Source organism: Pseudohongiella sp. O18, from assembly GCF_021729085.1.
GTDB lineage: Bacteria > Pseudomonadota > Gammaproteobacteria > Pseudomonadales > Pseudohongiellaceae > Pseudohongiella.
In genome coordinates this window covers 859,730-1,059,344 of record NZ_JAJSAR010000002.1, presented here as the reverse complement: position 1 = coordinate 1,059,344, position 199,615 = coordinate 859,730, and the positions used below count along the sequence as shown (strand labels likewise).

At 54.2% G+C, this 199,615-nt stretch carries 182 protein-coding genes, 3 tRNA genes and 2 pseudogenes (1 of these 187 only partly in view); 145 read left to right on the top strand and 42 right to left on the bottom strand.

The annotated features are described in order from the left end of the window. Window positions 1-1,167 (top strand): cell division protein ZipA (gene zipA / locus LVD14_RS12135; RefSeq protein WP_272907281.1); only part of this gene is annotated, 1,167 nt, incomplete at its 5' end. Beyond that, a complete protein-coding gene (gene ligA, locus LVD14_RS12130; RefSeq protein ID WP_237134329.1) occupies window positions 1,154-3,262 on the top strand; it encodes an NAD-dependent DNA ligase LigA in 2,109 nt (702 codons plus the stop codon). The genes zipA and ligA, both read left to right, overlap by 14 nt. On the opposite strand, the gene LVD14_RS12125 is transcribed toward ligA, so the two are convergent. Then, window positions 3,251-3,838: a transglycosylase gene (locus tag LVD14_RS12125; protein ID WP_237134328.1), complete on the bottom strand. Its 588-nt coding sequence runs from the start codon at window positions 3,836-3,838 to the stop codon at window positions 3,251-3,253. The genes ligA and LVD14_RS12125 overlap by 12 nt on opposite strands. A gap of 229 nt (window positions 3,839-4,067) precedes the next feature. Here LVD14_RS12125 and LVD14_RS12120 point away from each other — a divergent pair, with 229 nt between their 5' ends. The 21 genes from LVD14_RS12120 to LVD14_RS12020 all read left to right on the top strand — a co-directional run bounded on the left by LVD14_RS12120 (window position 4,068) and on the right by LVD14_RS12020 (window position 27,640). Continuing rightward, window positions 4,068-5,273 carry a polysaccharide export protein gene (locus tag LVD14_RS12120; protein ID WP_237134327.1) on the top strand — a complete coding sequence of 402 codons (1,206 nt, stop codon included), beginning with the start codon at window positions 4,068-4,070 and terminating at the stop codon, window positions 5,271-5,273. A gap of 25 nt (window positions 5,274-5,298) precedes the next feature. Further along, window positions 5,299-5,757 (top strand): low molecular weight protein-tyrosine-phosphatase, encoded by a 459-nt coding sequence (locus tag LVD14_RS12115; RefSeq protein ID WP_237134326.1) that lies wholly within the window; start codon window positions 5,299-5,301, stop codon window positions 5,755-5,757. A 43-nt stretch (window positions 5,758-5,800) separates the two neighbouring features. Continuing rightward, entirely contained in the window at window positions 5,801-8,116 is a 2,316-nt protein-coding gene (locus LVD14_RS12110; protein ID WP_237134325.1) for a polysaccharide biosynthesis tyrosine autokinase, read from the top strand. Between the two features lie 96 nt (window positions 8,117-8,212). Further along, a complete protein-coding gene (locus LVD14_RS12105; RefSeq protein ID WP_237134324.1) occupies window positions 8,213-8,539 on the top strand; it encodes a MarR family EPS-associated transcriptional regulator in 327 nt (108 codons plus the stop codon). After that, window positions 8,536-9,021 (top strand): transcription/translation regulatory transformer protein RfaH, encoded by a 486-nt coding sequence (gene rfaH, locus LVD14_RS12100; protein WP_237134323.1) that lies wholly within the window; start codon window positions 8,536-8,538, stop codon window positions 9,019-9,021. The genes LVD14_RS12105 and rfaH overlap by 4 nt, the downstream gene beginning before the upstream one ends. A 285-nt stretch (window positions 9,022-9,306) precedes the next feature. Then, the gene (locus LVD14_RS12095) at window positions 9,307-10,842 is read left to right on the top strand and encodes an MATE family efflux transporter (RefSeq protein WP_237134322.1); all 1,536 of its coding nucleotides are present in this window, start codon (window positions 9,307-9,309) and stop codon (window positions 10,840-10,842) included. Next, window positions 10,839-11,921, top strand: a complete 1,083-nt coding sequence (locus tag LVD14_RS12090; RefSeq protein WP_237134321.1) for an NAD-dependent epimerase/dehydratase family protein — start codon at window positions 10,839-10,841, stop codon at window positions 11,919-11,921. The genes LVD14_RS12095 and LVD14_RS12090 overlap by 4 nt, the downstream gene beginning before the upstream one ends. Before the next feature lies 1 nt (window position 11,922). Continuing rightward, window positions 11,923-13,659 (top strand): thiamine pyrophosphate-binding protein, encoded by a 1,737-nt coding sequence (locus LVD14_RS12085; RefSeq protein WP_237134320.1) that lies wholly within the window; start codon window positions 11,923-11,925, stop codon window positions 13,657-13,659. 52 nt (window positions 13,660-13,711) lie between these two features. Then, complete coding sequence (locus tag LVD14_RS12080; RefSeq protein ID WP_237134319.1) at window positions 13,712-14,815, top strand: polysaccharide pyruvyl transferase family protein; 1,104 nt, start codon at window positions 13,712-13,714, stop codon at window positions 14,813-14,815. A 156-nt stretch (window positions 14,816-14,971) separates the two neighbouring features. Next, a complete protein-coding gene (locus LVD14_RS12075) occupies window positions 14,972-15,964 on the top strand; it encodes a glycosyltransferase family 2 protein (protein WP_237134318.1) in 993 nt (330 codons plus the stop codon). 95 nt (window positions 15,965-16,059) lie between these two features. Further along, window positions 16,060-17,208, top strand: coding sequence for a glycosyltransferase family 4 protein (locus LVD14_RS12070; protein WP_237134673.1), 1,149 nt, complete (start codon window positions 16,060-16,062; stop codon window positions 17,206-17,208). 80 nt (window positions 17,209-17,288) lie between these two features. Then, the gene (locus LVD14_RS12065) at window positions 17,289-18,497 is read left to right on the top strand and encodes an EpsG family protein (RefSeq protein ID WP_237134317.1); all 1,209 of its coding nucleotides are present in this window, start codon (window positions 17,289-17,291) and stop codon (window positions 18,495-18,497) included. Window positions 18,498-18,648: 151 nt separating this feature from the next. After that, entirely contained in the window at window positions 18,649-19,626 is a 978-nt protein-coding gene (locus LVD14_RS12060; RefSeq protein ID WP_272907280.1) for a GDP-L-fucose synthase family protein, read from the top strand. A gap of 39 nt (window positions 19,627-19,665) precedes the next feature. Beyond that, window positions 19,666-20,802, top strand: a complete 1,137-nt coding sequence (gene gmd, locus LVD14_RS12055) for a GDP-mannose 4,6-dehydratase (RefSeq protein WP_237134316.1) — start codon at window positions 19,666-19,668, stop codon at window positions 20,800-20,802. Between the two features lie 50 nt (window positions 20,803-20,852). Continuing rightward, window positions 20,853-21,788: a glycosyltransferase gene (locus LVD14_RS12050; RefSeq protein ID WP_237134315.1), complete on the top strand. Its 936-nt coding sequence runs from the start codon at window positions 20,853-20,855 to the stop codon at window positions 21,786-21,788. Between the two features lie 50 nt (window positions 21,789-21,838). Further along, complete coding sequence (locus LVD14_RS12045; protein ID WP_237134314.1) at window positions 21,839-23,038, top strand: glycosyltransferase family 4 protein; 1,200 nt, start codon at window positions 21,839-21,841, stop codon at window positions 23,036-23,038. An 84-nt stretch (window positions 23,039-23,122) separates the two neighbouring features. Continuing rightward, complete coding sequence (locus tag LVD14_RS12040; RefSeq protein WP_237134313.1) at window positions 23,123-23,911, top strand: WecB/TagA/CpsF family glycosyltransferase; 789 nt, start codon at window positions 23,123-23,125, stop codon at window positions 23,909-23,911. Further along, window positions 23,911-25,023, top strand: coding sequence for a CapA family protein (locus LVD14_RS12035; RefSeq protein ID WP_237134312.1), 1,113 nt, complete (start codon window positions 23,911-23,913; stop codon window positions 25,021-25,023). The genes LVD14_RS12040 and LVD14_RS12035 overlap by 1 nt, the downstream gene beginning before the upstream one ends. Beyond that, the gene (locus LVD14_RS15570) at window positions 25,023-25,577 is read left to right on the top strand and encodes an acyltransferase (protein ID WP_237134311.1); all 555 of its coding nucleotides are present in this window, start codon (window positions 25,023-25,025) and stop codon (window positions 25,575-25,577) included. Before LVD14_RS12035 ends, LVD14_RS15570 begins: the two co-directional genes overlap by 1 nt. Continuing rightward, a complete protein-coding gene (locus tag LVD14_RS12025; protein WP_237134310.1) occupies window positions 25,574-26,737 on the top strand; it encodes an ATP-grasp domain-containing protein in 1,164 nt (387 codons plus the stop codon). The genes LVD14_RS15570 and LVD14_RS12025 overlap by 4 nt, the downstream gene beginning before the upstream one ends. A 36-nt stretch (window positions 26,738-26,773) precedes the next feature. After that, a complete protein-coding gene (locus LVD14_RS12020; protein WP_237134309.1) occupies window positions 26,774-27,640 on the top strand; it encodes a polysaccharide deacetylase family protein in 867 nt (288 codons plus the stop codon). Here the strand turns inward: LVD14_RS12020 and LVD14_RS12015 are convergent. Together LVD14_RS12015 and LVD14_RS12010 are read right to left on the bottom strand one after the other, a co-directional pair. After that, window positions 27,637-28,476, bottom strand: coding sequence for a polysaccharide pyruvyl transferase family protein (locus tag LVD14_RS12015; protein ID WP_237134308.1), 840 nt, complete (start codon window positions 28,474-28,476; stop codon window positions 27,637-27,639). The two genes, LVD14_RS12020 and LVD14_RS12015, sit on opposite strands and share 4 nt — an antisense overlap. Before the next feature lie 93 nt (window positions 28,477-28,569). Beyond that, window positions 28,570-29,997, bottom strand: a complete 1,428-nt coding sequence (locus LVD14_RS12010; protein ID WP_237134307.1) for a mannose-1-phosphate guanylyltransferase/mannose-6-phosphate isomerase — start codon at window positions 29,995-29,997, stop codon at window positions 28,570-28,572. Between the two features lie 1,075 nt (window positions 29,998-31,072). Here LVD14_RS12010 and LVD14_RS12005 point away from each other — a divergent pair. After that, window positions 31,073-32,074: an ATP-grasp fold amidoligase family protein gene (locus tag LVD14_RS12005; protein ID WP_317622718.1), complete on the top strand. Its 1,002-nt coding sequence runs from the start codon at window positions 31,073-31,075 to the stop codon at window positions 32,072-32,074. After that, on the top strand, window positions 32,062-33,003 hold the full coding sequence (locus tag LVD14_RS12000) for a glycosyltransferase family A protein (RefSeq protein ID WP_237134305.1): 942 nt from the start codon (window positions 32,062-32,064) through the stop codon (window positions 33,001-33,003). The genes LVD14_RS12005 and LVD14_RS12000 overlap by 13 nt, the downstream gene beginning before the upstream one ends. 27 nt (window positions 33,004-33,030) lie before the next feature. Here the strand turns inward: LVD14_RS12000 and LVD14_RS11995 are convergent, their stop codons facing one another. The 6 genes from LVD14_RS11995 to LVD14_RS11970 all read right to left on the bottom strand — a co-directional run bounded on the left by LVD14_RS11995 (window position 33,031) and on the right by LVD14_RS11970 (window position 41,410). Further along, window positions 33,031-34,668: a hypothetical protein gene (locus tag LVD14_RS11995; RefSeq protein ID WP_237134304.1), complete on the bottom strand. Its 1,638-nt coding sequence runs from the start codon at window positions 34,666-34,668 to the stop codon at window positions 33,031-33,033. A gap of 116 nt (window positions 34,669-34,784) precedes the next feature. Beyond that, window positions 34,785-36,593 (bottom strand): ABC transporter ATP-binding protein, encoded by a 1,809-nt coding sequence (locus tag LVD14_RS11990; protein WP_237134671.1) that lies wholly within the window; start codon window positions 36,591-36,593, stop codon window positions 34,785-34,787. 2 nt (window positions 36,594-36,595) lie between these two features. Continuing rightward, a complete protein-coding gene (locus LVD14_RS11985) occupies window positions 36,596-37,357 on the bottom strand; it encodes a hypothetical protein (RefSeq protein ID WP_237134303.1) in 762 nt (253 codons plus the stop codon). Window positions 37,358-37,437: 80 nt separating this feature from the next. Next, window positions 37,438-39,222, bottom strand: coding sequence for a WlaTC/HtrL family glycosyltransferase (locus LVD14_RS11980; RefSeq protein ID WP_237134302.1), 1,785 nt, complete (start codon window positions 39,220-39,222; stop codon window positions 37,438-37,440). A 98-nt stretch (window positions 39,223-39,320) separates the two neighbouring features. After that, a complete protein-coding gene (locus LVD14_RS11975) occupies window positions 39,321-40,229 on the bottom strand; it encodes an AEC family transporter (protein ID WP_237134301.1) in 909 nt (302 codons plus the stop codon). A gap of 68 nt (window positions 40,230-40,297) precedes the next feature. Further along, window positions 40,298-41,410, bottom strand: coding sequence for a PepSY-associated TM helix domain-containing protein (locus LVD14_RS11970; RefSeq protein ID WP_237134300.1), 1,113 nt, complete (start codon window positions 41,408-41,410; stop codon window positions 40,298-40,300). A 129-nt stretch (window positions 41,411-41,539) separates the two neighbouring features. Between LVD14_RS11970 and LVD14_RS11965 the strand changes: the two genes are divergently transcribed. The 5 genes from LVD14_RS11965 (at window position 41,540) to cysQ (ending at window position 47,630) form a co-directional block, all read left to right on the top strand. After that, window positions 41,540-43,708, top strand: a complete 2,169-nt coding sequence (locus LVD14_RS11965) for a TonB-dependent receptor (protein WP_237134299.1) — start codon at window positions 41,540-41,542, stop codon at window positions 43,706-43,708. 126 nt (window positions 43,709-43,834) lie between these two features. Beyond that, window positions 43,835-44,665 carry an acid phosphatase gene (locus tag LVD14_RS11960; RefSeq protein WP_237134298.1) on the top strand — a complete coding sequence of 277 codons (831 nt, stop codon included), beginning with the start codon at window positions 43,835-43,837 and terminating at the stop codon, window positions 44,663-44,665. Window position 44,666: 1 nt separating this feature from the next. After that, window positions 44,667-45,173 (top strand): hypothetical protein, encoded by a 507-nt coding sequence (locus tag LVD14_RS11955; protein WP_237134297.1) that lies wholly within the window; start codon window positions 44,667-44,669, stop codon window positions 45,171-45,173. A gap of 83 nt (window positions 45,174-45,256) precedes the next feature. Then, the gene (locus LVD14_RS11950; RefSeq protein ID WP_237134296.1) at window positions 45,257-46,309 is read left to right on the top strand and encodes an NAD-dependent epimerase; all 1,053 of its coding nucleotides are present in this window, start codon (window positions 45,257-45,259) and stop codon (window positions 46,307-46,309) included. Then, window positions 46,290-47,630, top strand: a complete 1,341-nt coding sequence (gene cysQ, locus LVD14_RS15565; protein ID WP_317622717.1) for a 3'(2'),5'-bisphosphate nucleotidase CysQ — start codon at window positions 46,290-46,292, stop codon at window positions 47,628-47,630. The genes LVD14_RS11950 and cysQ overlap by 20 nt, the downstream gene beginning before the upstream one ends. A 43-nt stretch (window positions 47,631-47,673) precedes the next feature. Here the strand turns inward: cysQ and LVD14_RS11935 are convergent, their stop codons facing one another. Beyond that, the gene (locus tag LVD14_RS11935; protein ID WP_237134295.1) at window positions 47,674-48,840 is read right to left on the bottom strand and encodes a nucleotide sugar dehydrogenase; all 1,167 of its coding nucleotides are present in this window, start codon (window positions 48,838-48,840) and stop codon (window positions 47,674-47,676) included. A gap of 105 nt (window positions 48,841-48,945) precedes the next feature. On the opposite strand from LVD14_RS11935, the gene LVD14_RS11930 reads away from it, so the two are divergent. Further along, window positions 48,946-49,350, top strand: a complete 405-nt coding sequence (locus tag LVD14_RS11930) for a hypothetical protein (protein ID WP_237134294.1) — start codon at window positions 48,946-48,948, stop codon at window positions 49,348-49,350. Window positions 49,351-49,385: 35 nt separating this feature from the next. Continuing rightward, the gene (locus LVD14_RS11925) at window positions 49,386-50,465 is read left to right on the top strand and encodes a DUF2235 domain-containing protein (protein ID WP_237134293.1); all 1,080 of its coding nucleotides are present in this window, start codon (window positions 49,386-49,388) and stop codon (window positions 50,463-50,465) included. Between the two features lie 206 nt (window positions 50,466-50,671). Here LVD14_RS11925 and rnt read toward each other — a convergent pair whose 3' ends face one another. Next, window positions 50,672-51,316, bottom strand: coding sequence for a ribonuclease T (gene rnt / locus LVD14_RS11920; protein WP_237134292.1), 645 nt, complete (start codon window positions 51,314-51,316; stop codon window positions 50,672-50,674). Further along, a complete protein-coding gene (gene pyrC, locus LVD14_RS11915) occupies window positions 51,309-52,370 on the bottom strand; it encodes a dihydroorotase (protein WP_237134291.1) in 1,062 nt (353 codons plus the stop codon). The genes rnt and pyrC overlap by 8 nt, the downstream gene beginning before the upstream one ends. A 73-nt stretch (window positions 52,371-52,443) precedes the next feature. Here pyrC and LVD14_RS11910 point away from each other — a divergent pair, with 73 nt between their 5' ends. The 4 genes from LVD14_RS11910 (at window position 52,444) to LVD14_RS11895 (ending at window position 58,070) form a co-directional block, all read left to right on the top strand. Continuing rightward, on the top strand, window positions 52,444-53,361 hold the full coding sequence (locus LVD14_RS11910) for a flagellar protein MotY (protein ID WP_237134290.1): 918 nt from the start codon (window positions 52,444-52,446) through the stop codon (window positions 53,359-53,361). A 290-nt stretch (window positions 53,362-53,651) separates the two neighbouring features. Further along, the gene (locus LVD14_RS11905; protein WP_237134289.1) at window positions 53,652-55,799 is read left to right on the top strand and encodes a TonB-dependent receptor domain-containing protein; all 2,148 of its coding nucleotides are present in this window, start codon (window positions 53,652-53,654) and stop codon (window positions 55,797-55,799) included. A 220-nt stretch (window positions 55,800-56,019) separates the two neighbouring features. Then, the gene (locus LVD14_RS11900; RefSeq protein ID WP_237134288.1) at window positions 56,020-57,234 is read left to right on the top strand and encodes an argininosuccinate synthase; all 1,215 of its coding nucleotides are present in this window, start codon (window positions 56,020-56,022) and stop codon (window positions 57,232-57,234) included. A 17-nt stretch (window positions 57,235-57,251) separates the two neighbouring features. After that, on the top strand, window positions 57,252-58,070 hold the full coding sequence (locus LVD14_RS11895) for a phytanoyl-CoA dioxygenase family protein (protein WP_237134287.1): 819 nt from the start codon (window positions 57,252-57,254) through the stop codon (window positions 58,068-58,070). Here the strand turns inward: LVD14_RS11895 and LVD14_RS11890 are convergent. From LVD14_RS11890 to rsxB, 3 genes are read right to left on the bottom strand one after another with little or no spacing between them, the layout of a single operon-like run. Then, entirely contained in the window at window positions 58,060-58,929 is an 870-nt protein-coding gene (locus LVD14_RS11890) for a glycosyltransferase family 2 protein (protein WP_237134286.1), read from the bottom strand. The genes LVD14_RS11895 and LVD14_RS11890 overlap by 11 nt on opposite strands. Window positions 58,930-58,985: 56 nt before the next feature. Next, a complete protein-coding gene (nth, locus tag LVD14_RS11885) occupies window positions 58,986-59,621 on the bottom strand; it encodes an endonuclease III (protein WP_237134285.1) in 636 nt (211 codons plus the stop codon). A gap of 39 nt (window positions 59,622-59,660) precedes the next feature. Then, window positions 59,661-60,332 carry an electron transport complex subunit RsxB gene (gene rsxB / locus LVD14_RS11880; protein WP_237134284.1) on the bottom strand — a complete coding sequence of 224 codons (672 nt, stop codon included), beginning with the start codon at window positions 60,330-60,332 and terminating at the stop codon, window positions 59,661-59,663. An 84-nt stretch (window positions 60,333-60,416) separates the two neighbouring features. Between rsxB and rd the strand changes: the two genes are divergently transcribed. From rd to LVD14_RS11645, 47 genes and pseudogenes are all read left to right on the top strand, one after another. Then, a complete protein-coding gene (rd, locus tag LVD14_RS11875; protein ID WP_237134283.1) occupies window positions 60,417-60,581 on the top strand; it encodes a rubredoxin in 165 nt (54 codons plus the stop codon). Between the two features lie 36 nt (window positions 60,582-60,617). Further along, window positions 60,618-62,714: a methionine--tRNA ligase gene (metG, locus tag LVD14_RS11870; RefSeq protein WP_237134282.1), complete on the top strand. Its 2,097-nt coding sequence runs from the start codon at window positions 60,618-60,620 to the stop codon at window positions 62,712-62,714. A 147-nt stretch (window positions 62,715-62,861) separates the two neighbouring features. Further along, window positions 62,862-64,409, top strand: coding sequence for a S1C family serine protease (locus LVD14_RS11865; protein WP_237134281.1), 1,548 nt, complete (start codon window positions 62,862-62,864; stop codon window positions 64,407-64,409). A gap of 27 nt (window positions 64,410-64,436) precedes the next feature. After that, complete coding sequence (gene dcd, locus LVD14_RS11860; protein ID WP_237134280.1) at window positions 64,437-65,006, top strand: dCTP deaminase; 570 nt, start codon at window positions 64,437-64,439, stop codon at window positions 65,004-65,006. Between the two features lie 527 nt (window positions 65,007-65,533). After that, window positions 65,534-66,976, top strand: coding sequence for an L-serine ammonia-lyase (locus LVD14_RS11855; RefSeq protein WP_237134279.1), 1,443 nt, complete (start codon window positions 65,534-65,536; stop codon window positions 66,974-66,976). Window positions 66,977-67,464: 488 nt separating this feature from the next. Further along, window positions 67,465-68,742, top strand: coding sequence for a sensor histidine kinase (locus LVD14_RS11850; protein ID WP_237134278.1), 1,278 nt, complete (start codon window positions 67,465-67,467; stop codon window positions 68,740-68,742). After that, complete coding sequence (locus tag LVD14_RS11845; RefSeq protein WP_237134277.1) at window positions 68,739-70,163, top strand: sigma-54-dependent transcriptional regulator; 1,425 nt, start codon at window positions 68,739-68,741, stop codon at window positions 70,161-70,163. Before LVD14_RS11850 ends, LVD14_RS11845 begins: the two co-directional genes overlap by 4 nt. Before the next feature lie 21 nt (window positions 70,164-70,184). After that, a complete protein-coding gene (gene fliE, locus LVD14_RS11840; protein WP_237134669.1) occupies window positions 70,185-70,553 on the top strand; it encodes a flagellar hook-basal body complex protein FliE in 369 nt (122 codons plus the stop codon). A gap of 49 nt (window positions 70,554-70,602) precedes the next feature. After that, window positions 70,603-72,318 carry a flagellar basal-body MS-ring/collar protein FliF gene (fliF, locus tag LVD14_RS11835; protein ID WP_237134276.1) on the top strand — a complete coding sequence of 572 codons (1,716 nt, stop codon included), beginning with the start codon at window positions 70,603-70,605 and terminating at the stop codon, window positions 72,316-72,318. 2 nt (window positions 72,319-72,320) lie between these two features. Beyond that, a complete protein-coding gene (gene fliG / locus LVD14_RS11830) occupies window positions 72,321-73,331 on the top strand; it encodes a flagellar motor switch protein FliG (RefSeq protein ID WP_237134275.1) in 1,011 nt (336 codons plus the stop codon). Window position 73,332: 1 nt separating this feature from the next. After that, window positions 73,333-74,325, top strand: a complete 993-nt coding sequence (locus LVD14_RS11825; RefSeq protein ID WP_237134274.1) for a flagellar assembly protein FliH — start codon at window positions 73,333-73,335, stop codon at window positions 74,323-74,325. A gap of 1 nt (window position 74,326) precedes the next feature. Further along, window positions 74,327-75,661: pseudogene (fliI, locus tag LVD14_RS11820) on the top strand (flagellar protein export ATPase FliI); the annotation flags it as partial. 164 nt (window positions 75,662-75,825) lie between these two features. Continuing rightward, window positions 75,826-76,269, top strand: coding sequence for a flagellar export protein FliJ (gene fliJ / locus LVD14_RS11815; protein WP_237134273.1), 444 nt, complete (start codon window positions 75,826-75,828; stop codon window positions 76,267-76,269). An 83-nt stretch (window positions 76,270-76,352) separates the two neighbouring features. Beyond that, window positions 76,353-78,341 (top strand): flagellar hook-length control protein FliK, encoded by a 1,989-nt coding sequence (locus LVD14_RS11810; protein ID WP_237134272.1) that lies wholly within the window; start codon window positions 76,353-76,355, stop codon window positions 78,339-78,341. A gap of 295 nt (window positions 78,342-78,636) precedes the next feature. Next, a complete protein-coding gene (locus LVD14_RS11805; RefSeq protein ID WP_237134271.1) occupies window positions 78,637-79,155 on the top strand; it encodes a flagellar basal body-associated FliL family protein in 519 nt (172 codons plus the stop codon). Between the two features lie 12 nt (window positions 79,156-79,167). Then, window positions 79,168-80,142: a flagellar motor switch protein FliM gene (gene fliM / locus LVD14_RS11800; RefSeq protein WP_317622153.1), complete on the top strand. Its 975-nt coding sequence runs from the start codon at window positions 79,168-79,170 to the stop codon at window positions 80,140-80,142. A gap of 38 nt (window positions 80,143-80,180) precedes the next feature. Further along, complete coding sequence (fliN, locus tag LVD14_RS11795) at window positions 80,181-80,579, top strand: flagellar motor switch protein FliN (RefSeq protein ID WP_237134269.1); 399 nt, start codon at window positions 80,181-80,183, stop codon at window positions 80,577-80,579. A gap of 15 nt (window positions 80,580-80,594) precedes the next feature. Then, window positions 80,595-80,987 carry a flagellar biosynthetic protein FliO gene (gene fliO, locus LVD14_RS11790; RefSeq protein WP_237134268.1) on the top strand — a complete coding sequence of 131 codons (393 nt, stop codon included), beginning with the start codon at window positions 80,595-80,597 and terminating at the stop codon, window positions 80,985-80,987. 163 nt (window positions 80,988-81,150) lie between these two features. Then, window positions 81,151-81,822, top strand: a pseudogene (gene fliP / locus LVD14_RS11785) (flagellar type III secretion system pore protein FliP); the annotation flags it as partial. A gap of 21 nt (window positions 81,823-81,843) precedes the next feature. Next, complete coding sequence (fliQ, locus tag LVD14_RS11780; RefSeq protein WP_237134267.1) at window positions 81,844-82,113, top strand: flagellar biosynthesis protein FliQ; 270 nt, start codon at window positions 81,844-81,846, stop codon at window positions 82,111-82,113. Between the two features lie 4 nt (window positions 82,114-82,117). Continuing rightward, window positions 82,118-82,897, top strand: coding sequence for a flagellar biosynthetic protein FliR (gene fliR / locus LVD14_RS11775; RefSeq protein ID WP_237134266.1), 780 nt, complete (start codon window positions 82,118-82,120; stop codon window positions 82,895-82,897). Window positions 82,898-82,912: 15 nt separating this feature from the next. Next, window positions 82,913-84,088 (top strand): flagellar biosynthesis protein FlhB, encoded by a 1,176-nt coding sequence (gene flhB, locus LVD14_RS11770; protein ID WP_237134265.1) that lies wholly within the window; start codon window positions 82,913-82,915, stop codon window positions 84,086-84,088. Between the two features lie 196 nt (window positions 84,089-84,284). Beyond that, on the top strand, window positions 84,285-86,408 hold the full coding sequence (gene flhA / locus LVD14_RS11765; RefSeq protein WP_237134667.1) for a flagellar biosynthesis protein FlhA: 2,124 nt from the start codon (window positions 84,285-84,287) through the stop codon (window positions 86,406-86,408). Window positions 86,409-86,441: 33 nt separating this feature from the next. Continuing rightward, entirely contained in the window at window positions 86,442-87,593 is a 1,152-nt protein-coding gene (gene flhF, locus LVD14_RS11760) for a flagellar biosynthesis protein FlhF (RefSeq protein WP_237134264.1), read from the top strand. Between the two features lie 28 nt (window positions 87,594-87,621). Continuing rightward, entirely contained in the window at window positions 87,622-88,434 is an 813-nt protein-coding gene (locus LVD14_RS11755; protein ID WP_317622734.1) for a MinD/ParA family protein, read from the top strand. A gap of 3 nt (window positions 88,435-88,437) precedes the next feature. Then, complete coding sequence (locus tag LVD14_RS11750; RefSeq protein WP_237134262.1) at window positions 88,438-89,160, top strand: RNA polymerase sigma factor FliA; 723 nt, start codon at window positions 88,438-88,440, stop codon at window positions 89,158-89,160. A 145-nt stretch (window positions 89,161-89,305) separates the two neighbouring features. Next, entirely contained in the window at window positions 89,306-89,698 is a 393-nt protein-coding gene (gene cheY, locus LVD14_RS11745; protein ID WP_237134261.1) for a chemotaxis response regulator CheY, read from the top strand. 10 nt (window positions 89,699-89,708) lie between these two features. Then, entirely contained in the window at window positions 89,709-90,389 is a 681-nt protein-coding gene (locus LVD14_RS11740) for a protein phosphatase CheZ (protein WP_237134260.1), read from the top strand. A gap of 51 nt (window positions 90,390-90,440) precedes the next feature. Beyond that, on the top strand, window positions 90,441-92,639 hold the full coding sequence (locus LVD14_RS11735) for a chemotaxis protein CheA (protein ID WP_237134259.1): 2,199 nt from the start codon (window positions 90,441-90,443) through the stop codon (window positions 92,637-92,639). Between the two features lie 14 nt (window positions 92,640-92,653). Beyond that, window positions 92,654-93,724 carry a chemotaxis response regulator protein-glutamate methylesterase gene (locus tag LVD14_RS11730; protein WP_237134258.1) on the top strand — a complete coding sequence of 357 codons (1,071 nt, stop codon included), beginning with the start codon at window positions 92,654-92,656 and terminating at the stop codon, window positions 93,722-93,724. Window position 93,725: 1 nt separating this feature from the next. Further along, entirely contained in the window at window positions 93,726-94,535 is an 810-nt protein-coding gene (locus tag LVD14_RS11725; protein WP_237134257.1) for a ParA family protein, read from the top strand. Next, window positions 94,528-95,436 carry a chemotaxis protein CheW gene (locus tag LVD14_RS11720; RefSeq protein ID WP_237134256.1) on the top strand — a complete coding sequence of 303 codons (909 nt, stop codon included), beginning with the start codon at window positions 94,528-94,530 and terminating at the stop codon, window positions 95,434-95,436. Before LVD14_RS11725 ends, LVD14_RS11720 begins: the two co-directional genes overlap by 8 nt. A 149-nt stretch (window positions 95,437-95,585) precedes the next feature. Continuing rightward, window positions 95,586-96,059, top strand: a complete 474-nt coding sequence (locus tag LVD14_RS11715) for a chemotaxis protein CheW (RefSeq protein ID WP_237134255.1) — start codon at window positions 95,586-95,588, stop codon at window positions 96,057-96,059. 13 nt (window positions 96,060-96,072) lie between these two features. Continuing rightward, on the top strand, window positions 96,073-96,471 hold the full coding sequence (locus LVD14_RS11710; protein ID WP_237134254.1) for a DUF2802 domain-containing protein: 399 nt from the start codon (window positions 96,073-96,075) through the stop codon (window positions 96,469-96,471). A 27-nt stretch (window positions 96,472-96,498) separates the two neighbouring features. After that, window positions 96,499-97,239: a cytochrome c biogenesis heme-transporting ATPase CcmA gene (ccmA, locus tag LVD14_RS11705; protein WP_237134253.1), complete on the top strand. Its 741-nt coding sequence runs from the start codon at window positions 96,499-96,501 to the stop codon at window positions 97,237-97,239. Beyond that, a complete protein-coding gene (gene ccmB / locus LVD14_RS11700) occupies window positions 97,236-97,946 on the top strand; it encodes a heme exporter protein CcmB (protein WP_237134252.1) in 711 nt (236 codons plus the stop codon). The genes ccmA and ccmB overlap by 4 nt, the downstream gene beginning before the upstream one ends. Before the next feature lie 107 nt (window positions 97,947-98,053). After that, window positions 98,054-98,794, top strand: a complete 741-nt coding sequence (locus tag LVD14_RS11695; RefSeq protein ID WP_237134251.1) for a heme ABC transporter permease — start codon at window positions 98,054-98,056, stop codon at window positions 98,792-98,794. A gap of 11 nt (window positions 98,795-98,805) precedes the next feature. Continuing rightward, window positions 98,806-99,057, top strand: coding sequence for a heme exporter protein CcmD (ccmD, locus tag LVD14_RS11690; protein ID WP_237134250.1), 252 nt, complete (start codon window positions 98,806-98,808; stop codon window positions 99,055-99,057). Beyond that, window positions 99,054-99,509, top strand: coding sequence for a cytochrome c maturation protein CcmE (ccmE, locus tag LVD14_RS11685; RefSeq protein WP_237134249.1), 456 nt, complete (start codon window positions 99,054-99,056; stop codon window positions 99,507-99,509). The genes ccmD and ccmE overlap by 4 nt, the downstream gene beginning before the upstream one ends. Beyond that, window positions 99,509-101,506 carry a heme lyase CcmF/NrfE family subunit gene (locus LVD14_RS11680; RefSeq protein WP_237134248.1) on the top strand — a complete coding sequence of 666 codons (1,998 nt, stop codon included), beginning with the start codon at window positions 99,509-99,511 and terminating at the stop codon, window positions 101,504-101,506. The genes ccmE and LVD14_RS11680 overlap by 1 nt, the downstream gene beginning before the upstream one ends. Window positions 101,507-101,508: 2 nt before the next feature. Beyond that, window positions 101,509-102,060 carry a DsbE family thiol:disulfide interchange protein gene (locus LVD14_RS11675; protein WP_237134247.1) on the top strand — a complete coding sequence of 184 codons (552 nt, stop codon included), beginning with the start codon at window positions 101,509-101,511 and terminating at the stop codon, window positions 102,058-102,060. After that, window positions 102,057-102,632, top strand: a complete 576-nt coding sequence (locus tag LVD14_RS11670; RefSeq protein ID WP_237134246.1) for a cytochrome c-type biogenesis protein CcmH — start codon at window positions 102,057-102,059, stop codon at window positions 102,630-102,632. Before LVD14_RS11675 ends, LVD14_RS11670 begins: the two co-directional genes overlap by 4 nt. 9 nt (window positions 102,633-102,641) lie before the next feature. Further along, the gene (gene ccmI / locus LVD14_RS11665) at window positions 102,642-103,940 is read left to right on the top strand and encodes a c-type cytochrome biogenesis protein CcmI (protein WP_237134245.1); all 1,299 of its coding nucleotides are present in this window, start codon (window positions 102,642-102,644) and stop codon (window positions 103,938-103,940) included. Window positions 103,941-104,011: 71 nt separating this feature from the next. Beyond that, complete coding sequence (moaA, locus tag LVD14_RS11660) at window positions 104,012-105,130, top strand: GTP 3',8-cyclase MoaA (RefSeq protein ID WP_237134244.1); 1,119 nt, start codon at window positions 104,012-104,014, stop codon at window positions 105,128-105,130. A 9-nt stretch (window positions 105,131-105,139) separates the two neighbouring features. Beyond that, complete coding sequence (gene moaB, locus LVD14_RS11655; RefSeq protein WP_237134243.1) at window positions 105,140-105,658, top strand: molybdenum cofactor biosynthesis protein B; 519 nt, start codon at window positions 105,140-105,142, stop codon at window positions 105,656-105,658. A 669-nt stretch (window positions 105,659-106,327) separates the two neighbouring features. Further along, a complete protein-coding gene (locus LVD14_RS11650; RefSeq protein ID WP_237134242.1) occupies window positions 106,328-107,119 on the top strand; it encodes an exodeoxyribonuclease III in 792 nt (263 codons plus the stop codon). A gap of 35 nt (window positions 107,120-107,154) precedes the next feature. Next, window positions 107,155-107,781 (top strand): peptidylprolyl isomerase, encoded by a 627-nt coding sequence (locus tag LVD14_RS11645; RefSeq protein WP_317622137.1) that lies wholly within the window; start codon window positions 107,155-107,157, stop codon window positions 107,779-107,781. A 14-nt stretch (window positions 107,782-107,795) separates the two neighbouring features. Here the strand turns inward: LVD14_RS11645 and LVD14_RS11640 are convergent, their stop codons facing one another. After that, window positions 107,796-108,095, bottom strand: a complete 300-nt coding sequence (locus LVD14_RS11640) for a YciI family protein (RefSeq protein WP_237134241.1) — start codon at window positions 108,093-108,095, stop codon at window positions 107,796-107,798. 254 nt (window positions 108,096-108,349) lie between these two features. Between LVD14_RS11640 and LVD14_RS11635 the strand changes: the two genes are divergently transcribed. From LVD14_RS11635 to rluB, 5 genes are all read left to right on the top strand, one after another. Next, entirely contained in the window at window positions 108,350-108,970 is a 621-nt protein-coding gene (locus LVD14_RS11635) for an L-threonylcarbamoyladenylate synthase (RefSeq protein ID WP_237134240.1), read from the top strand. Window positions 108,971-109,055: 85 nt separating this feature from the next. After that, a complete protein-coding gene (locus LVD14_RS11630; protein WP_237134239.1) occupies window positions 109,056-110,270 on the top strand; it encodes a tryptophan--tRNA ligase in 1,215 nt (404 codons plus the stop codon). A gap of 13 nt (window positions 110,271-110,283) precedes the next feature. Further along, complete coding sequence (locus tag LVD14_RS11625; RefSeq protein WP_237134238.1) at window positions 110,284-111,108, top strand: segregation and condensation protein A; 825 nt, start codon at window positions 110,284-110,286, stop codon at window positions 111,106-111,108. A gap of 24 nt (window positions 111,109-111,132) precedes the next feature. Continuing rightward, on the top strand, window positions 111,133-112,017 hold the full coding sequence (gene scpB, locus LVD14_RS11620) for an SMC-Scp complex subunit ScpB (RefSeq protein WP_272907277.1): 885 nt from the start codon (window positions 111,133-111,135) through the stop codon (window positions 112,015-112,017). Next, on the top strand, window positions 112,007-112,813 hold the full coding sequence (rluB, locus tag LVD14_RS11615; RefSeq protein ID WP_237134237.1) for a 23S rRNA pseudouridine(2605) synthase RluB: 807 nt from the start codon (window positions 112,007-112,009) through the stop codon (window positions 112,811-112,813). Before scpB ends, rluB begins: the two co-directional genes overlap by 11 nt. A 31-nt stretch (window positions 112,814-112,844) precedes the next feature. On the opposite strand, the gene LVD14_RS11610 is transcribed toward rluB, so the two are convergent. From LVD14_RS11610 to LVD14_RS11585, 6 genes are all read right to left on the bottom strand, one after another. Continuing rightward, window positions 112,845-113,261, bottom strand: coding sequence for a hypothetical protein (locus LVD14_RS11610; RefSeq protein ID WP_237134236.1), 417 nt, complete (start codon window positions 113,259-113,261; stop codon window positions 112,845-112,847). Window positions 113,262-113,275: 14 nt separating this feature from the next. Beyond that, window positions 113,276-114,238: a GGDEF domain-containing protein gene (locus tag LVD14_RS11605; RefSeq protein ID WP_237134235.1), complete on the bottom strand. Its 963-nt coding sequence runs from the start codon at window positions 114,236-114,238 to the stop codon at window positions 113,276-113,278. 192 nt (window positions 114,239-114,430) lie between these two features. Beyond that, window positions 114,431-115,195, bottom strand: a complete 765-nt coding sequence (locus LVD14_RS11600) for a YciK family oxidoreductase (protein WP_237134234.1) — start codon at window positions 115,193-115,195, stop codon at window positions 114,431-114,433. Then, window positions 115,192-115,908 carry an HAD-IA family hydrolase gene (locus LVD14_RS11595; RefSeq protein WP_237134233.1) on the bottom strand — a complete coding sequence of 239 codons (717 nt, stop codon included), beginning with the start codon at window positions 115,906-115,908 and terminating at the stop codon, window positions 115,192-115,194. Before LVD14_RS11595 ends, LVD14_RS11600 begins: the two co-directional genes overlap by 4 nt. Then, the gene (gene ubiG, locus LVD14_RS11590; RefSeq protein ID WP_237134232.1) at window positions 115,905-116,615 is read right to left on the bottom strand and encodes a bifunctional 2-polyprenyl-6-hydroxyphenol methylase/3-demethylubiquinol 3-O-methyltransferase UbiG; all 711 of its coding nucleotides are present in this window, start codon (window positions 116,613-116,615) and stop codon (window positions 115,905-115,907) included. Before ubiG ends, LVD14_RS11595 begins: the two co-directional genes overlap by 4 nt. Next, window positions 116,612-117,961 carry a TRZ/ATZ family hydrolase gene (locus tag LVD14_RS11585; RefSeq protein ID WP_237134231.1) on the bottom strand — a complete coding sequence of 450 codons (1,350 nt, stop codon included), beginning with the start codon at window positions 117,959-117,961 and terminating at the stop codon, window positions 116,612-116,614. Before LVD14_RS11585 ends, ubiG begins: the two co-directional genes overlap by 4 nt. A 175-nt stretch (window positions 117,962-118,136) precedes the next feature. On the opposite strand from LVD14_RS11585, the gene gyrA reads away from it, so the two are divergent. The 11 genes from gyrA (at window position 118,137) to LVD14_RS11530 (ending at window position 130,890) form a co-directional block, all read left to right on the top strand. Next, entirely contained in the window at window positions 118,137-120,710 is a 2,574-nt protein-coding gene (gene gyrA, locus LVD14_RS11580; protein WP_237134230.1) for a DNA gyrase subunit A, read from the top strand. Beyond that, window positions 120,703-121,542 carry a prephenate dehydratase gene (pheA, locus tag LVD14_RS11575; protein WP_237134229.1) on the top strand — a complete coding sequence of 280 codons (840 nt, stop codon included), beginning with the start codon at window positions 120,703-120,705 and terminating at the stop codon, window positions 121,540-121,542. Before gyrA ends, pheA begins: the two co-directional genes overlap by 8 nt. Beyond that, complete coding sequence (locus LVD14_RS11570) at window positions 121,529-123,325, top strand: prephenate dehydrogenase (protein WP_237134228.1); 1,797 nt, start codon at window positions 121,529-121,531, stop codon at window positions 123,323-123,325. The genes pheA and LVD14_RS11570 overlap by 14 nt, the downstream gene beginning before the upstream one ends. Next, window positions 123,325-124,008, top strand: coding sequence for a (d)CMP kinase (gene cmk, locus LVD14_RS11565; RefSeq protein ID WP_237134227.1), 684 nt, complete (start codon window positions 123,325-123,327; stop codon window positions 124,006-124,008). The genes LVD14_RS11570 and cmk overlap by 1 nt, the downstream gene beginning before the upstream one ends. Window positions 124,009-124,210: 202 nt before the next feature. Beyond that, window positions 124,211-125,887 carry a 30S ribosomal protein S1 gene (gene rpsA, locus LVD14_RS11560; protein ID WP_237134226.1) on the top strand — a complete coding sequence of 559 codons (1,677 nt, stop codon included), beginning with the start codon at window positions 124,211-124,213 and terminating at the stop codon, window positions 125,885-125,887. An 18-nt stretch (window positions 125,888-125,905) separates the two neighbouring features. After that, complete coding sequence (ihfB, locus tag LVD14_RS11555) at window positions 125,906-126,196, top strand: integration host factor subunit beta (RefSeq protein ID WP_237134225.1); 291 nt, start codon at window positions 125,906-125,908, stop codon at window positions 126,194-126,196. 94 nt (window positions 126,197-126,290) lie between these two features. Then, window positions 126,291-126,584 carry a lipopolysaccharide assembly LapA domain-containing protein gene (locus tag LVD14_RS11550; RefSeq protein WP_237134224.1) on the top strand — a complete coding sequence of 98 codons (294 nt, stop codon included), beginning with the start codon at window positions 126,291-126,293 and terminating at the stop codon, window positions 126,582-126,584. A gap of 61 nt (window positions 126,585-126,645) precedes the next feature. Beyond that, window positions 126,646-127,347, top strand: a complete 702-nt coding sequence (gene pyrF / locus LVD14_RS11545) for an orotidine-5'-phosphate decarboxylase (protein ID WP_237134223.1) — start codon at window positions 126,646-126,648, stop codon at window positions 127,345-127,347. Between the two features lie 99 nt (window positions 127,348-127,446). Further along, on the top strand, window positions 127,447-127,803 hold the full coding sequence (locus LVD14_RS11540) for a ComEA family DNA-binding protein (protein WP_237134222.1): 357 nt from the start codon (window positions 127,447-127,449) through the stop codon (window positions 127,801-127,803). 79 nt (window positions 127,804-127,882) lie between these two features. Beyond that, window positions 127,883-128,935 carry an MraY family glycosyltransferase gene (locus LVD14_RS11535; protein ID WP_237134221.1) on the top strand — a complete coding sequence of 351 codons (1,053 nt, stop codon included), beginning with the start codon at window positions 127,883-127,885 and terminating at the stop codon, window positions 128,933-128,935. Further along, window positions 128,932-130,890 (top strand): polysaccharide biosynthesis protein, encoded by a 1,959-nt coding sequence (locus LVD14_RS11530; RefSeq protein ID WP_237134220.1) that lies wholly within the window; start codon window positions 128,932-128,934, stop codon window positions 130,888-130,890. Before LVD14_RS11535 ends, LVD14_RS11530 begins: the two co-directional genes overlap by 4 nt. A 32-nt stretch (window positions 130,891-130,922) precedes the next feature. Here LVD14_RS11530 and LVD14_RS11525 read toward each other — a convergent pair whose 3' ends face one another. Both LVD14_RS11525 and LVD14_RS11520 read right to left on the bottom strand, forming a co-directional pair. Then, window positions 130,923-131,642, bottom strand: coding sequence for a peptidylprolyl isomerase (locus LVD14_RS11525; RefSeq protein ID WP_317622138.1), 720 nt, complete (start codon window positions 131,640-131,642; stop codon window positions 130,923-130,925). Between the two features lie 209 nt (window positions 131,643-131,851). Further along, window positions 131,852-131,926, bottom strand: a tRNA-Asn gene (locus LVD14_RS11520). A gap of 190 nt (window positions 131,927-132,116) precedes the next feature. Here LVD14_RS11520 and uvrB point away from each other — a divergent pair. The 19 genes from uvrB (at window position 132,117) to LVD14_RS11425 (ending at window position 155,133) form a co-directional block, all read left to right on the top strand. Continuing rightward, the gene (uvrB, locus tag LVD14_RS11515; protein ID WP_411268277.1) at window positions 132,117-134,141 is read left to right on the top strand and encodes an excinuclease ABC subunit UvrB; all 2,025 of its coding nucleotides are present in this window, start codon (window positions 132,117-132,119) and stop codon (window positions 134,139-134,141) included. A gap of 178 nt (window positions 134,142-134,319) precedes the next feature. Continuing rightward, window positions 134,320-134,396 (top strand) — tRNA-Val (locus tag LVD14_RS11510). Between the two features lie 49 nt (window positions 134,397-134,445). Continuing rightward, window positions 134,446-136,371, top strand: a complete 1,926-nt coding sequence (gene thrS, locus LVD14_RS11505) for a threonine--tRNA ligase (RefSeq protein WP_237134218.1) — start codon at window positions 134,446-134,448, stop codon at window positions 136,369-136,371. A 41-nt stretch (window positions 136,372-136,412) separates the two neighbouring features. Further along, entirely contained in the window at window positions 136,413-136,943 is a 531-nt protein-coding gene (infC, locus tag LVD14_RS11500; protein WP_411268276.1) for a translation initiation factor IF-3, read from the top strand. 68 nt (window positions 136,944-137,011) lie between these two features. After that, entirely contained in the window at window positions 137,012-137,206 is a 195-nt protein-coding gene (gene rpmI / locus LVD14_RS11495; RefSeq protein WP_237134217.1) for a 50S ribosomal protein L35, read from the top strand. Between the two features lie 29 nt (window positions 137,207-137,235). Then, window positions 137,236-137,595 carry a 50S ribosomal protein L20 gene (gene rplT, locus LVD14_RS11490; protein ID WP_237134216.1) on the top strand — a complete coding sequence of 120 codons (360 nt, stop codon included), beginning with the start codon at window positions 137,236-137,238 and terminating at the stop codon, window positions 137,593-137,595. Window positions 137,596-137,723: 128 nt separating this feature from the next. Further along, window positions 137,724-138,779, top strand: coding sequence for a phenylalanine--tRNA ligase subunit alpha (gene pheS, locus LVD14_RS11485; RefSeq protein WP_237134215.1), 1,056 nt, complete (start codon window positions 137,724-137,726; stop codon window positions 138,777-138,779). Between the two features lie 31 nt (window positions 138,780-138,810). Next, complete coding sequence (gene pheT, locus LVD14_RS11480; protein WP_237134214.1) at window positions 138,811-141,198, top strand: phenylalanine--tRNA ligase subunit beta; 2,388 nt, start codon at window positions 138,811-138,813, stop codon at window positions 141,196-141,198. A 2-nt stretch (window positions 141,199-141,200) separates the two neighbouring features. Further along, entirely contained in the window at window positions 141,201-141,506 is a 306-nt protein-coding gene (ihfA, locus tag LVD14_RS11475) for an integration host factor subunit alpha (RefSeq protein ID WP_237134213.1), read from the top strand. Further along, window positions 141,490-141,843, top strand: a complete 354-nt coding sequence (locus tag LVD14_RS11470; RefSeq protein WP_237134212.1) for a MerR family transcriptional regulator — start codon at window positions 141,490-141,492, stop codon at window positions 141,841-141,843. Before ihfA ends, LVD14_RS11470 begins: the two co-directional genes overlap by 17 nt. Before the next feature lie 326 nt (window positions 141,844-142,169). Beyond that, window positions 142,170-145,088 carry a TonB-dependent receptor plug domain-containing protein gene (locus LVD14_RS11465; protein WP_237134211.1) on the top strand — a complete coding sequence of 973 codons (2,919 nt, stop codon included), beginning with the start codon at window positions 142,170-142,172 and terminating at the stop codon, window positions 145,086-145,088. A gap of 133 nt (window positions 145,089-145,221) precedes the next feature. After that, window positions 145,222-145,298: transfer RNA gene (locus tag LVD14_RS11460), tRNA-Pro, on the top strand. A gap of 190 nt (window positions 145,299-145,488) precedes the next feature. Continuing rightward, entirely contained in the window at window positions 145,489-146,763 is a 1,275-nt protein-coding gene (locus tag LVD14_RS11455) for an EAL domain-containing protein (RefSeq protein WP_237134210.1), read from the top strand. After that, complete coding sequence (locus LVD14_RS11450) at window positions 146,748-147,260, top strand: DUF6644 family protein (protein ID WP_237134209.1); 513 nt, start codon at window positions 146,748-146,750, stop codon at window positions 147,258-147,260. Before LVD14_RS11455 ends, LVD14_RS11450 begins: the two co-directional genes overlap by 16 nt. A gap of 2 nt (window positions 147,261-147,262) precedes the next feature. Then, window positions 147,263-147,703 (top strand): hypothetical protein, encoded by a 441-nt coding sequence (locus tag LVD14_RS11445; RefSeq protein ID WP_237134208.1) that lies wholly within the window; start codon window positions 147,263-147,265, stop codon window positions 147,701-147,703. 10 nt (window positions 147,704-147,713) lie between these two features. Beyond that, a complete protein-coding gene (locus LVD14_RS11440; RefSeq protein WP_237134207.1) occupies window positions 147,714-148,901 on the top strand; it encodes an acetyl-CoA C-acyltransferase in 1,188 nt (395 codons plus the stop codon). A gap of 12 nt (window positions 148,902-148,913) precedes the next feature. After that, window positions 148,914-150,503, top strand: a complete 1,590-nt coding sequence (locus LVD14_RS11435) for a protein adenylyltransferase SelO (protein WP_237134206.1) — start codon at window positions 148,914-148,916, stop codon at window positions 150,501-150,503. Between the two features lie 219 nt (window positions 150,504-150,722). Beyond that, complete coding sequence (locus tag LVD14_RS11430; protein WP_237134205.1) at window positions 150,723-151,892, top strand: efflux RND transporter periplasmic adaptor subunit; 1,170 nt, start codon at window positions 150,723-150,725, stop codon at window positions 151,890-151,892. A 34-nt stretch (window positions 151,893-151,926) separates the two neighbouring features. Beyond that, a complete protein-coding gene (locus LVD14_RS11425; RefSeq protein ID WP_237134204.1) occupies window positions 151,927-155,133 on the top strand; it encodes an efflux RND transporter permease subunit in 3,207 nt (1,068 codons plus the stop codon). Between the two features lie 137 nt (window positions 155,134-155,270). Here the strand turns inward: LVD14_RS11425 and LVD14_RS11420 are convergent, their stop codons facing one another. Then, entirely contained in the window at window positions 155,271-156,215 is a 945-nt protein-coding gene (locus LVD14_RS11420) for a YgfZ/GcvT domain-containing protein (RefSeq protein ID WP_237134203.1), read from the bottom strand. 76 nt (window positions 156,216-156,291) lie between these two features. Between LVD14_RS11420 and LVD14_RS11415 the strand changes: the two genes are divergently transcribed. Together LVD14_RS11415 and LVD14_RS11410 are read left to right on the top strand one after the other, a co-directional pair. Next, window positions 156,292-156,561 (top strand): succinate dehydrogenase assembly factor 2, encoded by a 270-nt coding sequence (locus tag LVD14_RS11415; RefSeq protein ID WP_237134202.1) that lies wholly within the window; start codon window positions 156,292-156,294, stop codon window positions 156,559-156,561. A gap of 5 nt (window positions 156,562-156,566) precedes the next feature. Next, a complete protein-coding gene (locus LVD14_RS11410) occupies window positions 156,567-157,007 on the top strand; it encodes a hypothetical protein (RefSeq protein ID WP_237134201.1) in 441 nt (146 codons plus the stop codon). Here LVD14_RS11410 and nadB read toward each other — a convergent pair. After that, window positions 156,995-158,629 (bottom strand): L-aspartate oxidase, encoded by a 1,635-nt coding sequence (nadB, locus tag LVD14_RS11405; protein ID WP_237134200.1) that lies wholly within the window; start codon window positions 158,627-158,629, stop codon window positions 156,995-156,997. The two genes, LVD14_RS11410 and nadB, sit on opposite strands and share 13 nt — an antisense overlap. Before the next feature lie 130 nt (window positions 158,630-158,759). Here nadB and rpoE point away from each other — a divergent pair, with 130 nt between their 5' ends. The 16 genes from rpoE to LVD14_RS11325 all read left to right on the top strand — a co-directional run bounded on the left by rpoE (window position 158,760) and on the right by LVD14_RS11325 (window position 175,732). Continuing rightward, window positions 158,760-159,338, top strand: a complete 579-nt coding sequence (rpoE, locus tag LVD14_RS11400) for an RNA polymerase sigma factor RpoE (RefSeq protein WP_237134199.1) — start codon at window positions 158,760-158,762, stop codon at window positions 159,336-159,338. A 147-nt stretch (window positions 159,339-159,485) separates the two neighbouring features. After that, the gene (locus LVD14_RS11395; RefSeq protein ID WP_237134198.1) at window positions 159,486-160,172 is read left to right on the top strand and encodes a sigma-E factor negative regulatory protein; all 687 of its coding nucleotides are present in this window, start codon (window positions 159,486-159,488) and stop codon (window positions 160,170-160,172) included. Window positions 160,173-160,407: 235 nt separating this feature from the next. Beyond that, window positions 160,408-161,898: a Do family serine endopeptidase gene (locus LVD14_RS11390; protein WP_237134197.1), complete on the top strand. Its 1,491-nt coding sequence runs from the start codon at window positions 160,408-160,410 to the stop codon at window positions 161,896-161,898. Window positions 161,899-162,004: 106 nt separating this feature from the next. Beyond that, window positions 162,005-163,804, top strand: coding sequence for a translation elongation factor 4 (lepA, locus tag LVD14_RS11385; RefSeq protein ID WP_237134196.1), 1,800 nt, complete (start codon window positions 162,005-162,007; stop codon window positions 163,802-163,804). Then, complete coding sequence (lepB, locus tag LVD14_RS11380; protein ID WP_237134195.1) at window positions 163,804-164,577, top strand: signal peptidase I; 774 nt, start codon at window positions 163,804-163,806, stop codon at window positions 164,575-164,577. The genes lepA and lepB overlap by 1 nt, the downstream gene beginning before the upstream one ends. 16 nt (window positions 164,578-164,593) lie before the next feature. Continuing rightward, entirely contained in the window at window positions 164,594-165,298 is a 705-nt protein-coding gene (gene rnc / locus LVD14_RS11375; protein WP_237134194.1) for a ribonuclease III, read from the top strand. Beyond that, window positions 165,295-166,194, top strand: a complete 900-nt coding sequence (era, locus tag LVD14_RS11370; RefSeq protein ID WP_237134193.1) for a GTPase Era — start codon at window positions 165,295-165,297, stop codon at window positions 166,192-166,194. Before rnc ends, era begins: the two co-directional genes overlap by 4 nt. A gap of 24 nt (window positions 166,195-166,218) precedes the next feature. Then, a complete protein-coding gene (gene recO, locus LVD14_RS11365) occupies window positions 166,219-166,989 on the top strand; it encodes a DNA repair protein RecO (protein WP_237134192.1) in 771 nt (256 codons plus the stop codon). Window positions 166,990-167,089: 100 nt separating this feature from the next. Further along, a complete protein-coding gene (cysM, locus tag LVD14_RS11360; protein WP_272907275.1) occupies window positions 167,090-168,061 on the top strand; it encodes a cysteine synthase CysM in 972 nt (323 codons plus the stop codon). 8 nt (window positions 168,062-168,069) lie between these two features. Continuing rightward, window positions 168,070-169,464, top strand: coding sequence for a 23S rRNA (uracil(1939)-C(5))-methyltransferase RlmD (gene rlmD, locus LVD14_RS11355; RefSeq protein WP_237134191.1), 1,395 nt, complete (start codon window positions 168,070-168,072; stop codon window positions 169,462-169,464). A 3-nt stretch (window positions 169,465-169,467) separates the two neighbouring features. Then, window positions 169,468-171,504 carry a RelA/SpoT family protein gene (locus LVD14_RS11350; protein ID WP_237134190.1) on the top strand — a complete coding sequence of 679 codons (2,037 nt, stop codon included), beginning with the start codon at window positions 169,468-169,470 and terminating at the stop codon, window positions 171,502-171,504. Further along, the gene (mazG, locus tag LVD14_RS11345) at window positions 171,501-172,328 is read left to right on the top strand and encodes a nucleoside triphosphate pyrophosphohydrolase (RefSeq protein ID WP_237134189.1); all 828 of its coding nucleotides are present in this window, start codon (window positions 171,501-171,503) and stop codon (window positions 172,326-172,328) included. Before LVD14_RS11350 ends, mazG begins: the two co-directional genes overlap by 4 nt. A 29-nt stretch (window positions 172,329-172,357) precedes the next feature. After that, entirely contained in the window at window positions 172,358-173,008 is a 651-nt protein-coding gene (gene adk, locus LVD14_RS11340; RefSeq protein WP_237134188.1) for an adenylate kinase, read from the top strand. Window positions 173,009-173,176: 168 nt separating this feature from the next. Beyond that, entirely contained in the window at window positions 173,177-174,169 is a 993-nt protein-coding gene (locus LVD14_RS11335) for a hypothetical protein (RefSeq protein ID WP_237134187.1), read from the top strand. 85 nt (window positions 174,170-174,254) lie between these two features. After that, entirely contained in the window at window positions 174,255-174,965 is a 711-nt protein-coding gene (tsaB, locus tag LVD14_RS11330; RefSeq protein WP_237134186.1) for a tRNA (adenosine(37)-N6)-threonylcarbamoyltransferase complex dimerization subunit type 1 TsaB, read from the top strand. Further along, on the top strand, window positions 174,965-175,732 hold the full coding sequence (locus tag LVD14_RS11325; protein WP_237134185.1) for a class I SAM-dependent methyltransferase: 768 nt from the start codon (window positions 174,965-174,967) through the stop codon (window positions 175,730-175,732). The genes tsaB and LVD14_RS11325 overlap by 1 nt, the downstream gene beginning before the upstream one ends. An 18-nt stretch (window positions 175,733-175,750) precedes the next feature. Here the strand turns inward: LVD14_RS11325 and dapE are convergent, their stop codons facing one another. From dapE to map, 5 genes are all read right to left on the bottom strand, one after another. Next, the gene (dapE, locus tag LVD14_RS11320) at window positions 175,751-176,929 is read right to left on the bottom strand and encodes a succinyl-diaminopimelate desuccinylase (RefSeq protein ID WP_237134184.1); all 1,179 of its coding nucleotides are present in this window, start codon (window positions 176,927-176,929) and stop codon (window positions 175,751-175,753) included. A 12-nt stretch (window positions 176,930-176,941) separates the two neighbouring features. Continuing rightward, complete coding sequence (dapD, locus tag LVD14_RS11315) at window positions 176,942-177,973, bottom strand: 2,3,4,5-tetrahydropyridine-2,6-dicarboxylate N-succinyltransferase (protein WP_237134183.1); 1,032 nt, start codon at window positions 177,971-177,973, stop codon at window positions 176,942-176,944. Between the two features lie 60 nt (window positions 177,974-178,033). Continuing rightward, window positions 178,034-178,384 carry an ArsC family reductase gene (locus LVD14_RS11310; protein WP_237134182.1) on the bottom strand — a complete coding sequence of 117 codons (351 nt, stop codon included), beginning with the start codon at window positions 178,382-178,384 and terminating at the stop codon, window positions 178,034-178,036. After that, the gene (locus LVD14_RS11305; RefSeq protein ID WP_411268290.1) at window positions 178,381-181,053 is read right to left on the bottom strand and encodes a [protein-PII] uridylyltransferase; all 2,673 of its coding nucleotides are present in this window, start codon (window positions 181,051-181,053) and stop codon (window positions 178,381-178,383) included. Before LVD14_RS11305 ends, LVD14_RS11310 begins: the two co-directional genes overlap by 4 nt. A gap of 73 nt (window positions 181,054-181,126) precedes the next feature. After that, window positions 181,127-181,900, bottom strand: a complete 774-nt coding sequence (gene map, locus LVD14_RS11300; protein WP_237134180.1) for a type I methionyl aminopeptidase — start codon at window positions 181,898-181,900, stop codon at window positions 181,127-181,129. A 144-nt stretch (window positions 181,901-182,044) separates the two neighbouring features. Here map and LVD14_RS11295 point away from each other — a divergent pair, with 144 nt between their 5' ends. Then, window positions 182,045-182,740, top strand: a complete 696-nt coding sequence (locus tag LVD14_RS11295) for a tellurite resistance TerB family protein (RefSeq protein WP_237134179.1) — start codon at window positions 182,045-182,047, stop codon at window positions 182,738-182,740. 168 nt (window positions 182,741-182,908) lie between these two features. Here LVD14_RS11295 and LVD14_RS11290 read toward each other — a convergent pair whose 3' ends face one another. Continuing rightward, window positions 182,909-184,054, bottom strand: a complete 1,146-nt coding sequence (locus LVD14_RS11290; protein ID WP_237134178.1) for a patatin-like phospholipase family protein — start codon at window positions 184,052-184,054, stop codon at window positions 182,909-182,911. 68 nt (window positions 184,055-184,122) lie between these two features. Here LVD14_RS11290 and LVD14_RS11285 point away from each other — a divergent pair, with 68 nt between their 5' ends. After that, entirely contained in the window at window positions 184,123-185,064 is a 942-nt protein-coding gene (locus LVD14_RS11285) for a 5'-nucleotidase (RefSeq protein ID WP_237134177.1), read from the top strand. 5 nt (window positions 185,065-185,069) lie between these two features. After that, entirely contained in the window at window positions 185,070-186,089 is a 1,020-nt protein-coding gene (gene cysB / locus LVD14_RS11280) for an HTH-type transcriptional regulator CysB (RefSeq protein WP_237134176.1), read from the top strand. Here cysB and LVD14_RS11275 read toward each other — a convergent pair. Continuing rightward, the gene (locus tag LVD14_RS11275) at window positions 186,064-186,795 is read right to left on the bottom strand and encodes a phosphoadenylyl-sulfate reductase (protein ID WP_237134175.1); all 732 of its coding nucleotides are present in this window, start codon (window positions 186,793-186,795) and stop codon (window positions 186,064-186,066) included. The two genes, cysB and LVD14_RS11275, sit on opposite strands and share 26 nt — an antisense overlap. 121 nt (window positions 186,796-186,916) lie before the next feature. On the opposite strand from LVD14_RS11275, the gene thrH reads away from it, so the two are divergent. Further along, window positions 186,917-187,534: a bifunctional phosphoserine phosphatase/homoserine phosphotransferase ThrH gene (thrH, locus tag LVD14_RS11270; protein WP_237134174.1), complete on the top strand. Its 618-nt coding sequence runs from the start codon at window positions 186,917-186,919 to the stop codon at window positions 187,532-187,534. Between the two features lie 34 nt (window positions 187,535-187,568). On the opposite strand, the gene pabB is transcribed toward thrH, so the two are convergent. From pabB to LVD14_RS11235, 7 genes are all read right to left on the bottom strand, one after another. Continuing rightward, a complete protein-coding gene (pabB, locus tag LVD14_RS11265; protein ID WP_237134173.1) occupies window positions 187,569-189,005 on the bottom strand; it encodes an aminodeoxychorismate synthase component I in 1,437 nt (478 codons plus the stop codon). Continuing rightward, entirely contained in the window at window positions 189,005-189,664 is a 660-nt protein-coding gene (locus LVD14_RS11260; protein ID WP_237134172.1) for a hypothetical protein, read from the bottom strand. Before LVD14_RS11260 ends, pabB begins: the two co-directional genes overlap by 1 nt. Before the next feature lie 88 nt (window positions 189,665-189,752). Next, complete coding sequence (locus LVD14_RS11255; RefSeq protein ID WP_237134171.1) at window positions 189,753-190,961, bottom strand: cupin domain-containing protein; 1,209 nt, start codon at window positions 190,959-190,961, stop codon at window positions 189,753-189,755. Beyond that, complete coding sequence (purB, locus tag LVD14_RS11250; protein ID WP_237134170.1) at window positions 190,958-192,325, bottom strand: adenylosuccinate lyase; 1,368 nt, start codon at window positions 192,323-192,325, stop codon at window positions 190,958-190,960. The genes LVD14_RS11255 and purB overlap by 4 nt, the downstream gene beginning before the upstream one ends. A gap of 24 nt (window positions 192,326-192,349) precedes the next feature. Next, complete coding sequence (hflD, locus tag LVD14_RS11245) at window positions 192,350-193,042, bottom strand: high frequency lysogenization protein HflD (protein WP_237134169.1); 693 nt, start codon at window positions 193,040-193,042, stop codon at window positions 192,350-192,352. Further along, entirely contained in the window at window positions 193,023-194,126 is a 1,104-nt protein-coding gene (gene mnmA / locus LVD14_RS11240) for a tRNA 2-thiouridine(34) synthase MnmA (protein WP_317622716.1), read from the bottom strand. Before mnmA ends, hflD begins: the two co-directional genes overlap by 20 nt. 9 nt (window positions 194,127-194,135) lie before the next feature. Next, window positions 194,136-194,609, bottom strand: a complete 474-nt coding sequence (locus LVD14_RS11235) for an NUDIX hydrolase (protein WP_237134168.1) — start codon at window positions 194,607-194,609, stop codon at window positions 194,136-194,138. A gap of 146 nt (window positions 194,610-194,755) precedes the next feature. Between LVD14_RS11235 and moaC the strand changes: the two genes are divergently transcribed. The 3 genes from moaC to moaE are packed head-to-tail and all read left to right on the top strand — an operon-like array spanning window position 194,756 to window position 196,058. Continuing rightward, a complete protein-coding gene (moaC, locus tag LVD14_RS11230; protein WP_237134167.1) occupies window positions 194,756-195,256 on the top strand; it encodes a cyclic pyranopterin monophosphate synthase MoaC in 501 nt (166 codons plus the stop codon). 36 nt (window positions 195,257-195,292) lie between these two features. After that, window positions 195,293-195,544 carry a molybdopterin converting factor subunit 1 gene (gene moaD, locus LVD14_RS11225; RefSeq protein WP_237134166.1) on the top strand — a complete coding sequence of 84 codons (252 nt, stop codon included), beginning with the start codon at window positions 195,293-195,295 and terminating at the stop codon, window positions 195,542-195,544. A 1-nt stretch (window position 195,545) separates the two neighbouring features. Then, complete coding sequence (gene moaE / locus LVD14_RS11220) at window positions 195,546-196,058, top strand: molybdopterin synthase catalytic subunit MoaE (RefSeq protein ID WP_237134165.1); 513 nt, start codon at window positions 195,546-195,548, stop codon at window positions 196,056-196,058. A gap of 24 nt (window positions 196,059-196,082) precedes the next feature. On the opposite strand, the gene LVD14_RS11215 is transcribed toward moaE, so the two are convergent. Together LVD14_RS11215 and cspD are read right to left on the bottom strand one after the other, a co-directional pair. Beyond that, complete coding sequence (locus tag LVD14_RS11215) at window positions 196,083-196,640, bottom strand: pseudouridine synthase (RefSeq protein WP_237134164.1); 558 nt, start codon at window positions 196,638-196,640, stop codon at window positions 196,083-196,085. Window positions 196,641-196,762: 122 nt separating this feature from the next. Further along, window positions 196,763-196,981, bottom strand: coding sequence for a cold shock domain-containing protein CspD (gene cspD / locus LVD14_RS11210; protein ID WP_237134163.1), 219 nt, complete (start codon window positions 196,979-196,981; stop codon window positions 196,763-196,765). Between the two features lie 280 nt (window positions 196,982-197,261). Between cspD and clpS the strand changes: the two genes are divergently transcribed. Both clpS and clpA read left to right on the top strand, forming a co-directional pair. Then, window positions 197,262-197,612 (top strand): ATP-dependent Clp protease adapter ClpS, encoded by a 351-nt coding sequence (clpS, locus tag LVD14_RS11205; RefSeq protein ID WP_237134162.1) that lies wholly within the window; start codon window positions 197,262-197,264, stop codon window positions 197,610-197,612. A 14-nt stretch (window positions 197,613-197,626) separates the two neighbouring features. Beyond that, window positions 197,627-199,615 carry the 5' portion of an ATP-dependent Clp protease ATP-binding subunit ClpA gene (gene clpA / locus LVD14_RS11200; protein WP_237134161.1) on the top strand. It continues 303 nt past the right edge of the window, so 1,989 of the gene's 2,292 nt are visible here — the first part of the coding sequence; its start codon is at window positions 197,627-197,629; its stop codon lies off the right edge, out of view.

Here is a 199,615-nt window from a genome sequence, read left to right as displayed (position 1 = left end):
CCAGAGCCAGAGCCAGAGCCAGAGCCAGAGCCAGAGCCAGAGCCAGAGCCAGAGCCAGAGCCAGAGCCAGAGCCAGAGCCAGAAGTGGAAGAAGTAGATGAGGAAGATGATATGCCGAAGAACTTTGACTCAGAGTATGAGGCAGATCCAGAACCGCAACCCACCGACGACGACACCTTTGCTGCCATGAAGCCAGAGGACGATATCGACATACTCTTCGATGACGAAGACAACGCGCGTCGCCTGGAAGCACTGGAAGAAAAAGAAGAGCCCGCCTCCAGGCGGCTGTTTGGCTGGGCCGGCGACACCTTCAGAAATCTGACGGCCGGCATGGCGGCCAGTCGCGCCAAGGCTGCGGCCAATGCAGAAGCCAAGGCGGAAGCCGAACGCCAGGTCAAAGCCGAGCGTGCCCGCCAGTTGCAGCTGGAAAAAGAAGAAGCCGAGCGCGCCGAAATAGAAGAGCAGCTGCGCCGCCGTGAGGAGGCTGAGCGTCGTGCCGCCGCTGAGCTGGCCCGGCAGCAGGAGCAGGGATACGATCAGGATCAGTTTGCCGACGAGGACTTTGCTGAGCAGTCATTTAATGCAGATGACCAGCCACATGATGAGTTCTATGACGAACCACCCCGCGCCGCGCCGACGCCAGAGCCGCGCAGCGCTCCCAAACGCAGCGCCAAAGAAAATCAGCTGGCCTTTGATATGAGCCGCGACGAAGAGGATGATCAGGAAGATCCGGGCTATAGCGAAGTGCTGGTCATCAATGTGATGGCGCGCCCCGGAACCGAGATTGCTGGTGATGAGCTGCTGCAGGTGCTGCTGGGCGCCGGCCTGCGCTTTGGCAACATGTCCATTTTCCATCGTCATGCTGATCGCCGAGGCGGCCCGGTGCTGTTCAGCGTGGCAAACGCCCTGAACCCTGGTACTTTTGATCTCAACGAGATTCATGAGTTCACCACAAAAGGTGTCTGCTTCTTCATGACGCTGCCCAATGTGGCCAACAACATGCTGGCCTTTGAACAGATGCTGGCCACTGCCAAACATGTACAGTCAACGTTGGATGCGGATCTGAAAGATGACAACCGTTCTGTGATGACGGCGCAGACGATTGAACATTACCGTCAGCGCATCCGCGACTTTGAGCTGCAGCAACTGAAACATGGCAAGCGATAATCAAACGAGCGAACTGAGTCGGGAGAGGGCTCAGCAGGAGCTCGCAGAGCTTCGGCAGCTGATCAATCACCACAACTCTCTATATCACCAGTATGACGCGCCGGAGATTCCTGATGCCGATTACGACAAGCTGTTTGATCGACTGATTGCCATCGAAGAACAGTTTCCCGATCTGGTGACACCTGACTCGCCTTCGCAGCGCGTGGGCGACGCACCGCTTGAATCCTTCAGGCAGGTGACACATGACACACCCATGATGTCATTGTCCAAGGTCTTTAATGATCAGGATCTGGCTGACTTCGAGGCGCGCATTCTCAAGCGCCTGGATTCGGAAGAAGTGCCACGTTACAGCTGTGAACCAAAGGTTGATGGTGTGGCCGTGAGTCTGCTGTATGAGCATGGTTTGCTTGTGCGTGGCGCCACACGTGGCGATGGTGTGACCGGCGAAGACATTACACACAACGTCAAAACCATTCGCAATATCCCGCTGCGCCTGAACAACAGCAAAAAGCACCCTGTGCCGGATCGGCTGGAAGTTCGCGGCGAAATCGTCATGACCCGGTCTGGTTTCGCCGCCATGAATGAAAAAGCCAGCAGCATTGAAGGCGGGCGCACCTTTGTGAATCCGCGCAATGCCGCTGCTGGCACGCTGCGCCAGCTGGATCCACGCATCGCGGCAGAGCGGCCGCTGCATTTTTTCTGCTACAGCGCGCATGTCAGTGCGGGTGATGGCACTGACTCAAACAGCGATCTTTCCTGGCCGGACTCCCACAGCGGCAGCCTGGAATTGCTGGGTAAGTGGGGCCTACCACTGAACCCGGATCGTGATGTGGTCACCGGCTACCATGCCTGTCTTGACTACGCCAACGAATTGCTCGGCAAGCGCGACGCACTGGATTACGAAATCGACGGCGCGGTGATCAAGGTCGACAACATCCGCCTGCAACAGGAACTGGGCAGCAATGCCCGCACACCCCGTTGGGCCATGGCTTACAAGTTTCCTGCTGAAGAGGCATCGACTGTTGTTAACGATGTGGAATTCCAGGTTGGCCGAACCGGGACCATCACGCCGGTGGCGCGTCTGGAACCCGTGTTTGTCGGTGGTGTCACGGTCAGCAACGCCACACTGCACAATATGGATGAAATAGCCCGCCTGGGCCTTCGTATCGGTGATCGTGTCATCCTGCGCCGCGCTGGCGATGTCATACCGAAGATTGTCAAAGTGATGGACGGGTCGCTGACGACGCAGTCTGATGCCGTCCCTGGTGCAGCGAACACGGCAGAGCGGCATGAGATCATAATGCCCAGCAACTGCCCGGCCTGCGACTCGCCAGTCGAGAAAGACGGCGAGGTGCTGTACCGCTGCACCGGCGGTCTGGTCTGTCCGGCACAGCGCAAGGAATCACTGCGGCACTTCTGCTCGCGCGCTGCCATGGATATTGAAGGTCTGGGTGAAAAACTGGTCGATCAGCTGGTCGAGGCCAACATGGTTCACACAGTTGCCGATGTTTTCACGCTCAGCAAAGAGCAGCTACTGACGCTGGAACGTATGGGCGAGAAGTCGGCAGACAACCTGCTCAATGCTATCGAAAAAGCCCGATCAACCACGCTGCCCCGGCTGCTCTATGCACTGGGTATCAGGGAAGTAGGGGAGGCTACCGCGCTGGCCCTGTCCAGTCATTTTGGCAGTCTGGAAAAACTGATGCAGGCCAGCGAAGAAGCGCTGGTCCAGGTCGAGGATGTCGGCCCGGTCATGGCGGCTCACATTGCACACTTCTTTGCCAATGGAGAAAACGACAAAGTCATCGCCGACCTGCGCGAGCGTGGTGTGACCTGGCCCGAGCATGAGGCGCAAACAGTATCGGACGAACTGGCCGGACAGACCTGGGTGCTGACCGGTACGCTGGAGACGCTGACCCGTGACGAGGCCAAAGCCCGTCTGCAGGCTATGGGCGCCAAAGTGTCCGGCAGCGTCTCCAAAAAAACCACTGTGGTGGTTGCCGGTCCCGGCGCCGGCTCCAAGCTGGATAAGGCCACAGAGCTGGGCGTCAAAGTCATTGACGAGCAGGAACTGCTTAAACTACTAGCTGAATAAGCGCCAGAACCAGTTTTTGCTCAGCTCCTCCCGACAATTGGCATACTGCACTCGATAACGTTCCGCATTGGCATCCACGGCATTGGCCGTACCCAGCAGCCAGCGTTTATCCCAATAGGTGCCGCGGTTATACCCTGTGTGTCCCTCATGATAGGCCAGGTACAGATTGCGGGCGTCATCCAGCGCGATCTCGCTGCGTTGCGGTGAAAAGTGGTTATACCAGCCGATAAAATCCACGGCGTCCTCAAAATTGCTGCGGCGCGCAAAGCGGTTGCCGGACTCACGCTGATATTCTGCCCAGGTGGAATCCAGCGCCTGCGCATAACCGCGCGCGGTTGAGGGACGAGTCCACGGGATAAACCCCAGCAAACGCGTGCGCTGCGGGCGTGCCCGGGCATGAAACGACGACTCCTGATAGATGAACGCCATCGTTACATGCACAGGCACACCCCAACGTTGTTCGGTCCGCTCGGCGGCTTTATACCAGTCACGCCGCTCCTCAAACATATCGCAGACGTTGGACACATTGCTGGGTCTGGTGGCGACACAGGCAGACAGACAGAGTGCGGTTACCAAGATAAGGAATCTCATGGTCTTTAGTGTAACACTCGAAAAGGACGGTGCAGGAATTTAACGCTTTTGGTTGCCGCGCCTGTTGTAGACGTAATTCGTCCCCCTTTTAGTCCCCCAGCATACCCAAATGGACTAGCCAGAAACTACAGCATATGCTTAAAAAATGGGCTACAATGCCGGGGTTTTTCAGGAAAAAGCTTTTAAAAATAAATCAGTACGCTAGAGCCACAGAATGATTAGAACCGTATGCCGTATTACTTCGCTGTTAGTCATGCTGACCGCCCTGACTGGCTGTGTGCTGGTTCCCGGTAGCAACATCGACCCCGACCAATACAGTACCGAAACGCAGGCTAACTGGTTCGAAGTCAACCGGGGTGTCTGGTTCCCCGGGCTGCGGGGTATCGGTCAGGCTGATACCGAAGAAGATGTCGCCGCTGTTGAGCGCACCGTTGATGTTGTGGCCATTACCTCCGATCTGATCGCCGATCAGAATCGTCAGCAGATGCTCAATAATGCGGTTGCTGCCGCGATGCCGGCGCGCCTGCAACAGGAGCTGGCAGAGTATCAATACCATGTAGGTAGCGGCGATGTGCTACAGATTACCGTTTATGACCACCCCGAGCTGACCAATCCCAGTGGATCCAACAATAACAACGCCGAGTTTTCCGGCATCATCGTTGAAAACGATGGCAGCATTTATTACCCGTATATAGGCAAGGTACAGGTCGCTGGCCAAACTGTAGACGAGATTCGAGAGGCAATCGCCACGCCACTGGCCGAGTTTATTACCGCCCCGCAAGTAGCAGTCAGAGTGCTCAACTACAACTCCAAGCGTGCTTATGTCACAGGGCAGGTAGGAGACCCAGGGCCACTATCGATTACAAATGTGCCGATGACCGTGCTGGATGCCATCGCACGTGCTGGCGGCCTGGCAGAAAATGCCAACTGGCATGATGTATTGCTGTCACGCAATGGTGAAGAAGTCCGCCTGTCCCTGTACGAGATGCTCAACAACGGCCGACTCGGCCAGAATATGCTGTTGCAGCATGGTGACGTGCTGCATGTGCCAGTGGTCGGTCAACGCCTGATCTTTGTGCTGGGTGAGCTCAATCGTGTCAATACGTTACCAGTTGGTAATATGAGTATGTCGCTGACCGAGGCACTGACCCGCAGTGGCGGTCTTAATCAGGTTACCTCCAATGCGGAGGGTATTTTTGTCATCCGCCCCAATGAGGCCGAGAACCCCAAACTGGCGACTGTCTATCAACTGAATGTCAAAAACGCCGTTTCCTTCGCTGTCGGGGCGCAGTTTATGCTGGAACCATCGGATATCGTGTATGTGACGACCGCGCCAGTGACGCGCTGGAATCGCGTAATCAGTCAAATCATCCCCAGTCTGAACGCGCTGATTACTGCGGACAGAGTGGGTACATTGTGATGAACATCGATGCAGGGAACGCATCATGAGCCCTTATAGCAACATACTGGTGGTCTGCCAGGGCAATATCTGCCGCAGCCCGGTAGCCGAGGCGTTGCTTAAGCAGGCACTGCCTGGCAAACAGATTCAGTCGGCGGGCCTGCGGGCCATGGTTGGGCATGGCGTTGAGGCTACGGCGGCAGAAATAGCGACAGCCGCCGGTCTGGATGTAAGTGAACATCAGGCGCGTCAGTTAAGCGCCGAACATGCGCAGTGGGCCGATCTGATCCTGGTGATGAGCCAGAATCAGCGCCGAATGCTTGGCCAGGTTGCGCCGTCAGCAATGGGCAAGTCATTGCTGCTGGGGCACTGGATACGGGCGGCGGGGACCAGAGCCAACAATGGTCAGGATATTCCCGATCCCTACAAAAAGAGCCGGGATGTGTTTGAACACGTACATAAATTGATGGAAGAGGCCGTCCAGCTTTGGGCTGCCAAGATCTAACGAACATTACCCACGATCAGTCATCAGAAGTAGAACAGGTGTTATGACAGAAGCCGCTCAGCAATCCCGTGCAGCCAGCTCCATCCGGAACAGCCAGTCCGGACCCGCCGATGATGAGGTCGATCTTGGTTATTTGCTGGCAATCTGTCTGGATAACCGTTGGCTGATCATTATTATCACGGTTCTGACCACTTTTTGTGGTGCGGCCTATGCCTGGCTGGCAACGCCTGAATACCGTGCGGATGCCCTGTTGCAGGTTGAGCAACGTGCCAACAATCTCGGTGCGCTGGATATGGCACTTTTGGGGCAGGAAACCACCCAATCTACTACTCAAAGTGAAATACTGCGCTCGCGCATGATCATGGGGCAAGCCGCACAACAGGCGGGTCTGGATCTGGTGGTTCAGCCTAACTATTTTCCCGTTATAGGTGAAGCACTGGTACGTCGCGGGACCGAACGGCCCGGCTGGGCACTGGGAAGCCCACACGCATGGGCTGGTGACAGCATCGATGTGGGCGAGCTGCTGGTCGAACAGGCGCTGCAGGGGCGCCCTCTGACACTGAAGATCACCGGCCCGACCAGCTACACCCTTAGTAATGTTGATGGCGATGTACTGGGTACGGGACAGGTCGGCCAATGGTTGCGACAGGGCCAGCCGTATGTGGAGCTACTTGTGGAGCGCATCACGGCACCCGCTGATGTCGAATTTACCCTGATCAAACGCAGCGAGACGCAGATGATCCGTTATCTGCAGGGCCGCTTTGAAGTCGCCCAGCGTGGCCGTGATACCGGCATTCTGGAGCTGACATTAACCGGGCCGAATCCCCAAGAAATCCAGCGTTCTCTGGATGCAATTGCCGATGTTTACCTGGTGCAAAATATCAACCGGCAAGCCGCCGAGGCTGAAAGCCGGTTGGAGTTTCTCGAGCAACAGACTCCTTTGATCCAGGACAATCTGAACTCGGCAGAAAGTCGTCTGAACGACTACCGGGCCACCCAGGACAGCGTGGATCTAGACTTCGAAACTCGTAGCATGCTGGAACGCCTGGTTGAGCTTGAAAGCGAGTTGAATACCCTTCAGATTCAGGAGTCGGAACTGGCACAACGCTTTACACCCAGTCATCCCAGCTACCAGGCGTTGCTAGAGAAACGCCGTCAGCTCGTGGGAGAACGCAACCGCCTGGAAGAGCAGGTGGACACGCTGCCAGAGACACAACGTCAGGTACTGCGTTTGAACAGGGATGTGGAAGTCAGTCAGCAGATTTACATGCAGATGCTCAATGCCACCCAAGAACTGCGAATCGCTCGCGCTGGCACAGTGGGCAATGTGCGGATACTAGATAATGCTCTGGTAGGCAACAATCCCATTTCTCCTCGTACCAATTTGATAATTGCTATTGCTCTGATCGCTGGCTTAGCACTGGGGCTGATGGTGGTACTTGTTCGCCACATGTTGCACCGAGGAGTAACCTCCGTGGAGGAGCTGCAGGCACTGGGGTTGCAGGTATACGCCACTGTTCCGCTGTCCGAAAAGCAGCAAAGACTGTTCGACCGATTTACAGCGCAGAAAACTCGCCGTCGCTTCAGCAAGGTGTTAGGGAAGCAGCTCGGCGATCGTGTCAGTAAGCCCCTGGCAAAGCGCCATCGTGGTCGTTCCGAAGGAGGGGTATTAGCCATAATGGACCCGAGTGATCTCGCGATCGAGGCATTGCGCAGCCTGCGTACAAGTCTGCATTTTGCCATGTTGGAAGCAAGTAATAACCGGCTGATGTTGACCGGTCCAAGCCCAGCGGTGGGTAAGAGTTTTATTTCTACTAATCTGGCGGCCATTTGCGCACAAGGTGGTCAGCGAGTGTTGCTTATAGATGCTGATATGCGCAAAGGACATATTCATCGTTCATTTGAGGGAAATAGCGAGTCCGGATTGAGTGATTTCTTGGTTGGCGACACACCTCGAGATGAAGTTATCAGAAGTACTGAGTTGGAGACATTGGATTACATAGCCCGAGGAACCGCACCGCCCAATCCCTCTGAGCTGCTTATGACACGCCGTTTCAGCGAATTTCTTGACTCGCTTGGTCAGGAGTATGATCTTGTAATCATCGATACGCCTCCGGCCCTAGCGGTAACAGATGCCGCAGTAGTTGGCAAGCAGGTAGGTGCCACATTGATGATTACTCGGTTCCGGGAAAACAATCCTAAGGAAATTGAACGTGCGCTGCAGCAGCTGGAAAGTGCGGGAGTTCCGGTCAAGGGAAGTATACTTAATGCCATCGAGCGTAGTGCCTCAGCCTACTATGGTTATGGATATGGCTACGGGTACTATCAGTATGAGTATAAATCAGAAAAAGATGAGTAAAGCTCTAGGCTTGTTTTAGGTTAGCTCAATTAGAGGTGTTGCAAACTATCAATGACATGTCTAGCATGTTCATATATTGAACATGGGTCATATAGCATGTTAACCGACGACGCTCGCTACAAGATCTTCAAGGCATTGGAGGCTAATCCAGACCTTAGTCAGCGCCAGTTGGCAGAGGAGGTTGGTGTGAGCCTCGGAAAGATCAACTATTGCCTGCAAGCCCTTATCGATAAGGGGCAAGTAAAGGCAAAGAATTTTAGCAAGAGTTCTAACAAAAAACGCTATCTCTACGTACTGACTCCCGCCGGCATGGAAAGTAAGGCCAAGCTTACAAAGCGATTTCTTAAACGAAAATTGGCCGAGTACGCTGCGCTTAAAGCAGAGATTGCTGAAATCCAGAAGGATCTGGAGACAACTCGATGAAAAAATGGTACATCCTGCAATGTAAGCCAAGGCAATTGCTCCGGGCACGGATGAATCTAGAGAACCAAAACTATTGCATTTGGTACCCAACCCATTTGGTCAATCGCATCGCTCGTCGACAAAACACAGTATGCAGCGAAGCAGTATTTCCCGGTTATCTGTTTATTGAATTAGAAGAAAATCGAACCAACTGGCGCGCCCTGAATAGCACCCGAGGAGTTTCACGAGTGCTAAGTCTTAACGGCGCACCAATACCGGTTCCAGAAGACTTGATGGCATCTCTACGCGAAAAGTACAAGTTTCTTCATGACCCACTCCCCTTGTATAAGGCAGGGGATATAGTTCGAATCACGGAAGGCTGCTTTTGCGACATTAACGCTATCGTCAAAGCGGTCACCCCTGATGATCGAGTTGTTATTTTATTGCGTTTGTTACACAGAGAACACTCCCTAACCTTATCGCCAGCCCAGCTTGCCGTTTAATAGTTATGAGTAGTGTTCACACGACGATGCTGCGAATTGAAACCGGATACAGTGCAGCATAAAAGCATAAACAGAACTGGCAGTGTTTCTGAACAACACAAGCCTCAGCGAGATGCCGCATTTTTGCACAGGTAGGGCGGTAGCGTATCTAAATCTATGAAGTTGGCTCTAACAATATCGTTCGTATTCTTATCTCCATCGGGGTTCTCACAATCGGATTGCCCGGAATTTTGTTTCTGACGTTTATTGCGATTACACAACTATATTAATGAGTGACCAGTTTCCATGAGCGTTAGTCGCAACAAGCGGATAGCAAAGAACACGCTGCTTTTGTATTTCAGGCAGTTACTTATACTCTTTGTCAGTTTGTACACTGTAAGAGTTGTCCTAGATGTTCTTGGAATCGAAAACTATGGGTTATTTAGCGTAGTTGCCGGACTTATAGCTTTAAGTGGATTTTTATCTGGATCACTCGCATCTGCCACCCAGCGATTTTTTTCGTATGCGCTTGGGAAGAAAGACAAGGATGCGCTGAAGAAAACGTTTACTACGAATATATTACTGTACGTCATGATCTCGATAGTTGCTGTCATTGTGTTAGAAACAGCAGGGTTATGGTTTGTCAATAATCAACTTGAAGTACCTCAACAGAGAATAGATGAAGTTAGGACTCTCTATCAGTATTCGATCATCGGGTTTGTTGCGAGTATTTTTACGTCGCCATTCATCGCAATATTAATTGCTCACGAGGATATGAGGATTTATGCATACACATCTATAGTTGATGTGTGCGTAAAGCTAGGCGTGGTTTTTTTACTTGAGTATTTGCCAGGAGACAAGCTGCCATTATACGGGCTGCTACTTGCATGCGTGGCTTGCGCAAATGCTATCGTTTATATCTTAATTTGCTTATACAAGTACGAAGAATGCCAAATTAAGGAGTTTCACTGGGACAGTAAGCTCATAAAAGAGATATTGGGCTTTACGAGCTGGACAGTGTTCGGACAATTTACTTCTGTAATTAGAACTCATGCAGTAACGGTACTGCTAAATCAGAGTTTCAACCCTATAGTAGTCGCATCTAGGACGATCGCCATAAATGTCGCTAGTAGGATAAATCTATTCTCGAGTAATTTTAATACAGGGTTGTATCCCCCAATAGTCAAGAGTTATGCAGCGGGAAATATTCAGGATATGTTTTCCTTGGTGAGCAACGGCTCAAAGATAACATTCTTTTTGCTTTGGTTGTTCGCTTTACCGATGATAGTAGAGATGGACTATATTTTGGGCATTTGGTTGGCTGAGGTCCCAGATCATGCAGTTCTATTTACGCAGCTGGCGTTGATCGAATCGATCATTATGTCTCTTAGTTTGCCTTTAACTACCGCTGCGCGAGCAACGGGAAAAATGAGACTGTATGAGGTTTCACTTGGATCTATACAAATTGGTCTTTTTCTTACAGCATGGCTCGTTCTCACATATGGAGCTCCAGCATACTCAGTATTTCTAGTTGCAATCTCGGCTAATGTCCTCATGTTTGTTGTAAGGTTATATATCGTTGAGCGAATTACGGGGCTGAGTATGAGAAGGTATTTAATAACAGTGCTGGTTCCTGTTGCTGGAATTGTATTAACTACATTACTACCGGTAGTGACTTTGTCGTATTTTTGGCCTGGCGATTTTTTGTTTGTTATTGCTTTGTTTATATGCAGCATGTGCTTATCTATTGCCTCGATGTACTACATTGGTCTCGACAAGAATCATAGGTCGATGGCTTTGAATTTGGTTAAGAAAAAATTATCACTTGGAACGATGACATGACAAAGGCGCTAGTGCTTGGTGGAACTGGCGCTATGGGAGCCCACTTAGTAGATCTGCTGGAGGATGAGGGCTACCAAGTTTATGTGACCACTAGAAAAAATCGTACACCACATGGTTCTATAAAATATATTGTGGGGGACGCTAAGGATTCAGCCTTTATTGACACGCTCGTCGGATCAAACTGGGATGTGATTGTCGACTTCATGCATTATAGCACTCAAATTTTTGAGTGCAGAGTAACAAGGTTTTTGAACTCAACTCGACAATACGTTTACTTGAGCTCAGCGAGAGTCTATGCGGACTCCTCATCATCAATTGGTGAAAATCATCCCCGACTATTGGATACATCGAGGGACACTAGTTTCCTGGAATCTGATGAATATGCTATAGAAAAGGCGCAGCAGGAGGATGTACTACTAAACACTGGCCTTAATAATTGGACCATAGTGAGACCCTATATTACTTTCAGCGAGAATCGATTACAGCTTGGGATTTTCGAAAAAGAGGGTTGGCTGTACAGAGCACTTAGGGGAAGAACTATCATTTTTTCCCAGGATATGAACGAAAAGATCACGACTCTCTCTTACGGTCTTGAAATAGCAGTGATGATCAAATCAGTTATAGGAAATCCAGAAGCATTGGGTCGGATCTATAATACAACCACATCTGAACATATCCGGTGGAACTCGGTTATAAAGATTTATCTCGATTGTATCGAGAATTTCAATGGGTCAAGGCCAAAGGTCCTATTGGTTGGGGAGCAGGAATTAATGAAATGCAAACCTGTTAAATATCAGTTCAAGTACGATCGAATATATGATCGAAAATTTGATAGCTCTGAGGTCTTACAATTCTGTCCCGATTTAAATTTTAGAAGTGTTTCAGAATCGCTAGCAAGCTGTGTCGAAAAATTCTTAGAGCGAAGAGAGTTTAATCAAATAGATTGGCGGTCGGAGGCTATCAAGGATCGAATCTGTGGCGAAATGGCAGAACTCTCAGAAATACCAGGGCTGCGAAGAAAGCTGCAGTATATTTTTTACAGATTCGCAATATTAAAGCCTAGAGTTGAGGGGCGATAGAATGACTGGATTTTATACGGACGAAAAGAATGCTCAGATTGTTATCTCGCTGTTAAAGTCTCATGGTATTAAGCGCGTAATCGCTTCGCCTGGTGGAACTAATATGGCCCTAGTAGGTAGCATGCAGAGAGATTCGTTCTTTATTCTATATTCAGCAGTCGATGAGCGATCAGCTGCATATATGGCGTGCGGACTTGCGCATGAAACTGGTGAGCCCGTAGTGATTAGTTGTACCGGTGCTACAGCGTCCCGAAATTACATGCCTGGTATGACTGAGGCGTATTACCGTAAATTGCCAGTTCTGGCCATAACTTCAGTTCTGGCCACTTCCAAGGTGGGTCACTTGGTAGCCCAGGTCATTGATCGTAGCACCAAGCCAAAGGATGTCGCGAAGTTCAGTGTGTCGTTGCCAATTGTTAAAGATGATGAAGACATTTGGGAATGTGAGGTGAAAGTCAATCAAGCCATTTTAGAGCTTTGGAGGCATGGCGGAGGGCCGGTCCACATCAACTTACCAACAGTTTACAGTAGATCTTACAACGTTAGTACTCTTCCTAAGTATCGAAAAATAGAACGGATTAAGCCAAATGGCATTTTTCCTCCGCTTAGAGGAAAGGTTGCTGTTGTCGTAGGTTCGCATAGAAAATTTTCTGCTAGCGAGCAAGAGCAGTTGGATCAGTTTTGTGCTTCAAACGACGCTGTGGTTTTCTGTGACCACACCAGTTCATACAATGGCGCCTATAAAGTGCAATTTTCACTAGTAGCTACTCAGAGCATGATGGATAGAAGTGCAGACAAACCAGATATAACAATACATATTGGAGAAATATCTGGAGACTATCCACTGTTGTCTTTGCCAGGTAAAGAAGTATGGCGAGTTAGCGAGGATGGTGAAATTCGTGACACATTCAGAAAACTTAGCTATGTATTTGAGATGGATGAATCCACTTTCTTCGCCAATTACTCGAATAAAACTAATGTATCTAGCAGTTACCTAAACCAGTGTTTGGTGCAGTTGGAAGAAATTCGCAATTGCATACCAGACTTGCCATTCTCGAATATTTGGATAGCTTCGCGGCTAGCTGCAATAATGCCTGAGAACTGTGTCATTCATTTTGGAATCTTGCATAGCTTGCGATCATGGAACTTATTTGATTTACCTCCAACTGTAACCTCAGCGTCAAATGTTGGGGGGTTCGGTATAGATGGATCGCTGTCGTCTGTTTTAGGTGCTTCGCTCGCTGACGATTCGAAAATTTATTATTGCATTCTTGGGGATCTTGCGTTTTTCTACGATATCAATGCGCTGGGTAACCGCCATATAGGCCGAAATTTGCGAATCTTATTAGTAAATAACGGTAAAGGAACAGAATTTCGCAACTATAGTCATGCGGCAGCTCACTTTGGTGAAGAAGCAGATGCATATATTTCTGCGGCGGGACACTTTGGATCAATGTCTAGGACTTTAGTCAAGAATATTTCGCAAGACTTTGGGTTCGAATACCTTTCAGCCTCCAATAAGGTCGAATTTGATGCAAGTTACAGTAAATTTATTGACCCGTTGATTCAAGACCGTCCCATTTTATTCGAGGTATTTACTGATAGTGAAGAAGAGAGTGATGCACTTGAGGCGATAAGAAGTATCAAGCGGGATCCTCAGAAGGCCGCAAAGACTTATGTAAAAAAGATTATGGGTGACAAGTCTGTACGGATCGTTAAGCGAATATTGAAAAAGTAGAAGTGCGTATTAATAATTTCGTGACCTTATATAGAAAAAAGGGGAGTCGTTAGTGACAGTTAAAGTAGGAATATTGACATTCCACTTTGTTAACAATTACGGAGCTTTGCTACAAGCTAAGTCGTTGCAGACTTATTTGGATTCGTTGTCGGTTGATAGCGAAATAGTAAACTACGAATCATTTACCAGAAGAAAGCTGTACGCTATAAGAGGGTTGAAAGATTGGAGACAACGAGTACACGCTCTCACTTCAATCCCCTCGCAGATTAGAAAAATAGCAAAATTTGATGACTATCGTGCTAAATCCCTGAATTGTAGTGCCTATGTTAGTTCGGCTGAAGGTTTGGTTTCTGAACTTAGGAAGTACTCTCACTTGATAGTAGGAAGTGATCAAGTATGGAATCCGAAATATGGTGAAGGAGCGGTTGACGCTTATACTCTAAACTATCCAAATATTCTCGCGAAACGAATTAGTTACGCAGCATGTGTCGGTTCGTCTTCCGTCAATACGTATTTGCTACAAAAGTCTAATGCTGCATTTGATGAATTTTCTGCGATTTCTACTAGAGACGAGTTCTCAAAGAAGCTGATACAAGAGTTAACTGGCAATGAGTCTATTACTAAGGTGCTTGATCCATCATTTCTGATTGATTGGAATCTGTATGTTCTGAGCGAAGGGAAACCAGACCTGGAATGTGGTGATTATATTCTGGTTTATGGATTCTCTCGGGAGATCTTCGAACTGGTTGAATACCTTGCGAGGAAGTACCCTGGTAGGCGGATATTGGCTATAGGCATGGAGGGGGAATTTTTCTTGAGTAATCGAGTCGAGCACCGACATGACGTTGGACCCTCTGAATGGATTCGGTTGATGCATGGTGCGGCAATAATCGTAACAAAGTCCTTCCATGGATTCTCACTAGCTGTTAATTTGAACAAGGAGCTTTATTTCCCGATTACGTCTCAACGCTCAATGGATAGGATTACAGATCTCTGTGATACATTGGAGATTGACGAGAGTCATACATCCGAGATTGATTGCGATTTTGGCGTGATAAAAGTTTTACACGTGATCGAGTATGAACAAATTCGTGAAGTCCTAGATAGGAGAGTGTCAGAGTCTAAGGGTTACCTTATGGCTAATCTATCAATCTAGTGCTTGTGTTCAATTTCTCATTATAGAGTTGAGAGTGCCGAGTCCAATTAAACAAGACTATGTGCCGAGAAGGTCTTTAGATAGCCTGCCTTCGATTCAGTCTTTGTCGTTTCCACTTATGGTATTAAGAATCTCCTCAAATTGACATAATCTGACATGAACTCTCGAGATATTGTAAACCCTTTTTTTTCGGTTGTTATGCCGCTATACAACAAGCGGTCTGTAGTGCGACGTGCCATATTCTCAGTAGTCGAGCAGTCATTTAGTAATTTTGAATTGATTATAATTGATGACGGCTCCACTGACGGCTCTTTGGAGGAGATCGGGTATTTTACAAGTGACGGAAGAGTTAGGATATTACAAACTGAAAATTTTGGTGCAGCCTCCGCAAGGAATTCTGGTATTGATATGGCAATTGGCAAGTTTATCGCGTTTATCGATGCTGATGACGAGTGGGATAACGGTTTTCTTGCCTATATGCACCAACTGATTGAACAAAACCCCAATCGCATAATATTTTCTTCGGCATATGCTGAGGTTTTCGAATTAGAGTGCAAAGAAAGACAGATCCCAGGTCTCGGGGAGATTGATCTGCAAGCGACAAGTCAAATTGTTTTGGAAGCTCCCGATTATTTTCAGAAATTGATTGGTATGGGTTACTCAATCAACAACTCATCTACTACGGTAGTAGACAGGAATTTCATATGCAAATATGAGGTTCGCTTTCCTGTTGGGCAGAAGTACTATGAGGATCACTACGTTTGGTACAGTCTGGTATCCTTGGGTGGGCTAGTTTATGGGCCAAAAGTGTTAGTGAAAATTTATAAAAATGCTGAAAATCGTAGTCATAGTTCATGGACTGTAAAGGTTGCCGTCGATTCACTATTACAACTTCAGAGCAACCTGAAAGGATTTTACTCTCGTATCGACGAAACAGTTCCTAGTTATATATCGCGTACAATTACCAGTCGAGCTAGCTACATAGCTAGGATTGCGATTCGTCAATCAAATTTTCAGGAATACAAGTATGTTCTGTCGTCATGTCCAATTGGCCCTTTTTATAGACTTGCGGAGTATTCTGTCGTATTTCACTTGTATAAAAGGCTGGCGGCTTTGGTGTCTAAAGTCCGAAGCATAAGAGCAGTGTAAATTAGGGTAATAAGATTCACCCCCTGAAGCTTTGTGCTGATTGTGAACAAATTTATCTTTGACCTACATAACTTAATGAAGTGTTTTTATTGGAAATGAAAGTCTTTATTTACACACGCCTTTGGTTCTTGCAGAGCGAAAATTCATTTGTCACAAAAGATGTGGAGGGTGCATTACTTAAAGACCTTTCTTCCGATTACACTTATTGTTCACTGGTTGGATCACTTGGTTGCCTTACAAAGCACGAGTTTCTCAGTAGCTACACATATCAATATGATGTGTCGCGAAATCACGTTTTGTACCTGATAGACCGGCGAAAAAATTTCCGCAGCCTCGAATACATTAAGCTCGTCCTGGTTTCAGTTGTTGATTTTCTTCGATCTGATGACTGTATTCTCTTCATTCCGCCGTTACCTGCTACATTGCTTTTAATTCTGGGGACGCTCATGAGGAAGAATATTATTGTTTATACCGGCACGGACATTGAGGAAAGCTTGAAAACTGAAAGCAAATTGAAGCTCGGCTTTCTAAAGTCTGTCTCGAAATCAGTTGAATGGTTGTCTAGAAAAACGATAACCTCAAGCACGAATCTGTACCAGTCGCTGTCAATAAGCGGGCGAAAGGTAGAGCCCCCAAAACCCATAATCCCTCGTGTTTTTTATGAACCGCCCGAATTAAGGAGCGGCTTCATCTCTGACAAAACTTTGATACTGGGATTCTCAGGTTACGTAATTCCAAGAAAAAATGTTGAATTTCTTGTGAGGGCTACGATTGCGCTCAAATCACACGTCGACGTAGAGCTACGTATCTTCGGATTTGTAAATGAGACAGATTATTATAGCGAACTAAAAACTATTATTTCTGATTCGGGCGCCTCGGATTTTGTTATTTTTGTTGGTGGTAGCAATGATCCAGCAGACGTGCGCCGGTTTTATGAGGACATTGACGTTTTGTGTGTGTCGTCTCATTCAGAGGGGTTTCCCCGCGTGATCTATGAAGCTATGGTCTCGGGATGCCTACTGGTTCTACCGGATAAAGAATATATTGTAAATTCTTGGTTGCCTGCAGATTGCTACTTTATTTACGATCATCAAAGAATTCAATCGTTTGTTAGTATTTGTGTCGCCATAGTAAATAACCCATATGATTGTATTGCGATACGTAGATCTGCTCATCACTATATTGGGGAATTTCTAAGTGAATCTAGTCGGGATCAATTTGTAAGAATGCTGAATAATGATTGAACGACGGTTAAACTGCCATAATTGACCTATTGCCATTATCGTGAATACTACACCCACAGAAGTGACGAAAAGACAATAAAATGCCTTCCAGATCATCAACGAATGGAATTAGTACTGCGAATCTGGTTTCGCATTCCGTTTTGGGTTTCTTTTCTCCTTTGTTATCTCTTTTTTCGCTTGCAACTGTTGCTACAGTAAAGACTGTAGGCTATCGGACAGTCGACTTGACTGTCCTGATAGCTTCGGTGGCGATTGCACTATTGAATACTACGAAGGTACCCGAAAGCGACTTGTATAATTATCTGCTGTTCTATGAGCAGGCGACCTCGGTCAGTATGGATGAGTATCTGTCGGCCAGGGATTACAGAGACCCATTTTTTCATTGGTTATCTTTTATAATTGCACGAGTGTCAAATGCGAACCATTTAATATATGTGTTTGTCATAACTTTTGTTGTCTTTTTATTTTTCCTCAAGGCTGTTGAAAATATTGGGCGTTCAAGTGGATTGTCAGCCTCTATCGTCCTAATTCTGGTGATTGCTGCCGCATTTTTTGGGCCCAGTGTGTCATTGTCAGGCCATTTGCTTAGGCAAATGTTGGCTGGTTCTTTAGTGTGCTACTTTATCTCTACTCTTGATAACACGCAGCCTTCAAAGTTTAATTGGGTATACTTGTTGCTTTCTGTCTTAACTCACATATCGGTCTTTCTTTTCTTTCCCATATTAGTCGCCAGAATCTATCAGGGCTCCAAGTACTCAAAGTATTTCAACGCAGGTGCGCTGCTACTCTTTGTCTCTTTTTCTGTGTTCTTGTTCAGCTCGGCAGGAAGAACTGTTCTCTCGGATGCTGCATTCATTGGCGTTTTGGTTGCTAGATCGTCGTCATTAGATGGCGCCGATATTCAGGCTCTGTCGCTTTTGTCGTTGCTCATTATATTTGCGACATTCATGATCTCTGTCTTCATAGTGTTATTAAAAATGAAAGGCAAGTTGACAGGCCCGCTGCCGACTATAGGCTCGACCCTCAGCTTGTACTTAATATCGTTCGTACTGATAACCTACCTCTTGGGCGGTAATGAGATATCGAGCAGATACTTCTTTTTTGTCTATATGCTAATGCTTGCATTGTTACCCTTGGCACTTGTGGGTTTCAAGAATAAGAGGATTGTTGCACTCACAGTCTTATTATTATCACTAGCAAGCTTTTATATATCTGTCATTGATGGTGTTTGGCAGTACGATGGCTTATGGTTGTCACTAGTGTTTCCAATTGGATTGTTGGGAATTTGATAGATATCGGGAGTTACTACTTTATTGTTTTCTTTCAACGATTGAATCTGTCACTTAGTCTGTTTGACTTGCTTCGATGTTGAGGTACAAGCTACTCCAGCGGTCAGACTATGCATGTAACGAAACTTTTAGAAATTGAGGTGTTGAAGTATTGAGAATATATATTGCTGGTCACAATGGAATGGTCGGTTCTGCTATTAGACGAGCGTTGCTTTCATCTGGTCAAAGAGATTCGGACCTCATCTACAGAGATCATTCTCAATTGGATCTTACCAACCAGGCTGCTGTTGATAAGTTCTTTGTATCTGAAAGGCCAGATATTGTATACCTTGCAGCTGCAAAAGTTGGGGGTATTCATGCCAATAACACATATCCAGCGGATTTCATTTATCAGAACCTCATGATCCAGTCGAATGTAATACATTCAGCCTTTCGTCATGGGGTTAAGAGGTTGTTATTCCTAGGCTCGAGTTGTATATATCCCAAGGACGCGGATCAACCTATAAGCGAATCGGCGCTGTTAACAGGTAAGCTTGAACCAACGAATGAGCCATATGCGATTGCTAAGATCGCAGGAATAAAGCTATGTGAAAGTTACAATCGTCAATTCGGGGAAAGCCATGGAATTGACTATCGGGCAGTTATGCCGACAAATTTATATGGGGTGGGCGACAACTATCATCCTGAGAATTCACACGTGATTCCTGCTCTGATTAGGCGCTTTCACGAAGCAAAGTTGCGCGGTGATCCTGTTGTAACGATTTGGGGGTCTGGCAGTCCGAGGCGCGAGTTTTTATATGTTGACGACATGGCTCTTGCGTGCATTCACGTAATGAATGTAAGCAAAGATGAATACGATTCTTTTGTGTCCCCAATGCTTAGTCATGTAAACGTTGGTTCTGCTGAGGACATCTCAATATCGGAGTTGGCAAATCTAATTAAGGAGGTGGTTGGGTATGAAGGTGATATTGAATATGATCTGTCAAAACCTGATGGGACTAAGCGTAAATTGTTGGATGTTAAGCTACTTAATAGATTGGGATGGAAAGCAAAGGTATCTCTAAAGGCGGGTCTAAATATAACCTATTCTGAGTTTAGGAATAGTGAGAAAGCCGTGCGCTCTAAATGATTTGCTACAGTATTCATGATTATTCTATAGAAGGTTAAAATGAACAGTAATTACGAAGGCCGAAGGGCGCTAATAACAGGCGTGACTGGCCAGGATGGCTCTTATTTGGCTGAGTTCCTCTTGGAAAAGGGATACATCGTACATGGCATTAAGCGAAGAGCCTCATCTTTCAATACTCAGCGAGTAGACCATATTTATCAGGATCCGCATCATACTGACCAGAATTTCAAGTTACATTATGGTGATCTCACTGATACTTCAAACTTGGTCCGAATTATTAAAGAGGTGCAACCGGATGAAGTTTACAATTTGGGTGCGCAGAGTCACGTCGCAGTAAGTTTCGATTCTCCAGAATACACTGCAGACGTTGATGCGTTAGGTACTCTGCGGATACTTGAAGCTATACGCTTGTTGGGTCTCGAGAAGAAAACGAAGTTTTACCAAGCGTCGACCTCTGAGTTGTTTGGATTGGTGCAAGAAGTTCCACAGAGAGAATCTACTCCTTTTTACCCTAGAAGTCCTTATGCCGTGGCAAAATTGTACGCATATTGGATAACGGTTAATTACCGTGAGGCGTATGGGATGTTTGCATGCAATGGAATACTCTTCAATCATGAGTCTCCCCGACGGGGAGAGACATTCGTAACTCGCAAAATCACCAGAGGGCTTGCGAACATTGCTCAAGGATTAGAGACCTGCTTATATCTGGGTAACTTAGACGCATTGCGAGACTGGGGGCATGCGCGTGACTATGTCCGCATGCAGTGGTTGATGCTCCAAAAAGAGGTTCCTGAGGACTTTGTAATCGCGACCGGTGTGCAGTTTAGCGTAAGGCAATTCGTGGAGTGGAGCGCATTGGAACTCGGTATTCAGTTGCGGTTCGAAGGTGAGGGTGAGAATGAGGTGGGTATTGTGCATTCAATCTCTGGATGCAATGCTCCAAATTTGAATGCGGGACAAGAGATTATAAGGGTGGACCCGCGTTACTTTAGGCCCGCAGAAGTTGAATCTTTGCTCGGCGACCCCTCCAAGGCTCGGAGTTGTTTGGACTGGATGCCAGAAATTACGGTACAAGAGATGTGTCGTGAGATGGTTCAGCACGACTTGGAGCTTGCCAAAAGGTATGCCCTTTTGAAGAGGAATGGATTCAGTATACCGATTAGTGTTGAGTCCTGAAGCAGTCGCATGCCTGACAACGCTCCACGTTTATTCGAGGTTGTTCATAAATGATCTGTAAAAGTGCTACTGATCTCGCGCCTGTAGTATTCTTTTGTTACAAAAGATTGGACGAAACTCAGAGGGCAATTGAGAGTCTCGCTGCAAATTACCTCGCAAAGCAAACATCTATATATATTTTCTCTGACGGCCCAAAATCATCGTCAGATGAGGACAAAGTAGTTCAGGTCAGAAAGTATATAAGGCAAATATCAGGCTTCAAGAACGTCCTTGTAGAAGAGGCTGAGTCCAATAAAGGTTTAGCGGCATCAGTTATCCAAGGGGTCGATAAGGTACTTGTCAAGTATAACAAGGTAATCGTTTTAGAAGATGATCTGATTACATCTCCAAATTTTCTAGACTTTATGAATCAGGCTTTAAATGCCTACCAGGATAATACAAATGTGCTTTCGGTTTCCGGTTTTTCTCTAAGTCTTCCTGGATTATCTAAGAGATATGAGGAAGGGATTGACGCTTACTTAGGGTATCGTGCATCTTCGTGGGGGTGGGGGACTTGGGCAGACCGCTGGCGAGATGTAGATTGGGACATAACATACAATTCAGAATTCCCATTGAGCCCGGGTCTGCGAAGAAGGCTGGAGTTAGGTGGTTCGGATCTGGTCAAAATGCTTTCTAATCAATTGACAGGGCGTATAGATTCTTGGGCTGTTCGCTTCTGCTACCATCAAGCAAAGAGAAATCAGACAACTGTGTTCCCCACTCGATCTAAGGTCGTTTCCATAGGGTTCGATGCTAATGCTACACATACAACTAACGGGTGGCGGTTTCGTACTAGTTTAGATGCTGGGGGGCAAAGGGACTTCTCTTTCCATACTGCAGATCAAGTGGAAGATAAGCTTGCAAGGGAGTTTAGAGGTAAATTCTCTATTCCAGTACGAATAATTGACAAAGCTTTAAGAGCGTATAGCAAAAAATTTGGGCCATAAGTGGCTAGAACCGTTTAAATTTGATAATTCGGAAATGGAAGGCTTACTGGATGCGTATATTACTAGTCCACAATTACTACGGTTCTGGAGCGCCATCCGGTGAGAACATTGTTGTGGATGCGGAAGAAAAGCTGCTGATAGACGGTGGCAATGAGGTTATAAGATATTCCCGATACAGCGATGATGTTCGTAGGCAAGGTACTTTTGGGTTGATTAGGGCGTCTTTGTCTACGCCATGGAATCCTTTTTCTGCACGTCGTTTGAGCGAACAAGTGAATGAGATTCGGCCAGATATTGTTCACGTACACAATACATTCCCAATGATATCACCTTCTATTTTTCATTCGATTGGTAGCGGTATTGCTAAGGTGATTACATTACACAATTATAGGCTTTTATGTCCTGCTGCGATCCCAATGAGAAACGGGAATGTGTGTACCGAATGCATTTATAAGAGATCTGTGCTGCCATCGCTATTGCATGGTTGTTATCGAGGAAGCAGGCTGTCGACTGTTCCGCTTGCCGCTAATGTCGCTTTACATAGAAAGATTGGAACGTGGAATAGCAAAGTAGACGCCTTTATAGCATTGTCTCAATTCCAGAAAGATCAAATGGTGATGGGCGGCTTTCCAAAGGAGAAAATACACGTTAAGCCAAATTTTTATGCTGGTGACCCTGAATGGGTCCCGATATCAGCGAGAGAGAATTGTGTTGTTTTCGTCGGTAGGCTAGGTGCTGAAAAGGGCGTCAAGACATTGTTGGAGGCTTGGCGGCGATGGGGGGACAGTGCTCCGTTGCTACGTGTTATAGGAGATGGCCCTTTGAGGCAGTATATGGAGTCTGAATCGCAGGGTCTAAATATAGAGTTTAAGGGACAAGTGCAGGCCGATATTGCGCAGCAGTACATAGCAAGATCTCGGCTGCTTGTTTTGCCCTCAGAATGGTTTGAAGGCTTCCCAATGGTTCTTCGCGAGGCATTCGCATTTGGAACGCCCTCTGTCGTGTCAGACCTTGGGCCGCTTCCAAGTATTGTACAAAACGGAGTCAATGGCGTCGTATTTCAGGCGGGAAACAGCTACTCTTTATTAACATCAATTCGTGAGACATTTTTCGATACTGAGAAGCTATGTCGAATGTCTGCCTCGGCTCGTCAGTCCTTTGAGTCGCTCTACACCGAGAAAACAAATTACAAGCAGCTTATTGGTATATACGAACGTGCGCGTGAAGTCAGTCAGTTGAGTCGTAAGTAGCAGCACACAAGGCAGAATCCACATTGGCGAATCCGTGATATTGTGCAATATTAAAATGAATAGTATAAAAGTGGGCATTGTAGAATGAAGGAACATCGTCTTGAAGCATCGAGCTGTACGGCCCGAAGTATTGTGGCCGGAGTGAACTTCACTGTTATTGATAGTGAGCGGCTCACGTTGTTCAAAAGAAGCGTTGGTGTATCTGGCCAGAGAGTGTGTGTGCTAAATGCACGTGCTCTTTATCACGCGACCCAAAACGTGCACTATCGTGATTTGGTCAACTCAGCAGATATTGTTGTTCCAGATGGAATGCCAATCTTCAGAATATTGAAATGGCGTGGCTTTACAAACATGGTCAGAATTCGTGGCATTGATATTTTCAATCATCTGCTTACTGACTCGGAAGTTTCAAAGAAGCGGCATCTTTTTTTGGGTACGAATGCATCAACTTTAGACAAACTTCGTAATGCGCTTCAAGAGGCAGGTAGGTTGCCAGCACTGTCTATGTTTGAACCATTGCCATATGGTAGCGAAGATGAAATTAAACGAACTATGAACCTACAGAGATTGAAGAATTTCGATCCAGAAGTCGTATGGGTTAGTTTGGGTGCGCCAAAACAAGACAATATTGGAGCCTTTTTGTCGTCCGAACTTGCCTTGAGTACAGTTGTAGGTGTGGGTTTGGTCTTTGACTACGTTGCGGGGAATGTGAGAAAGCCTCCAGAGTTTGTCGCGCGATATGGCTTTGAGTGGTTGTTTAGGATATTTACACAAACCAAACGAGCCAAGTATTTTATAAAGCCATTTTTCTTTATCCTCCGTGAAATGATCTATGAGGCATTCACGAAGCTGTTCGGAAGGGCTCACAACTGATGCAGTATTCAATCTTGGGTGACATCTGTCCGGCTAGATTGGTCGAACTTTCAGATCGGGGGGTTGTTTCACATGACCTGAAATCGCATCTTGCTGGGAGATTTGTGGTTGCGAACCTGGAAGCGCCAATAGCACGGGAAGTGGACGATAGTCTGGATCACTTGGTATTCCAAGGACGTCCAGAATTTATGGAACATCTACAGTTTGTTTCTGCGTTTTCTCTGTCTAATAATCACATAAATGACCTCGGTGATGCAGGAATGCAGTCAACTGTTGACTACCTTGACGGATACAAGTTTTTGCACGGTGGATTGTTCTCGGACAGGTTTGAACCGCTTAATGCAGGGGCTGTGGATTTCATATTTGCGTCAGACATGATGAATATCCCGTTTCCAAGTGAGTCAAGATTCAAATATCTCTACATGTACTCAGATGAGCTCCTGGAGTCCATAGATAGTGCGCGTGAGAAGGGAAGGTTCGTTGTACTTTACCTGCACACGGGTTTGCTTTTCTGTAGATTGCCAAGTCCGATGATTAGGGAGAGGGTGTACCAATTGATCGATCTTGGTGTTGATCTGGTGATTACTGCCCACAGTCACTGCTTCGGCGCCATAGAGCGATATAAAGAGAAGGTCATCTGCTACAATCTGGGTGACTTTTTGATGGACGGTCAGTCTATGAGAAGAAGAACATCTATGATTTTCGACTTCAGTTTATCGGAAAGCAGAGATTGTCAGTCTAAGATAATAGACTATGCTGTCAAGTTCTGTCGGAATGATGACTACCATGTATCTGAAACAAAGGGCTTGAATAAAATTATTTGCTTGCTGGTATTCAAGTGGAATTCTCTTCTTTTGAAGCTCCCAAGTGGATTCTACAAGGCAGTTTTTAATTTCATTTATAGGGTTAACTTGGCTTCCCATGTGGTATCTACTCTGTCTTTCCTTGTGAGATCGCGAGGGGTCAAAGGCACGTATCGTCAACTTGTAAAAAGAAAAGACGAGGTTCTCAGGTATTTCTCATGGGTTAAGAAAGACAGACGTGACACATCAACCGATTATGATGCGATAGAGAATAACCGAAAGAAGATCACCACGAAGGACATTTCATAGTGGAGCGAGATGTAGAGTATATAAAGCCATCGAAGGGCGCATACCTGGCGCGGGTGTCGTTGTCTTTGCTCCGGTTTAGGACATGGAAATACTTCGCCTATAGTCTAGCTTACTGGTTTGTAAATTTCGTTGTCCCTAGAAGTTCTGTTTCAGTGGGACATAGGTCGGATATTCATCCTACTGCATTGCTCAGGCATGCAGAGCGCATTTTTGTCGGTGACAATGTTTTAATAAACCACGGAAACGTATTACAAGCAGGCAAGGCAAAAGCTAAAATACTACTTGGGAACTATGTACATACAGGTCCAAATGTAATGATGTTTGCCTATAACCATCGGTTTGAGAAAGGAACTCCTTCTAAGACTCAGAACTATGACGAAGCGGATATCGTCGTCGGCAATGATGTATGGATAGGCGCAGGTTCTATAATTCTTGCAGGTACTGTAATTGAGGACGGCTGTGTAATAGCCGCTGGTTCAGTCGTCAGAGGCAAACTGGAAGCGAATGGCATATATGTTGGAGTACCAGCCAAGCTGACTGGTCACCGAAGATGAAACTGAAACGCGCTATTATTCTACTTGGCGCTGAAACACCTCAAGTCCTGTACTGTATTGACTCATTCAGGGTTCGTGATGTTCACATAATATGTGTTGGAAACGGGACTGTGTTCTACAGCTCATTTAATCGATATGTCGAGAAGAATATTCACCTAGATGAATTGGCTAAATTTTCATGTGACTACAGAATTAGAGACGTATTCGACGTATATCAAGAGGTATTCCTTTATGCGCTCAATGAGACCTACCAACAACTGCTGATTGATCAATCAGCAGCATTCCCCCAAAATGTTAGAACTGTAATGCCAGATGTGAATGGCGTTCTTTTGGTGTCCGATAAGGCGGAGTTTCTTGATCTTTGTACGAACTTGAATGTGCCGGTATTGCCTTATCGCCGACTGGAAATAGAAGTAGGCAGACAGACTCTAGACTCGTGTGATATTCCTTTACCGTGGATTCTTAAGCCCAATAGAGGAAGTGGTGCTAGAGGTTTTCTAGTTGTCTCTGATCGGTCGCAACTACAATCACTTAACGTTTCGAAGTTTGAAGGCTACCATGTTCAGCAGTTCGTAGAGAGTGCAAAGCAATATAAGTTTACAGCTAGCTGCAAAGACGGGAGGCTTTTGAATGGGGTCTGCTTGCATAAAATGCGGTACTTCCCTGTGTCAGGCGGAAGTTGCACTTTCGGCGAAATTGTGGAAATAAATGAGATTCACGATATTTGTTCTAAAATAATTAAAGAGCTCAGCTGGGATGGGGTAATTGATTTTGATATTTTGTCCCCAGGTCCAGATGAGTATTATCCCATTGAAGTAAATCCCCGCCTTCCAGCTTGTGTGAAATACTCCTACTGTGCTTCTGTTGACTTCGTTGACGACGTTTTTGAAAGCTATTTGGGGCCGAGGCCGACGAGTCATGAGTGGAGGCCTAGTAAATATGTTCACTTTATTACGTTGGACCTCGCTAGAGCGATAGTACTGTTGTTTAGACTTAGACTCTCCGGGCTTATAGATCTTTTTGGTACATTACGAAACGGCGCCATGAGAGTTGACTGCTATCGGGCGTTTAAGTTTTCAATTGTCTCTTCTCTTCTGGTTCAGATTTCAAAATTTACAAGTCCTAAATTTCTAAAGAACAAATTTTTTAACAAGGGATAGCTAATGTTCCCGTCACTAGATTAGCGTGAGACTCTGATGAAAATCCTTACCTTTGACCTGGAAGATTGGTTCCACTTATTGGAGGTTCCCGGCATTTCCGGTCCAGATACGTGGTCAGAATTCTCTCCTCGCTTTGAACGAAATCTTCGGCGAATTGTTGAAGTACTAGATGAAAGGCAAATAAAGGCTACATTCTACTGCCTGGGTTGGATAGCTGAAAAGTACCCAAAGTTAATTCGAAACTTGGCGGAAAGCGGTCATGAAATCGGATGTCATTCATATGAGCATCAGTTGGCTTATACGCAATCTCCTCTGGAATTTCGTGCGGACTTAAAACGGGCTATAGATGCTATTTCAGATGCTACTGGCTTAAATGTGGAATCCTATAGGGCGCCAGGTTTTTCAGTTACGAAGGACAATCTCTGGGTTTATGATATTTTGTATGAGGAGGGGATAAGATATGACTCGTCAGTGTTCCCGGCTAGTAGGGCTCATGGTGGTTTGTCTGACCTTACGTTATCGGAGCCATGTATTCTTAATACATTGAATGGCTATAAAATCTTCGAATTGCCTATGTCGGTAGTGAATGTTCTGGGGAGTAATTTTGTTTTTTCTGGGGGGGGTTACTTCCGGATCCTTCCCTCCATATTGCTCAACTCGCTGTTTTCAAGACAGCAATATATTATGACATATTTTCATCCGAGAGATTTCGATCCGGATCAGCCAATTGTACCTAATTTGTCTCGATTTAGACATTTCAAAAGCTATGTTGGACTCTCTGGTTCGACGAAGAAACTAGTCACATTGCTAGATAAGTTTGAGTTCGTAAGTGCCGCTGATGCGATTCGCTCTGTGGATTGGCGATCAGCAAAAACAATCGAATTGGCTGCTTTGTCTAATTAGCCAGTTCTATGTATCAGTTCTACCCATTGCTGCAGTTTGGTCCGTAGCTCGTAGGATTTTGCTTCGATGACTTCGTGTCCAGCCATGGATGGTTGGTCTTTTATTCTTCTAACAATTGATCTTATATCTGCTATAGACGCAGGTGCGAATGTTGGAATCTCATTTCGTTCTACTCCTAAAGCATAGTCATGAAACTTAAAATCGCCACCTATGATTTTCTGCGACAGTGCGAGTCTGGCGTTTGGGATACCGAATGCATCGGCCACTACTAGACCATGGAGACTGGAAGAAAGGATGAGATTGCAACTTGCTATCTCTTTACAAACTAATTCGCATGTCCGCTCTACATCTATGACTTTATAGCCTGGCAGTTTTCTTAAAGCTTTGATTACTCGATCGTTTTTGTCCACGTAATGTGGCACGATGCCGACGTTTTCACTCTTAGTTACCTTATCAACTAGTTGGTGCGCGAGTATGCCAGGGTCTGCTAGCACGACTTCTGCGTCTATGATGCCTGCATATTTCTTGCTCAGTGGTCCGCGAAGAGCCAAAACGTTGCATGGAGGTAGCTTTAAATTTTTTGGTTTCATCAGGCCGGAGCCCCATATCGCCAATCGCTGCCCGCCAGGCAATCTATCTTTGATCTTCCTGAGATAAAATTTCGTACTTGAGTTCCAAAAGTCTAGAATACTACCGATAGCAATCAAATCTGCGGCGGAGGGATTTGTGTGAGTCACTTTTAATCCAGTTAGTTGCTGTACGATTTTGGGTGACAGATCGTCACCAAAGTTGGGCAAGTCTGGTTTGTTGAAATACGATAAGTTGATTTGGCGCATTTATTGAATTAACTCTGTTTCAAACTAGTATCTACATCAAGTAGGCAAGACTGATTAATTCTTCGTATCAAAGATTGTATGAGATTTGATTACTCAGCAGCGCCCAAATGCGTCATCTAGTCTCACAATGTCATCTTCTCCAAGATAGCTTCCACTTTGCACTTCAATTAGTTCGAGCAGGACTTTTCCTGGGTTGGTCAGTCGATGCACTTCTCCAAGTGGAATGTAGATAGATTCGTTTTCACTAAGAATCGAATCTTTCTCCCCGACCCGAACTTGCGCTGTTCCCGATACAACCACCCAATGTTCAGCCCGGTGATGATGCATCTGTAATGAGAGAGAAGCTCCGGGTTTAACTTTAATTCTCTTGACCTGATAGCGGTCTCCGCAGTCAATGCAGTCATAGCTACCCCAAGGGCGATGAACTTCACGATGGAATAGGTGCTCATTTCGATCACCGTTAGCTATCTGGTCGACTGCTTGTTTTACCTGCTGAACGTGATCTTTGTGAGCGACCAATAATGAATTTGGGGTGTCTACTACAATAAGATCATCTACTCCAATGGCCACCAACAGCTTATCCTTATTGTCGTTGTGCAGAAGTGTATTGCTCGATTTAATACTGATCACATCTCCTACCGACGCTGTCGAGGCTTGATCTTTTTCCAGTATCTCCCATATTGCACGCCAGCTGCCTATGTCACTCCAGCCTGCCGCAAGTGGGACCACGCTGACATTTCTGCTTTTTTCCATGACTGCATAGTCGATGGAGTCTGCTGGTGATTGCGCAAAAGCGTCCGCATCAACGCGAATAAAATCCAGATCCTCTTTTGATTTCTCGTAAGCAGATTTACAGCTGTTCAGTATTTCTGGCCTATGTTCATTCAGTGCATTCAAATAAGTCGATGCCTTGAATACAAACATGCCGCTGTTCCAGAGATACCTGCCGCTTTGCAAGTACTTTTCAGCGGCTGGCTGTTTTGGCTTTTCGATAAATTGTTTGACCTTGGCAATCCTGTCGACTGAAGTTGGCTGATTGTTTTCAGCCATTTCGATATAGCCGTAACCGGTTTCTGCATGAGTTGGCACGATCCCAAATGTGATAAGCGTCTCGGCGCTCTCAGCAGCGGAGGCGGCGATATCCAAAGCCAGTTGGAAAGCGTCTTGATCGCGGATGACATGATCTGCTGGAAAGACTGCCAATGTCGCATCTGGGTTTATGTTCTGGGCTTTGAGTGCAGCTAGTGCGATGGCAGGAGCAGTATTCTTAGGCTCAGGTTCCAAAATTATTGCAGCCGGTTTGATACCGATGCTTTGCAGCTGCTCTGCTAGCATAAAACGGTGGTCTTCGTTGCAAACTATAATAGGTGGCAACAAGTGTTGCACTCGCAGCGCAGTCTCCTGTAGCAAGCTATTTTTTCCGCCAGTAAGTCGATGAAACTGTTTCGGGTAGTGCTTACGCGAGAGTGGCCAAAGGCGAGTACCTGAACCACCAGAGAGGATAACCGGAATGACCTGCATGAATTGGGAGAGCTCCTGTTGCTGATTTTGCTTTTATCCGCGTCAGTCTAGCAAGGGCAAATAGGGCGGTCTATAGCCTGAATGGGCTCATCACTCCACCAACTCAATCCGGTTCCACCCAATTCCTTCGTCTGATACGCCCCCATCGGACGCCGCAGTAGCTACTCTAGCGTCGATTAGTTTCAGTCCCCGTGCTCGCAATCCCAACACTGATGGTCACCCTGATTTTCTTGCCTTGGAAATCGACGGTATTGTTTTCGACATCCTGCCGAAGTCTTTTCAAGACCTGTCTGGCACCGCTCCAGAAAGGCCCAGGGCGTCAGTAGTATGCTGAGATCGTCACACGGTACGCTGCCTGTGCAGCTCCTCCATCCGCTTCATCTTGATGATGGAGCCAATGATGATCCAGGTGGTGATTGGTGCAATGATGCCGGGTGCCAAGGTTTCTATGACAAAAAATGACTGGCAGCATCGGCGACTGGCTGATGGCTAGGACGGCGTAGGTGATCAGCTGAAAGGCGACAATACAGAGTAGTGTGACGCCGATTACCCACAGGGTACGGGTACGCTCATCAATGAGCTGAAGTAGGCAAGCGTAGCACTATAGCCCACCCGAAAGGTTTGTCTCAGTTGGGGTTGTCGGTTTCTATGCTGACGGGATCCACTTGCTCAGAATGAGTTCTTTTGAACGTGAAACCCTATTGGTAAACGAGCTTTCCGGCTGTCGCTTTGCGATCCCTATTTTAACCGACTCTGGGCATTACCTCGTGTATGAACCTGCTTGTTCCAGCAGTCCAGGTCCTGGCCTGAATTCAGCTATCGCAATTTCTGCACCACGCGCCTGCCGCGGCGCATTGTCCGGCAGGACGATAGAAAGATTCTCAGGAGGTGTATGACATGGGTGATGCACTGACAGTGCCACTGCGGAAGGTCTGCACCTCGCTTTTCTGCCTGAGCTAGTTTGTTGAAATCACAGCCTGCGTAGGATGCCCTGATAGAGCAGATGAATCTGTTTGACCTACTTAAGGGTGTGACGGTATAAGGTGTATTCCCTGAACAAGATGTAGATGACTAAGTGCTGTATAGAAAAATCCTTAGAAAAGTTCGAACCGTTACACGTAAAACCCAGTTTCAGTTCGCGATCAGACACCAGCTAAACGACAAATGGCAAAGTGATTCTCTATACTTGCCGCTTACTGACCGTCACTTGCCCCTTTTCCATGCCATCCATAAGGCCTGCTGGATAAGTCAGAGAAGCTTTCCCAATATAGTTTCCGGCGAATCCTTCAACGACAAAATCCATTGGCTCAAACTCTTTGGACAGGATATCCGCATGGTTGGGCTGACTGATAAATTGGCACTTAAGCAGCTTGTACATCAGTACCTTGGTCCAGGATATGTGGCGACCACGCTGTCACAGGGCTCGAGTTACCACGATCTCGACGTCACGAACATGCCTGAACAGTTTGTTCTGAAGGCTAACCATGATTCCGGGTCGGTCTATTTTGTCCACAACAAAAATGATTTTCCAGCGAAACGTTATAAGTACTGTCTGGATCGAGCAATTGGCCGCACCTTCGGCATAAGCGGAGGAGAATGGCAATACTGGCCAATTCCTAAAAACGTCTTCGCAGAGGAGATGCTGCCTTTTGTCGATGGTACGCCGCCGCCAGACTTCAAATTTCATTGCTCAAACGGTCAGGTGCTTTGGTTGCAGTATATTTATGACAGGGGGCGGAATACGAAGGAAATCATTACCGACCGTGATGGCAAAGTGATGGGACTAAATTTCGATCAGCACATGATCAGTGTCTTCGAGTTTAAACGCCCCCAAAATTGGCAAGCCCTGCTGGAAGTGGCAGAGACCATGTCGCGCGGGTTTCAGTATGTCCGTGTCGACCTGTATAACCTCCCGGGCCGCATTGTCGTCGGGGAAATGACCTTCTCGCCTCTTAACGGCATGTACCAATCGGAAGGAAATATTGAGTTGGGCAAACTAATTCCTCTGGATCGTACAAAAATCAGGGAGCTGGTCTGCTCTGAATTCCCGGGACCGGCCCGCCGATGGCCCTGGTAGATACCAATTCGCGAAAAAAGTTAAAGCGCGTGCCGGGTTTGCGCGCGTTCTGGCTCTTGCTTGGTCGTGTGCGCATTCATGTTTTATATATGTGGTTGCGTCTATGGCTCCCTTTCGTGATGCGTTTCCCCTTTTTTTCGAGCTTCAGTTCCAGGCCGCATCAACTCCCAACGAAAGTTGTTGTTTCATTAACCAGCCATCCGCCCAGATTCTGGTGCCTGGCTTTGACCCTGCGGTGCCTGTTGCGGCAGACAGTTAAACCAGATCATCTGATTCTTTGGGTCGCCAGGGGTGACAAGCCACAATTGCCAGCCGCTGTGTTCAAACTTCAGGCTTATGGTCTGGATATTCGTTATGTGGACGATCTAGGGTCATACAAGAAGTTAATACCTGCACTGCAGGCATTTGGCTATGACGTGAATCATGTGATTGTTGATGACGACATGTACCAGGCGCCGGACTGGCTTAAATCCCTGCTCCATGACCGGTCTGACAATGAAGTGGTCTGCCACTTTGGTCGCTTGTGGTGTGACACAGAGGGTAGGGTAGTAACGTACCGACAATGGCCTGCAATGGAGCCAGGCGCTGTTTCCGACCGTGGTTTTCTCATTGGCCATGGCGGCGTCTGGTTCCCGCCGGGAAGCCTGGGGCCGGAGGCCTGTGATTATGAGCTGGCACGTGAGCTTTGCCCGTTGCAGGACGATGTGTGGTTTACCTGGCATGCACTGATGCGTGGCTATTCTATTCGTCGCACGCAGAGATCAACAAAACGTTTCAGCTGGCCCGGCGCCGATGCCAACGGAGTTGCACTGTCGGACCGAAACAATCCTCTGGATGGGGGTAACGACCTGGCGGTTAAGAGAATGCTGGCTCATTATGGATCGCCGCGTGTTGAGTATAAAAAGACCAGCGAGGGTATTGCTAAGTGATGCAATACGACTGTTATGCACCAATCGCTAGCAGATATGGGGCGGATGGCTGTAGCGTAATTGCCAGTACGAACGATTGCACTCGTCCTCAAAGCTAAACGTTAGGGCTGACTCAAAGCTTTCCTTGGTAATCAATCCGCTCTTGCTCAACAGAAAGAAATGATGGTAGCCACCGCTGTACTGCACTGCGTATGCAAAAAAGTCTTCAGGGTGATTCAGATAATATGAAATTGCGGCAAGTGGCGAGCGAACAACCGAGTCACGGATTTCAGACCATGCAGGATCTTCTTTAGTCATGCTCTGCCTGACCTGCTGAGCGCTAAGTTCACAAAAGTCCTGTTGGCAATAAGGACCAAAATCAGCGTTACCAGCGATGTGCACAAATATCAGGTCTGCGCGAAGAGCTGCAATAGCGTCAGGTGTCGCCAACTCATGGGCAAACTCTGCAGTATTGAGTCCTATCAAATCGTATTTCTGGCCCGGTAGCCAATAGGCGAATCTACCGGCCTCCGTTAACGCCAGCCTGGAATTGGGAGGGGTGTGGCGTGCTAGATAGTAAGGAAACGTGTTGATGTATTGAAACGCTCGCAGATTTGCCGCTCTGCTGACAGTCGCCTTGAAGGATTGATTGGTGGCTAGAATTAACAGTAACAGAACAAGTGCGGTTGACATCAGGATTGCTATTGGAAAGCGAGAAAGCCCAGGCGCAAAGTCCCGCCGGATTAGCGAATCCAGGAATATGGCACACCACAGAATCAATACAGTAGTTGCAGGTGCCTGGAAACGATCTGCAATGTTCTGGGACTGAGTAGCGAACAGCAATGCGAACAGAAGGGCACCGATGGGCAACGAGGCGAGTAACAATCGCCATCGCTGCCGCATGACCACGAAAGCTATTAAGGCAATGACGCCGATATAAAAGTTGTGACGAGCCCAGCCTATGTGCCCGCGCAAGCCCGGCAATGATTGTGCGTCTGCGCTTTTGACGATTAGGGGAAGGGGTAACCACTGATCAAAATAAATGACTCTCCAGGCAAAATAGAATGCGCCAATACACAAGCAGATGGCGGATACTTTCAGGAAGGGTTCTATCTGCTTATGGCGGCAGGCAATGAAAAAGCCAATGAGAGTGGCTGTCACACCGATGATGGCTCCATCGGGCCTGGTGAGCGCAACTACAATACTGATCACCGGTATCCAGACAAGGTGTCTGCTGTCTTGAATGTAAAGCAGCCAGAACAGCAGAGCGATTGCGCCACAATAAAAACCGGCACTGAAGCCGGACAATGATGACTGAGCTATTTGTGATGTTACGATCAGCGCAATCAGTAATGTTGCGCTCACATGGTAATGCCAATGAGCGCTGTCCTGGCTCAATAGCCGTGTCGCAACGCAGGTAATTGCTATTAGGCCGATACCATTGAGAAGATGAGCGAATGAGGCGGCGTCAACTCCGATAAATTCGCCAAGTGCCAGCAAGAGCATCCACAAAAAGTCGGTCGCACCCTCAGCGGCGGGTCCCCCGATGAAGTAGCTGATGCCGTGGCCGTCAGCGAGATTACGGGCATAGATATTGAGGATGTAGGCATCCTCGTGCGGGTGCCCAGTCAGCATCAGCCAGACTGCACAAGCAATGTAGATTAAGAAAACCAATGCTGGAGCCACCAGCTGAGACTTATTCATAGCAGGCCATTTACACTCTGCCTATTCAGTGTCTGCCAAAAATTAATGACGAAATTGCTCCAACACGTCCGCATTCATTTGGATAATTGAATGCTGACTCATTGCGCTGTTGCTGTGAGTCGCTGCAATAGCGCCTTAAAAACACAGTTATTGTGGCTTAGTTCTTCATACGTACCTTCACCCACAAGCCGCCCATGATCCATCACATAAATCGTATCGCAGTGCTGCACGGTGCTTAACCGGTGAGCGATTATGATGACAGTTTTTTGCTGCTTCAGGTCAGCGATGGCGTCCATAATATGGCGCTCACTGATGTTGTCCAGCGCACTGGTGGCTTCGTCGAGCACTATCACAGCAGGGTCGTGATACAGCGCTCGAGCGATGCCGATCCGTTGGCGCTGCCCGCCGGATAGTTGTACACCCCGCTCACCGACCAAGGTGTCGAGCCCGTCTGGTAGCTGATTAACAAAGTCTTGAATTTGGGCCAGACTGACTGCGTGTCGCAGTCGCTGCTCGTCAATGTCGTCTGCATCCAGCCCTAATGTAACATTGTCGCGGATGCTGGCATCGGCCAGGTAGATGAATTGGGGCACGTAGCCGATACTGTTTTGCCAATTGCGGCGATTGAGGTCGGTGATCGTCTGGCCATCTATTTTTAATGTTCCGCTATCGGGCGGCAGCAATCCCAGGATCATGTCGACACAGGTGGTTTTCCCAGCGCCTGACGAACCGACAAATGCCACGGAATGATTAACCGGTATGGTTAATGAAACGCCCTGCAACGCAGCTTGTGTTTTGCCTGGGTAGGTCAGGCTGACCTGTTCCAGAGTGATCTCACTTTTTGGCGTCAGTGCTTCGCCCTTACAAGAAATGGATATCGTTGATTGCTGCGAAATCTCCAGATCTTTTCTGATGGCATGAAACGCCGGCAGGTTGCTGCGGATCTGCGCCATGCTGGCATAGATCTGCTGAAAAGCAGGTAGTAGTTTAAAGCCTGCCAGCGCATAGAGAGATAGCAGTGGCAGCAGGGTGCTGCTGTCACCGTTTTCGACACGCAGCAAATACAGCACCAGCATGATGACGGCGCCAAAGGCGGTCAGTTCAACCAGATAACGCGGGATTTGCGCCAGCGCGTTCATGTGTCCCTGATGACGCGCCAGGTTATGAGCGCTTTTTTTGTAGTCGTTGATAAAGCGTGGTTGCCGCCCCAGCAGCATCAATTCTTTGATGGCGCCGAATCCCTCTGTCATCAAACGATAACGTCGCCTGCCCGAGGCGCTGGCCTGCTCGCCGAGTCGTGTTAGCCGCCGACGTACGGTCATGAAAAGCATTGCGTAAATCAGCAAGAAGGCGACTGCACCGATGCTGGCTGCGACAGGATTGATAAGAAAGACTGTGAGCAGAAGCAGGCTGGCAGTGACCAATCGGGCATTCATCTGTAACAATGGGTTGATGACCTGCGACATCACACGATGACACTCACCGGCAATGTTATTGGTCAATGCTGCGCTGTGATGCGTGGAATGAAACAGCCAGGGTTGCAACAGGTAATGTTGATACAGCCTGATGCTGAGGTCAGCGCCCAGCCGCTGGCCAGTATGGATTATATGCCAGGTGGTAACGATGCTGGTCACGCTGCTAAGTGCCAACAGCCCAAACACACCCATGCCAGACCAGAACAGGAATGTTTCCACTGAAGCGGCGCCGCTGGCCTGGTAAATCTGAGCCAGCAATGAGTCGCTACTGAGCGCATTCGGATTGCTGACCATGCTCATAAAGGGCAGTATTGAGGCAACACCGATCACTTCCATGAGTGCCATGAGTAGAATTAGCCACTGCAGTTTGATGATCTGTCGGCGCTGGTCAGCGCTTAGCAGAGACCAAAGGTGCCGGATGTCCTGCGACATGCTCACAGTTTGGCCTTGAGCGATTGAACAAGCGGCATTGTGCGTACACGATCGTACAGACCAGTGGCTTTTAACAGTGGCACCGGCCACATGATCAGTCTGCGCTGCCAGCCACCGCGATCCAACCGAATGTGTTCGAACAGACCCTCTGCCTGGGCAATACGAAAGCCCTGAGTTTCCCACCAGGGTTGAATGACACGCTCTGGCCAAGTGATGTCATGAGGGTCATTGGCCGTAAAATAATCGCCCAATGTCTCCAGTAACCAGTCGCGTCGATACAGCGCCGGATTATCGGTGTAGTTCATATAACGCGCGGTAGTCTGCAGAAAGTTTGGTTTGGCCGCATTGCGCAGAATCTTGTCTGGATAGGCTTGTTCGGGGTTCTCCATCCAATAGAGTGAGTTGAACAGATGACTCTGCCAGCGTTCCTCATTGCCTCGCACATTGTCGGTCGCCCAGTTGGGCTCACCAGGACGGCTGCGGCTTCGATAGAGCACAACATCAATCTCGTGCTGGCTGAGCAGTTCAATGCCATCGGTCAGTTCTGATGGATTATTGTTTACGTCGTGAATCAGTTGAAAGTCATTCTGCAGGTAAAGGATATAGGGATGGCGTGCTCTCTCCGCCAGGAATCGATAGGCGGCACCGATGCCAATGTTTTTGCCTGATCCGTAGTATTGCAGTCCGTATTGCTCTGCAATTTTGATATCTTTTTTTGATATCTGCTGAAAGTAGATCAACTTGTCATCTGTGATATTCAGCAAGCCGTTTCTCCGGTAGCTTTCCAACGTGGCTTTCAGCGTTTGGTGAGATTGCCAGCTTAGTAATAGGAGAGATATCGGAATCATGCAGCACCTGTGACAGGCTGGTTTAGGGAGTCCTGTTTCAGAAAATCGTTTTGTATCAAATAGGGTATGCCCTTGTTGGCAAAGTCCAAACGCGACAGGCGACTATCGTTGACGTAGTGATGACTGCGAGTGTTTGCGGTCAGGGGCTGTTGCCTGGAAATCTGATAGGTGTCGGGCAGACGTCGCATGGTTGCGCCCAGCCTGGCAAAGAGTGCCCCCCAAACCGTCTGCTCGAGCCAGATGGAACGTGGGCAGGGCTCTCGTTGGTAGTACGCGTTCAGGCACTGATCCACATAGTCCAGATTGTACAGTTGCCCATCGGGCAGGTAGAACAGGCCGACATTGACGCGCGCGATGCCTTCTGTGTCCAGCACGGCCGGCCATCGATCGACGGGCCAGGTGTAGGCGTCCTGCCAGTCACTCATAAAAAAACCCTTTCCCTCTTGCATGGCCTGCATCATTTCAATCGGTTGTCGGAAGAAAAGTACATCAGCATCCAGGACCATGAATGGTCGCCCACCAGAGTAGTGTGCAAAATCAAGGAGTTTAATTGCGGGCCAGGAGTAGTCCGTAATGCGATATCGAAAGGCGGCTGGGTGTGAGGATAGCGCCCTCGACATGTCATCGTGAGCCTGCTGAAAACCAATGATGCGTGCTTCGGGAAAGTGTTGCAGCAGGTGCTGCCGATCTTTGTCAGTTAATGTACCGTCGTCGTGAATGACGAGCCAGGGGCGCAGACCACTGTAATAAAAAAAACTGCGCAGTGTCCAGAGCCCATTAATCACGTCTTTGGCACAAAGCAGGATATGCAGGTCGAAACTGTCTTTGTCCAGCCCGGTTATTGGTGGCAGTTGCATGATTTTGTTAACCTGGGCATTACGCCGCCATCGAGTCCATTGTGTTAGACCGCGCCGCGTTAATGCTTTGAAGACAGGCCAGGGGTGTCTCAGGTGTCTGGTGTTGAATCGCGGTGTCCGCGCGCTGAACAGGGCGGCAACGTGAGTCTGCTGAATCAGGGTCGTATCGCATTGCTCAGGGTAACGATAGGAGAGCACCGTAAGAATACACTCCTCCGTGCCAAGATAGCCTTCGTTTAGAGATTCGGCGAGGAGTTCATCAAAGTGACGCGCCATCTTCTTAATTGTGTCCGCTCCGCCACCGAAAATGCCTCCTCTGCAGCAGCGGTCGACAAAATCGGTGCCACAGTAGTTTGCCAGCGCATGTCGTTCGAAGCCGTGCACTTCGGTGTTTTTTTCGTAGGGTTTTGCGAGCATTCGCAGTTTGGCCGGATCACGGATGAATTGCCGGAAGAAGTCCTCGCACACCATGCCCCGTTCACCGGTATAAAGGTGCATATGAATACCAGCGTCGATCCAGATGAATTGGTCGTTGGCGCCGCCCTCATTCGCGGCGTCGGCCAGCCATTTTATCTTTGAGTTAACGAGAGGGATGTACGTATCCAGCTCTGCCATGGGTGAATATCGAAGCCAGTCAGCCTGGCACAGCCAGCGCTTTGACTGGCGGATACGCTGAATCTGGTCTGCCCCGGCAGACTGACGGAGGTATTCCTGATCAATTGCAATCAGTGTCGTCGGTTTACCCTGGCGCCACTTGAGGATTTTTGCGTGCAGCGGCGTCTCTGCGTATATGCGAAATGGCAGATCAAGTTGGCATAGACGTTTCAGGCTGTTCTCGTAGTCTGACCAGCGCCGCCGAAATTGTGGGTGAGATTTATTGCGTCCGATGTCCAGTAAGGCTGTAACGAGAATGGGCTGGGGCATGGCAATGTAGGATGTTCCGCTTTGTCATCTGGACTGAGAGTCAGTTTAGCAAGCGGCGGTCGATTGTGCATTAGTCGTGTTATCCCCGACCCGATACCTCAAACCATCGCCAGCCACACTGGAATAACCACAAACGCCAGCAGTGTCTGCGCGCTGATGATATTGGCCATCATGGGCGCATTGCCGCCCAGCTGTCGGGCCAAAATGTAAGCGGAGGTGGCGGTGGGCAGGCAGGCCAGCAGGAGCAGAACCTGCTGGCTCAGCAGATCCAATTGCCACCAGGTCGCCAGGCCCAGCATCAGTCCTGGCATTACCACAAACTTGAACATACTGGAGCAGGCAATAATAGGCCAGTCCTGTTTGACCGTGGTCAGGCTAAGGGCAACGCCTACTGCCAACAAGCCGAGGGGCAGGGCAGTGCTGCCCAGTGTTGCCAGCAGGGTTTCGATCCAGCTACCCATCAGGCCCAGTCCACTCAGGTTAAGTGCCACGCCCAGCAGGCAGGCTACAATCAGGGGGTTGCTCAGTATTCCGCTAAGCACTTGTGCTGGCGATTTGCCCGGGCCGTCGGTGGCCAGCGAAAAACAGATGACGCTTAATACGTTGACCAGGGGGATCATGATGCTGACAGCGATTGCGGCAATTACCAGTCCGGCATCGCCAAACAGCGCACTGGCAACGGCCAGGCCGATGTAGGTGTTGAATCGGATGGCACCCTGGAACAAGGACGTGAAATCGGCAGCATTGTCACTGGCCCAGGGTTTTATCAACCAGGTGAGCGCGCTGGTCAGCAGCAGAGCGGTGCAAATCACCAGCGCAAAACGCCCGAAGTCGGCATCGCTAAAATCCGCCAAAGCCAGGCGGTGAACCAGCAGGGCGGGGAAGGCAATGTAGTAGGTCAGGCGTTCTATGCCCGGCCAGAACTCGGCGCCAGGAAAGTTGATCCGGCGCAGCAGCGCGCCGAATAGTATCAGCAGGAATACGGGGCCCAGAGCGTTGGCAATCATGGCTGCATCATGAGGCTTGATTGCGCATTGAGCAAGGCTTTGACGAGTGCAGACGGGCGAATCTGTTTTTATGACACGCCATTTTCTCTATAGGACAACGCCAGACGCCGCTGCCGGCTTCTAACTAACCGCTGCCCATACGTCACCACTCCCGTCACCGAAAGCCCTGCCAGCACCAGCGCCGTCACCAGCCCCAGCACGCGATATAACTCACTGCCAGTCTTGGCCGCATGCAGCGGGTAGATCATATTGGTCAACCGTTCGCCGGGCGGCATGGCGCAGGCGTCTTTAACCGCAACAATCTCACCGCTGCGTGCATCTGTGTAAACAAAACTCAGGCCGTTGGGGTGCAGTTCGCATTCGCGCTTCAGGCGGAACCGGTGAAAACCCTGTGGCAGGGCGTCGGCGTAGTAGAACATCAATCGGGCATCAGGCAGAGCCTGCTGCACGCGGGCGATTGTATCGGCGCTTGGCAATGGACGTGCCGGGTCGGTAATGTCCACCAGTGTACCGGGGGGGAGCACAATCTGGGGAACCGGGTCGCCGAACAGAGCATTCATGCCTTTTTGCACGCTGGTGTAGAACACCATGGCGCTGCCGCTGAGGACAAACAGTAACAGCAGGGGGCTGAGCAGCGTGCCGGCGTCACGATGCCAGGCCAGCAGGCTGGCACGCGAGGTGTCACGTGGCCACAGGCGTTTCCAGCGAAACGCCCGGCGAGTTGGCCACCACAGGATCAGGCCGGTGATGGCCATCAGTCCGCCGACAAGACCGATGATGCCTGCGACTATCTCACCGCGATCGCCTGCCATAAGGTGGGCATGAATATCAAACAGAAAACCCATCAGGCGTTGCCGTGGCCGCCACTGATCTATAACGGTCAGTGTCTCGGGGTTGATCAGCGCTTCTTCATGGTCTGGCAAATAAACGTGGTAGGCGGCTAAATCCGGTTCCGGCATTTTCAGGCTGCCCAGCCTGTCGCCGAAAAGGGCGTAGGCTTTGGCGATAGCGGCCGCCTGTTGCTCTGGCGCAGGCACTAGATCCTGGCTGCTGACCTGCGTGTAACGCAGTGCCCAGTAATCATTCTTGTAGATTAAGGCTGCGCCGCTCAAGGCAATCAGAAACAGCGCCAGGGACAGGACCAGTCCGCTGTAAAGGTGAAGTTTTCGAAGCAGTGTCATGGTCTTTGTTCTGATCTTGTTGTAAGTGCGATCGCAAGTATAAATGATAATGATTTGCATTGCACTTAAATGTCGCTCTAGAATACCGGCCACTTTTTATGTCGTGGACCAGGGAGCTGAGTAGACACCATGAACACATCAACCATTAGCAAACAATTAAGCCTGGCTTCGGCCATCGCGACCATCATCGGTGCCTCATGGTCTGGTGCCGCGCTGGCACAGACAGCCGGATCTGCCGTTGACCAGAATGAGGTGGTGGAGCTGATTGTCACCGGCAGCCGCACCCCGGAGCGACTGGATGAAGTGACAGCGTCGGTGACGGTGGTCGACAGCGAAGCCTTGCGACAGGATCTGCAATTGACGGCCGAGCTGCAGAATATTCTGAGTTTTCGGGTGCCGGGTCTGGCGCCAACCACCAACAGCACCAGTAATTTTGGTCAGACGCTGCGTGGCCGGACCACGCTGGTGATGATTGATGGCGTGCCGCAGTCAACGCCGCTGCGAAACGGCGCCCTGGATGTCCGCACCATTGACCCGGCTGCGCTGCAGCGTGTTGAGGTGGTTAAAGGCGCCACGTCTATTTATGGCAATGGTGCGGCCGGTGGCATCATCAATTACATTACACGCGAAGCGGGGGGCGAAGCGTTTAATGTTGAGCTGACTCAGCAGATGAGCGTGAATCAGGTGGAATCGGATGACAGTACCAGCTTCCGCAGCAGCGCTACCGTCGATGGCACACTGGGTCGGTTCAGTTATGTATTCAACGCCACGGTGGATGACAACGGTCTGCAGCGCGATGCCGAGGGCGACATTATTGGCCAGGCGATTTACGGACTGTCCGGTGTGCGCACACAAAGTCTGTTTGGCAAACTTGGCTTTCAGATTGATGCCGAAAAATCCCTCAGCCTGACCGCCAATTATTACGATGCCGAACAGGTGGAGCGGCTGATTGATGTGACCAGCAGCATCAACGACGGGACCAAAACCTACGCCGTTAAACCTGCACCTGGTCAGGCCATTCCTGGTGAGCCACAGGGAGTGGATGGTAATACCAACCTGATGTTGCAGTACCGTGATGCTGAGTTGTTTGCCAATACCAGTCTGACAGTAGATGCCTATACTCAGGAAATCGAGAACGTCTTCTTTTACTCGGCCACCTTTGCGGACCCGGCTGCTGGTTTTAGTGGTGGCAATTCAGTCATCTTGTCCGAGAAAGAAGGGCTGCGCCTGAATCTGGAAAGTGTGTTTGATCTGAATGGGGTCGAGACGACTTTTATTTATGGCGCCGATATTCTGAATGATGTGACCTCACAGCCGCTGGCCGACGGGCGCAGCTGGGTGCCGGAAATGGACATGAGTAATGAGGCATTGTATCTGCAGTCAAAATTTGTCATCGGCGACTGGGTGCTGAAAGCCGGCGTGCGAGATGAAAGTGTCGATATTGATGTGCCTGATTACACCACCTTGCGTATGTGTGGGGCCAATAACGTCTGCCGCGGTGGCAACCCTGTCGAAGGCGGCAAGTTGTCGTACAGCGACACCACTTACAACGCCGGTTTGCGCTATAACGTGAGCCCTGCATTCAGTCCGTTTGTCAGTTACTCGCAGGGTTTTGACGTTTCCGATCTGGGCCTGTTGCTGCGCGCCGCCTCAGTGCCTGACCTGGATCAGGTGCAGACTGAAGCCTCGGTTATCGACCACTATGAACTGGGTGTCTCCGGACGTGTTGGCGCCTTCAACTACGAGTTTGCAATTTACGAAAGTGAATCTGAGCTCGGCACCGCGACCGTCGAAAATCCGCCCGGAAGCGGTCTGTATGTTCCGGTGCGTGCGCCTCAGGAAATCGAGGGCTGGGAGGTTGCACTGGGACTGATGGTGAATGAACACCTGGATCTGGGCACCACTTACACATATGTCGAAGGTCAGGATCCCGATACCGGTGTCTATTTGGACGCGCGCAAGATTTCTCCACCCAAGTTCACGGCCTGGGCCGATTATGATCTGGGTAATGGACTGTCTGCCAGCGCGCAATGGATGAAGGTGATGAACCGCGACCGTTTTGTGCCGGTTGACATGGCCACGGGCCGTTACACCGGTGCCGAAGCACCAGTAGAGGGTTATGACGTCTTTAATCTTAGCGCACGCTACGGGCGCGATAGCTGGCGTGCCTCGCTGGGTATCGAGAACCTGTTCAACGAAGCCTACTTCCCCGCACGTGCCCAGGCCTTTACCTACTCTGGCTACAACACCATGGGGGTCGGCCGCACGATCAAGGCGGGACTGACAGTCGAGTTCTGATCTTTGCGAGTCTGGACACTACACGTTCTGGCCTGTGGAGCAGGGACTGCTCCGTGATAGACTCGTGCCATTGTGGCGCCTCTGCAGAATAGACAAAGAGGCGATCAATGGCACGGGGATATCAATATGAAGAATAATAATCGTTTCTTGAGCACCGCGCTGATGTCGTGCGTCCTCTCGCTCGTTGTTGGCAGCCAGGCAGTGGCCCAGCCGGCTCCGGTGGCAGAAAGGCGGCCCGGTATGCTGGTGGGTTATCTGGCGCCAGAAGAATTGCCGCATGCCCTGAGTATCATTCCACCGGCGCCCGAGTCGGAGTCTGCTGCGTCTGCCTGGGAACAGGCTGTTAATCAGAACATGCTGGTATTGCGGGGCTCTCCTCGCTGGGATCTGGCCACCCTGGATAACGATCTGAGTTTCCCCAACGCAGCCGGCACCTTCTCCTGCGCTCTGGATATGCCCGTCAATGAGCAGGATACCCCGTATCTCTACCAGTTGCTGAGACGGACCTTGCCCGATGCCGGACTGGCAACCTACAGCGCCAAGGATCACTATCAGCGCACCCGTCCATTTGTCGTTAACGGTCAGCCTATTTGTGCAGAAGGACAGGAGGAACGCCTGGCCAGTGATGGGTCCTATCCCTCAGGCCATACCGCCATCGGCTGGGCCTGGGCACTCATCCTGAGCGAGCTTGCCCCGGAGCGAGGAGATGCCATTCTGCAGCGTGGCCTGGCCTTTGGTGAGAGCCGCATGGTGTGTAATGTGCACTGGCCCATGGATGTGATCCAGGGGCAGATAGTTGGTGCAGCCACAGTAGCCCGTCTGCATGCCAATGCAAGCTTCCGCGAGGACATGGCCGGAGCGGCGCGTGAAATCGAGCAGTTCAGCGGTAATGGCCTGGGCACCAACCGTGACTGTGCGGTAGAGGCAGCGGCGCTGCAGATTGAGGTTAAACGCTGAGATGAGCAACAAAATCCATCACTGGCTTAACCTGTCCACCAGTCTGGCGGTGATTCTGGGTATGGTCTTCCTGGCCTTTGAGATCCGTCAGAACACCGAGATGATGCGCTCACAGACGCGCGATTCCATCTCCGAAAAACAGATGATGTTCTCCGAATGGGTGGCTACCGAAATTGATCTGGCGGCGGCGATTGCCAAGGCCAATGCCGGTGAGCCCTTGGCACCGGACGAGGGGGTGATGTACGCCTATTTTCTGGCCGGGGTATGGCGCGAGTGGGAGAATTCCTATTACCAGTTTCAGCGTGAGCTGTTTGATCGTGATGAGTTTGAGCCGCGGTTGCAGCGCTGGCGTGCCAGTATGCGAACCGACCTTGCGCGGGTGAACTGGCTGGCGACTCGGCAAAACTATGCCCCGGCATTCCGGGCGGTGGTGGATGAGATTGTTGCCGAATATCCGGTGCCTGATGAATTACGTGACGATCGGGTTGATGAGACGGCGGTGCCATAAGGCTTAAAGTGCAAACTGTCACGAATCCGCGCTAAACTGTCAGGCTTTATAATCCCGCCATCAAACTCAAGGAAAGGTTGATCATGAAGATCCTGGTTACCGGGACCGCCGGCTTTATCGGATTTCACCTGGCACAGCGCCTTGTGGCCCGCGGCGACGAAGTCGTAGGTCTGGACAACATCAACGACTACTACGATGTTAATGTGAAGTATGGCCGACTGGCCGAGGCGGGCATCGCCCGGGAGTCGCTGGCCTACGGCAAACTGGTCCAATCGTCCACGTCTGCCAACTACCGGTTTATTCAGCTACAGCTGGAAGACAAAGAGGCGATTGATACCCTGTTTGCCGCCGAGCAGTTTGATGCCGTATGTAATCTTGCGGCTCAGGCCGGTGTGCGTTACTCGCTAACCAACCCGCAGGCCTACATTGACTCCAATATCGTTGGTTTTATTAATCTGCTGGAAGCCTGCCGTCATTTTGGTGTGAAGAACCTCTCTTACGCGTCTAGCTCGTCTGTGTATGGCCTGAACGAGGCACTGCCATTTGCCACCACACATAATGTAGACCACCCCATCAGTCTGTACGCGGCCAGTAAAAAGTCCAATGAGCTGATGGCACATACCTACTCGCATCTTTTTGGAATCCGCACCACCGGGCTGCGATTCTTTACCGTTTATGGGCCGTGGGGACGACCGGATATGGCGCTGTTCCTTTTCACGAAGGCGGCGCTGGCAGGCGAGCCCATCAAAGTGTTTAACCACGGCAATATGCGCCGGGACTTTACCTATATCGATGACATCATTGAAGGTGTGGTCCGCGTCATCGACAATCCGGCCTCTGCCGATCCCAGTTGGTCGGGCGCCGACCCCAATCCCGGCAGCTCGTCTGCGCCTTACAAGATCTACAACATCGGCAACAACAACACCGTAAAGCTGCTGGATTTTATTGAGGCGATTGAGAAAGCACTTGGCGTCACGATAGAGAAAGAATATCTGCCGCTGCAGGCCGGTGATGTACCAGCGACCTTTGCAAACGTCGATGATCTGGTTGAGGATATGGACTACAAACCATCAACGCCTGTGCAGCAGGGCATCGATAATTTTGTGGCCTGGTATCGTGAGTTCTTTAAAGTTTAAGCCCACTGTTGTCTGGTTTACGGGTCTGTCCGGTGCGGGCAAGACCACAGTGTCGCAACGGGTTGCGGCATTGATGCGGGAACAGTCGCTGCCGGTCGTGACGCTGGATGGCGATGAACTGCGCGCAGGTCCTTGTCGTGATCTGGGGTTTACTCCGGAAGACCGTGCCGAAAATGTGCGCCGGGTCGCAGTGCTGGCCAGCGAACAGAGTCAATTCGGTCAACTTGTATTGGTGGCGCTGATCTCGCCGCTGCAGGCTGACAGGGACAGAGCCCGTAAGATAATCGAGGCCAGTGGTGCCGACTTTATCGAGATATTCGTGGATGCACCTTTATCGGTGGCAGAGGCTCGTGACCCCAAGGGCTTGTATAAGCGGGCGCGACGCGGCGAACTCACACACTTTACCGGCATTGATGCCCCCTACGAGGTGCCGGTCGATCCGGCACTTGCCATACGCACTGACGCAGAGTCACCGGAGCAGTCAGCTTCGCGTGTGATGGAGATTCTGCTGGCTTCAACTGAAGCGGGAGATAAAGCGATGAATCAGACCTGGTTACTTGAAGAACTGATCGCGGTCGCCCGTCATGCCGGTGACGTGATCATGAAAATCTACGCCACTGATTTTGCCGTTCATGAAAAGCGCGATGACTCTCCGGTGACGGCCGCTGATGAGCGCGCAGAGGCGGTCATCGCCGCGGCGCTGCGACAGATGACACCGGATATTCCCATTGTTGCAGAAGAGGCCATGGCCGCGGGCAAACAGGTGTCGCCAGGCCGACAGTTCTGGCTGGTTGATCCACTCGATGGCACCAAGGAGTTTGTCAGCCGCAATGGAGAATTTACGGTCAATATTGCGCTGATACAGGATGGGGCTCCCATTCTGGGCGTGGTGTATGCGCCGGTAACAGACACCGTGTTTGCTGGCAGTGAAAAAGATGGCGCATTTATTGTGGATGCCGATGCAAAACGCGAAATTTCTGTAAGAGATATACCTGACGCTGGTGCTGTAGTGCTTACCAGCCGCTCCCATGGCGACTATGATGCCCTGCACAAGCGTCTGGAGGGCCAGGCTGTGGCGGACTGGCGACTGGTAGGTTCCTCCTTGAAAATCTGCCTGATTGCAGCGGGCGAGGGCGACCTGTATCCACGCCTGGGCCGCACCATGGAGTGGGATACCGCCGCCGGCCACGCGGTCCTGCGCGCGGCTGGAGGCCGCCTGATGGTGCTGAACGGTTCCGTTGCTGATACGCTGCGGGCCGGGCGTGAACTAGGCTACGGCAAACCTGGATTTGAAAATCCGAATTTTCTGGCTTGTGCCTGACCGGGTTCACCTCATTCAGGCAAATGATTTCCCTCCGTCCCCTTTAGTCGCTACCAAACAGATCACGCGTATAGACCTTGTCTGCCACATCCGCCAACAGCTCTGTCATACGGTTGGCGATGATGATGTCGCACTCAGCCTTGAAGGATTCCAGGTCGTGGGTGACCCGGGACTTGAAGAATTCTGGCTGATCCAGCTCCGGTTCATAAACCACCACCGGGATGCCTTTGGCCTTGATGCGCTTCATGATGCCCTGGATGCTGGAGGCGCGGAAATTGTCGGAGCCGGCCTTCATAATCAGCCGGTAAACCCCCACGGTTTTAGGTTGTCTGGCGATGATGGCGTTGGCGATATAGTCTTTGCGAGAGGTGTTGGAATCGACGATGGCACGAATCAGGTTTTGCGGTACGTCTTCGTAGTTGGCCAGCAGTTGTTTGGTGTCTTTGGGCAGACAGTAACCGCCATAACCAAAGGAGGGGTTGTTGTAGTGATTGCCGATGCGCGGGTCCAGGCAGACGCCATCGATGATATGGCGCGTGTTGAGCCCGTGCGTGGCTGCGTAGCTGTCCAGTTCGTTGAAGTAGGCAACGCGCATGGCCAGGTAGGTGTTGCTGAACAGTTTGACGGCTTCCGCTTCGGTGGAGTCAATCAGCAGCACGGCTGCATCGGGTTTTAAGGAGCTGCTTCTGAGCAGATCCGCAAACTGCTGCGCACGTTCTGATCGTTCACCGACGATAATGCGGCTGGGGTGCAGGTTGTCATACAGGGCGCGGCCTTCGCGCAGAAACTCTGGCGAGAAAATCAGATTATCCGTACCAAAACGCTCACGCGCGTCCGCGGTATAGCCAACTGGCACGGTCGATTTGATGACCATCACGGCATTAGGGTTGATGCGCATGACGTCCTGGATGACCGACTCGACCGATGTGGTGTTGAAGTAGTTGGTGTCAGGGTCGTAATCGGTGGGCGTGGCGATGATGACAAAGTCGGCGTCTTCGTAGGCCTGCTGCTTGTCCAGTGTGGCGGTGAGGTGCAGGGTGCGGTTTGCCAGAAAATCTTCAATTTCAGCGTCTACGATCGGGCTTTGGCCGGCGTTAATCATGGCGACTTTTTCGGGCATGATATCCAGCGCTGTTACCTGGTGGTGCTGTGCCAGCAGCACCGCGTTGGACAGTCCCACGTAACCGGTGCCCGCAATCGTAATTTTCATCCTGAATGTTTCTCCTGCCTGACGCGTGTTATTGGTAATTCGCTGAGTTTAGCACGAGCTTGTGGCGATTGTGCTACGCTTGGGACAGGACGGAAGCAAGGGGATATGAGCATGGCTGAGCCAGGCAATTTCTATCGCGCACCGGTCTTGGCCGGCGAGCTAGTCGACAGGATCAGTATTTTGCGCATCAAGCAGCAACGCATGGACGACACGGACAATTTGCTCAATGTGGAGCAGGAACTGGCGGCGCTGGAGCTGACGGGCTCCGCGTTGTTGACCAATCCGGCACTGCAGCCGCTGCTTGAGGAGCTGCAGGGTATGAATGAAGCCCTGTGGGAGATTGAGGACGCCCTGCGTGCGTGTGAGCAGGTTCATGACTTCTCGGAATACTTTATTCGCCTGGCCCGCAGTGCCTATATCACCAGAGACGAAAGGGCCTCGGTGAAACGTCAGATTAACTTCCTCGCCGGTCCGGCAGACATCGACGAAAAAAATTACGCAGCACATTGATCGGTGGTCTATAACCTCCAATAGGAGGCGAGACCATGCGAAACATACTGATAGCCCTGGATGGCACCTGGAATCAGCCCGGTCAGCGTGACCAGGACAGGGTGGTGCCCAGCAATGTTGTGAAAATGGTGCGTGCGGCGGCGATTGATGACTCTGCCGGCGGCGACGATAAACAGCTGCGTTACTACGATGCCGGAGTCGGTACCGCTGGGCGTATTGACAAGATCTGGGGCGGGGTGGCCGGACGAGGCCTGTTCGGCAATATGCGTCAGGCCTACGCCTGGTTGATGCAGCACTATCGGGACGGCGATCGCCTGTTTCTGATCGGCTTCAGCAGGGGCGCCTTTGCCGCGCGCAGCCTGGCTGGTCTTCTGGATGTGTGCGGCATACCCAGACAGGTATCGCCTGACACACCTCGATTTACGCCTCCCAACGCTCAACAGGCTGCCCAGATAAGCCGGCAGGCGACGCGCATCTATAGGATGTCAGCCGGACCTGCGCGGAACATCGCCACACGGAACTTTCGTGCCCGCCATTACAGTAATGATGGCACGGTGCATTTTATCGGTGTCTGGGATACGGTTGGCGCCCTGGGTCTGCCCACGCGCGGACCTGTCGGCTGGCTCACGCGGCGTCGGCATGGCTTTCATAACGCACGGCTGGGAACCAATATCCTGAATGCCTATCACGCGCTGGCCATCAACGAAAAACGCGCGCCATTTCAGCCGACGCTGTGGCAATGGCCACTGCCGCAGCAGATTCAGAATATTGAACAGGTCTGGTTTGCTGGCGTGCACTCGAATGTGGGTGGCGGATACGTGGATGCCGGCCTGTCAGATATCGCTCTGAAGTGGATGCTGGAAAAAGCCGAACAGCACGGCCTGCTGATTAATCACGACTACGTGCAGCAGCGCATAGACCCCAATGTGTTTGGCGAGCTGCGCTGTTCGCTGTCGCCCATGTACCGGGCACCACTGCTGGGCCGCGCCGGCCCCCGCGAGATCCTCACCGGCGCGCCGGGCGAAGCCATACACCCGAGCGTGTCAAAAAGATGGGAGGCTCCCAGCAGGCCGGAAGAGCCTCCTGTCAATTTGGTGAACGTCCCAGGACGCTGACATGCGGCGTTAAAATCGCGGCGCGAAATACTCATTTACGGGTTTGTAAACTCCCCTTTCGCGCCGCAATTTTGCCTTGCCTGACAACGCCCTGAAACGTTCTTGATGTAGTGCCAATTATTGTCATTTCCCTCGAAACGTTCGTATCTCTGAGTAACATCTATCGAGCAGAACCTTGCTGCATGTCAGCGTCCTGGGACGTTCGACTACTTCAAAGGCCAGCCGCCTAATGACTGCCATTTGTTGACGATGCCGCAAAAAAGTTCAGCGGTGCGTTCCGCATCATACTTCGCCGAATGTGCCGACTTGGTATCAAACTCAATGCCGGCCGCTTCGCAGGCGCGGGCCAGCACGGTCTGTCCGTAGGCCAGGCCGCTGAGCGTGGCAGTGTCAAAGCTTGAGAAGGGGTGGAAAGGGTTGCGCTTGAGGTCATGACGCGCAGTGGCGGCATTGATAAAACCGTGATCGAAGTGGGCGTTGTGCGCCACCAGAATCGCGCGTTTGCAGCCATGTGTTTTCATGGCTGTGCGGATGACTTTGAAAAGGTCACCAAACACATCTTTTTCGTTACGGGCTATGCGCAAGGGATGGTAGGGATTGATACCCGTAAACTTGAGCGCGGCCTCTTCAATATTGGCGCCGGGGAAGGGGATGACACGATGAAAGTGCGTCTGCTCAGGCAGCAGTTTGCCTTTTTCGTCCATGCCCAGAATGACCGCAGCAATTTCCAGAATGGCATCGGTTTTGGCATTGAAGCCGCCACATTCGATATCCACGACTACCGGCAGGTAGCCTCGAAAGCGATTACCCAGTGGGCTTTCTGTTGAGTCGTTATCGTCGTGATCATGCATTGGCACTGCTCCCTGTGACGGAACCGACAAGACGCCAGCGCATGGTTTCACCAGCACGCAGCGGTACCAGCGTGCCATCGCCGAAGGGGTAAGTGGCTGGCACCTGCCACTCCTTGCGTTCGAGGGTAATGGTGTCGCTGTTACGTGGCAGTTTGTAGAAGTCCGGCCCGTGGAAAGATGCAAAGGCCTCGAGCTTGTCCAGCGCGCCGGCGTCCTCAAAGATCTCGGCATAAAGCTCAATGGCAGCGTGGGCACTGTAGCAGCCGGCACAGCCGCAGGCGGTCTCCTTGGTGGGCCGAGCGTGCGGCGCGGAATCGGTACCCAGGAAGAAACGTGAGTCGCCACTGATGGCCACTTCCAGCAAGGCGCGCTGGTGCACATTGCGCTTCAGGATTGGCAGGCAGTACAGATGTGGGCGCACACCCCCGACCAGCAGGTGGTTGCGGTTGTACATCAGGTGTTGCGGTGTGATGGTGGCCGCCAGCTCACCTTCGCTGCCGCGGACAAACTGCGCCGCATCGGCGGTGGTAATATGTTCGAGCACCACGCGCAGCTCGGGGAAGCGCTGGCGCAGCGGCGCCAGTATGTTATCGATGAACATTTTCTCACGGTCGAAGATATCGACTTCATTGTTGGTAACTTCGCCATGCACCAGCAGCGGCATGCCAATCTCGGCCATGGTTTCCAGCACCGGGTAGACTTTTTCTATCGCAGTGACGCCGCTTTCAGAGTTGGTGGTGGCGCCGGCCGGGTAGTATTTAACGGCGCGCACGTAGCCGCTCTCGTGCGCCTTGCGCACTTCCTCAGGGCCGAGCTGATCGGTGAGGTAAAGTGTCATCTGCGGTTCAAAGCTGTTGCCTGCCGGCCGCGCCGCGAGAATGCGCTGGCGATAGGCCAGGGCCGCTTCGGTGGTGGTGACAGGTGGTTTCAGATTGGGCATGACGATGGCCCGGGCGAACTGGCTGGCAGTGTGGCCGACCAGGTCTTGTAACACGTCGCCGTCGCGCAGGTGCAGGTGCCAGTCGTCGGGGCGGGTGATTGTCAGTGTCTGCATAGTAAAGTTTCTGTGACTGTGGCCGATGTCAGGGGATGTAGAAAGACATTGACTCGGCGGGCGAATGACTCGAATGCGCAAGTTTATCCTATCTTGGCCTGTAATGCTCACTGCGGCAGCGGTGTCGTTGGCATCACAAGTGCTGTCGACATCGGTGCACGCCGGGTCAGTGTCTTCTTTTTATCCTGATCTGGGCGAAGATGGCTGGAGTGTTGATACCTCTATCTTCGAATGTTCTCTGATTCAGCAGATTCCCAATTTTGGTACCGCCGTGTTCTATCATCAGGCCGGTGAGTCCATGCGTTTTTATCTGCGGTCTCCGAACAGCCCCATGCAGGAAGGCAGGGCGCTGTTGACCTCGCAGCCACCGCGCTGGCGCCAGGACCTTCAAGTGCGTGATCTGGCATACGTGGACGTGCAGCGCTCCAGACAGCCGGTGGTCATGGATGCTGCGCAAAGCCAGCTGCTGATCGCGGAACTGGGTCGCGGCATGGTGCCCACCCTGATGCGCAGAGCGTGGTTCAGTGATACCGAATCAGTGCACGTGGGTATTTCGCCGGTTCGATTCGGTGAGGCCTATGCTGAGTACCATCAGTGTCAGGGCAACCTGCTGCCGGTCAATTTTGGTCAGATTGAGCGATCCACAGTGTTCTGGGCCACGGGTCAGCGCGAGTTGAGTGACGAGCAGCGCGCGCAGCTGGATGACATTGTCACCTACATGAAAGCTGATCCCGGTGTTCATGCTGTTGATATCAATGGTTTCACTGACAGCGCCGGTAACGCCCGCGACAACCTTGAGCTGTCACGCATCCGTGCCTTTGCCGTGCAGACCTATCTGATCGAGCAGGGCATTGACGAGAACATGCTCACCACCCGTTATTTTGGTTCCACCCCCCAGTTCCGCATTGTGCGCAATGAGCAGTCAGCCGAAGACCGCGACCGCAACCGGCGTGTCACGCTGCGCCTGCATCGCCATGCCGACGACGACTGACCTGGGACTGACCTGAACAGGTGCGATTGTTCGGCCCTTTCTTCCTACGCCGAACACTGATAATAAGTCCAGAAACCTCGCCGGTACCTGATGCCACATCATCTGGCGATCTTATCTTGCCTGTTGCCATTCATTTGTCTTGTGATGATATAACGTCTTGTCACTATCAAATGATATGCTGTATCATCCTGCGTCAGTTGCCTGATTACACCATGTCCAGCCAGGCGATACTCATACTCGCGCCCCTGGGTGCGCTGATATTGAAACTGAAATGACAGGGATCACTGAGAATGAACAATAAAACACCGCTGAGCGTTGCAATAGCCATGGCCGTTGCCGGAATTACTGCGGCCGCAGGAAGCGCCGCCCAGGCACAAACCGAAGATGTGACCGAGATCCGGGTCACGGCGCTGGGTGTGACCGAGAGCGCCGATCTGATTGTGGCGCCATTCAGTGTGCTGGATTCAGATGAGTTGTTGAGTCGTGGTGGCACCCTGGGAGATCTGCTGAATGGTCTGACCGGTGTGCATGCTGACAGTTTTGGCGGAGGCTCCAGCCGACCGGTCGTCCGCGGGCAGACCACGCCGCGCACCAAAGTGCTGTCGGATGGCAGCAATGTGCTCGATGCCTCTGATGTTTCGCCAGACCATGCGGTTGCCGTCGACCCGATTCTTGCGCAGCGTGTTGAAGTGCTGCGTGGCCCGGCAACGCTGCTCTACGGCGGCGGCGCGATTGGTGGTGTAGTGAACGTGCTGGATGACAAGATCCCATCCACCATGCCGGGAGCAGACGGTGGCCAGACCTATGATGGATTTGTGGCGCTGCGTGGCAATACTGTGGCCAATGAACGTGCGGGTGCGATCAGCCTGACCAGTCGTGCGACTGACAACATTGCCGTGCATTTTGAAACTTCTATGGTCAAAAAAGATGATTACGAGGCGCCCAACTGGGATGAGGCCCGTGTCGAAGGCACCTTTGCCGACAGCAATAATTCCAGTGTGGGCGCATCGTGGATAGGGGAGCGTGGCTTTATTGGCCTTTCCTATTCCTACCGCAAAGATGATTACGGTATTCCCGGGCACAGCGAGGAATTCGGGGACTGTCATCCGCACGGTGACCATCTTCACTGTGAAGGGCACGACGATCATGACGAAGATGTTCACGATGACGATCATGAAGAACACGACGACGATCACGATGATCATGGCTATGAACACGACCACGAGCATGGTGTCCCGTTCATTGATCTGACCAGCAAGCGTGTCGATCTTCGTGGCGAGCTGCTGGCGCCACTGCCGGGCATCAACAAGGTCCGCTTCCGTGCCAGCAACACAGATTACGAGCACTACGAAATTGAAGAAGAGGAAGTAGGTTCGGCCTTTTTCAATAAAGGTTACGAAGCGCGGATCGAGTTTGATCATGCCTCACTGATGGGGTGGCAGGGTCTGTTCGGTGTGCAGGTTTCTGATACCGAGTTCAGCTCGCAGGGCGAGTCGCCATTCCTGCCGACCATCGAATCTGAAGCAACGGGTGTCTTTGTTGTTGAGCACTTCCAGCTGAGCGATGCCTGGCATCTGGAAGCTGGCGCGCGTTATGACCGTCAGAAACACCGTCCGGTCAATGACCCGCGTGGTCGCCCGGCATTCAGTGACTCTGCCAGTTCATGGTCGGGTTCGGCGATCTGGGAAGCGGGCGACGGCATCATTCTGTCTGCTACCTACGCCAGTGCCCAGCGCCTGCCGCACGCACAGGAGCTGTACTCACGTGGCATTCACGTGGCGACCAATACCTTCGAGTGTGGTCTGATTCCCGATCCGCTGACCTGTGGTGGTCTCGAGAATAATCAGCCGCTGCGCAAGGAGTCGGCCGACAACATCGAACTGGGTCTGCGCAAGGTGACCGGTCCGGTGACCTACAGTTTTAACCTGTTCCGCAACAATGTAGACAACTATATCTATGCGAGGACGCTGGATCAGTACGAAGAATTTCGTCTGGTGAAGTACACCCAGCGTGATGCGAAGTTCACCGGCTACGAGGCAGAGCTTGCCTACCGCTTCAATGACCATTTTGCAGCTGAGGTGTTCAGTGACTACGTACGCGTCGGGCTGGAAGACACTGCAGATCGTCTGCCACGAATCCCGCCGCGTCGCGTTGGTGTGCGTCTGGACGCCCAGGTGGCTTCGCGGACCAGCGCAGAGCTGGAGTTCTACCGCAGCGGCAAACAGCAGCGCACGGCCGCGTTTGAAGCCGGTGTTGATGACTACAAGATGGTTAATCTGAGCGTCAGCCACAGCTTTGACGAGAATGGCCGCTACAACCTGTTCCTGCGTGCCAGCAACCTGCTGGACGAGGAAGTACGCAATGCGTCTTCCTTCCTGGCAGATGTGATCCCGATGCCGGGCCGCAACGTCAGCGCCGGCTTCAAGATGGACTTCTGACGACCGCTGTCGAAAAGGACCCGCAGGCCCTGTGGGTCCTTCAAACGCTTTGTGCCATCCTTCCGTGAGCGGAGTGTTCCCTCGGGAATTTCAGGCCAGCCGTCAGGCTGGCCTTTTTTTGCCTGATCAGGCCCGGACCAGCCCTGACTTAAGCGCCGCCTTTTTATCTGCTACAATTGCCGCCCTGTTTTTTCATCCCTTTCAATTGGAGCAGCACAGCATGTCTGGCATCAAAAAAGTGGTATTGGCCTATTCCGGCGGCCTGGATACCTCGGTCATCGCCAAGTGGTTGATGGAAACCTACCAGTGTGAGGTTGTCACCTTTACCGCTGACCTGGGTCAGGGTGAAGAGCTGGAGCCGGCGCGCGCAAAAGCCAAGGCCATGGGCATCAAGGAAATCTATATCGAAGATCTGCGCGAAGAGTTTGTGCGCGATTTCGTGAACCCGATGTTCCGTGCCAACGCCCTGTATGAAGGCGAATACCTGCTGGGTACCTCAATCGCCCGTCCTCTGATTGCCAAACGTCTGGTTGAAATCGCCAACGAAACCGGCGCCGATGCGATCGCCCACGGTGCCACAGGTAAGGGTAACGATCAGGTGCGCTTCGAGCTGGGTGCCTACGCGCTGAAACCCGGCATTCAGGTGATTGCCCCCTGGCGTGAATGGGATCTGACTTCTCGTGACAAGCTGCTGGCCTATTGTGAAGAGCACAACATCCCGGTTGAGAAAAAGCGCGGCACGAAGTCTCCATACTCCATGGATGCCAACCTGCTGCACATCTCCTACGAAGGTGACATCCTGGAGAATCCGGGTGCCGAGCCGGAAGAAGACATGTGGCTGTGGTCGGTATCTCCCGAAAACGCTCCGGATACACCGACCTATATCGAACTGAGCTACGAGAAGGGCGACATTGTAGCTATCGACGGAGAAAAAATGTCACCTGCTACCGTGCTGGCGCACCTGAACAAGGTTGCTGGCGCCAATGGCATCGGTCGTGCCGACCTGGTCGAGAACCGCTACGTTGGCATGAAGTCACGCGGCTGCTACGAAACACCCGGTGGCACCGTAATGCTGAAAGCACACCGCGCCATTGAATCAGTGACACTGGACCGCGAACTGGCCCACCTGAAAGACGAGCTGATGCCAAAATATGCATCACTGGTCTACAACGGCTACTGGTTTGCCCCCGAGCGTAAAGCACTGCAGCAGCTGATCGACTACTCTCAGCAGTACGTCAACGGTACCGTGCGTCTGAAGCTCTACAAAGGTAACGTCATCGTGGTAGGTCGTGAGTCGGCAGATTCGCTGTTCGATGTGAATATCGCTACCTTTGAGGATGATGCTGGCGCCTATAATCAGGCAGATGCAGGCGGCTTCATCAAGCTCAATGCGCTGAGATTAAGAATCGCGGCGAATAAAGGCAGAAAAGTATAAGTGTACGGAGGCCCAGGATGGTTCTGGCACAGGAACAGATTGCGCAGTTTCATGAGCAGGGGTTTCTGGTGTTTGACCCGGGGCTGGATGAGGCGTTTGTTGACGATCTGAAGGAGAAGGTGTTTGTGCACTACGATCCTGCTTTTCAGGCCAATCCTACTTTTCCCACGCGCTTGCAGGATCTCTGGAAGCGCGTGGATGAGGTCCGGCAGCTGGCAGTGCATGACAATGTGCTGCAGGCGCTGGAGCAACTGCTGGGCCGCCGCGCGCGGCCATTTCAGACCCTGAACTTTCCCACTGGCACGCGCCAGGCCGCACACTCTGACACCATCCACTTTAACAGTCTGCCGCATGGTTACATGGCGGGAGTGTGGGTGGCGCTGGAAGATATTACGCCGGACAACGGACCACTGATTTATTATCCTGGCAGTCACAAGCTGCCAGAAATGTCGATGCAGGACTTTGGCCTGGAGCCGGGTTACGAGCATTACCGTGAATACGAAGAGATGATGCGCGAGCACATTGAGCTGAATGGTCTGAAGCCGCAGCTTGGCACTATCCGCAAGGGTGAGGCGCTGATCTGGCATGCCAATCTGATTCATGGCGGTGCGCCTCAGACGGATCCGACATTGAGCCGGCATTCGCAGGTGACGCACTATTATTTTGCGGATTGTCAGTACTATATACCGATGCGCAGTACGGCGGACAAACCGCATATTCGCGAGCCGGAGTGGGTGACATTTGAACCTTATGTCGAGCCTGCAGAGTCAGGTTTGCCGCCGACTCCGAGCCTGCTACGCCGCGTTGTAAACAAACTGCGTCGATCTATTGGGTAGAGCCGGCGTCTGCCGTATAACCCGCGTCGACCAGTTGCTGGATACCAAAATCCGTGCGCGTAATCCGCTCGCGTTCCACCTGTTTCCTCAGATTTTTGTTCTGCGCCATCAGGGCAGGGTCCCGATAACCTTTGGCGTGATCCAGGTGAACCAGCACCGCACTGTACTTGACGTCGCGTGCTCTGATTCCACGGTTGCGCAGTCGCACACCAAACTCCCGATCTTCGCCTCCATAGGCCATGCGCTCGTCAAAGCCGTTGACCGCCAGTACGTCGGTTTTCCAGGCGGCTGCGTTGGAGCCTTTGAAGTTGCACGCAGCGGGCGAGCAGCGATTCAGTATCGCAGCCAGGGTAGGGCCGGCGCTGATGCGCAGAATTTTGCGGGTGGGTTTTAGGCCATGTTGATACAGCCAGCGTTTGTCGAAGCAGCGCTGCTGTTCGATATCATCGCGATCGATCAGCTTGCTGGTTGGCATTGGCAATAACAGGCTGCCGCCAGAAACAAACAGGCCTGGTTCGGCAGAACCAAGGTGTGTGCTGACAAAGTCGCGGCGTGGAATACAGTCACCGTCAGTGAAGATCAGATATTCGGCGTTGGCGTGCAACACACACTTGTTGAGAATGCGACACTTGCGAAAGCCATCATCGCGCTGCCAGACATGGATGATGGGGACAGGTGACTTTGTTCGCATGGCATCAATGAGTGTGCGGGTCTCTTCAGTTGAACCGTCATCAGCGATGACGATCTCGAAGTCATGACGATCCTGATAAAAATAGCCATAAAGCACTTTCTCCAGCCAGGCAGGAGAGTTGTAGGTGGAGATGATGACGCTGGCGACAGGTTTTGCAGAAGTTGTCATGGTGGTCATACTGGCGGGCAGTCCCTGGGTGAATTTGGCCGATCAGTTGCAGAATATCAGACTTCGGTTTTCTTTTTGTACTCACAAAGATCATAAATGACACAGGCACCGCAACGGGGTTTGCGTGCCACGCACACATAGCGACCATGCAGGATAAGCCAGTGATGGGCATCCAGCAGAAATTCGGCGGGCACCAGACGAATCAGGCGCTTTTCCACCTCCAGCACGTTTTTGCCGGGCGCGATGCCAGTCCGGTTGGAGACGCGGAAAATGTGTGTGTCGACCGCCATGGCCGGCTGTTTAAAAGCAGTATTGAGAACCACATTGGCGGTCTTGCGGCCCACGCCGGGCAGTGCCTCCAGTTCCTCTCGGGTGGATGGCACAATGCCCTGATGCTTTTCAACCAGCGCGCGGCAGGTCTTGATGACATTCTCGGCTTTGGTGTTAAACAGGCCGATTGTCTTGATGTAGGACTTCAGGCCGTCAACGCCTAGCGCCAGAATCGCCTCGGGTGTATTGGCTACCGGATAGAGCTTGCGGGTGGCCTTGTTGACGCCGACGTCTGTGGCCTGTGCGGAAAGGATTACCGCAATCAGCAGTTCAAAGGTGCTGCTGTATTCCAGCTCTGTCGTCGGATTGGGGTTTTCGGCACGCAGTCGCTGGAATATTTCTGTGCGTTTCTGTTTGTTCATCGCTAAAAGGGGACGGAGGGATTTAGCTTATTAAATCCCTCAGTCCCCTTTACCTCCTTTTTTGCGTGCCACGGCCGCCATGATCTCGGCGCGCAGCTGTTCGGGAGACTTGGCCCAGGGCGAATTGACGATGCTGTCTTTCTGCAGCTGTTCACCGCGGTCCAGCGTCGCCAGTTTTTCCTGCAGACGCAGTTGACGACGTGCCTCGTGTGCATCGGCTTCGCGTATCAGTCGCGCCTTGCGCTGCTCGTAGCGTAGTTGCCATTCCTGCGCCTGCGCACGACTCGGTGGTTCGATTTCGGTGCCGACGGTAATCATGTCGATACAGTCGACCGGACAGGGCTCGACACACAGATCGCAGCCGGTGCAATCGCTGGCGATCACGGTGTGCATCAGTTTGGCCGCGCCGACGATGGCGTCCACCGGGCAGGCCGTAATGCATTTGGTACAGCCAATACATTCGTCTTCGCGGATCACAGCGCGCTGCAGCGGCACGTGCTGGCCGACTTCCGGATTCAGGGGCTGAGCTGGCTGTCCGGTTATTTCAGCCAGGACGGTGATGGTCTGTGGGCCTCCCGGCGGGCATCGATTGATCGCCTCGCCTGCCGCGATGGCTTCGGCATAAGGACGACAGCCCTGGTACCCGCATTTTGTGCACTGGGTCTGGGGGAGGGCGGCGTTGATCCGGTCTGTCAGTGAGGTCTGTTCCATGGGCGCGAAGTTTACCACACCCTTTTGCCGCCAGCGCTGCGATCCAGTATCATCTGCACCCCGGAATGACACTGAGGAAACGCTGTGAAGAAGTGGCAATGTATTGTTTGTGGCCTTATTTATGACGAAGCCGAAGGCTGGCCGGATGACGGCATTGAGCCGGGCACTGCCTGGGAGGACGTCCCGGATGACTGGATGTGCCCTGAGTGCGGCGTCGGCAAAGAAGACTTTGAGATGATCGAGATTTAAATTTACCCCTGATACCAGATTCCAAGGACCCCACCCGTGACCAAACGCAAAATTCTTGTTACCAGCGCCTTGCCCTATGCCAATGGACCAATTCATCTGGGGCATATGCTGGAAGCCGTTCAGACTGATATCTGGGTACGGTTTCAGAAGATGCGTGGTCACGATTGCGTCTATGTCTGTGCTGACGATGCACATGGCACCGCCATCATGTTGCGGGCCGAGAATGAGGGCATCACCGCAGAACAGCTGATTGACCGGGTGCGTGCTGAGCACAAAGCCTCCTACGATGGCTTCCGCATCGGCTTTGATAATTATCACTCCACCCATTCGCCGGAAAATCGTCACTATTCCGAGGTGATTTATCGAGCCCTGCGTGACAACGGGCGCATTGCCACACGATCCATCCGTCAGCTTTATGATCCTGAGAAAGGCCTGTTTCTGGCTGATCGCTTTGTTAAAGGCACCTGTCCCAAGTGCAAGGCCGACGATCAGTACGGCGACAACTGCGAGGCCTGTGGTGCAACCTACAGCCCGGCAGAGCTGATCAACCCGCGCTCGACACTGTCTGGCGCAACGCCTGTTGAAAAGGACTCAGAGCACTATTTCTTTAAACTGCCTGAGTTCACCGAGTTCCTGAAGAGCTGGACCCGTAGTGGCACGCTGCAGGAGCAGGTGGCCAACAAGCTGGCCGAGTGGCTGGAAGGCGGGTTGCAGGAGTGGGATATCAGCCGCGATGCGCCGTATTTTGGATTTGAGATTCCGGATGCACCCGGCAAGTATTTTTACGTCTGGCTGGATGCGCCGATTGGTTACATGGCCAGCTTCAAGAACTATTGTGAGCGCACCGGCGTGGACTTTGACGCGTACTGGAAGCCGGGCAGCGACGCCGAGCTGTATCATTTTATCGGCAAGGACATCATCAACTTCCACGCGCTGTTCTGGCCAGCCATGCTGTCCGATGCCGGCTATCGCACGCCTACTGCGGTCTTCGCGCATGGTTTTGTCACCGTAAACGGCAAAAAAATGTCCAAGTCGCGCGGGACCTTCATCAATGCCGATACCTATCTTCAGCACCTGGATCCGGAGTATCTGCGCTATTTCCTGGCCTCGCGGCTGGGCAGCGGTGTGGACGACCTGGACCTGAACCTGGAGGACTTTGTCAGCAAGGTGAACAGCGACCTGGTGGGCAAGCTGGTCAATATTGCCAGCCGCTGTGCTGGTTTCATCACCAAGGGGTTTGACGGAAATCTGGCGCAGGCCGTTTCCAATCCGGAACTGGTGGCGGAAGCGCAGGGCGCCGCAGAAGAGATTGCCGCTTTTTACGAGCAGCGCGAGTACAGTCGGGCGGTGCGCCGAATCATGGAGCTGGCTGACAAGGCCAACCAGTACATCGCCGAAAAGCAGCCCTGGGTGCTGGCCAAACAGAACCCGCAGGACCCGGCCGTGCAGGCCATCTGCTCCACCGGCATCAATCTGTTCCGTCTGCTGATGATTTATCTGAAGCCCGTGCTGCCGGCCATGGCTGAGCGCGCCGAGGCCTTTCTGAATGCTGGCGAGCTGAGCTGGGCTGATGCCAGAGAATTGCTGAATGGTCATCAGCTTAATCCCTTCCAGCCGCTGATGAAACGTGCCGAGATGGCGCAGGTTGAAGCCTTGCTGGAGGCGTCTCGTACCGAGGCCGCTGAGACCCGCAAGCTGACGGCTGCGCCTGTCGATCAGCCAGGCGCTGACACAGCAGCGTCCGCGAAAGCGATTGAAGACAGCCAGCTGGCAAAAGAGCCCATCGCCGATGAGATCGACTTTAACGATTTCATCAAGGTAGATCTGCGCGTGGCACGCATCAGCAAGGCAGCTTACGTGGAAGGTGCCGACAAACTGCTGCAGTTGACCCTGGAGCTGGGCCCTGATGCCAATGGTGAGATGGTGGTACGCAATGTGTTCTCGGGTATCCGCTCAGCCTATAAACCAGAGGACCTGGAAGGCCGGCTGACCGTGCTGGTGGCCAACCTGAAACCACGCAAGATGAAGTTCGGCCTGTCGGAGGGTATGGTGCTGGCGGCAGGCCCGGGCGGCAAGGATATTTACCTGCTTAGCCCGGACAGTGGCGCCCAGCCGGGGATGCGCATCGTTTAACCAGACGGAGCGCTCAGGCAGGGTGACTCCGGGGACGGATAACGCCTGCCTGGCACAAACAGGATTTGACGGCGGCACAATTTTTCGGGTTTACTCGGTCATCTGTACCACCCGAATAATAAAAGAAGCAAAACAAGAGGACACCCAATGACTGCAGCAGGCCTGGTCGCCACCCGGCGATGGTTGTTGCTCTCTGCAGTGTTGGTCGCCAGTTGCCTGTTGATCCTGACCGGCGGTGCTGCCAACGCACAGACCAGTGACGAAATACGCGAAATTGAAGACTCGATTGTCAAAATCTACACGACGACGGCCGATCCCGACTATTTCACCCCCTGGCGTTTGATGAACCCCAACCAGAGCAGCGGCTCGGGTGCGGTCATTGAAGGCAACCGCATTCTGACCAATGCGCATGTAGTGGCTAACGCCAGTTACGTGCAGGTGCAGAAGAACAGTGATCCCCGCCGTTACCTGGCGCGCGTTGAATTTGTCTCCCATTCCTCAGACCTGGCCCTGATTCAGGTCGAAGAGCCCGGCTTCTTTGACGATGCGCCGCCACTGGAAATTGGCGACCTGCCTGACCCCAATACCGAAGTGCTGGTATTCGGCTACCCCATAGGTGGTCGCACCCTCAGTGTGACCAAAGGCGTGCTGTCCCGCGTGGAGCAGCAGGTTTACGCGCATTCCGGTGAGTTTCTGCTGGCCGGGCAGATCGATGCAGCCATCAATCCTGGCAATAGCGGTGGTCCCGTGATCGCCGACGGTGAGATTGTCGGTGTGGTAATGCAGTCGGCCGGTGGCGGACGCACAGAGGCGCTGGGTTATTTTGTACCCACCGACATCGTGCGTCATATGCTGACTGATGCCAGTGATGGTCAGTTTGACGGTTTCCCCGATCTGGGTTTCCGCACCCAGGATCTGGAAAGCCCGGCTGCCAAGGCCCGATACGGACTGGAGGAGGATGAGACCGGTGTACTGGTGATCAAGGTCTTTGAGGATTCACCCGCTGACGGTCTGCTGAAGGCCAATGATGTGCTGCTGTCGATTGATGGTTACGAAGTGGCTGGCGACAGCAGCATCCGTCTGAATCGCGACCTGCAAACCAACTATAAACATGCGATCGACGTTAAACAGATTGGCGATACCGTGCCGCTGCGCATTGCGCGTCAGGGTGTGGCCATGGATGTTGACCTGACCGCGCAGCGCCGCCAGCAGAGCTACAGCCTGGTGCGCTCCGAAGAATTCGATGCGATTCCAGACTACTATATCTATGGCGGCATTGTGTTTGTGCCACTGAATATGAATCTGATCAAGCGCTGGGGCAGCGACTGGACGCGCACAGCGCCGGTCAATCTGCTGCATGCGCGCAGCCAGTGGTCCTCGCCTGAGAAACGGGAGGTGATCGTGGCTTTGCAGGTGCTGGCTGCCGACGTCAATCTGGGCTATCACGATGTGCGAAATGTGATCGTAGAGTCTGTCAATGGCGAGCCAATCCGCGATTTTGCCGAGTTTGCCCGCCTGCTGCGCAACAACGAGGAACCTTATGTGGTCTTTGAGGCAGAGTCGGGTTTCCAGATGGTGGTTGACCACCAGCAGGCGCGTGACTCGGAAGCCGAAATACTGGAACGCTATCGTATTCCCGCCAGCTATTCCGAAGGGCTGTTTGATCAGTCCGCGCTGGCCCAACATGAAGAATGACACCAACCGCAGGAGTTTACCCGCAGTATGAGCATCAAGTCAGACAAATGGATTCGTAAAATGGCTCAGGAACACGGCATGATCGAACCGTTCGAGCCGGGGCAGGTGCGTTATGTCGATGGCGGCAAGGTGATCTCCTACGGTACCTCCAGTTACGGCTACGATGTGCGCTGCGCCTCCGAGTTCAAGATATTTACCAACGTGCACACCACCAGCGTGGTCGATCCGAAAAACTTCGATGAAACCAGTTTTGTCTCCATCGACGAGCCATACTGCATCATCCCGCCCAACTCCTTTGCGCTGGCCCGCACTGTGGAGTACTTCCGTATTCCATCGGACGTGCTGACCGTCTGCCTGGGCAAATCCACCTACGCGCGCTGCGGCATCATAGTCAACGTGACGCCGCTGGAACCGGAGTGGGAAGGCCACGTCACGCTGGAATTCTCCAACACCACGCCGCTGCCCGCCAAGATCTACGCTAACGAAGGCGTCGCGCAGATGCTGTTCTATCAGTCGGATGAGCAGTGTGAGGTGACTTATAAGCAGCGTGGTGGAAAATACATGGGTCAAACGGGGGTAACTCCGCCGCGCGCTTGAGACCTGTTAATTGATTGTCGCGACGCGTTTTACCTCAGCGCTTCCGGCCTCGGGACTTCAGTGGTAGTGCAAAGCTTCAGCGCGTCCGGCGCCGGAATCAGCGGGAAAGTCCTCCTCAGGTTTTCGTCGCTCCTTTTCCCGCTACTCCCGACGCCTCGATTTAATCTTGTACTTCTGTTCCCGAGGCCTCGATTGATCTGCGTGCGGCGTCGCTGCTATAACTGCTACTTCCAGCGTGCGGCGGTGTTGGGGGAGGTCAGCGGGGCGACTCGATTGAGCGTTGTGCCGCGTCTGGTCGGGCCCTAAACTGTTCGCTTCCGGCCTCGGAACTCGGGTGGCAGTCCTCGTCAGGTTTTCCTCGCTCCTTGCCACCCGATCCCCGAGGCCTCGATTGAGCTAAGTGCGGCGTCGCTGCTACTACTGAAGCTTCCAGCTCGCGGCGGTGTTGATTTGGGTCAGCGGGGCGCCTCCATTGGGCTTTGTGCCGAGTTCAGGGCGCGGTTGGTTCTGGTTTGGAAGGAGGGGTTATGTCTCGTCGGTCGGAATCGGGTCGGGAGTCTTTGTCGGTTCTTGATATGTTCAAGATCGGCGTTGGGCCGAGTAGTTCTCATACGCTGGGGCCGTGGCGGGCGGCGCAGCGGTTTGTGGCGGGGCTAGATCTTGAACGTGAGTTGAAGTCGCTACGTGTCTGTCTGTATGGCTCGCTGGCGAAGACCGGGAAGGGCCATGGCACAGATCTGGCCATCATGATGGGTTTGACGGGTGCTGACCCTGTGAGCTTTCCGACCGATCGGCTGGCTGAGACCGTCAAGGCGATTCGCCAGCAGAAAGAGATCCGGCTGAATGATGAGGTGTTGCTGTCCTTTGATCCGGAATCGTGCCTGCTTTTTTGTCCCGCTGAGTCTTTGCCTGAACACCCCAATGGCATGCGTTTTGAGGTGCAGTATAAGGATGGTGATGAATATCAGGCGGTGTATTTCTCGATAGGTGGCGGTTTTGTCAGTCGTCAGGATGAGCTGGGCGTCAGTGCTGTGGATTTTGTTGAGCTGCCGTACCCGATTAACACCGCAGCTGATCTGACACGCTGGTGCAGGGAGACCGGTCTGTCGATCGCTGGCGTGGTCGAGAAAAACGAGCTGGCCTGGCGCGACGCCAGCGAAACGCGTCGGGCGGTGCTGAAAATCTGGCAGACCATGTATGAGTGTCTGTATCGGGGCTGCCATACTGATGGCGAGCTGCCGGGGGATTTGCAGGTGACTCGCCGCGCGCCAGCCTTCAACCGCCGACTGCTCGATAATGACCTTGATTACACCATCGAGACCTGGCGCGATGCTATCCGCAATTCGGGCACGGGTTTCTCTCATGCGCTTGACTGGCTGAGCTGCTTCGCGCTGGCCGTCAACGAAGAAAACGCGGCTTTTGGCCGCGTGGTCACGGCACCAACCAATGGCGCGGCAGGTGTGATTCCCGCCGTCCTCTGGTACCTGCTGGTGTTTGAACAGGAGCAGCCTGACGACGATGTCATCATGCAATTCCTGTTGACCGCCTCAGAGATCGGCTGCCTGTTCAAAAAGCGCGCAACAATTTCTGCAGCCATGGGTGGCTGCCAGGCCGAGATTGGCGTGTCGTCTGCCATGGCGGCTGCGGGACTGACCGCCTGCCGTGGCGGCAGTGTCGACCAGGTCACCATGGCCGCCGAGATAGCCATGGAGCACCACCTGGGCCTGACCTGTGACCCCGTCGGCGGACTGGTACAGATTCCCTGCATCGAGCGCAACGCCATGGGCGCCGTAAAGGCCGTCACCGCCTCACAGCTCGCGCTATTCGGCGACCCCGCCAAGGCCAAAGTGTCACTCGATGCGGTCATCAGCACCATGTGGCAGACAGCCGCCGACATGAGTGACAAATACAAGGAAACATCCGAAGCCGGCCTCGCAGTCAATATCCCGATCAGTTTGAGCGAGTGCTGAGCTTCAGCGCATCATCGCTCCTCTTTGTAACGCATCCGGCGACCGTGTTTGAATTCGGCACAAGGGTAGGGAGGTGGGTATCAGGGCTCGCCCAATAAAGAGCGCGCTTATCCTTTTGCCTGTCACCCGATCAGCGGGCGGGACTGTCCGAGTCCCGAGCGGCGTTGCCGCGAGGTCGAGTTCCCCCCCGCCGGGTGACAGGTGAAAGGATGCGCTCCGGGCGAGCCCTGATACCCACCTCCCGGACCGTTGTCTAAATGTACACATACGCGCCGCAGGTTTTTGCTCCTGCAAAACCTGCATTCCCGCCGTCCATGGCGGTTGGCGCGTCAATTTCCCGTCAAAGTGACAGTAATCCGCCTGTATTCTGCCAGCGGCAAAACCTTGCCGCACCCTAAGTAATTGAAAAATAAGGCCTGATACGACTGGCACGGACATTGCTTGCCACCCCCTGCGGAAACAGAACATCCAAGGGGCGGGACACACACATGGCAGCAAGCAGCCTGACGCTGGTAAGAGACATACAAAGTCAGCCAAATAGTGCACAGGCACTGGAATTGGCGTTCAAGGCTTTCAACGAACTGTCCGGCGAACTGACACAGACCTATCAGGCACTTGAGAGCCAGGTGCGGGATCTGACAGCCGAGCTGGAAGCTGCCAATGCCCAGCGCCTGCGCGAGCTGGCCGAGAAAGAGCGCATTGCGCACCGGCTGACCAAACTGCTGCAGCTGTTGCCAGGCGGCGTGCTGGTCCTGAATGCTCGCGGCCAGATTTCTGAATGTAATGCTGCTGCCCTGGATCTGCTGGGTTCGCCCCTGGAAGGCGAACTGTGGGTGGAGATCATTCGCACGCGCTTTGCGCCACGCAGCGACGACGGCCACGAGATTTCGCTGGTAAACGGCAAGCGCGTGAGTCTGCTGAGCCGCTCGCTGGAAGAAGAGCCCGGCCAGATCATCCTGATTACCGATCAGACAGAAACCCGACGCCTGCAGCAGCGATTGAGCCGTCACCAGCGTCTTACGGAAATGGGTCAGATGGTGTCGTCCCTGGCGCATCAGATTCGCACACCGCTGGCAGCGGCCATGCTGTATGCCGGACACCTGGCACATGCACTGCCGTCACAGGCTGCGCAAGCAGGTGATGATCAGCCAGCTGATGCGGACAGACTGCAGCGCACCCACGACCGACTGATGTCCCGTCTGCACAACATGGAGCGCCAGGTGCGAGACATGCTGGTGTTTGCACGTGGCGAGGCGGTGCTGGATGCACGTCTGAGCATGGCCCAGCTGTTTGATGAAACGCGGGTAGCTGCTGAGGTGCTGCTGCGCGACAGCCGCACACGCTGTCAGTGGACCAACGAGGCCCCTGACTGCCAGCTGGACTGCAATCAGGAGTCGCTGGTAGGTGCCATATTGAATCTGTTGGAAAACGCCCAGCAGAACGGCGGCGCCCAGGTGCAGCTGAAAGTGATCGCTGATCACAACTGCGAAGCTGGCCATCTGCGCTTTTTTGTTCAGGACAACGGCCCTGGCATTGATCCGAAAGTGCTGAGCCAGGTGACGGAAGCATTTTATACCACCCGTGCCCAGGGCACCGGGCTGGGACTGGCCGTGGCGCAGGTTGTTGCGCGTGCACACGGCGGACGATTTTTTATTGAGAACCTCGCAAGCGGGAATCTGGACCCTGAGGCAGAGCAGGTCAGCGGCATTCGTGCCGGTTTTGTGCTGCCTTGCCAGGGTAAAGCTACACAGGAGCAGACTGTATGACTGACAAGGCAACCGTTTTGATCGTTGAAGACAATCCACAGCTGCGTGATGCGCTGAGCGATACGCTGGACTACGCCGGCTACAATGTGCTCTCGGCGGAAAGCGGCGATGAAGCGCTGAGCGTTCTGGCTAACCAGGCCGTCGATATGGTGGTGTCCGACATCAATATGGATGGAATGGATGGTCACGAACTGTTGCAGCGGATTCGTGGTCGCTTCCCGGCATTGCCGGTGGTTCTGATCACTGCTTTTGGCAGCATCGGCAGTTCCGTGCGTGCGATGCGCGAAGGCGCCGTGGATTACCTGCTGAAACCCTTCAAGCCGGAGCAGCTGCTGGCAACGGTGGAGAAGTATCTGGCCACTCGTGTACTGGGTGGCAATGAGCCGGTTGCCATTGAGCCTTCCAGCCAGCAGTTGCTGTCGTTGGCAGGAAAGGTGGCACGTACTGATGCAACCGTGCTGATTTCTGGTGAAAGCGGCACGGGCAAGGAAGTACTGGCCCAGTTCATTCACCAGCATTCCAATCGTGCCAAAGGCCCGTTTGTAGCCATCAACTGTGCGGCGATTCCGGAGAACATGCTGGAAGCGACGCTGTTTGGTTATGAGAAAGGTGCGTTCACCGGCGCTTACAACAGCAGCCCGGGCAAGTTTGAACAGGCTGATGGTGGCACGCTGTTGCTGGACGAAATTTCAGAAATGGATATTGGTCTGCAGGCCAAAATTCTGCGTGTGCTGCAGGAGCGCGAGGTTGAGCGTCTTGGCAGCCGCAAGACCATGAAGCTGGATGTGCGTGTGATTGCAACCACCAACCGCGATCTGCGTCAGCATGTGCGTGAAGGAAACTTCCGCGAAGACCTGTATTACCGCCTGAGCGTATTTCCGCTGGCCTGGTTGCCACTGCGTCAGCGTCGTCAGGACATCGTGCCGCTGGCTGAACGTTTGCTGGAGCAGCACGCAGGACGCATGGGCCGCAGCACAGTCCGTCTGGACGAGCAAGCCAAGCTGACCCTGAGCCAGTACGCCTGGCCGGGTAATGTGCGCGAGCTGGACAATGTGTTGCAACGGGCACTGATCATTCAGGATGGGCACACTATTACCGCATCCTGCCTGGGCCTGGAGCAGGGTCAGACTCATCGCTTCGCTGGTACTGTCAGTAGTGGTGCGGTCAGCAGCAGCGCCGGTAGTCACAGCGTGACTGTGCCTGTCACTGCACAGGAAGCCGACAGCAGCGACGAAAACCGTCCACTGGGTAACGATCTGAAGCAGCGCGAGTTTGAAATCATTCTGTCCACCCTCAAACAGCAGGGTGGCCGCCGCAAGGAAACCGCAGAGGTGCTGGGCGTCAGTGCGCGCACGCTGCGTTACAAGCTGGCGAGAATGCGTGATATGGGCATAAATATTGATTCACTGGTAAGTGCATAAAGGGAGGCCGTGATGAACACGATTGGCGATCGCAGCGATATCAATCAACTACTGATGCAAATGCGTGAAATACGCGGCCAGATCCAGTCTCCGGAAGTCAACAAACCGGATATGAGTCAGGCTGTCAACAGCAGCCAGGGCGTCAACGGCGCGGGCAAGACTGAGGGCACGGGTTTCGGCGAGATGCTCAAACAGGCGGTCGATTCTGTGGCTGATACCCAGGCTAAATCTTCTGAGCTGCAACGCGCGTTTGAAATGGGTGAGCCGGGGGTTGATATCACTCAGGTCATGATCCAGATGCAGAAAGCCAGTGTGTCCTTCGAGGCCATGAACCAGGTGCGTAACCGCCTGGTAAGCGCCTATCAGGACATCATGAATATGCCGTTGTAAGACTCACTACGACATCAGCGCACGCGCGACACACACAGGAAAATGAATCATGGCTGCTGCCGAAACATCAGGTAACGCCGGCGGGACACCCGCCAACAACAGCAAGTCGCTTTTTGGAGGTGGCAGTTTTCTGTCGGGCTTCAATCGGCTGAACATGCTGCGCCAGGCTGGTCTGCTACTGGGACTGGCGGCCAGTATCGCACTGGGCTTCTCGGTTGTGTTGTGGTCGCAGCAGGAAGAGTTCCAGCCTCTGTATCCGAGCATGCAGGGCTACAATGTGTCAGAGCTGGCACAGGTACTGGAAACCAGCGCGATGGAGTATCGTATCGACCCGGCCAGCGGTGTGCTGCTGGTGCCGGCGGCGCGCGTCAATGAAGTACGCCTGCAGGTGGCGGCCGCTGGTATCAGTCGTGATGATGGCTACGGTTATGAGTTCATGGACCAGGAGCAGGGGCTGGGTACCAGCCAGTTCATGGAAGCCAATCGCTACAAGCGCAGCCTTGAGGGCGAGCTGGCACGTACTATTGCCAGCTTCCGCCATGTACAGGCTGCCCGTGTGCACCTGGCTACGCCTGAGCGCAGTGTGTTCATACGCAATGCCCGCAAGGCAACTGCGTCCGTGTTTCTGACGCTGAACACCGGCGCACGTCTGACGGAAATTCAGGTTCAGTCAATTGCCAACCTGGTGGCCTCCAGCGTACCGGAAATGGCAGCCGAGGACGTTACGGTTGTTGATCAGTCCGGCAATCTGCTGTCGCGTCGCGGTGAGAATCGCGAACTGGCCATTGCCGGCGAACAGTTTGAGTATGTGCGTCGTTACGAAGAGACCCTGTCTGGCCGTATCAGTCGCATTCTGATGCCATTGCTGGGCAGTGGAAATTTTACTGCCGAAGTGAACGCTGATATTGACTTTACACGCAGCGAAGAAGCGGCCGAAACCTATAACCCTGACAGCACGGTGCTGCGCAGCGAGCAGTCAATGGATGAGCGGCGCAATGGTGGCGATATCATCGCCGGCATTCCGGGTGCCCTGAGTAACCAGCCCCCGGCTGCCGGTGTCGCACCGGAAGTGGCCGCCAATGGCGCTGGTGCCGCTACCGCTGCCAATGGCGACAACAGCAATACCCGAACCCAGGCCACCCGCAACTACGAAGTGGATAGAACGATCAGCTACACCAGCTATGACCCTGTGGCAGTGCGACGCCTGTCTGTTGCGGTTGTGGTTGATGAACCTACCGGCGAAGGTGCCCAGCCCTGGGCACAGGAAGATCTGGATCGCATTACTGCGCTGGTGCGCGATGCGGTTGGTTTTGACGCTGAGCGTGGTGACAGTGTTACGGTGATCAACCGGGCGTTTGCACAGGCCGACGCGATGACCATGGAAAGTATTCCTATGTGGGAACAGCCCTGGTTTGGCAGTGTGCTGCGACAGCTGGGCGCTGCAGCGTTCCTGCTGCTTATGGTGTTTGGCGTGCTGATGCCCACCCTGAAGCGACTGGCGGCGGTCGGCAGCAACGGCAACAATCTGCCTGCTGTTGCAGGTGCCCAGTCGCAGGGTGGTAATGGCGAGGTGCGATTCACAGAGGTTAAACCTGACGCGTCGTCCGGCCCCAAAGAATCTGTTACGCTCAGCGGCGGTGAAGATATGATGCTGACTGGCCCTGGCGACAGTTACGAGCGACAACTCAGCGCCATTAAAGGGCTGGTAGCACAGGATCCGGCGCGTGTGGCGCAGGTCGTGAAAAACTGGATAACTAACGACTAATCATGGCTGAGAGAATGGCTGACAACATGAACAATCTGGAGCGTGCCGCGATACTGTTGATGAGCATGGGCGAAAAAGACGCCGCTGAAGTGCTCAAGCAGATGGGACCCAAGGAAGTACAGCGTGTGGGTACTGCCATGTCGGCTCTGAAATCGGTCAGCCAGGATACTGTCTCGGGTGTGCTGAATCAGTTTCTGACCGAGTGCGGTGCCCAGAGTGGTCTTGGTATCGGCGCGGAGAGTTACATCCGCAACATGCTGACTGAGGCGCTGGGCGAAGAGCGCGCCCGCAGCTTTCTGGACCGTATTCTGCTGGGCAACTCCGGGGCCGGTATCAACAGCCTGAAATGGATGGATCCGCGCTCGGTTGCTGACGTCATCAAGATGGAACACCCGCAGATCCAGGCCGTGGTTCTGAGCTATCTGGAGCCGGATCAGTCGGCCGGTATTCTTGCGCAGTTCCCTGAAAAAGTGCGCCTGGAAATCATGATGCGAATTGCATCGCTGGAGAGCGTTCAGCCAGAGGCATTGAAGGAACTCAATGAAATTCTGGAGAAACAGTTCTCAGGCAAGGGCTCGAATCCGTCGACCACTATCGGTGGTACCAAGACTGCGGCCGAAATCATGAACCACCTGGACAATGCGGTTGAGCAGGAACTGATGGAGTCCATCAAGGGCCTGGACGAAGACCTGGGCAATCAGATTCAGGATCTGATGTTTGTGTTTGATAACCTGCGTGAAGTTGACGACCGTGGTATTCAGGCACTGCTGCGCGAAGTGTCGTCCGAAGTATTGATTCTGGCTCTCAAAGGCGCAGACGATTTCCTCAAGGAGAAATTCTTCGGCAACATGTCCAAGCGGGCTGCCGAGCTGCTGCGCGACGACCTGGAGGCCAAGGGGCCGGTGCGTATCGTCGAAGTGGAAGCGGCACAGAAAGAAATTCTTGTGGTGGCGCGACGTATGGCCGATGCTGGCGAAATTCAATTGAGCGGCGGCAGCGAGGCGATGATCTGATATGCAACGACATATATTTGACGGTACCAATCGGGTCAGCCAAAAGGCCGTGGAGTCGCAACGCATCATGCGCTGGGCGCCACCGACAATAGACAAGGCCGGTAAACTGGTACAGGTGGAACCTCGCGCTGAGTCGCAGTTTCGTCAGACAGTAACAGCGCATCAGGGCGCGGCCGCCGAGGCAGGCGCAGGCGCTGAAGATGGTCAGGTTTCTGACTTTCAGGGTACCGGTACAGGTTACGATGAGGGTTATGAACAGGGGCTGATGCTGGGCCGCAGCGAAGGGCTGAAGAAAGGCCTGGAAGAGGGTCGCCAGCAGGGCCACAAGCTGGGCTTTGAACAGGGCCATGCCGAGGGGTTTGAGAAGGGCACCGCCGAGGGTCTGCAGCAGGGGCTGCAGGATGCCGATCAGCAGGTTCGTCAGCAGCTCAACGTGCTGAACAGTGTGATGACTCATCTGACACACGCACTTAATGAACAGGATTATCAGCTGGAACAGGCACTGCTTGGTATTGTCCGAGAGGTTTCACGTCAGGTGATTCAGCGTGAATTGAGCATCGACAGCAAACATATCATGCAGATTGTGCAGCAGGCCCTGAATACATTGCCACCGACCCGTGACAACGTGCGAATCCTGGTCAACAGCGCCGACAAGGAGCTGGTGATGCGAGCTGCCGAAGAGGGCGGCGAGAACTGGCGAGTCATCGGCAGCGCACAGATTGAGCGCGGCGGCTGTCGTGTTGAAACAGATCACAGTGCGGTCGACTTTACGGTCAGCACACGATTCAATCAGGCAGTGGAACAGATCGTCGCCAAACAGTTTATGGAAGATGATGATCCACGCCAGAAGGGCGTGCCACCGGGTGAAGACCTGCAGGCGGCACCAGAACCGGTTGTAAAAACAAGCAGCGCCAAAGCCAGCAAGCGCTCGCTGGCGGAGGAGGCTGCCGACCTTGGCAGTGCTACCGATATCGCGTCCGAGCAGGAGTCCTGAAGTGTTTCAGCGTCAGAGTCTGGCGCAGCGACTGCGCTGTTATCGTCCCGATCGTCCGCTGGCCATTGAGCCGGTTATTGTCGGACGTCTGACCCGCGTAGTCGGTCTCACACTGGAAGCCGTTGGCTGCAACGTGTCGCTGGGTAGTCGTTGTCTGGTTGCTCACCCCAGCGGCAGGGATATTGAAGCCGAAGTGGTTGGCTTTGACGGTCCACGTATCTTTTTAATGCCGCTGTACAGTGTTGAAGGCCTGCAGCCTGGTGCCCGTATCGTGCCGGCACCTGCCACAGAAAGCCTGTGGGTGGGTGATGGGCTGCTGGGTCGTGTTCTGAACGGTTTCGGCGAGCCCATTGATGGCCACGGACCGCTGTCCATCAAGGAATGCCGTCCGGCCGGTCCAGAACGCAGTATCAACCCGCTGAAACGCCAGCCGATCAAGCAGACTCTGGACGTGGGTATTGCGGCCATCAACGGCCTGTTGACGGTGGGCAAAGGCCAGCGTATTGGTTTGTTTGCCGGCTCTGGTGTCGGTAAATCAGTGCTGCTGGGCATGATGACGCGCTTTACTGAAGCGGATGTGATTGTGGTTGGCCTGATTGGTGAACGGGGCCGTGAGGTTAAAGAATTTATTGATGAAATCCTCGGCGAAGAGGGGCTGCGCCGCTCTGTGGTTGTGGCGTCACCGGCCGACGACTCGCCGTTGATGCGACTGCGGGCGGCGACCGTGACTACCCGGATTGCCGAGGGCTTTCGTGATCAGGGCAAAGACGTTTTGCTGCTGATGGATTCACTGACACGTTATGCCATGGCTCAGCGTGAGATCGCGCTGGCGATTGGTGAACCACCGGCGACCAAGGGTTATCCGCCATCGGTGTTCGCGCGCATTCCGCAACTGGTGGAACGCGCCGGTAATGCCGATCAGGGCGAAGGTACAATCACCGCGTTTTATACCGTACTGACCGAGGGTGACGACCAGCAGGATCCAATTGCAGACTCGTCACGTGCGATTCTGGATGGTCACATTGTACTGTCGCGGGCACTGGCCGAGCAGGGCCACTATCCGGCCATTGATGTGGAAGCCTCTATCAGTCGTGTCATGCCGGCCGTGGTCAGTGCCGACCATCTGGCCAAAGCGCAGTTGTTCAAGCGCACCTATTCCCGCTATCAGCAGAATCGTGATCTGATAAGTGTCGGGGCTTACACCATGGGCGCTGACCGCGATATCGATTTTGCCATTGAGCGCATGCCGCACCTGCGTCAGTTCCTGCAACAGGGGCTGACCGAAAGCGTTGCCCTGAGTGAGGCCGTGCTTCGTCTGGGACGCGCCATCGCGCCACCCACCAGAACCATGCCAGGCAGTCGACCTGGCGCGGACGGCGCTGCCAGCAATGTAACCCAGATGCCTCCGCGTGACAGTCAAAACAGTGTCGCTTCTGCACCAGGCCGTACGCTGGGTGGACGGGATCGCCAGAGTCCTGATCAGGCGGGTGGCAGTCGCTGATGCAGCGCGTCAAACGCATGCAGCCGGTACTGCGGATTGCCGAGCTCGAGGCCGACAAGGCTGGCCGCATGCTGGCCATGGCGCAGCAGCGACTGCAGGCAGAGCAGCAAAAGCTGACTCAGCTGGGTGACTATCAGCAGGACTATCGTGAACGATTACAGAGTGCCGGCAAGCAGGGCATGTCAGTTGATCGGCTGCGACTGTTCGACGGCTTCAATCGTCAGCTCGATAATGCCATGACTCATCAAAAAACAGTCATTGCACATTTTGAACAGGAAGTGGCGGCCTGTCATCGTAAATGGCAGCAGCTCGATATCCGTCACAAGAGCCTGGAAAAAATGCTGGGTCGTTTGCAGCTTGAGGCAGAGAAAGCACAGGCACGCAATGAACAGCGCAACCACGACGAATACGCACGCCGCCGTCCTGGCGGTGGCTGGCGTTAAGCTTCAGGGCATCTGCACCGCACCATCTCTTGGCAAGCTTCTTGCTCATACTTTCCAGTGAAATGAGTTACAGGAAGCTCTCCATGTTGTCAGCCAATGAATTTATGCAGTTTTTGTCAGGCGCGATCATGCCAGCCACGAAGTCGGCAAACGATCGCAGCCCTGCCCTTGCGCCCGTCGAAGGTTCCGCCTCATCGCTTCTTTCCGGTGAGCACAGCAGCGAGGACGCGCGCGCTAGAATCAGCGAGATGTTGTCCCGGCTGGACACAGCAAACCCAGACAAGCCGGGGGAAGACAGTGAATTTGCTCGCACTTTCCTGCACGACCTGCAGTCTTTGCTGGCATCCGAAGTTAGCAATGCTGACTGGTTCGCACAGAACGGCAGCGCATTGAGCACAGTCTCACAGCAGCCAGGCGGATCGCTGCTGATGACGGGCGAACCCGGCGCGCAGGCTCAGCCATGGACGCTGGACGAACTTACGCAACTGGCACAGCAATTCCTGGTTGACGGAAAACAATTGCCGGAAGCGGCATGGCAGGACGGTCAGAATTTGCCTCAACAGCTTGCCGCTCTGCTGGCCGGACTGGAACCGTCCGGCTCGGCGAGATCGATGTCGGCAGAGTTGGGCACACCGGCTCAGAGTTCGCCGGCAACTGCCACATCGGCGACTGACGTTTTATCATCTGCTGGCGTTGCGACTACCGCCCAGACTTCAGCGCCATTGCCAGGCCTTAAGCTGAGCCTTGATGCCGTTCAGTCCCGAGGCGATCAGACAGTTTCTGCTGTCGTCAGTAATGCGACAGCCGATAAGGCAGCCCGGATAAGCGAAGCGATCTCGTCGCAGGCAGCGCTGGCTTCTGCTGCCAGCGAAGCGGCGGCGGCAGCCGCACAGACAAATGAAGCGGCAGCATCACTCGCTGCCGACAATGCAGGCGCGACGCTTGCAGCTAATCAGGCAGTAGGCCTGCAGAATTCACAGCCACAGCCAGCTGCGCCCGATTTGTCCGCAGTCCAGCCGGGTGCCTCGACGCCTGGTGGGGCAGCTGCTAGCGCGACGCTGCAGACTGTCGGCACTGAGGCAAGCAATCCGCTGGCTGCCAACACCAGCGCTGCGAGTCAGTCGGTTGGCTCTGAACCTCTGACGGCAGACGATGGTCTGAGCACACCGCAGCTAAGCACCAGTACTGAGAAAAGCGCAGCAGCCACGGTGGTGACCGCATCCGTCGATGCAGCGATTCCGGGGGCGCCGCCAGCCGAGTCCAGGCGCTCAACCCTGGCTGAGCATCTTTCGTCGGCCAACAGACGGGGCGCTGATGCCGGAACGACTACACCTGGCTCTGCAACGGCAGGCCCGCTGCAGGCGGCCGTCGGATTCACCGTCAGTGAGTCCATGACACCCGCAGGCGGGAACTTGAGCCTGGCAATTGAGCAGGTCATGGCTGAGTCGGCGGGGACGGATAGCAATTCACCTGCACGCCAGGAAGCCAGCCTGCTTAAGTCGGCAACCCCGACTGCGCAGGAACTTGCTGCTGAACTGTTTGGTGCGGCTGACCAGCGCCGTGCGAATTCACAGTCCGCCGCGACACTGAGCAATGCTGCGAGCATGGCACCAGCCGCGCGTGGCGCTGACTCCAGTCTGATGCTGCAGGTTGGCAGCTTTGGTCAGGCCGGCTGGGGCGATAACGTTGCGCGGCAGCTGATGGTCATGACTGCCAATGGCATTAACAGTGCGCAGATTCGTCTGGATCCACCAGAGCTCGGTACCCTGACCGTTCGCGTACAGATGGTTGATCAGTCGGCTACCGTGAATTTTGTCAGCCAGCATGCCATGGTGCGCGATGCGCTGGACGCCCAGATTCCGCGGCTTCAGGATCTGTTCCGCAACGAAGGAATTGATCTGCTTGATGTGACAGTCTCTGATCAGCAGACGTCTGCACAAGGGGATGGGCATGGACAGGATGGACGTGGTTCGCGACATTCGGGCGGCGAGCTCGACAGCGATCGGGATAGCGCAGAAGCACTTGCCAATATTCCGGCGCGCAGCCTGCACCTGGTTGATGAACATGTTTAATTGCCATTGAGGTTGGCGGCGGGAGGCGTAAGTACACAGAATCCCGCCGCGACTGCATACTCCCGGATTTTTTTGACGTCACAAAATTGGCGCTTGCTGCGCTGGAATCGTTAATACTTCGTCCTTGGTGCGCCCGCACCATTCGCTATATAATTGAAAACTTTAAACTTACCTTCCACTCCGCAAGCCTGGTTAATACTGGCACAAGGATTGCTTCCCCACTGGTAAACGTGAGCGTCATATCGACGTCACAAGATGACTGTGCGGCAGCAAACCGTTACAAAACGAGGAAATAATGGCTGACGACGATCTGGAATCCCAGGAAAAGGCGCAAAAGAAAGGCGCCAGAAACAAGCTCATGCTAATCATAATTTTACTGCTGGTGCTGATTGGCGCTGGTGGCGGAGCGGCATGGTTCTTCCTGCTGGCACCGGGTGATGCTGAAACGGCGACAGCAGAGGGCGAAGAGACAGAGACAGAGGCCGCGCCACTGGAGCCCATGCAGTACCAGAGTCTGGCGCCGCCGTTTGTTGTGAACTTTCCCTACCAGGGTCGCCAGCGCTACCTGCAGGCTGAGATCAGCGTGATGAGTCGTGATGCTGCTGCTCTGGAGGCCCTGAGGCTGCACATGCCGGCTGTCAGGCATGCGCTCAACAATCTGTTCAGCGCGCAGTTGATTCTGGTTTTTGAAGATCCGTCGGGCATCGAGGCCCTGCGCGAGCTGGCCACTGCTGAAGTCCGGCAGGTGCTGGAACGTGAGATCGGTCGCCCGGGAATTGAAGAAGTTCTGTTTACCAGCTTTGTAATGCAATAGCTTGTTGGGGATATCCTGATGCAGGATCTGTTATCGCAAGACGAAATTGATGCGCTCCTCCACGGCGTTGATGAAGGCGCTCTGGAAGAGGATTCACTTGATGATCCGGGTACCGTCCGTGCCTATGACCTGACCAGTCAGGACCGGATTGTGCGTGGGCGTATGCCTACGCTGGAAATGATCAACGAGCGTTTTGCCCGCTATACCCGTATCAGCCTGTTCAACCTTCTGCGTCGCTCTGCGGATGTATCGCTGGGCGGTGTGCAGATCACCAAGTTTGGTGAATACCTGCATACGCTGTATGTACCGACCAGTCTGAATCTGGTTAAGTTTCGTCCACTGCGCGGTACTGCGCTGATCGTGCTGGATGCCAAACTGGTTTTCAAACTGGTAGACAACTACTTTGGTGGTGATGGTCGTCACGCCAAGATTGAGGGTCGTGAATTTACTCCGACCGAGCTGCGTGTTGTGCAAATGGTTCTGAACCAGATCTTTGTGGATCTTGGCGAAGCCTGGCGCAATGTCTACAAGCTGGAGTTCGATCACCTGCGCTCTGAAGTCAATCCGTCAATGTCCAACATCGTCAGCCCCAGTGAAGTCGTGGTGGTGAGCAGCTTCCATGTGGAACTGGACGGTGGTGGTGGTGACATCCACATTACCCAGCCTTACTCAATGATCGAACCGATCCGTGAACTGCTGGACGCCGGTATGCAGAGCGACGTCGATGAACACGATGAGCGCTGGGGCAAGGCACTGAAAGAACAGATCAAACATGCCACAGTCAATTTCACCTGTGATGTGTTTGAGCGTGAGATAACACTGCGTGATGTTGTTGACCTGGAAGAGGGCGACATCATTCCGGTGGAGATGCCTGAAACGGTTGTGTTGAAAGCCAATGGTGTCCCGTTGTTTGAAACGCGGGTGGGCACATCCAACGGTAATCTGGCACTGAGAGTCGAAGGCATCTATCGCGGTATTGAAGACTAGCGTGGTTTCGAAAACCAGGCACGAACGAGGAGAATGGCATGAGCAAAGATGAACAGGATATGGCGGACGAGTGGGCACAGGCCATGGAAGAAGAGAGTGCCGGTTCGGGCAAGCAGTCCAAGGTGGCTGCGCAGGCGAACAGCAACGGCGCGGACCAGAGCAAGGCTAATGGTGCGTCTCCTGATCTGGATGTGATTCTGGATATTCCGGTACGCATTTCCATGGAAGTCGGCAGTACAGCCATCACCATTCGTAACCTGCTGCAACTCAATCAGGGATCGGTGATCGAGCTGGACCGGCTGGCGGGTGAACCTCTGGACGTGCTTGTCAACGGAACCCTGATTGCGCATGGCGAAGTGGTCGTGGTGAACGACAAGTTCGGTATCCGCATGACCGACGTGATCAGTCCGTCAGAACGAATCAAGAAACTGCGTTAAGCGGGTAAGCGGACCATGGCAGAGAACATGACACAGGCAGCGGAACAGGCTGCCACACAGACGGCGATGCTCGGAGCGGGCGGTGCCAGCGCAGTCGCCCAGACCGTTCTCTGGCTGATGGTCATCATTGGTCTGATCCTGGCCCTGGCCTGGGTGGCGAGGCGCTTCTCTGGCGCCACCGGCTTTGGCGGGCAGGGCATGAAAGTGATCAGTGCGCTGCCGGTAGGTAACCGCGAACGCGTTGCCCTGGTGCAGGTCGGTGACAAGCAGTTGTTGCTGGGTGTTGCGCCGGGCAATGTGAATCTTCTGCATGTATTTGATGAGCCAGTACTAAGCCAGACACCTGGCACACCTGACACCAGCGGCTTTCAGACCATTCTGAAAAATGCTTTGCACAAAAAGCCCTGAGCGCTACCCAATGACATTCGCAAAAACCAGATACATTCTGTTTGTTCTGTTGTGCCTTGCTGCGCTGCTGGTCAGCGCACCATCGGTGGCACAGCAGACCTCAACCCTCCAGCCGGCAGAGACTAACGCCCAGCAGGACAATGGCCTGGGCGGGCTCGGTGGTATTCCGGCACTCAGTGTCACCACCGGTCAGGATGGCTCGCAGCAGTATTCGGTGACGCTGCAGATTCTGTTCATCATGACCGCGCTGACACTGTTGCCGGCGCTGGCCATGATGATGACCTCGTTCACACGCATTATTGTGGTGTTCGCCATCCTGCGACAGGCACTGGGTCTGCAGCAGACGCCGTCGAATCAGATCCTGCTGGGACTGGCACTGTTTCTGTCTATTTTTATCATGGCGCCAGTCCTGCAGCAGGTAAATGAGAATGCGCTGCAGCCATACATCAATGAAGAGCTCGGTGCCACCGAAGCGCTGGCGCAGGCGGAGATTCCGTTCCGCAGTTTTATGTCAGCACAGACACGTGAGTCTGACCTTCAGCTGTTCATGGAGCTTTCCAATATGGATCCGGTAAGCAGCATTGACGAAGTGCCGCTGACTGTTTTGATTCCGGCATTTGTAACCAGCGAACTGAAGACAGCATTCCAGATAGGTTTTCTGCTGTTTATACCGTTTCTGGTAATCGACCTGGTGGTAGCCAGTGTCTTGATGGCGATGGGTATGATGATGCTCTCGCCGATTATTATTTCGTTGCCTTTCAAGATCATGCTGTTTGTTCTGGTCGATGGCTGGGCAATGATCATGGGAACGCTGGCGATGAGTTTTGGCCAATAGCTGGCTGATGGAGTGTGACGTATGACCCCTGATGTAGCGGTGATGGTTTGGCGGGACGCAATGTGGCTGATCGTGCTGCTGGTGGCTGTGATTGTAATGCCCAGCCTGGTGGTCGGTCTGGTGATCAGTACCTTCCAGGCTGCCACACAGATCAACGAGCAGACGCTGAGTTTTCTGCCTCGTCTGCTGGTGACTCTGGTGGTCATTATTGCCACCGGGCCCTGGCTGTTGAGTCAGATTCTGGACTACGCCGAGCGCCTGATTCTCAGCATTCCCAGTATGGTGGGGTAGGGCAGTGTTGTCGTTCACCGACGCAGAAATCGGTGCGTGGATTGGCAGCTTCATGTGGCCGCTGTTCCGCATTATGGGTTTTATGCTGGCGGCGCCGGTACTGGGCTCCAACTTTCTGCCGCAACGTGTACGATTGATTCTGGCTGTTGCGCTTGCCCTGATTGTTGCACCTACCTTGCCGCCAATGCCGGCCGTAGAGGGTGTATCAGTCAGTGCGATGCTGATAGTGGCCCAGCAGGTGCTGATTGGTGTGGCGCTGGGTTTTTTCCTGCAGATTGTGTTTCAGATTTTTGTGTTGCTGGGACAGTTGATTGCCATGCAGATGGGGCTGGGTTTCGCATCGATGGTGGATCCGGCCAATGGCATCAACGTTGCGATTCTAAGTACGTTTTACATGATGTTTGTCACGATTCTGTTTGTCAGTTTCGACGGACATCTGGTGATGATAGAAATTCTGGTTGAGAGCTTTGAGTTGATCCCGGTGTCCAGTTCAGGTCTGGACACAAGTGTGTATTATCAACTGATCAGCACCATCAGCTGGGCATTTTCCAGCGCGCTGCTGTTGGCGCTGCCAGCATTGACAGCCCTGCTGATGACCAATTTTGCATTCGGCATCATGACGCGAGCAGCACCGCAGATGAACATTTTTGCACTGGGTTTTCCCATTGCGCTGATGTTTGGTCTGTTTGTTATCTGGTTGTGTATGTCATATTTTCTCGACGCCACCGAGGCAATTTTTGCCGAGGCTTTCATTCGCATGCGGGCGCTGATGCAGCCCATCTGACGCAGGAGGTACTGTATGGCTGAAGAACAGGACTCCTCGGCAGAAAAGACCCAGGACCCCACCCCGAAACAACTTGAAAAGGCTCGAGAAGAAGGCGACACCGTCCGCTCCCGGGAGCTGAATACCATGGCCATTCTGCTGACTGGCGTGGGCGGCATGCTGGTGTTCGGTGGTTCCATGGGACAGTCCGTCATCGATATGATGAACTACAACTTCGATGTGCCACGCGAATCCATTTTTGACACCACCGCGATGCTGCGTTTTCTTGATGTGTCAATCATGGAGGGGCTGCGGCTCTTGTTGCCGGTTTTTTCACTGCTGTTGCTGGCCGCGTTTCTTGGGCCGATAGGGCTTGGCGGCTGGAACTTTACTTTTAAGGCCGTGATGCCCAAGGCCAGCAGGATGAACCCGATGTCCGGTCTCAAGCGCATGTTTGGTCCCAAGGCTCTGGTTGAGCTGGCCAAAGCCGCCGCCAAAGTACTGGTGGTGGCTGGCATTGCCCTGTTGCTGTTTTTCATGAATATGGACAGCATCATGGCCATTCAGCAGGAGCCGACTGTGCCTGCGATCGCGCATGCTCTCAGCATCATCGGCTGGTCTGTGCTGGCAATGTCCTGCGCGATGATTCTGATCACCATGGTGGATATACCGTTTCAGATTCACTCGCATACCCAGAAGCTGCGTATGACGCACCAACAGGTCAAGGACGAGATGAAGGACACCGAGGGCAAGCCTGAGGTGAAGCAGCGTATACGTCAGCTGCAGTACCAGATGTCACAGAACAAGATGTTCAAGGAGCTGCCACAGGCAGACGTGGTCATCACCAACCCGCAGCACTACGCGGTGGCTCTGAAATATCAGCAGGGCGGAGGGCAGGGTGCCCCGACATTGGTGGCCAAGGGTATTGATCATATGGCACTGCGTATCCGAGAAGTGGCGACAGAGAACAAGATTCCCATTGTCGAGGCGCCGGTCCTGGCGCGAGCCATCTACTACAACACCAAGCTTGAAGATGAGATACCTGAAGGTCTGTACAAGGCCGTTGCGCAGGTGCTTGCCTATGTCTTCCAGCTGCGGCAGCACGCACGTGGCAGCGGTCCCAAGCCCAAAGCAGTTGATCTGACGAAGTTGACTGTACCTGAAGAGTTGCGCCGTGACGGCATAACGCCTGACCCGGACGCGCCGAACTGATATTGATCTGAAGCTGGTGCCTATACTGGCACGACTCTTGCGATACCCCTGTGTAATAGCTGAACAGCACCAGACAAACCCCTGGTTTGGCGGTGCTGGCTCAGAAAAGCGTCAATAATTCGACCGCGGATACTGGTAAGTGACAGTTATCCGTCACAGGAACTTCGCAACAGCGATGATGAATATCGGCAATAACATGAATCGCGGCACGTTGATGTCAAACGCGCGCAGTTTTACCGACGGCAACCTGGGTATCCCGGTGTTGCTGCTGGTCATCCTGGCGATGATGACGCTGCCGATTCCGCCGTTTTTGCTGGACGTTTTCTTCACTTTCAACATCACCATCGCACTGGTTGTGCTGTGCGTGGCCGTCTACGCCATGCGTCCACTGGACTTCGCGGTGTTCCCGACCATTCTGCTGGTTTCCACACTGTTGCGCCTGGCGCTCAACGTCGCCTCCACACGTGTGGTGCTGCTGAATGGTCACGAGGGTGGCGCGTCAGCCGGTAAGGTCATCGAGTCCTTTGGTGAGGTTGTGATCGGTGGCAACTACGCGGTTGGTCTGATCGTGTTCATGATTCTGATCATCATCAATTTTGTGGTTGTGACCAAGGGTGCGGGCCGAATCGCCGAGGTAAGCGCACGTTTCACCCTGGATGCGATGCCCGGCAAACAGATGGCCGTTGATGCTGACCTGAATGCTGGCATCATTGACCAGGAGCAGGCCCGGGTGCGTCGTCAGGACATTACCCAGGAAGCCGACTTTTACGGTGCGATGGACGGTGCCAGCAAGTTTGTTAAAGGCGATGCTATAGCCGGCATTCTGATTCTTGTGATCAACATCGTGGGCGGTCTGGCAATCGGCATGATGCAACACGGCCTGGATTTTGCCACGGCAGCCGAGCGCTATGCACTGCTGACTATCGGTGACGGTCTGGTGGCTCAGATTCCGGCACTGGTGCTGTCCACCGCAGCTGCCATCATGGTAACCCGCAACAACAACTCCGAAATGATGGGCGCCCAGGTCGTCGGGCAGATGTTCGCGACACCGCGCGCGCTGGGTATTGCTGCGGCCATTCTGTTTGTCATGGGTATCGTGCCGGGCATGCCGCATTTTGCCTTCCTGTCGCTGGCCCTGGCGGCCGCCTGTGGTGCAGTGTTTATCTATATGAAAGGTCAGCGTGCGCTGCAGCCGACCGCGGAACAGAAGGCCGTCGAGAAAGCCGATCAGGAGAAGAAGCAGGCACAGGCCGCGGAACCCCAGGAGCTTGGCTGGGGCGATGTCACGCCTGTGGATGTAGTAGGTCTGGAAGTGGGTTATCGCCTGATTCCCATGGTCGATAAAAGCCAGGGCGGACAATTGCTCGCCCGCATCAAGGGAATTCGCAAAAAGCTGTCGCAGGAGCTGGGTTTCCTGGTGCCGTCTGTGCATATTCGCGACAACCTGGATCTGCAGCCGAACGAATATCGCATCAACCTGATGGGCGTCAATATCGGCGGCGCTGACATCTATCCGGAGCGCGAAATGGCCATCAACCCGGGACAGGTCTACGGACAGGCCCAGGGTATCAATGCCAAAGATCCCGCATTTGGACTGGACGCCATCTGGATCGAACCATCCCAGCGTGAACAGGTGCAGGGGCTGGGCTACACCGTGGTGGACGCGAGCACGGTTATCGCTACCCACATGAATACCCTGTTGCAGAAGCACGCCCACGAACTGCTGGGCCATGACGAGGTTCATGAGTTGCTGTCCATTCTGGGTAAATCGTCCAAAAAACTGGCTGAAGAACTGCCCAGTCTGATCAATCCCAATATTCTGCGCCGGGTGCTGCAGAACCTGTTGCAGGAAGATATTCCTGTCAAGGACATGCGCACCATCGGCGAAGCGCTGGCTGTGACCGCATCCCGAACGCAGGATCCGACCGCTTTGACGGCTGCTGTCCGGGTTTCTCTGGCGCGTGTGATCGTCCAGGGTATCTATGGAAACCGTTCGGAATTGCCGGTTATTACGCTGGATCCTTCGCTGGAACAGATATTGCTTAAAGCAGTACAGCAGGCGATGCAGCATGGTGACGGATCGGCGGAAGAGAACGTGGTTATTGAGCCTGGCATCGCAGAAAGGCTGCAGCAGTCACTGATTCAGGCTGCGCAGCGGCAGGAAATTGCCGGCAATCCTGCCGTTCTGCTGGTTGCCGCGCCGCTGCGTCCGACGCTGAGTCGATTCGTGAGATTTACCACGTCAGGGGTACGGGTGTTGTCCTATCAGGAAATTCCGGACAACAAGCAAATCACCATTGTCGCCACACTGGGACAATGACAGAAACAACATTGAGATCGAAGAGGGCAGAGCATGCAGCTTAAGAAATTCGTGGCCAAAGATATGCGCAGAGCACTGATGGACGTGCGCCAGGCATTTGGTGAAGATGCGGCGATTCTGTCAACCCGCAGCGTTGAGGGCGGTGTTGAGGTGGTGGCCACGCCTGCGCCGGCCTCGCCTGACAAAGCGGCGGAGTTTAATGCTGCCAATGAGCCTTCGGTCAGCAAAGCGGAATTTGGCGCCATGCGCTCTGAACTGAACAGCATTCGCAGCCTGCTGCAGCAGCGCCTGAATGGACTGGCCTGGGATCAGTTTGCCCGCCAGACACCAGCTCAGGCTGCGATCTGGGAGCGACTGGTGGCGATGGGCCTGCCCGGCAATATCAATCAGCGGCTGCTGGATCTGGCAGGCCAGGCCCGCACGCTGGATCAACTCTGGCGCCAGACCTTATCGGCGCTGGTCAAAATGACGCCGGTACACAGTGCCGATCCTGTCAGCACCGGCGGCATTTTTGCCTTCCTGGGTCCGACCGGCGCTGGTAAAACGACCACCATCGCCAAACTTGCCACCAGGTTTGTGCTGGCCAATGGTCCGGAAGAGGTTGCGCTGGTTACCACGGACAGCTTCCGACTGGCTGCCCACGAGCAACTGCGCACGCTGGGTCGCATACTTGGCGTAACGGTACGGATTGTTGATAATCAGCATTCACTGGGCGATACGCTGCAGAGTCTGGCCCACAAGCGACTGGTTTTGATCGATACAGCAGGTCTGCCATCGCGGCATCCGGAGCAGCAGCGACAATTGTCTGAGCTGGCTGACCAGCCACAGGTTCAAAACTGGGTGGTACTGCCTTGCACGGCTCAAGGCCAGGTGCTGCAGGCGGCGTGGAAAACCTGTTCGACGGCAGGCGTGTCAGGGTGTATTCTGACACACTTGGATGAAGCCTGTGTGATGGGCGAGGCGTTGGCGCTGTGTATTGATCGCGCCGTGCCAGTAGTATACGAAACATTTGGCCAGGCCATCCCCGATGACCTGGCTGTGGCGACTGCGCAGGCGCTCGTCAAACGGGCGGTGGCACTGGGTCGGGCTCAGGCCGCGACGCCCGTGGATCGCGCACGCGTCATGAACAATTTTGGCAGTCAGCCGCCGAGCAGAGCGGCCGCAGCAAAACGTGCCGCGATTTAAGGGCACGGGCTGATCAGGTAGGAGATTTATAGGGATGCATCCCATACAGGTACTGGCAGTAACCGGCGGCAAGGGCGGTGTCGGAAAAACCAGTATTTCGGTGAATTTAAGTCTGGCAATGGCCCAGGCTGGCAAACGTGTGGTTTTGATGGATGCCGACCTGGGACTGGCCAACGTTGACATCCTGATGGGCGTCAAGGCCGACAAGACCATTGCCGAGGTCATGGCGGGAGTCTGTGATCTGCGCGATGTCATGATCGAGACGCAGGGTATCAAGATCATTCCGGCATCATCTGGCGTACAGACGCTGGTCAATATGGGCGCCAATCAGCATGCGGGCATCATTCATGCCTTCAGCGATCTGTCCGATGAGCTTGATGTACTGGTCATCGACACGGCGGCGGGCATCTCTGACTCCGTGGTCAGTTTTGTGCGCGCGGCGCAGGAAGTGCTGGTTGTTGTATGCGATGAGCCCTCGTCGATGACGGACGCTTACGCACTGGTCAAGTTGCTGAACCGTGATTGCCAGTTGCGCGATTTCCGGATTCTGGCGAATATGACAAGATCGCCACAGGAAGGTCGCAACCTGTTCAATCGGTTTGCGGCAGTTACCAGCAAGTTTCTGGATGTTAATCTGCGGTATGCCGGTGACATCCCCTTTGATGAGACAGTACGCAAGGCCGTGCAGAGACAGAAGCCAGTGCTTTTGAGCTATCCGGGCGGCAGAGCGGCTGATGGATACCGACGTCTGGCGTCGGAAGTGCTGGGTTGGCCGGTGCGAACTGAGGCAACTGGTCAGTTGGAATTTTTTGTGGAACGACTTGTACAGGGCATGGCCTGAGATATGGGTGCAACACTTTATCAGGACGTTCAAGTAGCCGGGGCAGACGACCTGGTCATACAGCATGCGCCGCTGGTGAAGCGGATTGCGCACCATCTGTTGATGCGTATGCCATCCAGCGTGCAGCTCGACGATCTGATCCAGTCAGGCATGATTGGCCTGCTGGAAGCTGCCCGTAAGTATGATGTCAGCAAGGGAGCCAGTTTTGAAACCTATGCAGGCATTCGAATTCGCGGTGCCATGCTGGACGAAATCAGGCGCGGCGACTGGGCACCGCGGTCTGTCCACCGCAAGAACCGGCAGGTAGCCGAAGCCGTCAAGGCCATTGAGGCGCGCACCGGCACTGACGCCAAAGATCATGAGATTGCTGCCGAAATGGGTGTCGATCTCGATACCTATTACACCATTCTGCAGGATGCCAGTGGCAGCCGCCTGTTCAGCTTTGATGATCTGACGCAGGGTGGTGATGATTCCTCGATCGAAGTAGCCTCGGGTGAAGTATCCGGTCCCTCGGAAGAGCTGCAGGAGGATAACTTCCGTGAGCATCTGTCCGAAGCCATCGATGGGCTGCCCGAGCGCGAAAAGCTGGTCCTTGCCCTGTATTATGACGAAGAACTGAATCTCAAGGAGATTGGCGAGGTTCTGGGTGTCAGCGAATCCAGGGTCAGCCAGATCCATTCCCAGGCCGCCCTGCGGCTTCGTTCGCGTCTTCAGGAATGGCGTTGAGCCCCTTCCGTCCGCTAAAATTGCATTAATTGCACTTATTTAGCAGTTCGCTCTAAATTTTTTCACTTTCCAAGCGATAACATTGCCAGGGGAAACCATATTGTTCAGGTTGCCCCCGGACAGATTTCATGACCTGGAGGCGGTTTTGGACAAAAACATGAAGATTCTCATTGTTGATGACTTCTCAACAATGCGTCGAATTATCAAAAACCTGTTGCGGGATCTTGGTTTTACCAATACAGCCGAAGCTGATGACGGCAACTCCGCCCTGCCCATGTTGGAAAACGGAAGTTTTGACTTCCTGATTACCGACTGGAACATGCCAGGCATGACCGGAATCGATCTGCTGAAGGCTGTGCGGGCCAGCGAGAAGCTGCGCGGACTGCCTGTGCTGATGGTAACCGCGGAGGCCAAACGGGATCAGATCATTGCGGCTGCGCAGGCAGGGGTCAATGGCTACGTAGTTAAACCTTTTACGGCTGCTGCGCTGGAGGAGAAGATCGAAAAGATCTTTGAGCGCATTGAAGCCACCAGCTGAGGGACCGTCAATGGCTGAGATAGACCAGGAACGCTACGAGTTGCTCTATCGTGAAGTGGGGCGCCTGACCCGGGCCCTGCACAACGCCATCCGCGACTTTCACGTTGGCATTAACGTGACAGGCAGCGCCGAGGTTGAACACGAACTGTCTGAGATGGCGGACGCCCGAAGCCGGCTTAACTACGTTATCAAGATGACAGAAGAAGCCGCCAACAAAACCATGGATCGGGTGGATGACTCGATCCCGATTATTCAGAGCATGGTGGAGCAGAGCAATGAGGTTGGTGATCGCTGGGCTCAGTACGTCGCCTCACGTTCTTGCTCCGAAGATGAGAAAAAGCTTTTTGAAGACGTGAGTGGCCTGCTGTCACGCGTAAATTCGGAAGGCAGTGGCCTGCACGGCAACCTGACCGACATTTTGATGGCACAGGGATTTCAGGATCTTAGCGGTCAGGTGATCAAGCGTGTCATCGGTCTGGTCAGTGATGTGGAAAAAAGCCTGGTTAATCTGGTCAAGCTGGCCAGTAGTGTTGAAGAAGTAGCCGGGATTGAACGAGTGGTGCAAGTTAACGATCCGAAAGAGGATGCTGAACGGCGCCTGCGTGCTGAAGGCCCGCAGACAAAAACCAGCCAGGATGTTGTTTCGGGTCAGGATGATGTAGACGATCTGTTATCCAGCCTGGGTTTTTGACTAACGCAACAGCGGGCAGCTGATAACGCTCAGGTAGAAAAGGTGGACAACATGAGTTTTTTTGACGACGAAGAGATTCTTGAGGATTTTCTGGTTGAAGCCGGAGAAATTCTCGAACAGCTCTCTGAACAGCTGGTCCAGTTGGAAAAACAACCGGATGACAAGAACCTGTTGAACGCCATTTTTCGCGGTTTTCACACCGTCAAAGGAGGCGCCGGCTTCCTTCAGTTGAATGCCATGGTGGATTGCTGCCATGTCACCGAAAACCTGTTTGACAATCTGCGCAACGGTCACCGCAAAGTAACGGCCGAGCTGATGGATGTAGTACTGCAGGCGCTGGACACCGTTAATGGCATGTTTGCCCAGGTCAAGGAGGGGCAGGCTCCTGATCCAGCCCCCCAGACATTGCTTGATGCACTGCAGGCCCTGGCCAGCGGCGAAGATATCACAGAGCCGCTGGCTGACAATCCCGAACCCGTTGCTGAAGAAAGCACGGACGATATGAGTGATGAGGAATTTGACCAGCTGCTGGCCTCTCTCGACTCTGCTGATATCGCGGCGGACGCCGAAGGCAGCATCAGTGCCAGCGACGACGAAGAAATCACTGAAGAAGAATTTGAAGCACTGTTGGATCAGTTGCAGGGCAAAACGCCAGAGCCTTCAGCTGCAAAGGAAGTATCTCCCGAGAAGCCGGCCGATACCGCGAAGCAGTCCGTCGGCTCGTCCAGCCAGCCATCGGCTGACGAAAGCTCATTAGAGCCTGCAGAAACAGAGCAGAGCGCGACTGCCTCGGCCAGTGGCGGCGATGAAATAACCGACGAAGAATTTGAAGCCCTTCTGGACCAGTTGCATGGTTCAGGTTCACATGGTGGTGTGCCATCTGGCGCTGTCAGCGCGGCTAAGAAAAAGGCTGAAACTGCTGAAGCCAGCAAAAATGACAAACCCGCCAGTGCTAAAACGGGCAGTGCGGCCAAACCAGCCAGCGCCACCAAGCCAGCATTGCGGGCAGTGCCAGACAGCAAGCCTGCGGCCAGTGCCCAGCCAGCCGCTCCGGCAGCAGCCGCTAACGCAGCTGCCAAAGAGGCGCCGGAAACAACCGTCCGTGTTGATACCCGTCGCCTGGACGAAATCATGAACATGGTGGGTGAGCTGGTATTGGTCCGAAACCGTCTGGTTCGTATAGGCTCCACTGCTGCAGATGAAACACTGTCCAAGGCGGTTGCCAATCTGGATCTTGTGACAGCCGACCTGCAAACCTCTGTCATGAAGACGCGGATGCAGCCAATCAAGAAAGTGTTTGGTCGCTTCCCGCGCGTCGTGCGAGACCTGGCACGTAACCTCAAGAAGGAAGTCGCGCTTGAGCTGCACGGTGAAGAAACCGATCTGGACAAAAACCTGGTAGAGGCGCTGGCAGACCCGCTGGTGCACCTGGTGCGAAATGCCGTGGACCACGGTATTGAACTGCCTGAGCAGCGTGAGAAGAATGGCAAATCGCGTCAGGGAACAGTTTTGCTCGCAGCTGAGCAGGAAGGCGACCATATTCTGCTGACCATCAGTGACGACGGCAATGGCATGGATCCTGATGTGCTGCGCCGCAAAGCCGTTGAAAAAGGTTTGATGGACAAGGATGCTGCGGATCGACTGAGCCGCTCTGAATGTTTTGATCTGATTTTTGCACCAGGCTTCTCGACCAAAACCGAAATTTCGGATGTCTCTGGCCGTGGCGTGGGTATGGATGTGGTCAAGACCAAAATTTCGCAGCTCAATGGCACCATCGCCATCGAGTCGAATCCGGGCAAAGGCTCGCGTATTGAAATCAAGGTACCCCTGACCCTGGCCATCATGCCGACGCTGATGATCGTTGTTGGAGACCAGACCTTCGCGCTGCCGCTGGCGAATGTCAGTGAGATATTCAATCTGGATCTCAGCCGAACCCACGTCGTCGACGGGCAGCAGGTGGTGACGGTACGCGACAAGGCGTTGCCACTGTTCCATCTGCGCCGCTGGCTGACCCATCAGGGTGGCAGCGATGCCATCAAGACTGAAGCGAACGTTGTCATAGTGCACGTGGGTACACAGCGAGTCGGATTTGTGGTCGACACGCTGATCGGTCAGGAAGAGGTTGTCATCAAACCCCTGGGTCGTATGCTGCACGGAACTCCGGGTATGGCTGGTGCCACGATTACCGGTGATGGTCGCATTGCCGTTATCCTTGATGTGCCCGGTCTGCTGAAGCGATATGCAGCGTAACAGGAACTGACACTATGACAATAAAGGTTCTGGTAGTTGACGATTCGGGCTTCTTTCGCCGGCGTCTCAGTGAGCTGATCAATGCCGACAGTCGCCTGGAAGTAATCGGAACAGCGGTCAATGGTCAGGAAGCCGTGGACCAGGCGGCTCGACTGAAGCCGGATGTCATCACCATGGACTATGAAATGCCGGTCATGGACGGCATTACGGCCGTGCGGCACATTGTGCAGGCCAGTCGCACACCTGTGTTGATGTTCTCCTCGCTTACCTATGAGGGGGCGCGTGTCACACTTGATGCGCTGGAAGCCGGGGCGGTTGATTACCTGCCCAAAAACTTTGAAGATATTTCGCACCACGCTGAAGAACTGCAGAAGATTCTGTGTGAACGCATTGTGGTTGTATCACGCAGCCGCAGCCGGTCAGCGCCGGCAGCCATTGCCAGCGCACCCGCGGCAGCGCCGGCGCAGGCGGAGACGCGCAGCTACGAGCCAGCGGCATCAGGGCGTGGCAATCTGCGTCACGCGCAACTGGTGATTATTGGAGCCTCAACCGGTGGCCCGATGGCACTGCAGGAGGTGCTGACAAAGCTGCCAGACTCGTTTCCGTTGCCAATACTGCTGGTACAACATATGCCTGGCACCTTTACACGTGCGTTTGCCGAGCGTCTGAACCGCATCGCCCGGATAAGTATTGCCGAGGCCAGTGATGGTGACGTGCTGAAACCCGGGCATGCCTATCTGGCGCCAGGTGGCAAGCAGATGCTGGTGGAAGGGCGCAGTTCTTTGCGGGTCAGAGTCATTGACGGTGATGAGCGCTTGAATTACAAACCATCGCTGGACGTGACCTTCGGGTCGGCAGCACGCGACCTGGGTAACAAAGTGCTGGGAGTTGTGTTGACTGGCATGGGCTCTGACGGTCGTGATGGTGCCAGGATGTTAAAAACAAGCGGGGCAACAATCTGGGCACAGGATGAAGAAAGTTCAGTCATCTATGGTATGCCCATGGCTGTTGCCAAAGCAGGTCTGGTAGACGAGGTGCTGCCGTTGAACAAGGTGGCAGCGCGTCTTTGTCAGGAGATATGCTGACATGCATGTATGGTCGGTAGCCAATCAGAAGGGCGGAGTCGGCAAGACCACCACAACGGTGGCGCTGTCGAGCCTGTTGGCTGATCGGGGTAAACGTGTGCTGATGCTGGACCTTGACCCGCAGGGGTCCTTGGGCAGTTACTTCGGACACGCACCCGAGAATGCAGCCGGCAGCAGCTTTGAGTGGTTTGTTGGACCCGGGCGCCTGTCGGACCAGGTATTGCGCCAGAGCATCCAGCCAACGGCCTACAAGAATCTGATGCTGGTCCCGGGCAGTACTGCGCTGGCTACTCTTGAGCGCAGCGCCGTCACCCAGGAGGGCATGGGGCTGGCCATTTCCAGAGCGCTGAGCAAGCTCTGGGATGACTTTGATTATGTGCTGATCGACAGCCCACCCACACTGGGTGTATTGCTGATCAATGCCCTGGCAGCCTCGGAACAGTTGATTGTCCCGGTGCAGACGGAATTTCTGGCCATCAAGGGCGTGGAGCGAATGCTGAATACCCTGCAGATGGTCAACCGGTCACGCCGCCACCCATTGCCATTCCTTATGGTGCCAACGCTGTTTGACCGCCGCACTCACGCCAGCGTCAGCAGTTTCCGCTATATGCGAAAAACCTGGCCTGAGGTTACCTGGCAGGCGGCCATTCCAGTCGATACCCGATTGCGCGATGCCAGCTCTCAGGGTGTAACGCCATTGTCGCTGGACCCTGAAAGCCGTGGAGTGCAGGCCTATGGCAGTTTGCTTAAAACGCTTTTGAAGATGGAGGCTGATCGACTGGCCGGCACTGTGGAGGCAAGCCATGCGTGAGATCAGGACGGCTGCAAAAGTGGATGTTGTTCAGGACTACCTTGACGCATTGCTGAGAGATGTCACGCAGGATTTCATGCCGTCGGTTCGGGCCGTGCCTGCACAATCCCGACGCATACCAACATTCGCTGATCCCGACATAGCCCTTGCTGACGAGGAAGCCGTCGTCCCGCCAGTTGTCGAACAGGAATTTGTGGCTGAGCCGGCGCTTGAAGAGCCTGTCGAAGAGCCGGCCCTGCAGGCTACCTCCGCAGTGGCAGTTGCAGCGGAGGAAAAAACTGAACAGCGGGTCGCGGGAAAAGCAGCGGAAAAAGAATCTGACCAAGAGCCCATCGCCGCCAAAAAGGCTGATGTGGATGCCGAGACTCAGCTTAATACGCTGGAAATCGCCGAAGCGGCCCAGCAGGTTCGGGGGCTTCGCCAGGCGCCGGAATGGGCAAACAAACCCTTCGCCAGTCTGCTGTTTAGTGTCCTGGAGATGGACATGGCGGTCCCACTGCACGATCTGGGCGGCATTTGTCCGATTGAAGACGGCAAAATTCAGCCGGTTGCCGGTCAGGCAAGCTGGTTTATGGGGCTTCTGCGCTGGAATGGGAAAAACATTCGGGTGATTGATACTGCTGATCTGTTAATGCCGGAGCGTTGCCCCGCTGATCGCAAGCACTGGCAGGACTACCAGTCTGTGATTGTGCTCGGCGATTCGCTCTGGGGTCTTGCCGTCAGTCACGCTGAAGAGTCAGTACGCCTTGAGCCATCGCAGCTGCGCTGGCGTGAGGGCGGCAGCAGTCGGCCCTGGCTGGCGGGAACACTGCTTGATCGTCTGTGCAGCCTGCTGGATGTGGAAGTGCTGAGTTCAATGCTGGCATCTGCCGATCGCGGCTTGGACAAGAACAAGAGCTAATTGGTACAAAAACTGCATGCTCATCGGTATCAGTGCCGTTTTTTGGCACTCATGCCGGCAAAGGCCCAGCTGATCGGCAGGAAATTGACCTCAGACGTACAATTCCGCTGTGTGGCCGCTAAAAATTTGACGCCTGGATAGAGGTAGATATGGCAGAGGCAACTAAAAAACTGGACGATCAGGTCCTGCAGTGGGTGACATTCAACCTGGAAAACGAGACCTATGGCGTCAATGTCATGGTCGTCAAAGAAGTGCTGAAGTTTCAGGATATTGCCCCGGTTCCGGGTGCCCCCGACTATGTCATGGGCATCATCAATATCCGTGGCACTGTCATCTCTGTGATCAACACGCGCCGCCGTTTTGGTCTGCATGATCGTGAGCCAGATGACAACACACGTATTGTGATTCTGGAAATTGGCAAACACGTGCTTGGTATTGTTGTTGATAGTGTGGCGGAAGTCGTTTACCTGCGCGGGTCGGAAATCGAAACTGCCCCGCAGGTCAATAAAGACGAAACAGCCCGATTCATCACCGGTGTCTGCCATCGCGAAGATCAGCTTCTGATTCTGGTCGAGCTGGACAAGCTGTTGACGGAAGAAGAACTGGCCGAGCTGGACAACTAACCAGGAAAACACGATGACATTAATCGTACTTGCTGCACTGACCGCTGTCTCCGCGCTGCTGATGCTGGTGGTCATGGGGATGCAATGGGCCAATCTGCGCCGTATCCGCGGTCTGGAGCAGGCACTGCTGGAAAGCCGCAAAAAGCAGGAGGCACTGCAGCGCGAGAGCAACAAAACGATTCTCACGCTGGGCAAGGCGCTGGCGGCCGTTGATCAACGGCTGGGCCAGACCCAGCGTCGTCAACAAGACCTGGAAAACAAGGACAGCGGCAGTCTGACCTATGCCCAGGCGAGCAAACTGATCCAGATGGGCGCGGCGCCGGAAGATCTGGTCAAGTCCTGTGGGCTTTCAGAGGCCGAAGCCAAACTGGTTTCACTGATGGCCGCGCGTGGTGTCGGACGCGTGTCTTAAAGACAAGCGTCCTGCAAAGCGTTTATAATGGCAGGGATGAGCCTGCCGACTTCTTCTTCAGAATCTCCCGTCTCCGCTGCGCCTGGATCCGCGACCTTTGCGCGTGAGCAGTCCGGCGGCGTCCCCTTGCTTCAGGCCCGCTCGCTGTTCTGTGAACGAGATGAGCGCGTGCTTTTCAGTGATTTTCAGCTCGATATTCATGCCGGTCAGCTGGTGCAGGTGCTGGGCAGCAATGGCAGCGGTAAAACTACGCTGCTGCGAATCCTGTGCGGCCTGAACGATAGTTACGAAGGCGAGATTCTGTGGCGCGGTCAGCCGGTTGAAGAGCAGCGTGAGACCTTTCTGGCATCACTGCTCTATATCGGGCACCGAGTGGGCGTAAACCGAATCCTGACACCGCGCGAGAATCTGCGTTGGAGTGCCTCACTACATAGTCCAGTAGAAGACGATCGAATCGAAGCGGCCCTGGCGCGTGTAGGCCTGCGAGCCTACGAAGATATTCCCTGTCGCAATCTGTCCGCAGGGCAGACCCAGCGGGTTTCGCTGGCCCGGTTGCTGATCAGTCCGGCTGCCTTGTGGATTCTCGACGAACCCTTTACCACGCTTGATGTCTACGGTGTCCGCGACCTTGAGTTGCTGCTGGCCGAGCATGTGGGCAAGGGTGGGGCGGTGCTGGTGACAACCCACCACCGCCTGGATGTGCCCTGCGAACTGCACCGAGTCAATCTCGACAATCCCTCGGAACGCACGGTGGTGCCTGCCTCATGACGCAGCCGACCTCCACATCATCTGCGGTGACTGTCAGCACCAGTGCAGCGTTTGTCGCTACGCTGAAGCGAGATTTGCTGGTGGCTTTCAAGCGTCGCAACGACCTGCTCAATCCCATCATGTTTTTTCTAATTGTTGTGACCCTGTTCCCGCTTGGGGTCAGTTCGGATCCGGTGGAGCTGGCCCGCATCTCGGCAGGTGTAGTCTGGGTCTCAGCGCTACTGGCGTCCATGCTGTCACTGGACAATCTCTATCGTGCAGATTACGAAGACGGTTCGCTGGAGCAGCTGTTGCTGTCACCCCAGCCGCTGTTTTTTCTGGTGCTGGCCAAGAATATTGCCCACTGGCTGATCGCGGGATTGCCGGTTGTGCTGCTGTCGCCGTTGCTGGCTTATATGCTGTACCTGCCGCAAGAAGCCTATGTCACGCTGGTGTTGAGCCTTCTGATTGGCACACCAGTACTGAGTCTGATCGGATCGATCGGCGTGGCACTGACAGTGGGACTGGGCAGTCGTGGGCTGATTCTGGCCGTAATCGTTTTACCACTGTCCATGCCCGTGCTTATAATCGGCGCCAAAGCGGTGAGCGACATTATGTTTGGCCTGCCAGTCGGCACTCATTTCGCCTTGCTGGGCGCCATACTGGCGCTGACGTTGACAATGGCGCCACTGGCATCAGCCGCCGCACTGCGGATCAGCGTGAATTAATCGATCTGAATGATAACGCCGATAGAGCGTTACAAAGCGTAACAGGGGCGTTAGAATGCCCATGTTATAGTCCACTTATCAATAGCTTGGGGTAGGGTGAGCCGGTCATGTGGCTGTGGTTTTCTAAATTGGGGTCGCCGCGTTGGTTTTATGAACTGTCCGGCAAGTGGTTGCCCTGGCTGTACGCAGCGATGGTATTACTGGGCGTGATTGGACTGACCTGGGCCTTATTGTTCGTCCCTGAGGATTATCAGCAGGGGCAAACCATCCGCATCATGTACGTTCACGTACCTGTGGCGAGTATTTCACTGGCGGCATTTCCGCTGATGGCCGTAGCGGGCACTATTACCCTGGTCTGGAAGATGAAACTGGCAGATATGGTTGCCAAATGTGCGGCACCCATAGGCCTGTGGTTTACCGGCCTGGCGCTGGCTACCGGCGCGATCTGGGGTGAGCCGATCTGGGGTACCTGGTGGGCCTGGGATGCACGACTGACCTCCATGCTGATCCAGTTTTTCCTGTTTATTGGCGTAGTGGCTCTGCGCTCGGCGATTGAAAGCCCTGACAACGCTGCCAAAGCCTGCGCAGTACTGTCTATAGTGGGTGCCATCAACGTGCCAATTATCAAGTACTCCGTGGAGTGGTGGAATACACTGCACCAGCCCTCCAGCGACTACTCCATGGATCCTGTATCACCCAATCCGCCGGAAGTGTGGGTGCCACTGGTCATCATGATTTGCGCCGTTTACGTATTTTTTGTCATTACCCTGATTCTGCGCACCCGGAATGAAATTCTGGTTCGCGAACGCCGGTCGCAATGGGTGAAAGATCTGGTGGCCAGGGCCTGAGGGGAGCGATCATGCCGACACTGCAGTTTTCAAGCCTGGGTGAGTTTCTCCAGATGGGCAATTACACCTTTCACGTGTGGATTGTCTACCTGTTGTTTGCCATCTTCATCAGTTACAACCTGCTGCAGCCGCGCCTGCAGCGCAAACAGTTTGTTCAGGAACAGAAACGCCGGGCCAACCGTGATGCCGAGCTGGCAGCGCGGGCCCGGTCGACGTCATCAGGGGCGGGCCACGCTGGCCCGGACAATGGGAGCCAGTCATGAAACCGCATCGCAGAAAGAAGCTGGGTATTATTCTGTTTATTGCCACAGGTTTGAGTGTTGCCATTGGCCTGTCGCTGTATGCACTCAGCAGCAATATTGATCTGTTTTTTACACCGTCACAGGTGGCTGCCGGAGAAGTGACACCAGGTCAGCGAATCCGCGTTGGTGGCATGGTCAAGGAAGGTTCTGTCGAGCACAATCAGCAGGACCTGCAGGTGCGTTTTATTGCCACTGATTACAGCCATGACGTCGATATTTATTACAGCGGCATACTGCCCGACCTGTTCCGCGAAGGGCAGGGCATTGTGGTGGAAGGAGCTATGGGAGCAGATGGCACATTCATAGCATCGCGGGTCCTTGCCAAGCACGATGAAAACTATATGAGTCCCGAGGTCAAAGCCGCCATGGATGCTGCCGAGCTGCAGCGCAGCATGACGCAGGGAGGCACCTGATGATTCCGGAACTTGGTAATTTTGCGCTGATCCTGGCCTTCTGCCTGAGCATTGTGCTGGGCACATTGCCAATAATCGGTGCCGCTCGTGACAACACGCTGTGGATGTCGCTGGCACGTCCTTTGACGGCTGGTGTTTTTGTTTTTCTGAGCATCAGTCTGGTGATTCTGGGCTACAGCTTTGTCACCGACGATTTTTCCGTGCAGTTTGTTGCCAACCATTCCAACACCAATCTGCCTTTGCAGTACAAGATAACGGCAGTGTGGGGTGGTCACGAAGGCTCCTTCCTGTTCTGGACCTGGATGCTGGGGGGCTGGATGCTGGCAGTGGCCATTTTCAGCAAATCTGTGCCCGAGGAATTCATCGCCCGTGTGCTCGGTGTCATGGGTCTGATCTGCGTGGGTTACACGCTGTTCATGCTGGCGACATCAAACCCCTTTGATCGTGTCCTGCCGCTGCCACCGGCAGACGGTGCTGACCTGAATGCGGCGCTGCAGGATTTTGCTTTTATCGTGCATCCGCCGTCGCTGTACATGGGGTATGTTGGCTTTTCTGTGGTGTTTGCCTTTGCCGTCGCCGCACTGCTCAGCGGGCGTCTGGATGCGGCCTGGGCGCGATGGTGCCGGCCCTGGGCCAATGCTGCCTGGGCGATTCTTACGCTGGGGCTGTCACTGGGCTCCTGGTGGGCCTATTACGAGCTGGGCTGGGGTGGATGGTGGGCCTGGGACCCGGTAGAGAATCCGCCGCTGATCACCTGGTTGCTCGGTGCGGCAATGATTCACTCGCTGGCGGCAACAGAAAAGCGTGGCGTGTTCAAGAGCTGGACCGTGCTACTGGCCATCATGGCCTTTGCCTCCAGTCTGCTGGGTACCTTTATCACGCGTTCGGGTCTGCTGACCTCGGTCCACGCGTTTGCAACGGATCCGACGCGCGGCGTATATATCCTCGGTTTTCTGGGTCTGATCGTCGGCGGGTCGCTGCTGCTGTATGCCATCCGTGCGCCCATTCTCAAAAGTGAGTTCGGATTCGGCAACTGGTCTCGAGAAGTTTTCCTGCTGGCCAACAACCTTATCCTGGTCGTGGCGAGTGCCGCAATCCTGCTCGGTACCCTGTATCCCATGGTGTACCAGGCGGTTTCCGGTGGAGACCTGATATCGGTGGGTCCGCCGTACTTCAATACCATTTTTGTACCCCTGATGGGCATTCTGGTTGTACTTCTTGGCATCGGTCCGGTGGCGCGCTGGAAGCGCACTTCACGTGAGTATCTGCGGCAACAGCTGACACGCGTGGCCATTGCTGCGGTAGTGCTGGGTGTGGCGATACCGGTGCTGCTGACCATGTCTGTACCACTTGGCACTATTGGTGTGTGTGTTCTGGCGCTATGGATCATGTTCTCGATGCTGCGTGATGTGGCCGGCAAAGTGGCCAACAAACCGTCGCTGATGGCGGGGCTCAAGAGTCTGCCGGTCAGTTACTGGGGCATGCAGCTGGCACATTTTGGATTTGTCATGACCATGGCCGGCGCCTGCCTGACCAGTATCTACAGCATTGAACGCAGTGTGTTGCTGCAGGCCGGGCAACAGGCAGACCTGGGGCGTTACACTTTTGTGTTTGAAGGTACGCGGCCAGTGCAGGGGCCCAACTATATAGCTGATGAGGGCACGATCCGGGTGCTGCGTGACGGCGAGTTCCTGCGTACGCTGCATCCGCAGAAGCAGCTCTACACAGCCAGCAATACACCCGCGACCCACATGGGTATTGATGGTCGCTTCCTGCGCGATCTGTTCGTGACGCTGGGTGACCCGCGAGACAATGGTGCCTGGTCGATGACCCTGTACGTCAAACCCTTTGTGCGCTGGATCTGGCTGGGAACCATCTTCATCGCCTTTGGTGGCATTCTTGCGGTAACTGATAAACGTTATCGACGCTACAAGGTCAGCAAGCAGGCCAGCGCTGATGAGCAGCCGGCTGAAGCCAGGCTGGCAGGAGAGCACTGATCATGAAAAATCTGAAGCTGTTTCTTCCCGTTATTGTGTTTGCAGTACTGGCGGTGTTCATGTGGCGCGGCCTGTATCTGGATTCGCGAACGCTGCCATCCATGCTGATCGACCGGGAGTTGCCCAACTTTGAGCTGCGCACGCTGGAACCTGGCGATCAACTGGCGACTGTCGAGGATTTACCGGATGAACCGTTTATCCTGAATATCTGGGGCAGCTACTGTCTGCCGTGCCTGCAGGAAAATCCGATTTTCATGGCAGCGCGTGAGCAAAACCTCGTGCCCATTATCGGCGTTAACTACAAAGATACCGATGATGCCGCGCGTGAATGGCTGGACATTAACGGCAATCCCTTCACGCTGAATATAGTTGATGACACTGGCCGCTATGGTATTGACCTGGGTGTATATGGTGCACCTGAAACCTTTATTGTGGATGCCAATGGTTTCATCCGCTACAAGCATATCGGCACCATCGATTACCGTGCCTGGCAGGATGAGATAATGCCGGTTGTCCGTCAGTTGCAATCGGAGAACCAGGTGGCAGGCTCATGAGCGTTTCTGCAACCCTGATACCGGGCCGCCGACTGCAGCCGCAGTACCTGCTGGCCTGCCTTGCTTGCGTGTTCGCCGTGTGGATGATCATCAGTCCTGAGGTTCAGGCGCAGGCGCCGGTGGATGTCTATGATTTCGAGACCACCGAGCAGGAGCAGCGATTTCGCCAGCTATCCAATGATTTTCGCTGTCCGATGTGTCAGAACGCCAATCTGAGCAGCTCGCCGGGTGGCGTTGCAGCGGATCTGCGTCGCGAGATCTATCGCATGATCATGGAAGGCATGAGCGATGAAGAAATTGAAGCGTTCATGCTGCAGCGCTATGGCGATTTTATTCTGTATCGTCCCCGATTGACGCTGCAGACAGTTTTGCTGTGGTTTGGTCCCATCCTGTTCCTGCTGGCTGGTGTGTGGATTGCACGCAACATCACCCGCAGCAGTGGCGGCAGAGCGGAGACGACTGATGAGACTGAGCGCGAAACGGCAGTGACGCTGAGCGCCGAGGAAAAAGCCCGGTTGTCCCGCCTGCTGAATGATCAGCCCGATGCCGACAACCCCACCAACCGATCTTGAGGTGACTACTTGTTCTGGATAATCAGCAGCCTGCTATTTGTGCTGGCGATTGTATTTGTGGTGCTCCCGCTGCTGCGACACTCGAAGCGTGTGGTAGTGGGTGAGCGCGAGCGCGACGCCGCCAACCTGAGGATTTACCGCGAACGCCTGGCCGAACTGCAGGCAGAGCTTGATGAAGGGCTGATCGATAAGCCGCAGTACGACGCGCTTGAGGCGGAGCTGTCACGTACAGTGCTGAGTGACGTCAGTGCCGATGCCCTGAACCCTGCTGATCGCAAAAAGAAACCAGGCAAACCCTTGTCATGGCTTGGTCCATCGCGCCTGATCCCAGTGATCATGGTTTTGGCAATGCTGCCAGCCAGTATTTATCTGTACGGTATATGGGGAGCTGGCAATGACCTGCGCGTCGCCGAATTGTTTGAGCGCAGCCGACAGGCTCAAGACGATCCGCAGGCCCTGCAGGAGCTGATATTTGAACTGGGTGCCGTGATCGAGAAAGATCGCAGTAATGGCTGGGCCTGGTATTTCATGGCCCGTAACCTGGTGTCGCTGGGACAGTTCAATGAAGCCGCGCTGGCGTTCCGAAATGCTGCAGACAATATTGAGCATCCTCAGGACCAGGCTGTTATCCTCGGGCAATACGCGCAGGCACAGTATGTTGCGGAGGGTCAGCAGATGACCGGGCGGGTGCAGGAAATCATCACCCGCGCGCAGCGTCTCAACCCGTCCGAACCGTCGGTATTGCAGCTGCTTGGCGCCGACGCATTTGTTAACGGCGATTATCAGTCAGCTCTGACCTATTGGCAGCAGCTGCTGGGAAGTACCGTGCAGGGCAGTGAAGATGCCCAGTTCCTGCGCGCCATGATCGCCGAGGCGCAGGCTCAGTTGATGCAGCAGGAAGGTGGTGAAGTCGATACGGCAGGCACGCCGCAACTTGAGATCAGCCTGGCACTGTCACCTGAAATCGATGTCCCTGGCGAGACGCGCGTGTTTGTGTCGGCACAGGACACCAGCCGTCCCGGTCCACCGCTGGCAGCGAAATTGATGACTGTCGCGGATCTGCCGGCAATTGTCAGCCTGAGTGATACTGATGCGGTGGGCCCATTTAACCTTTCCTCGGCAGAGGAGGTCATTGTGGTGGCCACTGTGGCTGTGGGTGGAACCGCTGATGTGCAAAGCGGCGATTATCAGGTGCGCTCAGAACCTGTTAAGCTGAACACATCAGCTGATGAGCCAGCTGCAGATGCTGACAGTTCCGGGGCGGAGCCGGTCAGATTGCAGATGCTGATCAGCGATGCTGTACCCTGAGCCGACAGTTGGCTCGACAAGTCGTTTTCAAATGGCAGGCAAAATGTGTTGCCTCCCTCTGAGTGTGGATAATGAGTGTAAGCAGTAGTACCACTGACAACGCGGTTACTGATGCCGTGATAGCGAATGCCGAGAAAGAGGGTCTGATTGACCGCTTCGGACGGCGTGTCGACTATGTGCGTCTGTCGGTGACAGACCGTTGCGATTTTCGCTGCGTGTACTGCATGACCGAAGAAATGACCTTTCTGCCCAGACGGCAGGTGCTGAGCCTTGAAGAGATTTACCAGCTCGGCAAGGCCTTTACTGAACTGGGTGTCAGACGCCTGCGCCTGACCGGTGGTGAACCGCTGGTTCGCAACAACGTCATGTCGCTGATCGAGGCGCTTGGACGATTGCCAGGGCTGGATGAGCTGCTGCTTACCACCAACGGAGCGCAACTGGAAAAACTGGCAGGGCCGCTGCGTGATGCAGGTGTCAATCGCATCAACATCAGTATCGACAGCCTGGATGCCGATCGCTTTAAACGTATTACCCGGGTTGGCAGTCTGCAGCGCGTCATGGCAGGTATAGCCGAGGCCAGAAAACAGGGTTTCGAGCGTATACGCCTTAACAGCGTCATCATGAAGGGTTATAACGATGACGAAGTAATGGCCCTGACCGACTACGCGCTGGAGCAGGGCGTGGATATTGCTTTTATTGAGGAAATGCCGCTGGGGCAGGCCTCGGATCATGCCCGTGAAGACACCGTCTGCAGTAACGACTGGGTCCGCGAGCAGATTCAGAGTCGGTATACGCTTGTCAGCACTGATGCTCAGACTGCGGGCCCGTCAAAATATTACAACGTAGCCGGCTACGACAACCGAATCGGCTTTATCTCACCGATGTCGCACAATTTCTGCGCTGACTGCAATCGCGTGCGCGTTACTGTGGAAGGCCGCCTGCTGTTGTGCCTTGGCAACGAACACTCCTCAGATCTGCGCGCGGTACTGCGCGGACATCGCGGGGCGGTGGCTGATCTGGCACCTCCACCACCGGATGAACTGTCACTGGCTGATCTGGAGCGGGAGCCCGCCAGCGATGAGCTCAAGGCAGCGATTATCGCGGCCATGGACCTGAAGCCAGAGCGACACCATTTTTATGAGCAGGACTATGCGCAGCCTGTGCGTTTGATGAATATGACTGGAGGTTAGTGAGCAAGCATGAGCAAAGGTGAGTCAGGCTTCAAGCCTGTGAATGCGGTCGTTGTGACCGTCTCTGATACCCGCACTGAGGAGACAGACAGTTCAGGGCGTTTTCTGCAGCAGAGTCTGACAGACGCCGGGCATCAGGTGCTTGCAAAGCATATTGTCAAAGACGACACCTATAAACTGCGCGCGCTGGTTGCCACACTGATCGCAGATGATCAGGTGCAGGCCGTGTTACTGACCGGCGGCACCGGTTTTACGCATCGGGACAATACCGTCAAGGCGGTCACACCGCTGCTGGACATGCATATTGATGGGTTTGGTGAGATTTTCCGTTATCTTTCTCACGCAGAGATCGGCAGTTCTACCATTCAGTCCCGCGCCTTTGCCGGGATCAGCAACGGTACCATCGTTTTCTGTATGCCTGGCTCAACGGGCGCCTGCAGAACGGCGTGGGAAGGGATCATTGCGCAGCAGCTCGATAGTCGCCACAAACCATGTCATTTTGTGGACAAGCTGAAGACAGTGGCCTGATGCAGGCCGGGCAAGCCTGCCCTGAAAACATTCCAGGACCAAAAATAAAAACGCCAGCGCTGACAAGTCAGAGCTGGCGAAAAAACCGTCCACGCGGATATAGCACTAGCAAAACCTGTTGAATCTGCGTCTTCCTGTTGGGCAGTGTAGCCGCGAATTCACTGAATCTTTAATTTGCTCAGGGTCGGATCCTGAGACGGGTGTCTGCTACCTGAGTCTGTGGTGCGACACCGAAATTGTGCGCCTGGCGCAAGGTCTGCCTTTAAGGGGCAGAACCATCTGGCAATTAGCTGTTTGCCAGGATGGTCAGTACTGGAACAGCGATTGAAGCTGTTACAACAGTGACTGTGATCAATGCGGCTCGTGCGCTGATGATCAGTTCGCTCATGAATATCTCTCCTTTTGGGCTCTCGAAACGTTTTAAAACAACGGTGTGTTTCCTGTTTTGTTACTTTCGGCGTTTTGGGCCTTGGCAACGATGCGTATAGTAACACAAATGCGAATTAAGGTAACACTTTTTTGTAAATATTTTTCGTTGTGCGGTAGAGCGTAACGTTTTGGCGGCAAAATGACGGGTTTTCAGTCCGACTGGTCGGGTTGAGTCAATTGCTGACCCATCCCTGCGGGGTTACACTTGCGCGTTTTTAGCTCTGGCAGACGGGAACAGGTATGCGTATCACCACATTTAACGCTAACGGCATCCGCTCGGCCGCCCGAAAAGGCTTTTTCGACTGGTTTGCTGATCATGGCGCGGACGTTCTCTGTATTCAGGAAACCAAGGCGCAGGATGCCCAGCTGCAGGACTCTGTTTTCCGGCCCGAGGGCTACTACTGTTACTACTGTGATGCTGAGAAAAAGGGTTATTCGGGTACGGCAATTCTCTCGCGCCGCGAGCCCGATCGCGTCCAGTACGGCCTTGGCTGGGAGGCAGCTGATAGTGAAGGGCGCTATCTGCAGGCGGATTTTGGTCGCTTGAGTGTCATATCGCTGTATATGCCCTCCGGCTCCAGCGGCGAAGTGCGGCAGGCCTTCAAGTTCGAATTTCTGGATCGCTTTCTGCCACTACTGAAGCGTTTTCGCGCTGATGGCCGCGAATATGTCATCTGCGCTGACTGGAACATGTGTCATAAGCCGATTGATCTGAAGAACTGGCGGGCCAACCAGAAAAACTCGGGCTTTTTGCCTGAAGAGCGCGCGTGGCTGGATACGCTATATGATAAAGTCGGTTATGTTGATTCGTTCCGGCTGGTCAATCAGCAGCCAGAGCAGTACAGCTGGTGGTCGAATCGCGGTCAGGCACGCGCCAGGAACGTTGGGTGGCGTCTCGACTACCACGTGATAACGCCAGGCCTGGTGCCTGCAGTGAAAGCGGCCGGTATTTATACGGACGCATTTTTTTCTGACCACGCACCGGTAACACTGGATCTGGATGCGGGTTTGATGTCTGTTGATACGAAGTGACGTAGATGGTTAATGCGATTGAATGGGAGGTTGCGTTGAAATTCGGATTGTATGCAAAGCGTGGTTTGCTGAAGTTTGTGTTCCAGTTTGTGCTGACAGCAGGTCTCTCGCTCAGCTGGATGGCGAGTGTTTCAGCCCAGGGTATCACCGCCACGATAGAGACAAGTCGGGGCAACATCGTGCTGAGCCTGAACGAGCGGGCCGCGCCAACCTCGGTGGCCAATTTTGTCAATCTGGCCATGCGTGGATACTACGATGGTCTGACTTTTCACCGCGTCGAGCCGCGCTTCATGATCCAGACCGGCGATCCGGAAGGAACCGGCCGTGGTGGCCCGGGTTATACCTTTAGCGGTGAGACCAATCTGCGTCACAATCGGCCGGGCGTGATATCCACGGCCAATGCGGGTCCGGGTACAGATGGCAGCCAGTTTTTTATAACTCACCTGCCCACGCCGCATCTGGATGGTGGGCATTCGGTCTTCGGTTATGTGACCAGTGGCATGGATGTTGTTAACAGCATTCGTCGCGGGGATACGATGGTCAAGGTGACCATTGAGGGTGACATTGCGCCCCTGTGGGAGCGCAAGTCCATTGATCTGATAGTCTGGAACGCGATTCTGGATCGTGAATACCCGGATCTGCGACCGGCACCCACGCCCTGATTGCGGGCCGCTTGTCAGGGCAATACCTGCTTGAAGGGTTTGACCGTGACGCTGCGGTAGACGCCAGCCTTGACGTAGGGGTCTTCGTCAGCCCAGGCGCGGGCGGCCTCCAGAGACTCGAATTCGGCGATGATCAGGCTGCCAGTGAATCCGGCATCGCCGGGGTCATTGCTGTCGATGGCCGGGTGCGGTCCGGCAATGATCAGACGACCTTCGGCCTTGAGCGCTTCCACGCGTGTCAGGTGGGCCGGGCGGACCGGCATGCGCAGTGGCAGGCTGTTCTCGACGTCTTCGCTGATGATGGCATAGAGCATTGAAATTCCTCGTTTGTGTAGCCGCCGGCCATGCCGACCTGCATTGGTCGACTTTGCTCAGGCGGCCTGTTATTGTTTGCTACTTTTTCGGGTTAGCACCCTTTGTGATGCGGCGCCAATCGAGGATGCCGATCATAGGAAAGTCCCTGTACAAAGGCAAACCCGGGCTGACGGCGAACCGAAAGGCGCTCAGGTCTTGAGTCAAACTCAGCCCCATTAACACACGGAACAACCAAGGATCTCGATTAACGGTTATGGCACAAACGCTGGAAATACATCCGGATAATCCGGAACCGCGCAAAATCAGTCAGGCCGCCGATATACTGCTGGGTGGCGGTGTGGTGGTTTACCCGACAGATTCGACCTACGCACTGGCCTGTCATATTGGCGACAAGAACGCATTGGAGCGCATTCGCCGTATTCGGCAGTTGTCTGACAAGCATAACCTGACTCTGATGTGCCGGGATCTCTCGGAAATTGCCACCTATGCTCGTGTCAGCAACAGTGCTTATCGTCTGCTCAAGGCCTACACACCTGGCCCTTATACGTTCATCCTGCCGGCCACCGCCGAAGTGCCGCGCCGGCTTATGCATCCAAAGCGAAAAACCATCGGCTTGCGAATCCCCGATCATGCGGTTGCGCAGGCGCTACTGGAGGCAACCGGCGAGCCGGTGATGACCACCAGTCTGATTCTGCCGGGCGAGGAACATCCGCTTTCCGAGATCTATGACATCGAGGAACAGATGGGTAATCTGGTGGATCTGATCGTGGACAGTGGCGCCTGCGGCCTTGAGGCAACCACGGTTGTCGATCTGGTCGACGGCAGTCCACAACTTGTCCGTGCAGGCAAGGGTGATCCGGCGCCATTCCAGTAAGGCTGCGGCGCGTTTAAAGTCCGTACGCCGTCATTGTTTCATGCCATAATACGGCCTTGTTTTTTAGCGAAAGGGAGAGGGTCGTTTGTCTACAGTGGAATCACAAAAACGGGTACTGTCGGGGATGCGTCCGACCGGGCAGCTGCATCTTGGCCATTATCATGGCGTTTTGAAGAACTGGGTCAAACTACAGCACGAGTTTGAGTGCTTCTTTTTTGTGGCTGACTGGCATGCGCTTACCACCCATTACGCCTCCCCTCAAATGATTGAAGAACATGCTCTGAACATGGTCATTGACTGGCTGGCTGCCGGTGTGAACCCGGGCTCGGCTGCGCTGTTCATCCAGTCGCGCGTGCCGGAACACGCTGAGCTGCATCTGCTGTTGTCCATGATGACGCCATTGGGCTGGCTGGAACGAGTGCCGAGCTACAAGGACCAGCAGGAGAAGCTGCGAGACCTGGATCTGGAAACCTATGGTTTTCTGGGTTACCCCCTGCTGCAAAGCGCCGACATTCTGATTTACCGAGCCGGCCAGGTACCGGTGGGCGCTGACCAGGTTGCGCATGTGGAGTTGACGCGTGAAGTGGCACGCCGCTTCAATCACCTGTACGGTCGTGAACCTGGCTTTGAGGAGAATGCGGTTGCTGCCGTCAAGAAAATGGGCAAGAAGGCCGCGCGCCTTTACCAGACGCTGCGCACCGCCTATCAGGAGAAGGGTGACCACGATGCCCTGGAACGAGCGCAGGCTTTGATTCGTGAACAACAGAATATTTCTCTGGGGGACCGCGAGCGTCTGTATGGTTACCTGGAAGGCAGTGGCAAGATGATCCTGGCGGAGCCGCAGGCGCTGCTGACGCCTGCTGCCAAGATGCCGGGTCTGGATGGTCAGAAAATGTCCAAGTCCTATGGCAATACCATTCCTCTGCGCGAAGAACTGGACACGGTTGCCAAAAAAATAAACACCATGCCCACGGATCCGGCGCGGGTGCGTCTGACCGATCCGGGTGACCCGGACAAGTGTCCGGTATGGCAGCTTCACGAAGTGTACTCCGACGACAGCACCAAAGCCTGGGTACAGGACGGCTGTCGCAATGCGGGGATCGGCTGTCTGGCCTGCAAAAAGCCAGTTATTGATGCGGTGGTGGCTGAACTTGAACCGATCCAGGACCGAGCCCGTCAGTACGAAAAAGACCCTGACCTTGTGCGCTCCATTCTGGCTGATGGCTGCGAGCAGGCTCGCGAGTCCGCCCGTGAAACGCTGCGTGATGTTCGCGAAGCGATGGGGCTGGCCTATCGATGAAGACCAATTTGCGATGAGTGAAATGACCGACACTGAATCCAGCAATCAGGAGCTGAGACCGCAGACCGAGATGCCATTTGCCTATGTTGCCGGCAAAGCCATCACTCAGCTGCCGCAGGATCTTTATATCCCGCCGGACGCGCTGGAAGTCTTTCTTGAGGCCTTTGAAGGGCCGCTGGATTTGCTGCTGTACCTGATCAAACGACAGAATATCGATATCCTCGATATTGATGTGTCGTTGATCACCGAGCAGTACATGGCCTATGTTGATCTGATGGAGTCGCACCAGTTTGAGCTGGCTGCCGAATACCTGGTGATGGCTGCCATGCTGGCAGAGATCAAATCGCGCATGCTGTTGCCACGCAGCAAGGACGAGGAAGAGGACGAAGAGGATCCGCGCGCCCAGCTGATTCGCCGTCTGCAGGAGTATGAGCGCTATAAAAAGGCTGCCGAGGACCTGGATAATCTGCCACGCATAGAGCGCGACATTTATCTGGCCGGTGCCAAAGGCCCGCAGCTTGAGCGGACCTCACCTGACCCGGTCGTGGAGCTGCACGAAATTCTGGCGGCGCTGGCAGGTGCCCTGCGACGTGCTGATATGTTCGAGCATCACCAGGTGCAGCGCGAGACACTCTCCACCCGGGAGAAAATGGCTGAGATCCTGGTGCGTCTGTCCAGTGAGCGTTTTGTGCCGCTGGTATCCCTGCTGATGCGGGAAGAGGGCCGGTTAGGCGTGGTAGTTACATTCCTGGCGGTAATGGAACTGATCAAGGATTCACTGGTGGATATCGTGCAGCATGAACCGTTTGCTCCCATCCACATCAAGGCGCGCAGCTAACAGAACAGAAATGAGTCAGTTGATATGAGTACGGATGCAATGACAGACAATGAGCGGGATGACGAGCAGCAAAACGCTCAGGGTCCCGACACAGACGCCAGCGATGGCCAGACTGAAGAGCAGGAAGCGGCAGTAGAGGAAATTACCCACGCGCCGCAGGAAATAGACGAGAGCCTGCTGCAGCAGATCATTGAAGGGCTGCTGCTGTCTGCTGGCAAGCCGCTGTCGGTAGCAGCGCTGGCAGAGCTGTTCGTGGAAGAAGAACGCCCCGCAAACGATCAGATCCGTGAGACACTGGCCCGGATCGCAGAGCAGTGCGAGGGTCGCGGCTTCGAACTCAAGGAAGTGGCCTCGGGGTTCCGCTTTCAGGTACGCCAGCATCTCAGTCCGTGGATAGGCCGGCTGTCAGAGGAAAAACCACAGCGTTATACCCGTGCTCTGCTGGAGACATTGGGTCTGATCGCTTATCGCCAGCCGATAACCCGCGGGGATATTGAGGAAATCCGGGGCGTTGCCGTCAGCTCGACGATTATCCGTACCCTGCTGGATCGCGAGTGGATACGGGTAGTGGGGCACCGTGATGTGCCCGGTCGGCCAGCCATGTTTGCGACCACAAGGCACTTTCTTGATCATTTCAATCTAAAGAGCCTTCAGGAACTGCCACCACTGGCCGAAATCCGTGACCTTGACCAGTTGAACCCGGAGCTGGACCTGGGTGAAGAGCACGAGGGTCGCGTACTTGTTTTGCCTGATGAAGACAGCGATGCAGGTGAGGATCCCGATGCCGAGCCGGTAGATCCGGACAAATTGATTGATGAGGACGAGGCGATGGCGCTGGCCAAACGTCCACTGGACGATATTCTGGGTTACGGCCGCCAAAAGCAGGAAGAAGAATCTGATGACAAATGAAGTCCAACAGGACGAGAAATTACAGAAAGTACTGGCGCGCGCCGGGTTCGGATCGCGCCGCGAAATGGAAACCTGGATAAGTGACGGGCGTGTCCGTGTTAACGGCAAGATCGCCACGCTGGGTGACCGCGCATCGGCAACTGACACCATCATGGTGGATGGCAAAAAGGTAGCCAACACTTCGGGTGACGGCAATCTGCCACGCGTGCTGCTTTACAACAAACCCGAAAATGAAATCTGCAGTGCCAAGGACCCTGAAGGTCGTCCGTCAGTTTATGACCATCTGCCGCCCATCAAACATGGTCGCTGGGTTGCGGTAGGACGTCTGGATTTCAATACCAGTGGACTGCTGCTGTTCACCACTGATGGTGAGCTGGCAAATCGCCTGATGCATCCCTCAGCCAACATCGATCGTGAATATGCGGTCCGCGTGATGGGCGAGGTGAGCGATGAAATGATCAAGACCCTGCTCAAGGGTGTGATGATTGACGAACATCTGTGTCGCTTTACAGATGTGCAGTTTTTTGCCGGTGAGGGCAGGAATCGCTGGTATCACGTGGTGATCATGGAAGGACGTAACCGCGAGGTGCGTAAACTCTGGGAATCGCAGGGTGTGCGTGTCAGCCGCCTGAAGCGAGTGCGTTACGGGCCGGTATTCATTCCCAGTCGCGTCAAAAAGGGTCAGTTCTACGAGATGAAAACTGCCGAGGTCATTGGTCTGTATGAAACGGCAGGTATGACGCCTCCGACGGGGACAACCCGACGCCCGACCCGCAACAACAAGCGGCGTCGCTGACGCGACTGACCGCCTGGCCCGCGGCGCCTGATCAGCGTTCGCGGGTCTTAAGACTGGCTCGCAGCGGTTTCATAAGAGCCGGGATGACTGATTCGATCAGTGCCAGTTCACGTTCACTAAAACGCCGATTACGCTTGAAGGTGATTTCCCCCAGATACTCATTGGTTGCCAGCAGGCGATAACCGCAGCTGTGAAGGGCTTCGCTTCCAATCTGTATGTCTACATCCAGTGCTTCGTGCTGGTAGTGCAAGCCATCCACACCCATGCCCTGGGTCAGGCTGTTGAGCAGGCGCTCCTGCAGAGCGGCCAGCTCGGTGGTGCCATTCAGGTTGTTAAGAAGTTGTTCACGCAGTCGCTCTGACCTGCTTTTGCGTTCAGTAAGCTGACTGTCAGACACGTCGGGCTTGAGTGTGTCGGCGGTAGCCAGTTCATAGGTAGCTGATGGCATTGAAAGTTTCCTTTTCAGAGCGATATCGAGTGGGGAGTAGCGTTGTTGTTGTTCTGACTCAGACTTGTGTTGCCACCGTGAGCTTTGGCCTGGTACATGGCCATGTCTGCACGTTCCAGCAGTTCGGTCAGCGATTCATCGGCCTGCCATGTCGCCGCGCCAACACTGGCAGAGGTAACAATGTTGCCGCTGTCGCTGCAGATGTTGAGTGAGGCGATCGCCTGACAGACCCGTTCGGCGATGATTGCTGCACCGGTCGCTGGTGTGCTGCCCAACAGAACCACAAACTCATCACCACCCAGGCGGAAGCACTGATCTGTATTGCGGGTGGCATCAATGATGGCCGCCACAACTTCCTGCAGCACCCGGTCGCCTGTTTCGTGACCGTGACCGTCGTTTATCTGTTTGAAACTATCCAGGTCGACTAGCAGCACCGAAAGGGAGTGCTGGTAGCGTTTGGCAGAGTTGATGGCGAAATCGAGCGACTCGTGCAGTGCGGCACGATTGCCGATCTGGGTCAGGCTGTCAGTTCGGGCAGCCTTCAGGGCAGCGGCGTATCTGAGTGCGTTATTCAGGGGGTGCAGCAGTGACATCAGCATGTCTTCAAACTCTGCCATGTTATTGGCGGAGAATACGCGCTGTCGTGACACAATCAGCTCGCCAAGGTGCAGCTCGCGGGTAATCAAGCGATAGGCAAGCGAATGAGTGCCCTCAGTACCAAAAGTCAGTTGCTCAGATGCTTCGTTATGTCGGTACCACATGCCGCTGATTCTCAGGCGAGTCTGGGCATGTCTGAAAAAAGCCAGCAGAATTGCATCAACGGACAGCGACGCCTGCAGTGCGGTCATCAGTTGTACACGCGACTCGAGGGTCCCTAGCGCTTTGGTAACGCGCGGGCTGGCTGACGCAAATACCGCATCGTCAGCTTTGACGATGCGCAGTTCCGTAGTTTCGGCGGTGCTGAGTGGTAATGCCATGTCTGTCTCCGGCCTGGACTTATAGGGCCGAAGAAGCGAAAAACGTGCCAGAATTTTTGAAGTGGTTTTATTTGTTATTCAAAACAATTAGATACAGATGAAATGTGATGTGTTTGATAGGATTTTGCCGCTTGTTGCCACGGGAAAGCGGCAAGAATTGCCGGTTTCCCGTCGCTTTGCCGCCTGCCGGCGTCAGTTCGCCGACGCATGGTCGTTTTGCACCCTCGCCAGCAGTTCACGTATATCCAGCGCTTCCCCGTGAATGGCCCTGCTTTGCGCTGACATCAGGTAAACGTAGGCGGGCATCAGGGATTCAGCGGTTGGCAACGTTGCCGGGTCCTCAGCCGGGTAGGCTGCGCGTCGCATTTCCGTGCGGGTGGCTCCGGGGTTGATTGAGTTGACGCGAATGGATGAGGTGTTGCGCAGTTCCTCAGCCAGCACCTGCATCAGACCTTCGGTTGCGAATTTACTGACTGCATAGGCACCCCAGTAGGCGCGACCTTTGCGGCCCACACTGGAAGAAGTCATCAGAATGCGGCCATCGTCCGATTTTGCCAGTGCCGGCAGTAGCGCTTTTGTCAGCATGAACATGGCGTTGACGTTGATCTGCATGATCTTGGTCCACTGTTCAGCCGGGTAGTGCTCGATAGGACCCAGAGCGCCCAGCACGCTGGCATTGTGCAAAAGGCCGTCCAGCGCCGGGAACTGCTCCAGAATTGATTTGCCAAGCAGGTTGTAGTCGTCGACCGTCGCACTGGCCAGGTCTAGCGGGTGAATTACCGGTTCGGGTAGGCCCTGCCCGACGATGCTGTCATAGACAGCTTCCAGTTTGGCCTGCGTCCGGCCCAGCAGAATGACGGTGGCGCCCTGTTGCGCGTAAGCAAGCGCGGCGGCTTTGCCGATGCCGTCGCCTGCGCCGGTCACCAGAATCAGTTTGCCGGACAATTGATCGCTCATGAAAACTCCTTTTGTTGTGCGTGTTGGCTCATGTGGTTTGCCAGGTCGATTACCTGGCCGGCAATAAAATCCGCCTGCCATTGTTCAATCGGTGGCTCCGGGGGCAGATACCCCCAGCCGGCCGCCACGGTGTGCATGCCAGCCGCGCGGCCAGCATCGATGTCGCGTGGATGATCTCCAACGTAAATACATTGCTTCGGGGAAACTCCCAATTGCTTACAGGCCAGCAGCAGGGGCTCGGGGTCCGGCTTGCTGCGGCTGACGTGATCCGGACAGATCAGCACGGCGCACTGCTCATGGAGTCCAAGCGATCGCATCAGAGGTTCGCTGAAGCGCACCGGCTTGTTGGTCACTACGCCCCAGGGTATGTCGCGACCGGCCAGCGTGGCCAGTAGTGCGGCCATATTGGGATAAAGCGCAGATTGTGTTTGCTGAATGCGATCGAAATAGCGCTCCAGCAGTTCGGTCAGCAGCGGCTCGAAGTCCGGATCGCCTGGCTCCCTGTCGAAAGCAAGTTTAACCAGTGCTCTTGCGCCGCTGGAGACGGTGGCATGCACCGCCTGCTCACTGGGCGCAGCGATGCCGGCCTGCTGGCAAAGCTGCTGCAGCACATCGCTGAAGTCAGGCGCCGTATGGACCAGCGTGCCGTCCAGGTCGAACAGCACTGCGGCCACCTGTGTTGGCAGTGGAAATTCCAGGGTCTGCATACTCATGGCTTCTGGTAATGAACCAGGTAGTTGACGCTGACATCCGGCGCCAGCTTGTACTGCTTGGTCAGCGGATTGTAGGTCATGCCCGTCAGTTCTCCCTGTTCAAGGTCCTGATGCCGGCACCAGTTGGCCAGTTCCGAGGGCTTGATGAATTTGGCGTAGTCATGTGTGCCGCGTGGCAGCAGGTTGAGTACGTATTCTGCGCCCACGATGGCAAACAGCCAGGATTTCGGGTTGCGATTGATGGTCGAGAAGAACAGGTGGCCGCCGGGTTTGGCAAGCCGGGCGCAGGCGGCCACAACCGCTTCCGGGTCAGGCACGTGTTCAAGCATTTCCAGGCAGGTCACGACATCGTATTGTCCGGCTTCCTGTTCTGCCATTTCCTCTGCAGAGATGTTCTCGTAACGGATATCGTCCAGACCGCTCTCCAGTTGATGCAGACGGGCAACGGCCAGTGAGGCCTCTGCCAGGTCGATTGCCGTCACGGAAGCGCCCTGACGGGCCAGAGCCTCGCTCAGAATGCCGCCACCACAGCCAATATCAATGCATCGCTTGCCAGCCACATTGACCTTGCGATTGATGAAACCCATGCGTAGCGGATTGATTTCGTGCAGAGGTCGAAATTCGCTGTTCGGGTCCCACCAGCGCGCAGCCAGCGCTTCAAATTTGCGGATTTCGCTGTCGTCGCGGTTCGGGGTATTCACAGTCATGAGGATTCCTGCAGTCGGGTTTGCCAGCCTTGAATGTCGTCGAACAGTTTACGCTGGTTAATGCTAGTCAGTTCGCCATTGTCCACCAGTCGCTTGCCATTGACCCAGACGTGCGACACCTGATCGCTACGGGTGCTGTAGGCAAGATGCGAAGCGGGGTGGTAGACGGGCACGGTATTCAGGCTGTGCAGATCGACGGCAATGATATCGGCCTGTTTGCCGACCTCCAGGGAGCCGGTAAGCGAGTCCAGTCCCATGGCCCGCGCACCATTAATGGTGGCCATGCGCAGCGCCTGCAGGGCGGGCAGGGCGGCGGCATCACCAGAGACCGCTTTGGCGAGCATCGCAGCCGTGCTGAGCTCGGCAAACATATCCAGATCGTTGTTGCTGGCAGCGCCGTCGGTGCCCAGTGCGACATTGATGCCTTCGCGCATCAATCTGTCGACCTGGCAGAAGCCACTGGCCAGTTTCAGATTGGATTGCGGGCAGTGCACTACATGAGAACCGCTATCGCGGATCATGGCGATGTCGTCCTCGTCCAGCGCGGTGGCGTGAACGCACAGCAGGCGCGGACTCATCAGCCCCAGCTGATTGAGTCGGCGAATCGGACGCAGGCCGAATTTTGCCAGCGAGTCAGTGACTTCGCCGGCGGTCTCATGCACGTGCATGTGCACAGGCACGTCCATCTCCTCAGCCAGCGGCGCGATTCGGCTGATTGGTTGATCGGACACTGTGTACGGCGCGTGCGGACCAAAAGCGGTACTGACCAGGGTGCTGCGACGCCATTCATCATGCAGCTTGATGGTTTTGCTGATGCCTTCATCCGGGCCCTGCGCCCAGGGTGTTGGGAAATCGATGATGGGGGTAGCCAGTTGCACACGCATACCGGCCTCGGTCGCTGCCCGCGCAGATGCCTCAGGGAAAAAATACATGTCTGCATAACAGGTAGTGCCGCCGCGCAGCATCTCGGCGATAGCGAGACGGGTGCCGTCGTAGACAAAATCCTCACTGACCCAGCGGCCTTCCAGTGGCCAGATGTGCTGTTCCAGCCAGGTCTGCAAGGGCAGATCATCGGCGATACCGCGCAGCAGGCTCATGGCAGCATGGCCATGCGCATTCACCAGGCCCGGCATGACAGCGTGGGTGGAGGCATCGACCTGATCTCTGGCGGTGAAGCGCTGGTCGGCCTCTGCGCTGGGCAGGACGGCGACGATGCGGCCCTGATCCACGGCGACTGAATGGTTTTCCAGTACCGCGGACTGGTCATCCATGGGAATGACCCAGCGGGCGTTGATCAGCAGATCTATGGACATCTGACCGGAGTCAGGCATTTGGGGTGACGTCATTGAGGCTCCCGGTTGGACAAACTCAGGCCCGGATTATAACGAATAACACCAGCGAGCAGGAGCTTGATCTGAGCCTGCATTTATATGCCCGGAATACGGTCGGTTGTGCTAGAATTGAGCAATTTTTGCGGCCCTGCATTTGCCGCCTCGATCAAGCGAAAAAAACGGAATAACTATGACGGAATCGACGGAATCTACCAACCAGGTATTGCCGGTATCGCTGGAAAGCGAAATGCGGGAATCCTATCTGGCTTACGCGATGAGCGTGATTGTGGGGCGGGCGCTGCCGGACGTTCGCGATGGACTCAAGCCTGTACATCGCCGCGTACTGTTCGCAATGAATGTCCTGTCCAACGACTTCAACAAGCCCTACAAAAAATCAGCCCGTGTTGTCGGTGATGTCATCGGTAAATACCATCCGCACGGCGATTCTGCGGTTTACGACACCATTGTGCGTATGGCACAGGATTTCTCATTGCGCTATCCGCTGGTGGATGGTCAGGGTAACTTCGGCTCGATTGACGGTGACGCGGCAGCTGCCATGCGTTACACGGAAATCCGCATGGCCAAGATGGCCCATGACCTGATGGCTGACCTGGACAAGGAAACCGTCAACTTCTCCGATAACTATGATGGCACCGAAAGCATCCCGGATGTTTTCCCGACCCAGATCCCCAATCTGCTTGTGAACGGCTCGTCCGGTATTGCCGTGGGCATGGCCACCAATATACCGCCGCATAACCTGGGCGAGGTGATTGACGCCTGTCTGGCGCTGCTGGACAACGACGACATCACCATTGATGAGCTGATGGAGTATGTAAAAGGACCCGATTTCCCGACAGCGGCCATTATCAATGGCCGGGCGGGCATTGTAGAGGCCTACCGTACTGGCCGCGGACGCATTTACATGCGCGCGCGGGCGGAGGTGATCGAGGACGAGAAGTCAGGTCGCCAGAGCATCATCGTCACCGAGATCCCCTACCAGCTGAACAAGGCGCGTCTGGTTGAAAAGATTGCCGAGCTGGTCAAGGAAAAGAAAATCGAAGGCATCACCGAGCTACGTGATGAATCTGACAAGGATGGCCTGCGAATCGTGATCGAACTGCGTCGTGGCGAAGTCGGCGATGTGGTGCTGAATAACCTGTATGCCCAGACCCAGATGCAGTCGGTGTTTGGCATTAACATGGTGGCTCTGGTCGACGGCCAGCCACGACTGCTGAACCTGAAAGAGATTCTGCAGTCCTTTATCCGCCATCGTCGTGAAGTGGTCACCCGGCGCACCATTTATCTGCTGCGCAAGGCGCGTGAAAAGGGTCATATCCTGGAAGGTCTGGCGGTTGCGCTGGCCAATATCGATGCTGTTATTCAGCTGATCAAGGAGTCGCCAAGCTCTGCAGAAGCCAAAGAGAAGCTGCTGGCGCGTTCCTGGCTGTCCAGCAGCGTGCTGGCCATGCTGGGTGAGACCGGTGCCGATGCCTGCCGCCCGGAAGAGCTGCCTGAAGAGTTTGGCCTGAAAGGGGATCAGTACTATCTGTCTCCCGCCCAGGCGCAGGCGATTCTGGACCTGCGTCTGCATCGTCTGACTGGACTTGAGCACGAAAAACTCATTAATGATTACAAAGAGTTGCTGCAGCAAATTGCAGATTTTCTGGAGATTCTGGGCAGTGAGTCACGTCTGTTTGAAGTGATGCGCGAAGAGATGAATCTGGTGCGTGCGAACTATGCTGACCCGCGTCGTACCGAGATCGTCGGTTCGCAACTTGACCTGAGCATGGAAGACCTGATCACGGAAGAAGATCGTGTTGTGACCATCTCACGCAGTGGTTATGCCAAGTCTCAGCCGCTGGCCGACTATCAGGCACAGCGCCGTGGTGGCATGGGCAAGGCGGCAGCGTCGGTCAAGGACGAAGATGTGGTAGAGCACCTGCTGATCGCCAGCAGTCACGATACGCTGCTGTGTTTCAGCAGTGCCGGCAAAGTCTACTGGATCCGTGTATTCAATATTCCGCTGGCCAGCCGCACTTCGCGAGGCCGTCCGCTGGTCAATATCCTGCCGCTGGAAGAGGGTGAGCGTATTACCAGCATGCTGCCCATCCGTGAGTACACGGAGGGCTATTTCATCTTTATGGCTACCGCTAACGGTACCGTCAAGAAGACACCGCTGGAGAACTTCTCGCGTCCGCGCAGCGTTGGCCTGCGCGCAGTCGAGCTGGATGAAGGTGACACTCTGATCGGCACCGCACTGACCGATGGTGAAAAAGACATCATGCTGTTTGGTTCTGCTGGCAAGGTGCTGCGCTTCAAGGAGTCGGACGTGCGTCCTATGGGTCGTACGGCCCGTGGTGTTCGTGGTATCCGTCTGCAGGAAGGTCAGCGCGTCATCTCCCTGATTGTTCCGGAAGAGGACAAGCAGGTGCTGACGGTGAGTGAAAACGGTTATGGCAAGCGCACTGAAACGTCAGACTTCCCGCAGTATGGGCGCGGTGGCCAGGGTGTCATCGCCATGCAGACCAGTGAGCGTAACGGCTCTCTGGTGGGTGCTGTACAGGTTGCCGACGGCGATCAGATCATGCTGATCTCCGACCGTGGCACGCTGGTGCGCACACGCGTGGAAGAAGTACCGGTACTGAGCCGTAATACGCAGGGCGTGCGCCTGATCCGCCTGAAGACAGATGAAACGCTGGTCGGCATCGAACAGGTTGCCGAACCCGAAGAGGATCTGCCGCCGCTGGAACAGCTCGATGACTGAGGTGGCACCAGTAGTTGCCTTCCTCGGACCGTTGGGGACATTCTCTCATGCGGCGGTAAATCAGTATTTCGGTGATGATAAGTCTGTTGGCCGGCACAGCGTAGCAACCATTGACGATGTGTTCCTGGAAGTTGAAGCCGGCAAGGCTGATTACGGCGTGGTCCCGGTTGAGAACTCTACAGAAGGCGCCGTCAACACCACACTGGATTGCCTGATGGATACCTCGCTGACCATTGTTGGCGAGGTGTTTTTGCCGATAGCGCACAATCTACTGGTGAAGGACTCCAGCCAGTTGGGCAGTCTGCGCCGTATAGTTTCTCACAAGCAATCGCTGGGACAGTGTCGCCTGTGGTTGCGTGCCAATCATCCAGGTATGGAACTGGTCGAGGTGAGCAGCAACGCCGAAGCTGCCCGGCTGGCGTCAGAAGACGCATCAACTGCAGCCATAGCCGGCGATATTGCAGCCGCACTTTATGGCTTGGAGATTCAGGCCGCGAATATTCATGACCGCAAAAGCAACACCACCCGCTTTCTGGTCCTGTCACGCAAGCACGTGACAGTTCCCACCGGTCACGACAAAACATCCATTCTGGTGTACGCCGAAAACAAGCCCGGAGCGCTGTTTCGCCTGCTGGCGCCCTTCGATCAGTATCAGGTGAGTCTCACCCGGCTGGAGACGCGGCCGGCGCGGGACGACATGTGGTCGTACGTATTTTTTATCGACTTTGAAGGTCACAATGACGACACGGCGGTCAGGCAGGTATTCAAACAGCTTGCGGATTGCGCAGTGAAAATCAAGAATTTGGGTTCGTATCCTCGTGCAACTTCTTGAAGGAAAAACAGTTCTTATTGTTGGCCTGGGTCTGATTGGCGGCTCCGTAGCGCGTGGGCTGATCGCAGGAGGCCACTGCGCCCGAGTGCTGGCCTGCGGCCGCGACGAGAGCCAGCTGCAGGCTGCCTTGCTTGATGGCAGTATTCACGCTTTCTCGACTGACCTCAGTACGCTGGTTCCCGAAGCTGACATCATCCTGATCGCCACGCCGACTTTAACGGTGGTGCGGATGCTTGAGCAGATAGCGCCGCTGCTTGGAGAAAACACAATTGTGACCGATGCGGCCAGCGTCAAAGCCAATGTCATCGCGGATGCTCGCGCAGCCCTCGGTACACGTGTAAGCCGCTTCATTGCCGGGCATCCGATCGCCGGTTCGGAGCAAAGTGGTTATGCTGCGTCGCGATCCGACCTGTATCAGAATCGAAAGGTTATTCTGACACCCATCCCTGAGAATGATCCCCTGGCGCTGCGCACTGTGATGGCGCTGTGGCAATGTCTGGGCGCGGATGTGCGGGCGATGAATGCGCAGCGTCACGACCAGGTGCTGGCTGGCACCAGCCATCTGCCGCATCTGCTGGCCTATACGCTGGTGAATACACTGGTCGAGTCGGTAGGAGAGCCTGATCGCAGCCAGCAGGTGTTTGATTTTGCAGCGGGCGGGTTTGCCGATTTTAGCCGTATCGCCTCCAGCGACCCTGTCATGTGGCGCGATATCTTTCTGGCAAACCGCGATGCCACCGTAGCTGTCCTTGATCACTACATGGCGGACCTGCAGCAGATGCGCGCGCTGTTGTTGCGCGCCGATGGGGATGCTCTGCAGTCGAGGTTCAGGCGGGCGAAGCAGGTCAGGGATGATTTCATCCGGCGCTTTCGCAATGGTCAGTGTTCCGTGAGTGAGACGGCACCGCGTGCGTCCGAGGTTTTGACCGTCGGTGTCGCCGTGCGTGTATTCGGCCGCTGCCGGCTGAGCGCCGACAGCGAGTCGGCCCTTGAGTGTCTGGACGAGATTCTGAAGGAGGGTGGTACCTGGCAATTGGAGAATTTTCCCGACGATCGACAGGCCTTGCAGCGTCTGCAGGCGCTCAGGCTTGGCGGCGTCCCTGTCAGTGGGCCCGATAATGGTAGCCTGCTGGTGTTTTCGGATGTTGGGCAGGACATGCGCCAGCTCAGCCTGCCGGCGGATCCGGTCCAGGTTGCGGCGCTGGCGATTGCCGCCACCGCTCTCGAAGGGTCGGGGGTGCGCGTTATTGCTGGAGAAGGTGGTGCCGCGCAGCTTCCGGAGTTGCTGGATACGCTGCAGGGCATTGGCTACAACATTATGCTTGAGGGGCGGGATATCCTGATTGGTACAGCGGCTCTGTCCGATGAACGGCTGGCCCTGAATGTGCCCGTGGGTTCCCTGACCGATGATCAGTGTCTGGCCCTGGTGGCTGCCGGGCTGGTAGGGCAGCAGGTACTGGATATCAAACTGGATAAAGTTTTTTGTGATCGCGTCTGGCAGCGACTGCAACCCTGGGTTGCTGCAGGGCTGCCCATCGAGCGCGCAGCAGACGGTGATACCCTGAAGGTGAGCGGTTTGCGACGCGACCGGGTGACTGTACCGAACCAGATTGATTGTCGTGGAGACAGTGTGCTCGCCATGCTGTCAGTAGCCTGGCTGACCAGCACACAGCATGCAGCTTTTATTAACGGAGCAGGTGAGTATAGGCAGCGCTTCCCGGGGCTGGCCGCAATATGGCACAGGCTCGGCGTGCCGCTGGCAGTCCTGTCGGAGGTGGTTTGATGACGTTCAGCCGTGAAGAACTGGTCCCGGTGCTGACCATTGATGGACCAGGTGGCGCCGGCAAGGGCACCATCAGCCGCCTGGTAGCAGAACAGCTTGGCTGGCACTATCTGGATAGTGGCGCTCTTTACCGACTCACGGCACTGGCTGCACGCCGCGCCAGCATTGAGCTTGATGATGCCAACGCCGTCGCGGCACTGGCGGCCGTGCTGGATATCCGCTTTGGAACGGGTGCTGATGACAGTGTCTGGTTTCAGGGCGAAGAAGTGTCAGGATTTATCCGCACAGAGCAGGCCGGGGCCGACGCATCGATCGTGGCTGCCCTGCCGCCCGTTCGGGATGCGTTGTTGCAGCGTCAGCGCGACTTCCGCCAGCCGCCCGGGCTGGTGGCCGATGGGCGTGACATGGGTACGGTTGTATTCCCTCAGGCGGTTGTTAAAATCTTCCTGACAGCCTCTGCTGAAGAGCGTGCAGATCGCCGTTATAAGCAGTTGATTGCAAAGGGTATTGATGTTAAGATCGGCGACCTTTTGGCGGATATCCGGGCGCGTGATGCGCGTGACAGTCAGCGGGCCGTGGCACCTTTACGACCTGCCGATGATGCGATCAGCGTTGACACGACACAATTAAGTATATCCCAGGTCCTTGATATTGTTATCAATAAGGTCCGGGAGTCGACTTGATAAAGACTTGATCGAACGGTTGCGAGCCTGCAACTGCGTGCCTGAGAAAAGCGTTAACAAGAGCAGCCTGATGACGGAGCCAGCACTGTCCGTCTGCGGGCTTTTTGTCATTGGCCCGTGTGTGCTGGTACACGGTTGAAAAGAAGCCACGTTGACACCCACCGAGGTGATCCCGCGGCCTGATTATTTAACAGGATTAAACATGAGTGAAAGTTTCGCTGAATTATTTGAACAGAGTCTGAACGATGTAGACATGACCCCCGGCGCAATCGTGACCGGCACCGTTGTAAACATCGACTCAGACTGGGTGACCGTCCATGCCGGACTGAAATCCGAAGGCGTCATCCCCAAGAGCCAGTTCCTGGATGAAGATGGCGAATTTACCCTGAACATCGGTGACGAAGTTAAAGTGGCGCTGGAAACCGTAGAAGACGGTTTCGGTGAAACTCGTCTGTCCAGAGAGAAGGCCAAGCGTGCCGAGTCCTGGATGGAGCTGGAAGCGGCTTTCGAAAAGAACGAAGTGGTCAAGGGTATCATCAACGGCAAGGTCAAAGGTGGTTTCACTGTCGACCTCAACAACATCCGCGCGTTCCTGCCAGGCTCTCTGGTGGACATTCGCCCGATTCGCGATACCGCGCACCTGGAAGGCCAGCTGCTGGAATTCAAACTGATCAAGCTGGATCAGAAGCGCAACAACGTGGTTGTTTCACGTCGTGCCGTGCTGGAAGCTGTCAGCTCGGAAGAGCGCGACGAACTGCTGGCTACGCTGCAGGAAGGCCTGGTCATCAAGGGTATCGTCAAGAACCTGACCGACTACGGCGCGTTTGTTGACCTGGGCGGTGTTGATGGTCTGTTGCACATCACTGACATGTCCTGGAAGCGTATCAAGCACCCAAGCGAAATCGTCAATGTTGGCGATGAGATCAAGGTTAAAGTACTGAAGTACGACCGTGAGCGTAATCGCGTATCTCTGGGCCTGAAGCAGCTGGGCGAAGATCCATGGGTAGATATCAAGTCCCGTTATCCGGAAAACACCAAGGTCAAGGCGCGTGTTACCAACCTGACCGACTACGGCTGTTTTGCGGAGCTGGAAGAGGGCGTTGAAGGTCTGGTTCACGTATCCGAAATGGACTGGACCAACAAGAACGTTCACCCATCCAAGATCGTACAGCTGGGCGATGAAGTGGAAGTGATGATCCTGGACATCGACGAAGAACGTCGTCGTATTTCCCTGGGTATCAAGCAGTGCTTCCAGAATCCATGGGATCGTTTCGCCGAGCAGTACAACAAGGGCGACAAGATCTCTGGCAGCATCAAGTCAATCACTGACTTTGGTATCTTTATCGGCCTGGAAGGCAACATCGATGGCCTGGTTCACCTGTCTGACATCTCCTGGGATGAGACTGGCGAAGAAGCCGTGCGCAACTACAAGAAAGGCGATGAAATCGAGACAGTCATTCTGTCCATCGACCCGGAACGTGAGCGTATTTCTCTGGGCATCAAGCAACTGTCTGACGATCCGTTCGCCAACTACGTCGGTGAGTTCGACAAGGGCAGCATTGTCAAGGGCACCATCTCCGAAGTTGACGCCAAGTCTGCAACTGTAGACCTCGGTAACGGCATCACTGGTACGCTGCGCGCGTCCGAAATCAGCCGTGACAAAGTCGAAGATGCCCGCAATGTGCTGAATGCTGGTGACGAGATCACAGTTAAAGTTGTCAGCGTTGATCGCAAGAATCGTGTACTGGGTCTGTCTGTCAAGGCAATCGAAATTGACGACGAGAAAGCCGCGATTCAGGATCACAAAAATCAGGAAGCGCCAGCCTCTGGCCCGACCACGATTGGTGATCTGATCAAAGCCGAAATGGAAAAGAAATAATACTGGCAGGGAATCGTTATGACAAAGTCAGAGCTTATCGAGCGCATTGCAGCAAAACAGACACAGTTGTCAGCAAGAGACTGTGAGTTTGCCGTCAAGTCGATCATTGAGTATATGTCCGAGGCTTTGTCAGACGGCGGGCGAATTGAAATCCGCGGGTTTGGCAGCTTTTCACTGCATTACCGGGTACCACGTGTCGGACGTAATCCGAAAACGGGCACCCCGGTGAATCTCAGTGGAAAGTATGTGCCGCACTTCAAGCCTGGCAAAGAACTGCGTGACCGTGTGAACAGCTCTATGGAGCAGTGATGATTTTGCGGTCGGCGGACACGCTTCCCTGACAGTTAATAAAGCGGCGAATTCGCAAGAATATCGCCGCTTTTATTTTGTGGAGAGTCAATATATGCAAGGCATGAAACGCTGGTTGCTGATTCTGCTGTTGCTGATGGTTGTGCTGCTCAGCACCGCCTTCAGTCTGTGGAATACAACACCGGTGCCGTTGTCGTTCGGATTTGTGAGTTTTTCGGCGCGCCCGCTCGCGCTTTGGATAATCGCTGCATTCTGTGTTGGTGGACTCGCTGGCGTGATTCTTGGAGCTGGCCTGGTTCGCGACATGAAACTTCGCATGCGCATTCGCCGCCTGGAAAAGGAACTTAAACAGCGACCACGATTCCCGCCCGCGGAACGTGATATCTGACTCTTTTTTTATCACCGGATTTATTAGTTGGTATGGATTGCCTCATTCAAGGAGAAGCTCTGTGAACGACAACAATCGCATCATCGTGGCCCTGGATTTTGATAATCGTGCTGATGCAATGACGCTGCTTGATAAACTTTCACCGCAAAGCTGTCGCGTCAAAGTTGGCAAGGAGCTCTTTACCCGTTTTGGCCCGGATCTGGTGCGGGAAGTCCAGCAGCGCGGCTTTGAAGTTTTTCTGGACCTTAAGTTCCACGACATTCCCAATACTGTGGCCAAAGCAGTTGCCGCGGCTGCCGAACTGGGCGTGTGGATGCTGACCCTGCACGCCAGTGGCGGTGAAGCAATGATGCGGGCCGCGCGTGAAGCGCTGGCCGACAGCGATCACAAACCACTGCTGGTTGCCGTCACGGTGCTGACCAGCATGGCAGAAGAAGATCTGATGGCTCAGGGGATTTCCCGGGCGACAGAGGAACAGGTCCAGCGCCTGGCTGCCATTGCCCAGGAAGGCGGCATGGATGGCGTGGTCTGTTCCGCATCAGAGGCTGCGTCGCTGCGTAGGCTGCTGAGTGAAAACTTCCTGCTGGTGACGCCCGGGATCCGCCCTGCAGGTGATGCGGCGGATGACCAGAAGCGCATTGTGACGCCAGGTGATGCTGTCCATGCAGGCAGTAATTATCTGGTGATTGGTCGTCCGATAACCCGCGCGCGCCATCCGGATGTCAAACTTCAGGCCATTCTTGAGGAAATTTCTGGCAATTGATCCATGGTGTGCTAAAACCAGTACGACGCCCGTTAGTATTGGCGGCTCATGGATGATTTGATCAATTGAGAAATACACAATCGGAAAAGGAGTTTCCTCATGTCTCAATCAGCAATTTCAGTAATACGTTTTCTTCGCCGGTCAGCCATGTTCAGCATGCTGACACTGGCTTTGTTTGGTGCCACGGTCTCTCATGCCCAGTCAGATGATGCACCTGACACCGCAGACATGGCGCTGCTGGTCGAAGACCAGGTGAATATCAATACAGCCGATGCTGATACGCTGGCACTCGCACTGGATGGTGTGGGTATGACTCGTGCGCTGGACATCATAGCCTACCGCGAAGAGCACGGTGACTTTGAACAGGTTGATCACCTGGAACGTGTTCGGGGGATTGGCAAGGCAACGCTTGAGCGTAATCGCCACAAAATTCGATTGTCCAGTGACGGCGAGTGATTCTGTTTACGCACATGTGACAGTGAATACGTTAGAATAGGGGCTGTTTAGCCCCTTTTCTGTAATAACTGGATAAAGCATGCAGGACACATCCGGCCAGGACCTGGCTGGTCATCTCATTACTGGAACGGACATCCTGGCATTGCTGACAGGCCTGCTTGCAGCCTGGTGTCTGTGCTCCCTGCTGGTGGTCGTAGGGCGGCGTCATTTACTGGACGTGCCGGTTGCACGCAGTGCTCATCAGCAGGCGGTGCCGCGTGGTGGTGGCGCCGCGATAGTGACAGGTCTTGCACTGGCGATTGCGGTACTGCTTTTTTCTGGCACCCTGACTCTCCAGTATACGCTGGTCCTTGCTTGTGCCCTGCCGGTGGCCATGGTCGGCTTTATAGATGATTTCAAAGCGCTGCCGGTGCGCATCCGCCTCCCTCTGCATTTGATCAGCGCGGCATCTGCGTTGTGGCTGCTGGGCCCTGTGCCAGAGCCATTTTTCAGTGGCTGGCTGGTGATGCCCAGCTGGTTGCAGGCGCTGATACTTATGCTGGCTCTGGTCTGGCTGTTAAATCTCTATAACTTCATGGATGGCATCGATACGCTGGCAGCTGCCCAGTGTCTGTTTGTCTGCGCGGCCGCCGGCCTGATGCTGTGGCGCCTGGATGATCCCCTGATGCTGGTATGTGCCGCGCTGTTTGCCGCGACATTAGGGTTTCTGTATTGGAATGTCCCGCCCGCCAGGCTGTTTATGGGTGACGTTGGCAGCACATTCCTGGGCTTTTTCCTGGGACTTCTGGGCCTTATCACACATTTCAATGGAGTGCTGTCAGTCTGGGTGTGGGTATTGCTGATGGCCACGTTCATTGCGGATACCACGCTGACCCTGCTGCGTCGTCTGCTGGCCGGCCATTCAATTACTGAAGGGCACAGCACGCATGCCTACCAGCATCTGTCGCGGCGATGGGGCAGTCATCTCAGGGTTACTGCAGCTTATATGGTGGTCAATGTCCTGTGGTCGCTGCCCCTGGCATGGCTGGCTCTGACCAGACCCGAATATGGGGTGTTATTTGCCATATCTGGTATAGTACCGTTAATGATCGTGGCAGCCCTGCTGGGCGCCGGAAACAGGGAGCGTCAATGAACCTATACACCATCCCCTTGTCCCGCACCGTCAAGCAGATACTGCTGATGCTGGCAGACGGGCTCATGCTGGCCCTGGCAACCTGGTTGTCATTCAACATGCTGGGGATCGGCGCAGAGGGGCAGGGCGAGCGTCTTGCGCTCTATTTCGCTGCCGCCATCATGATCAGCGTCGGCGGATTCTACCGAATAGGTCTTTACCGCGCGCTGCTGCTTTACATGGGCGTGCAATCGGGATTTATCGTCCTGCAGGGTGTGTCGGTTGCTGCGGTACTGTTCGGTGCAGTCTACTATCTTATTCTGTCACCCGAGTCACCCAACAACGCCGTTGTTCCGATGTTCTGGATGATTGCTCTGCTGAGCATCGGTGGCAGCCGCTTTGTGGCCAAGATGGTGCTGCAGAGCCTGATACAGAACTTCCGCCCCAAAGAGCCCGTGATTATTTACGGTGCCGGCAGCTCGGGTATGCAGCTGGTTGCAGCACTGCAGAATGGCAATCAGTATTTGCCGGTAGCCTTTGTGGATGACAGCCGTCACATCATCGGCAGCACCGTCAGCGGCGTGCGTGTCTACAGTCCCTCATCGTTATCAGAGCTGATCAACAACTTCTCTGTACGTCAGATCCTGCTGGCAATCCCGTCTGCAACACATGCCGAGCGCAAGGAAATACTCAATCGTCTTGAGCATCTGCCAGTTCATGTGAAAACAGTGCCTGAGCTGTTTGATATGCGTTCAGGCAAGTTTCATGTTGATGAAGTGCGCGACATCGACATTGAAGACCTGCTGGGTCGTGACATTGTACCGCCTGACGTAGAGTTGATGGGCGCCTGCATTACTGGCCGCTCGGTACTGGTTACGGGAGCGGCTGGCTCCATCGGTTCTGAGCTGTGTCGGCAGATTGTTGGTCTGGAACCAGAGCGCCTGATACTGCTGGACAGTTTTGAGTTTGGACTCTACGACCTGGAGCTTGAGCTGCAGGGCTTGCGGGCAGAAGGCTCCAGCACCGAGATTGTGGCGATGCTGGGTAACGTCTGCAATCGAACGCTGATGGACGCGGTGATCAATCGCTTCAGCATTGAGACGGTCTATCATGTGGCTGCTTACAAGCAGGTACCGATGGTCGAAAAAAATGTAGTGGAGGGTGCCTACAATAATATCTTTGGCACCGCGATTGCCGCGCAGGCCGCAATGAATGCCGGAGTTCGACATTTTGTGCTGATCTCCACTGACAAGGCGGTGCGTCCCACCAATGTCATGGGTGCCACCAAACGCTTCGCCGAACAGGTGCTCCAGGCGTTGGCAGCGAGACAGAAGGGTACCTGTTTCAGCATGGTCAGGTTTGGCAATGTGCTGGGTTCATCCGGGTCGGTAGTGCCGCTGTTCCGACGCCAGATCAGTGAGGGCGGGCCGGTTACTGTGACGCACCCTGAGGTCACACGTTATTTCATGACGGTGGAAGAGGCCGCACAGCTGGTGATTCAGGCAGGTTCGATGGCCAGTGGCGGTGACGTCTTTGTGCTGGATATGCACGACCCAATCAGAATTGTGGATCTGGCCCGCAAGATGATTCACCTGATGGGCTACGATGTTAAAGATGAGAATGCCTACCATGGCGACATCGCCATCGAATATACCGGCCTGCGTCCTGGTGAAAAGCTGTTTGAAGAGCTGTTGATCGGCGAGTCAGTTACGGGCACTGAACACCCCAAAATCATGCGGGCTGAGGAAGACTTTCTAACCTGGGAAGAGCTGGAGCCGATGCTGGCAGAGTTGGAACGTGCCTGTCGAATGCTGGATCTACAGCAGATACGTCAGGTTCTGATCAGCGCTGTGGATGGCTTTCAGCCTGATGATCTGCATGATGATCCACTGTGGGTTGTGTCATCAGATCAGGTGGTTGAACTGCCAGCGGTGTCCTCGGCTACTGCCAAGGTGACACCGCTGCACAAACGCTAGTCCCGCACAGCCCCGGGACTCCGCGTCAATTTCTATCGACGGTCAATTGATACGATCATGACCGGCTCCACCGGCACGTCCTGATGGCCGCGCTGGCTGGTGGTCTGGACCCGTGCAATTTCATCCATGACTTCCATGCCACTGATCACCTCACCAAACACTGCATAACCAAACTCCTGGGGATTGGTGCTGCGGTGATTCAGAAAGTCGTTGTCGACCAGGTTAATGAAGAACTGGCTGGTGGCGCTGTCGACAACCTGGGTGCGCGCCATGGCGATGGTGCCGCGATCATTGCTCAGTTCGGCGCTGGCTTCGTTCTTGATGGCCGGATAGCCTGACAGCTCGACAAAATCCTCATCGTAGCCGCCGCCCTGAACCATGAAGCCAGGAATTACGCGGTGAAATGTCAGACCGTCATACAGGTCATTGTCGACATAACGCAGAAAGTTGGCGACGGTTATCGGGGCTTCGTCCTGCCACAGCTCAATTTCCACATCACCCATGCTGGTCGTCATCACAACCACCGGGTTGCCGGTCATGGTTGTATCGTCGTCGGTGACCTGATCAACTGCATCGGATACTGCAGCAGCTGCATCTTCCGCCGTCTGTGCAACGGTCTCGGCAACATTCTCGGCAGTTTGTGCGACGTCCTCGGTTGATGGGGTGTCTTCTCCCGAGCAGGCGGCGAGCGATAGGGCGCTACCGAACAACAGGGCCATCAATACATGTCTGTAGCGAGTAGTTAAGGTCATAATGCATTCCCGGTTCGTGGTGATAAGGTTAAACGAGTGGCTGATTATAACCACAGTCGAGCAAGGCTTGAACAGAGCCGGTCGTTCCAGCCGACAAAGGCCAATTACACGGATGATTTTGCAGACAAAGACCTGTCGCGACCACGCTGCTGCGCAATCGTTTGCTGGTTAGCAATTTACAGGGGGTATTGAAGAGGTCTTTCAGAGTTTGGCTGCCCAACCTGGACTCGAACCAGGAACCAAGTGATTAACAGTCACCTACTCTACCATTGAGCTATTGGGCAGTAATGTTGGCCATGTGTCGTGGCCCCAACAGGACGCGTATACTAATGAGATTTTTGCGGGGGGTCAACCTCTGATGTGCAAAATTTACACTGTCTTTAAGGTGGTCCGGTCTGGCGTGTCGGACAGACTGGTGACTACCGTCGCGCGCGGACATCTGTGTATACTGGGCGGATGAGTATACCCTTTAGTATGAAGTCCGCATTCAAGCCCGCAGGTGACCAGCCCGAAGCGATCAGATGTCTGAGCGAGGGACTGGAAGAGGGGTTGCATGCCCAAACGCTGCTGGGCGTAACCGGTTCCGGTAAAACCTTCACGATTGCCAATGTAATTGCGCAGACACAACGTCCGGCTCTGGTGATGGCGCCCAACAAAACGCTGGCGGCACAACTTTACGGCGAGTTCGCAGAGTTCTTTCCGGACAATGCCGTCGAGTATTTTGTTTCCTACTACGATTACTACCAGCCTGAAGCATACGTTCCTTCCTCTGATACCTATATTGAGAAAGACGCCTCAATCAATGATCACATTGAACAGATGCGTCTGTCTGCAACCAAGGCGCTGCTAGAGCGGCGCGACGTCATCGTGGTGGCGACTGTTTCAGCTATCTATGGTCTGGGTGATCCTGGGTCGTATCTGCAAATGGTGTTGCACCTGGATCGCGGCGACAAAGTGGATCAGCGCTACATTCTGCGGCGGCTTGCAGACATGCAGTACACCAGAAATGATATGGATCTGCAGCGAGCGACCTATCGCGTGCGCGGAGACGTAATTGATATCTATCCGGCCGATTCAGAGCAGTACGCCATAAGAGTGGAGCTGTTTGATGACGAGATAGAAGGTTTGTCGTTTTTTGACCCTCTGACAGGTGAGGTTGTCAGAAAGGTGCCGCGACTCACTGTATTTCCGAAGTCACACTATGTGACGCCCCGGGAAAAAGTGATGGAAGCGCTGGAGCAGATCAAGGAAGAGTTGAATGAGCGTGTGACGCAGCTGGAGAGTAATCATCAGCTGGTAGAGGCACAGCGTCTGGCGCAGCGCACGCGCTTTGATCTGGAAATGATGAGCGAGCTCGGCTACTGCACCGGCATCGAAAACTATTCACGTTATCTGTCTGGCCGCGCTGCCGGGCAGCCGCCACCAACGCTGTTTGATTATCTGCCACCCGATGCACTCGTGATTGTTGATGAGTCGCATGTGTCCATTCCACAGATTGGTGCAATGTACAAAGGCGACCGCTCGCGCAAGGAGACACTGGTTCAGTATGGTTTCCGTCTCCCGTCCGCGCTGGATAATCGTCCCTTGCGATTTGAAGAGTGGGAGTCGCTGACCTCGCAGTTGATTTTTGTCTCAGCCACACCTGGCCCCTATGAAGAACAACGCTCTGGGCAGGTCGTTCGCCAGGTAGTCCGGCCGACCGGTCTGATAGACCCGGCCGTCGATGTACGACCAGCCGCCAATCAGGTAGACGATCTGTTATCGGAAATCCGGCAGGTTGTGGTGCGGCAGGAGCGGGTGCTGGTGACGGTGCTGACAAAACGCATGGCAGAAGACCTGACCGATTATCTGATGGATCACGACGTGCGTGTAAGGTATTTGCATTCGGATATCGATACAGTGGAGCGATCCGAAATCATCCGCGATCTGCGGCTTGGAAATTTTGATGTGCTGGTGGGCATCAACCTGTTGCGTGAGGGGCTGGATATTCCCGAAGTGTCACTGGTTGCCATTCTTGATGCGGACAAGGAGGGTTTTCTGCGCTCGGAACGCTCACTGATTCAGACGATGGGGCGCGCAGCACGGAATATTCATGGCCGAGCCATTTTGTACGCCGATAATATTACCGGCTCCATGCGTCGTGCCATGGACGAATGCGAGCGCCGGCGTGAAACCCAGCTGGCCTTTAACAAGGAGCACGGCATCACACCCGCTGGTGTTACAAAATCAGTGATGGATGTGATGGAAGGTGCCTATTCAGAGAATCGTGTCACTGGCGGACGGCAGCGTAAACGTGGCAAAGCGGCTGTCGCCGAGAAGATTGCCAGCTATGGCAGTGTGCCTGCCGAGCTGGCTGCGGATCCGAAAGCGCTTGGTCAGGAAATTACCCGCCTCGAAACAAGAATGCTGGAGCTCGCCCGTAACCTGGAGTTCGAAGAAGCGGCATTACTGCGCGATGAAGTCCAGGCATTAAAAAAACAGCTGATGGCAGCGGGTTGACGCCTGATTTTGTGTTGTAGTTTTGCCGATCAGCCCCTATAATCGCACTCCTTTGACGGCGGGTGTATCAGCAGGGCATCAAATAATCGATTCCCGAAGCAGAATACCTGACGCAAGCAGCGGCAAATCCCGCGACAGGATGGAAAGGCGTCATTGTGACGTTGCAGGTTGTAATAGCAGGCGCGTAGCTCAGTTGGTTAGAGCGCTACCTTGACATGGTAGAGGTCACCAGTTCGAATCTGGTCGTGCCTACCACTCCTTTGCGGGTGCCACATCGTTAACCGAATTCAGAACATCACTTTCTATGCCTGTAATCACACTCCCCGACGGTAGTCAGCGCTCGTTTGAACAACCCGTGACAGTTGCCCAGGTGGCAGAATCCATTGGTGCTGGCCTGGCCAAGGCCGCTCTGGCCGGCCGCGTTAACGGCACGCTGGTGGATACCTCATACACAATCGCGGACGATGCCGAGCTGGCCATTGTGACGGATCGTGATGAGGACGGCCTGGATGTGATTCGCCACTCCTGTGCCCACCTGATGGCGCAGGCGGTGCAGCGTCTTTTCCCGGACGCGCAGGTTACCATCGGTCCAGTGATCGATGATGGCTTCTATTACGACTTCGCTTACGAGCGTCCTTTTACACCCGAAGATCTGGAACAGATCGAAAAAGTAATGGGTGATATCGTTAAGGAAAATCTGCCAGTCAGCCGCGAAGTCATGTCGCGCGACGAAGCTGTAGCCATGTTTGAGAAAATGGGCGAACAGTACAAAGTGCAGATCATCAAGGACATCCCCGGCAACGAAGAGTTGTCGTTCTATCGCCAGGGTGAGTTTGTTGACCTGTGTCGCGGCCCGCACGTGCCCAACACTGGCAAGTTCAAGGCATTCAAACTGACATCGGTCGCCGGTGCCTACTGGCGCGGTGACTCGAACAATGAAATGCTGCAGCGCATTTACGGCACTGCCTGGCAGGATAAAAAGGCGCTGGCCGACTACCTGTTCCGACTGGAAGAGCAGCAGAAGCGCGACCATCGCAAGATCGGCAAAAAGCTGGATCTGTTCCATTTCCAGGAAGAAGCACCTGGTATGGTGTTCTGGCATCCCAAAGGCTGGACGGTGTATCAGGAAATCCAGCACTACATGCAGAAGCTGCAGCGTCAGCACGGCTATCAGGAAATTCGCACACCACAGCTGGTTGACTACACGCTGTGGGAGAAGTCCGGACATGCCGACAAATTTGCTGACGAGATGTTCAGCGTCGAGTCAGAAAACCGCATGTACGCCATCAAGCCAATGAACTGTCCCTGCCACGTGCAGGTGTTCAATCAGGGCCTGAAGAGTTACCGCGATCTTCCGCTGCGACTGGCTGAGTTCGGCTCCTGTCACCGCTTTGAGCCATCAGGTTCCATGCACGGTCTGATGCGGGTGCGCAGCTTTACGCAGGACGATGCACACATTTTCTGCGCTGAAGATGATATTCAGAGCGAAGTTGCTTCCTTTATGCAGCTGCTGTTTGGTGTCTATCGCGATTTCGGTTTTGACGAGATCATTCTGCGTCTTTCAACCCGCCCTGAGAAACGTGTGGGCAGTGACGAAATCTGGGATCGCTCTGAAGCGGCCCTGCGCCAGGCGCTGGACAACAGTGGGCTGGCATGGGAGCTGCTGCCGGGTGAAGGCGCCTTCTACGGTCCCAAAATTGAGTTTTCATTGAAAGATTGCATGGGTCGTGTGCAGCAGTGCGGCACGATTCAGGTCGATTTCTCGATGCCAGACCGACTCGGCGCGCAATATGTGGCCGAAGATGGCAGCCGCAAAGTACCAGTGATGTTGCACCGTGCGATCCTGGGATCCTTCGAGCGTTTTATCGGCGTTTTGATCGAACATTACGCCGGCGCGCTGCCAGCCTGGCTGGCACCGGAGCAGGCAGTTATTCTCAATATTACCGACAAGCAGGGCGAATATTGCGAAAAAGTCCGTAAAATGCTGGCCGAAAAGGGTTTTCGGGTCAGTGCGGACTTGAGAAATGAGAAGATCGGCTTTAAAATCCGCGAGCACACCATTCAGAAGGTTCCGTATTTGCTGGTTGTCGGTGATCGTGAGATGGAAAACGGTCAGGTGGCGGTGCGAACCCGTGACGGCCAGGACCTGGGTACCATGTCTCTGGAAGCATTTGCCGATCATTTACAGGCAGACGTTGCGCGCTTCGGCAGAACCCAGTCGGACCACTGAATGAAAATTGAATCCGAACAGGAGAGAAGACGCTGTCAAATATGAAGAGTAGTTCCAGGAAGCCGGTCATCAACGAAAACATTGACGCCACGGAAGTGCGTCTGGTGCTCGCCAACGGTGAGCAGAAAGGAGTAGTGACCATTGAAGAGGCCCGCGCTGAGGCGGCTGAGGCCAAACTCGACCTGGTGATGATTGCGCCCGACGCCGAGCCGCCGGTGTGCAAAGTCATGGACTATGGCAAGCATATCTTCGATCTGAAAAAGCAGAAGGCTGCCAACAAGAAAAAGCAGCGCAAGACACAGTTAAAAGAAATCAAGTTTCGACCAGGGACGGAAGAAGGGGATTATCAGGTAAAACTACGCAACCTGATACGTTTCCTGTCTGATGGGGACAAGGCCAAGGTATCTTTGCGATTCCGCGGCCGTGAAATGGCCCATCAGCATCTTGGACTGGAACTCTTGAACCGTATTCGCCAGGATCTGGAGGAATATGGTCAGGTGGAACAGGAACCCAAGATGGAAGGTCGCCAGGCCGTTATGGTTCTGGCACCAAGCAAAAAGAAGAAGGCCTGATAGGTTTCAGGGCTTCTATTACTTAATCTGAGTCGCCAGTGATGGCGAATAAATGCGGAGTTGCAGTAATGAGCAAGATGAAGACCCACAGCGGTGCTTCCAAACGCTTCAAAAAAACAGCCACTGGCTGGAAGCGTAAAAGCGCCAACAAGAGCCATATCCTCACCAAAATGACCACCAAGCGCAAACGTCATCTGCGCGGTACTTCGCTGGTAGCTGCCTGCGATAAGCCGTTGATCGATCGTATGTTGCGTAAAGTGTAACCCTTAGCGGATTTTGACAGGAGACTGATATGGCCCGAGTAAAACGTGGCGTAACGGCGCGTCGCCGTCACAAAAAAATTCTGAAGCAGGCTAAGGGTTATTATGGTGCCCGTAGTCGTGTCTATCGCGTAGCGTTCCAGGCGGTCATCAAAGCCGGCCAGTATGCTTACCGAGATCGCCGCACGAAGAAACGTGTATTCCGCTCTCTGTGGATTACCCGTATCAACGCGCAGGCTCGTGCGAACGGAATGACCTACAGCCAGATGATTGCTGGTCTGAAGAAAGCCAATATTGCCGTGGACCGCCGTGTAATGGCGGATCTGGCTGTGCACGACAAGGCGGCATTTGCTGCACTGGTCAACCAGGCTAAAGCTAGCCTGGCACAGTAACAATCGCGGTACTTTCCTGCAGAGCCGGTCCGGGAGTTGTTTGCCCGTGCCGGCTTTGTGCATTCAGGGTTCTGTGCATGGCAGGTCCATGCAGGTATTAGAATCATCATGGCAGAGTGGATGAATCCATGACCGACACAAATTCGCTTTTGCAGACTGCCCTGGAGGCGGTTGCGGCCAGCGCAGATGAGCGCGCGCTTGATCAACTGCGGGTTGATTATCTGGGCAAGAAGGGACAGTTGACGGCTTTGCTGAAGAGCCTGGGATCTTTGCCAGCCGAAGAGCGACCGGCTGCCGGTGAGAAAATCAATGAGGCCAAGCGTCAGGTACAGCAGGCAATTGATGCGCAGCGCGAGATTCTTGTCGAACGGGCGCTGAGTGCGCAGCTGGCCGCTGAGACTGTTGATGTGAGTCTGCCAGGGCGTCGTCAGAGCGCCGGCGGCCTGCATCCGGTGAGTCGGACGATCGAGCGAATTCAGACGCTGTTCCAGTCTGCCGGTTACAGCGTGGCAGAGGGACCTGAGATCGAGGACGATTACCACAACTTTGAGGCATTGAATATTCCCGGGCATCATCCGGCGCGGGCAATGCACGATACCTTTTATGTAAACCTCGCTGACGCGAAAGCTGCAGGCGCTGCTGCCAGCGGGATGTCCTGGGTACTGCGCACCCACACATCACCGGTGCAGGTGCGTGTCATGGAGCAGGGCAAACCGCCGTTCCGCATGATCTGTCCGGGTCGCGTCTACCGCTGCGACTCCGATCTGACGCACACGCCGATGTTCCACCAGGTGGAAGGGCTGCTGATCGATGAGCATGTCAGCTTTGCCGATCTGAAAGGCACGCTGGAAGAGTTTCTGCGGGCGTTTTTTGAGGCCGATCTGGCAGTACGTTTCCGTCCTTCCTATTTCCCGTTCACAGAGCCTTCTGCCGAAGTCGATATGAGCTGTGTCATGTGCGAAGGCAAGGGCTGTCGTGTTTGCAAACAGACCGGTTGGCTGGAAGTGCTGGGCTGCGGCATGGTGCATCCCAAAGTGCTGGAGGCCTCCGGCGTAGACAGCAGTCGTTATCGCGGTTTTGCGTTTGGCATGGGCGTCGAACGTCTCGCCATGCTGCGATATGGCGTCAATGATCTGCGTCTGTTCTTTGAAAATGATCTGAAATTTTTGCGGCAGTTCAACTGAACCGCGAGCTGATAGCCAAGAGCAAACTACCATGATTTTCACACAACAATGGATTCGTGAGTGGCTGGATACGCCACTTGAGCCGCAGGCACTGATTGATCAGCTGACCATGGCAGGATTGGAGGTGGACGCCTCAGGCCCGGTGGCGGCCGCGTTTACGGGTATTCTGGTAGCAGAGGTGGTCAGCGTCGAACCGCACCCGGATGCTGACAAACTACGCGTCTGTCAGGTCAATGATGGCAGTCAGCAGGTACAGGTTGTCTGCGGTGCGCCCAATGTCAGGCCAGGCATGAAAGTCCCTTACGCCACCCTTGGGGCGGAATTGCCTGGTGAGTCTCCGGACAAACCATTCCGTATTAAAAAAGCCAAACTGCGTGGCGTTGAGTCCTTCGGCATGCTGTGCTCGGCCGAAGAGCTGGGTATGGCCGATTCATCGGACGGCCTGCTGGAATTGCCTGCCGATGCACCCGTCGGTCAGAACGTCAGAGAGTACCTGCAACTTGATGATCGATACTTTGAGTTGGATCTGACGCCTAACCGGGGTGACTGTCTGAGCATTCGCGGCCTGTCACGCGAGATCGCAACCCTGAATCAGCTGAGCTTCAAGGATCTGCAGGTGACGCCTGTCGCCGTTCAGATTGATGACACCTTCCCGGTCCGTGTTGACGCGCCAGACGCCTGTACGCGATATCTGGGACGAGTGATACGCGATGTCGATATCAATGCCACAACACCATTATGGATGCAGGAGCGCCTGCGTCGCTGCGGACTGCGCAGCATCGATCCTGTCGTTGATGTGACCAATTACGTGTTGATGGAACTGGGTCAGCCGATGCACGCTTTCGATCTGGAGCGCCTCAGTGGCGAGATCGTCGTGCGTCAGGCAGTGGCGGGCGACACGCTGACACTGCTGGACGGCAAATCAGTTGAACCCGCCACCGATACCTTGCTGATCACCGATGCCAGTGGTCCTTTGGCGCTGGCCGGTATCATGGGCGGAGAACCCAGCAGCGTGACAGAGTCGACCCAGCATATTTTCCTGGAATGTGCCTGTTTTGATGCACTTGCGGTGGCTGGCCGGGCGCGCCGCTATGGCCTGCATACCGACTCGTCCCACCGTTATGAGCGTGGTGTCGACTATAACCTGCAGGCGCTGGCTATGGAGCGCGCAACCGAGCTGCTGATCGCCATCGCCGGTGGCAAGCCGGGTCCGGTTACCGAGAGCACCGGGACGCTGCCAACTGCCAGCGAGGTAAAGCTGCGTCCTTCCTACCTGGCGAGCGTGCTCGGTATGGAGCTGAATGAAGAGGAAATTATCAGTATTCTCAATGGCCTGGGAGTGACTCTTGTTGGTCGCTCGGAAGATGAGCTGACCTTTGACGTACCGTCATTCCGTCACGATATCGCCATTGAGGCAGATCTGATTGAAGAAGTGGCACGCGTCCATGGCTATGACCGCCTGCCCGTGACACGCCCTGTTATGCGCACTCAGATGCCTGAGGCCAGCGAGCGGGAAGTGGCACTGTCACGGATCCGTGAGCGTCTGGTAGCACAGGGTTACCAACAGGTCATCACCTACAGCTTTGTCGAGCCAAAGCTGATGGCGCAGGTTTCTGCATCGCCCGCTCCCGTGGCACTGCAGAACCCCATCTCGGAAGATATGTCGGTGATGCGTACCAGCCTTTGGGCAGGGCTGCTGCGGACATTGCAGCACAATATCAATCGCCAGCAGACCCGGGTTCGCATCTTCGAGACCGGTCAGGTGTTTCTGCCCGAGCCTGAAGGAATCCGTCAGCCGGAAAGACTGGCCGGTCTGATCTACGGCGAGCGTTTCCCTACCACCTGGTCTCAGGGCAGGGAAGTTGTTGATTTCTTTGACATCAAAGGTGATGTCGAAGGCCTGCTGGACCTGGGTGCACTGTTGCCACGCTGCCGTTTTGAGAAGGCAGAGCATCAGGCCCTGCATGGCGGCCAGGCGGCCGCTGTGGCGCTGGATGGACAGCGCATTGGACTGGTCGGCGCACTGGATCCTGCACTGCAGCGGGCACTGGATATCAACGGACGGGTGTACCTGTTCGAGTTGGATCTGGCTGCGATTCGCGCCGCAACGGTACCGGCTTTCAAGCCTTTGTCACGCTATCCAGAGGTAAGCCGGGATCTGGCGCTGGTGCTGGACCGGGCTGTGGCTGTGGCTGATATTGAGCAGCATTTGCGTGAACTGGCAGGCCCAGAGCTGCTCGGAATTAGAATATTTGATGTTTATCAAGGTGATAAAGTCGAAAGTGACAAAAAAAGTGTAGCTTTGGGCTTGACCTGGCAACATCCTTCGCGCACTCTTAGCGACGACGAGATCAATGTCATAATTGAGCGTTGCGTCAAAGGCCTGGAAGACAAATTTAATGCTAAGTTAAGGAATTGAACATGCAAAACGGCGCCCTGACAAAAGCGGAAATGGCAGAACGTCTGTTTGATGAACTCGGCGTTAACAAGCGAGAGGCCAAAGAACTGGTCGAGCTGTTCTTCGAGGAAATTCGCCAGGCCCTGGAAAGCAACGAACAGGTCAAGTTGTCTGGATTCGGCAATTTTGATCTGCGTGACAAGAAACAGCGCCCCGGACGCAACCCCAAGACCGGTGAAGAAATTCCTATCAAGGCACGTCGCGTGGTGACGTTCCGTCCTGGCCAAAAGCTAAAGGCGAGGGTAGAGAAATATGCCGGAAGCCAGTGACAAGCAGGACCTGCCGCCCATACCGTCAAAGCGCTACTTTACCATTGGTGAAGTGGGTGAACTTTGCACGGTAAAGCCGCATGTGCTGCGTTACTGGGAACAGGAATTTCCCCAGCTTAAACCCGTCAAGCGCCGTGGCAATCGCCGCTACTATCAGCGTGAAGACGTCCTCCTGATCAGACAGATCAAATCCCTGCTATACGATCAGGGTTTCACCATCGGTGGGGCCCGTCAGCGTATGAGCGGCCATCAGGAACCGCAACCGGGTGCTGCAGTTGAAAAGGCCGAGCTCAAGCAGATGATCAAAGAACTGGAAGAGGCTCTGGCGCTGCTGTAATAGCCAGATTCTACGGCGCCTGACATCACTTTTTCGAACGTTCGCACGACGACTTTCTGGTTTTTTTTCGAATTTTTCCTTTACATCATTGACTCCAGTGATATAGTCCATCACCGGAAAGCGGGGCATGTCGCACCGTTTCCTATTGCTCTAGCAGTATGATTGAATAAAAATAATGTCACTGCCTGAGGGAAGTTGTTGTTTAGTGTAGTCCTCAGAATGTCAGCACGTCCTGTCGACCCGGTTTCTGGAGAGAAAACCGGCGCTATTCATTGCCTCTGCATCGACAACCATAAACCTAATAAGAATCATCAAGAGGTCCATGGATGAAGTCGAATACTCAATTCACTAGTAATCCCCGAGTAAAACTGTTGTCCGCAGCTATCGCTGCCGCCATGATGCTCCCCGCAACGTCCGTGCTTGCACAGCAGGACTCCAATACACCGGAAGTCGAAGAAGTTGTTGTAACTGGCTCCTTTATTCGTCGTTCGGAAGGTTTTCAGGCTGCATCGCCAATCCTTCAGGTTTCAGCTGAAGATATCGCCGCTGAAGGCACACCCAATATGGGTGACGTGATCCATAACCTGAGCTTTAACCAGGGCTCATCAGTTACGCAGAACTCCTTTACTGGAGCATCAAGCACATCTACCTCAATTAACCTGCGTGGTCTGGGTTCGGGCGCTACTCTTAATCTGGTTGATGGCATGCGTGTCATCGGCACCAACGTCAATACTTTTCTGCCGCAGATCGCGATCGGCCGCATGGATATCGTGACAGATGGCGCTGCAGCATTGTATGGCTCGCAGGCCGTAGCCGGTGTTGTCAACTTTGTCCCACGCAAATCCTATGACGGTGTTCGTTTTGAAGCCTATCGCCAGGGCGATTCGCGTGGCGACTACACTGATGATCAGTTCAGCGTTCTCGCTGGTACCGAGTGGAACGGTATCGATCTCGTTGTGGCAGGTGAATACCGCTCCAATGGCAGATTGGAGATGATCGACCGCCCTGACAATTTTAACTCTGGTCTGACATCATCCAGTACGCCCAATCCGGGCCGTTATCGTGTTCCTGTACGTGATGCCAATGGTGATCTGACAGGTAGTTTCCGTACGATTTCCGATCCAAACTGTGGTGGAACACGTGAAGATCCAACGGTACCAGGCAACAACCCGAACGGGTTTACTTTTGCTGGCCAGTGCTGGTTCGACTTCGGTGAGTTCTGGGACTATCGCGCAGCTCAGGACCAGGGTCAGGCATTTGCACATGCCACGTATGACTTCAGTTCTGGTTTGACTTTGTCAGGGCAGTGGGGCTACTTCAAGCGCCGCACTTACAACCGTGGTTCTCCCTCAAACCCGGGTGGTCGCGTCGGTGAGCTTCCGACCGTCCGAGGCGAGATTCCCGGTAACCCATTCCCGGCCGTCGATGCCAATGGCAATCAGCTTTATGCGGTAGACGCCAACGGTGATGGTGTTCCAGATCGCAACGCCAACGGTATGGTCATCCGTGCTCCAAGCGCTGCAACCGGTATCCCATTTAACGAAGACGTTAACTTTGCTGCATGGCGTCCATGGGGTAAACATGGCACTTTGCCTACGCAACTCGGTCCAGACGGTTCCACTGTTGGTGCTGGCCTGATCCACGGCTGGCGTTCAGCGCTGCGCGCGGACTTCACTGTACCCTGGATTGAGGGCTGGGAGGGTTCCGCCAGCTACATGTATTCAGAGCAGACTGACAACAGCCGCGCCAATAACTTCAGCCTGAGTGCTCTGACTCAGGGGCTGAACTGCGATGTCGCCAACGACCGTGACGCGTGTTTTACACCGTTCGTGTCGACTGATCCGTCTACGCTCAATACTCAGGCCGTGGCAGATTCTACCTACGTACAGAACCGTGTTTTTGATGTTGAGTCACTGCAGACACTGGATGTAGTACTTAACGGCGTAATCAGCCCCGGTGGTTTTACGCTGCCCGGTGGTGAAGTGGGTGCAGCCGTTGGATATCAGAGACGTGAAGACCGTTTCGACAATACGCCCAGCCTGCATAGCCTGACTGGCGATGTATTCATTGGCACGCAACTGTTCCCGGTCAGCGACGGTCGAACTGTTGATGCCTACTTTGTCGAGTTGTCGCTGCCTTTGTTCAATACGCTGGAAGCACAGGTTGCCGTGCGTAACGAAGACTACAGCACGGGTCAAAGTTCAACAGATCCGAAATTTGGTCTGGTATACATACCGACTGACTGGCTGACAGTGCGTGCCACTACTGGTACTTCATTTATTGCGCCAACTCTGAACCAGTTGAATGCGCCGGAATCTTGTGGTCTGACCAACGTGTCGGATCCATTCACAACTTTCGCGGCCTTCACGGCGAACTGCTCGCAGGGCAATCCGAACCTGGTGCCTGAATCAGCAGATACCACTGCATTTGGTGTAACACTGAACCTGCTTGATGGCATGACGCTGGATATCGACTGGAGTGAAACAAACTTCGAAGACCGGATCATCAGCTCTACTACCGCTGATATTCTGGCTGCGGACTTTTTCAACTTCCGGCAGGCGACCGGTTATTCAGGTTCAGGTCTGCCGCCAGTTGATCAGGTCAGAGCCTGGGTAAACAACCCATTGTCTGACAAGCGGATCCAGCGTGACCCAAACAACGTCGCGCAGATTGATCGCATCATCAGCAGCTCCACCAATGCGTCGAAAATGGATGTCACTGCGCTGGACCTGAAATTCGACTATCTGTTCAGTATCGGCGACTGGGGTACGATGAACTTTGGGCTGGATGCCACCTATGTTGACAGCTACACCTACCAGCTGTCGGCCGACCGCCCTGTGGTTGAAGCGAAAGGCAATCAGAACGCATTGACCGGCGCCGTACCGCCAATGCCGGAATGGAAAGCCAATGCCAGCATCGGCTGGAACATGGGTAACCACAGTGCCAATGTGATTGTCCGTTACATTGACGAGATCACCTTCGACGCAGAGAAGTTCTCGTTCCAGCGTTTCCTGCCTTTCAGCAACTACCGAAATGTTGAGGTGCTGCGTGCCTCCACTATCACGGATGCGAGCTACAACTATTCCGGACTTGATGCTCTGGGTGGTGAGTTCTCTTTCACGGTAGGTGCACGTAACCTGTTTGACCGACTGCCGCAGAAAGTGCCTATGCTGGGCGGCATGGAGTCAATCCTGTACGACCCGACAGGTCGTATGCTGTACGGCCGTGTTACGTTTGAGATGTAAAACACGGCAGGTCTGATCCTGTGGTCGGACGTAAAAGGCGGCTCGGAGTTCCCCCCTCGAGCCGCCTTTTATTATTTTGGTACTCAGGCTTGCAAGCCGGAGCAGGGCAAGTATAATGCCCGCTCGGATTATTCGGGGCGTAGCGCAGTCTGGTAGCGCACCACACTGGGGGTGTGGGGGTCGCAGGTTCAAATCCTGCCGTTCCGACCAGATTTTCGCAGGCGGCAATATGTGGCGCGTCTGTCCTGTCATTAAAAGGCACCTTAGGGTGCCTTTTTTATTGGAGCGAAACTCAATTACAGCGTACACTGCTGCAGCAACAGTCCTTTGCTGAGACGTTCGCAGCAGGCTGTTGATAAAACGCATTTATTGCCGGAAAACAACGGAAAACAACGGTCATATGACACAGGCTTCTCCTCCTTCCAATGACGTTCAGGCACTGCCTTCGGGAGACTCTCTTCAGGTCGAAAAAATCTTTCGGTCCGGGCAGGTCATCATGCGCCAGGGCGACCCGGGAGATTGTGCCTACTTCATCCAGGAAGGGCGCGTGCAGATCAGCGTAAAGCTGGCAGATGGCTCGCTCTCGAATGTGGCTCAGCGCGGGGCGGGCAGCGTTATCGGTGAGATGGCGATTGTCGACGGAGGCCCACGCAGTGCCACAATCACTGCCATTGAAGACTGCCAGTTGCTGGAGATTACCCAGGCCGACTTCAGCAAGGCTGTCAGCAATGCCAACCCGATTGTTGGCCTGGTTGCGCGACTGATTCTGATGCGTTACCGGGATTTGCTGCACCGTTCTGCTACCCTGCGCGATTTTGATGGTGACTCTTCTGTCCTAGAGCGTCAGGAGCACGAGCACGCGCAACAGTCCCGCGTGCTGGATGCAGTGCGCATGACCAATGAGTTTCGCGTGGCCATTGCCGGTAATCAGCTGTTCCTCGAGTATCAGCCACTTATTGAGATTTCCAGTGGCCGCGTTGTAGGGTTTGAAGCACTGATGCGCTGGCATCATCCTGTCCATGGCAGAATGCGTCCCGACCTTTTCATCCCGCTGGCCGAAGATACAGGTCAGATTGTTGAGGCGACCCGGTGGGCGTTTCACGAAGCCTGCCATGCTTTGAAAAACATGGTTGATGCCAGTGGCAACGACCAGTTGTTCATGAGCATCAACTTTTCGGCGCATGACTTCGACGAACCGGATTTTCTTGATCATCTTCTGCAGATTGTTGACCACGCGGGTGTTCGTCCTGACCAGATTCATATTGAAATAACCGAACGCCTGCTGTTGCGCCAGGCTCAGCATGTGCGAGCGGCGCTCCTGCAGTGTCGTGAGGCAGGCATGGATATCTCTATTGATGACTTTGGTACCGGGTACTCATCGTTGAGCTACCTTCATCAATATCCTGTCAGCACCCTGAAAATCGACAAAAGTTTTATCAGCAACATGACTCGCGACGATAGCGCCCTGGGCCTGGTCCGTACCATTTTGTCATTGAGCGACAACCTGGGCTTGTCGGTGATAGCCGAAGGGGTGGAAACCGAGGAACAGGTCAGCATGTTGCGCACTCTGCGCTGTCAGGTCGCGCAGGGCTTTTTGTATGCCAGGCCGCTGGGTCTGGACAGAGCGCTTGAGCTGGTAACGCCCAAGGATGGCGGGTCGTGCGCGAAGCTGTAATACAGTGGCTGGGCGACAGTGGTCTGCCTCAGCTAAGCGGTGATTTCCTCAGAGCTGTGCCCGGTATGCCGCCCATCATGCAATCCCTGCATCTGCTGGGGCTGATCGTGCTGATGGCTTCCATTGTCATGATCTGTCTGCGTGTATTGAATATTGCTGCCAGGCGCCAGGATACCGTGGAGCTGGCCGGTCGATTGTTCCCCTGGTTTTTCTGGGCCTTGCCGCTGATGCTGTTTAGTGCTTTGCCGTTTCTTCTGGCCCGCCCGCAACGCTATTTCTACAACCCGGTATTCACTATCAAGATGGCCGCGCTGTTTGTCGCGCTGACACTTTCCCTGATTCTATGGCGCCAGTGGCGAAAAGGACTGCTGGCAGTGGATTCTGCGATGCTGGTCAATCGGATCATGGCGCTATTGTGCCTGTTGGCCTGGCTTTTGACAGCGTTGGGTGGTCGTTGGATTGCTTACGCAGATTATCTGTTCTGGTCGGGGTACTGAAGATGCTGCATAGTGAATTCTGGCTTCAGATCGAGTACTGGCCGCTGTCACAGCATATCGGCGCGACCTGGTGGTTTCCGCTGCTGAACTCACTACACGTGCTGAGTATGGCATTGATGCTTGGCGGGCTGCTGATGCTGGACCTGCGTTTGCTGGGCCTTACTGCCCGTGACTACACGGTCAGGACTCTGGGACAGGATTTCCTGCCCTGGGTCTGGTCAGCATTCATTGTGGCTGTTATCACCGGCCTGGGCCTGTTTATCACGCGTGCCAGTGCGCACGTGCTAAACCCTGCATTCCAGTGGAAGGTGGGCTTGATGCTGTGTGCCGGAATCAATATGGTACTGGTAGGTCGATTGCCCCCGCGCTGGAGTGGCGCACTTTCACTTCTGCTATGGGCGGGAGTGGTGCTGGCGGGTCGCTGGATGGGACATATCATATAAGGGGAATGTCATGAGTGAAGCCTATATTGTAGGCGCGGTCAGGACTGCGTGTGGTCGGCGCAATGGTCGCCTGCGGAATATTCATCCGGTAGATCTTGGCGCGGCCGTCGTTGATGAGCTGCTGGACCGCAGCGCTGTCTCAGCGGATGTGATTGATGATGTTATTTTTGGTTGTGTCAGCCAGATCGGTGCCCAGGCTGGCAACCTTGCGCGCAACGTTGTCCTGGCGTCAAGGCTGGATATCTCTGTTCCAGGCGTGACAGTGGACCGACAGTGTGGCTCATCGCTGCAGGCTATCCAGTTTGGCGCTCAGGCTGTCATGTCGCAAACACAGGATCTGGTGATCTGCGGCGGTGTAGAGTGCATGAGTCTGATTCCTATCGGCAGTAATATCAGCGACGGAATCGCGAATGGTCGCGGCGTTCCCCGCGGCGAGCGGATTGACGAACTATACCCCGGTATCGAGTTCAGCCAGTTTACCGGTGCCGAGCTGCTGGGCAATAAATATCACCTGAGCCGGCTGGAGCTGGACAAGTTTGGTGTGCTGAGTCACCAGCGCGCCGCTCACGCCACGCGCAACGGTTACTTCCATCGCGAAATTGTGCCTGTTGAAGTGACGACGGAAGCCGGCGATATAGAAACTCATACTGTGGATGAAGGGATTCGCTACGATGCCAGCCTGGATGCCATGTCCGGGCTGCAACCCCTGCGTCCGGGTGGCCTGATTACAGCAGGGACGGCCAGCCAGATAAGCGACGGGGCTGCGGCTGTGCTGGTGGCCAGTCGACGCGCGGTCGAGCGCTACAATCTGCCTGTCCGTGCGCGTATACATACACTCGCGACAGTGGGTTCTGACCCCGAAATCATGCTGGAAGGGCCAATACCCGCCACCGAAAAACTGCTGGAGCGCGCAGATCTGACGATTGATGATATTGATCTTTATGAAGTCAATGAGGCATTTGGCTCGGTGCCGCTGGCCTGGGCCAAGGCTGTAGGGGCTGACCTGCGGCGTCTCAATGTGAACGGTGGTGCCCAGGCGCTGGGCCACCCGCTGGGTGCCACGGGTGCCAAATTGACCACCACGCTTCTGCATGAGCTGGAGCGCCGCGAGGCACGCTTTGGACTGGTTGTGATCTGCGAGGGTGGTGGCACAGCCAACGCCATGCTGATAGAGCGCGTGGAATCAATCGACTGGTAATGTGAGTCGCCTGTGAGTCAGTTTATCAATCGTTATACCACCATGCTGCCTGGCGAATCGGGTGCATCGGCCGAGGACAGTCACAGACCGCGCCAGGTGTTTCAGGCTGCCTGGTCGCCAGCTAAAGCAGAGCCTGTAGCTGCGCCAGTCATGCGCGCCTGGAATCACTCACTGGCGGACCAGATGGGGCTATCGCTTGAGGTGGCAGATCGTGCCGAAGTGTTCTCCGGTAATCGACTTTTGAAAGGCATGCAGCCTTACGCTGCCTGTTATGGCGGCCATCAGTTTGGCAACTGGGCAGGACAGCTCGGTGATGGACGCGTGATCAATCTGGGAGAAATTCTCGCGCCAGACCGGCAGGCCTGGACCCTGCAATTAAAGGGTGCCGGGCGCACGCCATATTCACGTCATGCTGACGGGCGGGCAGTGCTGCGTTCGTCGATACGTGAGTATTTGTGCAGTGAAGCGATGCATGCCCTGGGTGTGCCGACCACGCGGGCATTGAGCCTGGTCACGACCGGAGAGAGCGTTGTCAGGGACATGTTTTACGATGGTAACCCCAGACAAGAGCCAGGTGCCATTGTTTGTCGGGTGGCTACTGATTTTATCCGTTTCGGGCATTTTGAGTTGCCATCGGCGCGTGGCGATCATGCGCTGCTAAAGAAGCTGGTTCATTTTGTAATTGAGACACAGCATCCTGACCTGGCTCAGAATCTGTCCACAGACTCCTCACCTGAGTTGCGCATCAATGCTTACCTGGACTGGTATGACAGGGTGTGCCAACGGACCATCAATACGGTAGTGCACTGGATGCGAGTGGGATTTGTTCATGGTGTGCTGAATACCGACAATATGTCCATTTCAGGACTGACTATCGATTATGGACCGTATGGCTGGCAGGACAATTACGATCCGACCTGGACACCTAACACAACTGACGAAGGTCAACGTCGCTATCGCTTTGGCAATCAATTGACCATCGCACGCTGGAATCTGTATCAACTGGCCAATGCCATTTTTCCACTGATCGAAGACGCAGAGGCCTTACAACAGCGAGTCAACGCACTGGCAACAAACTGCGATCTTGCCTACCAGCAAATGATGGCCAACAAGCTCGGGGTAGATCCCGACCTGCTGACAGAATCGCCTGTCTTGACGCTGCTGGAAAATCTGCTGCTGGCTCAGGAAACGGACATGACGCTGTTCTATCAGTCACTGGCAGCCTATAGAAAGGGTGCCGGCACGCAGCCACTGCATGAATATGTCGCAACGGCCTGCTACAGCGGTACTGTGGAGCCAGACAATATTCCCCTTTATCAGCAGTTCGAGACTGAGTATCAGGCTGTTGCCGGCAAGTTGGACGATCCTGATCGGCTTGAACTGATGCGACAGCACAACCCGCGCTATGTGCTCAGAAATTTTTTGGCGCAGCAGGCCATAGATGCTGCGGAAGAGGGCAGCTGGCAGGAGTTTGACTCATTGCTGAATGCGCTGCAGCAACCCTATACCTACCAGCAAGATGTAGACGAACTCTATGCTCGCAAGCGCCCTGACTGGGCGCGAACCCGGGCGGGCTGCTCGATGCTGTCCTGCAGCTCCTAGGTTTTTTCACAATTTTCTTGCCCGCTTTATCGTACGATACTTGCTATTAGCCGCAAGACTGCCAGTTGGTAACACTTTGTCACTATTGACTCTTGCGTGGTTTATGGCTTTACAACATTCTACGCGGGTTTTGAAGAGTGGCTGATCCATCAGTCTGTACTTGCCGTAATGATGTTGTCCGCTGTCATGTGTGACCGATTCGGGTCGAGGAGTACTCACTTGCAATTTGTAACCCGTCATCCCCTGCTGATTTTTTTCCTGCTGGCGGTGTCTGCGCTGAGTTATGGCGTATACGTAAAGCTACAGTCTGATCCCGCTGCTGGTGGTCCGCCCGGTATGGGGCGTGGTCCCGGCGGCCCAGGTGGCATGGCTGCACCATCGGTAACGGTTGCAATCGTCGAGACTGGCGTATTTGTTGACCAGGTAGAATCTGTCGGTACAGCTCAGGCCAATGAATCACTGAGCATTACTCCCAAAGTCTCTGATATTGTGGCCGGCATTTATTTTGAAGACGGCGATTTTGTTGAACGCGGAGATGTTCTGGTAGAGCTGACTAATTCAGCGGAGACAGCGCGACTGTCTGAGGCGCAGACTGCACTTGACGATGCACGACGTCAGCGCGACCGCATGGAGCAGCTGAGCAGCGACAATCTGGTGTCACGACTGGATCTGGATAATGCGCTGAGTCAGGTGGAAACAGCTCAGGCGCGTCTGGAAGGGGTCGTCGCCAATATGCGTGATCGCGTCATCGTTGCTCCCTTCAGTGGTGTTCTGGGCTTTCGCAATATCAGTGAAGGCGCCATGGTGACGCCAAACACTGAGATCACGACACTGGACGACATTTCCACGATCAAACTGGACTTCAATGTATCAGAGTCTTTCCTCGCGCAACTGGAATCAGGGCTAGAGGTTACCGCCAACAGCATCGTTTATCCGAACAGAACCTTTGTTGGTGATGTGGAGGTGATTGGCTCACGTGTTGATGTGGTGACCCGATCCGTTCCTGTGCGAGCAGTCATAGATAATCCTGATGGCGCCTTGCGACCGGGTATGCTGCTGACAGTGGGGCTCATGCTCAACGAGCGCGAAACAATCGTGATTCCGGAGCAGTCGGTGGTTCCAGCGCAGGGACGACAGTATGTCTATGTTGTGGACGAGGAAGAACTGGCTCGCCGCGTCGAAGTGCAACTGGGCGCGCGTCGTCCGGGTGTGGTTGAAGTGTTGTCGGGCCTCGTGCCGGGGCAACGTGTAGTTGCCGAGGGGGTTGCGCAGGTTCGTCCCAATCAGCGGGTAAGAATCCTGAACATTCTGCCGGCCACTACCAGTAATACCAGCAGTGCCGCTGCGCCAGACAACAGCACAGCGGCCGCTTCCAGCGAACAATCCTGATTCGGGCTGATCATTACGTTTTGAGGGACAGGCCATGGTATTGTCTGATGTATCAGTCAAACGCCCCGTATTCGCCACTGTAATCAGCCTGCTGCTGGTTGCGTTCGGCATTATTTCATTTATGGAACTGCCGCTGCGGGAGTATCCCGACACCAGTCCACCGGTTGTGTCAGTCAGCACCAGTTACCCCGGCGCATCGGCAGAGATAGTCGAGCAGCAGATCACCCAATTGATCGAAGATCAGATCAATGGCGTGGAGGGGGTCACGTCTATCAACTCCTCAAGCAGTGACGGCAGTTCCCGCGTCTCAGTGGAGTTTGAAGTCGGACGCGACATCGATCAGGCTGCCAATGATATTCGCGACAAGATTTCCCGCATTACCCGGGCTTTGCCTGAGGATGTAGAGCCTCCACAGATTGCCAAGGCCGACGCAGACGGTCGACCGATTGCCTTTTTCAATCTGACCAGCACGCAGATGAGCTTTCTGGAGCTCAATGATTATGCTGAACGCTTCATCGTTGATCAGTTTGCTGTGATCGATGGTGTTGCCAACGTCAGTGTGCGGGGTACCGGCGGTTATGCCATGCGTGTGTGGCTCGACCGGGTAAAACTCGCCGCGCGTGGTCTGACGGTAACCGATGTTGAATCGGCGCTGCGCAGACAGAACCTGGAACTGCCGGCCGGGCGGGTTGATTCCATCGATCGTGAGTTCACCGTTCGAGTGGATCGCGTTTACCAGACGCCGGAAGACTTTGCCCGGCTCGTCATCGCCAGGGGTGCAGACGGCCATCAGGTAACGCTTGGTGAAGTAGCCCGAGTTGAATTGGGCGCTGCCAGCACGCGGTCAATCTTTCAGGGCAATGGCACTGACGCAGTGGGTCTTGGCCTGGTCAAACAGTCAAATGCCAACAGCCTGACGGTGCTGCGTGAGGCCACGGCGCTGATCGAGCGCATCAACGCGACCTTGCCAGATCATATGTCGCTGGTGTTGTCGAACAGCGACGCCGAATTTATCGAGAACGCGATTAGTTCGGTGTACTCCACTATCTTCATGACTGTGGTGCTGGTCAGCCTGGTTATCTATATGTTTCTGGGCTCTGTGCGCAGCATGCTGATTCCTGCGGTGACCATTCCGGTCTGCCTGCTGGCGGCGTTCATGGTACTGCTGGCGTTCGGCCTGACTATCAATCTGATCACATTGCTCGCCATGGTGCTCTGTGTTGGCTTGATTGTCGATGATTCGATTGTGGTGCTTGAGAATATCCAGCGTCGGGTCGAAGCAGGAGAGCCACCATTGCTGGCGGCCTTTAATGGTTCCAGGCAGGTGGCGTTTGCAGTGATTGCCACCACAGCCGTGCTGATTGCTGTGTTCGTCCCGGTTGTTTTCATGGACGGCAACATGGGCATTCTGTTTTATGAACTGGCAATAACAGTGGGCGGCGCGGTTATTTTCTCCACTGTGCTGGCACTGTCTTTGACGCCGATGATGGCCTCCAAGCTATTGAACACGCACGCTCACGAAAGCTTCCTGACCCGTCAGGTGGATCGCTTCTTCCGTTGGCTGCAACGCGGTTATCACAATGCGCTGGAAGTGTGTCTGCGGCTTCGTTACGCAGTCGCCGCCAGTCTGGTGCTCATAGGGATTGCGGTCTATTTCCTGTGGCAGCAGGTGCCCAGTGAGTTTGCACCGCAGGAAGACCAGGGCGTGATGATGGTGCGCATGGCCGGGCCTGAAGGTGCCAGCATGTCCTATATGCAGGACAAGACCAACGCCATTCAGGACACTCTGTTACCGTATCTGGAACGTGGCGAAGTCAGTAGTGTTGTCACAATGCTGCCGGGATGGGGCGGTGGCGGTGGCGTTAACAGCGGCATGAGTATCATCGCTTTGCCCGATTGGGCTGAGCGTCCCAAACCGACGACCGACATCATGAGCGAGCTCATGACCGAATGGCGATCCATTCCTGGCCTGGAAACCATGATGTTCATGCGTTCGGGGCTGGTGCGCGGTGGTGGTGGCCAGCCAGTCCAGTTTGTCATTGGTGGACGCAGCTATGAAGAACTGGCGCAGTGGCGTGACATGCTGATTCAGCGTGGCGAAGCCAGCGGTATGTTTACCCGTATGACGTCAGATTACGAAGAGACTCGTCCAAGCCTGACCATCACCGTGGATAAAGTTCGCGCTGCTGATCTTGGTGTGTCGATTCAGGCGATCGGGCGCACGCTGCAGGCCATGATGAACGAAAGCCGCGTCACCACATTCATTGATGCCGGTGAGGAGTATGACGTTATACTCCAGGCGGAAGAAACGCAGCGGGCATCCCCGGACGACCTGACGAATATTTACGTTCGCTCTGAAGGTACAGGACAGCTGATACCCATGTCCAACCTGATCAGTGTAGAGAATACCTCTGCAGCGAACTCTCTGAATCGTTACAACAGGGTCAGGGCAATTACTTTGTCGGCGGGGCTGCAGCCGGGTGTGAGTCTGGATGAAGCGCTGGCTTTCCTCGAGAACCTGGTACTCACCGAATTGCCTGACTATGCCCAGATTGACTACAAAGGGGAATCACTGGAACTTAAAGAAGCCAGTGGTGGTCTCGCTCTGATCTTCGCCATGTCATTGCTGGTTGTGTTTCTGGTTCTGGCGGCGCAGTTTGAGAGTTTTGTGCATCCGCTTGTGATCATGACCACAGTTCCGCTGGCAATATTTGGTGCCTTGATTGGATTGCTGCTGACAGATGGCACGCTCAATATTTACACCAATATCGGACTGATCATTCTGGTTGGTATTGCCAGTAAGAATGGCATTCTGATTGTTGAGTTTGCGAACCAGCTGCGTGATGAAGGCAAGCCTTTCCGTGAGGCGCTGGTTACTGCCTGCGACATGCGTCTGCGGCCGGTGCTGATGACTGCCATTTCAACACTGATGGGCGCTTTGCCGCTGATTCTGTCGACTGGTGCCGGTTCTGAAAGCCGTGTTCTGCTGGGCACGGTAATATTCTCGGGTGTACTGATGACCACGTTGATGACGCTGTTCATCGTGCCTGTGGTTTATGACCTTCTGGCTAAAAATACCAGTTCGCCGCAGGCAGTTGCGCAAATGCTCGGCAGCCTGCAGCGTAAGTATGCTGGAAAGACCGATGTGAACAGCTCCGGACTTGACCGTGACGACAATGCCCACGGGGCTTCCGGTGGTGGAGAGCCACAGGCCGTCAATCAGCGCCGGGAAGATGTCTAAGGTTCGCAAGGACGGCTGAGCAATCTGACACTGACAATGCCAGCCCGAATTGGCTGGCGTTGTTGTTTCGGCTCGGCACTTTGTCTGGAAGGGTATGGCACCGTCAAATGGAAGTCTGGCCTGATTAACTGCCCAGCTTAGCTGCTCAGAGACGCCTCAGTTTCGGTAAAAAGGTTAATTCTGCTGTCACGCCTACCAGCGTCAGTGCTGGCTATCAACAGATAGTCACGCCGTCCATCCGGCCGGCTGGCACTGACTAGCAGGTCTTTATCTTCGTCCAGCCCCAAATCAGAGAATGGCGTTTCTGCTGGCAGGGTAACTTTTCCAAGTCGTTTTTTTGCTTCGGCCCTGTAGTGCATCCGTGCCACAACTTCCTGACCCGTGTAGCAGCCTTTTTTGAAATCGACGGCACCATTGAGGTCGTAGTTCAGCAGCTGCGGTGTGAACAGTTCCTGCTGTCCGGGGCGAATATGCACGATGCCATTCCTGATGTCGTGACACAGCCATGTGTTTTGATCTAAAGGCTGGCATGCCGACTCTAAGCGGTCGATGATAAATGGCGCCTTGTCGCCGCTATCCTGGTCGGTTTCTCGTTTCAGCAGGATTTCGAAGCGGGTCGGAGCTGGATCCAGGTCAGGCAATCGGATGATGACATGACCAGGTCCGGTGGTGATCTGATCCGGGGCTGAGGGAAGTTCGGATTCGATGAGTGATTGAAGCTGATCAAGGTCGTCAGCAATCAGCTGAACCAGTTCATGCGTTTCAGTGACTCTTGTCAGTTGAACCTTAAAAAATACCTGATACTTCGACAGCGTATTCAGGATGATCTCAGCCATGCCTGCCCGGGTCAGCAGATAAAGTTCAACGACGTTGTCAGCGTCTTCCTGCCGGATCACTCGCAGGTCACTGATTACCCGACCTTTAAGATTGCAGAGTGTGCCGCGGACACTTTGGTCTGCTGTGGTGCGGCGCAGATCGCAGCTTAGTTGTCCCTGCAGAAATCGTTCAGCATCAGGTCCGCTGACGCGGATAAGGTCAAAGTCTTCACTTCGGCTGGCGTGACAGCTTGATAGATTCTTCATGGTGATCTGGAGCAGCTTAACGGCAAAGTCTGCCGAATTCGGTTAAAATTGAGGTACCAATTTTTCAGGTGGCCACATGGTATCAGATATTGCATACAAGAAGTTGCTCTGGCATAGCCGTCGCGGTATGTGGGAGCTGGACATTCTTTTACTTCCGTTCGCAGAAAAATGTCTGCCCACGCTGGGGGAGCAGGATCATTTACTCTACGAGCGGCTTCTGGCCGAGGAGGACCAGGACCTGTTTGCCTGTCTGGTAGAGCGGGCAGTGCATCCCGACCCGCATTTGCAGGCACTGGTAGTGCGAATTCGCGAATTTGCAGCTTCCGGTGTTGCCAGGCCGCACTGACCGGGATGCAACGCTCACTCCTGCATCATGAATGGGAGCAGGTCGCTGACCAGCTGATTATTGATCGAGTGCTTGGCGTTTCACTGGTTTGCCTGTCAGCAGCGGCAATTTTATTCAGTGGGGCCAGTGTCTGGGCAAAAATGCTGATTCTGGTGGGTATCATGTTGATATCGCTGAACTGGTATCGCTGGCATCGGGTCATTCAGGTGATGTCCTGCAGCCTGCACAACGGGCTGTGGGAACTGTCACTTCGTGATGGGCGCCGGCTCCACGCCTCGCCGGTCTCTGCCTATCTCTCTGCTGGTATCCAGGCATTGGTGTTGCGGGGGGTGGACGGCCGCACGTATACCCTGCGAATGTGGCCATGGCCAGGGTGCGCGTCCGCACAACGACGCCTGCGGCTACTGATCATGGCGTCGGTGCAGACAAAACGTCAGGATTCCTGAGGCGCGAGGATGGTGTCGATGGCCTCTGGCAGTAGCTCGGGGTAATCCAGAGTGTAATGCAGGCCACGGCTCTCTTTCCGCAGCAGCGCCGACTCCACAATCAGGCGTGACACCAGAACCAGATTGCGCAGCTCCAGCAGGTCGCGACTGACCACGTAGTGTCGGTAGTGATAGGAAATTTCGTGTTCAAGTATCTGTATTCGTCGCTGGGCACGCAACAGGCGCTGATCGCTGCGCACGATACCGACATAATCCCACATGACCCTGCGCAGCTCGTCCCAGTTGTGTGCCACGACAACTTCTTCCTGCGACTGGGTCACGCGGCTTTCATCCCACGCCGGGATTCTTTCGGGCAGCGGCTCAATCGTGTCGAAGTGGCTGCGGATATGCTCGGCCGCACCAAAAGCCAGCACAAAACACTCCAGCAGGGAATTGCTGGCCATGCGATTGGCGCCGTGCAGGCCTGTGCAGCTGGTCTCACCGATGGCATACAGATTGTCGATATCGGTCCGCCCGAGTTTGTCCACCACCACGCCACCGCAGGTGTAGTGCGCAGCGGGAACCACTGGGATGCGATCCCTGGTGATATCGATGCCGTATTCCATGCAACGTGCATAGATCGTCGGGAAGTGTTCCTTGATGAATGCGGCAGGTTTGTGAGAGATATTCAGATAAACACAATCGCAGCCCAGACGCTTCATTTCATGGTCGATAGCACGGGCGACAATATCGCGTGGTGCCAGTTCAGCGCGGGCATCAAATCCGGGCATGAAACGCGAGCCGTCGGGAAGCTCCAACGTGGCACCTTCGCCCCGTAACGCCTCAGTGATGAGGAAGGAGCGGGCATGAGGGTGATACAGGCAGGTCGGATGGAACTGATTGAACTCCATGTTTGCGACGCGACAACCTGCCCGCCATGCCATGGCGATGCCGTCACCGGTCGCGCTTTCCGGATTGGTTGTGTAAAGATAGGCTTTACTGGCACCGCCACTTGCCAGAATTACAAAACGGGCGCGAAACACTTCCACCTGGCCCGTTTCATTGTTATGAACGTAGGCCCCGACGCAGCCTTTGCCTGGCAGGCCAAGCTTCTGACGGGTGATAAGATCGACTGCTACCCGGTTCTCAAACAGCTCAATCGCCGGTGTCTGCAAAGCCTGCTGACGCAGAGTTTCAAAGACGGCCCGACCAGTGGCGTCTGTGGCGTGAATGATGCGGCGATGACTGTGCCCACCTTCCTGAGTGAGGTGAAGAGGTTTGAGGTTGTCACGATTCAGCGGCTGTGAGGCGGCACCGGTGCCAGCTTCTTCTCGCGGCAGAACTGTAAATGGGACACCCTGCTCAACCAGCCATTGGATGGCTTCCTGGCTGTGCTCGACAATGTGTCTGACCATTGCTTCGTTACACAGTCCGCCGCCAGCATCCAGTGTGTCGGCAATATGTGCATCGATACTGTCATTTTCGTCCAGTACCGCAGCAATGCCACCCTGAGCCCAGAATGTGGCACCCTGGTTCAACGAGCCTTTGCTGAGCACGGCGATGCGTGCAAAATTCGCGGTCTTGAGCGCCAGGCTGAGCCCTGCAGCACCACTGCCAATGATAAGAACGTCGTAATCGTGCAAAGTCGTGTCAGCCTTCTGCTGTGGTGCAAGGTCGAAGAATTCTATAGACTCTCAGAACTTTTGCAAATAGTGGTGGTCATTGTCTTTTTGCTTGATGATGGAAGCAAAAGTTGAGGCACATAAGGGAAGTATGACGAATCAAGTGACTGACAACCAGCTGGTTGAGCGGGTTCTGCAAAATGACGACCGGGCTTTCTCATTGCTGGTTACCCGCTACCAGCACAAGGTGCTTGGCCTGATAGGCAGGTTTGTCAAAGATCCGCATGAGGCAGAGGATGTCGCTCAGGAAGCTTTCCTGAAGGCCTACCGGGCTTTGCCCAGTTTCCGGGGTGATAGTGCGTTTTACACCTGGCTTTACCGTATAGCTGTCAACACGGCAAAAAATCATCTGGTTTCCCGTGGTCGAAGACCTCCCAGTACTGATGTGGATATGGAAGACGCGCAGCAGGTTGACGATACCAGCACACTGAGAGAGCTGGAGAGTCCTGAGGCCAACCTGGAGCGGGAAGACTTGCGGCGCGTCATCTACCAGGCAATCGAGGAACTGCCCGAAGAACTCAAAACTGCGTTCAGCCTGCGCGAATTTTCCGGTTTGAGTTACGAGGATATAACGGAAGTGATGGATTGCCCGGTTGGCACAGTCCGATCGCGCATATTCCGGGCTCGCGAGGCGATAGATAAACGAATTCAGGAGCTGATGAAACCCTGACCGCTGGCCCTTTAGCTTTTCTGAGCATGGCAACTGCCATTTTTTTGTCAGAATTGAGCCAGGTATGGGAACTTAGCCCGAACAGCATAGTCAAAGCATTGAAACCGGATAAACCGGTAAGACAAGTAAAGCAGAGGTATGTATTGCATGAAGCAGGACAGCCAGAGTCACCCGGATTCGCAGAAAACACAAGACGAGCTGGATAATGAAGCGCTGTCGGCTCTCATGGACGACGAGTTGAGCGATTTTGAACTACGCCGCCTGTTGGCGAGGCTCGATGCCGAACCTGAGCTGTTGGCCCGCTGGGAACGATTCAATCTGACCCGAGCCGTGCTCTCCGGTGAGCCAGTCCAGCATCCCTTGCTGCCCTCAGACAACAGCCTGTCGCTGCATGCGCGCGTGATGCAGGCTGTCACGGAGGAACAGCAGCCGTCATTGCCTGAGGCCACCTCAGCGGTTGGCGCAGAAGGCAGAAATAATCATTGGCGCCGGGGTATGGCGCGGCTGGCCGTCGCTGCCTCTGTAGCCGTGGCAGCTTTTGTGGGTATGCAATCAATGTTGCAGCCAGGGGATTCCATATCAACATCGGGTGCCGTGCCGCTCGCCAGCGAGCAGACCGAGTCTGGCAGTAACGCAGTAGAGATACGACAGATCGCTGTTGATGCGGAAGCGCAGCAGCGTCTCAATGAGTACATTCAAAGCGTGAACATCCCGGCCCGTGTGGATTCGGAGTCGGCACCGTTCAGCATTTTGCGGGAATCCCCGATGCTGCGCCCGGTGTCTGACCGTGAGCTGGTACCAGTGGATTCTTCACAGCAGATTCAGCAGCCGTAAGGGAATGCGACAGGCATGTAGCAGGCATGCCGATAATGGACGACGGGATTGATTGAGAATTGAAAGTTGAACCGTTTAGACCGTTTGGACCGTAAGGAAGCGTAGCAAGTAGAGAGCAAGAGTGTACTGCACAGCCCGGACCCGTGAGGGTGCCGGGCTTTTTTTATGTCATGTGACTCCATGTGCTGCACAGCACAGCTCTGTCACGGGATTGAAGACAGAGCCGCATCAGGGTATGTTAGAGCATCGAATCAAGCAGTTGGGAGAGAGCATGTTGGCAGCCAGAGCGATGGGTTTACCGGAGTTTGCCCGGGTTACAGTCAGACGGTTCAGCAATACGTGGCTGACAGTACTGTTTGTCATGCTGCTCACCGGCTCAGCCCAGGCCCAGAATGGCCTGCCGGATTTCGCCAGTCTGGTTGAGCAGAACTCGCCCGCCATCGTCAATATCACCACCCGTCAGCAGGTGCCTGTGCGCGATGGCTCGCGGCAGAATGACCTGGAAGAACTGCTGCGGCAGTTGCAGCCCGAGGGAGAGATTCCTGATATACCGGATCTGCCAGATATGCGCCCGCGCGGTGGCGTGGGTTCCGGTTTCATTATCAGTGAAGATGGCTACATCATTACCAATCACCATGTTGTCGCCAATGCAGATCGCATCACTGTGACGATGACCGACAGACGCGAGTATATTGCTGATGTGATCGGAAGCGATGAATTGTCAGATGTCGCCTTGATCAAGGTTGACGCCACTGATCTGCACTCTGTGGTGTTTGGCGACTCTGAACAGGTCAGGGTAGGTGAGTGGGTATTGGCCATTGGTTCACCCTTTGGGCTGGAATTTTCAGCAGCAGCGGGCATTGTCAGCGCCAAGTCCCGTAACGTGCCCTCTCGCGGCCCTGCAAACTATGTATCTTTCATACAGACCGATGTGGCCATCAACCAGGGCAACTCCGGCGGTCCCCTGTTTAACCTGGCTGGAGAGGTGATAGGTATCAACTCGCAGATCCTCAGCAGCACGGGCGGTTCAAACGGAATTTCATTTGCCATTCCCAGCAATATGGCTCTCAACGTCGTTGAGCAGCTGCGGGAGAGTGGCAGCGTGTCCCGTGGTTTGCTGGGCGTCATGATTAAGGACGTTGACCATGCCCTCGCGCAGGCCTTCAATATGGATAGACCAAGCGGCGCTTTTGTTGATGAAGTTCAGCCTGGCAGTCCCGCAGAGCAGGCGGGTGTGCAGACCAATGACATCGTACTGGCATTTAACGGTATTGCTATTGAAGAGTCTTCACAATTGCCGTTTTATGTAGGTCAGGTGCGGCCGGGAACAGAAGCCACATTGACGATCATGCGGGACGGGCAGCGACAGACGTTGGACGTGGTTGTCGGAGCGCTGCCAGGCGGCGATACCATGACAGCTGGCGTACCACGGCCGGCAGCCCAGGGTAACTCTCTGGCGCTGACTGTGGAGTCCCTGGATCCGGAGCTCGCGCAGGATGTACCTGAATTGTCGAGAGGTGGCGTTGTCATTGATCAGCTGCGCGATGGTCCGGCCCGGGCGGCAGGCCTGGCCAGCGGCGACGTAATCGTGGCACTGAATCACCAGCGTATCGAGTCGGTTGCAGACTTTGACGCGGTCGTCGAGTCGCTGCCTGCAACTGGCTATGTGCCGATTCGCGTGGTACGTAATGGCCGTGGCACTACCCTGGTGCTGGAGCTGCGCTGAGCGTCCGGCGCAGCCCGGAATCCCTTGCATTTCCCCGAAATTCCCTGACAGTAGGCGCCGGATCATGTAGACTTGGCGCCTTCCGATTTATTGGTGTACCTCCTAAGTGACAGATTTAAACCGCATTCGCAATTTTTCCATTATCGCCCATATTGATCACGGCAAATCAACGCTGGCTGATCGCTTCATACAGTTCTGTGGCGGACTGACCGACAGGGAAATGGCCGAGCAGGTGCTGGATTCGCTGGATATCGAGCGCGAACGGGGTATCACCATCAAGGCTCAGAGTGTCACGCTGTTCTATCAGGCTCGGGATGGCGAACGCTATCAGCTTAACTTCATCGATACCCCTGGACATGTCGACTTCTCTTACGAGGTTTCACGATCACTGGCGGCCTGTGAAGGTGCTTTGCTGGTGGTTGATGCCGGGCAGGGGGTAGAAGCGCAGTCTGTTGCCACCTGCTATACCGCTATCGAGCAGGGCCTGGAAGTTATTCCCGTCCTCAACAAGATGGATCTTCCCCAGGCTGAGCCCGACAAGGTTCGCATGGAGATTGAGGAAATCATCGGTATTGACGCGTCCCAGGCTGTGCCCTGCAGTGCCAAAACTGGCATGGGTATCCAGGATGTTCTGGAAGAACTGGTGCGTCTGGTGCCGCCACCGCAAGGCGACCGTGATGCGCCACTGCAGGCACTGATCATCGACTCCTGGTTCGACAATTATCTGGGTGTCGTCTCGCTGGTGCGCGTCAAGCAGGGCACACTGAAAAAGGGCGACAAGATTATCGCCAAGAGTATTGGCAAGGCCCATCTGGTCGACCACGTAGGTTATTTTGATCCCAAACGACACGATCTTGATCTGCTGCAGGCGGGTGAAGTGGGTTACATCATTGCCGGTATCAAGGACATCAAGGGCGCGCCAGTCGGTGACACGATTACGCTGGCCTCAACCGCTGATGTGAAACCGCTGTCTGGTTTTCGTCGTATTCAACCACAGGTATACGCCGGGCTTTATCCGGTGTCTGCGGATGATTTTGAGGATTTTCGGGACGCGCTGGAAAAGTTGACGCTGAACGATGCGTCGCTGTTCTACGAGCCGGAAAGTTCAGATGCGCTGGGTTTTGGTTTCCGGTGTGGTTTTCTGGGCATGCTGCACATGGAAATTGTGCAGGAGCGTCTGGAGCGTGAGTACGATATCAATCTGATTACGACGGCGCCAACCGTGGTTTATGAAGTGGTGATGCGCAACAATGAGGTTGTGCGCGTCGAGAGCCCGTCCTCATTGCCACCAACCGCCTCGATAATCGAGACGCGAGAGCCCATCGTACTGGCAAGTATCCTGGTACCGCAGGAACACGTCGGCAACATCATAAACCTGTGTGTTGCCCGGCGTGGTGTGCAACGCGATATGCAGTTCATCGGCCAGCAGGTTTCCTTAAGCTATGAGTTGCCAATGGCGGAAGTAGTAATGGACTTTTTTGACAAACTGAAGTCCGCCAGTCGCGGTTACGCGTCGCTGGACTACCATTTCATTCGCTTTCAGACGGCAAGCCTGGTCCGACTTGATGTATTGATCAACGGTGATCGCGTCGATGCGCTGGCCCTGATTGTGCACCGTGATCAGGCGCACTTCAAAGGTCGCATCCTGGTGGAAAAAATGAAAGAGCTGATTCCGCGCCAGATGTTTGATGTGGCTATTCAGGCAGCGATCGGTGGCCAGATTGTGGCCCGTTCAACCGTCAAGGCGCTGCGCAAGAATGTCACAGCCAAATGTTATGGTGGTGACGTGACGCGCAAAAAGAAGCTGCTTGAAAAGCAGAAAGCTGGTAAAAAACGAATGAAACAGGTGGGGAACGTGGAAGTCCCCCAAGAAGCGTTCCTGGCAGTGCTCAAGGTGGATAGTTAATGGATATTGATTTTTCCCTGGTCCTGGTTGTACTGGTTGCGATTTGTGGTTTTATCTGGTTGCTGGACAGGTTGCTGCTGGCTAAAGGGCGCAAACAGGCAGGCAAGGAAGAAGAACCCGTTGTTGTCGAGTACGCAAAATCTTTCTTTCCGGTACTGGTAATCGTTTTGCTGTTGCGTTCATTCGTGGTTGAGCCTTTTCAGATTCCATCCGGCTCGATGATTCCGACACTGGAAGTTGGCGACTTCATTCTGGTGAACAAATATCATTATGGCTTGCGTCTGCCTGTGGTCGGCACCAAAATCATGTCCAATAATGAACCGCAGCGTGGTGAGGTCATGGTATTTTTTCCGCCGCATCAACGCCGTTATTTCATCAAGCGCGTGATAGGTCTTCCGGGCGATACCATTGAATACGAGAACAAGGTGCTCCGAATCAATGGTGAAGCGGTGGACATCGATCTGGTTGGCAATATTGAGATCGATACCGGGGCCAGTATGCAGGAAGGTTTGCTGTTTAACGAACGCCTTGGCGAGTCCAGTCATCAGGCTCAGATTATTGCCAACGATTTCAGAAGCAGTTCGCGCACCAGCTGGGTTGTCCCGGCAGGCCATTACTTCATGATGGGTGACAATCGCGATAACAGCGCCGACAGCCGTGTCTGGGGGCCGGTGCCTGAGGAAAATATTGTTGGCAAAGCGTTTGCCGTCTGGATGCACAAAGAGCCCGGTTTAAATCTGCCAACATTCAGTCGTAACCAATTCATCAACTGAGCCAGATTACACGCCGATGATTGATGACGCTGTGCTGCGCAGGCTCCAGGCGAGTCTGCGTTATACCTTTGCCGACGAAGACCTGCTGGTTCTTGCGCTGACCCATCGCAGTGCAGCTACTCCTCATAACCAAAGACTTGAATTTCTCGGTGACGCGGCGCTGGGGCTGGTTTCCGCGCAGCTGCTTTATCTGGCCTGGCCACAGGCAACGGAAGGTGAGCTGAGTCAGTTCCGTTCGCGACTGGTCAATCAGCAGACACTCGCCGCCATGGCCAGGGAACTGTCACTGGGTGAGGCGCTGCTGCTTGGCCTGGGCGAGCGCAAGAGCGGTGGCCGGCAACGCGACTCCATCCTGTGTGATGCGATAGAAGCCGTGATCGGGGCAATATTTCTCGATGGCGGGTTTTCTGCGTGTCATGATGTCGTGGCAGGCCTATTGCAGAGTCGTCTGTCGAAGCTTGCCCCACTGAATGCTAAAGATGCCAAAACACGATTGCAGGAGATAGCACAGGCGCGTGCAGTTTCCCTGCCACAATATTCGGTTGTCAACATTGAGGGTGAGGAGCATGATCAGATCTTTCATGTAACTTGCCAGATTGATTTGTTGAGCTCGCCGACCAATGGCTCCGGGCGAACACGCAAACTTGCAGAACAGCAGGCAGCGAGCGCTGCCTTGAAACAATTACAGGGCAAAACGTCAAACAAGTCGGAGGGCTCATGACAGACACCGTATCGAGTGAAACGCGTCGCTGCGGATTTGTGGCGATTGTGGGTCGTCCCAATGTCGGCAAATCGACCTTGTTGAATCACCTTCTTGAACAAAAGATCAGTATTACTTCGCGTAAGCCGCAGACTACGCGCCATCGCATAACCGGAGTCAGAACTGACGCTGACACGCAATACATCTTTGTGGATACGCCTGGTTTGCACAAGGCCGACAAGAAGGCGCTTAATCGCGCGATGAACGCCACGGTACATGAAGTGCTCAAAGACGTTGATCTTGTCTTTTTTGTAGTGGAACGACTGGTGTTCAATGATGAAGATGCGATGGTTCTGGAAGCCCTGCAGAACGTCAAAGTGCCGGTGTTGCTGCTCATCAATAAGTGTGACCAGCTTGCTCAGCGAGAGCGACTGCTGCCGCATATCCAGCATCTCGCATCCTTGCGTGATTTTGCAGAGATCATTCCTATCGCTGTGCTCAACGGTCACAACCTGGATACCGTTCTGGAGTGTGCACAGAAATATTTACCGCACAGTGAGTTTCTGTTCCCGGAGGATCAGGTGACAGATCGCAGCTCACGCTTTCTGGCATCAGAACTGATCCGCGAGAAAATTACCCGTCAATTGGGCGATGAGTTGCCTTATGAGGTGACGGTCGAGATTGAGCGTTTCGAACAACAGGGCGCTGTTCTGCATATTCATGGCTTGATTCTGGTAGACAAACCCGGTCAGAAGCAGATCATCATCGGTCAGGGCGGAGAGCGTCTGCGCAGCATTGGCAAGGCGGCGCGACTCGATATGGAACGCTCTTTTGAGCACAAGGTCATGCTGCACCTGTGGGTCAAGGTAAAGTCTGGCTGGGCCGACGATGAACGTGCCCTGCAGAGCCTGAACTGAGCTCACTGATAGCCGGAGCATCAGATGATACGTATTGATCTGCAGCCGGCCTATCTGCTTCATTCCCGGCCCTATCGCGATACCAGTGCGCTGGTCGATTTGCTGACGCTTGACTATGGTCTCGTCCGTGCTGTGGCCAGAGGTGTCCGGGGACGTCGGCGGCGTGTTGCACTGCAGCAGCACCAGCCTCTGCTGGTATCTCTGGGGGGCAGGGGTGAGTTGTTGACGCTTAATCACGTCGAAGCTGCAGCACCCGGATTTTTCCTCAGTGGAAAGTATCTTTACAGTGCTCTTTACATGAACGAGTTGCTGGTGCGCCTGTTGCAGGTCTACGAGCCCCATGAAGAGCTTTACCGCGCTTACCAGGCTGGTCTGCTGGGTTTGCAGAGAGTGGGTAGCCAGCCCGCGAATGCATGTACTGTTTCAGAGCCGGGGAGTACCGCTGGGCCGGATTTGCCAGATGCGCTGGAGCCACTCCTGAGGCGCTTTGAGTGGTCTGTGCTGGGTGAGCTGGGCTATCAGCCAGATCTGGGATCAGTCGATGAAAACAACGTCTATTGTCTGACGGCCGATGCTGGATTCGAGGTTGTTTTTGGTAAAAAAGGCGATACTTTTTCAGGCGAGGCTCTGTTACAACTCCAGGATCTGCTTGAGCATCCTGAGGCGGATGTGGCACCGGCATGGACCCCTCTGATGCGAACCATGGCAAAACGATTGATGCGCCAGGCGCTGGGCCCACTGTTGGGTTCACGACCGCTGATGAGTCGTCGTCTGTTCGCCGGTCAGACTGACTGAATCGAGCCCTGGCTCTCCGTCTCTTAACGCCTACCGTCGGGCGCCAATAAAGGGTAAAATTCGCCCCTTTGGTTTGTCAAAGTTGCAATCAGGTCCACATATGTCGCAAGCACAAGACTCGCAAGCGCAGAACCCCAGGAAAAGGCCCGAATCCGGCGCATCGGCTGATCAAGTCGGGTCGCTGCGGGAGTTTCAGACTGTTGACTCCCAGGTTGGCAATACACCCCTGGTTCGCCTGCAGCGAATGAACAAGAATGATTCCAATACCGTTCTGTTGAAACTGGAAGGCAATAATCCAGCAGGTTCAGTCAAGGACCGACCTGCCTACAACATGATCCTGCAGGCCGAACTTCGGGGTGATATCAAACCCGGTGACACCTTGATTGAAGCAACCAGCGGAAACACGGGTATTGCGCTGGCAATGGTGGCAGCGATCAAGGGCTACAAAATGGTTCTGGTCATGCCGGAAACCATGTCAGAAGAGCGCAAGGCGTCCATGTCCGCCTATGGTGCGGAACTTGTCCTGGTCAGCGATGAGCAGGGCATGGAAGGCGCACGCGATCTGGCTGAAAAAATGAGCCGTGAAGGACGCGGCAAGATCCTCGACCAGTTTGCCAATGCTGATAATCCCAACGCTCATTATCTTACAACTGGCCCTGAGATATGGCGGGATACCGGCGGGCGCGTTACACATTTTGTTGCCTCGATGGGAACGACCGGAACCATCATGGGTGTGTCACGTTACCTGAAAGAACAAAACCCCGATATAAGGATCGTCGGCCTGCAGCCCGAAGATGGTTCCAAAATTCCCGGCATTCGACGTTGGCCGCAGGAATACCTGCCGCGCATTTTCGAGCCAGCCCGTGTTGATCAGATCATTGACATTGATCAGAAGGATGCAGAGCGCACCATGCGATCATTGGCGAAAGAAGAGGGTATCTTTTGCGGCGTTTCTTCAGGTGGTTCGGTTTACGGTGCCCTGCAGGTCAGCGAGCGCGTCAACAATGCTGTCATCGTCGCGATCATCTGCGATCGCGGTGATCGCTATCTTTCTACTGGTGTATTTTCCTGAGATCTTTTATGAGTCGATCGCGTCGTGGCCGGCAGCGGCTGCCGTCCGAGCCCGTTAACCTGTCTATTGACCGCCTGAGCCATGAGGGCCGCGGCGTCGCCAGCAATGAAGGCAAAATTGCTTTCGTAGAGGGTGCGCTGCCGGGCGAACAGGTTACGGCTGTTTATACCAATCGTCGCAGCAAGTATGACGAACTGCGTTTGGAGTCACTGCTGACGCCGGCGCCTGATCGGGCTGAGCCTCCCTGTGAATTCGCCAGTATCTGTGGTGGTTGTGTACTTCAGCACCTGGTACCTGAATCCCAACTGTCACTCAAGCAGCAGATTCTCGCTGACCATTTGAAACACAGTGGTGGAATTAGCGAATACCAACACTTGCCAGCCATGTCTGCCGACACACTGGCCTATCGTCGCAAGGCGCGACTGGCTGTTCGCTATGTCCACAAAAAAGGCGATGTGCTGGTTGGTTTTCGAGAAAAATCCAGTTCCTTTATCGCCGATATGGAGTCATGCCAGGTACTGGTGGCCCCGGTCGGCAATCTCATCCGGCCATTGCGTGACCTGCTGATGAGCATGGATGGACGTCGGGATATTCCCCAGATCGAAGTGGCCGTTGGTGAGACGCAGTGCGTCGCCGATGACGACATGTCGGAGGTGCTCAAGGTGGCGCTGGTATTAAGACATCTGGAGCCGCTCAGTGAGTCCGATCTTGACCGCTTGCGACAATTTGGCGAGCAGCACGATATAGAATGGTATCTGCAATCGGGTGGTCCGGACACTGTGCACCGGTTCTGGCCTGACGAGGAACCGTCCCCTCTGAGATATTTCCTGCCAGACCCACTGGGCGATATTACGATGCATTTTCAACCCGGCGACTTTACCCAGGTCAATGCGCAGATAAATCGTCGCATGATCAGGCAGGCGCTTGATCTGCTTGATCTGCAAGACTCAGACCGGGTGCTGGAACTGTTCTGTGGTCTTGGTAATTTTACGCTCCCGCTGGCGCGCCGTGCAGCACACGTTGTGGGTGTGGAAGGCAGCGCAGAGATGTTGACGCGAGCCGGCGAGAATGCCCGTCGCAATGATATCCACAATGTCGAGTATCACGTTGCAGACCTGTTTACACAGTTTGAGACCGGCAGCTGGGCCGACGGTTCATGCAATAAGCTCCTTCTGGATCCGCCACGTTCCGGGGCCATTGAAGTGATATCACGTATTGATGAGCTTGCCCCTGACGTGATTGTTTATGTGTCCTGTAATCCAGCGACGCTGGCACGTGACGCTGCTGAACTGCTGAGACATGGTTATCGAATGACTCATGCCGGCGTCATGGATATGTTTCCGCATACAGCGCATGTTGAGTCCATGGCGCGATTCGAAAAAGTCGCGAGTGGTAGAGGTTAAGTCATGGTCCAGGTGAGGGAAGAGTACTCGTTCAATACTGACGGCAGCGTCAATTTTGAGCAATGGCTAAACCGCCTGGAGAGTTATGTCAGTCTGGATCGGCACGACGTAATCAGGCAGGCCTGCGAATTGAGCTGGCATGTTGAGCAGCAGGCGATAGCTGCCAGGAATACCTGGTCCCCTGGCGTAAGCAGCTACCGCACTGGTCTGGAAATGGCAGAGATTCTGGCGCAGCTGCATCTCGACAGCGAGGCGATAATCGTATCGGTACTTTATCGACCAGTCCGGGAGTCACGTCTGGAACTGGACGCGGTCCGGGAAGAGTTCGGGGATGCCATTGCAACGCTGCTGGAAGGTGTGCTGCGAATGGCGGCCATCAACGAAACGGATACCAGTAAGACCCGGGTTCTCGGACAGAATCAGGATCAGGTAGAAAATGTTCGCAAGATGCTGCTGGCCATGGTCGACGACGTTCGTGTTGCCTTAATCAAACTTGCCGAGCGTACCTGTGCCATCCGTGCCGTAAAAAACGCGGGAGATGAGAAACGTCGCCGCGTTGCGCGTGAAGTTTTTGACATTTACGCACCACTGGCACATCGGCTGGGTATAGGTCAGCTGAAATGGGAGCTGGAAGACCTGTCGTTTCGTTATCTGCAGCCAGAAAATTACAAGGGCATTGCCAGTCTGATCGATGAGCGCCGCGTGGATCGCGAGCGTTATATCACTGAAGTGACCGATGCCCTGCGACGGCATTTTAATCGTGCGGGTATTGATGCAGAGATCAACGGCAGAGCAAAAAGTATCTACAGTATCTGGCGCAAAATGCAGCGCAAGCAACTGGATTTCAATCAGATCTATGATATCCGCGCAGTGCGTGTACTGGTGCCGGAAATTCGCGACTGCTACGCGGCGCTGGGTATTGTGCACAATCTCTGGCGCGTCATCCCGAATGAGTTTGACGATTACATCGCCAACCCCAAGGAAAATGGCTATCAGTCTCTGCACACGGCTGTTATCGGTCCTGAACAGAAAGTATTTGAAATCCAGATCCGCACCTTCGCCATGGATGACGATGCGGAACTGGGTGTCTGCGCTCACTGGCGGTATAAGGAAGGCATTATTGACCCTGACTATCGCGATGGTTTTGACGGCAAGATTGAATGGTTACGCCAGGTGTTGGCATGGCATGACGAAATGGGCATGGTTGGTGGTCTGGCAGAACAGCTGCGCAATGATGCGGGCACAGATGATCGCATCTATGTGTTCACTCCAGAAGGTCATGTTGTGGATCTCATGGCAGGTGCCACGCCATTGGACTTCGCTTATTATGTGCACACAGAAGTAGGGCATCACTGTTCCGGTGCTCGCGTTAATGAACGTCTGGTGCCGCTCAATTATCGATTGCAGACAGGCGATCGTGTTGAAGTACTGAGCAGCGAGTTGAACGTGCCAAGTCGCGACTGGCTCAAGCCCCATCTCGGTTACGCTAATACACCTCGTGCGCGCGCCAAACTGGTGCAGTGGTTCAAGGCGCGTCCACGAGAGGAAAACGAGGAGTTCGGTCGACACTGGCTGGAACGTGAATTCCGTCGACTGGCGATTGAAGACGCGCCGTATGAAGATATAGCTCGCCGGCTGGGTTGCCGTAATCTGGAAGGTCTGTTCGTTTCGGTTGGTACCGGTGCGATTACCGTTAATGAAGTTATTGATGTGGCGCATCAGATCCAGCCCGTGCTGGTGTCCAGTGATCTGTTTGGTTCAGTGCAGGAGAGTGGTGAGGCTCCGGCGACACCGGTCAATGCCGAGATTGAAATTATTGCGCACGACCGCGCTGGTTTGTTGCGGGACGTGACCACGATTCTTGCTAATGAGTCGCTTTATGTACTGTCGATTGCAACTCGCAGTGACAAACGCGATAGTACGGCATCCATGCGGCTGGAGGTGGAACTGACATCATTCAACAGCCTGGCCCGCGCACTTGATCATTTGAATGACCTGGACAGTATTATTGAAGCCAGACGGCTGGGAGTTAGCCGATGACTGAAAAAAAGAGTGCCGCGATGATGGAGCTCGTCACGCTGATGGCGAACCTGCGGGATCCCCAGCATGGCTGCGCCTGGGATCGTAAACAGACTTTCGAATCATTGACGCGCCACACGCTGGAAGAAGTGTATGAGGTGGTGGATGCAGTGGAGCAGGGCGAAGCTGCAAAAGTCTGTGATGAATTGGGCGATTTGCTGTTTCAGGTCGTTTTTTATGCCCGTATCGCAGAAGAGCAATCACTGTTTGATCTTGGTGATGTTGCCAATGCCATCAAATCCAAGCTCCTGCATCGACACCCGCATATTTTTCCGGATGGAACACTGGCAAGTTTTGGTCAGCCATCACCGCTGACAGCAGAGCAGGTGGAACACAACTGGGAATTGATCAAGAATGCCGAGCGTGAAGCATTGCAGCGCTCAGGGACTGTCAGTGTCGTCGATGATGTGCCGCGCGCGCTGCCTGCAATTGAGCGCGCCGGCAAATTGCAAAAACGTGCGGCGTCGGTAGGTTTTGATTGGCCTGATGTGTCAGGTGTGACTGCAAAACTTGCTGAAGAATCTGCTGAATTACAGGCTGCGATTGCCAATGGTGATCAAAACCAGCAAACACATGAACTGGGTGATCTGTTATTCACCTGCGTCAACCTGGCGCGCCACCTGAAGATCGATCCGGAAGGGGCTTTACGTCAGGCTAATCAACGTTTCGAGACTCGCTTCAGGTACGTTGAAAAAACTGCTGCCAGTCATGGCGGTGGGTTGAGTACTTATGATCCGGAACAATTGGATCTGTGGTGGAATGAAGCCAAGAGTCAAAACAATTAATATTGGGTAACTTGTTAACAGGAGAGGGTATGAGAATCATTTTATTGGGCGCACCAGGCGCGGGGAAAGGGACGCAGGCTCAGTTCATCACGAATGAGCTGAATATCCCCCAGATTTCGACTGGTGACATGCTGCGCGCCGCCGTCAAGGAAGGCACGCCACTGGGTAAACAGGTTGAGGGTGTCATGAACAGTGGTGGGCTGGTGACCGATGAGATCATCATCGCACTGGTTAAAGAGCGAATCGCCAAGCCTGATTGTGTGAACGGGTTTCTGTTTGACGGTTTTCCGCGCACGATACCACAGGCGCAGGCAATGGTTGACGCGGGTATCGAGATCGATCGAGTGATCGAAATTCGTGTCGATGATGAAGAGATTGTCTCACGACTTTCTGGTCGTCGTGTACATCCGGAATCTGGACGCGTTTATCACATCAAACACAATCCGCCAGCCAAAGAAGGCATTGATGATGTGAGCGGTGAAGCATTGGTGCAACGCGACGATGACAAGGAAGACACCGTCCGAAAACGTCTTGCTGTGTATCACGAACAAACAAAACCGCTGGTGGATTTTTATAAAACTCTTGAAAAAGAGAGTGACCAGCTTCGGTTCGTCAGCATCAATGGTCAGGATGACGTTCAGAAGATTCGCGCAAAATTGTCAGAAGTTCTGGCTGGTTGATTCAGAAAACAATCAGTTTGCCGACAGAATGCGAGTAAAAAACACAAAAAATGTTGCACATAACTGTATGGCAATAATTTTTTGTGTTATCGTGCCGCTGAAACGTGGCTCAGTTTCGCGTTGATTCATGATGGTGGTTTTCTTCCACAGTTTTGGAGAGATAAAAGTATGGCCAAAGTTAGAGCGAAAAAGAAGACGTCTGCCAAATCAGCGGTCAAGAACATGAAAGACGCTGCACTGGCTAAAGCGGAAGCTTCACTGGCAAAAGTAGAAAAGGAACTGGTCGCTGGTAAGAAAAAGGCTGATACTGCCGAAGCGAAAGCAAAAGCAGCTGCCAGCAAAGTCTCTAAGAGTGCCACTGCCGCAGGCAAGAAGGCATTGGCTAGTGCGGAAGCCGCTGCCAAAAAGGCATCTGCAAACCTCGCATCCATCAACGAAAAACTGCGCACTGCCAAGGCTCAGGTCAAGGCAATGAATGATGCAGCTAAAGCCAAAGCTGCAGCAGAAGCCAAAGCCCAGGCAGAAAAAGCTCGCAAAGAGAAACTTGCTGCTAAAGCTGAAGCTGATCTTGAGAAAGCCGTTAAAGCATTCTCTACTCAGTGGATGAAGAAGCGTAAGAAAGCCGATGCAGCGAAAGAAGCGGCTCGCATCAAAAAGCTGAAGGCCAAAGAAAAAGCGGCAGCCAAAAAGCAGGCTGAGAAGGATAGAGCCGCTGCCAAGAAAGCTGCCGCTAAAGCACGTGCTGCTGCAAAAGCCAAAGCGACGCGTGAGCGAGCAGCGGCCCGAAAAGCAGCAGCCAAAGCCAAAGCGGCAGCCAAAGCCAAAGCAGCTCGAGAGAAAGCAGCAGCCAAGAAAGCGGCAGCAAAAGCCAAATCAAAGGCGAAAACTACCAAAGCCAAAGCGGGTCGCAAGACAGCCGCCGTTGCAGCTTCAGCCGCAGGAACTGCCAAGAAAGCAGCCAAGAAAGCTCCGGCCAAGAAGGCAGCAGCCAAAAAGCCAGCGGCCAAAAAAGCAGCAGCCAAAAAGCCTGCTGCCAAGAAAACGGCCGCCAAGAAGCCAGCTGCTAAAAAAGCAACCGCAAAAAAAGCTCCAGTAAAAAAAGCCGCAGCTCGTAAACCACGCGCCAAGAAAGCACCAGCGGCAACTGCTGCCAGCGCATAAAGACGCGCGCGCAGCGTAAGACGATTGTCAAAGGCTGCATTTTGAGTAAAATCAGAATGCAGCCTTTGAGTCGTTGTTAACCTCCATGAATTCTCGCCTCCTAGTCCTCGATACCTGTTCTCAAATATGCTCTGTCGCCATCGGTGATGGTTCCGTTGACTATTCTCAGTCCAGTACTCAGTCCCGTCGCCACGCCGACGAGGTGTTGAGCATGATCAGCACGCTGCTGACCGAGTCTGCTTGGGAACTGTCAGCAATCAATGCAATTGGGTTCGTTTGTGGTCCAGGTTCCTTTACCGGATTGAGAATCGGCGCGGCAGTCACTCAGGGGCTGGCGTTTGGTGTCGACATACCTGCGGTACCCATTTCTTCCCTGGTCATGCTGGGTAGGCGCGCTCAACGCCGGCAGTCGATGGCTGTCACTGTTGCCTGCCTGATGCACGCGCGTGAAGATGAATTCTATTTTGGGGTGTTCCGTGATGCTGGCGACGGGGTTCCGGAAGTATTGGAAGCGGACTCCATTGTGTTTGCCAAAGAGTTGTTGGAAGTGATCCCGCAGTGGCAGAGTCGACATCCAGGCCTGGTGCTGGCAGGTGAGGCCTGGGGGCACGAATTATTGGCTGATATCGTCACCACGTTTGATGAATCCTCAGTTGTTTCTGAGTCAGCTGACGCCGGGGAATTACTCGAACTGGCAATTGCGGCTTACCGGGCAGGCCATACTGTTGCTGCTGACATGGCGACTCCTGTTTATCTGAAAGAAGAACTCGTTTACCGCACAGTGGCCGAGCAATAATGGTGGAAGTGACGCGGTTGCTGCCATCTGGCCTGGCACTGGAGCAACATGCAAATGGCTTGACGCTGGTGTCCACTGAAGAACCCCAGGCAGGCTTTGTACGCGTTGACTTTTGTGACCCTGCGCTGACCTTTCGTCGTCGACAATCTCTTCGTAAAGAATCTGTTGTGCGCGCGGCAGGCGCTGTTGCAGCCAATCACAGGGTGCAGGGCGTCTCGTGTCAGACTGACACTCCGGATGAGACAGCGCCAGTCCTGCTGGATGCAACGGCCGGCCTCGGAGTCGATGCCTTCATTCTAGCCTGCGCCGGCTGGACAGTATTGATGCTTGAGCAGTCGCCGATTATTCATGCACTTTTGACTGATGGCCTTCAGCGGGCTCACAAACAGGCACTGGATTCCGGCGACTCAACGCTGGAGAAAATTCTCGGACGCATGAAGCTGCAGGATTGTCAGGATGCGCGCGACTGGTTAATGGGTGATGGCGCGCAACATCATCTGGACGTCATTTATCTCGATCCGATGTTTCCGGCTCGTCAGAAATCGGCGCGTGTCAAAAAGAACCGGTATTTGCTCCAGGCGCTGCATGGCCCAGAAGCCCAGGGGGAGGGACTTCTGTCGCTGGCCTGTCAACGGGCCCGCAAGATAGTCGTCAAGCGCCCGTTGAGTGCGCCGCCGCTGGATGCTGATAACCAGACTGTGATGCGACCTTCGGCAAGTATCTCCGGCAAGCACAGTCGGTTTGATATCTATGCGGGTAAACTGTAGTCCATCGGCATGTGCTGCCTACAGCAATCGGTTCAGTATATCTTCATAAACCAGCGATAGCTGTTCGAGATCGCTGACACTGACGTGCTCGTCAACTTTGTGAATAGTGGCATTACGCGGTCCCAGCTCGACAACCTGAGCGCCGGTAGGTGCGATAAAACGGCCATCGGATGTGCCGCCACTGGTGGACGGCTGGCAGTCACCGCCTGTGATTGAGCGGACACTTGCCTGTACCGCTTCGATCAGATCGCCGGGTTGGGTCAGAAAGGGGTGGCCCGAAAGCGCCCAGTCCAGTGTGTAGTCGATATCGTGGGCATCAAGTATCGCTTCGGTACGATCTTTAATTTGCTGTTCCGTCAGCTCGGTTGAAAACCTGAAGTTGAACACGACGTCAAGATTGCCGGGAATCACATTGTTGGCTCCGGTGCCTGCCGAGATATTCGAAATCTGAAAGCTGGTGGCCGGAAACGATTCGTTCCCCTGGTCCCAAACAGTGCTGCACAGTTCGTGCAGTGGCAGCATCGCTTTGTGAACCGGATTGTCTGCAAGGTGGGGATAGGCCACATGGCCCTGGACACCATGAATCTGTAGCCTGCCATGCAGAGACCCACGTCGGCCGACCTTGATGATATCTCCAAGTCGGTCAGTGCTGCTGGGTTCGCCAACAACACACCATTTGAATTTCTCGCCACGGGCTTCCAGTGCATCAATGACCTTCCGTGTGCCGTTAACCGCTTCACCTTCTTCGTCTGCCGTGATCAGAAACGCGATTGAGCCGGCAACCGGTTGTTCCGAGGCGCTGCGTTCGGCCAGAAAGCGCTCACAGGCCGTAATCATGGCGGCCAGGCTGCCTTTCATGTCTGCGGCGCCACGTCCATACAACATGCCGTCCTGCACCGTGGCAGAATAGGGCGGATGACGCCATTTACCTTCGGGGCCCGTTGGTACGACGTCTGTATGACCGGCAAAGCACAAAACCGGGTCGGTAGTGCCATAGCGCGCCCAGAAATTGTTCACCTCACCGAAACGCATCGGCTCCACTTTAAAACCAATGGCCTGAAGCCTGTCCATCATCAGCTGATTACATCCTTTGTCATCAGGTGTCACAGATGGAATCCGGATCAGCTCCGTTGCCAGTTTCAGTGTGTCGCCAGGCGCAGAGTCTCGCGGGGCATTCGTGTCCGGGGAATGGCTCATAGTGTCAGTTGCTCAATTGTGGCTGTGCAGGTCTTCGTTCAGTGCGATACGGGTTTTGTTGCTTTTGCATTCGACGGCACCCGTCTGCGAATTGCGTCGGAACAGCAGATCACTTTTGCCTGAGAGCTCGCGGGCCTTGATCAGTTCGACCAGCTCTCCTTCATTGTCCAGCAGACTGACTTTTGTACCGCCAGTGACGTACAGGCCTGCTTCAACGACGCATCGGTCGCCCAGTGCGATACCAATACCTGCGTTGGCGCCGATCAGACAGTCTTTGCCGACGGAAATGATTGCCGTGCCGCCGCCAGACAGAGTGCCCATGGTCGAACAGCCACCGCCCAGGTCGCTGCCTGTGCCAATCACGACGCCAGCCGAAATCCTGCCCTCAATCATCGCAGTGCCTTCTGTGCCGGCATTAAAGTTGATGAAGCCTTCATGCATCACGGTTGTGCCTTCGCCGACATAGGCGCCCAGGCGAACCCGGGCTGTATCGGCGATTCTGATGCCATTCGGTACAACGTAGTTACACATCTTGGGGAATTTGTCGACGGACATTACATCAAGCGTGCGGCCTTCGGCGCGCGCCTGTAACTGCCGTGCTGCCAGCTCTTCTACTACGATTGCACCCTCATTGGTCCAGGCGATATTGCGCAACACACCAAAAGCGCCCTGCAGGTTTACCGCATGTGGACGGCACAGTCGATGCGAAAGCAGGTGAAGCTTCAGATAGACCTCACCGACCGAGCTTGGCACGCTGTCTGTTGCCAGAAATGTTGCGACGACGCGACGCCCGCTGCTGCGAATGGCGGCTGTGACAGACTGATCGAAGGGGTTGGCGGCATCTGCCTCAATCTGTTCCAGCTGCTTTTCTGTCAATTTGACGCACTGATTGCCGCCTTTGTAACCTACCGCCGCGGCGATCCCGGCGACCAGCTCTGGTGCAGGATTCAACATGGGCTTCGGGTAATACACCTCGATGATGTTTTCGGCTGAGTCAGTAGTGGCCAATCCCAGTGCAAAGCTATGCAAGGCGTTTGTTGTCATATTCATTTCCTTTGTGGTGCTCTTTTTTGTCAATTCTCTAACTGCCCATTATTGTTGGGCTCAGGAAGGAGTGGTCAGTGCCGTCAGGCTGTCGAATCCGATTCTCCATTCATTATTTGCGTCGCGAATGACTGGACGACGAATTATGGCCGGATACTGTGCCAGCAGCCCGGCCGCGAGCCGCGGATCCTTGATTGTCTGCTGTTGCTCGGGCGTTAATTGCCGCCAGGTTGTTCCACGCCTGTTTATCAGGAATTCTGGACTGAAGCTGGCCAGCAGTTGTTTTAGCAGTGCGTCATCAAGCCCATCTTTACGAAAATCATGGTAGTGAAAGTCGATATTGTTCTGTTCGAGGTGGCGGCGAGACTTTTTGACCGTATCACAGTTACTGATACCGTAGATTGTGATCACAGGCTGAGCTCCTGCTGCAGGGCTTCCTTGAGTCGGTTGATCTGGGCTTCATCGGTGATTGGCTTATCGTTGGCGTCCGCGATAAAAAACAGGTCTTCAACGCGTTCGCCCAGTGTCGCAATGCGGGCATTCAGCAACTGAATGGACTGCTCGGCGAACACTTTGCCAATGCCGGCCAGAATGCCGGGTTTGTCGATGCAGTTAACTTCCAGCGTTGACCAGTTCTGACCGTCCCTGTTGATCAGGTCTGTTTCAATCTGCTGACCAAAATGCTGCAGTTTTCGAGACTGACGTTTCTTCGCGACTCGCAGGTGAGCGGAAGGTTCGGCCAGATACTCACTCAAAAGTTGTTTGATTTCTTTGATGCGTCGCGGATTGTCACCGATCGGAGTGCCATCTCCCTCCAGTACGGAATAGGTGTTCATACAGTAGTTTTTGGACGATGTAAAAATGCGCGCGTCCTGAATATTCAGACCCAGCTGTTCCATGGCCGCAGCGCTGCTGGCGAACAGGTAGCTACGGTTAACAGTGTAGATAAAAATATGCGTGGCACCTTCAGCCAGGGTATCCGCAGTATCCTGCACCAGTACCAGCGTCGTCTGGTCCGGATGTTCCTTCAGGTGTCTGGCAATCGACTCCGTATGCCATACAATGTTGGCAGCGGATTCGCGCACGAAATATTCGTCGTCAGTATTCTGCCAGATGGATTGCACCATCTTGTCGTCAATACCTTTGTCACGAAGTTTCAGCAGCGCACTTTCCTGCTTGTCCTTGATGCGGTCCGCGCGGTCGATAGGGTTTTCCAGGCCGCGGCGAAGAGCCTTTTTAGTACTCAGGTACAGCTGTCGCAACAACGATGCGCGCCAGGCGTTCCAGAGTGTTGGATTGGTTGCATTGATATCGGCTACAGTCAGCGCATAAAGATAATCCAGGTGCAGTTTGTCGCCGACTTCCAGTGCAAAGTCGTGGATCACTTCCGGGTCAGATATGTCTTTACGTTGTGCTGTCATCGACATCAAAAGATGCTTGCCGATCAGCCAGCTGACCAGCTTGGCGTCCCAGGCGCTAAGGTGGTGGCGCTGACAGAACTCGTTGGCGTCTACCATGCCCAACGTGGAGTGATCGCCACCGCGCCCCTTGGCAATGTCGTGGTAAAGGCCGGCAATATAAAGTAGCTCGATTTTTGGCAGTCGATGGGCAATATGGGCGGCGATCGGGAAATTTTCTTCCGCCTCAGGCTGACGAAAGCGCTTCATGTTTTCGACTACCTGCAGCGTATGGGCATCCACCGTATAAATGTGAAACAGGTCATGCTGCATTTTGCCGGTGATGGCCCCAAACTCTGGCAGATACCTGCCCAGCACGCCGTAACGCGCCATACGCCTAAGCTGCGCTGTCAGGTCGTGCGGTGAGCGCATCAACTCCATGAACAGGCTGGTGTTTCTGATGTCGTTACGGAATTTGTCATCAATCAGCGTTCGGTATTCACGTATCAGACGGATAGTGGATGCACGAACACCCTTGATCTCCGGGTTCTGTGCCATCAGCACAAATATTTCCATCAGGGCAAAAGGAAACTTCTGGAATACATTGTCATTACAGACCTCAATATAATTATTGCGGATCTGAAAGCGGCTGTTGATTTTGGTGATTTCTGCCTTTTCACTGGCACGCAGAATGACTTCGTCGAAGTGCTGCAGCAACACATCATTCAGCACACGCAACATCGCAACAGCACGATAGTATTCCTGCATCAGCTTTTCGACAGCCAGACTTTTCTTATCGTCTTCATAGCCGAACATGCTGGCCAGATCCCGCTGCTTGTCAAACAGCAGTCGATCTTCTTTGCGGCCGGCGAGCAGGTGCAGGCCGTAGCGAAGTTTCCAGAGCAGGGCTTCGCCGCGACGCAGTTGTTCATATTCGTAAGGCTGCAAAAACCCCAGCTCGACCAGATCCTGTAGTGTGTCTGCGTCATAATGACGTTTTGCAATCCAGCCAATGGTCTGAATGTCCCGCAGCCCGCCCGGAGACGTTTTGACATTCGGCTCCAGAGCGTAGTCAATGTCGTAATACTTTTTGTGGCGGGCTATCTGTTCGTCGCGTTTGGCAGTAAAAAATTCTCGTGCCGGCCAGACATCGTCGGCCTGGGTCACGGTGATCATTTCATCACGTAGTGAATCCGGACCAACAATAGTCCGCGACTCCATCAAACTGGTCGTGACAGTGATGTCCTTGATGGCTTCATCCCGGCACTGGCTGATCGTGCGCAGACTCTGACCTATTTCCAGATTGATGTCCCACAGGAATGTGAAAAAGGCACTTAGTGTCTGGCGATTGGCATTGCCATGGTCCTTGCGCATCAATAGCAGCAGGTCGATATCTGAATGCGGGTGCAGTTCCCCACGGCCGTATCCGCCGACAGCCAGCAAGGCGATGTCTTCAGGGTGCTGCCAGTCAAACTGTTGCCAGGCGCGTTTGATCAGCTGATCCATGAAGCGGGCACGGCCTGTGATCAATGGGCTGATCTCGGCGCCGGCGCGATACAGGCGATCCAGCTCCTGCTGGGCATTGTTCAGTGCGTCTTTGAAAACTGTGATGGCCGGCTCACCATTAGCAAGGCGCTCTTCAATGCTGGCCGGGTCCCACAGCTCAAGTTCGGCGGCATCGATTGTTGCGTCGGCCGGCGTCGTCGAGAGGCCGGGCGTGGGGGTAGTGCTCATGCATTGGTTCCTGTCAGAAAATTCAGAAAGATTCTTCGTGGCGCCTGGTCAGCACTTCACAACCATCTGACGTCACTGCCAGAGTATGTTCCCACTGTGCGGACAAGCGTCGGTCCTTGGTGGTCACTGTCCAGCCGTCAGCTTTCGATAACTTGGTATGGCGAGCGCCCAGGTTTATCATCGGCTCGATGGTGAAAGTCATGCCTTCCTGTAACACCAGCCCGGTGTCGGGTTTGCCATAGTGGAGAACCTGCGGGTCTTCGTGAAAGATCCGCCCAATACCGTGACCGCAATATTCGCGAACCACCGAATAGTTGTTGCTCTCGGCATGAACCTGGATGACATGACCAATATCGCCAAGTCGAACACCGGGGCGGACCAGTGCGATGGCCTTGTACAGGCATTCCTGTGTGACGTTGATCAGCCGTTTGGCGTGCGGAGCGACCTCGCCGACAAGGAACATTTTGCTGGTATCACCGTGAAAACCGTCTTTGATGACAGTAATGTCGATGTTCAGGATGTCACCGTTTTTGAGAATCTTGCTGTCACTGGGAATGCCATGGCAGACCACGTGATTCAGTGAGGTACAGATGGATTTTGGAAAGCCATTGTAGTTCAGTGGGGCGGGCACCGCCTGCTGGACGTTGACAATATAATCGTGACAGATGCGGTCCAGCTCGCCGGTACTGATTCCCGGTTTGACATGTTCCCCAATCATCTCCAGAACCTCTGCAGCCAGCCTGCCGGCCACCCGCATTTTCTGGATATCATCTGCCGTCTTTATCGATACCGCCATGCTACTGCTCTCTGTATACTCGAAGGCCACTATTGTATGTTTTTACACTGGGAAGGGAAACCCGCCATCCGCCGGTCCCTGACAAGGTAGTACGGCTAATTGCATGATCGTCGACGCATGCCAAACCCATAAGAGGAGTCAGTAGTGATAGATACGAACCGTTTGTTTGAACAGTTTTTGGGCAGTGGGCAAAACACATCTCAGGGGCAAGCTGGCATGGGCGGCATGGGGCAGGGCGGCGCCGGCAAGGGCAGCTTTGTGAAGGGCGCTGCTGCTGGTGGCATACTGGGGCTGCTGGTCGGCAATAAAAAAATGCGTAAGATGGCTGGTGGCATGATCGGCTATGGCGGCGCAGCGGCGGCGGGTGCGCTTGCTTACAAAGCCTATCAAAACTGGCAGCAGGGCAAGCAGGTGGCCACCGCTCCAGTGGCCTCGCCAGCAGACATGAACAATGTGGATCCAAAGTTTCTGCCCAATGCTGACCACTCTCCGGCCAGTCAGAATTTTTCGCTTACGTTGATAACAGCCATGATTGCAGCGGCCAAGGCTGATGGTCATATCGATGCACAGGAACAGAGCGCCATATTCGAGCAGGTTGAAAAAATGGCACTGGATGCAGAAAGCAAAGGTTTTGTGTTTGATGCCTTGCGCAAACCGGTCGACCTTGATGCGCTGGTTGCCGCTACCCAGGGTATAGAGCAGGCCTCAGAGCTCTATCTGGTATCGCGCGCTGCGATTGATGTCGACCATCCTGCTGAACGCGCCTATCTCGAAGTGCTCGCCCATCGCCTGCAACTGCCAGCTGAACTGGTCGCACATCTGGACCACCAATTGGCATGATTGCCCACGCCAGTGTGCCATCATTGTGCACACTGGCGCCATATCAGCGCAACCACCCCTCTTAATGCACTTAAATGGTGCGCCACAAGCGGTCTGGAACCCTAACTTGGCCTGGGCATCAGCCATGAAGACAAAATCATCCTTGGTTATGGTTATTCTTTCTAATAATTAAGCCTTGAAGAATTCATGGATCTGCTCGCGTTTTGCCATGGCATCCGCGACGCCAAGATCCATGAGCTGTTTGCAGTACTCCTTCTCGAACATCAACAGACTGGCAATTGAACTGGAATTTGTGTCGCGGATGAACATGCGTATTGTTCGTGGCAGGGATGTAAAGTAATCCTCAGCCAGTCGATTCAGATCCTGACTCGGCGTGATATCCAGCAACTTGACTGGACGTATGCCCAGCGACTCCTGATCTGTGCAGTACGGCAACAATTGGTTGTAGCGCTCCAGCACGGCCATATCACTTTCAAGCGTATCGACAAATGCACTGTTGAGCACGTGTCCGATTATCTGCGATAACGAAGGCTGCACAAGCTGTTCCGGATGCGGATCCCGGCGTGTTGCTGCGCCGCTGACGCCAATCGCCAGTATGCGATCCGCTCCCATGTGTATGGCGGGACTTAAGGGTGCCAACTGGCGGATCGCGCCATCGCCGTAATATTGCTGTTCAATTCTTACTGCCGGGAACAGCGTAGGTATTGCTGTGGAGGCAAGCAGGTGCATGTGCCGCAGCTCTGTTCGAATTCCTACCCGATGAGCACGAGACCAGTTTTCGATGTTGTTGACCGATTGAAAAAATGAAACTGAATTCCCACTGGTATAACCAGAGGCGGTGACTACCAGGCTGTCCAGGTAACCGGCTTCCATGTTGGCATTGATCCGTTCAAGCCTGAGCACTTGTCTGAGCAGCTCTTCGAGCGGCGAATTGTCCAAAAGTGATGCGGGCACGCGCCGTCCACGGTTGGTGAGAAACGAAAAGACCCAGTTCGAGGCACTGCTGATCAGGCCCGCCGAATCCAGTCTGTAAATCTGATCGCTTTGAATATTTCCCCAGATATATTCAAGCACACGGATGCCGGTGCGCAGCCGGTGTGCATGGGTGGCCAGACCGGTCGCATTTAATGCGCCAGCTGAGGTGCCGGATATAATGCTGAAGGGATTGGGGACATCTTTGTCCAGCAGACGAGCAATGCCGCGCAGTGCTCCAACCTGATAGGCTGCCCTGGCACCACCTCCCGACAGTACCAGCGCTATGGCCGGTGAGGACTTTTGTGGGGATTGTTGTTTAACAGAACGTTCGCTTGTCATATGATTCCCTTCGCAACCAGAACAAATTCTACCGGCTCGGTAGGTATTTGCATACGACAGGGAACTTTATGGCGCAGACCCGAGTACAGCAGGCCGTGGACAAACTGGTTATCGCGATATCGTCACGAGCGCTGTTTGATCTGAATGACAGTCATGTGATCTATGAAGAAAAGGGCCTGGAAGCCTATCAGCAGTACCAGATCGAACATGAGAATGAACCGTTACAGCCTGGTGGCGCGTTCAATCTGGTCAAAAAGCTGCTGCATTTAAATACCCTGCTCGATACCCAGCGGGTTGAGGTGATTCTGCTGTCCCGTAACAGTGCCGACACTGGTTTGCGGGTTTTTAACTCCATCGAGCATTATGGTCTGCCCATCATCCGGGCCGCTTTCTCTGGTGGCATGAGTCCTTACCGGTATATTTCTCCTTTTAATTGCCATCTGTTTCTTTCCATGGATGGCGCCGATGTGCGTCAGGCGCTGGAGCAGGGTGTGGCAGCAGCGACAATCCTGCCATCAGCCCCGCAGGCTGCCAGTGATACGCAGGTCAAATTTGCGTTTGACGGGGACGCCGTGCTTTTTTCGGATGAGGCAGAACGGATCTACAAGTCGCAGGGTCTCGAGGCATTTGCCAAAAGCGAAAAGAAGTCCGCCAATCAGCCGCTGTCGGGCGGTCCGTTCAAACCCTTTCTGGCGGCTTTGCAGCAATTGCAGATGCAGTTCCCGCCAGGGCTTTCCCCGATTCGCACCTGCCTGGTCACAGCACGTTCAGCGCCTGCACATGAGCGGGTCGTGAAAACACTGAGAGCCTGGAATATACGCATTGATGAGTCATTGTTCCTGGGTGGAATGGCTAAGGGAGTGTTCCTGAAAGCTTTTGACGCCGATGTGTTTTTTGATGATCAGGAGGCGCATTGCGACTCGGCCCGTGAACATGTGGCGACCGGACACGTACCGCATGGTGTTGCCAACGAAAAAATTTCCCAGCGGACAGCAGACAAAAAGGACTGATCAGGATGAAGCTGCAACAGTTGCGTTACATCACCGAAGTGGCTTCGTGTGGACTGAATGTATCAGCTGCTGCTGATCGCATGCACACCTCGCAATCGGGTGTCAGCAAACAGATACTGGCGCTGGAGGACGAACTGGGGGTACAGATTTTTGTTCGCAACGGCAAACACATTTCCGGATTGACAGCTGCCGGCGAAGTGATTGTAGCGCAGGCCCGCGAGCTGCTGCATCAGGCCGGAAATATCAAGCGCACCGCGGCGGAGTTCAGTGACGCTACATCCGGTAGTCTGTCGCTGGCCACTACCCACACGCAGAGTCGTTATGTTCTGCCGCCGGTCATTTCCCAGTTTATTGAAAAGTATCCAGGTGTCTCACTTCAGCTGCATCAGGGGACGCCCATACAGATTGCCGAACTGGCTGCCAAGGGTACGGCAGATTTTGCGATAGCCACCGAAGCCATGGAAAAATTCAGCGACCTGATGATGATGCCGTGTTATCGATGGAATCGTGTGGTTCTGGTCCCAAAAGATCATGCTCTGGTTGGCGTTTCAAAAATATCACTGGCAGATCTGGCGCGTTTTCCACTGGTCACCTACGTGCTCGGTTTTACCGGTCGCTCGCGTCTTGATGATGCCTTCGCGTCGCAGGGCCTTCAGCCGCGCGTGGTATTCACGGCGGCGGATGCTGATGTGATCAAGACCTATGTCCGGCTCGGGATGGGCATTGGTATAGTGGCTGGAATGGCTTACGATAGTGACAAGGACACCGATCTGGTAGCGCTCGATGCCAGCCATTTGTTCGATTATAGTGTGACGCGGATCGGTTTTCGGCGCGGCACCGTCCTGCGGGCCTACATGTACGAGTTTATCGCCATGTTTGCGGACCATCTTCAACGGCCAGTCGTTGAGCAGGTGCTGCAGTGCCAGAGCCAGGCCGATGTCGACCTGCTGTTCGCCAATACGCCGATTCCGGCGCTGGGTATTGGTCAGTCGGCGCCGGTCAGCTCAGGTCAGTTGCCAGATTGACCTTGTGCAGGCCGCATTCTTTGGCAGTTGCTTCTTCCCACCACCAGCGACCTTCACGTTCGTGCTGATTGGGTCCTACCGGGCGCGTGCAGGGTTCACATCCGATACTGATGAAGCCCTGATCATGCAGAGCGTTGTAGGGAATGTCGAACATGCGGATGTAGTTCCACACGTCTGCTGAGCTCCAGTTGGCAAACGGATTGAACTTGAGCAATGTCTTGCCAGAGGCTGCGAACGTAGTGTCGAGCTGGGCGACTGGCACCTGGGCGCGGGTCGGGCTCTGGTCGCGTCGCTGGCCTGTGATCCAGGCATCCACGGTCGCCAGTTTGCGGCGCAGAGGTTCAGTTTTGCGAATGGCGCAGCACTCTTCATGACCATCCTTGTAGAAACTGAACAGACCTTTCTCCCGGGTCAGTTTTTCGATCGCGCGGGTGTCCGGATACATGAACTCTATCGAGATGCCAAAAGTTTCCCTGACTTTCTCTATGAACTGATAGGTCTGAGGATGCAGGCGCCCCGTGTCCAGTGTGAACACGGCGAGGTCGGGTTTTAGTTTGCAGGCCATGGCCAGTAAGGCAACGTCTTCGGCACCACTGAACGACAGGGTGATATTGGGAATGGCTGGCAGTATCTCTTTCAGGATATCCCTGGGTTCCATCTGCTGGAAACGCGCATTGTATTCTGCAATGTTGTCCGGAGTGATCATGATGGTCCTCGACAAAAATTGCGCACATGATACATGAGGGCGACTGGCAAGACAGCGGGCAAACCGCTAAAATCGCCGCCTGTTTTGTGATTTATTCTAATAAGCTAATGAGGAATGCCGCGTGGAACTAGCCTGTCTTGACCTGGAAGGAGTATTGATTCCGGAAATCTGGATCGATTTTGCAGAGCGCACTGGAATCGATGAACTGCGGGCAACGACGCGGGATATTCCGGATTATGATGTGCTGATGCAGCAGCGTCTGCGCATTCTGCGTGAACACAAGCTCGGTCTGCCGGATATTCAGGAAGTCATCGCAGGCATGTCACCTATGCCCGGCGCGCAGGAGTTTGTCGATTGGCTACGGGAACGCTTCCAGCTTGTCATCCTGTCTGATACTTACTACGAGTTTGCACAACCGCTGATGCGTCAACTGGGTTTTCCGACCTTATTCTGTCATCGCCTGGAAACGGACGAGCAGGGCATGATCGTCAACTATCACATTCGTCAGAAAGATCCGAAGCGCCAGTCAGTCAAAGCGTTTCATTCACTGAACTATCGTGTCATCGCCGCTGGTGATTCCTATAACGATACCACGATGCTTTCCGAGGCTGAGGCAGGCATCCTGTTCCGCGCGCCGGAGAATGTGATTCGTGAGTTTCCACAGTTTCCGGCCGTGCATGAATACGCCGATCTGCAGGCTGAGTTCCTAAAGGCCAGCAACCGTCAGCTGGCTCCCTGACGCCTGAGCCAGACATCGCGGGCGCTGCTGTGTGTCAGTCAGCGCCTCTTGCTTCCAGGCTGTGCATCAGGGCTGTGACTTTGTCATGACACTCCTGGTATTCAGTATCACAGTCTGAATCGGCGACGACACCGCCGCCACCCCAGCAGTAAACCATATCGTCGGCGCAAACCAGCGTCCGGATGCAGATACTGCTGTCAAAATTTCCGTTGTGATCAAGATAGAACAGTGAGCCGCAGTAAAAGCTTCGGGGTCGCTGTTCCAGCTCAGATATGATCTGCATGGCGCGGATTTTGGGAGCGCCAGTTATCGATCCCCCCGGGAAACAGTGTTGCAGCAGCGCCAGCGGGCTGATGCCCGCTGGCAGCTCGCCGGTCACTGTGCTGATCAGGTGATGGACATGGGTAAAACTGTGCACCGCAAATAGCTCAGGTGTTTTCACAGAACCAGTCACACATACTTTGCCCAGATCATTGCGCATCAGATCGACAATCATCAGGTTTTCTGCCTGGTCCTTGTCGCTGTCGCGCAGCGCGAGCCGGGCCGATTCATCATCTGCGGCATTCGGATGGCGCCTGCGCGTGCCCTTGATGGGCTGTGTTGTGACCTGTCTGTCATTTACTGAAAGGAAACGTTCAGGCGACAGGCTGAGAATCGAGGCGGTTTCGGTCCGCACGAATCCGCTGAATGGACTCTGGCTGGTCTGCCTCAGCCGCAGATAGGCGCCAAGCGGCTCGCCGCGGAAACCGGCCTGAAATCCCATGGCCAGATTGGCCTGATAACAGTCTCCGGCCTGAATCCAGTGATTCAGGCGAGTGAAGGCCTGTTGATAGTCCAGATGACTGCTCGCTGCCGTGAAGGCATGCAGCAGACTGAACTGCGGGCGGCTGATCGATTGCTCGAGGTCAGACAGGCACTGCTCAATGCGGTCACGAATAGCGCTCGGGCATCGACTGAGGAAAAACAGTGTGGTCTGTTGTTTTTCATGATCGACAATAACCGCCCATTCATAAAGGCCTATGTGAGTCTCCGGAAGCTCCAGTAAGGCCTGGGCGAGTGGATCGTCATGATCAGCCCGCCAGCCGCTTATTGTTGTCTGATCCGCGGAGTAGGCCAAGGCGCCCAGCAGGCCGCCACAAAAGGGCAGTCCGGCAAGAGCCTCAATGTCTGCTGCTGCCGGTTGGTGAGCAGCCAATAGCTCCTCGACAAGCTGCCGCCAATCTGTGCCTGTCAGGGCTTGCCAGTCGCTTTCGCCATAATGGCGTTTGTAGAGGCGGGTAGTGCCGTCAGAGGTGTTGCGGTTGACATTGACAGTAGCGCTGGGAAGGGCTGTCAGAATGTCAAAACGACCCTGCGGGTAACGGGTGAGGCCACTATCCAGACAGAATGCCCCGGGCAGTGCGCCGATGGCAGTAATCAGATACTCACTGTCCTTCCGATACGGAAGCCGGCGAGTCAGTTGCTCTCTCATCAGGGCAGGACATCCACCTGCAAGGCCAGTATGGGCTGGCCCTCAGCATCCGGGTTCATGACAAACCACTGGCCCAGTGGTATCTGCAGTGTGTGCTGGCCGCTAAAACCGTCGATGTTTTCAAGTGCCACACTGATGTGGGCCTGCTGTTCCACAATCTCCGCAGTCATCAGCAGTTGTGGCTGTATGTTCGATCCCACATCGCCGGGCTCAGCGTCCGGATCCGTTTCCGGAACCTCAACTGCGTCATCGACAGGGCTGGCGGAGCGGAAGGTCAAAACCTCACCTTCAACTGCCTGGACACGTTCGGGTGCCGGGTCCGGCGTTACCGCTGTTTCGGTATTTTCATCAATGCTGTCCGTCACAGCGGCAGTGCCCGGCTCGCGATAATCAAAGTCGACGCTGACAATCAGGCGCCGAGGTGGCACATCAAGCGTCTCAATGCGTTGTTGCAGAATGTCGAGATTCGCTGCGGTAGTGGCAATAATCAATTTATTGTCGATTTGCCCCATATAGCCGCGCTCATGCAACAGCGGCGTCAGCTGGTTGCGAATCTCGCTGGGGCTGCGGTGTTCAATATCAATAATTTCGATGGTGGCCAAATTGCCTTCCTGCGCCCATGAGGGGCTGGCGAGCAGTATCAGACTCGCGCTCAGCATGCTTATTGGCCTTGCCAGTAATCCTGTCCAGCGCAATAGACCAGTAGCGACTCTTATCGGCATTTTCCACTCGCTTTTCATCGTTGAATTAATCAAGGGTCAGGCTGCCCTGATTATACAGATCTGCGAGCAACTGGAGGGTGCTGTCATCACTAAATGCATGGTTTTTGATGGATTCGGGCAATGGCATCAGATAGCCAGGTGCGCTGAGTGTCTGCAACAGCAGCAGGCAGTTCTCATTGCAGGAATAACTCACACCATCAGCAAAAAACTCAATCGATCTGGCATTCCCGGCATCTTTGCCAGCGTAGTATGCGAACCGGGCTCCAGGTACTTTGTAGATCTCCATTCCCTGCTCAAGCTGGTGGCGAAGGGCATCAATGGTGATGGCGGCAGAATCATCGTCGCCATCCGGTTCCAGCGGGTAGCGCGGTGCTGTCATGGTCTGTCCAAACCACTGGAGGATGCGCTCGGGTTGAGTCAGTAATGTGGTCAGTTTCTGTTGCAGATCAGAGATGACCTCTACCGGGATCTCACCATAGTGTCGGGGGAGGCTGGGTTGGGGGTCTGTGTAGCGTTGGTCCTCATTCAGATCGTCCAGTGCCTGGTCAACGACACCGCTGAGAATTTCGCTCCAGGAGGGGGCGCGGAAACCAACTGAGTAGGTGATCGATGGACCAACAGCGACACCATAGTGCGCAAGGCCAGGGGGAATGTAGAGAATGTCCCCGGGACTCACCGTGTACTCGTCAACTGCCTTGAAGTCCTTCAGCAGGCGCAGGCCGCTTGACTGGTCAATCGGTGTCAGTGCATCGCAGCGCTGCCCCAGTTGCCAGCGTTTCTGCCCCATGCCCTGAATCAGGAAGACGTCGTAATAGTCGAAATGTGGCCCGACATTACCCTGATCAGTGGCATAACTGACCATAATGTCGTCGACCCGCCAGCCGGGGATAAAGTCAAAGTCACCGAGCATGGCACTGACGCCGTCAACCCACTGATCCACTGCCTGCACCAACAGGCTGTAGTTCGACTGCGGCAGCGACAGAAAATCCTCATCGTCAAAAGGACCCTGGCGCATACTCCACTTTGTCTGTGATTCATTTACCTGTATCAGGCGCGACTCGACGCCAGGCTCGCAGGCCAGTCCGGCAAGCTCTTCTGGCGTGACCGGGTCCAGGAATGACAGAGCGCCAGCGCGGATCAGCAGGGGCTTTTTCTGCCAGTACTCGGCCAGGAACTGCCGGCGATCAAAACTCTCCGGCAGTATGGATTCGCTGTCTGTCTGCTCGTTGTTCAAATTGATTTGGCCTGCTCAGTGGCGTTACCTGTGTAGCTGCCAGGGGTCAGTTCGCGCAGTGTCGTGCGGGCAGACTCCGGGATATCCAGCGTGTCGATAAACTTGCGAATGGCTGTCTGATCAATGGTCTGACCCCGGGTCAGTTCCTTAAGCTTCTCGTAAGCCTGTTCGACACCATATCGACGCATGACGGTCTGGATGGGCTCAGCCAGCACTTCCCAGGCACGATCCAGGTCCTGATCCAGCGCGCCCGGATTAAGACTTAATTTGTTCAGGCCTTTGAGTGTGGCCTGATAGGCAATGAGGCTGTGTGCGAATCCGGTGCCGACACTGCGCAGCACCGTGGAATCTGTCAGGTCGCGCTGCCATCGTGAGATTGGCAGTTTTTCAGCCAGATGCTGCATGATGGCATTGGCGATACCCAGGTTGCCCTCTGAATTCTCAAAATCGATTGGGTTGACCTTGTGTGGCATGGTCGAAGAACCAATCTCACCGGCTACAGTTTTCTGTTTGAAGTAACCCAGTGATATGTATCCCCAGATGTCGCGATCCAGATCGATCAGGATTGTATTGAATCGACAGCAGGCAGCAAACATTTCCGCGATGTAGTCATGTGGTTCGATCTGGGTTGTGTAGGGGTTCCATTCAATACCCAGTTTACGGACAAATTTCTGGGCGTTGTCCTGCCAGTCGATATTCGGGTAGGCCGCCAGATGGGCATTGTAGTTACCAACGGCGCCGTTGATTTTGCCGAGCACAGGACTGTCCGCGAATTGCTGCAGTTGTCGCTCCAGCCGGTACACCACATTGGCCAGCTCTTTGCCAACAGTGGTCGGGGAAGCTGTCTGGCCGTGCGTGCGCGACAGCATCGGCTGAGCTGCCGTGTCGTGAGCCAGCTCGCGCAGACGATCGATAAGTTGCTGCATCGCCGGCAGCATGACCAGATCACGACCGTCACGCAGCATCAAAGCGTAAGACAGGTTGTTGATATCTTCTGAGGTACAGGCGAAATGAACAAACTCGACCTGTTGTTTCAGGTCAGGGTGATCAGCGATTTTCTCTTTGATGAAATACTCGACCGCCTTGACGTCATGGTTGGTGGTGCTTTCTATGGTCTTCACACGTTCAGCGTCTTTGAGCGAAAAGTTGCTGACGATTTCGTTCAGCAGATCATTTGCGGCATCACTGAGAGCTGGTGCTTCAGGAATGTCGGGGTGGGCTGCGAGCTGCTGAAGCCAGCGAATTTCGACCTGAACGCGATACTTGATGAGGGCGTATTCACTGAAACAGTTGCTCAGGGCTTCAGTTTTGCCACGATAGCGCCCGTCCACCGGTGAAATGGCGGTCAATGTAGTGATGCTCATGTTCAAATGTTTCCTTCTTGTGCGTCAGTGAACGTTGTCAGAATCGGGTCTGGAAATGCTGAAGAGCTGTCTGCGCACACCTGCCAGGCACTGGTGTATGCGCTTTTTATAAACGAACAGGTGCCAGCGGCGTCCGCCCAGTTGATGCCAGAGGACTGCCGAACGTATTCCCGCCAGCAACAGCGCCCGGATTCTGTCGGCCACCTCCGGATTGCGAAGGTGTTCCGGGTTGCCGGCAACATGGATGCGATAGCTGAGCTTGCTGATGGTGTCCTGATACAGACGTGCCAGGGCGGCACAGTCTGCCTGCAATGCCTGCTCGTGAGCTGGCTGGCTGTCGTCGCCTTCAGCCGCGGCCAGCTGGCCGATACGCTGGCCAAGGAGCTGCTGCATTTCTGGTTGCTTGTTGAGATGCTGCTGAATCACAAGCATGCCGAGCATGTAGCGGACGGTGTTGGCGTGTTTGCGCAGGCCGGCGCTGTCAAAACTTTCCTGAAGCGCCTGGATGCCCTGGCTGAACTGGCTGATGTCCGGATACAGCTCAGCGACGCTTCCGGCTTCTAGCTTGTAAACAGGGTTCAGACAGGCGATCAATTTGTCAGTAGGTATGGTGCCATCGACAGCGAGCTGATTGACGCGCAATGCACACTCTGTCACGACGGCCAGAGCGATGTTGCGGTACTCCCACTCGGAAAAATCATTTGATGTACTGCTCAATGATGCCTCCTCCCAGACAGATATCTCCCTGATAGAACACGATGGTTTGCCCAGGCGTGACCGCACGTTGTGGCTGCGCGAATGTGACTCGAACCCGGTCGCCATCCAGAGCTGTAATGGTACATTCCTGATCTGCCTGGCGATAGCGGATTTTTGCATGGCAAGTCAGGGGAAATGGTGCCGGTAAGCCATTGATCCAGTTAATTTGCGCAGCATCCAGGGCGCTGGAATAAAGCGCTGGATGCTTGCTGCCCTGCGCAACGACCAGGACATTCCGGTCCAGGTCTTTGGCGACCACATACCACGGAGCCTCGCTGTATTCTGCCAGACCACCGATGCCCAGACCCTGGCGCTGCCCGTAAGTGTGGTACATCAGGCCCTGATGTTCCCCGATGACATCACCATCCACGGTTTCGATAAGTCCAGGCTGCGCTGGCAGGTAGCGCTGCAGAAAATCCTTGAATTTGCGTTCGCCGATAAAACAGATACCGGTGCTGTCTTTTTTCTCACTGGTGGCAAGGCCGTGTTCTGCTGCTATTTCACGCACCCTGGGTTTCTCCAGTTCACCGACCGGGAACAGGCTGCGTGCCAGACTGGCTTCGCTGACCGCGCACAAAAAGTAGCTCTGATCCTTGTTGGCATCGAGCCCCTTGAGCAGTTGTGTCTGGCCGTTGCTGTCATGGCGACGTGCATAGTGCCCGGTGGCGATGCAGTCGGCACCAAGTTCCGTTGCATAGTCCAGAAACGCCTTGAACTTGATTTCGCGATTGCACAGGATATCCGGGTTGGGCGTGCGGCCTGCCTGATACTCGGCAAGGAAATGTTCAAACACGCCGTCCCAGTATTCCGCTGAGAAATTGGCTGTGTGCAGATGGATGCCAAGCCGGTCACTGACTGCCTGCGCATCAGCCAGGTCGGCCTTGGCGGTGCAGTACTCGGTATCGTCATCCTCTTCCCAGTTCTTCATGAACAGGCCTTCGACCTGATAACCCTGCTGCTTGAGCAGCAGCGCCGCCACAGAAGAGTCGACACCACCGGACATACCAACGATGACACGTGTATTGCCAGGATTGAAAACCGTCACTAATTGCTCCTACCAGGAACTGACCAGAGTGAGTGGATAACGTGCGCCGCCCAGATAGTCTTCAACAACCCTGGCGACAAGTGGACTGCGCAACTGTGATTCGCGCTCTGTCAGTTCCGGCAATGTCAGCCAGTGGGTGCGGATGATGTCTGCATCAAGCGCGCGTTCACTGTGGTGGTGCACGGCACGGGCCGCAAAACAGCTGCGGATATAACATTCGCCATTGGCCGGAGCGACGTAATGATAGAGTCCGATAAAGGCGGTCAGCTCTACCTGCCACGCGGTTTCCTCAAGCGCCTCACGAACAGCGGCCTGTTGCAGCGTTTCATCAGCCTCCAGATGGCCTGCTGGCTGATTGAGCACGACGCGGCCGTCGGCGCTTTCCTCGACAAATAGAAACCGCGGTGCGGAATCGCTGGTGTCGCGCAGCCAGTCGGGCTGCTCAACAACAACGGCCACCGTTTTGTGGGGTTGGAAACTCATGTTTTAGTGCTGGATGACTGAATTTAAGGGGCGCAAGTTTACCGGATTTCCCCACAAATTGCTCGCTCGACGTCCCGACACTCCCATTGCAGCGGCAAAGCATGGATAATGGTCGGCCGTTAGGTTTTACATTCAAGGACAGAGCCATGAGCAAGACTGCACCTGAAGGTGTACTGACGCATCTGGATGCCGGGGGTAACGCCCGGATGGTGGATGTGAGTGAAAAAGCGATTACTAACCGTGTTGCGGTCGCCGCCGGAGAGGTCAGTATGCAATCGCAGACACTATCGCTGATAGCCAGTGGCGGACATGCCAAGGGCGATGTGCTGGCGGTCGCTCGGGTGGCAGGCATCATGGCTGCCAAAAAGTGTCCCGATCTGATCCCGCTCTGCCATCCTCTGCTGTTGAATTCCGTTGATGTGAGTTTTGATCTGGACACAGACAATAATCGTGTGCTGATCGAAGCACGTTGCGGACTGGATGCCAAAACAGGGGTCGAGATGGAGGCGTTGACAGCAGTATCTGTCGCCGCGCTGACTCTTTACGATATGTGCAAGGCAGTCGATAAAAACATGGTCATAGGCGATATAAGGCTGATTTCCAAGACTGGCGGCAAATCAGGCGACTTCAAGCGGATTGCAGATTGATCTGAACCAGCAGATGAAGAACAGGATTGAATTTTAATGTTGAACTTACAGTACTTTGCCAGTGTCAGGGAGCAGCTCGGCCGCGAGTCTGAGCAGCTGGATTTGCCAGCAGATGTAATTACCGTTGCGGATCTGGCGGCCTGGCTGGCAGAGCGCGGTGCGCCATGGGCATTGCTGACTGATGCGCAGCAGGTTCTGGTTGCCGTTGATCAGGAAGTTGTGGATCGTGAGCGAACCTTGACCGGACAGGAAGAGGTAGCCTTCTTTCCGCCGATGACGGGAGGTTAGGATGTCTGCGCAGGAAATATTCGATGTGCGTGTGCAGACGGCTGATTTCGACGTGGCACACGAATATCAGGGCATTATCGCGGATGCAGGTAATCCGGGTGCGGTCGTCATGTTCAGCGGGCTGGTCAGGGATGTCGCACCGGGTTCAGGAGCTGATGGCCAGGCTTCGGCCGCAGCGGGGCAGTCGCTGACGCTTGAGCATTACCCGGGCATGACCGAGAAGGCGTTGCGGGCTATTGTCGAGCAGGCCAGAGCACGTTGGCCACTGCAGGCCGTGCGTGTGGTACATCGTGTCGGTAAACTGCTGCCGCACGATCAGATTGTGCTGGTGTTGACAGCCAGTGCGCACCGCGAGGCCGCATTTGCGGCTGCGGAATTCATCATGGACTATCTTAAAACGTCCGCTCCTTTCTGGAAGAAGCAGCGTTTTGGTGAGCAGAGCGAATGGGTGGCATCACGCCAGTCGGATTACCAGCGGGCGGCGCGCTGGGAAAATACGCCGGCAGACGAGTAGCCAGTCTGAACGAAGCAGCAATGCTCAGCGCCACCAGCGCTCAGGCAGTTCTATCATTCGCCATTCGCCGGGACTCAGACTGCCCAGTGTCCAGTCACCGATCTGATATCGAATCAGCCGCAGTGTTGGATATCCCACTGCCGCCGTCATGCGCCTTACCTGCCTGTTCCGACCTTCGGTTATCGTGAGCTGCACCCAGCTGTCGGGTATCTGCTTGCGGACCCGTATCGGCGGCACACGCGGCCACAAATCTGTTGGTTCGATCAGTTCGGCCTGCGTCGGTCGAGTGGGGCCGTCCTTCAGCACTATGCCATTGCGCAGCTGCATGAGTGCCTTGTCGTCGGGAATGCCCTCTACCTGTGCCCAGTAAGTTTTGGCAAGTTTATAGCGCGGTTCAGCAATTCGATGCTGGGTCTGACCATCGTCGGTCAGCAATAGCAGACCTTCCGAGTCCTTATCGAGTCGTCCGGCCGGATAGAATCCAGGCCTGTCGATATAGTGAGCAAGAGTCTGTTCCGGCACATCGCCAGTGAACTGGGACAGAACGTTGAAGGGCTTGTTGAACAGTATGAGATTTGGCATGCGCGCAAGTATAGCCAAAACTGGTGAGTAAAAAGTTTTTTATCTCAATTCGATGGTCAGAACGAGGAGGAGGGGCTTGCGTGTGAGCTGAGGCGGGAGCCTGTTCGGCTCCCGCCGACTCGTCAGGCTTGTGATTGTGCGACAGGTTTGATGTTGGTCGCGTGAAGGCCCTTTGGACCTTCCAGGGTTTCAAAGGTTACGGTTTGACCTGCTTTCAGGGTTTTATATCCGTCCATACCGATCGCCGAATAGTGGGCGAACAGATCACCGCCACCGTCGTCTGGAAGAATAAAACCAAAACCTTTAGCGTTGTTGAACCATTTAACTTGCCCCATTGCCATCGTAATACTCCATTGCACGTATAGTTCTAATTTTAATTGTGTTACACGCCAGGTATGACCTGAGTGTTAATCCTTAACGTATGTAAGTCGTCCCTGCAAGGCTTTATTATTCATCATTTTTGTCTAATTGCAACAGTCTGTAATATGGAAGTAGACTGAAGTGGCGTGTGATAATGTGGCTCTGAAATAAATGTGCGCCTGCGTCGATCTTTGCAAATAGCATCTTTGTTGGCAATCACAGGCGATCAGCCAGAAATCAGATAGAGAGAAACAGCACAACATGCGCAGTATTTTCGCTCAGTCGCCAGACGGCCAGAAACCCGATCAGCACTCGGATCGCGGGCTGGCGACGGCGGCTGACAAGCCCAAACTCGCCAAGCCACCGTTATACAAAGTTTTACTTATGAACGACGACTACACACCCATGGAATTTGTGGTGGGGGTGCTGGTAGAGTTCTTTCAGATGCCGGTGGAAAAGGCGACCCAGATCATGTTGAAGGTCCACACCGAGGGGAAGGCCGTCTGTGGCGTTTACAGTCGCGATGTCGCCGAAACCAAGGCTCAGCAGGTCAATGAGTTTTCGCGCGAGAACCAGCAACCATTGCTTTGCCACGTTGAAGTTGATCAGTAGGGGAGGAAGACATCATGCTCAGCCGTGATCTGGAAGCGACCTTGAATGCCGCGTTTGCGAATGCGCGCAGCAAACGTCACGAATACATGACCGTAGAACACCTGCTGTTGTCATTGCTGGACAATGATCTGGCGATTGATGTGCTGCTGCATTGCGGAGCGGATATTTCCCGTCTGCGTGCTGGCCTGGTGGACTATATTGAAGCTACCACGCCGGTTCTTGCCGAGCATGACGAGGAGCGTGACACTCAGCCGACACTCGGATTCCAGCGTGTGCTGCAGCGTGCCGTCTTCCACGTGCAGTCCTCCGGCCGCCAGGAAGTCAGCGGCGGCAATGTGCTGGTTGCCATCTTTAGCGAACAGGAGAGCCAGGCGGTGTACCTGCTGAGTCAGCAGGAAATCGCCCGCCTTGATGTGGTCAACTACATCAGTCACGGTATCAGCAAGCAGCAGGGTGACTCGCCAGATCCCGAAAAATCAGAGCAGGAAGGCACTGAAGAAGAGGGCAGCGGTTCCGCCAGTGCACTGGAAAACTATGCCACCAACCTCAATGAGCTGGCCCGACAGGGTCGCATTGATCCGCTGATTGGCCGCGACAAAGAAGTACTGCGCCTGATTCAGATATTGTGTCGACGACGCAAGAACAATCCACTGTTGGTGGGCGAATCCGGTGTCGGTAAAACGGCAGTAGTTGAAGGTCTGGCCCGTATGGTGGTCGAAGACCAGGTGCCGGATGTCCTCAAGGGGCATGTGATCTATTCGCTGGATATGGGTGCATTGCTGGCTGGCACCAAGTACCGTGGTGATTTTGAAAAACGCTTCAAGACACTGCTGGCTGAGTTGAAGAAACAGCCGGAATCCGTTCTTTTTATTGATGAAATTCATACCATCATCGGTGCCGGCGCGGCTTCGGGCGGTGTCATGGACGCCTCCAATCTGCTGAAACCCATCCTGACGTCGGGTGACTTACGCTGCGTGGGTTCGACTACCTATCAGGAATACCGTGGCATCTTTGACAAAGACAGGGCGCTGTCACGGCGGTTTCAGAAAATCGATATCGAAGAACCGGATGTGGAAACGACCTACAAGATTCTCAAAGGCCTTAAGTCGCGCTTTGAGGCACACCATGATCTTCGCTACAGCGATAACGCGCTGCGTGCGGCCTCAGAGCTTGCAGGACGCTACATCAATGACCGCTATATGCCAGACAAGGCAATCGATGTAATTGACGAGGCGGGCGCCTGGCAGCGTCTGCAGCCTGATAGCAAACGCAAGAAGCTGATACAGGCACCCGACATGGAGCGTGTTGTTGCGTCAATTGCGCGTATCCCGCCGCAGCACGTGACATCCTCTGATGTTGAAGCCCTGCGTGGTCTGGAAGCCAACCTGAAGATGGTGGTATTTGGTCAGGATGAGGCCATTGAATCACTGGCAACGGCTATCAAGCTGTCGCGCGCCGGTCTCAACACGCCGGACAAGCCGATCGGCTCCTATCTGTTTGCCGGTCCTACTGGTGTTGGTAAGACCGAAGTCAGCCGTCAGCTGGCGCGAATTATGGGGATTGAGTTGTTGCGTTTCGATATGTCCGAATACATGGAGCGACACACCGTGTCGCGCCTGATCGGTGCGCCCCCCGGATACGTCGGTTTTGATCAGGGCGGACTGCTGACCGAGGCAGTGACCAAGCATCCGCACTGTGTGCTGTTGCTGGATGAGATCGAGAAGGCGCACCCGGATGTCTTTAACATCCTGCTGCAGGTGATGGACCACGGTACCTTGACGGACAACAATGGGCGCAAGGCCGATTTCCGTAATGTCATCCTGATCATGACCACCAATGCGGGAGCCCAGGAAATGTCACGACCATCCATCGGGTTCACGGCTCAGGATCACAGCAGCGATGGCATGGAAGTCATCAAACGCAGCTTTACACCAGAGTTCCGCAACCGTCTGGATGCCGTTGTTCAGTTTGGCCCATTGCAGCCTGAGACAATCCGCACTGTG

What these genes read in the sequence shown, in the direction of transcription:
- ligA (WP_237134329.1), top strand. Translation starts at nt 1,154, where the DNA reads ATGGCAAGCGATAATCAAACGAGCGAACTGAGTCGGGAGAGGGCTCAG.
- LVD14_RS12120 (WP_237134327.1), top strand. Translation starts at nt 4,068, where the DNA reads ATGATTAGAACCGTATGCCGTATTACTTCGCTGTTAGTCATGCTGACC.
- LVD14_RS12115 (WP_237134326.1), top strand. Translation starts at nt 5,299, where the DNA reads ATGAGCCCTTATAGCAACATACTGGTGGTCTGCCAGGGCAATATCTGC.
- LVD14_RS12110 (WP_237134325.1), top strand. Translation starts at nt 5,801, where the DNA reads ATGACAGAAGCCGCTCAGCAATCCCGTGCAGCCAGCTCCATCCGGAAC.
- LVD14_RS12105 (WP_237134324.1), top strand. Translation starts at nt 8,213, where the DNA reads ATGTTAACCGACGACGCTCGCTACAAGATCTTCAAGGCATTGGAGGCT.
- rfaH (WP_237134323.1), top strand. Translation starts at nt 8,536, where the DNA reads ATGAAAAAATGGTACATCCTGCAATGTAAGCCAAGGCAATTGCTCCGG.
- LVD14_RS12095 (WP_237134322.1), top strand. Translation starts at nt 9,307, where the DNA reads ATGAGCGTTAGTCGCAACAAGCGGATAGCAAAGAACACGCTGCTTTTG.
- LVD14_RS12090 (WP_237134321.1), top strand. Translation starts at nt 10,839, where the DNA reads ATGACAAAGGCGCTAGTGCTTGGTGGAACTGGCGCTATGGGAGCCCAC.
- LVD14_RS12085 (WP_237134320.1), top strand. Translation starts at nt 11,923, where the DNA reads ATGACTGGATTTTATACGGACGAAAAGAATGCTCAGATTGTTATCTCG.
- LVD14_RS12075 (WP_237134318.1), top strand. Translation starts at nt 14,972, where the DNA reads ATGAACTCTCGAGATATTGTAAACCCTTTTTTTTCGGTTGTTATGCCG.
- LVD14_RS12070 (WP_237134673.1), top strand. Translation starts at nt 16,060, where the DNA reads ATGAAAGTCTTTATTTACACACGCCTTTGGTTCTTGCAGAGCGAAAAT.
- LVD14_RS12065 (WP_237134317.1), top strand. Translation starts at nt 17,289, where the DNA reads ATGCCTTCCAGATCATCAACGAATGGAATTAGTACTGCGAATCTGGTT.
- gmd (WP_237134316.1), top strand. Translation starts at nt 19,666, where the DNA reads ATGAACAGTAATTACGAAGGCCGAAGGGCGCTAATAACAGGCGTGACT.
- LVD14_RS12050 (WP_237134315.1), top strand. Translation starts at nt 20,853, where the DNA reads ATGATCTGTAAAAGTGCTACTGATCTCGCGCCTGTAGTATTCTTTTGT.
- LVD14_RS12045 (WP_237134314.1), top strand. Translation starts at nt 21,839, where the DNA reads ATGCGTATATTACTAGTCCACAATTACTACGGTTCTGGAGCGCCATCC.
- LVD14_RS12040 (WP_237134313.1), top strand. Translation starts at nt 23,123, where the DNA reads ATGAAGGAACATCGTCTTGAAGCATCGAGCTGTACGGCCCGAAGTATT.
- LVD14_RS12035 (WP_237134312.1), top strand. Translation starts at nt 23,911, where the DNA reads ATGCAGTATTCAATCTTGGGTGACATCTGTCCGGCTAGATTGGTCGAA.
- LVD14_RS12025 (WP_237134310.1), top strand. Translation starts at nt 25,574, where the DNA reads ATGAAACTGAAACGCGCTATTATTCTACTTGGCGCTGAAACACCTCAA.
- LVD14_RS12020 (WP_237134309.1), top strand. Translation starts at nt 26,774, where the DNA reads ATGAAAATCCTTACCTTTGACCTGGAAGATTGGTTCCACTTATTGGAG.
- LVD14_RS12015 (WP_237134308.1), bottom strand. Translation starts at nt 28,476, where the DNA reads ATGCGCCAAATCAACTTATCGTATTTCAACAAACCAGACTTGCCCAAC.
- LVD14_RS12010 (WP_237134307.1), bottom strand. Translation starts at nt 29,997, where the DNA reads ATGCAGGTCATTCCGGTTATCCTCTCTGGTGGTTCAGGTACTCGCCTT.
- LVD14_RS12000 (WP_237134305.1), top strand. Translation starts at nt 32,062, where the DNA reads ATGGCCCTGGTAGATACCAATTCGCGAAAAAAGTTAAAGCGCGTGCCG.
- LVD14_RS11990 (WP_237134671.1), bottom strand. Translation starts at nt 36,593, where the DNA reads ATGTCGCAGGACATCCGGCACCTTTGGTCTCTGCTAAGCGCTGACCAG.
- LVD14_RS11980 (WP_237134302.1), bottom strand. Translation starts at nt 39,222, where the DNA reads ATGCCCCAGCCCATTCTCGTTACAGCCTTACTGGACATCGGACGCAAT.
- LVD14_RS11975 (WP_237134301.1), bottom strand. Translation starts at nt 40,229, where the DNA reads ATGATTGCCAACGCTCTGGGCCCCGTATTCCTGCTGATACTATTCGGC.
- LVD14_RS11970 (WP_237134300.1), bottom strand. Translation starts at nt 41,410, where the DNA reads ATGACACTGCTTCGAAAACTTCACCTTTACAGCGGACTGGTCCTGTCC.
- LVD14_RS11965 (WP_237134299.1), top strand. Translation starts at nt 41,540, where the DNA reads ATGAACACATCAACCATTAGCAAACAATTAAGCCTGGCTTCGGCCATC.
- LVD14_RS11960 (WP_237134298.1), top strand. Translation starts at nt 43,835, where the DNA reads ATGAAGAATAATAATCGTTTCTTGAGCACCGCGCTGATGTCGTGCGTC.
- LVD14_RS11955 (WP_237134297.1), top strand. Translation starts at nt 44,667, where the DNA reads ATGAGCAACAAAATCCATCACTGGCTTAACCTGTCCACCAGTCTGGCG.
- LVD14_RS11950 (WP_237134296.1), top strand. Translation starts at nt 45,257, where the DNA reads ATGAAGATCCTGGTTACCGGGACCGCCGGCTTTATCGGATTTCACCTG.
- LVD14_RS11935 (WP_237134295.1), bottom strand. Translation starts at nt 48,840, where the DNA reads ATGAAAATTACGATTGCGGGCACCGGTTACGTGGGACTGTCCAACGCG.
- LVD14_RS11930 (WP_237134294.1), top strand. Translation starts at nt 48,946, where the DNA reads ATGAGCATGGCTGAGCCAGGCAATTTCTATCGCGCACCGGTCTTGGCC.
- LVD14_RS11925 (WP_237134293.1), top strand. Translation starts at nt 49,386, where the DNA reads ATGCGAAACATACTGATAGCCCTGGATGGCACCTGGAATCAGCCCGGT.
- rnt (WP_237134292.1), bottom strand. Translation starts at nt 51,316, where the DNA reads ATGCATGATCACGACGATAACGACTCAACAGAAAGCCCACTGGGTAAT.
- pyrC (WP_237134291.1), bottom strand. Translation starts at nt 52,370, where the DNA reads ATGCAGACACTGACAATCACCCGCCCCGACGACTGGCACCTGCACCTG.
- LVD14_RS11910 (WP_237134290.1), top strand. Translation starts at nt 52,444, where the DNA reads ATGCGCAAGTTTATCCTATCTTGGCCTGTAATGCTCACTGCGGCAGCG.
- LVD14_RS11905 (WP_237134289.1), top strand. Translation starts at nt 53,652, where the DNA reads ATGAACAATAAAACACCGCTGAGCGTTGCAATAGCCATGGCCGTTGCC.
- LVD14_RS11900 (WP_237134288.1), top strand. Translation starts at nt 56,020, where the DNA reads ATGTCTGGCATCAAAAAAGTGGTATTGGCCTATTCCGGCGGCCTGGAT.
- LVD14_RS11895 (WP_237134287.1), top strand. Translation starts at nt 57,252, where the DNA reads ATGGTTCTGGCACAGGAACAGATTGCGCAGTTTCATGAGCAGGGGTTT.
- LVD14_RS11890 (WP_237134286.1), bottom strand. Translation starts at nt 58,929, where the DNA reads ATGACAACTTCTGCAAAACCTGTCGCCAGCGTCATCATCTCCACCTAC.
- nth (WP_237134285.1), bottom strand. Translation starts at nt 59,621, where the DNA reads ATGAACAAACAGAAACGCACAGAAATATTCCAGCGACTGCGTGCCGAA.
- rsxB (WP_237134284.1), bottom strand. Translation starts at nt 60,332, where the DNA reads ATGGAACAGACCTCACTGACAGACCGGATCAACGCCGCCCTCCCCCAG.
- LVD14_RS11865 (WP_237134281.1), top strand. Translation starts at nt 62,862, where the DNA reads ATGACTGCAGCAGGCCTGGTCGCCACCCGGCGATGGTTGTTGCTCTCT.
- dcd (WP_237134280.1), top strand. Translation starts at nt 64,437, where the DNA reads ATGAGCATCAAGTCAGACAAATGGATTCGTAAAATGGCTCAGGAACAC.
- LVD14_RS11855 (WP_237134279.1), top strand. Translation starts at nt 65,534, where the DNA reads ATGTCTCGTCGGTCGGAATCGGGTCGGGAGTCTTTGTCGGTTCTTGAT.
- LVD14_RS11850 (WP_237134278.1), top strand. Translation starts at nt 67,465, where the DNA reads ATGGCAGCAAGCAGCCTGACGCTGGTAAGAGACATACAAAGTCAGCCA.
- LVD14_RS11845 (WP_237134277.1), top strand. Translation starts at nt 68,739, where the DNA reads ATGACTGACAAGGCAACCGTTTTGATCGTTGAAGACAATCCACAGCTG.
- fliF (WP_237134276.1), top strand. Translation starts at nt 70,603, where the DNA reads ATGGCTGCTGCCGAAACATCAGGTAACGCCGGCGGGACACCCGCCAAC.
- fliG (WP_237134275.1), top strand. Translation starts at nt 72,321, where the DNA reads ATGGCTGAGAGAATGGCTGACAACATGAACAATCTGGAGCGTGCCGCG.
- LVD14_RS11825 (WP_237134274.1), top strand. Translation starts at nt 73,333, where the DNA reads ATGCAACGACATATATTTGACGGTACCAATCGGGTCAGCCAAAAGGCC.
- fliJ (WP_237134273.1), top strand. Translation starts at nt 75,826, where the DNA reads ATGCAGCGCGTCAAACGCATGCAGCCGGTACTGCGGATTGCCGAGCTC.
- LVD14_RS11810 (WP_237134272.1), top strand. Translation starts at nt 76,353, where the DNA reads ATGTTGTCAGCCAATGAATTTATGCAGTTTTTGTCAGGCGCGATCATG.
- LVD14_RS11805 (WP_237134271.1), top strand. Translation starts at nt 78,637, where the DNA reads ATGGCTGACGACGATCTGGAATCCCAGGAAAAGGCGCAAAAGAAAGGC.
- fliN (WP_237134269.1), top strand. Translation starts at nt 80,181, where the DNA reads ATGAGCAAAGATGAACAGGATATGGCGGACGAGTGGGCACAGGCCATG.
- fliO (WP_237134268.1), top strand. Translation starts at nt 80,595, where the DNA reads ATGGCAGAGAACATGACACAGGCAGCGGAACAGGCTGCCACACAGACG.
- fliQ (WP_237134267.1), top strand. Translation starts at nt 81,844, where the DNA reads ATGACCCCTGATGTAGCGGTGATGGTTTGGCGGGACGCAATGTGGCTG.
- flhB (WP_237134265.1), top strand. Translation starts at nt 82,913, where the DNA reads ATGGCTGAAGAACAGGACTCCTCGGCAGAAAAGACCCAGGACCCCACC.
- flhA (WP_237134667.1), top strand. Translation starts at nt 84,285, where the DNA reads ATGAATCGCGGCACGTTGATGTCAAACGCGCGCAGTTTTACCGACGGC.
- flhF (WP_237134264.1), top strand. Translation starts at nt 86,442, where the DNA reads ATGCAGCTTAAGAAATTCGTGGCCAAAGATATGCGCAGAGCACTGATG.
- LVD14_RS11750 (WP_237134262.1), top strand. Translation starts at nt 88,438, where the DNA reads ATGGGTGCAACACTTTATCAGGACGTTCAAGTAGCCGGGGCAGACGAC.
- LVD14_RS11740 (WP_237134260.1), top strand. Translation starts at nt 89,709, where the DNA reads ATGGCTGAGATAGACCAGGAACGCTACGAGTTGCTCTATCGTGAAGTG.
- LVD14_RS11735 (WP_237134259.1), top strand. Translation starts at nt 90,441, where the DNA reads ATGAGTTTTTTTGACGACGAAGAGATTCTTGAGGATTTTCTGGTTGAA.
- LVD14_RS11730 (WP_237134258.1), top strand. Translation starts at nt 92,654, where the DNA reads ATGACAATAAAGGTTCTGGTAGTTGACGATTCGGGCTTCTTTCGCCGG.
- LVD14_RS11725 (WP_237134257.1), top strand. Translation starts at nt 93,726, where the DNA reads ATGCATGTATGGTCGGTAGCCAATCAGAAGGGCGGAGTCGGCAAGACC.
- LVD14_RS11720 (WP_237134256.1), top strand. Translation starts at nt 94,528, where the DNA reads ATGCGTGAGATCAGGACGGCTGCAAAAGTGGATGTTGTTCAGGACTAC.
- LVD14_RS11715 (WP_237134255.1), top strand. Translation starts at nt 95,586, where the DNA reads ATGGCAGAGGCAACTAAAAAACTGGACGATCAGGTCCTGCAGTGGGTG.
- LVD14_RS11710 (WP_237134254.1), top strand. Translation starts at nt 96,073, where the DNA reads ATGACATTAATCGTACTTGCTGCACTGACCGCTGTCTCCGCGCTGCTG.
- ccmA (WP_237134253.1), top strand. Translation starts at nt 96,499, where the DNA reads ATGGCAGGGATGAGCCTGCCGACTTCTTCTTCAGAATCTCCCGTCTCC.
- ccmB (WP_237134252.1), top strand. Translation starts at nt 97,236, where the DNA reads ATGACGCAGCCGACCTCCACATCATCTGCGGTGACTGTCAGCACCAGT.
- LVD14_RS11695 (WP_237134251.1), top strand. Translation starts at nt 98,054, where the DNA reads ATGTGGCTGTGGTTTTCTAAATTGGGGTCGCCGCGTTGGTTTTATGAA.
- ccmD (WP_237134250.1), top strand. Translation starts at nt 98,806, where the DNA reads ATGCCGACACTGCAGTTTTCAAGCCTGGGTGAGTTTCTCCAGATGGGC.
- ccmE (WP_237134249.1), top strand. Translation starts at nt 99,054, where the DNA reads ATGAAACCGCATCGCAGAAAGAAGCTGGGTATTATTCTGTTTATTGCC.
- LVD14_RS11680 (WP_237134248.1), top strand. Translation starts at nt 99,509, where the DNA reads ATGATTCCGGAACTTGGTAATTTTGCGCTGATCCTGGCCTTCTGCCTG.
- LVD14_RS11675 (WP_237134247.1), top strand. Translation starts at nt 101,509, where the DNA reads ATGAAAAATCTGAAGCTGTTTCTTCCCGTTATTGTGTTTGCAGTACTG.
- LVD14_RS11670 (WP_237134246.1), top strand. Translation starts at nt 102,057, where the DNA reads ATGAGCGTTTCTGCAACCCTGATACCGGGCCGCCGACTGCAGCCGCAG.
- moaA (WP_237134244.1), top strand. Translation starts at nt 104,012, where the DNA reads ATGAGTGTAAGCAGTAGTACCACTGACAACGCGGTTACTGATGCCGTG.
- moaB (WP_237134243.1), top strand. Translation starts at nt 105,140, where the DNA reads ATGAGCAAAGGTGAGTCAGGCTTCAAGCCTGTGAATGCGGTCGTTGTG.
- LVD14_RS11650 (WP_237134242.1), top strand. Translation starts at nt 106,328, where the DNA reads ATGCGTATCACCACATTTAACGCTAACGGCATCCGCTCGGCCGCCCGA.
- LVD14_RS11640 (WP_237134241.1), bottom strand. Translation starts at nt 108,095, where the DNA reads ATGCTCTATGCCATCATCAGCGAAGACGTCGAGAACAGCCTGCCACTG.
- LVD14_RS11635 (WP_237134240.1), top strand. Translation starts at nt 108,350, where the DNA reads ATGGCACAAACGCTGGAAATACATCCGGATAATCCGGAACCGCGCAAA.
- LVD14_RS11625 (WP_237134238.1), top strand. Translation starts at nt 110,284, where the DNA reads ATGAGTGAAATGACCGACACTGAATCCAGCAATCAGGAGCTGAGACCG.
- scpB (WP_272907277.1), top strand. Translation starts at nt 111,133, where the DNA reads ATGAGTACGGATGCAATGACAGACAATGAGCGGGATGACGAGCAGCAA.
- rluB (WP_237134237.1), top strand. Translation starts at nt 112,007, where the DNA reads ATGACAAATGAAGTCCAACAGGACGAGAAATTACAGAAAGTACTGGCG.
- LVD14_RS11610 (WP_237134236.1), bottom strand. Translation starts at nt 113,261, where the DNA reads ATGCCATCAGCTACCTATGAACTGGCTACCGCCGACACACTCAAGCCC.
- LVD14_RS11605 (WP_237134235.1), bottom strand. Translation starts at nt 114,238, where the DNA reads ATGGCATTACCACTCAGCACCGCCGAAACTACGGAACTGCGCATCGTC.
- LVD14_RS11600 (WP_237134234.1), bottom strand. Translation starts at nt 115,195, where the DNA reads ATGAGCGATCAATTGTCCGGCAAACTGATTCTGGTGACCGGCGCAGGC.
- LVD14_RS11595 (WP_237134233.1), bottom strand. Translation starts at nt 115,908, where the DNA reads ATGAGTATGCAGACCCTGGAATTTCCACTGCCAACACAGGTGGCCGCA.
- ubiG (WP_237134232.1), bottom strand. Translation starts at nt 116,615, where the DNA reads ATGACTGTGAATACCCCGAACCGCGACGACAGCGAAATCCGCAAATTT.
- LVD14_RS11585 (WP_237134231.1), bottom strand. Translation starts at nt 117,961, where the DNA reads ATGACGTCACCCCAAATGCCTGACTCCGGTCAGATGTCCATAGATCTG.
- gyrA (WP_237134230.1), top strand. Translation starts at nt 118,137, where the DNA reads ATGACGGAATCGACGGAATCTACCAACCAGGTATTGCCGGTATCGCTG.
- pheA (WP_237134229.1), top strand. Translation starts at nt 120,703, where the DNA reads ATGACTGAGGTGGCACCAGTAGTTGCCTTCCTCGGACCGTTGGGGACA.
- cmk (WP_237134227.1), top strand. Translation starts at nt 123,325, where the DNA reads ATGACGTTCAGCCGTGAAGAACTGGTCCCGGTGCTGACCATTGATGGA.
- rpsA (WP_237134226.1), top strand. Translation starts at nt 124,211, where the DNA reads ATGAGTGAAAGTTTCGCTGAATTATTTGAACAGAGTCTGAACGATGTA.
- ihfB (WP_237134225.1), top strand. Translation starts at nt 125,906, where the DNA reads ATGACAAAGTCAGAGCTTATCGAGCGCATTGCAGCAAAACAGACACAG.
- LVD14_RS11550 (WP_237134224.1), top strand. Translation starts at nt 126,291, where the DNA reads ATGCAAGGCATGAAACGCTGGTTGCTGATTCTGCTGTTGCTGATGGTT.
- LVD14_RS11540 (WP_237134222.1), top strand. Translation starts at nt 127,447, where the DNA reads ATGTCTCAATCAGCAATTTCAGTAATACGTTTTCTTCGCCGGTCAGCC.
- LVD14_RS11535 (WP_237134221.1), top strand. Translation starts at nt 127,883, where the DNA reads ATGCAGGACACATCCGGCCAGGACCTGGCTGGTCATCTCATTACTGGA.
- LVD14_RS11530 (WP_237134220.1), top strand. Translation starts at nt 128,932, where the DNA reads ATGAACCTATACACCATCCCCTTGTCCCGCACCGTCAAGCAGATACTG.
- LVD14_RS11525 (WP_317622138.1), bottom strand. Translation starts at nt 131,642, where the DNA reads ATGACCTTAACTACTCGCTACAGACATGTATTGATGGCCCTGTTGTTC.
- uvrB (WP_411268277.1), top strand. Translation starts at nt 132,117, where the DNA reads ATGAAGTCCGCATTCAAGCCCGCAGGTGACCAGCCCGAAGCGATCAGA.
- thrS (WP_237134218.1), top strand. Translation starts at nt 134,446, where the DNA reads ATGCCTGTAATCACACTCCCCGACGGTAGTCAGCGCTCGTTTGAACAA.
- infC (WP_411268276.1), top strand. Translation starts at nt 136,413, where the DNA reads ATGAAGAGTAGTTCCAGGAAGCCGGTCATCAACGAAAACATTGACGCC.
- rpmI (WP_237134217.1), top strand. Translation starts at nt 137,012, where the DNA reads ATGAGCAAGATGAAGACCCACAGCGGTGCTTCCAAACGCTTCAAAAAA.
- rplT (WP_237134216.1), top strand. Translation starts at nt 137,236, where the DNA reads ATGGCCCGAGTAAAACGTGGCGTAACGGCGCGTCGCCGTCACAAAAAA.
- pheS (WP_237134215.1), top strand. Translation starts at nt 137,724, where the DNA reads ATGACCGACACAAATTCGCTTTTGCAGACTGCCCTGGAGGCGGTTGCG.
- pheT (WP_237134214.1), top strand. Translation starts at nt 138,811, where the DNA reads ATGATTTTCACACAACAATGGATTCGTGAGTGGCTGGATACGCCACTT.
- ihfA (WP_237134213.1), top strand. Translation starts at nt 141,201, where the DNA reads ATGCAAAACGGCGCCCTGACAAAAGCGGAAATGGCAGAACGTCTGTTT.
- LVD14_RS11470 (WP_237134212.1), top strand. Translation starts at nt 141,490, where the DNA reads ATGCCGGAAGCCAGTGACAAGCAGGACCTGCCGCCCATACCGTCAAAG.
- LVD14_RS11465 (WP_237134211.1), top strand. Translation starts at nt 142,170, where the DNA reads ATGAAGTCGAATACTCAATTCACTAGTAATCCCCGAGTAAAACTGTTG.
- LVD14_RS11455 (WP_237134210.1), top strand. Translation starts at nt 145,489, where the DNA reads ATGACACAGGCTTCTCCTCCTTCCAATGACGTTCAGGCACTGCCTTCG.
- LVD14_RS11445 (WP_237134208.1), top strand. Translation starts at nt 147,263, where the DNA reads ATGCTGCATAGTGAATTCTGGCTTCAGATCGAGTACTGGCCGCTGTCA.
- LVD14_RS11440 (WP_237134207.1), top strand. Translation starts at nt 147,714, where the DNA reads ATGAGTGAAGCCTATATTGTAGGCGCGGTCAGGACTGCGTGTGGTCGG.
- LVD14_RS11425 (WP_237134204.1), top strand. Translation starts at nt 151,927, where the DNA reads ATGGTATTGTCTGATGTATCAGTCAAACGCCCCGTATTCGCCACTGTA.
- LVD14_RS11420 (WP_237134203.1), bottom strand. Translation starts at nt 156,215, where the DNA reads ATGAAGAATCTATCAAGCTGTCACGCCAGCCGAAGTGAAGACTTTGAC.
- LVD14_RS11415 (WP_237134202.1), top strand. Translation starts at nt 156,292, where the DNA reads ATGGTATCAGATATTGCATACAAGAAGTTGCTCTGGCATAGCCGTCGC.
- LVD14_RS11410 (WP_237134201.1), top strand. Translation starts at nt 156,567, where the DNA reads ATGCAACGCTCACTCCTGCATCATGAATGGGAGCAGGTCGCTGACCAG.
- rpoE (WP_237134199.1), top strand. Translation starts at nt 158,760, where the DNA reads ATGACGAATCAAGTGACTGACAACCAGCTGGTTGAGCGGGTTCTGCAA.
- LVD14_RS11395 (WP_237134198.1), top strand. Translation starts at nt 159,486, where the DNA reads ATGAAGCAGGACAGCCAGAGTCACCCGGATTCGCAGAAAACACAAGAC.
- LVD14_RS11390 (WP_237134197.1), top strand. Translation starts at nt 160,408, where the DNA reads ATGTTAGAGCATCGAATCAAGCAGTTGGGAGAGAGCATGTTGGCAGCC.
- lepB (WP_237134195.1), top strand. Translation starts at nt 163,804, where the DNA reads ATGGATATTGATTTTTCCCTGGTCCTGGTTGTACTGGTTGCGATTTGT.
- rnc (WP_237134194.1), top strand. Translation starts at nt 164,594, where the DNA reads ATGATTGATGACGCTGTGCTGCGCAGGCTCCAGGCGAGTCTGCGTTAT.
- era (WP_237134193.1), top strand. Translation starts at nt 165,295, where the DNA reads ATGACAGACACCGTATCGAGTGAAACGCGTCGCTGCGGATTTGTGGCG.
- recO (WP_237134192.1), top strand. Translation starts at nt 166,219, where the DNA reads ATGATACGTATTGATCTGCAGCCGGCCTATCTGCTTCATTCCCGGCCC.
- cysM (WP_272907275.1), top strand. Translation starts at nt 167,090, where the DNA reads ATGTCGCAAGCACAAGACTCGCAAGCGCAGAACCCCAGGAAAAGGCCC.
- rlmD (WP_237134191.1), top strand. Translation starts at nt 168,070, where the DNA reads ATGAGTCGATCGCGTCGTGGCCGGCAGCGGCTGCCGTCCGAGCCCGTT.
- LVD14_RS11350 (WP_237134190.1), top strand. Translation starts at nt 169,468, where the DNA reads ATGGTCCAGGTGAGGGAAGAGTACTCGTTCAATACTGACGGCAGCGTC.
- mazG (WP_237134189.1), top strand. Translation starts at nt 171,501, where the DNA reads ATGACTGAAAAAAAGAGTGCCGCGATGATGGAGCTCGTCACGCTGATG.
- adk (WP_237134188.1), top strand. Translation starts at nt 172,358, where the DNA reads ATGAGAATCATTTTATTGGGCGCACCAGGCGCGGGGAAAGGGACGCAG.
- LVD14_RS11335 (WP_237134187.1), top strand. Translation starts at nt 173,177, where the DNA reads ATGGCCAAAGTTAGAGCGAAAAAGAAGACGTCTGCCAAATCAGCGGTC.
- tsaB (WP_237134186.1), top strand. Translation starts at nt 174,255, where the DNA reads ATGAATTCTCGCCTCCTAGTCCTCGATACCTGTTCTCAAATATGCTCT.
- LVD14_RS11325 (WP_237134185.1), top strand. Translation starts at nt 174,965, where the DNA reads ATGGTGGAAGTGACGCGGTTGCTGCCATCTGGCCTGGCACTGGAGCAA.
- dapE (WP_237134184.1), bottom strand. Translation starts at nt 176,929, where the DNA reads ATGAGCCATTCCCCGGACACGAATGCCCCGCGAGACTCTGCGCCTGGC.
- dapD (WP_237134183.1), bottom strand. Translation starts at nt 177,973, where the DNA reads ATGACAACAAACGCCTTGCATAGCTTTGCACTGGGATTGGCCACTACT.
- map (WP_237134180.1), bottom strand. Translation starts at nt 181,900, where the DNA reads ATGGCGGTATCGATAAAGACGGCAGATGATATCCAGAAAATGCGGGTG.
- LVD14_RS11290 (WP_237134178.1), bottom strand. Translation starts at nt 184,054, where the DNA reads ATGACAAGCGAACGTTCTGTTAAACAACAATCCCCACAAAAGTCCTCA.
- LVD14_RS11285 (WP_237134177.1), top strand. Translation starts at nt 184,123, where the DNA reads ATGGCGCAGACCCGAGTACAGCAGGCCGTGGACAAACTGGTTATCGCG.
- cysB (WP_237134176.1), top strand. Translation starts at nt 185,070, where the DNA reads ATGAAGCTGCAACAGTTGCGTTACATCACCGAAGTGGCTTCGTGTGGA.
- LVD14_RS11275 (WP_237134175.1), bottom strand. Translation starts at nt 186,795, where the DNA reads ATGATCACTCCGGACAACATTGCAGAATACAATGCGCGTTTCCAGCAG.
- pabB (WP_237134173.1), bottom strand. Translation starts at nt 189,005, where the DNA reads ATGAGAGAGCAACTGACTCGCCGGCTTCCGTATCGGAAGGACAGTGAG.
- LVD14_RS11260 (WP_237134172.1), bottom strand. Translation starts at nt 189,664, where the DNA reads ATGCTGAGCGCGAGTCTGATACTGCTCGCCAGCCCCTCATGGGCGCAG.
- purB (WP_237134170.1), bottom strand. Translation starts at nt 192,325, where the DNA reads ATGAGCATCACTACATTGACCGCCATTTCACCGGTGGACGGGCGCTAT.
- LVD14_RS11235 (WP_237134168.1), bottom strand. Translation starts at nt 194,609, where the DNA reads ATGAGTTTCCAACCCCACAAAACGGTGGCCGTTGTTGTTGAGCAGCCC.
- moaC (WP_237134167.1), top strand. Translation starts at nt 194,756, where the DNA reads ATGAGCAAGACTGCACCTGAAGGTGTACTGACGCATCTGGATGCCGGG.
- moaD (WP_237134166.1), top strand. Translation starts at nt 195,293, where the DNA reads ATGTTGAACTTACAGTACTTTGCCAGTGTCAGGGAGCAGCTCGGCCGC.
- moaE (WP_237134165.1), top strand. Translation starts at nt 195,546, where the DNA reads ATGTCTGCGCAGGAAATATTCGATGTGCGTGTGCAGACGGCTGATTTC.
- LVD14_RS11215 (WP_237134164.1), bottom strand. Translation starts at nt 196,640, where the DNA reads ATGCCAAATCTCATACTGTTCAACAAGCCCTTCAACGTTCTGTCCCAG.
- cspD (WP_237134163.1), bottom strand. Translation starts at nt 196,981, where the DNA reads ATGGCAATGGGGCAAGTTAAATGGTTCAACAACGCTAAAGGTTTTGGT.
- clpS (WP_237134162.1), top strand. Translation starts at nt 197,262, where the DNA reads ATGCGCAGTATTTTCGCTCAGTCGCCAGACGGCCAGAAACCCGATCAG.